Below are 228,270 nucleotides of genomic sequence, written 5' to 3' on the forward strand. Positions count from 1 at the left end.
CGCAGCTCCCGTTGCGCCGACGCGCTGCCAAGGCCGGTCAAACGCATGATCTCGTTCAAGTGAAAGCCTTCATTCACGCGGACAAACAGCAATCCCAGCAATTTCTGCTGGGCGGGAGTAAATAGGGCTTGGGCAATCATGCGCCAAATCTTAGCATGAATAAACTGATAATTGGCGTGGCCCGCCATGCCCATACATTTGCGCAACACGTGTGCCGGCCGCGACCAGTGGCGGCCGTGCTGACGGCACTCGGTATCACCGGACACGCCACGGCACGTCCCGTAACGGCGCCGGGGAGGAGAATCAATGTGAGTGCTTACTACAAAGCGAACAACGCAACATCAAAATGCGCGATAAAAAGAAGGTGATTGAATATGCCCGATCATCAAAATATATGGATGCCTGACAGATCAATTATATATACCTTGATTCGTTTTAATTTTTTCCCGCAAACCGATCATAATCAAATCGAGTCCCGCATTAAAACGGTCGTCGATTTCCGCATTAAAGATGGCATCCATGGATGCGAGCACGTGCGGATAATGGTCGGCCGCCATGGCGGCGAAAGCGGCACGCCGGCTCGATAATGCATGCATCGCGGCGCTTCCCGGTCCCGTGCCTTGCGCTTCCATGACAAAACCGAGCACATAATAGAGCAGCGTAAATGCGCTCCAGCTGGCCAGTTTCTCCGATGCCCCGGCTACACGCATCGGGCCGATTAACGCTTCGGCAACGCGAAACACGTTTTCCGATATCACATAGGTACCGCCAAAGACGCGCACGCCATCGCGGCGGGCCGATAACGCCGCGCGCAGTTGCGCCGCCACCTGGCGCAACTGCGCTTCCCAGCCCGCATCCGCATCGACGTTCCTTGCCACGTCTTCGATCAGCACGTCGGCCATGCCATCGAGCAAAGCCTGCTTGTTCGCAAAATGCCAGTACAGCGAAGCGGCCTTGATGCCCATCGCATCGGCCAGGCAGCGCATGGTCAAGCCTTCGATACCCACTTCGTCCAGCAGCTCGAGCGCCCTGGCCACCACGGCTTCGCGTTGAATTTTCATTTTCCTGTCATTTCCCTTGAAACTCTAACGTCGTTAGTTTACCATTTTGCACAGACTAACGACGTTAGATTGAGAGTGACATGCACAATAGCGATATCGAAGTCATCATCGTCGGAGCCGGCCCCGTCGGCCTGACCCTGGCCTGCGAATTGCGCCTGGCCAGCATCCGCGTGACCATCCTGGAACGGCGGCCGCAGCGCAGCGCGCATTCGCGTGCGCTGACCATCCATGGCCGCACCCTGGAAATGCTGGGCTTGCGGGGCCTGGATCAACGCTTTGTTGCGCTGGGCACCTCCTTGTCCAGCGGTCACTATGCGGGCCTCGATACCCGGCTCGATTTTTCCGGCTTCGACACGCCCCATCCCTACACCTTGTTCCTGCCGCAAAACACGACGGAACGCCTGCTGGAAGAGCGATTGCTGGAAGACGGCGTGGCAATTGTTCGCGGCGCGCTCGTGGAACAGACACAGCAGGATGACGATGGCGTCACGGTGGCCGGCACGCACGACGGCGCTCCATTCTGCCTGCGTGCCCGTTACCTGATCGGCACCGATGGCGCTCGCAGCCTCGTGCGCCAGCAGGCGGGTATCGCCTTCGACGGCGTGGCGGCCACTTGCAGCATGCTCATGGGAGATGTGCGGCTGCGCCATCCGCCCGCGTCACCCATGCTGTCCCTGACGAACGCAGCGGGTAGCCTGATGATCGTGCCGCTGGAGCAAGGCCGCTACCGCGTCATCACCCTGAATGCGCGCCGCCCCCAGGTTGCGGCGGCGGAAGCGGCCACCGTGGAGGAGTTATCGCAGGCCAGCACGGCCATCGCGGACTACGATTTCGGCCTGCATGACGCCAGCTGGCTGTCGCGCTTCAACGACGAAACACGGTTGGCCCGGCGCTATCGCCAGGGACGCGTCTTCCTGGCCGGCGATGCCGCCCACATCCACATGCCGGCAGGCGGCCAGGGCATGAACGTGGGGATGCAGGACGCGATGAACCTGGGCTGGAAGCTGGCCGGCGTGCTCAAGGGTTATGCACCGGACAGCCTGCTCGACAGCTACCATGCGGAGCGCCATCCCGTTGGCGTGTCGTTGCAGCACAATACCCTCGCGCAAACGGCCATGCTGACGCGTTTTGACGCGCACACCCTGGCCCTGCGCGCCACCATCAGCGACATGCTGGCACAACCGGACGTCAACCGTGCGCTGGCCAGCGAGTTGTCCGGCTTTGGCGTGCGCTATCCCATCTCGCTGGGCTCTGACGCGAGCGCCGGCAGCGCAGACTGGATCGGCAGGCGCGTGCCCGACTGGTTGCTGCGCCTGGCCGACGGCACGGCCGTGGGCATCCATGAACTGCTGCACGCGGGAAAATGGCTGCAGTTGGTCGTTGGCAATGCCGCGCACACAGCACAACCGTACCGTTTCGATGCGGCCTGGCTCACTTCGCTGACCATCAAACCCGGCTGCCAGCCACTGGCCGGCATCAAAAGCCTGCTGATCCGGCCCGACGGCTATGCGGACCACGCGGTCTGATTGACTTATCTCAAGACGAAAAAAACGGCACCCGAAGGTGCCGTTCTTGTCAGCTAGCAGCGCAGATTACGCTTCGTCGCCGTGGTGTTGCTGGGTCTCGATATCCTGCAGCGCTTCGGCAGCTTCGCCAGCCATCGAGGCTTTCTCGGCCAGCAGCAGCGCTTGACGCTCTTCCACTTCCCACGCTTCTTTCTCTTTGCGTGCGCGGTGGAAGGCCAGGCCCGTACCGCCAGGAATCAGACGGCCGACGATGACGTTCTCTTTCAGGCCGCGCAGACCATCGCGCTTGCCCATGATCGCCGCTTCGGTCAGCACGCGGGTGGTTTCCTGGAACGATGCGGCCGAGATGAACGAATCGGTCGACAGCGATGCCTTGGTAATACCCAACAAGACGTTTTCGTAGGTCGCTGGAATCTTGTTCTCAACGGCCATGCGATCGTTCTCGTCCAGCAGTTCCGAACGCTCTACCTGCTCGCCAACGATGTAGTTGGTGTCGCCGGCATTGACGATCTGAACACGGCGCAGCATCTGACGCACGATCACTTCGATGTGCTTGTCATTGATCTTCACGCCTTGCAGACGGTACACGTCTTGCACTTCGTCAACGATGTAACGTGCCAGCGCTTCGATACCCAGCAGGCGCAGGATGTCTTGCGGATCGGCCGGGCCGTCCACGATCATCTCGCCCTTGTTCACGACTTGGCCGTCATGCACCAGCACTTGTTTGTCCTTGGTGATCAAGAACTCATGCTTGTTGCCGTCCATGTCCGTGATTTCCAGACGCTGCTTGCCCTTGGTTTCTTTACCGAACGCAACCGTACCCGTGACTTCCGCCAGCATACCGGCATCTTTCGGCGAGCGCGCTTCGAACAGTTCCGCAACGCGTGGCAGACCACCGGTAATATCGCGCGTTTTTTGCGATTCGGTAGGAATACGTGCCAGCACTTCACCAACCGATACCTGTTGACCGTCCTTGACCATGATCAGTGCGCCGACCTGGAAGCCGATCGCCACCGAGTGTTCGGTACCGGCGATCTTGACTTCTTCGTTCGCGTCGTTGATCAGCTTGACTTGCGGACGCAACGTTTTCGTCAACGAACCGCGACGTTTCGCATCGATCGCCACTAGGGTGGACAGACCGGTCACTTCGTCGACCTGACGGGCTACGGTGACGCCTTCTTCGACGTTCTCGAAACGCACTTGACCGGCGTATTCGGTAATGATCGGACGGGTCAGCGGATCCCACGTTGCCAGGGCCGTACCGGCCTTGATGACCATGCCGTCCTTGACGATCAGGGTCGCACCGTACGGCACTTTATGACGCTCACGCTCACGGCCATGGTCGTCGGTGATCAGCACTTCGCCGGAACGGGAAATGACGATTTGCGCGCCCTTGCCGTTCGTCACGTAACGCATGGTTGCCGTGAAGCGGATGGTACCGTTCGACTTGGCTTCCACCGACGATGCCACTGCTGCACGCGATGCCGCACCACCAATGTGGAACGTACGCATGGTCAGCTGGGTACCAGGCTCACCAATCGACTGCGCTGCCACCACACCGACGGCTTCGCCGGCGTTGACCAGCATGCCGCGGCCCAGGTCGCGGCCATAGCACTTGGCGCACAGGCCGAAGCGCGTGTCGCAAGTCAGTGGCGTGCGAACCTTGACTTCATCGATGGACAGACGTTCGATCTCTTCGACCATGTCTTCGTCCATCAAGGTGCCCGCTTCGTACAGCGTTTCCTGGGTTTCAGGATTGACGACGTCATGCACCACCACGCGGCCGAGGATACGGTCACGCAACGGTTCGATGACTTCACCACCTTCGACCAGTGCCTTCATGACGGCGCCGTTCATGGTGCCGCAATCGTCCTCGATCACCACCAAGTCTTGCGTCACGTCAACCAGACGACGCGTCAGGTAACCGGAGTTAGCCGTCTTCAGCGCCGTATCGGCCAGACCTTTACGCGCACCGTGGGTCGAAATGAAGTACTGCAAAACGTTCAGACCTTCGCGGAAGTTCGCGGTAATCGGCGTTTCGATAATCGAGCCATCCGGTTTGGCCATCAGACCACGCATACCGGCCAACTGGCGAATCTGGGCTGCGGAACCGCGCGCGCCGGAGTCGGCCATCATGTAAATGGCGTTGAACGATTCTTGCGTCGACTTGGTGCCGTCGCGGCGGATCACGTCTTCGACTTTGAGCTGGTCCATCATGGCCTTGCCGACTTCATCCGAGGTCTTGCCCCAGATATCGACTACCTTGTTGTAACGCTCGCCGGCGGTCACGAGACCCGAGGCGTATTGCTGTTCGATCTGCTTGACTTCCGATTCGGCCGTCGCGATCAGGGTCACTTTTTGAGGCGGTACCAGCATGTCGTCGACGCAGATCGAGATACCGGCGCGTGTCGCCAGGCGGAAACCCGATTGCATCAGTTTGTCTGCGAACACCACGGTGGCGCGCAGGCCGCACTTGCGGAACGACGTGTTGATCAGCTTGGAAATTTCTTTCTTTTTCAGCGCGCGGTTCAGGACGGAGAACGGCAGGCCTTTAGGCAGAATTTCCGACAGGATCGCACGGCCGATCGTCGTTTCGTAGCGGGTAACCGTTTTCTCGAATTCGCCCGTTTCGGCGTTTTTCGGGTATTCGGTAATACGCACGGTAACGCGGGTCGTCAGTTCGACTTCCTTGTTGTCGTAGGCGCGGATCACTTCCGATACGTCAGGGAACATCATCCCTTCGTTCTTCGCATTGATCGCTTCGCGAGTCGCGTAGTACAGACCCAACACGATATCCTGGGAAGGAACGATCGATGGTTCGCCGTTCGATGGGAACAGAATGTTGTTCGATGCCAGCATCAAAGTGCGTGCTTCCATCTGCGCTTCGATCGACAGAGGAACGTGGACCGCCATTTGGTCACCGTCAAAGTCGGCGTTGAATGCGGCGCAGACGAGCGGGTGCAGCTGGATGGCCTTGCCTTCAATCAGGACTGGCTCGAACGCCTGGATACCCAGACGGTGCAAGGTAGGTGCGCGGTTCAACATGATCGGATGTTCACGGATCACGTCTTCCAGGATGTCCCACACGACCGGCTCTTGAATCTCGACCAGCTTTTTCGCAGCCTTGATCGTGGTAGCCAGACCCATCAGTTCCAGTTTATTGAAAATGAATGGTTTGAACAGTTCCAGCGCCATCAGTTTCGGCAAGCCGCACTGATGCAGTTTCAATTGCGGGCCCACGACGATGACCGAACGACCGGAGTAATCGACGCGTTTGCCCAGCAAGTTTTGACGGAAACGGCCGCCCTTGCCCTTGATCATCTCTGCCAGCGATTTCAGCGGACGCTTGTTGGCGCCGGTCATCGCTTTGCCGCGACGGCCGTTGTCCAGCAGCGAATCGACCGCTTCTTGCAGCATGCGCTTTTCGTTGCGTGTGATGATCTCTGGAGCGCGCAGCTCCATCAGGCGTTTCAGACGGTTGTTACGGTTGATGACGCGGCGATACAGATCGTTCAGATCCGAGGTCGCGAAACGGCCGCCATCCAGCGGTACCAGCGGACGCAGTTCCGGCGGCAGCACTGGCAGCACTTCCATGATCATCCAGTCAGGCTTGATGCCCGAACGTTGGAACGCTTCCAGCACTTTCAGGCGCTTCGCGTATTTCTTGATCTTGGCTTCGGATTTCGACTCCTTCAGTTCCACGCGCAGGGTTTCGGCATCGCGGTGGATGTCGATCGAGCGCAACAGTTCACGGATACCTTCGGCGCCCATGAAGGCGGTGAAGTCGTCGCCGTACTCTTCGTACTTGGCGGCGTAGTCGTCTTCCGACATGATCTGGCATTTTTTCAGCGGGGTCATGCCTGGATCGGTCACGACGTATGCTTCAAAGTACAGCACGCGTTCGATGTCCCGCAGGGTCATGTCCAGGACCATGCCCAGACGCGACGGCAGCGACTTCAGGAACCAGATGTGCGCGGTAGGCGAGGCCAGCTCGATGTGGCCCATGCGCTCGCGGCGCACCTTGGCCAGGGTGACTTCGACGCCGCACTTTTCGCAGATCACGCCGCGGTGTTTCAGGCGCTTGTACTTGCCGCACAGGCATTCATAATCCTTGATCGGGCCAAAGATCTTGGCGCAGAACAGGCCGTCGCGCTCAGGCTTGAAGGTACGGTAGTTGATGGTTTCCGGCTTCTTGACTTCGCCGTAGGACCACGAACGGATTTTCTCAGGCGAAGCGAGACCGATCTTGATTGCATCGAAGGTCTCGTTGGTCTGTACTTGCTTGAATAGATCGAGCAGTGCTTTCATGTATCACTCCAGAGGTGATTAAATTTCTATATTCCTGAGACTACATTGCCCGGCGTGGTTTCCCAGCCGGGCTTTGTGTTTCCCAAACCAAATGACAGGTGGCTGTCTTTTAGTTGCGTTCGAGGTCGATATCGATACCCAGCGAACGGATTTCCTTGACCAGCACGTTGAACGATTCCGGCATGCCGGCGTCGATCACGTGGTCGCCCTTGACGAGGTTCTCGTACACTTTGGTACGGCCATTCACGTCATCGGACTTGACGGTCAACATCTCTTGTAAGACATACGACGCGCCATACGCTTCCAGTGCCCAGACTTCCATCTCACCGAAACGCTGACCACCGAACTGGGCTTTACCGCCCAGTGGCTGTTGCGTCACCAGCGAGTAAGGACCGGTCGAACGCGCATGCATCTTGTCATCAACCAAGTGATGCAGTTTCAGCATGTGCATGACGCCGACAGTAACCTTGCGCTCGAACGCTTCACCGGTGCGACCGTCATACATGGTCACCTGGTTTTTCGAAGCGGTCATGCCCAGGTTCTTGGCGATGTCGTCCGGATACGCCAGGTCCAGCATGCGGCGGATCTCTTCTTCATTGGCACCGTCGAACACTGGCGTGGCGAATGGAACACCTTTTTTCAGGTTTTCCGCCAGCTTCATGATCTCTTCGTCGTCGAAGTCGTTCAGCTCTTCGGCACGGCCGTTGTCGTTGTAGATCGTCGTCAGGTACTTGCGCACTTGCTCGACCTTGGTTTGCGCCTTCAGCATTTCGCCGATGCGGATACCCAGACCCTTGGCAGCCCAGCCCAAGTGAGTCTCGAGAATCTGACCAACGTTCATCCGCGAAGGAACGCCCAGCGGGTTCAGCACAACGTCGGCTGGCGTGCCGTCGGCCATGTATGGCATATCTTCCACAGGAACAATACGGGAAACCACACCCTTGTTACCGTGGCGACCTGCCATCTTGTCGCCCGACTGCAGGCGGCGTTTCACGGCCAGGTACACCTTGACCATTTTTTGCACGCCTGGTTGCAGCTCATCGCCTTGCGTCAGTTTCTTGCGCTTCTCTTCGAAGGCCAGATCGAACTGGTGACGCTTCTCGTTGATCGATTCCTTGATCGCTTCCAGCGCTACTGCTGCATCGTCGTCCGCAGGGCGGATGTCGAACCAGTGGTATTTGTCCAGATCGGCCAGGTATTCCTTGGTGATCTTGGCGCCTTTGGCCAGCTTTTTCGGGCCGCCGTTGACAACTTTGCCGATCAGCATTTTTTCCAGACGCTGGAAAGCATCGCCTTCAACGATACGCATCTGGTCGTTCAAATCCAGACGGAAGCGTTTCAGTTCGTCATCGATAATTTGCTGAGCACGCTTGTCGCGCACGATGCCTTCACGGGTGAAGACTTGCACGTCGATCACGGTACCGATCATGCCCGAAGGCACGCGCAGCGAGGTGTCTTTCACGTCCGACGCTTTTTCGCCGAAGATCGCGCGCAGCAGCTTCTCTTCCGGGGTCAGCTGGGTTTCGCCTTTAGGCGTTACCTTACCGACCAGGGTGTCGCCGGCTTGTACTTCCGCGCCGATGTAGACGATACCGGACTCATCCAGACGAGCCAGCTGGTTTTCAGCCAGGTTCGAGATGTCGCGCGTAATTTCTTCCGCGCCCAGTTTCGTGTCACGGGCCACCACCGACAACTCTTCGATGTGAATCGAGGTGTAGCGGTCGTCCTTGACGACGTTTTCCGAGATCAGGATCGAATCTTCGAAATTCAGACCATTCCATGGCATGAAGGCCACGGTCATGTTCTGGCCCAGCGCCAATTCACCCAGGTCGGTCGATGCGCCGTCGGCGATCACGTCGCGCTTGGCAACACGGTCGCCCACTTGCACGATAGGACGCTGGTTGATGTTGGTGTTCTGGTTCGAACGGGTGTACTTGATCAGGTTGTAGATGTCGACGCCCACTTCACCAGCGGTTGCTTCGTCATCGTTGACGCGAATCACGACACGGCCCGCATCGATGTAATCGACGATACCGCCACGCAGCGCTTGCACGGTGGTGCCCGAGTCGACCGCAACGGTGCGTTCGATACCAGTACCGACCAGTGCTTTTTCCGGACGCAAGCAAGGCACGGCCTGGCGTTGCATGTTGGCGCCCATCAATGCACGGTTCGCATCATCGTGTTCGAGGAACGGAATCAGCGAGGCAGCGACGGAAACGATCTGGCCTGGCGCCACGTCCATGTACTGGATGCGCTCCGGGGAGACCAGGATGGTTTCGCCGGCTTCACGGGCCGAGACCAGTTCATCGGACAGCATGCCTTCGTCGTTGATGGTCGCATTCGCCTGAGCGATGATGTAGCGGCCTTCTTCGATGGCGGACAGGTAGTCGATCTGATCGGTAATCTTGGAACCTTCGACCTTGCGGTACGGGGTTTCCAGGAAGCCGTATTCATTCAGGCGGGCATACAGAGCCAGCGAGTTGATCAGACCAATGTTCGGACCTTCCGGTGTCTCGATCGGGCAGACGCGGCCGTAGTGGGTCGGATGCACGTCGCGCACTTCAAAGCCGGCGCGTTCGCGTGTCAGACCGCCGGGTCCCAGAGCCGATACGCGGCGCTTGTGGGTAATTTCCGACAGAGGATTGGTTTGGTCCATGAACTGCGACAGCTGGGACGAACCGAAGAACTCGCGAATCGCGGCCGAAATCGGCTTCGAGTTGATCAGGTCGTGCGGCATGAGGTTGTCCGCTTCGGCTTGGCCGAGGCGTTCCTTGACGGCGCGTTCAACACGCACCAGGCCGGCGCGGAATTGATTCTCGGCCAGTTCGCCCACGCAACGTACGCGACGGTTACCCAGGTGATCGATATCATCGACTTCGCCGCGGCCATTGCGCAGTTCCACCAGGATCTTGATCACGGCCAGCACGTCTTCGTTCGACAGGGTCATGGCGCCGGTCAGTTCATCGCGGCCAATGCGGCGGTTGAACTTCATGCGGCCCACGGCCGACAGGTCGTAGCGGTCCGAGTTGTAGAACAGGCCATTGAACAGCGCTTCAACGGAATCTTCCGTTGGCGGTTCGCCTGGACGCATCATGCGGTAGATCGCCACTTTCGCAGCCATCTGGTCGGCGGTGTCGTCGATACGCAGGGTTTGCGAGATGTAGGCGCCCTGATCCAGGTCGTTGGTGTACAAGGTCTGGATTTCGGAAATGTTGGCATCGCGCAAGCGACCCAGCAAGTCTTCGGTCAGCTCATCGTTCGCGGACGCGACGACTTCGCCGGTATCGCCATCGACGATATTCTTCGCCAATACGCGGCCCAGCAGGTAGTCTTCCGGTACGGAAATATGCTTGATGCCGGCAGCTTCGATATCACGCACGTGTTTCGCGTTGATACGCTTGTCTTTCAGCACCAGGGTCTTGCCCGACTTGTCGACGATGTCAAAGCGCGCCACTTCGCCGCGCAGACGTTCGGAGACGAATTCCATTTCCGCGCCTTCGGAGCGCAGGTTGAAATTGTCGAAGACAAAGAAATTCGCCAGGATTTGCTCGTGCGACATGCCGATGGCTTTGAGCAGGATCGTCACTGGCATCTTGCGGCGGCGGTCGACGCGGAAGAACAGGATGTCTTTCGGGTCGAACTCGAAGTCCAGCCACGAACCGCGGTAAGGAATGATACGCGCGGAGAACAGCAGCTTGCCCGACGAGTGGGTCTTGCCGCGGTCGTGTTCGAAGAACACGCCAGGCGAACGGTGCAGCTGGGAAACGATAACCCGCTCCGTGCCGTTGATGACGAACGAACCGGTGGTCGTCATGAGCGGCAATTCGCCCATATAGACTTCCTGTTCTTTCATTTCCTTGACGACAGGCTTGGTTGGCGATTCCTTGTCCAGGATCACCAGGCGCACTTTCGCGCGCAGCGGCGACGCGAACGTCAGGCCACGTTGTTGACATTCTTTGACGTCAAAGGCAGGATCGCCCAGAACGTACGACAAGAATTCGAGACGCGCAAAACCATTGTGCGAAACGATAGGGAAAATCGAAGTGAAAGCCGACTGCAGGCCATCATTCTTGCGGCCGGACGGTGCTATGTCCTCTTGCAAGAAACTATGATAAGACTCGAGCTGGGTCGCCAGCAGGAACGGAACGTGGTGAACGTTGGCGCGCTTCGCGAATGATTTGCGAATGCGTTTCTTCTCAGTAAATGAGTAGTGCATGGACACTCCGTGAGTGACAGAAAGGATAGAAAATTCAGGTTTTGCAAGTGTTCGTTTGCACCGCTGCGTGTGACACAGACGAAACCTCAAGGCTCTGCTTTCCGGCTTGAATCGAACAAAACTGCTGCTACAAATACGATACAGACGACAAAGGAGCCAAAGTCGGATTTCCCCCCTTGCGAGGGGAAACCTCAGACTTTGACTCGGGCGCTAACTGACGCCGGTACAGATATTACTTCATCGAAGCGGTTGCGCCGGCTTCTACCAGTTTCTTAACTGCTGCTTCAGCATCAGCTTTCGACACTGCTTCTTTCACAGTTTTTGGTGCGCCATCGACCAGGTCTTTAGCTTCTTTCAAGCCCAGGCCGGTGATTTCGCGAACTGCTTTAATGACGCCAACTTTGTTTGCGCCGAAGGTGTCCAGAACAACGTTGAACTCGGTTTGCTCTTCAGCTGCTGCTGCTGGGCCTGCTGCAGGACCGGCCGAAGCCATCGCTGCTGCGGACACGCCGAATTTTTCTTCGAATGCTTTAACCAGGTCGTTCAGGTCCATTACGGACATGGCGCTAACTGCTTCCAGGATATCGTCTTTGCTAATTGCCATTTTGAAACTCCTAAATTTATTACGTTAGTTACATCAGATTGGTACTGAGAGAAAAAAGCGCGCGCAATTAAGCGGCTGCTGGGGCTTCTTCTGCTGCTGCTTCTGCAGGAGCTTCGGCGCCTTCGCCTTTTTTCGCTGCCAGGGCAGCCAGACCACGTGCAAAGCCCGAAACCGGAGCCAGCATAACGCCCAACAACTGCGAAATGAGGACTTCACGGCTAGGAATGCTCGCCAACGCGGTGACAGCAGCTGTATCCAGCGGCTTGCCTGCGTAGTTACCTGCTTTGATGACCAGTTTGTCGTTGGTTTTAGCGAAGTCAGCGATGACTTTAGCTGCTGCAACGGCATCGGCCGAGATCGAGTAGATCAACGGGCCGGTCATGGCATCTGCCAGGCTGGCGAATGCGGTACCTTCAACGGAGCGACGAGCCAGAGTGTTTTTCAACACACGCAGGTACACGCCTTGGGCACGCGCTTTAGCACGCAGTTGCGTCAAGTGACCAACCTGGATGCCACGATATTCGGCCACGACGATCGTTTGCGCATTTGCTACTTGTGCGGAAACTTCGGCGACGACGGCCTTTTTGTCATTCAGATTGAGACTCACGGTCAACCTCCTTAAATGATGTTCGGCAATCACAACCGAGTGGTTGAGCGCCTTGCATCGGTTCGAACACGGCGTCCGAAGTCAAGAAGTACTAAACTGAGCGGATGGATTCACGCAGCATGAGGACTACAAAACTTGTTCGGGTACACCATCTGCGTTGGGCACTTGCCGTTGCCGGCAAGCCTATTAACCTTCTGCATGTGCGATCGCAGTCGGCCCAACGGTCTTTGATTGTCTGCCTGCCTGGTGCGAACACCGGGCAGACAGCCCAAAGATGCGCCCGCAGCGCCCGAAGGCGCTACAGGACTTGATTCTGTTACTTAAGCTGCCAGGCTAGCCTGGTCAACACGGACGCCAGCGCCCATGGTCGACGACAGCGAAACTTTGCGCAGGTACACGCCTTTGCTCGATGCTGGCTTGGCTTTGTTCAGTGCGTCGATCAGTGCGACCAGATTCGACTTCAGATCTGCGTCAGCGAACGATTTACGGCCGATGGTAGCGTGGATGATACCGGATTTGTCGGTACGGTACTGAACTTGACCGGCTTTCGCGTTTTTCACGGCGGTAGCGACGTCAGGAGTAACAGTGCCAACTTTCGGGTTAGGCATCATGCCGCGTGGGCCCAGGATCTGACCCAGGGTACCAACGATACGCATGGTATCTGGCGAAGCGATAACGATATCGAAAGGCATGTCGCCGGCTTTGATCTGCTCAGCCAGGTCTTCCATACCAACGATGTCGGCGCCAGCTGCTTTAGCAGCTTCAGCTTTTTCGCCCGACGCGAATACTGCCACGCGTACGGTTTTGCCGGTACCAGCTGGCAACACGACGGAGCCGCGCACCACTTGGTCGGATTTCTTAGGATCAACACCCAGTTGTACCGATACGTCGATCGATTCATTGAACTTGGCCGTTGCGCACTCTTTGATCAGAGCGACAGCGTTGTCGAAAGCGTACACTTTGGTACGGTCGACTTTGGCTTTCAAAGCCTTGATACGTTTGGATAACTTAGCCATTATACAACACCTTCCACCGTGATACCAATCGAACGAGCGGAACCAGCGATGGTGCGTACAGCAGCATCCATGTCGGCAGCGGTCAGATCAGGGGTTTTCAATTTAGCGATTTCTTCAGCTTGTGCGCGGGTCAGCGTACCGACTTTGTCGGTATGTGGCTTCGGCGAACCTTTGGTGATCGCAGCAGCTTTTTTGATCAGGTAGGTTGCTGGAGGCGTCTTCATCACGAACGTGAAGGACTTGTCCGCAAATGCGGTGATCACGACTGGAATCGGCATGCCTGGCTCCAGACCTTGGGTCTGTGCATTGAAGGCCTTGCAGAATTCCATGATGTTCAGACCACGTTGACCCAGAGCTGGACCGATTGGTGGGGATGGGTTTGCTTTACCAGCTGGCACTTGCAGCTTGATAAAACCAATGATTTTCTTTGCCATGATGGCTCCTATCTTGGATTGAGTAGTAGCGCCCCGCCGATCCTACCCTGGCGGGGCTCCTCTGACCGGATTTCGCTGAGACTGCCGCGACGCTCCTGGTGGCGCTTGATAATACTTAGACTTTTTCGACCTGGCCGAATTCGAGCTCTACCGGAGTAGCGCGACCGAAAATGGTGACCGAGACGCGCACTTTGGATTTCTCGTAGTTGACTTCTTCGACATTGCCGTTGAAGTCGGTAAACGGACCATCCTTGATGCGGACTTGCTCGCCCACTTCGTACAAGGTTTTCGGACGGGGCTTTTCAACACCTTCCTGCATCTGCTTCATGATGCCGTCGATTTCGCGCGCGGAGATCGGCGTCGGCTTGTTCGACTTGCCACCAATGAAACCGGTAACCTTGCTGGTGTTCTTGACCAAGTGCCAGCTTTCGTCCGTCATTTCCATTTCAACCAGCACATAGCCAGGATAGAAACGACGTTCGGTGACGGACTTGACGCCATTCTTGACTTCGACAACTTCTTCGATCGGCACCAGGATCTGGCCGAACTGGTCTTGCATGCCCGCGCGCTCGATGCGCTCGGTCAGTGCGCGCATGACGCTTTTTTCCATGCCGGAATAAGCATGCACGACATACCAGCGCTTGCTGCTCACTGGCACGCTCAGCGCTGCACCAGTGTCCGCTACCGGAGCGTCGCCCGGAACGGACTCGTTCGCCGCTTCATCATGCACATTTTCGCTCATTATTTTTTCCAACCCAGAATTACGTCATACAACAAAAACTCGAGCAATTTATCCGTGCCCCACAGGAAAATCGCCATGACCAGCACAAAGGCAAACACGATCGCAGTAATCTGCGTGGCTTCTTTGCGGGTAGGCCAAACGACTTTCTTGGTTTCGCGCACAGCTTCTTTGGCGAAATTGAGAAATTCACGGCCGGTCGTCGAGACATACAAGAGCGCAACAGCAATAACCAAACCAGCCACAAGCGCGCTTGCACGCACCAGAGCTGGTTGGCCTGCCAGGTAATAAAACCCGACTACTCCTGCAATCGCAGCCACTATTGCCAGCGCGACTTTTATCTTGTCACTCGACGTGCTAACGGTTTGCACGGATTGATTTGACATTTTTCTACTTTCGGTGCCCTGCACCTTGACGGTGGCAGGGACGGAGGGCATCGAACCCCCAACCTTCGGTTTTGGAGACCGACGCTCTGCCAATTGAGCTACGTCCCTACGTAAAACTTTCGAGGAGTGCTATTCTACCACCCAGGACGCCCCGGGTGGAAGCATAACATTTCCTTATGCGATGATTTTTGCAACCACGCCGGCGCCGACGGTACGGCCGCCTTCGCGGATAGCGAAGCGCAGACCTTCTTCCATCGCGATCGGGTTGATCAGCTTGACGGTGATCGACACGTTATCGCCTGGCATGACCATTTCTTTGTCTGCTGGCAACTCGATCGAGCCGGTTACGTCCGTCGTACGGAAGTAGAACTGTGGACGATAGTTGTTGAAGAATGGCGTATGACGGCCGCCTTCGTCTTTCGACAGAACATAGATCTCGCCGGTGAAGTGAGCATGCGGCTTGATCGAGCCTGGCTTTGCCAGAACTTGACCACGTTGCACGTCTTCACGCTTGGTGCCGCGCAGCAGCAGACCAACGTTGTCGCCTGCTTGACCTTGGTCCAGCAGTTTGCGGAACATTTCCACGCCGGTGCAAGTCGTTTTGACGGTATCGGTGATACCAACGATTTCGATCTCTTCGCCGACTTTAACAATGCCGCGCTCGATACGACCGGTCACAACGGTACCGCGACCCGAGATCGAGAACACGTCTTCTACTGGCATCAGGAAGGCACCGTCAACAGCGCGCTCTGGCGTTGGGATGTAAGCATCCAGCGCATCGGCCAGACGCAGCACTGCGTCAACGCCCATTTCGCCTTCTTTGCCTTCCAGCGCCATACGCGCCGAACCCTTGATGATTGGCAGGTCGTCGCCCGGGAATTCGTACTTCGACAACAGCTCGCGCACTTCCATTTCAACCAGTTCCAGCAGCTCTGCGTCGTCGACCAGGTCGCACTTGTTCAGGAACACGATGATGTATGGAACGCCAACTTGGCGGGCCAGCAGGATGTGTTCGCGGGTCTGTGGCATTGGGCCGTCAGCTGCGGAGCACACCAGGATCGCGCCGTCCATCTGGGCAGCACCGGTAATCATGTTTTTGATGTAATCGGCGTGGCCTGGGCAGTCAACGTGCGCGTAGTGACGCGTTTCCGTTTCGTACTCGACGTGGGCGGTGTTAATCGTGATACCGCGCGCTTTTTCTTCTGGAGCTGCATCGATCTGGTCGTATGCTTTAGCTTCGCCGCCGAATTTCTTCGACAGAACCGTTGCGATTGCAGCGGTCAGCGTGGTTTTACCGTGGTCGACGTGGCCGATGGTGCCGACGTTGACGTGCGGCTTGGTCCGTTCGAATTTACCTTTTGCCATTTTGAACTCCTAATGATTTGATTAGATTGCTCAGGCACACGCCCGACGGTCTGGTTTGAATTGCTTCTGTGCTGCCTGCTGCGAATTCTGGTGCCCTTGACGTGGATCGAACACGTGGCCTCTCCCTTACCAAGGGAGTGCTCTACCACTGAGCTACAAGGGCTGTAATTTGTTGCATGCGATGCATCAAGCATCTGAACGGAAACTGGAGCGGGTGAAGGGAATCGAACCCTCGTCGTAAGCTTGGAAGGCTTCTGCTCTACCATTGAGCTACACCCGCGAGGTATCGTTCACTTTATCTTCACTTACTTTTGCTACTACCCAGTTTTCCTTGCAAAAACTTGGTGGAGGGGGCTGGATTCGAACCAGCGTACTCATAGAGAACAGATTTACAGTCTGTCGCCTTTAACCACTCGGCCACCCCTCCGCGGGAACCGCAGAGTATGAAGCATCTACTCACAACTGTCAACCTTATTTGCTGATGCCTGACTGCTGCATTTGCTTATAAAGAAGAAGTTGGCTGCTTCGGGGCGTGATTATAAGCTCCCGATTTGAGAATGTGCAAGGGTTGGCGCGAAAAAGTCTGCTTTTTTTGGATTTTTTTTATCCCCCCCTGCCGGCAAGCCGCATTTTCCCGTCATTTTTCCCTTTTACCGGGCGTCAGGCGGATGCATCCAGGAGTTGCCGAGAGGCTTATATTTACGCAACAACTGCTGATGCAGGCCCGACAGCACGGGCAATTTGGGGTTGCGCGGGTCCAGGCGGCGCACGCCGGCGATAAACGTCAGCGCCTGCTGCCCCATGCGCTCATCCCAGCCTTCGTGCTCCAGGCATTTCAGCACGGCCACGGCCGCATTGAACACCACTTGCGGATTATCGGGCAGGCGCGTGACGGCTTCGCCCATCAGATCGACGGCGCCGCGGAAATCGCCCTCGCCCGCCCTGGCGGCGCCGGCCGCCACCATGTCGGCCACTTCCTGGCGGCTTTGCCGTGCCAGCGCCTTGGCCAGCTCTTCACGCCCGGCATGCTCGAACACGGCCATGGCGCGCGTCATGGCCGCGCTGTCGGGCGCGTTGCGCATCACTTCGCGCATCACCTCGGCGGCGCCATCTTCGCGCCCATGCGCCAGGCAGTGGCGCGCCAGTTCGGTTTTCAGCATGTTCGAGCCGCCCACGCTGTGGCGGTTGGCGGCCAGCGCCGCGTCCAGCGATTGCTGCAGGCGCTCCTCGTTACCCGTATGCGCATGCAGCATGGCGCTGCACAGCGCGCTGCACAGTTCCGCATTCTTTTGCCCGCCCATCGACTTGTCGAGGTCGCGGATCACGGCGCCCACCTGCAGCGGGTCGCCCTTGCGCACCAGGGTCTGCACCAGGCGCACATGGTCTTCCGGGTCGCGGAATTCCGAATACTTGGCCTTGCTGACCACCAGCTTCAGGGATTTTTCCGCCATCTCGATATCGTCGGCCGCCAGGGCCGCCTCGCCAAGGCGGCGCAAGCGGCGCACGGCGTGCGGCGACAGGGCCACCGCTTCGCTCAGGGCGGCCTGCGCCAGTTCCGGCTTGCCTTGCGCCAGATGCGTGCGCGCCAGCCAGTCATATGCGTCGAGAAAACGCTTGTTGTTTTCCAGCAATCCCTCCAGGGTGCCTTGCGCCGCTTCATACTCGCCCAGCAGGAACTGCGTCTTGGCCTGCCCCAAGCGCGCCCAGCCGATGGACTTGGCTGCGTACAGGCCCGCGTAGATCGGCTCGGCGTCGGCCGCTTCACCCAGCAGCAAATGCAATTCCGCGCGCAAGCGCAGAAAATCAGTGGCGTAACGGGGATACAGGCTGGCGCCCTCCGCGCAGGCGGCAATCGCCGCGCGCTCATTGCCCACGTCGATCAGCTCGTACACGGGCACGAAGGCATTGCGCTTGTCCAGCGCGCGGCCGATGCGCTCGAGCATGTTGTCGGCGGTAAAGGGTTTCAGGATGTAATCGGTGGGCAACAGCTCGACGGCGCTGACCACCTTGGCGAAGCTGCCTTCGCCCGTGACCATGAAAAACATGGTCGATGCGTGCATCAGTTTGTGGTGGCGCAAGTCTTCCAGCATCTGCTGGCCATCCTGCCCGCCATCGAGATCGTATTCGCACAGGATCAAATCATACGATTTGCTGCCCAGCATGCGAATCGCCTGGCCCGAGCTGGCCGCGTCATCGATCTTCGCCAGGCCGCACAGGTTGAGCATATTGTGCAGGCTGGCGCGCATGCCCGGATGCGGCTCGATGATCAGTGCGCTAAGGCCCTTGAGTTCTTTCATGTCGTGATGTCCGAAAACTCCGCGGCGCGCCACACTGGTGCGTGGCGCCAGCCAGCATGAGGCTGCCGAGTATATGACGGCGCCGCGCGCAAGGGAATGGCGGCGTGCCGAAAAATGCCGACGACGTTGCTGCTCAAGCGACGGCGCGCTCCGGATGCCACAGTTGCGGCTCATGGTCGATCAGTTCCAGCAGCGCCGTCACCACTTCCGGATCGAACTGGCTGCCGCTGCGCTGTTCGATATATTCGCGCACCTGCGGATACGGCCACGGCTCCTTGTAGGGCCGCTCGTGCAGCAAGGCGTCGAAGACGTCGACCACGGCAACGATGCGCGCGGCCACGGGAATGTTGCGCCCTTTCAAGCCATTCGGATAACCGGCGCCATCGAAGTGTTCGTGGTGGCCGCCGGCGATCTGCGCGCCATACGTGAGGTAGCTGACGCCGTCGACCATGTTGGCGGCCCGCTCGAGGATGGTGCGCCCGACGCTGGCGTGCAGCTGCATCTGCGCCCGCTCCTCGTCCGTATGCTTGCCGGGCTTCAACAGCACGGCGTCCGGCGTGGCCACCTTGCCCACGTCGTGCAGGATGCTGGCCAGGCCGATCATGTCGAGCAACTGCGGGGTCAGCTCGTCGGCATACACGCCGCGCTGCTGCATGCGCCGGGCGATGGCGTCGGACAACAACTGCACCCGCCGCACGTGGCCGCCCGTGTCGCTGTCGCGGAACTCGGCCAGGTCGGCCAGCGCCACCACGGTCGCTTCCTGCGCCTTGCGCAGCTGGCCGAACATGTACAGGTTGTCGAAGGCGGCGGCGATACGCTGGCAAAACACTTCCAGCAAGTCGCGCTGGATCTGCGCCAGCGGCCACGGCGGCGTGACGGAAATGGCCAGCTCGCGGTTGCCTTCCGTGTGGATGAACAGCACATTGGCCGGATGCTCGAACTGGCTGCGCTTTTCCGCAAACGCCTTGTCGATGGTGGACGTGAGGGCATGGTCGGCCGGCATCGCTTCGGACTCGGCCAGCACGGCATACGTGCCCGTGGCGGCCACCACCTCGGGCCGTCCGGCGCCGCCCTGCATCAGGCACAGCACCCCGTCCGCGCCCACGTCGAGGATGGCGCTGACCTGGTTCAGCACGCCGGAAGCGAATTCGCGCAGGGAATGGATCTGATACAGATTGGTGGCGCCGGCGAGTATCTTGCCCAGACCGATGCGGCTGCGTTCGAGCATCATCAGGCTCTCGTAGGCCCGCAGGGCCGAGATGACGGTGGTAAACAACTTTTGCGTCGTCAGTTCCGTCTTGGCCTTGTAATCGTTGATGTCGTATTCGATGATGACGCGCTGCTCGGGCGCCTGGCCCGGCTGGCCCGTGCGCAGCACGACGCGCACGATGGAATTGTTCAGGTCGGCGCGGATGCGCTTGGCGAGGATCAGGCCGGCGTCGTCCGTTTCCATCACCACGTCGAGCAGCACCAGGGCGATATCGGGCGTGTCGCGCAGGATGTCGTACGCCTCGCGGCCGCTGTAGGCGGAAAACAGTTCCAGTTCGCGGCCCTTGAAGCTGACATTGCGCAGCGCCAGCCGCGTGACCGCATGCACGTCGACGTCATCATCGACGATCAGGACACGCCACAGGCGCTGGTCGGGCGCGGCCAGCCCGGCAGGACTGGCCACCGGCTCATCTTCGTCGAGCAGCCAGTTATCATCTGCATCGGCCTTGAGGTCGGTCATGAATACTCCTAATGGATAAGTTCGATGTGGACGCTGCGTTGACGCATATCAAGCATAATCAGATTAGATGCTGCTTACAACAGGATTCTGCGTACCGCCTTCGCTGGCGGACGGCGACGACGCCGGCGCCGAGGCACCGCTGCGCGTGGCGCCGCCACAACTATCCTGGCCCGGCCCGACGGCCTGGTAGCGCACTTCATACTTGCCCGCGCTGAGCTGCTCCACCAGCAGCTTGTCGTACGCGAGGATGTACAGGTAGCGCACGTTCGAGCGCCGCTCCGTGTCAAACAGCTTGACGAACACGGGCGCGGCATTGCTGCTGTTGTCGATGCTCACGGCCAGCTCATCGCCCTTGTTACCGATCGGGAATCCATCGACATAGCCGGAATGGGTCGGCCAGGGTTCGCCATTCGGCGCCACCAGCGATGGGGACTCGGCCTTGCCTGCCCCATCGCAGGCGGGCTGGATGCCTTTCAAACTCAGCTGGGACACGGCCAGCACGCGGATCTCCGGCGTCTTCGCTTGCGGCGGCTCGGGCGCATACGGCTTGCCCACGGCCCAGCTGTCGACTGCCACCGCCTCGCCTTTCGACGACGACACGGCACCGGCCGCCGGCGTGGCCGCTTCCGCATGGGGCTTGGCGCCGTCGCGGGCCAGGCCGCTCCAGGCCGACGCCAGCGCGGCAGGCACGGGCTGCGACGTGTCGAGCATCAGCAAGGCGGCCAGCCAGCCCAGCAACAGGCAGATAAACAAACTCAGCCACCAGCGCCAGTTGCGCCAGACGGGTTGCAGGCCGCGCCGCGGCTTGCCCTTCGGCGGCGGCACATCCTGCGCCCAGGCGTGTTCATGCGGCTGGGCATGGCCTTTCGCGCGGCCATCGCGGCTCTTGCCTTCTTCCTGGTGGGTGCTTTCCAGCCATTCGATTTCCCACTCCTCGGCGGCGATCCACTCGTCGTGTTCCTTGCGGCGTTGTGGATCGGACAAGGTGCCATAGGCGCTGTTGAGGATCGCCATGATGCGGGCGGCCTTTTCGTCGCCGGGATTCTTGTCCGGGTGGTATTTCTGGCTGAGGGCTTTGTACGCGGCACGTATGACTTCCTGCGGCGCCAGGCGCGCCACCTTCAGGTTGTCATAGTGTGTATGTATCTTTCCCATCGTTCTATCTTGAAATCGGTGCGCGGCGACGGGTTCTTGCAGGATGGAACCGTGCTGTGTCGGTCATCATATACGATATGACAAGATAATAACCACCGGCGGACAGGAAATTGCAGGGCGATACTGCCCTGCCTTGATATTGCGGGCGCTTACAAGCGGTGACTGCGGTCGCTGGACAACAGCACTTCCGGCAACTCCACGCGGTGCCCCACCACCAGCACCTTGAACAATTCCCCCATCTCGGCGGGCGACACCAGCTTTTGCACGGCGCTCGCCTGCGGCAAATAGGTCTTGACCTGCTCCGGATCGGTGCGCAGCAGCAAGTCGCCGAGACCCGCGCCCAGCAGGAAGGACGCCTGGTTCATGTAGGCGAGCACATCGAGGCCCGCCTCCTGCGCCGCCACCGCCATCGCCGTAAAATCCACGTGGGCGGTGATGTCCTGCAAGCCGGGCAGATAAAACGGTTCCGCGTGGGCGTGATGGCGGTAATGGCACATCAGGGTACCCGTGGCGCGCAAGTCCAGGTAATACTCATGCGCAGGGAAACCATAGTCGAACAGCACGGCCGCGCCGCCCTTGCCATTGGTCAACATGCGCGCCAGCGAGCGCATGAAACCGCAGGCGACGCCGTGAATTTCCGTGACATAGCCGACCGGCAAGGCGTCCGCCTCGGGCACTTGGGCGGCGATCTGCGCGGCCACGTCAGCGCCGGCCGGGCGTTCGACAAACACGAACTGGCCGTCGGCAATGCTGACGTCGAGTTCGCACCAGCCGGCGGGCGTCTTGCTGATCAGGTTGACGGGCATGGCGTCCAGCACTTCATTGCCGAACACGGCGCCCTCGAAACTGTCGGGAAAGCCGTCGAGCCACACCACTTGCGGGAAGGCTGCCAGCGCCAGCTCCTGGCGCGCGCGCAATTCGCCGGACAATTCGACGATCGCATACTGTTCGACATGGATGCCGGCATTCGCCGCTTCCGTCAGGATATCGCAGGCCAGCTTGCCCGTGCCGGCGCCGAATTCGAGGATGCGCGGGGCCGTTTGCGCCATAATAGCGGCTGCCACATGGGCCAGGGTGGCGCCGAACAGGGGCGAAATCTCCGGCGCGGTTGTAAAATCGCCATCTTTGCCCAGCTTGGCGGCGCCGCCGCTGTAATAGCCGAGGTCAGGCGCGTACAGCGCCAGCTCCATGAAGCGGACAAAGGGAATGGCGCCGTCATTGCGCGCGATTTCGGCGGCAATCTGGTGCTGCAAGGCATGGGACGCGGCCAGCGCGTCGCTATCGGGTGCGGGAAGAGACATTCCCGCATTGTAGCGAATCGGCGGCGCATGCCGCCAGTGTGGCGTCCACCGAATATCTCAACCATAACAAAGACATGACAGAAGCAACGACAACGCCATTCGACAGCACTCCCCGCGTCGCCCTCGTCACGGGCGCCGCGCGCCGCATCGGCCGCGCCATCGCGCTGGGCCTGGCGCGCGACGGCTGGGATATCGCCGTGCATTACCGCGATTCGCGCGACGAGGCGCTCAGCCTGGTCGCGGAAATCACCGCGCTGGGCCGCCGCGCGCAAGCGTTCCCCTGCGACCTGGCGCAGGAAGAGGCCGTACGCCAGCTGTTGCCGCAGGCACAGGCGGCGCTGGGCCCCGTGACGTGCGTCGTCAACAACGCATCGTTGTTTGCATACGACAATGCGGGCGATTTTTCCGTCGCCGCGCTCGACGCCCACATGCACGCCAACCTGGCCGCCCCCATCCTGCTGGCGCAGGCGCTGTACCAGGCCACCCCGGCAGGCGGGCAAGCCGTGGTCATCAACTTGCTGGACCAAAAACTGTACAATCTCAATCCTGATTTTTTGTCGTACACCCTGTCCAAGGCGGCGCTGCTGTCGGCGACCACCATGCTGGCCCAGGCGCTGGCGCCGAAAGTGCGCGTGGTGGGCATTGCCCCCGGCATCACCATGGTCTCCGGCGAGCAGACGGAAGCGAACTTTGCCAAGGCGCATGAAAACACGCCGCTGGGACGCTCCAGCACGCCCGAGGATGTGGCCGACAGCGTCTGTTACGTGGCCGGCGCGCGTGCGCTGACGGGCACGACCCTGCTGGTCGATGGCGGCCAGCATTTGATCGGCTTGCCGCGCGACGTCATGTTTTTGACCAAATAATCAGCAGCCCTACCAAACAACCAGCACTCCAGCATTCCCTAAAAGGTAAAACTATGTCGTCCGCCCTGTCCCACCCTCGCCTGGCCGATTGCCGCCGCCTGTTCCTGCGCAATTACGAAGTCCTCATCAACATCGGCGTCTACGACTTCGAGAAAAAGGGCGAGCAGCGTGTCCTCATCAACGTCGACCTGTACATTCCCCTGGCCCTGTCGACGCCGAAGGATGACCAGCTGGAAGAAGTGGTCGACTACGACTTCATGCGCGAAACCATCGCCAAACGCATGGCGCAAGGCCACGTGCAGCTGCAGGAAAGCCTGGTCGACGACGTGCTGGCCGCCATGCTGGCCCACCCGCGCGTGCGCGCCGCGCGCGTATCGAGCATGAAACCGGATGTGTATCCCGACTGCGAAGGCGTGGGCGTGGAAGTATTCAAGATCAAGGATGAAGCATGAACAACATGAATGACACCGCCGTACTGGAAACGATGACGGCCGCCGTGGAAGTGCCGGCCAATGTGGAAGCGCAGAAACTGGCGCGCAAGAAGGCGGAAAAGATTGCCCTGGAAAACAACAAGCTGCACAAGCGCTTGTGCCGCCTGGTGGGACAAGCCATCGGCGACTTCAACATGATCGAAGACGGCGACAAGGTGATGGTCTGCCTGTCCGGCGGCAAGGATAGCTATGCGCTGCTGGACATCTTGATGACCTTGCGCGAACGCGCGCCGATTCACTTCGATATCGTCGCCGTCAACCTGGACCAGAAGCAGCCGAACTTCCCGCCGGAAATCCTGCCCGCCTACCTGACGGAACTGGGCGTCGCCTTCCACATCGAAAACCAGGATACCTACAGCATCGTCAAGCGCCTGATTCCGGAAGGCAAGACGACCTGCTCGCTGTGCTCGCGCCTGCGCCGCGGCATCCTGTACCGCGTGGCCGACGAGCTGGGCGCCAACAAGATCGCCCTGGGTCACCACCGCGATGATATTTTGGAAACATTCTTCCTGAATATGTTCTTCGGCGGCAAACTGAAAGGCATGCCGGCCAAGCTGCAGTCGGACGACGGCAAGCACATCGTCATCCGCCCGATGGCTTACGTGAAGGAAGAAGACACGCAGCGCTATGCGGAAGTCAAGGGCTTCCCCATCATTCCATGCGACCTGTGCGGTTCGCAGGAAAACCTGCAGCGCAAGCAGATCAAGGGCTTGATGCGCGAATGGGACAAGAAATTCCCCGGCCGCGTGGAAAGCATCTTCTCGGCCCTGTCGAACGTGGCGCCGTCCCACCTGATGGACCCGAAACTGTTCGGCTTCAAGGATTTGAAGGCGGACGGCGTGGCCAACCCCATGGGCGACATCGCCTTCGATGAAGAGCCATGCTCGACGCCGACCACGTTCGGCACCATCGCGCTGCAACCGCTGTAAAAACCTCCTGTTGTTCCGCCGCCACCGTCCAGGTGGCGCGCGGTATCTTCCCTCCGCCTCTTTCCCCCCGCGTCCATTTGAGGTACCGTAGTCAGCTCTGCCGGTACGCGGTGCGTCACGCGCGCATCCCTGCACGGCGGTCAGCACGCATTCTTCCGACAACCTCACTGGAATGAACCATGACGCCATCCGCGCTCAAGCGCCCCCTGCTGTTCTCCCTGCTCGCTCTCGGCCTCTCCTCTGCCTTCGCCGCGCCTGCCGCTGCGCCCACCGACCGCCAGGCCGACCGCTGGGACCTGACGGCGCTGTATCAAGACGACGCCGCCTTCGACGCCGACGCGAAAAAGCTGTCGGCCCAACTGCAGCAACTGGGCGCCTGCAAGGGGCAGTTGAAAGCGTCGCCGGTCCGCCTGAAAAGCTGCCTGGACCTGTACGCCGAGGCGCGCAAGCGCGTCAACACGCTCACCACCTACGCGGCGCAGTATTACGACCAGGATACGGGCGACAGCAAGGGCAACCAGCTGAACCAGCGCGCCGCCCTGCTGGGCAACGACTTCTCCCAGGCGACGACCTTCCTGCAGCCGGAAATCCTCGCCCTGGGCGGCAAGCGCATCGATGCCATGCTGGCGAAAGACAAGGGTTTGCAACTATACCGTTTTCAATTGAGCAACATGCTGCGCAGCGCGCCGCACACGCTCGACGCGGCTGGCGAACAACTGGTGGCGCAGTTCGGCCTCGCAACAAGCTCGGCCGCCAGCGTCTACCGCACCCTGGCCAATGCGGAAATCCCGTGGCCGACCGTGAAACTGTCGGACGGCAAGGAAATACGTCTCGACCAGGCGGCGTACACGAAATACCGCGGTGACGACCAGCGCGCCGACCGCAAGCTGGTGTTCGACGCCTTCTTCGGCAAGTGGAAGGAATATGAACGCACGTTCGGCGAAACCCTGTACGGCCAGCTGAAGACGGACGCCGCGTATGCGAAAGTGCGCCGCTATGCCGATTCGCAAAGCGCGGCGCTCGACGCCGACCATCTGCCGCCGGCCGTCTACCAGACCCTGATCGCGCAGACCAACGCCAATCTGCCCACCTTGCACCGCTACTTCAAGCTGCGCGCGCGCATGCTGGGCGTCAAGGACCTCGCGTATTACGACATCTATGCGCCGCTGCTGAAAAGCGACCGCAGCTTCCCGCTGGCCGAGGGCAAGCAGATGATGCTCGATTCCGTCGCGCCGCTGGGCCCCGACTACGTCAAGGCCCTCACCGCCGCCGTGGACGCGCGCTGGATGGACGTGTACCCGCGCCCGCGCAAGGTAGCGGGCGCCTACATGAATGGCGACGCGTACGACGTGCACCCGTTCGTGCTGCTCAACTACACGGACAATTACGAAGCCGTCAGCACCCTGACGCACGAATGGGGCCACGCCATGCACTCGGTGCTGGCCAACAAGGCACAGCCATCGGTCTATGCGCCGTACAGCATCTTTGTCGCGGAAATCGCCTCGACGACGAACGAGGCGCTGCTGCTCGACGCGCGCCTGAAGCAGGCCAAGGATGACGACGAGCGCCTGCTGTACCTGGGCGCGGCGCTGGAAAACCTGCGCGGCACCTACTTCCGCCAGGCCATGTTCGCCGAATTCGAAGCGGCCATCCACGGCAAGGTGGATAAAGGAGAGTCGCTGACGGGCGAAGAGATCACGGCCATCTATGCCGGCATCCTCAAGCGCTACCATGGCGAGGCGCAAGGCGTAATGACCATCGATCCCGCCTACGCGCTGGAATGGGCCTACGTGCCGCATTTTTATCACGGCTTCTATGTGTTCCAGTACGCCACCTCGATCGCCGCGGCGCAGGATTTCGCGCAGCGCATCCTCGACAAGGAGCCGGGCGCGCTGGCCGCCTACCTGAAGATGCTCAGCTCCGGCGGTTCCGCGTATCCGTATGAGCTGGTGAAGGCGGCCGGCGTCGACCTGGCCTCGCCGAAACCGTACCAGGCGCTGGCGGCGCGCATGAACGGCATCATGGACCAGATCGAGGCGATTGAAGCGAAGCGGGGGAAATAATGCTGGGGTCAGACCCCCTCGATTGTTAGCACAAGCCTTCGCGTTAACGGTGTTGAGGGTCTGACCCCGGTTCTCCCGCTTGCTCCGAGGCAAACGCCGCCGCATCGCTCTCGAACATGTCTTCCAGTTCCTCGCGCGCCTGGCGCGTGAGGGACATGACTTTTTGCTGGTCCTGGAAGTGCGGCGCCACTTCCAGCAGGGTTTTCAGGTTATGCCGGCCAAAGATGCCGGCCGCGCGCTGCGCCCGCTCCGGGCTGAAGCCCACCTGCTGCAAGGTCTGCTCGCCCAGCAGCAGCGCCGCGGCGAACGTTTCGCGCTCGATCAGGGTCACGCCCCGCTTCATCAATTCATAGTAATGCGTGACGTTGCGCGCGCGCGCCAGAATCGTCAGTTCCGGCAGGCGCAGGCGCACGGCGTCGACCAGGGCCAGGCTGTCGTCCACATTGTCGATGGCGATCACCAGCGCCCTGGCCTTCTCGATGCCGGCCGCCACCAGCAGGTCCACGCGCGTGGCGTCGCCATAAAACACCTTGAAGCCGAACTTGCGCAGCAGGTCGATCTGGTCCGGGTCGTGATCGAGCACCGTCACGCCGATCTTATTGGCTGCCAGCAGGCGGCCGATGATCTGGCCGAAGCGGCCGAAACCGGCGATGACGATGGGATTGTCCTGCGCCTCGATATGGTCGTCGGGGCGGCGCTTCTTTTCGCCTTGCAGGCGCGGCGCGACGAATTTGTCGTGCAACAGCAGCAGCAAGGGCGTGGCCACCATCGACAGGGTCACCACCACGACCAGCAGCGCGGCCGTCTCCGGCGCAAACACGTGCGCGGCCTCGGCGGCGGCAAACACGACGAAGGCAAATTCGCCGCCTTGCGACAGCAGCAGCGCAAAGAACAGCTGCTGGCCGCGGGGAATGTCGACAAACTTCGACAGCAGGTACAGCAAGGCGATCTTCACCGCCAGCAGGCCCGCCACCAGGGCAAGGATCAGCAAGGGCTGGGTGCGCAGCACGCCGAAATCGACGGACATGCCCACAGCGATGAAAAACAGGCCCAGCAGCAGTCCCTTGAACGGTTCCAGGTCGGAAATGAGTTCATGGCGGTATTCGGAATCGGCCAGCAGCACGCCCGCCATGAAGGTGCCCAGCGCCATCGACAGGCCCACCGATTCCATCAGCACGCAGATGGCGATCACCAACAGCAGGGCAAAGGCCGTGAAGATTTCGCGCAAGTCCGTCCTGGCGATGAAGCGCAGGATGGGATTCACCAGGAAGCGACCGCCGATCACCAAGGCCGCCAGCACGGCGGCCAGCTTGGCCACGCGCAGCCAGCCCGGTTCGCCACTATGCGTGACCAGCCCACCCAACAGCGGCACCAGAGCGATCATGGGAATGGCGGCGATATCCTGGAACAGCAAAATGGAAAAGCCGGCGGAACCGGCCGGCGTGCTCATCAGCTTGCGTTCGCCCAGGGTGGCCAGCACGATGGCCGTCGACGACAGCGACAGCCCCAGCGCGCCGACCAGCGCCGTGCGCCAGTCCACGCCAAAGGCCATGGCCACGGCGCACAAGCCCGCGCTGACGACGCCCACCTGCGCCCCGCCCCAGCCAAAGATGGGACGGCGCAGCAGCCACAAGCGCTTCGGCTCCAGCTCCAGGCCGATCAAAAACAGCAGCAGCACCACGCCGAATTCGGAAAAGCTGAGGATCACCTCGACATTCTTGATCAGGCCCAGGCCCCAGGGTCCGATGACGACGCCGGCTACCAGGTAACCCAGCACGGCGCCCATGCCCAGGCGCTTGGCCAGCGGCACCATGATGATGGCGGCGACCAGGTAAAACAGTATGTTGATGAGAAAGCTGTGGTGTTCCATGCGGATTCCGGAAAAACGTGACTGGAATCGCAATCATGCCTGAAGTGGCGCGCCAGCGGGGTATCAGGGTTGCGGCGCATCGATACGTGCGCGTAGTTCGTCGACATTCACGCGCTGGAGGTAGCTTTCGATATTCTTCCACACGGCGTGGTAGCCATAGCCGCCGTTTTTCAGCTCGTCGATCGCCTTTTCGCGCGGCCAGCCCTGGTACAGCATGCGGTACATGGCGGCCATCATGCCCGTGCGGTCGGCGCCGTGCAGGCAATGCAGCAGCACGGGACCCTGCTGTCCGGCGGCGCGGATGGCACGCATGGTGTCGATCACATGGCGGTCGCGGATAGCCCAGGTATTGATGGGGATGCGGACGGCGCGGATGCCGCTGCCTTCCAGCACCTGCGTATCGGAGTGGAAGGAGCGCAGGCTGATCACCGTCTTCACGCCCAGCGCCTGCAGCTGGGCCACGTCGGCGCTATCCAGCCTGGCGCTGCGGTACAGGACGGGCGTGACCTGGTGCAGGTTCGACACCTGCGGCAGCGGCGTGGCCCAGTCCGGATGGCGTGGCGGCGATGGTTGCGCCCCGGCCGGCGCGGCGGCCAGCCCCAGGGCGAGGGTCAACAGTACGACATGCAGCATCATGGTTTCCTGGTTATTGAAGAACGGCGCCGGCGCGCAGCACCTGCGCCAGCACGTCCAGGGCGGCGCGCGGGCGGCCCAGGGCCAGCGCCTTTGCGCGCATCGATTGCAACTGCTCGGGATGCTCGAGCAACAGGCGCACCCGGTATTCCAGGGTGACGGCATCGAATGCCTTCAGGGCCACGCCCTGCTCCAGCAGATAGTCGGCATTGCGCTCTTCCTGGCCGGGAATCGGCGAGTTGACGATCATTGGCAAGCCCAGCGCCAGGCATTCCGAGGTGGTCAGCCCGCCCGGCTTGGTGATCACCAGGTCGGCGCACGCCATCAGGCGCTCGACTTCGCTGGTAAAACCTTGCGCCAGCAGGCGGCCCGGATACTGGCCGGCCAATGCCTGCAGCGCTGCCAGCGCGGCGGCGTTTTTCCCCGCCAGCGCGATCAGCTGGAAGTCGCCCGGCAGCGCCAGCAGGTGCGCGGCGACCGTTTCAAGGCTGCCCAGTCCCGCCCCGCCGCCCATCAGCAGGATCGTCGTGCGCCGCGGGTCGAGGCCAAACACCTGCGCGCACGACACGCGGTCGGGCGCCTGCGCGAACGCGGGCATGATGGGAATGCCCGTCACGTGGATGCGCCCGGCGGGAATGCCTTCGTGGCGCATGCGGAACGCCACTTCGTCGGTGGCGGCGAAATAGCCCTGCATCTGCTCGTGCACCCACATGCGGTGCAAGTCGAAATCCGTGACCTGCACCCACACGGGGCAAGCCAGCTGCTGCTGGCGCAATGCGCGCGACAGCAATTCGGCCGGCAGGAAATGCGTGCAGATGATGGCGTCGGGCTGGAAAGCGGCGATCCGCGCCATCAGCGCGCGCGTGTTGAGGCGCTCGACGGCGCGGCGCAGGCGCTGCATCGAGCCGTCGCGCGGCGCATCGTGGGTGGCGTGATACAGATAGCCCCACAGCGCGGGCGCCTTGTTGACCAGCTTGATATACAAATCCGTGTACAGCTTGCGGAAGGCGGGCGTGACGAAATCCATCACGTCGAGATGCAGGGCCAGCGCTGCTGGGCCGCCGCCATCGCGCGCCGCATACGCCTCGATGGCTTGCGCCGCGCGCATGTGGCCGGCGCCGGCCGAGACGCTCAGGAGAAGAATTTTTTGTGTCATGAAAAACCGATGCGTGAACAGGTTGCGCGCGGACGCGGAAGATGCATTATCAGGATAACATCACTGCAAGCTGGCCGCCTTGATCTGGCCACGCACGCTAGCCAATGACGGGGACGGGCAAGGCCGACACTTTCCAGCTGCCTTTGAGCTTGCGTTCTATCAAGGCCGGCAAGGCGCTGGCGTCGGGCGCGCCTTTTTTCGTGAACTTCACCGGCACCAGCAGATGGATGGTGACCTTGTCATCGTCGGCAATGTCCTCCTCCGGCTCCGGATTCCAGCGCTTGTCGATGGCCAGCAGCGCGTCGACGCCGTCCGGCCAGGCCAGGTCCGCCAGGTGCGGATCGTCGTGCCGCAGCAGCTCGCCCGCCGCCAGGCTGGCCTGGTCGAGCGTGCGCCGTCCCAGGCGTGCCAGCAGTTCGACAGGAAAGCGCCAGGGACTGTGCTCCGCAAAGCCGTGCACGGTCAGCGGCCAGCGGCCAGGCAGGCAGATGGCCAGTTCGGTCATCGGGGATTGCTGGAACAGGCCGGCCGTAAACAACAGCTTGAAATCGCTCTTGCCGCCGATGCAGCTGATCCCCAGCGAAAAGCGCGCGTCGCCGCTGTCCGGGCTGAACACGGCCGGCAATACCCAGCCGGCGCTGTTGTGCATGAAGGTGCGGATCGATTCCTGCGGCGAGGCGGCCGCTTGCTGCGGCACGTCGAGTATGCTGACGCCGCCGGCGGCAGCGAGCAATTGGGCGATCGCGGGAAAACCCCAGCCGCTGGCGATATCGACCGGCGCCTGGTTCCAGCGCGTATGCAGGCGGTTCGGATTGGCGCCCGACTGCAGCAGCAATGCCACCACGTCCTGGTGGCCGCCCACGCAGGCGCTGTCCAGCGGCGACAGTATATTGTCCGGCAAGCCGTCGACGGCAGCACCCTGCTCGAGCAGCCAGCGGCAGGTATCCAAATGGCCATGGCTTGCCGCCGCGTCCAGCGGCGTATGGTTGCGGTAGCCGGGCAAGGGCAGGTCGATGTCCAGGCCCAGCGACACGAGCAGGACGCAGACGTCGCGGCTGCCGCCGGCCGCGGCCAGGTGCAGCAGCGATTCGCCGTCATCCATGTTGTAGCGGCGCAAGGTCAACAGCCGCGGCGTGGCCTCGAGCAGGCTGCGCACCTGTTCCACCTGATTTTCGCCGACGGCGTCGCAGAGGCGAAAAAACGTCTCGCGGTGCTGGTTATACAGTGTCTTGTTGCCCATTCATGGTCTCTGCTCGTGGTGGCGGCGCCATCATCGAGCGGAGAATAGCATTTTCTTCCGATTAATCTGTGCGATTTGACAACTTCGGTGTGCGCGTCGGCGGCAATGCCAGGCCGGCCGGCGCCACATCCGTGCGCAGCACCGGATACAGGTTCAGGCGCTCATCCCAGGACGCGTGGCGGCGGGCGAAGAATTCCAGGCGCGCGGCCGGGCTCTTGGCAAATGCGGGATCGCTGGCCAGCTTCTGCTGGAACTGCGCTGCCAGCGCCGGGTCGGCCGCCAGCTGCGCGCGCGCCACGTCTTCGGCCACGTATTCTTCCATGTACTCCTTGCGCTCGAAGGCCGTATTGAAACTGCCCCAGGCCAGCAGGGAATCGGGCGCGCGCGGTTCGAGCAGGGCCACGACCAGGCGCGCCTTGGCCTGGTTGACGGGCACGTACAGCGCGCCCGCACCGACCACGCGCGCCTCTTTCTGCCACTCGCCCTGCACGACCGCCGTCTGGCGTCCCTCGAACGACTGCGCGCCGAATTTCACCTGCGTGGCGCGGAATGTTTCGACCGGCAGCTTGCCCGGCGCGCCAGCCAGCACCTGGTACGACACGCCATGCTGGCGCAGCTTGGCCGCCACCATCTGCGCCTGCGCAGCGGGCACCAGATAGCCGGCCTGCGGCGCGGCCTGCTGCAGGTCGGGCACGATCTCGTCGCGCAGCGGTACGTTCCAGATCTGCGGCGTGGTTTCATCGTAGCGCGTCATCAGCGCGCCCGACACTTCGGACGGCGTACGCGTGTAGGCGTAGCCGCGAAACGCGATCAGGCGGCTCTTCTCCGTGGTTTTATACGTGAGCGGCAGGGTGGTGCCGGCCAGCTGCGCGGCGCGCGCGTCCGCCTCGAGCGCCGTTTGCCGCCACTGCACGCCATGCTGCGCCACTTGCGACAGCAGCGAAACGATGGTGTTGCGGGTGATGCGCACGCGGGTCGGATAATCCTTCCACGAATGGGTTTCCACCAGCATGCCGAAGCGGTTGCGCAGCTGGAAATAGCCATGCGAGAAGCGGGGATTCGGCGCCGAATCGACAAAACCCGATTGCGGATTGTCGTTCTCGGCAAACGAAATATAGAACGGTTTCGGGTCCGAGCCCTGCTTTGCCAGGTCGGCCAGCACGCCGTCGCGCAGCGCCGTTCCCGCCACGCGCAGGGCCGCATCGCCCGCATGCACGGGTTCGACCTGGATCGAGATATCGGGTTCGAACTGGGCGCCGTCCGTCACGTGCAGGTCGACATACGCCAGCGGATCCCAGGCATTGACCAGCGCCAGCATGTGCTGCATCTCGGGCGTATCGGCCTTCATGTATTCGCGGTTCAGATTGTAGTTTTGCGCCGTGCTGCGCCAGCCCATTTCCACGGGACCGCGCTGGTTCGGACGGTTCCACTGGCCGAAGCGCTCATGGCCATCGACATTGAAGACGGGGACGAACAGCAGCACCTGCTTGTCCAGCGCGCCGGGCGCCGCCTTGCCCTCCAGGACTTCGCGCAAGGCCAGGAAGCCCGCATCCTTGCCATCGATTTCGCCCGCATGGATGCCGCCCTGCACCAGCAGCACGGGCAGCTTGCGGCGCGCCGCTTCGGCCGGCGTCAGCGCGCCCGTATTCGTCACGGCCAGCGCCAGCATGGGGCGGTTTTCCGGCGTGCGGCCGAACTCCACGCAGCGCACCTGCTTCGGATAGCGCGCCTGGAACTGGCGGCACAGGGTTTCCACTTCCGCGTAGCGGCCCGTATTCAAAAAGCCCGAGCGCTCGGCCACCGTCGTCAGGACGGGAGCGGCGTGTGCGCTGGCGGCAAACACGGTCAACAGGGCGGTGGACAGCAGGGCGTGGCGTAGCATGGGTCAAACTCCATCGAGAGAGGACAAGCGAGCAATTATAGAGTGGCGGTCGGATAAAAACGCGCCGGAAAATAAAAAAGCCGGAACAGCGTCAGCTGCTCCGGCCTTGCTTCGGCAAGCGTGAATTACGAGCCAAAATGGTAGTTGAACTCGACCCACCCCTGGCGGCCTTGCGGGCTGTAGTTGCCGATCAGGTAGTACGGCCAGCCGTTGCTGCTATCGCGCTTGATCTTGTCGAACACGTTGTTGACGATCAGCGAAACGGTGGCGCGGTCGTTGATGCGGTAGACGGTGCTGATGTTGGCCAGCGCCGTCGGCGTCAGGTAAGCCTTGCCGGCGGCATTCGGCACCTTGCCGTAGCGGCTGACCAGCAAGGTATTCGACCAGTCGCCCGCAGCCCAGTTGACGCTCAGGTTCAGCTTGTCGGGCCAATCCATGTTGGTCATCGATTTGGTTTCATCGGTCTCTGCATCGCCGGCGAATTGCTGCGATTTCTTGCTCAGTACCCGGGCGTAGTTGGCCTTGAAGGCGAAGCGGCCATAGTCCGTCGTGCGCAGCAAATACTTCAGGCTGACGTCGATGCCGCTGCTGCTTTTCTTGGCCGCGTTGATCGGGTTGACGGTGATGGTCTTGATCTCGCCCGCCTTGTTCAAGGCATTGGCCGCGTAACGCTCGATACGGCCCAGGGTATCGATACAGGTCGGCGAGCCGATATCGGCCTTGCCGAGGCGGCAATCGGATTCGTCGCGCAGCAGCTTGTCGGCGTCCAGATTCGTCACCAAGTCGTCGATCTTGATGTTCCAGTAATCGACCGAAACGTCGAAATTGGAACTCGGCGACCAGACGGCGCCCACGCCGAAGGACTTGCCCTTTTCCGACTGCAGGTCGCGGCTGCCGTTCTGCACGTAATCGGCACCCGGCGATTTATTGGCATACTCGCAGCCGTCGATGGCCTTGCCCGCAGCATCGCAACGGTAATAGTCGGTGGTGCTCGCATAATAGCCTTTGCCGCGTGCCTGGTAGATGTAATTCATGTCCGGCGCGCGGAAGCTGGTGGCATAGTTGGCGCGGAACAGCAGCTCCGGCGCCGGGCGCAATTCCAGCCCGCCGTTGTAGGTGAACTTGCCTTCCTTGCGGCCGGCAAAGCTGTAGCGGTCATAGCGGCCGGCGACGGTAGCGGTCAGCTTTTCATGCAGCGGCACATTCAACTCCGCACCCAGCGCATAGCGCGAACGGGTGCCGGCCGTGACGCCCGAACCGGTGGCGACATTGAAATAGCCCTGGTCGATGCGCGCGTCCGGTTCGTTGCTGAAGCCCTGCTTGCTTGCTTCGGCAATCGTGGCGATTTTCACCGTACCGGCAGGCAGCTGGAACAGGTCGCCATTCGTGGCCAGGCTCAGGGTATTCGTCCAGGCCTTGTCATGGCTGGTGCTGTAGCCGCTGATGCTGTCGAATTCGGCCGGCGTCAGGCGCTGCGACAGGCGCGCGGGATCGGGGGCGTAGATGGCCACGCCATTCGCGTCCGTGCCCAGCTTCGGTCCCAGGAAGAAGCTGTCGATGTTCGAGCGCAATTGCGGCCGGTGGGCTTCGCTCGTGTAGACCGAGGCGTTGTAGTTCGCCTCATATTGCCAGGCGCTGCCCGGAATGCGACCCTTGGCGCCCAGCGAGATGGCCGTGGCCAAGTCGTCCCAGCTGCGGTTGTAGCGCTGCACGCCGCCGATTTCCTCGGGCGAGATAAAGCGCGTCCACTCTTCGTAGGCGCCGCTGTTCTGGTTCAGAAAGGAATTGCCGTTCAGCGAAACCGAGGTCCACGACGGGCCGCGCGTATTGTTGACGGTCTTGTTCTTGCCGATCAGGACATCGGCAAACAGGGTGGTGTCAGCATCGAGCTCGTAATTGGCGCTGCCGAACACGTTCTGGCTCTGGTTCTTCGTCTGCGTGGTCCAGAAGGTCGGGCGGGCTTTCGGGCTGGCGCAATAGCTGCCGTTTGCCGCCGTATACTTGCTGACGCTGCCGCCGAACATGTCGCCGAACTGACCGCAGGTGTCGCCCAGGTCGACATAGTTGCCGGCCTTGCCTTTCACCAGGGTACGGCGCGCGGCGATCGTCGTCGGCACGCCGGAGCGGCTGGTCATGAAGTCGCGGTCCATGCTCCACAGCGGGTCGCGCTGGCTCAGTTCCACGCTGAACAGGGTATGCAGCTTGTCGAAATTGCCGCCGCCCGTCAGCTGCACGCGCTGGTTGCCGGCGCCGCCGCGCGAGGTGCCGCCCAGCTTGACGTTGATATCGAAACCGTCCGTCTGTTTTTTCAGGATCACGTTGACCACGCCGGCGATCGCGTCCGAGCCATAGATGGCCGAGGCGCCGCCGTTGAGGATTTCGATGCGGTCGACAATGCTCGACGGGATGTTCGCCAGGTTGGTGAAGTTGACGGCGCCGTCATAGGCGATGGGGAAGTCGGCCAGGCGGCGGCCGTTCAGCAGGATCAAGGTATGGTTCGGGCCCAGGCCGCGCAGGCTGATGGTATTGGCCGACGGCGTGAAGGTATTGCCGTAATCCTCGCCCTGCGTAAAGCCGCTGTTCTGCACCTGGCTGGTCAGCGCGTCGAAGACGTTCTTGTAGCCCTGCTTGGTGATTTCGTCGCCGGTCAGGATGGTGACGGAAGACGGGCCTTCCAGGCTGGCGCGGGGAATGCGCGAACCGGTGACCACGACGGCTGGCGGGGTGGCCGCAGCCTGCTGATCCGCTGCGGGCGCTTGCGTTTGCGCGTGCGCCTGCCATGCGGTGCCGCCCAGGATGGCCAGTACGCCAAGGCTGAGCGGTGTTAACTTGAACTGTTTCGACATCGTTGCGCTTCTCAAGGTGGGAGAAAAGCGGCAAGATAGCAAAATGTCAGTCATTCCAGAACGAATGGATTCATCTTTCTATATATCAAAATTGTTATATAGAAAGATTCATGAGCAGGAAAACGCCAGGCATCCTCGCTAGCTCATGACAGGAACATGCGCGTTAACGGCGCCTGATGGCAATTTCCTTGTAGGACGGCCGCAACAGGCGCGCGGCCGTGTCGGCCGGACTCTCCATCGAACTCAACAGCCTGGTGGCCCCCATGGCCGGCGTGCAGCTACCGCTGCTGCGGTAGCGCAACGCCGCCGCCAGCATGCCTTCCGCCGCGTCGCCCAGCGCATGCTGGTAATCGTCCGCCACGTCGCAGGTCGGTGCCATGCCATCGGCAAAGTCGCCAAAACCCTTGGCGTTGACGCCCTGGAATTGCACGGCGAAATATGTGGTGCCGCAATTCGGCGCGGGATAGAAACCGTAGGGCTTGCCACACGTCGTGCCGCCGATCAGGTTGACTTGCACGTCCACGCCGCGCAAGCCGTTGATGATCGCTTCGCTGGCCGAGCAGGTATTGCCCGTTGTCAATAAGGTCACCCGCTTGAGCCCCAGCGAGGGCAGCGGCGTACCCTTGGGCAAGGGATTCTGCGCGGGAAAGCCCTGGCTTTGCGCATGGAATGGCACGGGCGCTTCCGGCCGCGTCTTGTCATTGAAGAGCACCTGCTCGAAGGTCTTGCCGGTGGTGACTTGCGGACCGGCGATCATGTAGGCGAGTTCGCTGGCGACATCGAGGTAACCGCCGCCGTTGTAGCGCACGTCAAGCACCAGGTCGCTGATGCCGGCCGCCTGGAAGCGGACCATGGTCTCGACCAGCTGGCGTTCGGCCACGTTGTTGTGCGTGTTGAAGGTCAGGTAGCCCACCTTGCCCGTGGGCGTGTCGATGATGCGCTCGTTCTGCACGGCGCTGGTGCTCACGTCCACCGCCGTCAGGCTCACCGACAGGGGCGCGCCGTTACGGCTCAATCCCAGCGTGTGCGCGCCTTGCGCCTTGGGGAACAGGCCGGCGTTGAGGATAGCCACGCTGGCCGCGTCGGGGGCATTGACGAAATCGACGCCATCGACGGTTTGCAGCACGTCACCGCGCCGCAAGCCCGCCAGTGCCGCCGGCGAGCCCGGCTCGACGATCGAGATCACCGCCTTGCGCGGCGGCGTGCTACGCGTCAGCGCCAGCAGCATGCCGTAGCCCAGTTCCACGCCGTTGAGCGAAACTTCCCATTCTGTCGTCGGCAAGGTGAAATGAAACTGGTCCTTCGGCTTGCCGGATGCCGTCGTGGCCGTCGTTTTCAGCACATCGAAGTACGCGACGGGCGTGGCGAAGCTTTGCGCCTGGTAGGTGGCCGGCACTTCGCGGTACCACAGATACGTTTCATCGATCCAGCTGCGCACCCACGTCAGTTCATCGAGCAAGGTGCCCGGCTTGTCGATGCTGCTGCCGCGCGGCGCCGCGCAGCGGTTCTCGACCGTGGACGAAGCGACCAGCGCCGCCGGACCCGCCGGCGTCACGGGCGGCACGACGGGCGCGCTGTCGCTGCCGCCGCCACCTCCGCCGCAGGCACTCAACAACAATACGAGAGGAACCGCCAGGGCGGAAAAGCGCAGGGAAGACATGACGAACTTTCCGAAAAGAAATTATCGAAAAATTATAAGACGTTTTACAAACAGGCGTTGTTTTCTTTGATACAAAAAAAATGGCGCCCGCAGGCGCCATTGCTACAGCGTGAAGTTCACCCCATCACGCCACGGTGGCCGCCACAGGTGCCGCCATGACGGGCGGCAACGGCGTCGGTGCGTTGAAGGCGATCAGCAAACTGGCTTCCTTCTCTTTCGCCGCCTTCAAATGACGCTCCTTCACGTGGCCATAGCCGCGGATGTCTTCCGGGATGCTGGCAATCGCCACGGCTTGCGCCAGCTTGGCCATCGTCAGTTTCGGCAGCAAGCCGCCCACCGTCGTGCGGTACTCGAGTATCAGCGCGCGCTCCATCTTGCGCTCGGCTGTATGGCCGAACACGTCGAAAGCCGTGCCGCGCAAGCCCTTGAACTTGGCCAGCACGCCGAAGGCCTTCAGCATCCATGGGCCATATTCCTTCTTGATCAAATGGCCATGGGCATCCGTTTTCGCCATGATCGGCGGCGCCAGGTGGAACTTGAGCTTGATGTCGCCTTCGAACATGGCGGCGATCTTCGCCTGGAAGGCGCCGTCCGTGTACAGGCGCGCCACTTCGTACTCGTCCTTGTAGGCCATCAGCTTGTAGAAGTAGCGGGCCACGGCTTCCGTCAGGCGCAGGTGCGGGCCATTCAGGGCGCTTTCGGCGGCGCGCACCTGGCCGACGAAGTCCAGGTACTGCTGCGCATACGCGCGGTCCTGGTAAGCCGTCAGCAAAGCCACGCGTTTTTCGATCAGGTCGTCGAGCGTTTCGATGCGCTTGAATTCCACCACCTTGGCTGGCGTCGTCATGCGCACCAGGCTGGCCGCATCGTGGGCGCCCGCGCGGCCCCAGTTGAAGGCGGCCTTGTTGAACGCCACCGAGACGTTGTTCAAGTCGATGGCCTTCATGATGGCAGCTTCCGACAGCGGCACCTTGCCCTTTTGCCAGGCGTAGCCGAGCATGAACATGTTCGTCGCGATGGAGTCGCCCATCAGCGCCGTGGCGATCTGGCCCGCGTCGATGAAGTCCACGTGGTCGCTGCCGCACGCCTTTTCGATTTCCATGCGCGCCGAGGCGCCGGGGAATTGCCAGTCCGGGTTTTTCACGAACGCGGCCGTCGACGAGCTGGTCGAGTTGATCATGGCCCAGCTGCGGCCCTCTCCCATGCGCGACAGGGCGTCGCGGCTGGCCGTGACGATCAAGTCGCAGCCGATGACCAGGTCAGCCGCACCGGTACCCACGCGCGTCGAGTGGATATCTTCCTGGCGGTCCGCCAGGCGCACGTGCGACATCACGGGGCCGCCTTTTTGCGCCAGGCCGCTCATGTCCAGCACGGAACAGCCCTTGCCTTCCACGTGGGCCGCCATGGCCAGGATCTGGCCGACGGTGACGACGCCCGTGCCGCCGATGCCGGTGACCAGGATGCCGAACGGCTCGGCCGTCGAGGGAATGCTTGGCGTCGGCAAGGCTGGCGCCGCTGGCGCGTCCTTGTCGGCGGCAGCCGCCTTCTTCGGCTTTTTCAAGCCGCCGCCTTCCACCGTCACGAAACTGGGGCAGAAACCCGTCGTGCACGAGAAATCCTTGTTGCAGGACGACTGGTTGATCTGGCGCTTGCGCCCCAGTTCCGTTTCCAGCGGTTCCACCGACAGACAGTTCGATTGCACGGAACAGTCGCCGCAGCCTTCGCAGACGGCTTCGTTGATGACGGCGCGCTTGGCCGGATCCGGGTATTCATTGCGTTTCCGGCGGCGGCGTTTTTCCGAGGCACAGGTCTGGTCGTAGATCATGGCCGATACGCCGGGCATGTCGCGCAGTTCGCGCTGCACGTCCATCAGTTCCGAACGGTGGCGCACGGTGACGCCTTCCGCCCAGGCGTAATCGTCCGGGTACTTTTCCGGTTCATCCGTGACGACGATGATGGGACCGACGCCTTCGGCGGCGATCTGGCGCGAAATGATGGCCGGCGACAGGGGGCCGTCGAATTCCTGGCCGCCCGTCATGGCCACCGCATCGTTGAACAGGATTTTATAAGTGATGTTCACCTTGGCCGAGACGGCCGCGCGGATGGCCAGGATGCCCGAGTGGAAATACGTGCCGTCGCCAAGGTTGGTAAATACGTGCTTTTCATTCGTGAACGGCGCCTGCCCCACCCACGTGACGCCTTCGGCGCCCATGTGGGTGAATGTCGACGTTTCGCGGTCCATCCACAGCACCATGTAGTGGCAGCCGATGCCGGCCAGCGCGCGCGAGCCTTCCGGCACCTTGGTCGAACTGTTGTGCGGGCAGCCGGAGCAGAAGAACGGCGTGCGGTCCTTTTGCGGATCCGGTTTCACGCTGATGGCCTTGAGGACGTTTTCCTTCGCTTCCAGGTAGGCGATGCGCTCCTTCACGCGCTGCTCCACCGGATGACCGGCGTAGTAGCGCGAGATGCGGCTGGCAATCGCGCGGGCGATCATGGCCGGATTCAGCTCATACGTGGCCGGCAGCAGCCAGTCGCCGTGCCCCGTGCCCTTCTGGTTGCTCCATTCGCCCGTGTCGTCGAACTTGCCGACCACGCGCGGACGCTCGCCGTCCTTGAGGTTGTACAGTTCTTCCTTCAGCGCGTATTCGAGAATCTGGCGCTTTTCTTCCACCACGAGGATTTCATCGAGGCCCTTGGCAAATTCATGCACGCCGTCCGCTTCCAGCGGCCAGGTCATGCCGATCTTGTACAGGCGGATGCCGATGTCGGACGCCGTCTGCTCGTCGATGCCGAGGTCGGCCAGCGCCTGGCGCGTGTCCAGGTAGGATTTGCCGGCCGTGATGATGCCGATGCGCGCCTTCGGGCTGTCCCAGATGATCTTATTGAGCTTGTTGGCACGCGCATACGCCAGCGCCGCATACCATTTGTAGCTGTTCATGCGTACTTCTTGTTCCAGCACCGTGTCGGGCCAGCGGATGTTCAAACCGCCGGCAGGCATTTCGAAGTCGGTCGGCAGGGTGATCTGCACGCGGTCCGGGTCGAAATCGACGGCGGCGCCCGACTCGATGATGTCGGTCACGCATTTCATCGACACCCACAGGCCCGTGTAGCGGCTCATGGCCCAGGCGTGCAAGCCATAGTCGATGTATTCCTGCACCGACGACGGGTACAGCACGGGGATGCCGCAAGCGTTCAGGATATGGTCGGACTGGTGCGCCGTGGACGAGGATTTCGCCGCATGGTCGTCGCCGGCCAGCACCAGCACGCCGCCATGCTTGGCGGAGCCGGCGTTATTCGCGTGCTTGAACACGTCGCCGCAGCGGTCGACGCCAGGGCCCTTGCCGTACCACATGCCGAACACGCCGTCGTATTTGGCGTCTTCGAACAGATTCGTTTGCTGCGTGCCCCAGACGGCCGTGGCGGCCAGGTCTTCATTCAGGCCCGGGTGGAATTTGACGTGGTGTTCATCGAGGTATTTCTTGGCCTTGATCGCCGTCATGTCGACGGACGTCACAGGCGAACCGCGGTAACCGGTGATGTAGCCGGCCGTATTCAGGCCAGCCTTCAAATCGCGCTCGCGCTGCAGCATGGGCAGGCGGATCAACGCTTGCGTGCCCGTCATGAAGGCGCGACCGCGCTCCAGCGTGTATTTGTCGTTCAGGGAAATTTCGGACGCGTGCGCGCCCGGCTCAAGACTCGAGCCCTTGATTGGTGCATTCATTACTTGTCTCCATTATTCTCTGTGCTACGCGTGCAAAGTCGGTTGAACTCACACGTACCGGCTGTGCCTTGTGGACAATGCCGGTGCGGAAAAATGACTTGTTTGTCGTAGACTACCACAGGAATGCGCGCAGTTCTTTGCTGCGCTGCACTCCCGGGCGGGTACCATTTTCACTACTATTTGTTACAGAGCAACATTACGCGGCGTTCGTATCTTTCAGCACGCCGCGCTTGATCTGGTCCAGCTCGATCGATTCGAACAGGGCGCGGAAATTGCCTTCGCCGAAGCCCTGGTCGCCCTTGCGCTGGATGATCTCAAAGAAGATCGGGCCGATCACCGTCTGCGTGAAGATTTGCAGCAGCAGCTCGCGTTCATTTTCCGTGCTGTGGCCATCGATCAGGATGCGCAGGCGGCGCAGTTCTTCCAGCTGCTCGCCATGGTTCGGCAGGCGGCGGTTGACCAGCTCATAGTAAGTTTCAATCGTATCCTGGAAATCGATACCCGTATCGCGCATGCCTTGCACGGACGCGTAGATATTGTCCGTGCCCAGGGCGATATGCTGGATGCCTTCGCCATGGTACTGGTCCAGGTATTCGGCGATCTGCGACTTGTCGTCCGACGATTCATTGATCGGAATGCGGATCTTGCCGCACGGCGAAGTCATGGCCTTCGACTTGAGGCCCGTCAACTTGCCTTCGATGTCGAAATAGCGCACTTCGCGGAAATTGAACAGGCTTTCATAGAACGTCGCCCATTCCTTCATGCGGCCACGGTGCACATTGTGCGTCAAGTGGTCGATATACGTCAGGCCATGGCCGACGGGATTGGCGACGGCGCCGGGAATGGCGACGAAGTCGACGTCATAGATGCTGATGTCGCCGATGCCGCCCGGCGCGGCCGCGTCCGGCTTGTCGGCGCCCTTGCCGCGCCAGCGGTCGACGAAGTACAACAGGGAATCGCCCACGCCCTTGATGGCGGGGATATTCAGCTCCATCGGCCCCGTTTTATTGTCGAAGCCCCAGGCGCCCAGTTCCAGCGCGCGGCGGTACACGAAGGCCGCGTCGTCGACGCGGATGGCGATGGCGCACACGGACGGGCCGTGATGGCGGGCAAAACGCTGCGCGAACGAATCTTGTTCGGCATTGATGATGAAATTGATGTCACCCTGACGGTACAGGGTCACATCCTTGTGGCGGTGGCGCGCGATGGCCGTGAAGCCCATGTTCTCGAACAGCTTGCCCAATGCTTTTGGGTCTGGTGCTGCATACTCGACGAACTCGAAACCATCGGTACCCATCGGGTTATCCCAAGGCTGAAATTGCATGATGTCTCCTCCAAGAAGTAGCGCACAGTATAGGCGCGGTCTGTGGGCATTAAATGCCAAAGATCTCCCGAACAATCATGATTTGCGCAATAATATTGCGTGAAACAAGAACCACCGGAGGAAGCATGAGCAAAATTACGCTGGATAAAACGGATCGCAAGATCCTTGCCGTCCTGCAGGCCGATGGCCGCCTGTCGAACCAGGACGTGGCCGAGCAGGTCAGCCTGTCGCCGTCGCCATGCTTGCGCCGCGTCAAACGGCTGGAAGAAGCGGGCGTGATCCGCCAGTACGTGGCCCTGCTGGACCCGGAAAAGATCGGCCTGGGCTTGCTCGCCTACGTCAACGTGCGGCTGGAAAAGCACAGCGACGCCACGGCGCACAGCACGGCGCGCGTGCTGGCGCCGAATCTGGTGACGAATACCTCGCCGCGCGCCGACTTTGCCGTGGCGGTGGCGCAATGGCCGGAAGTGGTGGCCTGCTATGCGATGACGGGCGAAATGGATTATCTGTTGCGCGTGCACGTGGAAGACATGGAGCATTTTTCGCGCTTCATGATGGCGACCCTGCTGCGCCATCCGGCCGTGCTGGACGTGAAATCGAGCTTTGCCTTGCAGCGCATCAAGGATACGACGGCCCTGCCCTTATTGTGACGGCGGCCCGGGCTTCTTCTTGCGCCCCGGCAAGCGATCCCACAATTTGAACGCGGCGCGCGCATTGGCCTTGAACGTGTAGTCGAACATGGCGAACTGTTCCTGCACGGCTTCCTGCAGCATGCTGGTCGGGTTCGGCGGCAACAGTTTCAGATATGCATCGGCTTCGCCATAGTCGCGCTGGATTTCCATGCCCGCCTTCTTGGCGATATGCATCATCGTCTTGTTCGACGACAAACAATGCATATACAGGGTATCGACATCGTTGTTACGGCAGTGAATCGCCGCCCGTTCGAACAGTTTCGACCCGACCCCCATGCCGCGCATGGATTTCGACACGGATACGCCAAACTCCGCCACCTGCTCCTTGTCCGTCACCACGCTTTTCGCCGGCGACTGGTCCTTCGGCGCGAACGCCAGGTGCCCCACGCCCACCAGCTTGAACAGGCTGTTGTAGACGCCGTAGATCATGTCGCGCGAAAAATCCATCTTTTGCACGTACTGGGCCACGAGTTCATCGGGCAAGGCGCTGCCGAAGCGCAGCAGGCGGTCGCTTTTCTCGAGCGACAGGAAATGCTTCATCATGCGGCGCCGGTCGCGCTCATGCAATTGTTTGACGAGCACGGTCGGACGCCCGCCACCGCTACGGCTGAGCCAGCGGCGAAACGGGTTTTGAAACAGCTTGGGTAAGGTCACGTCGACTCCTGGGGGCGGTGCTGCGGCACGTCAGGCTGGTATTGTGCGGTGCAACATTGTGGCGCCATTGTAGCGTATTCCCGCCACTCAAGCCTGGGCCAGGAACGCTTGCACGGCCGCCACCCGCGCCGCGTGGATGACTTCGGGGATGCGTTTCGGCTCCGCACAGCCTTGCGCCAGCGCACCCGCATTCACGGCGCGCGCCGCGTCCAATCCGCCCTGCAGCCGCGCCGCCTGAGGGAAATCGCCAGTGACCAATCCGTCGCAAGCCACAGCTTGCAACAGTTGCGCAAAGCGCTGCGGCTTGCGCAAGCCGTCGCAGCGTTCGCACAAGCTCACCACGGCTTCGGCGCTCAGCGCCAGCGCGCCATTGATATTGTCCCGTTCGCGCGCCGCCATGACGGCCAGCTCGCGGCACTCATTGGGCACGCGCAAGCGCTCGCTCAGTTGCTCGATGGCATCTTTTCTCATATGCAGCATCAGGGCAGCGAAACGCACGGGCAAGTCATGACCTTGCGCGGCGGCATGGTCGACGACTTGCAGCAAGCGTTCGCTCAGCGCGATTTCGCCCATGATGCGCGCCAGGGCGCCGCATTCGTGCAGCACCGTCAGCATGCGCGAAGGATGGCTTTCCATCAGCCCCTTGGCCACTTCCTGCCACACGCGCTCGGCCACGAGGGCGTCGACTTCGCCGTCGGCCACCATGCGGCGCATCAAGGTCAGGGTAGCGGGCGCGACAGTAAAAGTATGAAAACGGGCGGCAAAGCGGGCCAGGCGCAAGATGCGCACGGGGTCTTCGCCGAACGCGTCGGAGACGTGGCGGAAGATTTTGTTGCGAATGTCCTCGATACCGCCGAACGGATCGGTCAACGTCCCATCCTCGGCCCGGGCGATGGCGTTGATGGTCAGATCGCGGCGCACCAGGTCGTCTTCGAGGGTGACGTCGGGCGCCGTGTGGAAGACAAAGCCCCGGTAGCCGGGCGCCGTCTTGCGCTCCGTGCGGGCCAGGGCGTATTCTTCCTGCGTCTTCGGGTGCAAAAACACGGGGAAATCCTTGCCGACGGGCCGGAAGCCCTGGCGCAGCATGTCTTCCGGCGTGGCGCCCACGACGACGTGGTCGTGGTCTTTCACGGGCAAGCCCAGCAGTTGGTCGCGCACCGCGCCACCGACCGTGTAAATCTTCATAACACTCTTTTCTTATTCAGGTAATTCCGCGTCGTGCTTGGCAGCGACTTCCGTTTCCGCCAGCGCTTCCGCGATCCAGCGGGCCACGGCCGGGTGCGCCTGCACGCGCTCGCAATACGCGTTCAGGGCCGGCGCCAGGCTCACGCCATACGTGCGGAAACGCATGACGACGGGGGCGAAATATGCGTCGGCGATGGAAAAATCGCCAAACAGGAACTGGTGGTGGCCAAAGCGCGACAGGCACTCTTCCCAGATTTCGCTGATGCGGCCGATGTCGGCCTGCGCGGCGGCCGTGCGGCCACGTCCCGGCAATTTTGCCTTGATATTCATCGACATGTCCGTGCGCAAGCCGGTAAAGCCGGAATGCATTTCCGCGCAGATACAACGCGCCATGGCGCGCGCGGCCACGTCTTGCGGCCACATGTGTTTATCGGGAAACTGCTCGGCCAGGTATTCGCAGATGGCCAGGCTGTCCCAGATCGTGATCTCGCCCGCCAGCAGCACGGGGACCCGGCCGCAGGCCGAATATTCCGCGATCTTGGTGGCCGTGTCGCTCTGGTCGAGCAGCACGCGCACTTCCTGGAACGGGATGCCGAAGGCCGTCATGGCCACCCACGGGCGCATCGACCACGATGAGTAATTCTTGTTGCCGATGATGAGGGTCAGGCCCGGCTCGCGCGCGGCGGCCAGGGTTTGCGTCAGGCTGGGATCAAGGATGGTCGTTTGCATGGTCGGCGGACTTTAGTTGGATGATGGCAAATCGGCGGAAACGGCGCTGTTTTTCGGCCCTACGGTGCCCAGGCGCGCCTTCAGCGACTGCGGGCTCTTCTCGAACAGGGCAGCGTAATAGGTGGCGTTGGCCATCACGTTTTTCACGTAGCCGCGCGTTTCCGTGTACGGAATGATCTCGGCAAAGACGGCGCCTTCCAGCGGACGCGTCATGGTGGCGCGCCAGATGCGCAGGCGCCCCGGTCCCGCGTTGTAGGCGGCGCTGGCCAGCACTTGCGAACCGTCAAGACCGCCAAGCACCATGTTCAGGTAATTCGTGCCCAGCAAGACATTGGTGCGCACATCGCTCAAGGTTTCCGTGACGAAATCGGTGAGGCCGATCTTCTTGGCGACATAGCGGGCCGTCGACGGCATGACCTGCATCAAACCGGACGCGCCCACGTGCGACTGCGCATCCATGATGAAGCGCGATTCCTGGCGGATCAAGCCATACACCCAGGCCTTGTCCAGGCCCAGGGTTTGCGTGGCCGGATGCATGACGTCGTCGTGCGGCGTCGGGTAGCGCTGCGTATAGTCCACTTCCAGGCGCGTGCGGTCCGAGGTATTGACCATGCGGTCGAGCACATTGTTCTGGCGCGCAAATTCCGCGGCCGCCAGATGCTGGCGGTCCGTCATCGAACGCAATTCCCAGTTCCACTCGCGCGTGCCTTCGAAGCGCAGGCGCATGTTGAAAAATTTCAAGGCGCGCTGCAAGCCCGGATTGGCGGCCATGGCGGCGATTTCCGTCGGACTGACCGGCTGGCCCGGCGGCGGCAAGACCAGATGGTTGCCCAGCTCTTCATTGGCCAGCAAGCCATAGAAATTCGACTGGTCGGCAATCGTGCGGTACAGGGCGTCCGCCTGCGGGTTCGGGCGGCCCGGCGTTTCCGCCTGCTGTGCGCGCGCCAGCCAGTACACCCAGGTGGGATCCGTGCGCAAGGACGCCGGCATGGCCTGGATGGCGGCCTTCACCAGTGGCCAGTTGCCTTCACGCAAGGCGATACGCGCCTTCCATTGCATCTGCTCCTGAGTCAGGGGCGCACCATTGGTTTTTTGCCAATATTCGAACGCTTCCGGCGCCAGCGCATACGACGCTTGCAAGGCCAGGCTGGCCCAGCCGATGGCCTGTTCCTGCGGCGTCAATTGCGCGCTCGCCTTTTGCAGGGCCACGACGCCCAGTTTCAAGGTGCTTTTCGCCATGCGGCCGACGGCCACCAGGTACATCTCGTGGTCGGCACGGCTGGCGCCCGCGCCCTTGGCCAGCACCAGCGCCGGCAAGTCGATGGCTTGCGCCATCTTCGCGTCGGAGGCGCCCAGCAGCAGCGCGATGCGACGGGCCGGGCCGGTAGCGTTGGTCTGACCCGCCAGGCGGATCTGCGCCCACAGATCATTCGTGTCGAACTGGCCATTTTGCGCCAGTGCCGCGATCAGGCTGCCGCACGCTTCGCCGTAGCCTGGCGGCGAGACGAGCAGGTTGCGCGCCTCGGACGCCACGTTCTGCCCCTTGGCGGCGCGCGACATCAGCGCGTAGCACTTGAGCTGGGTATCGTCATCGAGGGCGAATTGCGGGTATTGTTCATCAAACACGACCCAGTCGCGCTTGCGGCCCAATTCCAGCAGCCAGTCGTTGCGGAAGCGGTCGGCGATGGCGCTGCCCTTGTAGCGGTTCAGGTAATCGCGAAATTGTGCCTCGGTCAACTGTTTGATGCGCGGTTTCAGCCGATAATAGTCGACATACGAGGGAATCTGGTAATTCGTCAGGCGCCCCGCATAAAAGTCGGCTTTTTCGACGTCATCCTTGCGCGCGGCGTCGCGCAGCAGCAGGAAGGCATCGTCCTCGCTGCGCGTGTCGGGAGCGGCAGGCGTTACGGTGGCGGACACCTGGGCCAGGGCGGCCAGGGGAGACAAGGCCGATGCAACACACAGCATCGTGCCGGCAATCCATTTCAGTGGGGAAATCAATGTACGACTCTCAATCTTAACTTGATGGTGATATGAATAGCGACCCTAGAATAACATGCGATCCGGCTGCACGGCCACCCATTGCGCCACAGGAAAAAGCCGGCTTGCGCAAAGCCTTGCTGGCGGCCCGGCGCGCCCTGCCCGACGCCACGCGCGCGCAGTGGGATGCGGCCATCGCGCAGCGCCTGCTGGACTGGTGCGCGCAGGAAAACGTCGAGGAACTGGGCGTGTACTGGCCCCTGCATGGTGAGCCGGACTTGCACGGCGCATATGCGCAGCTGGCCGCGCGCGGCGTGCAATTAAGCTTGCCGGTGGTGCTGGAAAAGCATGCGCCGCTGGCATTCAGTGACTGGCGGCCCGGAGAAGCGATGGTCAAGGATGGCATGGGCGTGGCCGTGCCCGCCGAATTGCGCCTGCGCCCGGCGCCCGCCACCCTGCTGGTGCCTTGCCTGGGTTTTAATGGGGAACGGTACCGGCTCGGCTATGGCGGCGGGTATTACGACCGCACCCTGGCGCAACTGCCCCGTCCGCGCACCGTGGGCATCGCCTATACCTGCCTGGCGGCAAGCTTTCCCAACGGCGAATACGACATCGCCCTCGATCACATCGTGACCGAGGGCGATCTGCTCTGACGGATCAGATGGGGATTACTTGACCAGGCGCTGCCACAGTGCGGTCGTGGGCGCCGCCTGGTTCATGCTATAGAAATGCAAGCCTGGCGCGCCGCCTTCCAGCAGGCGTTCGCACAAGCCCGTCACCACGTCCAGGCCAAAAGCCTTGATGGACGCGCTGTCGTCGCCGAAGCTGGCCAGTTTCAGACGCACCCAGCGTGGAATTTCCGCGCCGCACATGTCCGAAAAGCGCATCAATTGCGTGTAGTTCGTGATCGGCATGATGCCGGCCACGATAGGCACGTTGATGCCCATCTTCTGCGTCTGCTCGACAAACTGGAAATACGCGTCGGCATTGTAGAAGTACTGGGTGATGGCCGCATCGGCGCCGGCCTGCACCTTGCGCGCGAACGCGTTCAAGTCGTCCTGCGGCGAACGGGCTTGCGGGTGCACTTCCGGATAGGCGGCCACTTCGATATGGAAATGGTCGCCCGTCTCGGCGCGGATGAATTCCACCAGCTCGTTGGCGTAGCGGAACTCGCCCGAGGCGCCGTAGCCGCTCGGCAAGTCGCCGCGCAAGGCCACGATGCGGTTCACGCCGGCCGCCTTGAAGTCGGCCAGCACGGCGCGGATCGATTCGCGCGAACCGCCCACGCAAGACAGATGGGGCGCGGCCTGCTCGCCGGCCGCCAGGATCTCGCGCACGGTGTCCAGCGTACCCTGCTGCGTCGTGCCGCCGGCGCCAAACGTCACCGAGAAATACTTCGGATGCAATTCAGACAACTTGACACGCGTGGCGCGCAGCTTTTCCGCCCCTTCCGGGGTTTTCGGCGGGAAAAACTCAATACTGAAGTTATGCTTTTCCATCGTCGTTGCTCAAAAGTAAGGTCGACAAGGCCCAGGAAATGATGCTGTACAGAATGGCACCGCCCACGGCCGACCAGAAACTGGCGACATGGAAACCAGCGATCATCTGCGCCACCAGCCAGAACATGAAGCCGTTGATGATCAAAATGAACAGGCCCAGCGACAAGAACGTCACGGGCAGGGTCAGCAGGATCAGCAAGGGACGGATCAGCGCATTAACCAGCCCCAGCACGGCAGCGGCCAGCAGCGCGGTCCAGCCGCTGCTCATCGTCACCGAGTGCATCAGGTAGGGGACGGCAAACAGGGCCGCCGCATTGATAAACCAAATCAGTAGCAAGCGCATTTCTCTAGCCCGTCAAAGAAAGTCAGGCCGGCAGCAGCCGGCACAAAAGATATACCGATCAGTCTTGTTGCCTCAGGAACCGTAGCGAGCGGATGCGCGGCGTGGCCGAGAAGCGCAACTGTGCTGTAGCACAGTGAGCATCGCCGGCCGCGCCCCGCGCCGCGCAGTAGGTTCATGAGGCAACCATCTTAGTAACGGTAGTGCTCGGGTTTGTATGGGCCTTCCGTGCGCACGCCGATGTAGTCGGCTTGCTCTTGCGTCAATTCCGTCAGCTGCGCATTCAACTTTTTGAGTTGCAAACGAGCGACTTTTTCATCGAGGTGTTTCGGCAAGGTGTACACGCCGACCGGGTAGTTGGCCGTGTTCGCGTACAGTTCGATCTGGGCGATCGTCTGGTTGGCGAACGACGAGCTCATCACATACGACGGGTGGCCCGTGCCGCAACCGAGGTTGACCAGGCGGCCTTCAGCCAGCAGGATGATGCGGCGGCCCGACGGGAAGATGATGTGGTCGACTTGCGGCTTGATGTTTTCCCACTCGTATTGTTTCAACGAAGCAACGTCGATTTCATTGTCAAAGTGACCAATGTTGCAGACGATGGCCTGGTCTTTCATGCGCGTCAGGTGATCGTGCGTGAGGATATGGTAGTTGCCGGTGCAGGTGACGAAAATATCGCCGTGTTCGCACGCGTAATCCATGGTCACGACGCGGTAGCCTTCCATCGCCGCCTGCAGTGCGCAGATCGGATCGACTTCCGTCACCCATACTTGCGCCGACAGGGCGCGCATGGCTTGCGCCGAACCCTTGCCCACATCACCGTAACCGGCGATGACGGCGACCTTACCGGCGATCATCACGTCGGTGGCGCGCTTGATGCCGTCGACCAGCGATTCGCGGCAGCCATACAGGTTGTCGAACTTCGATTTCGTGACGGAATCGTTCACGTTGATCGCAGGGAAAGCCAGCTTGCCTTCCTTGTGCATCTGGTACAAACGGTGCACGCCGGTGGTGGTTTCTTCCGTCACGCCGAGGATTTCCGGCAGACGCTTCGAGTACCAGGTCGGGTCGGCCAGCAAGTGCTTCTTGATCGAGTTGAACAGGCAGATTTCTTCTTCCGAGCCTGGATTGGCCAGCACCGACAGGTCGGTTTCCGCGCGCACGCCCAGATGCAGCAGCAGGGTCGCGTCGCCGCCATCATCGAGGATCATGTTCGAGTAGACGGCCTTGCCGTCCACGTTCGGCCATTCGAAGATGCGGTGCGTGTATTCCCAGTAGTCGTCCAGCGACTCGCCCTTGACGGCGAATACAGGCGTGCCGGCGGCAGCGATGGCGGCGGCGGCATGATCTTGCGTGGAGTAAATGTTGCACGATGCCCAACGCACTTGCGCGCCCAGTGCTTCCAGGGTCTGGATCAGCACGGCGGTCTGGATGGTCATGTGGATGGAACCGGTGATGCGCGCGCCTTTCAGAGGCTGCGCTGCCGCGAATTCTTCGCGGATGGCCATCAGGCCAGGCATTTCCGTTTCAGCAATCTTGATTTCTTTGTCGCCCCATGCGGCCAAGGTGATATCGGCGATGGTGTAGTCGTGTTGCGATTTGAGTACGGCGTTCATCACGCCCTCCTTTCAGTTGTTGAAAAAGGTACGTGAGCGCAGTTGCAGGATATTCCGAGCCTGGCGAATTTCTTCGTCGCAACGCTCCTCGGACACGGGATTTTATCATTGTCAAGGCCGCCGCGCCAGCCTGTTTGCACGGCATTGCCACGTAACAACACATAAAAAAAGCGCCCGCGGCCAGCAGGCCGGGGCGCTTTTCTTGCAAATCCGACTAGATTACTTCAGGCCGGCAGCGTCGCGCAGCAGGGCGACCTTGTCCGTGCGTTCCCACGTGAATTCCGGCTCTTCGCGGCCGAAGTGGCCGTAGGCGGCGCTCTTCTGGTAGATCGGGCGCAACAGGTCGAGCATTTGCACGATGCCTTTTGGACGCAGATCAAAGTGCGCCAGCACCAGCTTGGCGATTTCCGCGTCGGGAATCACGCCCGTGCCTTCCGTGTAGACGGTGATGTTGATCGGCTTGGCCACGCCGATGGCGTAGCTGACCTGCACCTGGCATTGGCGCGCCAGGCCGGCCGCGACGATGTTTTTCGCCACGTAGCGGGCCGCGTAGGCTGCCGAACGGTCGACTTTCGACGGGTCCTTGCCCGAGAACGCGCCGCCGCCGTGCGGGGCTGCGCCGCCGTAGGTGTCGACGATGATCTTGCGGCCGGTCAAGCCGCAATCGCCTTGCGGACCGCCGATGACGAAACGGCCCGTCGGGTTGACGAGGAATTTGGTCTCCGTCAGCCATTCGCGCGGCAGGATCGGCTTGATGATTTCTTCGATGACGGCTTCTTCGATCTGCTTGTGCGAAATTTCTGGCGCATGCTGGGTCGACAGCACGACCGTGTGCACGCCGACCGGGCGGCCATCGACGTAGCGCAGCGTGACTTGCGATTTCGCATCCGGGCGCAGCCATGGCAAACGGCCATCCTTGCGCAGCTGCGACTGGCGCTCGACCAGACGGTGCGCGTAGTGGATGGCGGCAGGCATCAGCTCGGCCGTTTCATCGCAGGCGTAACCGAACATCAAGCCCTGATCGCCAGCGCCTTGATCCAGGTCAATACCCGCACCTTCATCGACGCCTTGCGCGATGTCCGGCGATTGCTTGTCGTAGGCCACCAGCACAGCGCAACCCTTGTAGTCGATACCGTATTCCGTGTTGTCGTAGCCGATGCGTTTGATGGTTTCGCGCGCAACTTGAATATAATCCACATTGGCGTGCGTGGTAATCTCGCCAGCCAGCACCACCAGACCGGTGTTGCACAGGGTTTCGGCAGCCACGCGGGCGGCTGGATCCTGGGTCAGGATGGCGTCAAGGATGGCGTCGGAAATTTGATCGGCAACCTTGTCGGGATGGCCTTCCGAAACGGATTCGGAAGTGAAGAGATAGTCGTTTGACATTGCAAGCTCCTGTTTACTATGTGAATGTTCTGTCGCAGTAAAGAGGATTTTGCCTGCGACGCTTTAGCGAGATTTATATTCCGCATCGCAAGTTGTCTATTAACTCAGCGGTTACTGCATACGTGGTATTTTACGCTTCTTAAAAAATTTTGGCACGGCAACACGCCATTCCTGGAAACAGCTTATACATGTTAGTCCCAATTTTCCGCTTCTTATCGATCTTTCCCCTGCCCGTCCTGCATGGTCTGGGCGCTGCGCTCGGCTGGGTAATTTACGCCATTTCCCCGTCCTACCGCCGCCGCATGCGCGAGAACCTGCAAGGTGCGGGGTTTTCGCAACACTTGCACACGGCCGTGGCCGAAGCGGGCAAGAGCGTGCTGGAACTGCCGTTCATCTGGTGCGCGCCAGCCGAACGCGTGGCGCGCCATGCGACGGTGGAAAACTGGGAATTGGTGGAAAAAGCGCTGCAGCACGGCCGCGGCATCGTCTTCCTGACGCCGCACCTGGGCTGCTTTGAAATCGTCGCCCAGCAAATCGCGCTGCGCACGCCGCTCACCGTGATGTACCGTCCGCCCAAGCGCGCCGCATTGAAGCCGCTGATCGAAGGCGCGCGCGCGCGCGAAAACCTGATGCTGGCGCCGGCCAATATGTCGGGCGTGCGCATCTTCGCCAAATGCCTGAAGAAAGGCCAGCCCATCGGCCTGCTGCCCGACCAGGTGCCGCAGGAAGGCGAAGGCGTATGGGCCGATTTCTTCGGCCGCCCCGCCTACACCATGACCCTGCCCGCCAAGCTGGCGCAGATGGGCGGCGCCGAAGTCATCATCACCTACGCGGAACGCCTGCCGGGCGGGCGCGGCTATGTCGTGCATTTCGTGCCCTTCACCGAGTCCCTCGACAGCACCTCGGCCGAGCAGGCGCGCACCATCAATGCGGCCATGGAACAATTGATCGCGCGCAGCCCGGCGCAATACCTGTGGAGCTACAATCGCTATAAAGTGCCGCGCGGCGCGCCGCCGCCCACGCCCGCCGCGCCGGATGCCGCCGGGGAGCAGGCATGAGACTGCTGATCGCCTTCATGTGGCTGCTGCACTGGCTGCCCTTGCCCATCCTCGGCCGCTTCGGCGTGGCCGTCGGCAGCCTGCTGTTCATCGCCATGCCCACGCGGCGCAAGATTGCCCTGACGAATCTGCGCCTGTGCATGCCGGAATTGACGGAAGCCCAGCGCGTGGCGCTGGCGCGCCAGCATTTCCAGGCATATTCGCGCAGCGTGTGGGAACGCAGCATCCTGTGGTGGTCGTCGGAAGCGCGCCTGAACCGCCTGATCAAAAAGGTGCCCGCCTTCCCGGGCCAGCAGATCGCGGCCAAGCCGACCATCCTGCTGTGCCCGCACTTCGTCTGCCTCGACGTCGCCGGCGCCGCCACGGCCATGGAAATTTCTGCCTCGTCGATGTATGTGCAGCAAAAGAACGCCGCCTTCGACCAGGCCTTGCGCAACGGCCGTTCGCGCTTCAAGCCGCCCAAGCTGTTTACACGCCAGGACGGCATCAAGACGATCCTGCGCGCACTGCGCGACGGCTTGCCGTATTTCATGCTGCCGGACATGGATTTCGGAGAAAAGGATGCGGAATTCGTGCCCTTCTTCGGCGTGCCCGCCGCCACCCTGACGGCCACGGCGCGCCTGGCGCTGGCCGCCAAGGCGCAAGTCATTCCCGTCATCGCCACCTTCCTGCCCAATTACCAGGGCTGGCAAGTGACGTATTACCCGGCGTGGGACGATTATCCGGGCGACGACATCACGGCCGCCACGCGCCGCATGAACGAATTCATCGAAGAGCGCGTGCGCGAAGCGCCGGCCGAATATTTCTGGACACATAAACGCTTCAAGACGCGTCCGGAAGGCGAAGCATCGTTCTACAACCAGCACAAGTGATACGGCAGACCATGAAACTCCAATTTACCAAAATGCATGGCGCCGGCAATGACTTCATCGTCATCGACGCCATCCATCAAGAGATCGACCTCACGCCGGCCCAGTGGCAGCGCCTGGCCGACCGCCGTTTCGGCATCGGCGCCGATCAGATCCTCGTGGTGGAAAAGCCGCGCCTGCCCGGCTGCGACTTCCGCTACCGCATCTATAACAACGATGGCGGCGAAGTCGAGCAATGCGGCAACGGCGCGCGCGCCTTCGTCAAGTTCGTCAGTGAAAAAGGCTTGTCCGACAAGACCAGCATCCGCGTGGAAACCATGGCCGGCATCATCGCGCCGCGCCTGGAGATCGACGGCAGCATCACGGTCGACATGGGCGCGCCCGTGCTGGAGCCAAAGCTGGTGCCGTTCGATGCCAGCGGCCTGGACGGCATAGCGCAAGGCAACGACACCGTGTGGCCGCTGGACCTGGCGCTGCCGGGCCAAACGTCGCCCGTGCTGGTGTCCGTCGTCTCGATGGGCAATCCGCACGCCGTGCAAGTGGTCGACGATGTCGATGCGCAAGACCTGGACGCGACGGGCCCGCGCATCGAGCACCACCCGCGCTTTCCCCGCAGGGTCAACGCCGGCTACATGCAGATCGTCGACCGCCAGCACGTGAAACTGCGCGTGTTTGAACGGGGCGCGGGTGAAACCCTGGCATGCGGCACGGGCGCCTGCGCCGCCGCCGTGGCCGGCATCTTGCGCGGCTTGCTCGATTCCCCCGTGCGCATCAGCGCGCGCGGCGGCGAACTGTCGATCGCCTGGCAAGGCCCCGGCCATCCCGTCCTGATGACGGGCCCGGCCGTGACCGTGTTCGAAGGCACGATCGAGCTGTAAGCGGGTGAAAGTCAGGCCGCTAGGAACTGCTGTTCCTGCGCGACATCAAGTTCCGCCAGGTAGCACTTCAGGCGGTACAGGCGCTGCCGGTAATTGCCTTCCGGCCCCGCCACGCCGCAATCGACGCGCTCGAACAGGCGCACCGCCTGGTCCAGCAGCTGGCGCTCCTGCGCCGTGCGGATCAATGCCAGACGCCGCTTGCCGCGTCCATGCGTGGCGCTGATATCGATCAACAAACAATGCCCCTGGTCGGCCGCGTGTATATCGAGCAGCAATGCCTCGGCACGCGACAGATGAAAGCAGCGCGCCAGGGCCAGCCGCATCGCCAGCAGGGGGTGGCTCTGGCCCAATTGCCGTAAATGCCCATCGGCGTGCATGGCGGCGCACTGGCCCCAGTCGCCGGGTTCGCCTTGCGGCGCGATCTTCGCCAGCGCCGCCTCCGCCTCACGGCTGCCTTGCGCCTGCGCCTGCAGCAGCCAGTACGCGGCCCGCACATCGTTGTTGACGCCATCGCGGCGATTACGCCAGGCATGCATGCCGCACTCGAGCTGGGCCGGGCCATGCCCCAGGTCGGCGGCACGCTCCAGGCAGGAATGGGCTTCGACCACATTGCGCTGGGAAAATTCCGGTTTCGTATAGATGCGCGACAGCACGAACCAGGCTTCGGCCAGTCCCTGCTCGCCAGCCTGCGTCAGCCAGCGCACGGCCCGCTTGAAATTGGCCGCGCCGTTGCGCGTGGCCAGCCGCTGGCCATGCGCATCCATGCGCGCATAGCCGAGCCCCAGCTCCAGCTGCGCCGTGCGGTCGCCGCCATGCGCGGCCAGCTCGCAACACTGCCAGCCCTCGGCATCGCCGCCAGGCGCCAGGGCCTGGGCGCAACGCGACAGCAGCAACACCTGCTGCACGTCGAGGGCGATCGTGCGCGCCCCGGCCGCCGCCTGGCGCTGCAGCAACTCGCGCGCCAGCGGCAAGCCTTGCGACAGGAAGCCCGCATGGTTGCCCTGGCTCCAGGCCTGCTCCAGCCACGAGTACAGCGGCGCGTCGCCATCAAGGACTTGCTCGCCAGCAAGGCTGGTGTCCGGCCCGGCAGCGGCAAGCGATCCCTCTTGCATGGACAACAACCATTGTGCATCGGGCAAGCCGGCCCGCACGGCGGCGTCCAGCGCCACGCGCGCCTTGGCGCGCAAAGCTTCACAGTGGCTGGCGGCATTGCCCAGCACCAGTTGCGCCAGCACCAGGCCCGCCTGCACCAGGCCCGCATCGAACGCCTGCGCGTAATACGGAATCAGCGCCTTGGCGGCCGGCTGCGCCACTTCGAACGGCACATGCGTGCCAATCAGCAAGCACGCTTCCTCGCTATCTTCCTGGGCCGCCCGCGCCAGCCAGTGCAAAGCCGTCGGCAGGCTTTGCGGCACACCCTGCCCAAACAGATACACCCGTCCCAACGCCAGCTGGCAAGCGACATCGCCCGCGCGTGCGCCCTTGATCAATCCTAATGTTTCGCGATTTGCCATCGATTCTCGATATTGAGTCAATGATTCTAATAATAGTGAGCCATCTCCAGGCCCATCCATGCAGGCCGTCCCTTAGTGTAACGTCCTTGTGTCATAAATCCGACTAAGCCCGCTTAAGAACTTGATTCAACGCAACAATGTCCTGGCCCTGACACGCCAAGATGGCGAGGCGCCGCTGGCGCAACGATGGAAGAACGCTGGCCCTCGGCGCGGGATCGGCAGAAACCGTGCGTTACGAAAATACAACAGGGGCATGCAGTTATGCCGCTTTTCACCAATCTTTTCACGCACATTTGACCAATCCCGCACGTCTTGCGCGCCGACGAATTAAGGTTCATTCATCGAAACGCGACAGTTAGCGCATTTCAATCTGCTCGGATCTCGGACGGAACTCACTTTTAATAGGGAATAAGACATGAAAAAATCACTCGTTGCCCTCGCACTCTTCGGCGCCTTTGCCGCCACCGCACAAGCGCAGTCGTCCGTCCAAATCTACGGCACGATCGATGCAGGCCTGGGCAAAGCGACTGGTTCGACCACCGCCGTCACCAAGCGCGACAACAACAAACTGGGCTTCAAGGGCACGGAAGATCTGGGCAATGGCTTGAAAGCCATTTTCCAACTGGAAATTCGCTATGAATCCGACACGGGCACCGTAGAAAACACCTCGGGCATCAATTCGCGTCCCCTGTTCCAGGGTCAAAGCCGCGTCGGCCTGCAAGGCGACTTCGGTACCGTACGCCTGGGCCGTGGCCTGACCGCCTTCCAGGAAACGAGTACTGGTTTCGAACCATGGTCGGGCATGCCTACGCCAGCCGGTTTCCAGACCGACCTGACCGTGGCCGGCTACACCAGCGATCCGCTGAGCGCGCCAGGCAATTCGCGTAACCGCTTCTCGAACGCCGTGTTCTACAACTCGCCAGTCATCAGCGGCTTCCAGTTCAACGCCACCGTGGCCGCCAAGGAAGCGAACAACAACGCCGCCGTTGCAGCCACCGTGCGCAACCTGACGACGAATGCCACCGGCAACTTCGCCCTGCCAGCCAATGTGGCGCCAGAATCGAATCCGTACTCGGTGTCGGCAACGTACAACAATGCCCAGTTCGCCGCCATGGCTGCCTACGAGCGTAACGGCCTGCAAGCCAAGCTGTGGTCGGTCGGCGCATCGTTCAATCCGATCGCGGAATTGAAACTGATGGCAACGTACCAACATCAGGATGACGGCAATTTCAAAATCGTCAACACCGACACCAAATCGTGGGTGCTGGGCGCCAACTATGACGTCGGCCCAGGCAAGATCCGCGCTGGCTACGGTCAAAAAACGCCGGATGGCGTCGCCAAGACCAAGCAAGCATCGCTGGGCTACGACTACAATCTGTCGAAGCGTACCTACCTGTACGCAGATATTTCGAACAAGAAATCGGCCAGCCTCACCAACTACAACAACACCACCTCGGTCAGCTACATCGGTCTGGGCGTACACCACAACTTCTAATGCCCGGCCTGTCACCCTTCGCGGGTGATTGCTGAGCTAAGAATGCAAGGCGGCATGGGCAACCATGCCGCTTTTTTCATGCGCGCGCGGAAAATGCATCGACGCCGTCCCCTTTGCGCCTATGCCGCCGCACTCTCGGTTAGAATGAAGTGTTCAACTTTCACTGACAGATATTCTCAATGACCGCCACACTCGATTCCAGCACCGTCGCCCAGTACCTGAGCGAGCACCCGAATTTCTTCGAAGAGCATACCGCCCTGCTCGGTGAGGTCAAGCTGAGCAGCCCGCTGACGGGACGCACCATCTCGCTGCAGGAGCGGCAGATGGAAGTGATGCGCGACAAGTACAAGGCGCTGGAACTGCGCATGTCCAAGCTGAGCCGCCTGGCCGAGGAAAATGGCGACATCGCCAGCAAATTCCACGGCTGGAACCAGGCCATGCTGCAAGTGCGCAACGACGCGGACATGCCGCGCGTGCTGGTCGACGCCTTGCAAAGCAATTTCGACGTGCCCTGCGTCAGCCTGCGCCTGTGGCAAGTGCTGCCGGAACACGCCAATGGCTGGTTCACGGAAGATGTCACGGCCGACGTGCGCATGTTCGCCAACAGCCTGCAAGCGCCGTACTGCGGCAGCAACCGCGATTTCGAAGCCGTGCACTGGTTGCAGGCCGATAAGATCGAATCGACCGTCATGATCGCCCTGCGCGCCCCGAACACCACGGGCACCTTCGGCTTGCTGGTGCTCGGTTCGCCCGACAGCGAACGCTTTACCTCGAGCATGGGCACGGACTTCCTCGTGCATATCGGCGCCACGGCCAGCGCCGCCCTGGCCGCGCTGCGCGCCGGCACGCCTGCCTGAGCAAGCCATGGAGGCGCGCGGCAAGGCTGACTGGCTCGACGCCTATCTGGCGCAGCTGGCCACGCAGCGCAAGCTGTCGCCGCATACGCTGGACGCCTACGGGCGCGACTTGCGCACCTTGCTGGAACTGAGCGGCAATACGCCCTGGACGGCGCTGGCGCACAATGAAGTGCGCCGCTACACGGCCAAGCTGCACGCCGGCGGCCTCGACCCGCGTTCGATCGCCCGCAAGCTGTCGTCGTGGCGGGGCTTTTTCAACTGGCTCAGCGGCGAGACCCCGCTCGACGCCAATCCCGTCGACGGCATCCGCGCCCCCAAGCGGGCCAAGACCTTGCCGAAAGCCCTGTCGGTGGACGATGCCGTGCGCCTCGTGGCGCCCGCGCAACACCAGCAAGGCGCCGCCGAACCGGAACAGCTGTGCAACCGCGCCATGTTCGAACTGCTGTACTCGAGCGGCTTGCGCGTGTCCGAACTGACCAGCCTGGACACCCATTATTGCAAGGCCGACGGCGGCCAGCCCGCCTCGCTGGGCTGGCTCGACATGGCCAGCTTCGAAGTCATCGTCACGGGCAAGGGCAACAAGATGCGCAAGGTGCCCGTCGGCAAGGCGGCCCTCGTGGCCCTGACCGCCTGGCTGGGCGTGCGCCCGCCGGCAAGCGACGGCAGCGCTGCCTTGTTTTTAAGCACGCGCGGCACGCGCATCTCACCCCGCGTGCTGCAGCTGCGCCTGAAGGCGCACGCGCTGGCGACGGACATTCCCGCCAACGTGCACCCCCACGTGCTGCGCCACTCGTTCGCTTCGCACGTGCTGCAATCGTCGGGCGACTTGCGCGCCGTACAGGAAATGCTGGGCCATTCCAGCATCACCTCGACCCAGGTCTACACGGCCCTCGACTTCCAGCACCTGGCGCACGTGTACGACCAGGCGCACCCGCGCGCCAAGCTCAAGTAGGCAGCGGCGCCGGTGGGGCAGCCTGATCCATATCAAGCGGATGGGCGCGCATTTGCAAGCTTTTGCAAAATTCCGGCATAATCGTCCGCATTCTTCCGCTTGCGCGGCGGCACCACCGATTACAAGGCATCTCTCATGGCACTGATTCCAACCACCATCCTCACCGGTTTCCTGGGCGCAGGCAAAACCACCTTGCTCAACCGCATACTGCAGGAAGAGCACGGCATGCGCATCGCCGTGATCGAAAACGAGTTTGGCCAGGAAAACATCGATAACGAGATCCTGGTGCAGGATAGCAACGAACACATCATCGAGATGAACAACGGCTGCATCTGCTGCACCGTGCGGGGCGACCTGATCGTGGGCCTCACGGAACTGGCGCGCAAGCGCGACGCCGGCTTGCTGGCGTTCGACCGCGTCGTCATCGAAACGACGGGCCTGGCCAATCCCGGCCCCGTGGCGCAAACCTTCTTTGTCGACGAAGAAGTGGGCAGCCACTACATGCTCGACGCTATTATCACGGTAGTCGATGCCCGCCATGCCATGAAGCAACTGGACGAGTACGAGGAAGCCCAGCGGCAAGTGGGCTTTGCCGACAAGCTGCTGCTGTCGAAAACCGACCTGGTCAGCGAAGACGACGTGGCCGTCCTGACGCGCCGCCTGAAACGCATCAACCCGCGCGCGCCCATCGCCAAGGTCGATTTCGGCCGCGCGCCGCTGGCCGAGGTGCTCGACATCCGCGGCTTCAACCTGAATGAAAAGCTGGAACTGGACCCGGATTTCCTGGCAACGGAAACGGCGCACGTCCACGACCACGATCACGCGCATGAGCACGCAGATGAGCACGGCCACGGGCACAAGCACGAACACAGCGACGCCTGCGCCACCGATTGCGGCCATGCCGACCATCACCATGCGCAGCACAGCGACGATATCGCCGCCTTTGTTTTCAAGAGCACGCAACCGTTCGACAGCGCCAAGCTCGACGAGTTCCTCGGCGGCCTGGTGCAAGTGTATGGCCCGCGCATGCTGCGCTACAAGGGCGTGCTGCTGATGCAGGGCGCCGAGCGCAAGGTGGTCTTCCAGGGCGTGCACCAGCTGATGGGCAGCGACCTGGGCGCCAAATGGGGCGAAAATGAAGTGCGCGGCAGCAAAATGGTGTTTATTGGCAAAAATCTACCAAAAGACATTTTTATTCGCGGACTCGAACAATGTTTGGTATAAACTAGCCGGGTTTTGCAAAGTATCCGTTGCAAAGCAGAAACAAAAGGGAAAGTTAAGCACGCTTTCCCGCTGTCTGACACCCGTCTTGCTGGCATAAACCAACAAGTAGCCGTTTCTGATCGGCTAGTCAACAAATCGGGATGGCAATATAAAGCAAAGCGTGCCAAAATCAGCGACGAAAACGGCCCATGTCGTTCGCCTGTCATGAAATGCTGGCAAACTGCCGCTGGCCGCATGCCAGGCATGCAACCGATCCACCCAACACGCCTGTTGACGCGCGCATAGCGCGACTGGCATAGAGCGGTAAAAAGTTATCAACATGGCACCTTAGCCGGCCGGTAGTCCTGGCTTTCGCCGGCAAGCCAAGGTCGCACGCAGTACAGCGGGACAGCAATGCCAAGCGGAACCTGTACAGTTGCTCGGTATCGCCGCATCAACTGATCAATTTGAAAACTCTGTCGTATCGAAGGTAAGCGAAGTTATGACCAAAACTAATAAATCGACCCCGGCCGCCAACCAAGACATCCCTCTCATCAGCGAAGACCAAATTCGCGCCATGAGCGAAGATGACTACATGAATCCGGCACAACTGGCATTCTTCAAGGCGCGCCTGCAGCAGCTCGAAAAAGACTTGCTGAAAAACGCCGGCGAAACCACGGAACACTTGCGTGAAACCGTGCTCGTACCGGACCCTGCCGACCGCGCCACCATCGAGGAAGAGCATGCGCTGGAACTGCGCACGCGCGACCGCGAACGCAAATTGCTGAAGAAAGTGCAGCAATCGATCGCCAGCATCGACGCCGGCGACTATGGCTGGTGCGAAGAAACGGGCGAGCCTATCGGCATCCCGCGCCTGATCGCCCGTCCGACCGCCACCCTGTCGCTGGAAGCCCAGCAACGGCGCGAACTGAAGCAAAAGCTGTACGGCGACTGATCGCCCTCCCCTTGCGCGGCCGCCCCGGCGGCCCGCGATGGCGAATAAAAAGCACACGACCTCCGGTTGCGTGCTTTTTTTTCGTCCCGCGCCGACTACACTGAAGCAAACACTGCCGCTTGCAATTGCCTTTTCCATCCCCACTTTTGAGCCATGGGCGCGCAATCGCATGGCCTTGCACGCATCGGCACGAATCTTTTGAGGTCACTATGGAACAATTTCACGGCACCACCATCCTCTGCGTCCGGCGCGGCAAGCAAGTCGCCCTGGGCGGCGACGGCCAGGTAACGCTGGGCAACATCGTCATGAAGGGCACGGCCCGCAAAGTGCGTAAGTTGTATCAGGGCAAGGTCCTGGTCGGCTTTGCCGGCGGCACCGCCGACGCGTTCACCCTGCTCGACCGCTTCGAAGGCAAGCTGGAAAAACACCAGGGCAACCTGCTGCGCGCCTCCGTCGAACTGGCCAAGGACTGGCGCACCGACCGCGTGCTGCGCCGCCTGGAAGCGATGCTGCTGGTGGCCGACAGCGAGTCGACCCTGGTCATCACGGGCAATGGCGACGTGCTGGAACCGGAAGACGGCATCGGCGCCATCGGCTCGGGCGGCACCTACGCCCAGTCCGCCGCCAAGGCGCTGCAGGAAAACACGGACCTCTCGCCGGCCGAGGTGGTCAAGAAATCGCTGACCATCGCCGCGGAACTGTGCATTTACACGAATATGTCCCACATCATCGAGACCCTGGACTAAGAGTCCCCGAGAAAACGCCCATGGCTGCGTTGCATGACCTGGGCGTACAAAAAGGTACTGCCTGCGGCCAAGCGCCTTGCCCTGAACGTTTTTCGGGCACTCTACGCAAAAGAAAGATAGAAAGCCAACTATGATCATGAACATGACCCCGTCGGAAATCGTCACCGAACTCGACAAGCACGTGGTGGGCCAGGCCAAGGCCAAGCGCGCCGTCGCCATCGCCCTGCGCAACCGCTGGCGCCGCCAGCAGGTGGCCGAGCCCCTGCGCCATGAAATCACGCCCAAGAACATCCTCATGATCGGCCCCACGGGCGTCGGCAAGACGGAAATCGCGCGCCGCCTGGCCAAGCTGGCCGAGGCGCCGTTCATCAAGATCGAAGCGACCAAGTTCACCGAAGTCGGTTATGTAGGCCGCGACGTCGACACCATCATCCGCGACCTGATCGACATCGGCATCAAGCAGACCCGCGCGCTGGAAATGAAGAAAGTGCGCGCGCGCGCCGAAGATGCGGCCGAAGACCGCGTGATCGACATCCTCGTGCCGCCGGCGCGCGACTTCGGCTTCACGCCGAATACGGCGGCGGCCGTGGACACGGGCAGCGGCGACAGCACGCGCCAGACCTTCCGCAAGCGCTTGCGCCAGGGCGAGCTCGATGACAAGGAAATCGAGATCGAGCTGGCCGAGGCGGGCCCGCAAATGGAAATCATGGCGCCGCCGGGCATGGAAGAAATGACGGAGCAGATCAAGTCCATGTTCTCGGGCGTGGGCGGACAGCGCAAGAAGGCGCGCAAGGTCAAGATCCGCGAAGCATTGAAACTGCTAGTCGAGGAAGAAGCGGCGAAGCTGCTCAACGAAGATGAACTGAAACAGAAGGCCATCCAGAACGTCGAGCAGAACGGCATCGTCTTCCTCGATGAAATCGACAAGATCGCCTCGCGCTCGGAGTCCGGCGGCGCCGACGTCTCGCGCGCGGGCGTGCAGCGCGACCTGCTGCCGCTGGTCGAGGGCACCACCGTCAACACCAAGTACGGCATGATCCGCACGGACCACATCCTGTTCATCGCCTCGGGCGCGTTCCACCTGTCGAAACCGTCGGATCTGATCCCGGAACTGCAGGGGCGCTTCCCCATCCGCGTGGAACTGGAATCGCTGTCGATCTCGGACTTCGAACGCATTCTCACCAGCACGGACGCCTGCCTGACGATGCAGTACGAAGCCTTGCTGGCGACGGAAAACCTGAAACTGCAATTTGCGCCGGAAGGCATCACGCGCCTGGCGGAAATCGCCTACTCGGTAAACGAGCGCACGGAAAACATCGGTGCGCGCCGCCTGCACACGGTGATGGAAAAACTGCTGGAAGAAGTGTCGTTTACGGCCAGCGAAGGCAGCAGCAGCACGGAAAACCTGCTGGTGATCGATGCCGCGTATGTCAACGAACGCCTGGAAGCGCTGTCGGTCAACGAAGACCTGTCGCGCTACGTGCTGTAATCAGGGAGGGGACCGATGGCAAACAAGGCATTGGCGACGCGGCAGAAAATGCAGTTCCGCGTCGAACCCTCGCAAAAACCGCGCAACCCCGTCGCCACTGCAGCCCTGCAGCGCGCCGCCGGGGCGCACGTCAAGACCGTGTCAGGCCAGCGCCAGCAGGAAAAACGGCTGCTGGCGAAATTGCTGTTGAAAGTCGAAATAGACAAATAGGCCGCCCGCGGACACCCTTTTCATAGGGCGTCCGCCATCAGGCCACTCTCTGCCGCAGCAGCGTCCCCTTAGAAACGGTAGGACGCGCCCAGCGAAAACATGTCGACCTTGGTCGTCTGCTTGCTGCTGTACTTGACCGGCACGCGGTCCCAGTCGAGGTGCAGCGCCCAGTTCTTGTTCAGCGCATACGCCGCGCCGATGCCGTAGGTCAGGCCGATCTTGTCCTTCTTGTCCGAACCGCCGCCCAGATAATCGACCTTGCCCTGCGTGTAAGCCGCGCCCAGGCGGCCGCTCAGGGTGAACGCGTCAAACTGGTAGCCGAGCACGCCCTGCATGCCGAGGCCAGTGAACTTGCCGCGGCCCGCGCGCCGGCCGGCGCCCGTGTCGAAGCCGGACTTCACTTCGCCGCCCATATACCCCACCAGCTCAATCGAAGGCAGGGCCACGCCGCCCTGAAACGGCAGCGCGTCGAAACTGTAACCCACGTAGGCCTTGCCGTTGCGCTTGCTGCTTTTGTCGCAATCGTTTTGTCCCGGCACGCAGTCGAGGCCGGTACTGGCGCGAAAGCCATAGCTGGCGCCCATGTAGATGGGGCCCGGCGCAGGATCGGCTGCCGAAGCATGCAAGGGAGCGATGGCGGCCAGCGCCAGCAGCGCTGCGGGGAAACGTAATTTGAAGGACATGAATAACCTCTACAAGTGGATGAGTGCCTGGTTGTAGCGCGCCGTGCGAGCCACAAGCGGGAGTGTCATCTCTTTTGCCGTAAAGTACTATCACCTTGTGCAAAGTGCCATTAAGGGCTACATTCGGTACCGTTACCCGCTACCAAACTTATCAAAAAGGATATCCGTGAGTTCACCCGAACTGGTTTTGCGCGTGCTGCGCACGCAACTGCGCGCCGCCGGCATCACCTATAAAGTGCTGGCCGAACGCATCGGCATGAGCGAATCGAGCGTCAAGCGCATGTTTGGCCAGCACGACATGTCGCTGTCGCGCCTGGCCCTGATCTGCAAGGCCTCGGGCATCGCCATGGAAGACGTGCTGCGCGGCGCGGCCGACATCACGCCGCATGCCGACACGCTCACCCTGGTGCAGGAAAAGTCGCTGGTGGCGCATCCGCGCCTGCTGCTGGTGGCGATCTGCTGCCTCGGTCACTGGAGCCTGGAACAGGTGGTGGAAACGTATGCGCTGACGCAGGCCGAATGCATCGGCTGCCTGGCCGAGCTGGACCGGCTGGGCTTGATCGAGCTCAAGCCGTTGAACCGCTACAGCCTGCGCGTCTCGAACGCCTTCCACTGGCTGGCCGACGGCCCGGTGCAGCAGTACTTCCGCGAACACGTGGTGGCCGATTATTTCAGCGGGCATTTTGACGGCGCCGGCGAAACCCTGATGTGCATCCCGGCGCGCCTGTCGCTGTCGAGCGCGCAGGAGCTGGTGCAAAAGATCCGCCAGCTGGCCGAGGAACTGGCGCGCCTGCACCAGAACGACCGCCGCCTGGCCCCTGCCGAGCGCGATGGCTTTACCCTGCTGCTGGGCTTTCGCTCATGGGAATTTGCCGCCTTCACGGCCCTGCGCCGCAGTACGGCGTCCGCCGCGCCCTACCAGACCGGTCCCAGGAACAGGTAGAGCGTACTCTCGCCGCCCTTCGATGCGCCCGACGCCACGTACACGGGACCGAAGCGCGTATCGACGGAAATGAAGGCGCTGCTGGCCTGCGTGAATTTGGTGGATTTCCAGTGCTCGCTCTGATCGAAGCCGCCGCCCATTTCCAGCGAAAATCCGGCCCGCACGGCGCCGCCCAGGGTACTGGGCAGGGAACCGATGCGGCGCGCCATCACGAAGCGCGCCAAAGCCACGCTGCGCCCCGTCACCGATTCGAACTGCGTGCCGGACAGGCGCAGGAAGCCGCCCAGGCTGAGTGGCGCCTCGCCCCGCTGCGCGCGCGCCCATTCGCCATACACATGGCCGGCCCAATTGCCGCGGCCAAAGGCCTTCAAGCCCGTGATGGCGGAACGCCCCAGGCCCGTCTCGCCCGAACCCGTGGTCGAGGCGCGCGTCCAGGTAGCGTCAAACAGCACGCCGCGCGTGGGGAAACCGGGCGAATCGAGCGTATCGACGCGGAACTGGACGAACTGGTTGGTGCCCAGCGCCCGCTCCTGCGGGTAGGCCGGGTCGGCGGGGATGCTGACGCCGGCCTTGACTTCGCTGCGCGAGACGCCGAACTGCAGGTCGCCCCAGAAGCCGAACTGGCGTCCCAGCACCAGGCTGGCGCCCTGGCCGCTGTAGGCGACGCGCGCGCTGCGCCGTCCCTTGTCGAACAGGTCGACCGCCTGCGAGCTGTACTGGATCGACGGCGCGATATACCACGGGTTGCCAGCGCCCAGCGGCTGCCAGTACTGCACCCCAAAATTGCGCGTGGTGCCGATCTGCGCCATGCTGCGCAATTCGCCGCCCCAGCTGTTCAGATTCGAGCGCACATGCAGCAGCTTCAGGGCAAAGGTATTGCTGTCCCTGAAATCGCTGCCCACTTCCAGGCCCACGCGCAGGCGGCTGCTGGCCCACGGCGCTTCGACGGCCTTGATGGTGACGGCGCGCTGGTCGCCGGAATCGACCACTTCCGTCTCCACGCGCGCCACGTCGCCGCGGCCATACAGCTTGGCCGCCGCCTTGAGCACATCTTCCTGGCTGACGGACTGCCCTTCCACCAGGCCCGATTGCGCCTGCAGGATGCGCGGATTGATATCGCCCTCGCTCTCCACGGCCAGGCGCGTGAGCGGCAGGGCCACGTCCAGCAGGGCCGGCGCGGCCAGGCGCAGCTGCTCGCGCGCCGCATACTGTTCCGGCGGCAGGGCCAGCGGCGCCAGGCGGGCGGCCAGGGCCTGCGCCGCCTGCTCGCCGGCGCGCATGGCGCGCGCATAGTTTTCAAAGTCGAGGAAACTGACGCCCGTCAAATCCGGCGCCACCAGGATATCCTGCGGCTGCAGCTCCTTGAGCGAGCGCTGCACATTCTGTTCCGTGAGGATTTGCAGCATCTGCTGCGCCACGCCGATGGCGCTGCCCAGCTCTTTTTCCGGCGCCAGCGGCGTGCCCACATTAACGGCGATGATGATGTCGGCGCCCATGGCGCGCGCCATGTCGACGGGCAGGTTGCGCACCAGGCCTCCATCGACCACCAGCCGGTTATTCACGCGCACGGGGGCAAACACGCCCGGCACGGCCAGCGAGGCGCGCATCGACAGGAACAGGGGCGTATCGACCAGTTCCACCAGCTCGCCATTGACCAGGTCCGACGCCACCGAGCGGAAAGGCAGCGGCAGCTGGCTGGCGGGGCGGTCGCGCATGCCGGCCGGCAGCAGCCGGTTCAAGGCCATTTCCAGCGCCGCATTGCTGGCCGCCGACGGCGGCGTGGAAATGCCGTTGCGGCTGGTGCCAAACTCGATGCGCGACGGCAGCAACAAATCTTCCTCGCGGCGGCGGAACGCCAGTTCGTCGCGCGGCGGCCGGTCGGCCACCACGCGCGCCCAGTTGGTCTCGCGCGCCATCTTTTCCAGGTCCGCCACGGAAGCGCCGGCCGCATACGCGCCGCCCACCACGCCGCCCATGCTGGTGCCGACCACCATGTCGATCGGCACATGCAGCTCCTGCAGCACTTTCAAGACGCCGATATGCGCCAGGCCGCGCGCGCCGCCGCCCGACAGCACCAGGGCGATGCGCGGACGCGCCGCGACGGGTGCGGGAACGGCCGGCGTGGCAGCGGAGGTAGTGGGGGCGGCGGGAACGGCGGCGACAGCCGGCGGCAAGGCGCACAGCGCCGCCACGCAGCCCGCCAGGACGGCACGAATCGAGAACATGAAGACTCCTGTGGCGATGGCGGCATGGCGCCATCGGCAAAATACGATAAAAACAGCGTTAATTCGGCGGCGGCACGCTGCTCACTTGCGGCGCCGGCATCATGGTCGCCGGCCGCTGCTGCTCCATCGGCAGCGGCGGCGGCACCAGGTTCGTGGCCGGCGCAGGGGCCGCGGCCGGCGCTGGGGTAGCGGACACCTGCCCCGGCAAGGCCAGCGCCTTGTCGTCGGCCACCAGGTCGATGCGCTTGCTCACGCCGCCGTCGCGCAGCAGCACGTGGCGCGCATGCACTTCCAGCACCGTCACGCCGGGCACCACTTCGGCGCCTTCCGGCAAGGCCACGGAGGGCTTGCCATCGGTCGAGATGATGGCCACGCTGCCGCGGCCATTGCCCGCGGCCACCACGCCCTTGAGCTGGTAGTTGCTGGCCGTGGCCACGCTGACCTGGCCGCCGAACAGCGAGGCGCCCGCCTCCACGCTGGCATCCTGCACCACCGGATTGGGGGGCGGATTGATGGGACGCTGCGGCGCCTTGAACAGCTGCATGGCCCAATAGGCCAGCGACACGGACAGCGCCACGACGGCGAGCAAACTTGTAACTTGAGGCAAACGCTTCATGGCTTCCTTGGATACTTATCTTACAAGCTGATTGATTTCGATAATCGGCATCAGCACGGCCAGCACGATCAGCAGCACCACCACGCCCATCGCCAGGATCAGGGCCGGTTCCAGCAGGCCGGCGATGGTGAGCGTGCGGCGTTCCAGGTCCTGCTCCTGCGCGCTGGCGGCGCGTTCCAGCATGGCCGGCAGCTCGCCCGTGATTTCGCCCGCGCGTATCATGTGGATCAGCATGGGCGGAAAATGCTTTTGCGCCGACAGCGCGCGCGCCAGGCTGACGCCCTCGCGCACGGCGCCGCTGGCGTCAGCCACCAGTTCCTGCATCGCCACGTTGGTGAGCGTGTCGCGGCTCGTGTCGAGCGCGCGCAGGATCGGCACGCCGGACCCCGTGGTGATGGCCAGGGTGCTGGCGAAACGCGCCGTGTTCAGGCTGCGCTCGAATTTCCCATACAGGGGCGCCGTCAGCAGCCAGGTATGCCAGCGCCGTTTCAGGGCCGGCTGCTGCAGCGCGCGGCGCCAGGCGAACCAGGCGCCGGCCAGGATCACGGCCACGACGAGGCCATAGTTGCGCACGAAGTCCGACAGCGCCAGCATGATCACCGTCAGCATGGGCAGCTTCTGCTTGGTATTGGCGAATACGGAGACGATCTGCGGCACCACATAGGTGAGCAGGAAAATCACGATGGAAAACGCCACCACCGTGACGATGGCCGGATACGTGAATGCCAGCTTGACCTTCTGCACCAGCGCATTGCGCCGCTCGATATAGTCGGCCAGGCGCGAGAGCACGCGCGACAAATGGCCGATCTGCTCGCCCGACGCCACCAGCGCCCGGTAAATTTCCGCGAAATCGCGCGGATGGCGCGCCAGCACGTCGGAAAACGCGGCGCCGCCGATCACTTCCGAACGGATCGAGGCGATCAGGTCGCGCAGGTAAGGCCGCTCGGCCTGTTCCAGCAGCGCGGAAAACGCCTGCTCCAGCGGCAGGCCCGCTTCCAGCAAACTGGCCAGCTGGCGCGTAAACAGCGCCAGCTCGGTGCTCGACAGGCGCTCGCCGAAGCCGCGCCGTTTGGTCACGCCGGCGGCGTCGACCTGCGCGGCGATCGGTTCGACGGCCAGCGGCACCAGGCCTTGCACGCGCAACTCGGCGCGCGCGGAACGGGGACTGTCGGCATTGAGCACGCCCTTGCGGGTGGCGCCTTGCGCGTCGACGGCTTCATAGCGGAATGCGGGCATGGTGGCGGGCCTAGTCTTTGGTCACGCGCAGCAACTCGGCCTGCGTGGTGGTGCCGTCGCGCAGCCAGCGTTCGCCGTCGTCGCGCATGCTCGTCATGCCGTCCTGCAGGGCCACGGCGCGCACTTCCGCTTCCGAGGCCCGGTTGTGGATCTGCGCGCGGATCTGCTCCGTCGTGCGCAGCAGCTCGTACACGCCGACACGGCCCTGGTAGCCCGTCTGGCCGCAATGCTCGCAGCCGACCGCCTGCCAGTACTGGCCGTCGAAGGTCTTGCAGGAACCGCACAGCTTGCGCACCAGGCGCTGCGCCAGCACCCCCAGCAGCGACGACGACAGCAGGAACGGTTCGATGCCCATGTCGAGCAGGCGCGTGACGGCCGCCGAAGCGTCGTTCGTGTGCAGCGTCGCCAGCACCAGGTGGCCCGTCAAGGATGCCTGCACGGCGATCTGCGCCGTTTCCAGGTCGCGGATCTCGCCGATCATGATCACATCTGGATCTTGCCGCAAAATCGCCCGCAGCGCCTTGGCAAATGTCATGTCGATGCGCGGATTGACCTGCGTCTGGCCGACGCCGGCCAGGTCGTACTCGATCGGGTCTTCCACCGTCAGGATGTTCGTGGTGGTGGCGTTGAGCATCGACAGCGCCGCGTACAGGGTCGTCGTCTTGCCCGAGCCGGTGGGGCCCGTGACGAGCACGATGCCGTGCGGCTGCGTGATCAGGCCGTCGAACTGTCCCAGCATGGGTGCGCTCATGCCCAGGTGCTGCAGGTCGAGGCGCCCCGCTTCCTTGTCCAGCAAACGCAGCACGGCCCGTTCGCCATGCCCGGTGGGCAGGGTCGAGACGCGCACGTCGACGGGCTTGCCGCCCACGCGCAGGGTGATGCGGCCGTCCTGCGGCAAGCGCTTTTCGGCGATGTCGAGCTGCGCCATGATCTTGATGCGCGAAATCAGCGAACCGTGGATGGCTTTCCTGGGACGCACGACGTCGCGCAGGCTGCCGTCGATGCGGAAGCGCACGACGGACGTCTGCTCGAACGGCTCGATGTGGATATCGGACGCGCCTTCGCGCAGCGCCTGCGTGAGCAAGGCGTTGATCATGCGGATGACGGGCGCGTCGTCGGACGATTCGAGCAAATCCTCGATGGCCGGCACGTCCTGCAGCAGTTTTGTCAAATCCAGGTCGGCGTCGAATTCATCGGCCATCTGCGACGCGTCGCCGCCGCCGCCCGCGTAGGCGCCGGCGATGGCAGCATCGAGGTCGCCGCGCGGCAGCACCGTCAGCTGGATCTGGCCGAAACGGCGCGACACTTCGGCAATCGCCGCCGGCGCCGTCGACGCGGCCACCAGCACCTCGACGGGGGCGCCGTCGACGGCGCCGGGCCGGGCCAGCAAGCCGAAATCGCGCGCGTAGGCGTAGGGAAGCAGATTACTCATGACTGTCCCATCACTTCTGCGGCTGCGGCTGTTGCTGCGGTTGTTGCTGATACTGCTGCAGCAGCGACTGCGGCGGCGTGGCCGCGTTGGCCGGCGCGCCTGGCGGCGGCGTCGGCGCCGGCGGCACGGGGCGCGTCACCATGCTGCCGCCCACCGGCTGGCCATCCTGCAGGGCCGGCAGCACGGGCGTGCCCAGGTCTTTCAGCATCAGATTGCCCGACGCCGGCACGGCGGCCGTCTCGGCCGAACGCATGTAGTCGTAGCGGTCGGCCGCCAGGCTGCCGCTCTGCTCCTTGTTGCGCACGATGACGGGGCGCAGGAAGATCATCAGATTGGTTTTCTTGCGCTCGCGCGTCTGGTACTTGAACAGGTTGCCGATCAGGGGAATGTCGCCCAGGCCGCGCACTTTTTCCGCGTTGTCGCCCGTGCTGTCCTCGATCAAGCCGCCCAGGACGATGATCTGGCCATCGTCGGCCAGCACATTGTTTTCGATCACGCGGTTGTTGATGGTGATGCCGCTGACGGCCGTCGAGGTGGACTTGTCCACGCTCGACGTCTCGTGATAGATGCCCAGCTTGATCGTGCCGCCTTCGGAAATCTGCGGACGCACCTTCAGGGTCAGGCCCACTTCCTTGCGGTCGATGGTCTGGAACGGGTTCGTGTTGGTGCCGGCCGTGCTGGTGTACTGGCCCGTCAGGATAGGCACGTTCTGGCCCACCTTGATGGTGGCCAGCTCGTTGTCCAGGGTGATCAGGTTCGGCGTCGACAGGATGTTCGCGTTGCCGTCCGATTCCAGCGCATGCGCCACGGCGCCCAGGCCCAGCGCGCCGTTGATCTGCTTGAAGATGCCCAGCGTCAGGCCGCCCGTCGGCAGCACCTTGCCGCCGCCCAGCGCCAGCTTGGCGATATTGTTGTCGGTGCCGCCGGCGAACGACTGCAGCGCGCCCACGCGGTAGCTGCTGCTGCTGTCGCCGGAAAGCCCCAGCCACTGCACGCCGAACTCGGAGGCCTTGGCCGACGTCACTTCGACGATCAGCGCCTCGATGTAGACCTGGGCGCGGCGCACGTCGAGCTGGTCGATCACGGCGCGCAGGTTGCGGTAGACGGCCTCGTTGCACGTCAGGATCAGGGTATTGGTGGAAGCGTCGGCCTGGATGAAGCCTGCCGCGCCGCCCGAGGACAGCTGCTGCGGCCCGTTGCTCAGCGAAGCGCCGCCCGTGGTGCCGCTTTGCGTATTGCCGCCCAGGCCAGTGGTGTTCATGCCGCCGCCCTGGTTGTTCTGGTTATTCGTATTCAGGCTGTTGTTGCCTGGCTGCTGCGCCGAAGCGGCCGTGCCGTCCGACGTCACCACCGAACGCAGGGTCTGCGCCAGCTTCGTGGCGTCCGCATTTTTGAGGTACACCACGTGCACGTTGCCCAGCTGCGTGGTGGGCTGGTCCAGCTTGGAAATGAGCGACTTGGCCAGGTTGGCGCGCGCCGCCGATGGCGCGCGCAGCACCAGCGAATTGGTGCGCGGGTCGGCCAGCACGGATACCTTGCCCGCGTCGGCCCCTGCGGCGCCGCCCGCATTGCCGCCTTCCATCAGTTTATTCACCATCGAGGCCAGGTCGGAAGCGATGGCATAGCGCACGGGGATCACGTCCAGGTCCGTCGAGGCGGGCACGTCGAGCGCGGCGATGATCTTCGCCAGGCGCTTGAGGTTATCCGCGTAATCGGTGATCACCAGCGAGTTGTTGCCCGGGTTGGCGTTGATCGTGTTGTTCGGCGAAATCAGGGGGCGCAGCACGGCCAGCAGGTTGGCCGACGATTCGTAGTTCAGGTAAAACACCTGGGTGGCGATCTGGTCACCCTTCACCTGGCTGCTGCCATTGCCCACCTGGGTCGGCACGGATTGCAGCTTGGCGTCCGCTTCCGGCACCACTTTCGCGTAGCCGTCGCCGGAAACCACCGCATAGCCCTGCAGGCGCAGGGCCGAGGCCAGCAGAGCGAACGCTTGCGTCTTGCTGATCGATTTTTCCGACACCAGCGTGATCGTGCCCTTGACGCGCGGGTCGATGACGAAATTGATGTTGGTGTAATGGCCCACGGCCTTGATCACGGATTCGATGTCGGCGCCGACGAAATTGAGCGCCGCTTCGTCGCCGGGCGCGGCCCAGACGGGGGCCGGCATGCCGGCCACGGAACAGCACAGCAAGGCGGCGGCCGACAGGCGGCGCAGCGAAAAGGAGAAGGTATGGGGGCTCACGGATGGTTTTTTCATTGTCTGAACTCTAAGGCGATGATGTTTTTTTCGCTATTGCTACGGCGCTGTCCCAGCAAATTCAACAAACTCGCCAAGGTCTCTTCATATCCTGCTGCGGCCTGGGCCTGGCCGGAAAACTGCATGCGCCCCTGTTGCAGGCTGCCGCTGCCGTCGAGCAGCAGCGGTCCTTTGATGGAGCGCAAGGTCAACGTCGCCTGCTGCCCCTGCCAATCGAAATCGAGCTCGTAACTGCCCAGCGGACGCAAGGACGACAGGCGCGAAGCCATGTCCGTCATCTGCAGGGTCGTGCGGCCGACGGCGGAAAACTGCTGTTTTTCCAGCGCCAGCTGCAAGGTGCTCCACGACAGGCGCATGCTGCCCGTCGGCGCCACGGTATTCAAGGGCGCGCCCAGGCCGCCCAGGCCGTCGGCCGGCAGCAGCAGGGCCGCCGGGCTGACTTGCCATTGCGACCACGAGCCGCGCAAATTGACGGCCTGCGACAGCGCCTGCGCATTCTGCAATTCCACGTCCACCGATCCCCACAGCACGGACGGCGAAATGCGCCAGCTGAAGCGCCCCGGCAGCAGCGGCGTCACGGCGCCATTCGCGCTGGCCGCCCCGCCGATAAAGGCCGAGCCGCGCCACAGGGTACCTTGCGCGTCGCCCAAGGTCAAACGTCCGCCCGTCTGCTTTTCCACGAGACTGGCGACCCAGCCGGCCGGGAAAAACACCAGCAGGGTGACGCAGACGCTGACGATGATGGCCAGCAGCCAGCCTAGCAGGCGCATCATCGCGCCGCGCCCGGGCTCTGGTGCAGGGTCAGGCTGGCGTCGACCAGCCCCGCCTTGCCCTGCGCCGTGATCTTCGCTTCCTGCACCGCCACGCGGCCTTCGCGGCGCAAGCCGTCGAGCCACAGCATGACGCTGGCGAACGGCACGCCGTTCAGCTGCACGCGCGCATACTCTCCCGTCAGCGACAGCGATTGCGGCGCCAGGCCGCGCGCCTTCAGCGACGCGTCGAGGCTGTCACGGCTCATGCTTGCCACCTGTACGGGTGCCTGGCGCGCCAGCTCGCCCGCTTCGCGCGCCAGCGCCTGCAGCTGGGCCGCATTCTGGCGCAGCTCGGGCAAGCTCTTTTGCAAGGCGATGCGGCCCGTCCAGGCCGGCTCGAAGAAGACGGCGTAGACGAGGGCCAGCCCCGCCACCACGCCGCCGATGCTCAAGAGCTTGCGCTCCTGCGGCGTGCGCTCGGCCCAGAAAGCCTGCACGGCCTGCTGCTGCCCCGCCCACGCGGCGCGCGCCTTGTTGACTGCTGCACTCATGTTTTTGCTCCCGTGGCCGGCGTGATCTTCCACACGCCCGGCGCCGTTTCATTCAAGGCCAGCTTGCGCGCGGCCAGGCCGTCGCGCACCTGCGCCTGGGCGCTGGCGTCGACCATGTCCGGTTTCAGCTTGACGATCAGGGCACGCTCGCGGTATTCCAGCGAGGCCACCACGCCGCGCCCGGCCAGGCCGCCCAGCGCCTCGCCCAGCGCCGCGCTCATGCTGGTGAAGTCATCCATGCTCGCCTGCCCGCCCTGCAGGCGGGCGGCGGCGATATTGCGCCGCATCTGCTCCGCTTCCAGGCCATACACGGGCGTTTCGTTCGGATACGCGGCCTTGAAGGTTTGCTGCATCGAGGTGCGCACGGTGGCGGCCTCGCGCTTCAAGCGCATCCATTCGATATTCATGCCGGCCAGGTTGACGATCACGGCCAGCAGCGCCAGGCGCAGCGGCCAGCGCCAGCGGCGCCATTCGGTGGCCGAGCCCCTCGCCGTGCCCAGGGAAGCGGCCAGGTCCAGTCCCGCGCCTTTGGCGCCGGCGATCCAGTGCGCCCAGTGGTCCGGTTCCACCGTCACGCCGTCCATGCCGGCGGCCAATTGTTGATATTGCGCAAGCTCGGCCTGCGCCACGTAGACCGTCAGAGGCACGTCGCCGGCAAACGCGCGCGTCGTCAGCAAGGCCTGCTGCGGCTGGGCCGGCAACACCAGGCCCAGGCCCTCTTGCGGCGCCTGGCGCAAGGCCAGTTCCAGGCCATCGCCGCTGGCTTGCAGGGCAGCCGTCACGCTGCCCGGCTGCAGAGGCAGGCACAGCTGCGACGGCAGCAGCGCCACCTTGCGCGCGCCCTGCGCCAGCAAGGCTTTCACGAGTACCTCGGCCCAGGCGCGCTGCGCCACGGCCACCGTGCGCATGCCGGCGGCATCGGGCGCGCCGGCGGCCAGCAGGCAATCCTGGGTATCGCCGAGGATGTGTTCCTCCACCAGGCCCGGCAAGGCCGCGCGCAAGCGGGCGCCGGCCAGCGGCGGCGTTTTCAGGCGCAGCAGGGTCACGTCGGCCGCCGCCAGCAGCAGCACCACCTGCTTCGCGCCGGCGATCAGCTGGCCCAGGCTGCCCAGCGGCGCGCTGCCCTGCTGCAACAGGGCGCCGCCGTCGCCGGCCAGCACGAAGGAGCAGGCCGGCGCGCTGTCGGTGGAGGCCTTGGCCGGGTGACGGATATACAATATTGTCAAAGTGACTCGCTTTCAGCTGTTAATTTTCCCGCAACCAGACCAGGCTGGTGGTGCGCTGCGGATCCGTTTTTCGATTGATGAGCGCCACGGCATCGAGCGCGGCACGGTCCAGCCGCACGCGGATGACGGTAAGGAAATAGCGGCTCTTCACATCGAGTTCCACGCCTTCAATCAGTTCAGCATTAATATTATTCTGGAAATTTAACTTATCGACAAACTTTTTGCGCGGATTGCTCAAAGTCAGGGCGCTGGCCTCGGACAGCGACATCATCGTTACGGCCGCCAGCACCTCGGCCGGGGCCGTGTTCACGTTGACCCCCGTGATTTCGGGCAAGATGATGACGACATCGCGCAGCTGCTCGATCATCTGCGGCGTATAGCCGGGCACGGCCAGCAAATCCTCGACCTGCGTGAACGCCACCGGCTCGCTGCTGCCACCCGTGGCGGGCGTGGCAGCGGGCGTCTTGCCGTCGGTGCCGCTGGCGGTGCGCGGCTTCGGCCGCGCGCGCAGCACGGCGTCGGCCGTCGCCTGCGCCAGACCGCTGTCGAGCTTCATGTTGGACAATAAACGCTGGTAGGCCAGCACCTGCTTCGGGTTGATGGCGCCCGTGGCGTCGACCAGGTTGGTGATATTGAAGCGCGCCTGCGCATCGAGTGCGCGGCCCGAGACGGTGGCGTCGAATTTTTCCGTGTCGACCTTTTCGCGGTCCACGTAATCGTCGAGCCGCGCTTCCTCGATGGGCGTGGCCCATACGCCATCAAGCGCCGTCAGCATCGGATTGTCCTGGCGCAACCAGAAGCGGGCAAAGTCGACCATGCCGCGCATGGCCCACTGCGTCTGCAGGCGCAGGCGCTGGTTTTCCATCGAGCGCACCTGCACCTGCTGCTGCCAGAACAGGCTGGCGACGACCGTGATGGCCAGCGCCGTCAGCAACAAGGCCGTGATGACGGCCACGCCGCGCTGGCGCGAGGGGAACTTGAAGCGCGTCATCCCGGTCCCAATAAAAAGACTTTGGACAAGCCCGCATCCTGGCCCGGCATTTGCAAGGTCACTTCCAGGCCCGGCACCTGGGTGGAGATGGTGGCGCCCGCCGTCAGCACGTTCCAGGCGCCATTGCTCCAGCCGCGCATGACCATGCTGTCGACGCCCTGCATCAGGGCCACGTCGGCGCTGGAGGTATCGGTATCGTCGCGCGCCGCCTGCCACAGGGTGTCGAGCACGGCCAGGTCGCGCGTGCCGTTCGACTCGCGCCGCGTCAGCACGCCGCCGCGCAGCCGGTAAGTGACCACTTGCAACTGTTGCGGCTCCTGTTCCGAGGCAGCCAGGCGCACCAGGGTCAGGCGGTCATTTTCCGCCGACAGGTTGATGCGGCCGTTCAGCAGGCTGTTGTTCAGCCCGGCGCCGGCCAGGTGGTCGCAATCGCTCTGCATCTGGGCAAACGCCAGCTGCATGCCGCGCGCCTGCTCCAGCTGGCTGGTCAGCACTTCGCGCGAGCGCATGATGCTGTCCAGGCCGCGCCAGCCCAGCACGGCGACCATGGCCAGGATGCCGATGGCCACGAGCAGCTCGATCAGGGTGAAACCCGCGGCAGGGACAGGGCGGCGCAGCATCAGTCGTTAAAGGAAAGCAAGACCAGGCGCACGATGCGCCGGGCCGGGTACTGTGCGTCATACACGTTGACGCGCACTTGGCGGATGCGGGGATTCGGCGTGGCCACCACTTCCTCCTCGCAAATGAGTTTTAAATCGCCCTGCGGGCAGTCGACCGTGCGCTTGCCCGTCTGCGGAAAGGTTTTTGCCAGGCGCAGCCGCACCAAATGGTTTTCCGCCGACCAGGTGGCCATCATGGCGCTGCGCAAGCCGTCGCTGTTCTGCGTCAGGCTGCCGACGGCGCGCAAGGACGCGCCCAGGGCCGTGCCGACGATGACGAGGGCGACCAGCACTTCCAGCAAAGTGAAGCCGCGCTGGCGGCCATGACGTGGGAGCCGCATCATTGCTCGACCGTGAAGTGGCCGATGCCGTCGGCGCGGATGGCCACGCTGCGCTCGCCGCTGGCCAGGGTCAGGACAAAAGGCTTGTCGACCGGTTCGCGGCCGAAGATGATGCGCAGCGGCTGGGCCACGCTGTTCGAGGGCTGCACGCTGAGCAGCATGGGCGTGTTGGCAAACGCGCGCTCGCGCAGCAAATCGTCCTGCGTCACGGGTTGCCACAGCTTTTCATTGAGGACCAGGAAACGGTATTGATTTTCGTCAGCCTCGAACGCCACCTGCCGGCTGCGCACGATGGCTTCATCGCGCGCCAGCTGCAGCAGCAGGGCGATGCGTTCGGCTTCCTTTTGCAAGGCTTGCTGGCCATTCGGCATGGCGTTCAGCGACACCAGGCCCAGGGTCACGCCGATGATGACCATCACCACCAGCAATTCGATCAGCGTGAAGCCGCTGGCGCGTGGCCGGGGCGGTGCGCGACCGGTGGTCATGGCTGGCATGCAATGGAAAACTTACAGTTCCCAGGAACCGATATCGGCATCGTCGCCGCTACCGCCAGGCTGGCCGTCGGCGCCCAGCGAAATGATGTCGACTTCGCCTTTCACGCCCGGCGACAGGAACTGGTACGGATTGCCCCATGGGTCCTTCGGCATTTTTTCCAGGTAACCGCCCGCCTTCCAGCCATTCGCGGCCGGTCCCGTGGTCGGTTTCTCGATCAGCGCCTGCAAGCCCTGTTCCGTGGTCGGGTAGCGCTGGTTATCCAGGCGATACAGTTTCAAGGCTTGCATCACGGTAGCGATATCGACTTTCGCCGCCGCCACTTTCGACTCGCCCGTGCGGGCGATCAGCTTGGGCACCACCAGCGACGCGAGGATACCCATGATCACCACCACGACCATGATTTCGATCAAAGTGAAGCCGCGCGCGCGGCGCTGGCGTATCGGATGGTTTGCTGCGTTTTGCATAAGAAAGAGAGAAGAAGGTGAGTAATGAGTGCAGAGTATAAAGCGGAAATATGACAAAGCCTGTCATATAGGGAAAAATTTGTGCGGGGGCTGTCAGGCCGGCAAGACCACTTCGCCGCAAACGGCGCAGCCGGGGTCGCGCGCGACGCGCATGCTGCTCCATTCCATGTGCAAGCCGTCGAGCAGCAGCAGCCGTCCGGCCAAGGACTCTCCCACGCCCATGATCAGTTTCAGCGCTTCGGCCGCCTGCATGGCGCCCACCACGCCCACCAGCGGCGCGAACACGCCCATGGTAGAGCACGCCTCGTCCGTGAACTGCTGTTCCTGCGGAAACAGGCAGGAATAGCACGGTTGCGTGCCCGTGCGCGGGTCGAACACGCTCACTTGCCCGTCGAAACGGATCACGGCGCCCGACACCAGCGGCACCCTGGCCGCCACGCAGGCGCGGTTGACGGCGTGGCGCGTGGCGAAGTTGTCGGTGCAGTCGAGCACCACCGTGGCGGAGCAGACCAGTTCGGCCAGGCGCGCGCCGTCGAGGCGCTCCTGCAAGGCGATGATATCGATCTCGGGATTGATCCCGGTCAAGGTTTCGCGCGCCGACAGCACTTTCGGCTGGCCCACGCGCTGCGTAGTGTGGGCGATCTGGCGCTGCAGATTGGTCAGGTCGACCGTGTCGTCATCGACCAGGGTCAGCTTGCCGACGCCGCTGGCGGCCAGGTACATGGCCGCGGGCGAGCCGAGTCCGCCCGCGCCGATCACCAGCACATGCGCGTCGAGCAAGGCTTGCTGGCCTTCGATGCCGATCTGGTCCAGCAGGATATGGCGCGAATAGCGCAGCAGCTGATTGTCGTTCATGGCGGCGACTACGGTTTTTGCACAGGAATCTTCTTGTCGTCCGCCTTGATATCGGAAGCGATTTCCGGCTTGGCGCCGATCTTCTCCACCTTCGCATCGGCCTTGGCCAGCTGCACCGGCAAGCCCTGGAAGTGGTTCAAGGCTTGTTGCAGCTGGAAATCGTCCTTGGCGCCGTATTCGAGCGGCTTGCGCTTTTTCGCCGTGGCGATCAGGCGCTGCTCTTCTTCCAGCTGATCCTGCATGCCTTCCATCGTCGGCTTGGCCGCTTCCGGCTTGCCGTCGTTGCTGCTCAAGTGTTTTTCCAGGTCCGCCTCGCGGATGCGCAGGCTGTTCCAGCCATCGCCTTCGGCCGTTTCATCGACCAGCAGGTCGGGCACGATGCCGCGCGCCTGGATGGCCCGGCCTTTCGGCGTGTAGTAGCGGGCCGTCGTCAGCTTGACGGCCGTGTCGGCCGTGATCTGGCGCAAGGTTTGCACGGAACCCTTGCCAAACGTCTGCGTGCCGATGACGGTGGCGCGCTGGTAATCCTGCAAGGCGCCGGCGACGATTTCCGAGGCGGACGCGGAACCGGCATTGACCAGCACCACCAGCGGCACGGTTTTCAGCGCGGCCGGCAGCTTGGCCAGCGGGTCGGCCTTGACGCCCGGTGCGGCATAGAATTCGCGGCGGCCATAAAACACCTGTTTCGACTCGGGCAACTGGCCCTTGGTGGAAACGATCACGGAATTGCCCGGAAGAAACGCTGTCGCCACGCCGATGGCGCCCGGCACGACGCCACCGGGATCGTTGCGCAAGTCCAGCACCAGGCCCTTGAGCTTGGGGTCTTGCGCATACAGCGCGTTAATCTTTTTGACCATGTCATCGACGGTCGGTTCCTGGAACTGGGCGATGCGCAGCCAGGCATAGCCGGGCGCGACCATCTTGGCCTTCACGCTTTGCACGCGGATTTCCTCGCGCACGATGGGGAAGACCAGCGGCTTGCTTTCGCCCTTGCGCGACATCGTCAGCACCAGCTTGGTGCCCGGCTGGCCGCGCATCTTCTTGATGACCTCTTCCAGCTGCAAGCCTTTCAGCGGGATATTGTCGAGGCGGGTGATCAGGTCGCCCGCCAGGATGCCGGCCTTGGCGGCAGGGCTGTCCTCGATGGGCGAGACGACTTTCACGTAGCCGTCTTCCATGCTCACTTCGATGCCGATGCCGACAAACTTGCCCTGCACGCTTTCGCGCATTTCCTTGAAGGCATTTTTATCGAGGTACACGGAGTGCGGGTCCAGGGACGACACCATGCCGGAGATGGCTTCCGTCAAGAGTTTCTTGTCTTCCACCTTCTCGACATAATCGGTCTTGATCAAGCCGAAGACGTCGGACAGCTGGCGCAGCTCGTCGAGCGGCAGCGGGGCATTCGTGATTTTTTGCGCCACGGCCGGGAACTGCAGCGACATGCCGATGCCGGCCAGGACGCCCAGACCGATCAGGCCGATACTTTTGACTTTGATACCCATGTATTCTTCGCAATCTACAAATTCGCTGCCGCAGCAATGGTGGGAACTGAATTAAAACTTCACCCAGGTGGCGGGGTCGAAGGCGCGGCCCTGATGACGCAATTCAAAGTATAGCCCCGATTCCTCGTTGCCGCCGCTGTTGCCCGCGCTGGCAATGGCGTCGCCGCCCTTGACGGCATCGCCCACGCGTTTCAGCAGCGACTGGTTATTGCCATAAATACTCATGTACTGGCCGCCATGGTCGACGATGATCAGATTGCCGAAACCGCGCAGCCAGTCGGAAAACACGACCCGGCCGCCGGCGATGGCGTGGATCTCGCTGCCTTCGCCCGTGCGGATGAACACGCCCTTCCAGCTGGGGCCGTCACCGCGCTTGCTGCCGAAGCGGGCGGCGATCTTGCCCGCCACGGGGGCGCGCAGCTGCCCTTTCATGCTGGCAAAGGCGCCGGCTGGCGCGGCCGGGCCCAGGCTCGGGCGCTCCGGCTCCGGTTCCGGCTTGGGTTCCGGTTTCGGCGTCACCTTGGCCACTTGCGGCGGCTCGTCGTCGTCGATCGGTTCCAGTTTCACGGGCGGCGGTGGCGGCGTTTGCGGCTTGATCTTGCCCGATTTGTTTTGTTGTTCTTTCGCAAGACGTTCGCGTTCAGCCTGCGCCTGGGCGGCCTTGGCGCGCGCGGCCAGCAGGCGTTCGCGTTTTTCCGCCGCGATCTTGGCGTCGGCGGCCGCTTTCGCGGCGGCGCGTTGCTCGGCCAGCAATTGCTGGCGTTTCTTTTCGGCCGCAGCGGCGGCGGCCTGCTCTTCGATCAGTTTTGCCAGCTTGTCGACCAGGTTGCCCATGCGCTGTTCGTCGCGCTCGACATTGCCCACTTCCTTACGCTGCGCCACCAGGCGCTGCGACAAGCTCGTCAGCAAGGCGGCGCGGCGCGCCTTTTCCTGCACCAGCAGGGCCTTCTGGTCGCGCTCTTCCTGCGCGATTTCTTCCAGCTCATCCTTGGCGTTCTGCACCTCCGCCTGGTTTTTCTCCACGGCCAGCAAGTTGGCGCGCAAGGCTTCCAGCAGGCGCGCCTGCGCCTGCGACACATACGCCATCAGTTGCAAGTCGCGGTTGATGCGGTTGGGGTTGTCGCCCGACAAGAGCAGCTTGATGCGGTCTTCGTTGCCGGCAACATATTGTTCACGCAGCAACTTTGACAGCTGCGTCTTCTGTTTCTCGACGGTGGCCGTCAATTGCTGGTGCTCTTGCCCCAGCGCATTGAGTTTCACGCCCGTCTCGCTTTGCTCCTGCGCCAGGTCGCGCAAGGCGCGGTTGGCGTTGGAAATCGCTTCTTCCGACTCGGCCAGGGTATCGGCCGCGTCATCCTTGGCGCTTTCCGTGCGGCTGATGTCGCGCTTGAGCGCCGTCAGCTTTTGTTGCAATCCAGCACGTTGTGCTTCCGCGGCCGCCTTCTGCTTGCTGCGTTCGGTGGGCTTGGCGCCCTGCGCGGCACCGCTGGAAAGCAGCAGCGCCAGGCACAGCATGGCACCGGCGCGCCACGCCGGCAGGGGTCGTTCAGCAGAGGGGGCGATGGCTGTGCCGCGGAAGAAAGACGACAAGTTACTTGGCCTTCCCTTGGTTCGCCACGGCAGCTTGCGCTGCCGCAATCGCTGCCGGGTCGCCCAGGTAGTAATGACGGATCGGTTTCAGGTCGGCGTCCAGTTCATACACGAGCGGCTGGCCGTTCGGGATGTTCAGGCCGACGATGTCGCTGTCGCTGATGCCGTCGAGCATCTTGATCAGCGCGCGCAGGCTGTTGCCGTGGGCCGAAATGATGATTTTCTTGCCGGCACGGATGGCCGGGGCGATTTCCTCGTCCCAGGCCGGCATCACGCGCGCCACGGTGTCTTTCAGGCATTCGGTCAGGGGGATAGCCGCTTGCGGCAGGCCGGCGTAGCGCGGATCGTTGAACGAGGCGCGGTCATCGTTCGCTTCCAGCGGCGGCGGCGGGGTGTCGTAGCTGCGGCGCCATACCAATACTTGCTCGTCGCCATACTTGGCGGCTGTCTCGCCCTTGTCCAGGCCTTGCAGGGCGCCGTAGTGGCGCTCGTTCAAGCGCCAGTCGTTCTTGATCGGCAAATACATCATGTCCATCTCGTCGAGCGCCAGCCACAGGGTGCGGATGGCGCGCTTCAGGACGGAAGTGTAGGCCACGTCGAACGTAAAACCTTCCTGCTTGAGGATCTGGCCGGCGGCCTTGGCTTCGTTGACGCCCTTTTCCGTCAGATCGACGTCGGTCCAGCCGGTGAAGCGGTTATCGAGGTTCCAGGTGGACTCGCCGTGACGCATGAAAACGATTTTGTACATAGTTCTATCTTCTCAAGGGGTTCAAATCAAAAAAGCAAAACGTAAAAAGACCTCGTCCAGCTTCTATTTTATAATGCGCGGATTGACTTAAACCATTGGACCCTACGTGAAATTCATTATCGACCACATTTTTCTGTTTGCCATCGTCATTATTTCCGGCGGCGCCCTCCTCTGGCCACTGCTGTCGATGCGCGGCAAGCGCGCGACCGTGCTGGAAGTCACGCAACTGATCAACCGTGGCAAGACTGTCATCGTCGACGTGCGCAACGCAGAAGAATTCGCCACGGGCCACTTGCCTGACGCAAAAAATATTCCGCTGCCGGAACTGGCAAAACGTGTAGGCGAGCTGGAAAAATTCAAAACGCGCCCCATTGTAGTGGTTTGCCAGAAAGGTTCGCGTTCGGCAACCGCCGTCGGCCTGCTGGGCAAAGCCGGTTTCGCTGAGGCAACGAGCCTGGAAGGCGGCCTCGACGAATGGAAAAAGCAAGGTTTGCCATTGAAAACCTTGTCGCTGGCGAAATAAGCCGGCCTTAACTGAAGGAATCATCATGACCGTACCAGTAATTGTCTATAGCACCGCCGTGTGCCCGTATTGCGTGCGCGCCGAGCGCCTGTTGGAAGCCAAGGGCGTCGCCGTGCAAAAGATCCGCGTCGACCTCGACCCGGAAGAGCGCATCAAGATGATGGAACGCACGGGCCGCCGCACGGTGCCGCAGATCTATGTGGGCGATACCCACGTGGGCGGATTCGACGATTTGTATGCGCTCGATCAAGCTGGCAAGCTGGACCCCTTGTTAAATGGCACGGCAGCCTGATATAAAGCGGGTTCGAGAAATTGCTTGGTTTTTTGTCGTATTGTTTTGATACAATTGCCCTCGCACCTGATCTGGCCGCGCCTATCCGGCGCGGTTTGAATACCGCAAGCACCATATTTGAACGGTGTGCCGTTCTTGTCCTTTACAACGAAAGCGTTCCATGTCTGACGAAAATCTGCAACCAGTCTTCCAAATCCAACGCGTCTACCTGAAAGACATGTCGCTGGAACAACCAAATTCCCCAGCTATTTTCCTGGAACAAGAAGCACCAGCCATCGAAGTGGCACTGGACGTGGGCGCTGCGCCTCTGGCCGACGGCATCTTCGAAGCCACCGTGACCATCACCGTCACCGCCAAAGTCGGCGAAAAAGTCGCTTTCCTGGTTGAAGGCAAGCAAGCCGGTATCTTCGAAGCACGCAACATTCCTGCTGATCAACTCGACCCACTGCTGGGAATCGGCTGCCCGAACATCATCTACCCTTACCTGCGCGCCAACATCGCCGACGTGATCACCCGTGCCGGCTTCCCGCCAGTGCACTTGGCCGAGATCAACTTCGAAGTGTTCTACCAACAACGTCTGCAAGCTATTGCTGACGCCGCTGCCGCAGCACCAGCAGCTAGCGAAACGCACTAAGCTCTTGCAAGACCCCGCCAGCCGTCAAGGCTGGCCTGACACGGCGGCCTGGCCGCCGTGTTTCGTTAAGGTTCAAAAATATCATGTTGAAAAGTGCGCTCTTGAGCAAGTTCCGCTGGATGGCCGGCGCCGTGCTGCTGCTGGCGACCGCCGCCAGCCACGCCGTCGATTTCAAAACGGTGGGCGCGGCTCCCGTGATCCTGTACGACGCGCCATCCGCAAAGGGCGGCAAGCTGTACGTGGCGCCACGCGGCATGCCGCTGGAAATCGTGCTCAGCTACGGCGAATGGGTCAAGGTACGCGACGCCAGCGGCGAAATGGCCTGGACGGAAGCCAAGGGCCTGTCCGCCAAGCGCAACGTCGTGGCGCGCGCCGCGAACCTCAAGGTTCGCGCCAGCCCCGACGACACCGCCTCCCCCATCATCCTCGTCGACAAGGGCGTGCTGCTGGAAATGAGCGAGCAGCCGAGCTCCAACTGGGTCAAGGTCCGCCACAAGGATGGCCAGAGCGGCTACGTCAAGACCAGCGAAGTGTGGGGCCTGTAAGCACCGCCAGATTCATCCGGGCAGCGGCCAGCCGCGCCGCGCCCCTCCCCCTGCCAGACTGAGGTCGCATGCAAGTTTCTCCCGATACATCTCCCGCCGCCACGGCGCTCCCCCGCAAGATCACCATCCTCGGCGCCGGCGCCTGGGGCACGGCCGTGGCCATGGCCCTGGCCGGCCGCCACGACGTGCTGCTGTGGGGCCGCAACGGCGACGCCATGGCGGCCATGGCCGCCAGCGGCGAAAACAGCTATCTGCCCGGCTTCCCCTTGCCGCCGCAACTGCGCATCAGCGCCGATTTCGACGCCGCCGTCGCGCATGCCGGTGGCGAACACGGCATCCTGATCGCCGCCTGCCCCGTGGCGGGCTTGCGGCCCATGCTGCAGCAATTGAAAGACAAGGCCATCGGCAACCTGGTGTGGCTGTGCAAAGGCTTTGAAGGCGGCACGGGCTTGTTGCCGCACCAGATCGTGCAGGAAGTGCTGGGCGACAATATCCCCGGCGGCGCCCTGTCCGGCCCCTCGTTCGCGCAGGAAGTGGCGCGCGGCTTGCCGTGCGCGCTGACCATCGCCTCGCACAGCGCGGCCTTGCGCAGCGCCGTCGTCTCGGCCTTGCATGGCGGCACCATCCGCGTGTATGCGAGCGACGACCTGGTGGGCGTGGAAGTGGGCGGCGCCGTCAAGAACGTGCTGGCGATCGCCACGGGCGTGGCCGACGGCCTGGGCCTGGGCTTGAATGCGCGCGCCGCGCTGATCACGCGTGGCCTGGCGGAAATCACGCGCCTGGGCACGGCCCTGGGTGGCCAGACGGAAACGTTCATGGGCTTGACGGGCATGGGCGACCTGATTTTGACGTGCACGGGCGACCTGTCGCGCAACCGCCGCGTCGGCCTGGGCCTGGCGCAAGGCAAGGCGCTGGACACCATCGTGGCCGAGCTGGGTCATGTGGCCGAAGGCGTGCCGTGCGCCAAGGCAGTACGCGAACTGGCGCGCCGCATGGGCGTCGAGATGCCGATCACCAACGCGGTGGCCGGCGTCCTGTTCGATGGCGATTTGCCGCACGTGATGGTGCAGCAGCTGCTGTCGCGCGATCCGCGCGCCGAAGCGGCTTGAGCGCCAGAAAAAACCTAACGTCCCGCCTTGTGCATGAGTATGGTCAGTAATAACAGGCTGTCTTCGCGCGCTTCCAGGGCGTGCGCCTGGCCGCCGAGCAGGTACAGCATCTGCCCCGGCCCCAGCAGGTGTACGCCGCCATGCGCCGTCACCGCCACCTGCCCTTGCAGGCACAGCAAGGTGATTTCGCCGAGCACATGATGCTCGGGCATGGTCTTGCCCTTGGGCATGCACATGCGGATCAGTTCCAGCTCATCCGTCTTGGCCAGCGCGATGGCGGAAAACTGCGACAGGTCGTCGCCGTCCCTGCGCAGCACCTCGATCACCTGTCCTGAACTTGCGTGTTCCAGTGCCATCATGTGCTCCTTCCGCAATTACTCGGTGACTTCCTCCGGCTCTTTCGCGCCGCGCATCCACTCGACCAGCGGCCACGCATCCTTCAAGCCTTCCGCCAGGGTCGGCAGCAGTTTCTCGGGAGCATTTACGGGCAGCGGTATTTCAGTCCAGACAAAAAAGCTCTTCAGCTTGATGAATTCGATATGTTCGGCATCCGCCTCGAAGCCCTTGGGAGGGCGCTGCAGCTTGCCCTCGTTCTGGATGGTGCCGAAACGGGCTTTCAGACGCTTATTTTTCAGTACTTTGGAAAACCCTGGCGCGTCGTTGAGCATATGCTCGCGCAGCGCCTTCAGGCGGCCGGGCGGCGGCATGTATTCGCCGGCGCCGAACAGCAGGTTGCCCTGGCCATCGATCTGCAGGTAATACGTGGGGCCGCCCGCCTTGCTGGGACGGCGCATGTCGTTCGGCGCAATGGCGGCCGAAAAGCGCGTCTTATACGGGCTTTTATCGTGCGCAAAACGCACGTCGCGGTTGATGCGGAACAAGGCCTTCTTCGGATTGCAGTACTTCACGGCCGGGTCGAACTTGCCGAGTTCAGCAATCAGTGACGTCACCAGCGCAAGGAATTCCTCGCGCAGGATGTCGTAACGGGGCTTGTTCATGACAAACCAGGGACGGTTGTTGTTGTCGCTCAGTTCACGTAAAAATTGGGTCAAATCACGCACATGCATGTGTCAAATTCCGATCAGCAACTATTTGGAAAGCTCTTTCGGGAGGGGGCGCTTGCCCACCATCACGTCGAGCGCCGCTTCGCGATTCTTGCGCAGCACCGTCATTTTAGCTTTTCCGCCGGGCGGCAGTTGGGCGATCAGGTTCAGCATTTCCGTCGTGTCGCCGACAGGCTTGCCTTCCACCGTCAGCAGGATGTCGCCGGGCACGATGCCCGCCTTGTCGGCCGGGCCGTTGCGCACCACGCCGGCGATGATGGCGCCGCTGCTGCGCTGCAAGTTGAAGCTTTGCGCCAGCTCGGGCGTGATGTCCTGCGTTTCCACGCCGATCCAGCCGCGCACCACATGGCCATCCTTGATGATGGCTTCCATCACGGTTTTCGCCGTCGAGACGGGGATGGCGAAGCCGATGCCGACGGAGCCGCCGCTTTGCGAGTAAATTGCCGTATTGATGCCGATCAAGTTGCCGCGCGTATCGACCAGGGCGCCGCCCGAATTGCCGAAGTTAATCGCCGCATCCGTCTGGATGAAATTTTCAAAGCTGTTGATGTGCAGGTTGTTGCGGCCCAGGGCGGAGATGATGCCCATGGTCACCGTCTGGCCCACGCCGAAGGGGTTGCCGATGGCCAGCACCACGTCGCCCACGCGCGCCAGTTCCGACTGGCCCAGCACGATCACGGGCAGCTTGTCGAGGTTGATCTTGATCACGGCCAGGTCCGTTTCCGGATCCAGGCCCACCACCTTGGCGGGCGCCTTGCGGCCATCCGTGAGCACGACTTCGATTTCGTCGGCGCCTTCGACCACGTGGTTGTTGGTCAGCACATAGCCTTCATGGCTGACGATGACGCCCGAACCGAGGCTGTTTTTCAAGTCGTCGTCATCCTCGCCGTCCGGGTCGCGGTCGCCGAAGAAACGTTTGAAGAAGGGATCGCGCGCCAGCGGATGGGCGCCGCGCTTGGGCACTTGCAGGGTGAGGATGTTGACGACGGCGGGCATGGCGCGCGCCGCCGCGTCGCGGTAGGAACCGGGCGCCAGGCTGCTGGACGCCGTTTCCACCACGGGCACCGGTTTGGCAGGAGAGCCCAGTTGCTGTACCCGGCTGGCCGGGCGCAGCGCGCCGTACACAAAGTACAGCGCCAACGCGATCGTCACGGTTTGCGCAAACAATAACCAGAATCGTCGCATAACACTCCACCCAGGTCAGCCGGCCGGTGCCGGAACGACTTATTTTGCCAGATCGTTGCTATTCTGTCCGTTCTTCTGCAGGGAGTCGCGGATTTCACGCAGCAGCACGATGTCTTCCGGCGTGGCCGGTGCCGGCGCCGGCGCGACCGGTTCGCTGCGGCGGGCCTTGTTCATCAGGCGCACCATCTGGAAGATGATGAAAGCCAGAATGACGAAATTGAGCAAAATGGTCAAAAAATTGCCGTAGGCCAGCACGGCGCCCGCCTTTTTCGCTTCCACCAGGGTCAGGGTCGTCGCCTGGCCATTCAAGGGCAGGTAGTAATTGGCGAAATCGAGGCCGCCGAAAATGCGGCCGATGGGCGGCATGATCACGTCTTGCACCAGGGAATCGACAATCTTGCCGAAGGCACCACCGATAATGACACCGACCGCCAGATCGACGACGTTACCCTTCATTGCAAATTCTTTAAATTCTTGCATCATTGCCATGAAATTTCTCCTTCGGATATGTATAAAAAACATGCCGATCATACTATTGATTCCCGGGCACACCAACTTGTGGTTGCCGGCGAGACCAATTCCGGCACAGCCGCGCGCATCTAGTTCGAAAGAACTAGCCACCTCCTGCAAAAGTATATAAATTATGGTACAAGCAACGTTTTTGTTTTATTCGTTGTTTGCTTCACTTATAATTTGCGGTTGCCAGAAGCGGCTTTTTCGCTTCCGGATAATCAACAAGAAACTGGCATGGGCTGCGCCATAGTCCGAAGTTCCGCAGGGATGTTGCCACTTTACCGTACAAAGATGCGGGTTGCGGCAATCAGTGGGAAAGAACTTCGGCGACGGGTTTTTCGCGGCTGCCACTCATAATAAAGATTCGCATTTTGACTGATTGGGGTTTGCATGAGTAACGAAAAGCAGGTCGATTCAGGCCGTCGCGGCTTGCTCGTCGCCACGTGCGCGGCGGGCAGTGTAGTTGGATTGGCAACCGCGGGAGCCTTGGTAAGCACCTTCCAGCCGTCGGAGCGCGCGAAAGCGGCTGGCGCGCCGGTCGAAGTAGACATCACCACCTTGCAACCCGGCGAAATGCGCACCGTCGAATGGCGCGGCAAGCCGGTCTGGATTTTGAAGCGCACGCCCGAAATGATCGCGTCGCTCAAGCAAACCGATGGCAAGGTCGCCGATGCCAATTCCCAACGCAATCCCGCCGAATTCACGCCCGAATACTGCATGAACGAGGCGCGTTCCATCAAGCCTGAAATTCTCGTCGCCGTCGGCATCTGCACCCACCTGGGCTGCTCCCCTTCCTCGAAATTTACCCCCGGCCCGCAACCGTCGCTGCCCGATGACTGGGAAGGCGGCTTCCTGTGCCCTTGCCACGGCTCCACCTTCGACATGGCTGGCCGCGTGTTCAAGAACAAGCCGGCGCCGGACAACCTGCAAGTGCCGCGCCATATGTACCTGAGCGACACCAAATTGCTGATAGGTAAAGACGAGAAAGGCGAGGCTTGATCATGGCTGCTTTCAAAGAAACGAAATTCCCGGCGGACGCTCCCGTCGCCGAAAAAGCGCTGGGCTGGGTCGATGACCGCTTTCCCCTGACCAAGCTGTGGAACGACCAATGGGGCAAGTACTACGCCCCGAAAAACTTCAACTTCTGGTACATCTTCGGTTCGCTGGCCATGCTGGTGCTGGTACTGCAGATCGTCACCGGCATCTTCCTGACCATGCACTACAAACCGGATGCGGCCCTGGCCTTCAATTCCGTCGAGTACATCATGCGCGAAGTGCCGTGGGGCTGGCTGGTGCGCTACATGCACTCGACGGGCGCCTCGGCCTTCTTCATCATCGTCTACCTGCACATGACGCGCGGCCTGCTGTACGGCTCGTACCGCAAGCCACGCGAGTTGATCTGGCTGTTCGGTTTCGCCATCTTCCTGTGCCTGATGGCCGAAGCGTTCTTCGGTTACCTGTTGCCATGGGGCCAGATGTCGTACTGGGGTGCACAAGTGATCGTCAACCTGTTTGGCGCCATCCCGCTGATCGGCCCTGACCTGTCGCTGTGGATCCGCGGCGACTACGTCGTTTCCGACGCGACCCTGAACCGCTTCTTCGCCTTCCACGTGATCGCCATCCCGCTGGTACTGCTGGGCCTGGTTGCAGCGCACTTGATCGCCCTGCACGAAGTCGGTTCGAGCAATCCGGACGGCATCGAAGTGAAGGAAAACCTGGGCGCCGACGGCCACCCGGTCGATTCGATTCCATCGCATCCGTACTACACCGTGCACGATTTGTTCGGCGTCTCGATCTTCCTCGTCATTTTCAGCGCCGTCGTCTTCTTCGCGCCGGAAATGGGCGGTTATTTCCTGGAATACAACAACTTCCTGCCAGGCGATTCGCTGAAGACCCCGCTGCACATCGCGCCAACCTGGTACTTCACGCCGTTCTACTCGGTGCTGCGCGCCACCACGGCCGACTTCATGTACGTGCTGATGGGTGTCGTGGCTGCCTACGTGGTGTTCATCTGGCTCAAGTCGCGCCTGTCGACGACGGTCAAGTCTGCCATCGCCGGCATCGCCATCGTCGCCATCATCGGCATGCTGCCGCAGGTGCTGGACGCGAAATTCTGGGGCGTGGTGTTCTTCGGCGGTTCCGTCGTGATCCTGGCCTTCCTGCCATGGCTCGACCATTCCCCCGTGAAATCGATCCGCTACCGTCCGAACTGGCACAAATATGTGTACGCCATCTTCGGCCTGTCGTTCCTGATCCTCGGCTACCTCGGGACCCAGGCGCCAACGGATACGAAGACCATCGTGTCGCAAGTGTGCACCCTGATTTACTTCAGCTTCTTCCTGTTGATGCCATGGTGGAGTGCAATGGGCAAGTTCAAGACCGTGCCGTCGCGTGTGACGTTTCACCCGCACTAAGCCGCTCTCACGCCACGCTCAAAGGACATACATCATATGAAGATTGCAAAAAAACTGCTCGCCATCCTGGCCCTCGTGCCCGCCATGGCTCTCGCCAGCGAAGGCGGCTTTCCGCTGGACAAGGCTCCTGACCGCCAGACCAACATGGCAGCGCTGCAACATGGCGCCAAATTGTTCGTCAATTATTGCCTGAATTGCCACGCCGCCGTGTCGATGCGCTACAACCGCCTGCGCGACCTGGGCTTGACGGAAGACCAGATCAAGCAGAATCTGTTGTTCTCCGGCGATAAAGTCGGCGACTTGATGACGACGAGCCTGGCACCGCAGGACGCCAAGGCCTTCTTTGGCGTCGTACCGCCGGATTTGTCGGTAATTTCGCGCGCGAAATCATCTTCCGCTGGCACAGGCGGCGACTACCTGTATACTTACCTGCGTACGTTCTATAAAGACGACACTCGTCCGACCGGCTGGAACAACATGGTCGTGCCGAATGTTGCCATGCCGCATGTATTATGGGAATTGCAAGGTGTCCAGTCTGCCAAGTTCGTGGAAGAGAATGATCCGCACGAAGCTGGCAAGAAGATCCACAAATTTGCCGGCTTCGAGCAGGTCAAGCCAGGTACGTTGAACAAGATCGAGTATGACAATGCGGTAGCCGACCTGGTCGGCTACATGGAGTGGATGGCCGAACCGGCACAGCAGACACGCAAGCGCCTGGGCGTGTGGGTGCTGCTGTTCCTGTCGGTCTTTGCTCTGCTGGCATGGCGCCTTAACGCGTCGTTCTGGAAGGAAGTCAAATAAGTGAGGCGCCGGCCATAGGCCGGTTTATGCCTGTTTCTGCGTTGTCCGCATGAGTGGACAAGCGACCTGGGGTGAGCCGTTCGCGGCTTCACCCCCTTTGTTTCTAAGGAACTATAAAAAATGATGGTTCTCTATTCGGGTACAACCTGCCCATTTTCGCAACGCTGCCGCCTGGTCCTGTTTGAAAAAGGCATGGACTTCGAAGTGCGCGACGTCGACCTGTTCAACAAACCGGAAGACATTTCGACCATGAATCCGTATGGCCAGGTGCCTATCCTGGTCGAACGCGAACTGATCCTGTATGAATCGAACATCATCAACGAGTACATCGATGAGCGCTTCCCGCATCCGCAACTGATGCCGGCCGATCCGCTGATGCGCGCCCGCGCGCGCCTGATGCTGTTCAATTTCGAAAAAGAACTGTTCGTGCACGTGCACGTGCTGGAAAGCGAACGCGCCAAGAGCAACGACAAGGCCCACGACAAGGCACGCGCGGAAATCCGCGACCGCCTGACGACCCTGGCGCCGCTGTTCCTGAAAAACAAGTACATGCTGGGCGACGAATTCTCGATGCTCGACGTGGCTGTCGCGCCGCTGCTGTGGCGCCTGGACCACTACGGCATCGAACTGTCGAAGACGGCCGCACCGCTGATGAAATACGCCGAACGCATCTTCTCGCGTCCTGCGTACATCGAAGCGCTGACGCCATCCGAAAAAGTGATGCGTCGCTAAAAGATATCCCCATAAAGCTACTGCGCAGCCCGCTCTTGACCTGGCGTTACTCGCCGTACTTCAGTACGGCTGCGTTACTGAGGCCAATATCGGGCTTGCTCGCTACGCTTTCTGGGGCATCTTGGGCCATGTGTTAAAGTTGCTTTTTGCGCTGTCCCAGTCTTTTGAACTACCGGTGCGCCCGCCTCATGCTGACGGGGGCGCTCCCGCCTCACCGTGCCTACCATGTCTGAAATCTCAACCAAACCTTATATGCTGCGCGCCATCTACGAGTGGTGCACCGACAGCGGCTACACGCCTTATCTCGCGGTCAAAGTCGATTCGCGCACCACGGTACCGATGGAATACGTGAAAAAGGGCGAAATCGTGCTCAACATCAGCTTCGGCGCCACCAGCGGCCTGAAGATGGACAACGACGCCATCCGCTTCCACGCCCGCTTTGGCGGCGTCTCGCGTGAAATCTACGTGCCGGTCGACAACGTGATGGCCATCTACGCCAACGAAAACGGCCAGGGCATGGCTTTCGAGCCCGTGCTGGGCAACGATGACCCGGACGCGCAACCGACGGACAGCCCGGCCTCCGCCGACGTCCCGCCACCCGTGCTCGCCCCCGCCGCCAGCGGTCCCACCCTGTCGTCCGTGCCGACCAGCTCCCCCGAACAACGCGACAGCGCCACGCCCGGCGACGACGAGCCACCAAAAAAAGGCGGCCGCCCGACCCTGACACGCATTAAATAGCGTATAATTCGCAACGCGCAGTTTTTGCCGACTTAGCTCATTTGGTAGAGCAGTTGATTTGTAATCATCAGGTGGCCAGTTCGAAACCGGCAGTCGGCACCAGAATTTAGTAGGAAATCAAAGGGTTACATGCTTATGCTTGTAGCCCTTTTTTGTTTGTGCTCAGTTCTTCAAAGTCATGCAACCACTGTGCAGGCAATTCAAGTAGCTTTGGAACAATCTAGTAAGCAAATTAGAAAAGGTGAGCTATGACCTCCAGACAATTTCTTTTGTTTCAAGCTGAACAGGAGCCGGAACCCGTCATCGAAACAACTGTAGCCATCAGTGTTCAGATCGAAGTTGCCGTGGAACCTGCCGTACCGGCAGTGCCTACACCTTCCCCCCTAGTCATACCACATGCAGAGGTTGTCGAAAAGTTCAGTAGTTATATCGTGTATGTCGATGAAAGCGGAGACCATGGCATGCTGAAGGCAGACGATAACTATCCAATGTTCGTTCTAGCTTTTTGTGTGTTTCATAAGCGTTACTACACTGATACCGTCGTCCCAACATTAGAGAAATTCAAGTTCAAGCATTTTGGTCACGACCTCGTAGTTCTCCATGAGCATGAAATTAGGAAGGAGAAGGGCGATTTCAATTTTTTTGCGTCTCGCGACGAAAAAGTTCAATTTCTTACCGAGTTGACCGAGATAATTGAAACTAGTAACTTTGTGCTGATTAGTTGTGCTATCGACAAGAATCAACTACGGGACAAGGCCGGCGTGCAATCTCATCCATACCACTTAGCACTCGGGTTTTGCCTAGAGACTTTGTATGAATTTTTACAGGAAAAAGGCCAAGAAGAGCGGCTTACCCATGTTGTTTTTGAGCGACGGGGCAAGAAGGAGGATAACGAACTTGAATTAGAGTTTCGTCGAATGTGTGACGGAGCGAACAAGATTGGCAGGCGCCTCCCCTTCGACATCGTCTTCGCCGACAAGAAAGTGAACTCCTCCGGACTACAACTTGCCGATTTAGTAGCGAGGCCTGTTGGAATGAGGGTACTCAAGCCTCTGCAGGAAAATCGCGCATTTTCTGTGCTGAAGAGAAAATTCTACTGCAGCGGGGGTAGAGAAAATGTCGGAGAGGGGTTTGAAGATTGGGGACTAAAAATTCATCCGGCCCCATAAAGCGAAAAGCCCCGGTGAAACTCACCGAGGCTGTAGCGCCGACCAGGTTCTCCCAGTCCATTTACATCAGTATATATTAATCCGGGCGAATTTGTCAGCGGTGCTCACTAACTTATTTATCTATTTATGCATTTTTCTGCCCATGCGCTAGCTGGGAAGAGAGCCAAAGTTGCCTTTAATTAGGCTTCATTACACCAAGGATGTTGACCCGCGAGACCACATACATGCGGGCCAAGGCACTGACACTTTCATCGATGGAGTACCTGGCGATGATGTCGATTCACTGCTCGACCGTGTCCTTCGATAGAAGGTCAAGCACCCTGACTCGCACAGCCATGGGCCAATCAGGTGTACCTACGTAACCACAGAGTGTGGAACAAAGCAGACGGGAAATTCCCCATCGCTGAAGCAAGTGGCGCGTGAAGAATAACGTCCACTAATTTTCAGTTGGCCTCCCCCCTCCAAGTTTCATCCCACACAACACTACGGTAAACTCCTCACGACCGTGCCCCCCCTACTTTAATCGAAAGCCATGCCGCCGACATGGCGATGCCCGGCCTCGCCTCCGCATTGCTGCACCGCGCAATGACGTCCGGCACATTTAGGCGCAAGATGAGCACGTGCTTGCGCAAAGCAGGCTCCCGATGTCTGGCTTGCCTACCTGGGGAAATATCATGTCCGCACACACTTACAAGCTGATCGAACTGGTCGGCACGTCGACCGAGAGCAGCGATCAGGCGATACGCGATGCCATTGCCAAGGCGGCGCTGACGGTCAAGCACATGGACTGGTATGAAGTGACCGATTCGCGCGGCCATATCGTCGATGGCAAGGTGGCGCACTTCCAGGTCACGCTCAAGGTCGGCTTCCGGCTCGAATAAAGGGATCGAGTAAAGGAATCGAGTAAAGCAAGCGGCGCGCTCAGCGCCGCCCGGCCGCTCCCCGGCTCTCCAGCCACTCCCGGCCGCCGGCCTCCAGCGCGGTCTCGATGACCTTGTCCGGCAAGCTGTAGACGGTCGCCCAGCTGGCGCGGCCATCCTGCGTGTTGGCGGGAAAACTGTGCGTCTCGATCGGCCAGTGATATTTGCGTTTCAATGCCTTGACGATGGCGGCCAGCGAGACGCGGCCTTGCAGCGGTTCGGCGCCGGACTGGTCGCGGTTCGACAGCAGCACGGCCAGGACCTGGCCGCGGCCCGTGCGCGCGCCGGGGAAGGTGGGGGTTTTGTTTGCCATGGCCTATTTTACCGGGCAATAATCGGACGAGAGGCGATGTGCCGCACCTTTGATACGGCGCAAGCGCCGCAGCGGCGTTGCGTCCACGATGGGCATTTCGCCAGGCGTGCCGGCGCCCCTCCGGCAGCCTGGGCCTATCATCATGGGGCACAGGAGCCTATCATGCACAGCCTGAACATCCACGCCATGCAATGGCAACCCGTCGCCGATATTTCCGCCGTCAATCCGCTGCTGCCCGACGATCTGGCCTGCTTTCGCGAACTGCGCGACGTGCTGCAACGCTACGGCGCACTCGACCGCTTCGGCATTTCCCTGATCCACCGCCATTTCGACATCGCCGACGACGAAGAGCTGATGGAGTACACGGATGCGGAAGCACGCATCTTGACGGTCAAACCTGTCAAGAAAAGCGACATCGACTGGAATCACACGACGATTACCAACTGGAAATTGACGGAAGGCGAGGAAGTGGCGCGCATCGGTTGCGGCTGCGCACGCAATTCGGGCGGCCACCTGGGTTATCACCGGGGCACCTGAGGCAGGCCGACGGCGCCCGCCAAGCGGCGTCGGCCTTTCTTACACTTCACGTCATCCAGCTCAGTTCGCTTTGCGCAAGTATTTGATTTCTTGTGATATTTTTGTGTGGCACGCAAGCTGCTTATCCCTGTCTACGAGATGAATCCAGGCAAGTCATTCTGGATTCTTTGTCCCCCGGATTTTCCGAGACTGACCACGACAAGAGGCTGCGATGAACCTTGATCACACACGAAGCAAGACCCTGGGCTGGCTGGGCGCACTGGCGACGGCGAGCCTGCTGGCCAGCGGCCAGGCACAGGCCGGCGCGTACGGCCTGGCCGTCAATGAGTTGAACAATTTCCGCATCACCACCAGCGCCGGTGCGCTGTCGCTGGCCGGCGCCAACCGCAATGCCAGCGACAGCGCCTTTTTCGAAGGCGGCGTGGCCGTCAATCCGCGCGCCGTCAATACAGGACCGGCCGCCAACGCCGACGTGCTGCAAGTGTGCTCGGGCGGCGGCTGCAGCGGCTTGCCGCAAAACCACTACGCCCCCAGCCCCAGTTCCACCCTGGAATTTGCCCGCGGCGATGCGCATGCCTTCGGCAACATGCTCAATGGCGGCGCCAGCGTGAGCGCCGTGGCGGAAGCCCAGCGCAACACGATCGGCGCCGCCACGGCCACGGCCGGCGACACGCTGACCGGCTCCGTCAACCTGACCCTGTCGAGCGCCGGCTTCATCACCTTCAGCTTCATGGGACGGCGCGACCTGCGCACCAGCGTGACGACCATGGGCGACAAATCGAACGTGTCGATCATGGATATCTTCAATATCTCGTGCAACAGTTCCAGCCCCGCCGGCTGCCTGTCGCACGCGAACGCCGATGGCGTGATCTTCCAGTTCGCGCCCGATGGCGATGCCAACAATGGCAGCGACATCAATGGCAACCATGGCGCCGGCAGCCTCGACCCGTTCAGCCTGAACATGACGGCGGGCACCAACGACCCCGCCACCGGGCGCGCCTTCACGAATGGTTTCGCGATGTTTTCCCTGACCTCGAATTTCGCCCTGCCGGCCGGCAGCTATACCTTGAATTTTTCCAAGTCCACGCGCACCGATATCGTCGTCATCGATCCGCCGCTTGCGGTACCGGAACCGGGCACGCTGTTCCTGCTGGGCATGGGATTGGCGGCCCTGGCTTTTACGCGGCGCCGCCAGCCGTAATCATCCGCAGCATGAAAAACACGCGGCGCCCGCCAAGGCGCCGCGTTTTCTGTGCCGCTCAAGACGTGTTAACCGAGCCGCGCCAGCGCCTGGCGCGCCAGCTGCAATTGCTGCAGATAATAACGGTGCAGCATGGCCGGATCGCTCAAGTCGCGCCCCAGTACCAGGCGCAGCTCGCTGGCGGGGCAGTCGCCGGCCTGGGTTTCTACTGGGGTTTGCACCTGCGTCCCCAACTGACGCGCCAGCTGGCGCGCCGCCTGCTCCTGCGCGGGCCGGTACTCGACGCGCGTGCGCGCCACCTGGAAGCCGGTTTCATTGGCCAGGCGCACCACTTGCACGGGAGCGCCAGCCAGGCTGCGCGCCAGGGCGGCGGCCAGGCCAGGCACGCCGTTGCCATTTACAATTTCCAAACGCGGGCGGGGCGCGGCAGGAGCCGGCATGGACCGCTCGGCCGTGACAGCCGGCACGCTGCGCGCGGCGGCCGGCACGCGCTGCAAGCGGGCCATGCCGTCGCCTTGCGTGATCTCGATGCGCGCCATGGCGGGCGCATCCGGCAGCGGCGCGGCAGCGGGCACGCCCTGCGGCGGCGCCGCGTTGCGCAAGACGGCCATGTCGCTCCGTAAATCATGTTCCTGCAGGCTCTGCGCCTGGCGCCGCATGACGGCCGCGCGCGCGTGCTGTCCCAGCCGTTCGAGCACTTGCGCCAGGTGCTGCCAGGCCAGCGCATTGAGCGGATCGAGCAGACACGCCTGCTCCAGCGCCGTCAACGCTTGCGCATCGCGCCCGCGCAAATAGTAGGCACGACCAAGATTGCTGAACAGATACGCCTGTTGCGGCTGCGGCGCACCGGCTTCCTGCGTCAGGGCCAGCCACTGGGCGATCGCCGCATCGTGCTCGCCCCGCTGCGCGTGCAGCACGGCCAGGCCGTTGCGCGCATTCACATGGCGCGGCGCGGCGCGCAAGGCTTGCGCATAGGCCGCTTGCGCGGCCGGCAAGTCGCCCCGCTCGAAATGCTGGCGCCCCGCCGCATAGGCGGCATCGGCATCCGGCCACTGCGGCAACGGCGCGTGGGCCGGCGGCGTGGTACAGGCGGCCAAGCCCAGGCAGGCGCAGGCGGTGGCCAGGCGGGAAATCGTCAAGCGCATGGTAGCTCCTTTTAGCGGTTGGCCATGGCCGGCACGAGCACGCGATAGACTTCGATCACGGCCGGCCCCATGAGCACCAGCATGAGGGTGGGAAAGACGCAAAAGATCAGCGGGAACAGCAGTTTCAAGGCGATCTTCGCGGCCGCCTCCTCGGCCAGCAGGCTGCGCTTGCCGCGCAGGTTTTCCGAGTGCACGCGCAGCGAATCGCCCATGCTGGTGCCGAAGCGTTCCGACTGGATCAGCATGGCGACGAGGGTGTCGACATCTTCCACGCCGCTGCGCAAGGCCAGGTTGCGCAGCGCCTTTTCCTTGGAAAAGCCGGCGCGCATTTCCATCAGCACCAGTTGCAATTCCTGCGCCAGCACCACGCTTTTGATGTGGATTTCGCCCGACACCTTCACCAGCGCGCGCTCCAGGCTCAGGCCCGCTTCCACGCACACGGTCAGCAAGTCGAGCGCGTCGGGGATGTTTTCAAAGATGTCGCGCTGGCGCCGCTTGGCCGTGCTGGCCAGCACCAGGTTCGGCAGGTAATAGCCGACGGTGGCGCTGACGCACAGCAGCAGCAATAGCACGCTGCGCAGCTGCGCCGCCATGGCGCTGGCCGCATACAGCCCCAGCACGGTGGGAAACAGCAGGGCCAGCACGGTTTTCGCGGCAAAGTACAGGGCCGGCGCGCTGGCCTGGCGCCAGCCCGCGTTCATGAAGCGCGTGCGCAGCGGCGAGCGCTCCCAGCCCTCTTCCGGCAGCGACAGCTTGCTGAACGGCTGCGCCACGCGCGCCACGCGCTCCACCCAGCCCGTGTCGGCCACCGCCTCGCTGGCGGCCGGCGCCATGGCACCGAACAGGCGCTGGCGCAAGGCGCCGGGAAAGAAGATCAGCCACGCCAGCAGGGCCAGCGCCACCACCACGGCGAAGACGATCAACAGGAACAGCAGTTGCGGGCCAGTCATGGCATTTCCTCCGATTGATCGACTGACAAAACGTTCAGGGCTAGGCGTGTCGCCGAAGGCAGTACGACAGTACGACAAGGCGACGCAACAACGCCATGGACTTTTTTTCAGGCGATCTCTTAGATGCGGATGCGAATGACGTTGCGCATCCACACGACACCCAGCGCCACCATGCCAGCCGCGTACCACAGCAGCTTGATGCCGCTGGGATCCGTCCACAGCAGGCTGATGTATTGCGGGTTGACCAGCGCCATCACGCCGATCATCACCACCGGCATCAGCCCCAGCACCCAGGCCGACATGCGCCCCTCGGCCGACAGCACGCGCACCTGCCCCAGCAGCTTCAGACGGGCGCGGATGATGCGCGCGATGCTGACCAGCACTTCGGCCAGATTGCCGCCCGATTCGCGCTGCACCAGCACGGCGATGACGAGGTAGCGCAAGTCCGTCAGCGGGATGCGCGCGGCCAGGTTCTGCAGCGCCTCGTTCATCGGCACGCCGTAATTGATCTCTTCGTGCGCCATCTTGAATTCGCCGCTGATCGGCTCATTGAGTTCATCGCCCACCATCTGCAGCACATTCGAAAACGAGTGCCCGGCGCGCAGCGCGCGGGCCAGGAAATCGGCCGCTTCCGGCAATTGCGCCTCGATCTTTTTCAGCCGCGCCGCGCGCGCGCGCAGCACGACCATGCACGGCCCGCCGCCCGCCACGCCCAGCAGCAGCAAGGCGCCCGGCAGCGGCATGGGCCAGATGGCCAGCCACAGCAGCGCCAGCAGCAGCAAGCCGCCCGCGCCGCCCAAGAACTGCGCCACCGACCAGGACAAGCCCGATTGCAGCAGCAGGTGGTCGAGCTTTGCCGCCTGCGGCAGGCGCCGCAGCCAGCGCTCCAGGCCAGGCGAACGCGCATAGCGGCGCTGCTTGAGGATGGAAACCCGCTCGCCGCCGGCCTCGCCGCGCGCCGCCATCAGCCGCAAGCGCCGGTTGATGCGCCGCGCCGCGCTGCCGTGCGTGCCCGCCCACCACAGCCAGGCGCCTTCCACCATCAGGATGCAGGCGGCGAACAGCAGCACGGCAAAGCCGTAGAACACCAGGTCCATGATGCTTCCTTTATTCGTAGATGCGGTCCGGGTCGAACACCGTATCGGGCACGGGCGCGCCGAACATGCGCAAGCGTTCCGTGAAACGGGGCCGCACGCCCGTGGCGCAAAAGTGGCCCAGCACCTTGCCAGCCGCATCGACGCCCGTCTGCTCGAAGCGGAAGATTTCATGCATGGCGATGATGTCGCCCTCCATGCCCGTCACTTCCTGCAGGCTGACCAGCTTGCGCGCGCCATCCGTCAGGCGCGACACTTGCATCACCACCGTCACGGCCGAACAGATCTGCTGGCGCGTGGCGCGCGGCGTCAGGTTCACGCTGGCCATGCCGACCATGTTTTCCAGCCGCGCCAGCGCATCCCTCGCCGTGTTCGAGTGGATGGTCGCCAGCGACCCTTCGTGGCCCGTGTTCATCGCCTGCAGCATGTCGAGCGCCTCGGCGCCGCGCACCTCGCCCAGGATGATGCGGTCGGGCCGCATGCGCAGCGCATTGCGCACCAGCGCGCGCTGGCTCACTTCTCCCTTGCCCTCGATATTCGGCGGGCGCGTTTCCAGGCGCACCACGTGCGGCTGGCGCAGCGCCAGTTCGGCCGCATCCTCGATGGTGACGATGCGCTCGCTGCCGGGTATGAAGCCGGACAGCACGTTGAGCAGGGTCGTCTTGCCGCTGCCCGTGCCGCCCGAGATCAGGATGTTGACCTTGGCCTGCCCCAGCGCCTGCAGCACCTGCACCATGGGCGGCGTCAGGCTTTTGTAGTCGAGCAGGTTGGCGATGCTCAAAGGCTGCACGGCAAAGCGCCGGATCGACAGGATCGGGCCATCGACGGCCAGCGGCGGAATGATGGCGTTCACACGCGAGCCGTCCGGCAGGCGCGCGTCGACCATCGGACTCGATTCGTCGACCCGCCGTCCCACGCGCGAAACGATTTTTTCGATGATCTTCATCAGGTGCGCATTGTCGTGGAAGGTCACGTCCGTCAGCTGCAGCCGCCCGCCCCGCTCCACATACACCTTGTCGCAGGTGTTGACGAGGATATCGGACACGCTGGCATCGGCCAGCAACGGTTCCAGCGGGCCGAAGCCCAGCATCTCGTGCTGGATGTCGAGCACCAGGCTATGCCGCTCGTGCTGATTCAGGACGATGCGCTCTTCCTCGATCACGCGCTGCACCAGCAGCGCCAGCTCGTGCTTGAACTGTTCGGCCGTCAGGCGTTTCAGGCGTTCCAGGTCGATACGGTCGAGTATCGTCTGGTGCATGGTCTTTTTCAGTTCCTGGTAGGCATGCAGCGCCAGCGCCCCTTGTCCATTCGTGGCGGGGCGCACCGTTTCATTCGCCGCCAGGCGTTCGCGTAAAGTCATCTCGGCTCCCATGATGGCTCCCGGCGGGAGCCTTGACATCCATCCCCGTCCTAAGCCTCGCTGCGGCTGAACAGGCGATCGAACAGGCCGCGGCTTTCCGTCACGCGGCGCGCCGTCACCAGTTCCACCAGTTCAGCCAGGCTGCGCGCCACGGCGCTGGTGCGCGACAGCTGCAGCAGCGGAATGCCCTGGTTGACGGAATCGGTGGCGGCGATGTAATCGTTGGGCACCGTGTGCACCACTTCCGCGCCCAGCGCCTGCTCCAGGTCCGCCAGGCGGAGGCGGCCGCCCTTTTCATAGCGGTTGACGATCAGGCGCAGGCGCTCGCCCGGATAGCCGAGCGAGCGGAAAATGTCGAGCAGGCGGCGCCCGTCGCGGATGTCGGGCAAGGCCAGCTGCAGCACCGGATAGATCGCGTCGGCGTTGTCGAGCGCGCGCAGCGACAGCGCATCGATCTGGCGTCCCACGTCGAGCACGATGTAATCGTAGTGCTGGCGCGCCACGGCCAGGATGCGGTCCATGTGCTCGGGCTGCATGTCGACCTTGTGCGCCGGGTCGTCGGCCGCCGCCAGCACGCCGAAGTTCGGCGTGATGTGCACCAGGCACGAGGCGAGAAAGGCGCCGTCCATGCGCGCGATCTGCGCGCAGATGTCGGACAAGGTCATGGCCGGCTTCTGGTCCGAGACATACAGGGTGGCGTCGCCGAACTGGCCGTGCAGGTCGATCAGCAGCACCTTGCAGCCGGCCAGGCTGGCCAGCGCGTAGGAAAAATTCGTCGACAGGAAGGTGGCGCCGCTGCCGCCCTTGCACGAGATGAAGGCGAGCACTTTACCGTCGCGCATCTGCGTCACGCCGGCCTGGATATCGACCCGGTCCATCGCTTCGTGGAAGGCCTTGTGCACCAGCGGCAGCTGCAGCACTTCGCGCATGCCGGCGCGCATGGCGCGGATCAGCACATCCTGCTGCTGGCCGCGCGTGAGCAGCATCAGCACGGCCAGCGGATACTGGCGCGCCAGGCGCTCGAGCAGGTCGGCTTCGTCGGCATCGATGCCGCTGGCGTCGACGATCACCAGCTCGGGCGCTTCGGGCAGCATGCGCTCGACGGCGTCGCGCAAGCCGTTGCGCCGGTCCAGCAGCCGCAGCACGGGCATGCGGGCCGCGCCTTGCGCCGCGATTTCATCGTGCAGGCTGGCGTCGCGGGTAATCATCAAGGCTTTCATCACCCCTCCTTCATTCAAGGCAATACATTCGGCTGCGCCGACGCACTGGCGCTCATGGACAAAAGCCGGGATTGTCCGCATACCCCAGCGATTCGGCCACCGCCATGGTGGTCCCGCTGGGCAAACGTATGGCGCCTGCGCCGGAGGGAAACATCATCCCCAGCAGCGGCAGGATGGGCCGGTACGGCACGCGCTCGCAGCGCGCGCCGACGCCGGGCTGGCACAGGCGCGCGCGCACGAAGCGGATGCAGCTGGCGCCGTGCGGATCGTCCAGGCAATTGATGCGGTTGCGCTGCGGACAACCCGGCAGCACCGTCACCGGCAGTACCGCCAGCGCGGCGCCGCCAGCGCTCTCCGACAAGTAATCGATGCGCACATGCGCGTCGCCGAGGCCGCCGCCCAGCGGCAGCGTGCCCGGCGTGGCGCGCAGCACGGCGTGCGTGCGCACGGCTTGCAAGGCGCCGGCATCGCTGAAATCGGTGACGGCGGCGGCGCGCGCCGCGCGCCGGGTAATTTCATGCACCATGTTCCACATGTACACGGCGCGCGCCACTTCCAGCATGGCGAACAGGAACAGGAAGAACAGCAGCGCCAGCATGGCGAATTCGACGGCGAAGACGCCGCGCTGGCGCTGCCGGCGGAGGTGCGGGTTAATGGACATAGCGCAATGTCGCGTTGGCGCGCAGCGGGATCGGCGCCAGTTGCGGCAGCCACTTGCGGGTCAGCGCAGGCAGGAAATCGACCGGCATGTCGGCGGTGACCTTGATGCGCACCTGCAGCGGCGCCGTCGCGTAGCTGCCGCAGCCATAGGAATCGTCGGCATACACGCAGTCCACGTTGACCCTGGCGGCCTCCATGCCCGGCCAGCTTTCCGCCATCGCCTCGACCACCATCTGCCGGGCCAGGGCGGCGCCCTGGTTCGCCGTGCCGATGCTGCCCATCTGCGGCAGCGGCATGGTCGCCATGTAGCGCGCCGCATCGTGCGCGCTTTTTTGCAGGGCCGTGTACACCAGCAGCGCGCGGCCGAACAGCAGCACGAAAGGCAGCAGCGCCATGAAAAACAGCAGGATCAGCGCCAGCTCGATGGCGGCGACGCCGCCCTGGCGCCGCGCGGCGCGGCGGAGCGGCCTCATTGCAGCAGCTCCGCGGGGCCGGCCAGCGTGCCCTCGTCCACCAGCCCGTCAAATTCGGCGCTCAGTACGCCATTGCCGGCCGGCGCCGTCATGAAGAAGCGGCCGATGCCGCGCACCCGCGCCAGCACGTCGCTGCCGGCCGGCACGGGGCAAGCCAGCAGGGGAATGTGCAGCAGCCGGCGCTGCGCCACGCCCGTGTTGCCGGTCGGCGCCGTCTGGAAGCCCAGCGTCTGGTAGGGCGGCGTGGCAGGGTAGCCGGACTTGGCGGCCGGCGCGGCCGGGCTGGCCGGATACAGCCTGGGCCAGTCGCTGGTGGCAAACGGCAGATAGCCGCCGGCCGGCTTCGGGTTGCTGTACCTGGCCGCCCTGGAAAACGACCACAGCGGTCCATAACTGCCGACGGCGGGCGGCGTCGCGTTCGATTCCGGATCGGCCACGGACAGCAGCGGGTTGCCCGTGCTCAGGGCGCTCGGCGCGTCGGGCGTGTTCATCATCCACCAGCTCGGGGCCGTATTCGGATAGGCGCGGATATTCGTGTCGGGCGGCGCCGTGACGGCATGGCAGCCGCTGCCCGCATGCTGGTTGAAGCGCGCATTGAAGGCCGTCCACAGCGCGGCGGGAAAAGGCCGGTGCACATGCACCTGGGCGCTGCCGATGCGCGGATACAGCACCGTGCCGCTGCAGACAAACGGCAGCACGCTCGCTTCGCCGACCTGCTGCGACGGCCCCACCACGCCCGGCTGGCCCAGCGGATTGAGCACGAAGTGTTCGGCCGCGGGGCCATGCGGATTGAGTTTTAACAGGTTATACGCCACGCCGCGGCGAAAGCCATATTCCAGCAACTCGACGGCCGGCAGCAGCGCCGCATTCGTGCGCGGACTGGCCGCGCTGGCCGACAGCGCGCAGATGGCCAGCGGCATCAGGCGCAAGCTGGTGCGCCCCGCCACGGCGCGCGCGCCCGTGTCCAGGGTGCGCAGCGCCGGCGACCAGGCGCCGAGAAATGCCGTCGCCACCCGTCCCAGCGAGGGTGTATTGGCCTGCGTATCGACGCGCACGAACAGCGCCGTGGCGGCGTCGGGCACGGCGCCAGCCGCATGCCAGCCGCTGGCAGGCGCATCGGGCGCGCTGGCGAAGCGGATGCTGGCGTCCGACAAAGTCGCGCCCTGCATGCGGCGGCGCCATGCGCTGCGGTCGGCCGCACTGCCCTTGGCTTTTTCCACGGCGACGAGCAAGCCCTCGGGCGTGCCCACCAGTTCCGCGGCGGCCGCCATCGCCGCATTGTCGGCCAGGTTCTGCAGCTCCGTCTTGCGGCCGATGACTTGCCCCACATCGAGCGCCAGGCCGATAAAGCCCAGCACCACGATGAGCAGGATGGAAAAGGCGATCAGCATCGCCCCGCGCTGGTGCTGGCGTCTATTTGCCACTGCCGCCTCCCAGCATGAATTGCACCGGCTGCGGCGCCTGAGCATTCGGTTCGGCGAACGAGGCGCGGTAGCGCTGCATGACGGCGTGCGCGCTGGGTCCGTCGAGGCCATCGGCCGGCGCGCGATTGCCCGCGCCGGCCGGATCGCGCACCTGCTGCGCCATGGACAGGCGCACGGCGTCGCCGAAGCGCCGGTCCAGCTGCGGCGTGCTGCCGTGCGCGCAGGCGGCCAGCTGCACGGCCAGGGCCAGGGCGGCGCAGCGCCGCAGCGACGTCAAGAGCGAGTTCGGCATGGCGTATCTCCCCGTCTCATTTCAACTCGAAACCGTTGGCCGCGCGCGGCGGCGGCACGGACGGCGGCGCGCCCTCCATCTTGCCGCCCAACATCAAGTCCATGCGCGAAGGCGGCGCCAGCTGCGCCGTCGGCAGCACGGCATCGGCCGGCAAGGGTTTGACCAGGTGCGCGGTAATGACGAACAGCAATTCCGTGCGGTCGTGCTGGAAATCCGTGCTGCGGAACAGCGCACCGAGGATGGGCACTTCGCTGAGCCAGGGCACGCCCGTGATATTGCTCACCTGGTTGTTCTTGATCAAGCCGCCGATGGCGTAGCTCTGGCCGTCGTACAGCTGCACCGTGGTCGAGGCGCGCCGCGTGGTGATGACGGGCAAGATCGAACGCCCGCTGACGCCGGCGGCGGAAATGCCCACGCCCTCGCGCGACAGTTCCGACACTTCCGGCGCCACCTTCAGATTGATGCGCCCGCCCGACAGCACGGTGGGCGTAAAGCGCAGGCCGACGCCGTATTCGCGCTCTTCCAGGGTGATCTTGTTGTTGTCCTGGCCGACGGGAATGAAGATCTTGCCGCCGGCCAGAAAACTGCCCTCCTGCCCGCTGATCGCCATCACCGTCGGTTCGGCCAGGATGCGCACCAGGCCATCCTGTTTCTGCGCCTCGATGGTCAGCTGCTGGCGGCCATTCGACTTGCGCACGTCGAGCAAGCCATTGGCCGTGCCGCTGAGGAAATTCGACAGCAAGGTGGTGGCCCAGCTGCCGGACGCGAGGCGCAGGGTGGCGCCCACTTCCAGCCGTTCCAGCAGGGACTTCGACACTTCGGCAATCTGCACGGCCAGCATCACCTGCTGCGGCGCGCTGACGTCGAGCATGTTGATGATGCGGCTGTGCGCGCTGCCCGCGCCGCCGGCGGGCGCCGTGGCGGCGGGCGGCATGGCGGCCCCATCGGCCGGCTTGGGCAGCGCCAGCGCGACCGTGGCGCGGCGCACGTAGGCGTGCGCCAGCTCGACGGCGCGCAGCACGGCGCCCGCATCTTGCACCGTGCCCGACAGCACCAGGGTATCGGCCACGGCCGTGACGCGGATGGCTTTTTCTTCCGGCATCAGCGCCGCCAGGGTCGTTTGCAGGCCGGCCGGGTCCATGCTGACGCTGACGTTCACCACGCTGCACACGCCGCTGCGTCCCTGGATGATCATATTCGTGCTGCCCACGTCGACGCCGACCACGTACAAGGTGTCGGGCGCGACCAGCATGGCTTGCACCACGGCCGGGTTGCCGACGCTGCGCTGCTGTACCGCCTCGGGCAGGCGCAGCATGCTCGACTTGCCCACCTGCAGCTGCAAGTGGCCGGGCGAGGCCGCTTCACCGCCGCAGCGCGGGCCAGGATCGGCCGCCGCGCCGGCAAGCGGCGACAGCAGGCAGAACATTATCAGCAGGGCGCGGTTCATGAGCGTGTCCATGGTTGAGCAAGGCAAAGGCCAAAAGACTAAAAACATTCGCGCGACTGGCGCGTCCCGTCGATGACGCCGCTGCACAGGCGCTGCGGTTCCGGCGGCGCCTTCGCCACGCGCACGGGACGCGGCGCGGCGGCCAGCACGGGCGCGGCGGCAGGAGGGACAGGCTCGGCTTCGTGCGGTCCGCCCAGCAGGGTCAGCTTGGTGGCGCCCGCCGTCACGCCCGGCTGCGGGTCGACCTGGTTGCGCAGCACCAGCGACAGGCTGCCCACGCTGCGCGCCAGGTCCAGGTTTTCCGCCTGTTCCGGCGTCACTTCCAGGGTCACCGCATTGACCACGCGCGGCTTGGTCTCGTCGCGCCCCACTTCCTGCGCCACGGCCAGCACGAGGATGCGTTCGAGCACGATCTTGGAAATGTTGCGGCTTTGCGGAAACGCGCGGTCGCCGGCATCCTGCTGGGTGCTCACGATGATGTCGACATAGTTGCCCGGCAAGGCGAAGCCGGCCACGCCGATCACATCGTTGACGCGCACGGTGATGGCGCGCCGCCCTTCCGTGATCAGGGCCGACAGGCCGCCCAGGGTGCCGGCCGGCGCCAGCTTGGCTTCGCTCAACGGCTCGCCGCGCAGCACGCTGGTTTTCAGCACCCGTCCCGCCAGTGTGGCCGGGTCTTGCAGCGCGCCCTGCGGCAAGCTTTCCGCCGGCCATTCGGCCAGGCGCAGCATCTCGGGCGTCAGGCGCTGGCCCAGGTTGACATCGCTGGCGGCCACGACGATCTTGCCCTTGCCGGCTGGCGTCTGGCGCAGCAGCCAGTGCGAGGCCAGCAGCACGGCCAGCAGGCCCAGCACGACCGCCAGGCCCATCATCAGGAGGGCGCGCCGGTTCTTCATGCGATGCGCTCGCACAGGCTGGCGGCCGGCATGTCGCAGCTGGCGAACAGGCTGCTCCAGGCCTGTTCCAGGGCGGCCACCGTCAGGCGCGCCTCGCTGCCGGCAAAGCCGGCGAAGTCGCCTATGCGCGCCAGCAATTCCTGCGGATAGCTGGCCAGCAAGGGCCGTCCCTGCGCGCCATGCAGCTGCAGCAGATGGTTCAGGGCTTGCTCGTCGATGGCCATGCCGGCCAGCCGGCATTGCTGGCGGAACAGAGCGCGATAGGCGCTCTCTGTCAGCGGCCCCACCTGCACCTTGTAGCCGATGCGGCGCAGCAAGGCGGCGTCAAACAGCTCGTCCGGCGGCACGTTCGTGGCCAGCACGAGGGCATTGTCGAACGGCACGCTGATCTGCACGCCGCCGGGCAAGCCCAGCTGGTCGCTGCCGCGCGCCAGCGGCTGCATCAGCCGCGTCAGCAGTTCTTGCGCCCCCAGGCGCTGGCGGCCCAGGTCGTCGATGATCAGCATGCCATTGTTGGCGCGCACATGGGGCGGCGCCTGGTAGCAGCCGCCGCTGGCGTCATGGCGCAGCTCCAGCATGCCGGCGTCGAGCTCGGCGCCCACGTGGATCACGGGACGCTGGCACAGCACCCAGCGGATGTCCGTGCTGCGCCGCTCCAGCGCCTGGCGCGCATGGCTGACGTGCTGCGGCGCAGGCGGCAGGTGCTGGGCCGGATCGTACAACTGGATGATGTCCTGGCCGACGACGATGGCGTAGGGCACGGCGACCAGCCCGTGCAGCAATTGTCCCAGCTGCAGTGCCAGGGTCGACTTGCCGCTGCCGGGCGGACCGTACAGCAGCAGCGAGCGTCCCGAATGCAGGGCCGCGCCGACCACGTCGAGCATGCCCGGCCCCGCATGGGCGCCCCCCAGCACGGCGGCCAGGTCGTCGCTGCCGACGCGCTGTTCCTGCGCCAGCCACGACTGGCGCGCCACCATGGCGCGGTACGCTTCCAGGGTGACGGGGGCGGCGCCGATATACGCGCAGCGCTCGAGGAAGGCGCTGGCGCGCTGCTTGCCGGCGCCCGTCAGCTGGTACTGCACGTCGATATCGGATTCGCCGCGCCAGGCCACCTCGGCCATCTGCTCCGTCACCATGAAATCGAGCACTTCGCGCAAGACATTGATCGACAGGCGCAAGCGCGTCGTCAGCGCGGACAGGTGCGTCTTGCCGCCCACAAACATCAGCTTGGCGATCAGCTCGACCACCAGCGGCCGCTCGAGTCCCGTTTCACGCAAGCTCTTCGGCTGCGGCGGCAGGGGCGGCATCAGGTTCGCGTCGGCAGGGCGCGGCGCACTCTCGGTGCTCAGGGAATAGTCGACCTCGGTCATGCTGCGTCTCCAAGCCGGTTAAGAGGGCATTCAACAGAATTCATTCTAGCGAGCGGAGACTGGCGCCCATTGATCAAGAGCAATGAATACCAATCAGAAATAATGACGCCCCTGCACCGCCAGGCAGCCCAGGGCAATGGCCAGGCCGTACGGCATGTTGCCCACGCTGGCCTGGCTGCCGAGTGCAGTTGGCGCCAGGGGAATGCCGGCCATGCGCGCGATCATCGGCCACAGCAGCTGGCGCAGATTGCCCAGGCAGGCGCGCCACTTACCCTGCCAGGTGATCATCAGCACGGCCATCAAGCCGCCCAGGACGAACGTGGCGAAACAGATCTGCAGCACGGGCCAGGGACCGGCAAAGGCGCCCGCCATGGCGATCAGCTTGACGTCGCCGGCGGCCATGCCGCGCAGCACATACAAGGGTAAAAAGAGGAAAAAACCCGTCGCCATGCCGCCCAGCCACACGGGCAGCACGCTGTGCGGCCACAGCCACAGATGCAGGGCCAGGGCGGCGAGGATGCCGGACAACACCACACCGTTCGGTATCTTACGGCGGATCAAATCACTGACGGCGGCCCCCGTCACGAAGCACAGCAACAGCAAATCGCACAAGGCGGTTGCAGGCATGGCACACCTCCCGAAAAAAAACCCGCCACTGGCCGGCCAGCGGCGGGCACCCGCTTAGGGCGTCAACACCAGGTTCGACGAAATGTCGGTGAGGACGGCCAGCAAGTTGGTCTTGATCAGCAAGAAACCGGCCGTGATGGCGGTAGCCATCAAGGCCGCAATCAAGCCGTATTCGATTGCCGTAATGCCATCCTCATCCTTGACAAACTGCTGTACTGCCGACAGGAAGGTATGCATGACAAGCTCCCAAAAGTGAATCACAAGTCCCTGGCGCAATCGGGTGTGAAACATTGCCCATTCCTGCTAATATGTTTCCTGCCGTAAATTTCTGCGCCATTGCATTGACTATAAAGCGTCCACGTTTTGGCAAATTGACGCGCCACAAGTTTCCATATGGAAATTATCAAACCCTGTCGACATGTCGGCTGACGCAAACAAATGTTGCGATCTGGATTGAAAGCCTTCGTCAGGGCAAGTTTTTTGCAATGCAGTGCATGAATCTCATGTATTTACATGAAATATTGCATACGTTAATTGCCTATTAGGCAAAAAGACATTATCCTGCTTAGCTCTTCTTTGGAAAGGCCTCTCGCCCGGCGGTACAGAGCGTCATGCCACCAAATAAATCTTGGCTTCTTGTAGACGGACGCGAACATGCTCTTGCTTGATGCAATGCTGGTATGACGACACTTGTGTGACTACTTTCCAGAGATCGACAATGGATTCCCTACTGAAACACATGGTGGACATGACCGGGCACCGCGACCACACGATGCTCGACATCTCCGTGATCTCGGCGGTCCAGGAACTCGCTGCCGCATCGCAGACCCGTGTGCTGGCCCTGACCACCGTGCGGGGCCAGGTGTTCGTGCGGTCGCGGGCCATCATCGTGGCGGGCAGCGTGGCCCGCATGGAAGAGCATACCGATCCTACCCTGCCGGGCGAACCGCTGTCGGACTACCCGGCCCTGGCCGCCTGCATCAAGCGCCATGAAGCGAGCGCCGACACCCTGTGCGCCGACGGCCGCCACCTGCTGTGGCTGCCCATCTGGATCGGCGACCAGGTCACCACCTGCCTGGAAATCACCAATCCCACGCCCTACACGGGCGCCACCATCCAGGTGATCGGCGGCATCGTCAGCGTATACCGCAATTTCCAGAACCTGCTCGACTACAGCGAACGCGATTCGCTCACCGGTTTGTTGAATCGCAAGACCTTCGACGACCAGCTGGCAAAAATCCTGCAAAGCCGCGGCGAACCGGAAGCGGAAAAGCCGCGTCCCGTGGATGAAGAACGGCGCCACCATACGGACACGGAACGGCAATGGCTGGCCGTGATCGACGTCGATCATTTCAAACTGGTCAACGATAAATTTGGTCACCTGTATGGCGATGAAGTGCTGATCCTGATCGCCAACCAGCTGCAATCGTCGTTCCGCTCGCAAGACCGCATCTTCCGTTTCGGCGGCGAGGAATTCGTCGTGCTGCTGCGCTCGATCACCCTGGAAAATGCGCAGAAAATCATCGACCGCTTCCGCACCAATGTCGAAGCGCACGACTTCCCGCAAGTGGGCAGGGTGACCGTCAGCGTGGGTTTCGTCAGCATCAACGCCTACGAGGCGCCCGTCATCATCCTCGGCCGCGCCGACCAGGCCCTGTATTACGCGAAGAGCCATGGCCGCAACCTGGCGTGCCACTATGACGAGCTGGTCGCAAAAGGCTTGCTGACGACGATCACCTCGAACGATACGGCGGAATTCTTCTAGGCATCCGCGAGGGAAAGAAAGCGCATAGGATCGACCTGCCACTTGGCGGCCGACTCATGGCCGACAATCTTGTCGGCGCCGCCGAAGCCGAAGCCGCGCGACAGGTCGACCGTTTCCGGCTTGATGTAGGTCTTGCTCTTCGTACTGAAAAACACATTCACCTTCGGCGCCAGCAGATTGCTTTCGTGCGCCTCGATGACGACGGCCAGGCGGCCCGATTCCAGCATCACCATGGTGCCTACCGGATAGATACCCACGCAACGCATGAAATCCTGCGCGAACACGGGATTGAAGTGGAATTTGCTCCACTCATAGATCTTGCGCAAGGCTTCGGCCGCGGGAATGCCCTTGTGATAGCTGCGGTCGGACGTCAGCGCGTCATACACGTCGACGATGGCGGCCATCTGCGCCAGTTCGCTGATGGCGTCGCCGGCCAGCTGGTCCGGATAGCCGCTGCCGTCGCGCCGTTCGTGGTGGTGCAGGGCAATATCGAGCGGTATCGCGCCCACCTCGGGCGACTGGCGCAGGATGTCGTAGCCGTCGCGCGGATGGCGCTTGATCAGGGTAAATTCTTCCGGCGTCAACGGACCGGGCTTGTTCAGTACGCTGTCGGGCACCAGGGCCTTGCCCGTGTCGTGCAGCAAGCCGCCGAGGCCCGCCTGGTGCGTGGTCGTGGCATCGATGCCGCGCGAGCGGCAAAATGCCACCAGCAGCGCGCACACGCTGACGGAATGCAAAAAGGTGTAATCATCCTTGGTCTTGATGCGCAACAAGCCGACGAGGGCACCGGGATTGCGCAGGATCGATTCGGTGATGTCCTGCACCGTGTGCTGCACGCGGTCGAGCTCGACCGCCTTGCCCAGGCGCACGTCGGCCATCACCGTGCGCACCAGGCTGGTCGCCTGCCGCCGCACCTGCGTGGCGCGCGCCAGTTCCATGCCCAGCGACACGCGCGTGACCACTTGCAACGGCGCGGCGATCTGCACCAGTTCGCGCTCCGTCTCGGCGCGCGCCTGCGCCACGGTGGGCGCGTCCTGCACGTCGAGACCCTTGCCGCTGTCGATCACCACGTCGTGGATGCCGGCCTGCATGATCTTGCGGATTTCATCGTCGCTGCGCAACAGGAAACGGTTGCGCACGAATGGATGCGTCATCCAGTCGCAACTGAGGTCATGGATGTACATGCCCACTTTTAATTGAGACGAATCAACTTTCTTGAGCATGCTGTCATCCCACAAATACACGGCTGGAGCACCGAAGGCGCTAGAATGAGTATAACAAAATTGTTATTCTGCTGGCCGCGTTCGGCGCCGTGGCGCAACACCCGGTTTTTTCCGCTCAACGCACCGCTTCTGGGACCCATGGAACTGCGCCAATTACGCTACTTTGTTGCCATCGTCGACCACGGCTCGCTGTCGCGCGCAGCCCTGATCCTGCACGTGGCGCAGCCGGCCCTGACGCAGCAGCTGCGCCAGCTGGAAGAGGAACTGGGCGTGCAGCTGCTGCACCGCTCGGCGCAGGGCGTGCTCAGCACGGATGCGGGCAAGGTGTTTTACGAACATGCGCAAGCGATCCTGAAACAGGTGGCCGACGCCCGCTCGGCCGTCACGCAAAGCGCCACGCGGCCGTCCGGCAATGTCACACTGGGCTTGCCGCACAGCATCTCCGGCGCCCTGGCCCTGCCCCTGCTGCTGGCCGCGCGCGAACGCTATCCCGAAATCACCCTGCAGCTGACGGAGGAAATCACGGGCAACCTCAATGAACAGCTCAAATCGGGCCGCATCAACCTGGCCGTGCTGTTCGACGATGGCCAGCTGACGCCCTTTGCCTGCAGCCCGCTGGTGGAAGAGGAGATGCGTTTTATCTGCCGCAACGATTCGCCGTTCGCGCCCGCCGGCCATGCCGTGTCGTTCCAGCAAGCCTTGAGCGCCACCCTGATCCTGCCGGGCCTGCAGCATGGCGTGCGCCCGCGCATCGACAGCCGCGCGCGCGAGCTGGGCCTGGAAACGGCGAACGTGATCGAGATCAACTCGATCGCCATCCTGAAATCGGCCATCCTGGCCGGCATGGGCGCCACCATCCTGCCGGCCGCTCCCGTGCTGGCCGAACTGAACAGCGGCGCCATGCGCAGCTACGCCATCCACAGCCCCGTCCTGTCGCGCACGGTGGCCCTGTGCGCCTCGAAGAACATTCCCCTCACCAATGCGGGCAACGCCGTGAAAAACCTCGTGCTGCAAGTGGCCGCCGAGCTGTGCGGCAGCGGGCGCTGGGTGGGGGCGCATGTGCTCGCGCCCATGGCATAAGTATTTCTTATACCCCCATCGGCAAAGCGTATTTGCCCCCTTTCCTGACTCGTTCTACACTGACCACATTAACTATTTTAAATTTAAAATAGTTATGTGCCGCCCACACGCGGCCATCCCGTCTGCACAGTGCGCGCCTTACCGGGCGCGTCCCTTGTACAGCCGATATCTGAAACACCCTTTTGGAGACAGCCATGTCCGTGACCACGGAAAACGGCTCCGCAGCGTTCGCTAGAAACGCCGGTGCCGCGCCATCTACGCCCCCCGACACTTCCCGTTTGACCACCGTCAGCCTCGACGACAAATACACGGCCACTTCCGGCGCCATCTTCCTGTCCGGCATCCAGGCCCTCGTGCGCCTGCCCATGATGCAGCGCCTGCGCGACCAGGCCGCCGGACTGAACACGGCCGGCTTCATCTCCGGCTACCGCGGTTCGCCCCTGGGCGGCCTCGATGAAAACCTGTGGAAAGCCAAGAAACAGCTGGAAGCGCACCACGTGCAGTTCGTGCCCGGCGTCAACGAAGACTTGGCCGCCACGGCCGTCTGGGGTTCGCAGCAAGTCGACCTGATCGGCCCGGCCAAGTACGACGGCGTATTCGCCATGTGGTACGGCAAGGGTCCGGGCGTGGACCGCTGCGGCGATGTCTTCAAGCACATGAACCATGCGGGAACGTCAAAACTGGGCGGCGTGCTGCTGGTGGCCGGCGACGACCATGGCGCGTATTCCTCGACCCTGCCGCACCAGTCCGACCACCTGTTCTCCGCCTCGATGATCCCCGTCCTGTATCCGTGCAACGTGCAGGAATACCTGGACCTGGGCATCCACGGCTGGGCCATGTCGCGCTTTTCCGGCTGCACGGTGGCCTTCAAGGCGCTGGCCGACACGGTCGAATCGTCGGCCTCCATCGATGCCGACCCGTTCCGCGTGGAAGTCAAGATTCCGCAGGATTTCGTCATGCCCGAAGGCGGCCTGAACGCGCGCCTGTCGAGCATCCCGCTGGGCCAGCAGGCGCGCAACCAGGAAGCGCTGATGCAGGACTACAAGATCTATGCGGCCCTCGCCTACGCGCGCGAAAACAAGCTCAACCACACCACCATCGACAGCCCGAACGCCAAGCTGGGCATCATCGCCTCCGGCAAATCCTACCTGGACGTGCTCGAAGCGCTGGAAGAGCTGGGCATCGACGAGCAAATGGCGGCCGACGTGGGCATGCGATTGTTCAAGGTGGCCATGCCGTGGCCGCTGGAGCCGGACAGCGTGCGTGAGTTTGCGCAAGGTCTCGATGAAATTCTCGTGGTAGAAGAGAAGCGGCAGATCGTCGAATACCAGTTGAAAGAGCAACTCTACAACTGGCGCGACGACGTGCGCCCACGCGTCATCGGCAAGTTCGACGAAAAGGGCGAATGGGTGGCGCCGCGCGGCGAATGGCTGCTGACGTCCAAGGCCGACTTTTCCGTCTCGCAAGTGGCAAGAGTCATCGCCAGCCGCATCGCGCGCCTGATTTCCGACCCCGTCACCTGCGACTTGATCAAGGCGAGATTAAGTTTCCTCGACGCCAAGGACGCGGTCTTGAAAAAGGCCGTGAACACGCCGTTCCGCCCCGCCTTCTACTGCTCCGGCTGCCCACATAACACCTCGACGAAGGTGCCGGACGGCAGCCTGGCCCTGGCCGGCATCGGCTGCCACGTGATGGCCACGTCGATCTACCCGGAAATGAACAAGCTGACCACGCACATGGGCGGCGAAGGCGCGCCATGGATCGGCCAGGCCGCGTTTTCCGAATTGCCGCACGTGTTCCAGAACCTGGGCGACGGCACGTATTTCCACTCGGGCTACCTGGCCATCCGCGCCGCGCAGGCCGCCAAGGTGAACATCACCTATAAAATCCTCTACAACGACGCCGTCGCCATGACGGGCGGCCAGCCCGTGGACGGCCTCATCACCGTGCCGATGATGGCGCAGCAAGTGGCGGCCGAAGGCATCGCCCGCATCGCCCTGGTCACGGAAGACTTGAGCCGCTACAGCGACCGCAGCAACCTGCCCGCCCACCTGACCTTGCACGACCGCAAGGACATGGATGCCGTGCAGCGCGAATTGCGCGAAGTACCAGGCGTGTCCGTGCTGATCTACGACCAGACTTGCGCGGCCGAGAAGCGCCGGAGAAGGAAAAAAGGCGAGTATCCGGACGTGGCCAAACGCATGGTCATCAACGACGCCGTCTGCGAAGGCTGCGGCGACTGCGGCGTGCAATCGAACTGCGTGTCGATCTTGCCGAAAGAGACGGAATTTGGCCGCAAGCGCACCATCGACCAATCCTCGTGCAACAAGGATTACTCGTGCGCCAAGGGTTTCTGCCCCAGCTTCGTCACCGTCGAGGGCGGCAACCTGAAAAAAACCAAGACGGGCGCGAGTAAAGCGGGCGAAACGGACAACTTCGGCCCCCTGCCGGAACCGGTCCTGCCCGGCTGCGACGCGCCATACAATATCCTGATCAACGGCATCGGCGGCACGGGCGTCATCACCGTGGGCGCGCTGATGGGCATGGCGGCCCACCTGGAAGGCAAAGGCGCCTCCGTGCTGGACATGACGGGCATGTCGCAAAAGAACGGTTCCGTCACTTCGCACGTGAAAATCGCCCGCTCCCCCGCGCACATCCGCGCCCAGCGCATCGCCACGGGCGAAGCGGACCTGATCCTGGGCTGCGACATGCTGACGGCCGGCGCGCAGGATGCCGTGTCGAAAATGCGTCCTGGCCGCAGCCTGGCCGTCGTCAACCTGCACGAGCAGCCGCCGGGCACGTTTGCGCAAAATGCCGACTGGCAATATCCAACGGCGGAAGTGCGCCAGCTGATCGAGGAATCCGTGGGCGGCGCAGACGCAGCCGACTTCATCGACGCGACAAAACTGGCCACGGCGCTGATGGGCGATTCGATCGCCGCCAACCTGTTCATGCTCGGCTACGCGTGGCAAAAGGGCCGCATCCCGCTGACGGAAGCGGCCTTGCTGCGCGCCATCGAACTCAATGGCGTGGGCATCGAGTCGAACAAGAAAAGCTTCCTGTGGGGCCGCCGCGCTGCCGTCGACGTGCGCCGTGTCACGCAAATCGCCACGCCGTCACAAGCGATCATCGTACAAATGCCGCAAAGCCTCGATAGCGTCATCAAAAAACGCGTGGAGTTCCTCACGGCCTACCAGAACGCCGCGTATGCGGACGGTTACTTGACCCTGGTCAAACAGGTGCGCGACCGCGAAAACACCTTGGGACTGGGCCAAAAGTTGTCGACGGCTGTCGCCAAGAGCTATTTCAAGTTGCTGGCCTACAAGGATGAATACGAAGTGGCGCGTTTGTACACGGATGGCCGTTTCGTGGAGCAATTGCAGCAGCAATTCGAAGGCAATTTCTCCGTGAAATTCAACCTGGCGCCGCCGCTGTTTGCGAAAAAGGATGCCAAGGGCCACCTGGTGAAAGCGGAGTTCGGCTCCTGGATGTGGCGCGCCTTCAAGCTGCTGGCGAAAGCCAAGGGGCTCAGAGGCGGCACCTTCGACGTCTTCGGTTATACGGCCGAGCGCAAGATGGAACGCGCGCTGATCGTCGAATACCGCGAATTGCTGGCCGGCATGCTGGTCAACTTGACGGCGGACAACCTGGCCACTTGCGTGGAACTGGCGACCCTGCCCGAAAAAATCCGCGGCTTCGGCCACGTCAAGGAAGCGGCCGTCGCCACGTATCGCCAGGACAAGGCGAGATTGCTGGCCAAGCTGGCGGACGGCAGCAAGCACGCGGCGTAAGCTGGCCAGCGGGGCTTGAAATGAAAACGCAGAGCCTCGGCTCTGCGTTTTTTTTCATTCAGGGCAGCGCCCCACCGTCGCCCCCGGCAACAGTACCGGTTGCCAGATTTCCTGCAGCCGTTCCGGCGGCGTGCCGGCCAGCAGGGATTGCAGCATTTCGACCATCTTCGCGCCGGCGCGGCGCAAGTCGGGCTGGTCGATGGTGGTGACGTTGATGCCGATCAAGGTGTCTTCCACATTGCCCCAGACGATGACGGAGATTTCCTTGCCGATCTCGATGCCCGCATCCATCAGCGCGCGCACCACGCCCACGCCGGACAAGTGGTTGTCGACGATGACGGCCGTGGGACGGGGCGAGCAAGCCAGCAATTGCTGCATGGCCTGGTAACCGCTGCGGCGGTCGAAAGTATTGTCGAGCAAATAGTGGGGATCGACCGGCAAGCCCGCTTGCGCCATGCAGCGGATAAAGCTTTCCTTGCGCTCATAAGCAAAATGCAGCTCCAGCGGCGCGCTCAGCAGGGCGATGCGCTGGTGGCCATGCGCCGCCAGGAACGACACGGCCAGGTCGATGCCCGTGTCGTTGTCGTAATCGAAATATGCATACGGCGCGTCGATGCGCGTGCGGCCATTCGCGACAAAGGGAAAGCCCACTTTCGTCAAATACGCGATGCGCTCGTCGACCACCTTGGTGCGGCCCACCACGAGGCCATCGACCTGGCGCCCGCGCACCATGGTTTCATACGAGGGCTGTTCATTCTGCGGCGACACGGGGGCGATGATCAAGCTCATCTTCGACGCTTCGACGGCATCCGACATGCCATTCACCACGGAAAGAAAGACGCTGTCGCCCAGGTCGCTGGGCAGCAGCGGATAGATCATGCCCAGCACATTGGTGCGGCCGACGGCCAGGCTGCGCGCCAGCGGGTTGGGCCGGTAGCCGACTTTCTTGGCGGCGGCCAGGACGATTTCACGGGTGCGGGAATTGACTTCCGGATAGCCGTTCAACGCCCTGCTGACTGTCGTTTTTGACATGCCGAGGGCAATTGCGAGGCTCTTGAGATTCATGTTAACTACCTGTCTGTATGGCAAAAGAAACCAACTCTGACCGTCAATTATAGCCCAGAGCGCCAAACAGACCGCGCATTCGCGTGCGCAGACACGGTAGAAAAACAACAACACATTGACTATTTAAAAAGCAACGTTTTAAATGCGACCACGTTTGCCCTCTTCTTGGCACGGCATCGCTGATGGCAGACAAACAAGGGCCACAAGCGACAGCGGGTACTCACTTTGACAACTATCTCGCCAGCGCCGGCATGCCGCTGCGGCAACACGCAGCGCGCACGATAGCATTATCAAGAAAACATAATTCACTGGAACTGTGCGAGAATTTGTCCTACTCTTGATTCAGGTAAAGATTACCGCTTGGCATGTTCTGACAATGATGCCTGGCACAGCACATCGGTCCGGGCTTCCCCCATCCCTGCACGCCTGGACATACTCTCAAAGGTGAACAATGTGGTCACGCTAAGCTCCGTCAACAACTTGCAAGCCTCGCTGGCCACGGCGCAACGCCGGGTCGAACAAGGCCAGAACCAGGTACAGCGCGACAGCGAACAACTGGCGCAAAGCCGCCAGCTGCTGGCGCGGGAACAGGAGTCGCTGAGCCAGACGCAGCGCAGCAGCCAGCAAGCCCAGGCCGATGCCCCGGCCGCCGTCAAGGCGCCGCAGCTGGACCAGGCGATCAAAGTGGCCGTGCCGCAACAAGCCATCCCCGCCGCGCCGAAAAACACGCCCCAGCTGAACGGCTATGGCCAGACGGTGGGACGCCTGATCGACGTGACGGCGTAGGGCGAGCCTACTTCGCCATTTCCTCTTCCAGCATCGCCAGCCACCACTTATTTCCCTTCTTCGGCTGCGCCAGGTCGACCGCCTCGCCCATCTGCGGCGTGGCCAGGTTCACGCCCTGCTTGGCCGCCAGCCCCGCGATGCGGTCGAACGGTTCATGCCAGGCGTGCAGCCCCAGGTCGAAGGTGCCGTTATGCACGGGCATCAGCCACTTGCCGCGCAAGTCCAGGTGGGCTTGCAAGGTCTGTTCCGGCTGCATGTGCACGTCCGGCCACAGCTTGTCGTAGGCGCCCGTCTCGATCATGGTCACGTCGAACGGGCCGTACTTGTCGCCGATCTGCTTGAAACCGTCGAAATAGCCGGAGTCGCCGCTGAAAAACACGCGCACCTCCGGCGCGTCGATGACCCACGAGGCCCACAGGGTTTGATTGCCGTTAAACAAGCCGCGTCCCGAGAAATGCTGCGACGGCGTGGCGACGAGTTTCACACCGGCAATCGTCGTGCCTTGCCACCAGTCGAATTGCCGCACCTTATCCTTCGGCACGCCCCATGCCACCAGGGTATCGCCCACGCCCAGCGGCGTCACAAAGTGTTCCGTCTTGGCGGCCAGTTGCAGCACGGCAGCGTGGTCGAGGTGGTCGTAATGGTCGTGCGACAGGATGACGGCCTTGATCGGCGGCAAGTCAGCGATGCTGATGGGCGGCTGGTGGAAACGCTTCGGTCCGGCCCACTGCACCGGCGAAGCGCGTTCGGAAAACACGGGGTCGGTGAGGAAGAATTCATTGTTCAGTTTCAACAGCAGGGTCGAGTGGCCCAGGCGAAACAGGCTGTTGTCGGGCGCGGCCAGCAGTTGCGCCCGGGTCAAGGCTTGCACGGGCACGGCTGCGGCCGGCACGGTGCTGTCGGGCTTATCGAAGAAAAACGTCCACATCAGCTTGAGCGTTGCGGCCGTGCCCAGCTTGTGCATTTGCACGGGGTTGCGGAACTTGCCGTCGAGGCGTTGTGGCGATTCTATGGGCGCGGCAGGCGCGGCGCGCAAGGTGCAAGAACTCATGATGATCAGGACTCCCAAGGATAGGAGACGACGTGCGACTCGGTGCAAGTGCATATGCGGCCCGGCAAAGAATTAACAAGGGTTAAATTACACTACACAGTGTAGTTCCTATTTCTGGCAAAGTAAACCAAGAGGTGTAAAATATTGTTTTCAAAGGAGATTTCCCGCCATGGCCGCACCGCAACGCCTCACCGACCGCAAGCGCGTCGCCATCGTCGATGCCGCCATCGCCGAGTTCCGCGAGCACGGTTTTGATGCGACCAGCATGGACAAGATCGCCGCCACGGCCGCCGTATCCAAGCGCACCGTGTACAACCATTTCCCCAGCAAGGACGAGCTGTTCGCGGAAATCCTGCAGCGCATGTGGGAAAGCAGCATGGCCCAGCCTGCCGTGCCCTATGTTGCCGACCAACCCCTGCGGCCGCAAGTGCTGGCCCTGGTCGAGCAAAAGATGGACTTGCTGTGCGATCCGGCCTTCATCGACCTGGCGCGCGTGATCTTTGGCGAAACCATCCACTCGCCCGCGCGCGCGCAAGCGATGGTGACGCGCCTGAATGAAAAGGAAACGGGCTTGAATATCTGGATCCGCGCGGCGCAGCAGGACGGGCGCATCAAGGCGGGCGAAACGCTGGAAGTGGCGCACCTGCTGATGTCGCCCTTGAAAACCTTTGCCTTCTGGCCGCAGATCACCCTGGGCGAGCCTTTGCTGGGCCCGGCACGCCGGCGCGAAGTGACGGAACTGGCCGTCGATATCTTCCTGTGCTATTACGGCGTGGTAAAACAGACGGCATAAACGGGCGGCAAGTGGGCGGAGATGGTCTGCCAGTGTTCACCCTCGTCGCCTGAAAACCAGGCGCCGCCCGTCGTCGACGCCATCAACAGACTGCGCCCATCATCGGCCAGCGCCAGCCCGTGGCGGTAGACGAGGTCGTAGCAATGCTGCTGCGGCAAGCCCGCGCGCAAGACTTCGAAGGTTTTCCCGCCATCGCGCGTGCGCGTCACGGCCAGCGCGCCGTCGATGGGAATGCGCAGCACGTCCGCCTGCGCCGGCACGAACCAGGCCGTGTCGCCATCGCGCGGATGCACGGCCACGGCAAAGCCGAAATGCGCCAGCGGCGCCGTCGTCACCTCTTGCCAGTGCCAGCCGGCATCGTCCGAGCGCCAGATGCCGTTATGGTGCTGGCACCACAGCGCGTCCGGCGCGCCGGCGCTGCGCACGATGCGGTGCGGGTCTTGCACGGCTTCGTTTTCATCGAGTTCGGGCGGCATGTAATCGGCGCGCATGCCCGTCGCGCTCAAGGCCCAGCTGGCACCGCCATCGACCGTTTGCCACACGCCGCCGCAGGACACGCCGACCAGCACCTTGGCGCTGTCGCGCGGGTCGACGCAGATGCTGTGGATGCCGGGCACGTCGTAGCCGCCGCCAAACCACTGCGCCCGCTGCGGCACGTTCCACAGGGATTCCACCAGCTGCCAGCTGTCGCCGCGGTCGCTGGAGCGGAACAGGCCGCCAGGCAGGGTGCCCGCCCACAGCACGCCGGGCTGGTCCGCGCCGCCGGCCGCCAGCGACCAGATCTGCCGCAAGGTCCAGTCCACCGTATCGCTGCTGCCTTCCGGCTTGGCGGGATAGGCGGGCACGGCGACTTCTTTCCATTCGCCACTGCCCGCGTCGCGCCGGTGCAGCTTGGCGCCGAAGTGGCCCAGGTTCAGGGCCGCGTACAGGGTGCCGTCGCGGCCGTCGTGCAGCAGCATGGACACGGGGTCGCCGGCAAACTGCACCAGCGCCAGCTGCCAGGCGCCGGCCGCATCGACATCGAACTGGAACAGGCCCTTGCGGGTGCCGAGATACGCGCGCTGCGGGACTGCTGTCATGGCGTCAACCTCCGGAAAGTGCCTGCAAGATATACACCTGGCTGTCGGGCCGCAAGGCGTCGTCGAGCATGCGCCGCTCGCGGCAGCGGGCGCCGTCGATGAAGATCACCACATTGGGGCGCAGCGCACCCTGCTCGTCGAGCACATAGCCGCGCAGGCGCGGCTGCCGGGCAAACGCGGCATCGAGGGCGGCGCGCAGGCGAGGCGCATCCACCTCCACGGCAGGAACGTCGAGGAAACGCGCCAGTTGTTGCGTAAAGTGCAAGTTCGCCATGCTGCCTTCGACGTCATCGGCCTGGACTCATTCTAGTCCCCTTTGCGGCCAATACAATTAAAATAGAGGCAAGCACACAAGGAGGCCAGGCATGACGATTACCCCGGAAGAACTAGCGGTGCTGATGCAGGAAGTGGAAGTGGCCGATCCCATCGATTTTGCCGACTTGCCCTTCGACGAGCAGGAATTGCGCGGACTGATCGCCAACCACCTGTGCGAGATGGCCGACGCCATGGAAAGTTTCAGCCCGGAAGACCGCAACCTGGCCTTGCTGGCCGTGGCGGCCAAGCTGGTGCTGGAAAACCTCGTCTTGCACGTGCAATTGCTGCGCCGCCACGGCTTGCCCGTCAGCGACAGCGTGGACGCGCTGCTGCAGCGCCTCAAGGGCGGCAAGCCGTCGTGAATTAATTGCCCGTGCGCACCGCGCGCGCCTGGATGGTGACATCGCTGTCCGCCACGGCCACGCAAGGCAGGATGTAGCCGTCGAGCCGTTCATCGGGGCTGATGCCGGGCCAGTCCACCGTGTAGCGTATCGTTCCTTCGGGCATGTGGCACAGGCAGGTACGGCAGGTGCCGTTGCGGCAGGAACTGAGCAGGCGGATGCCGGCCAGTTCGGCGGCGGCCAGGATGGTGCTGCCCGCATCGGCCGGGAATTGCCAGCCTTGCGGGATGATCGTGATGGTAAAGGGAGGCGCGCTCATGCCTCCAGTTTAACAGTCCGCCAGCGCGGTCCAGCGACCGCCATCCGCATGGCTGCGCAGCACGGCTTCCGCAAAGGCCAGGCCCGCCACGCCGTCGGTGACGGTCGGCAGCCAGCCCGCTTCCTCGGGCACGGGCAAGCCAGCTTGCAAGGCGCGGATGCGCAAGGCCGCATCCAGGTACAGCTGGGCGAACGCTTCCAGATACCCTTCCGGATGGCCGGCCGGCACGCGCGTGGCGTGGCGCGCGGCAGCGCTGTCGACCCGGCCCGGGCGCAGCAGCTGGCGGTTGCCGCCCTGCGGCGTGAACCACAGCTCGTTCGGTTGTTCCTGATCAAAGTCCAGCTGCGCCTTGCTGCCGAACAGGCGCAGGCGCACCGTGTTTTCGCAGCCGGTCGCCACCTGGCTGGCCCACAGGGTGCCTTTCGCCCCGTTGGCATAGCGCAGCATCACCTGCACGTGGTCGTCCAGGCTGCGGTTGGGAACAAAAGTGGACAGTTCCGCCAGCACGGCATGCGGCGTCAAGCCGCTGACGAATTGCGCCAAATGATACGCGTGCAAGCCCACGTCGAGCAGCACACCGCCCGGCCCCGCCTTCTGCGGATCGTTATGCCAGTTGCCTTCGCTCATGCCGCCCGCCGCGATGGCATCGGCCAGCCAATCCTGCGAGTATTCCACCTGCACGAGGCGCAGCTCGCCGATGTCGCCCGCCTCGACCATGGCTTTCGCGTGGCGCAGCAGCGGGTAGCCGCTGTAGGTATGCGTGAGCGCAAACAGCAGATTTTTCTGCTGCGCCAGCGCCGCCAGCGCCCGGCCTTCCGCCAGAGATATTCCCAGCGGCTTGTCGCAGATCACGTGGATGCCCGCTTCCAGGAACGCCGTGGCGACGGGCGCATGTAAATGATTCGGCGTGACGATGGCCACGGCCTCGATGCCGTCCGCGCGCGCGGCTTCCGCCTGCGCCATGGCGCGGTAATCGCTGTAGCAGCGCTCCGGCGCCAGGTGCAGCGCGGCGCCGCTGTCGCGCGCGCGCTGCGGGTCGGACGACAGGGCGCCCGCCACCAGTTCATACTGGTCGTCGATGCGCGCCGCGATGCGGTGCACGGCGCCGATGAATGCGCCCTGCCCGCCCCCTACCATGCCCAATCGCAAGCGTCGCTGCATGTCGTCTCCCTATTTCAAGCCAAGCAAGTGATGGATTTGATCCTGGTCAACCGCGCTGCCCGCGAAATCATCGAACGCGTGCTCGGCCACGTGGATGATGTGCTCGCGGATGAAGCGCGCCCCTTCGGCCGCACCATCCTCCGGGTGTTTCAGGCAGCATTCCCATTCCAGCACGGCCCAGCCGGGAAAGTCGTACTGCGCCATCTTGGAAAAGATGGCCTTGAAATCGATCTGCCCGTCGCCCAGCGAGCGGAAGCGCCCGGCCCGGTCTTGCCAGTCGCCATAGCCGCCATACACGCCCTGGCGCCCGTTCGGCCGGAATTCCGCATCCTTGACGTGGAAGGCCTTGATGCGCGCATGATAAATGTCAATGAAGGCCAGGTAGTCGAGCTGCTGCAGCACGAAGTGGCTGGGGTCGTACAAGATGGATGCGCGCGGGTGGTCGTTGACGGCGGCCAGGAAACGCTCGAACGTCACGCCATCGTGCAAGTCCTCGCCCGGATGCAATTCGTAGCACAGGTCCACGCCGGCCGCGTCAAACGCGTCGAGGATGGGTAGCCAGCGCCTGGCCAATTCCGCGAACGCCGTTTCCACCAGGCCGGCGGGGCGCTGCGGCCACGGGTACAGATACGGCCAGGCCAGCGCGCCGGAAAACGTCACGTGCGCCGTCAAGCCCAGGCGCTGCGAGGCGGTGGCCGCCCACAGCAGCTGCTGCGTGGCCCAGGCCGTGCGGGCGGCGGGATCGCCCCGCACCTGTTCCGGCGCAAAGCCGTCGAACAGGGCGTCGTAGGCTGGATGCACGGCGATCAGCTGACCCTGCAAATGCGTCGACAATTCCGTCACCTGCAAGCCGTGGCGCGCCAGCAGGGCGACCACATCGTCGCAATACTGCTGGCTGGCAGCCGCTTGTTCCAGATCAAACAATCGCGGCGCCGTCGGCAGCTGCAAGCCCTTGTAGCCCAGGCCGGCCGCCCATTGCGCCAGGTGCTCGAGCGAGTCGAACGGCGGCTCGTCGCCGAGAAACTGGGCCAGGAAGATGGCCGGGCCCTGGATGGTTTTCATATCGATGTCCTGTTAGATAAAGCCGGGGTCAGACCCTCAATGCCGCTAACGCAAAGGTCATTGCTAGCGGGCGAGGGGGTCTGACCCCAGATTTTAAAAAGGCGAGTTCGGAAAGTAGAACTGCTTGGCGTTCTCGCGCGTGATCAGCACCGACGGGATGATGGTGTTGGCCGGCAATTTATCACCTTTCAGGCGCGCTTCCGTCGTCAGCTTGATGGCGTCGTACATGAACTTGGGCGAGTACGACACGTCGGCCACGATCAGCGGGTCGGAACCGTCCATGATCTTCTTCACGGCGCCCTTCGCGCCCGCGCCGCCGAACACTTGCTTGATGTCCGTGCGCTTCGCTTGCGCGATGGCCTTTTGCACGCCGATGGCCATGTCGTCATCGGCAGCCCAGACGGCGTCGATATGCTTGAAGCGGGTCAGGTAATCCTGCATGACCTTGAAGGCGTCGTCGCGGTTCCAGTTGCCATACTTGGCGTCCAGCACCTTGATGTCGGGATGGCCCTTCATCACGGCGGAAAATGCGTCATAGCGCTCGTTGTCGAGCGTCGTCGGCATGCCGCGCAGCGCGACGATATTGCCCTTGCCATTCAGGCTTTTCGCCAGGTACTCGGCCGGCAGCTTGCCGAAGGCCGTGTTGTCGCCCGCAATGTAGGCATCCTGCGACTGCGTGTTCGTCAAGCCGCGGTCCACCACCGTCACGTACACGCCCTTGTTCTTCACTTGCGCCACGGGCTGCGTCAGCGAGGCCGACTCGATGGGGAAGATGACCAGGGTGTTGATCTTGTTCACCGTCAACATATCCTGCAGCTGGTTCGCCTGTTCGGGCGCCGTGGCGGCCGTCTTGACGATGATTTTCAAGCCAGGATGGGCTTTTTCCAGTTCCGCCTTGGCCTGGTTGGCCCACCACACGATGCCCGAGGTAAAGCTGTGCGTGGCCGTGGGAATGGCCACGCCCACCACCAGCTTTTCTGCCGCCTGCGCACTCGGCAGCGCCCACGCCTGCATCACCAGCACTGCCATCCCTGCTACCCGTATAAAGCTCTTCATGCTGCTCTCCTCCAAGGTTGTGGGCGCCCGGTGGCCGCCCTTTCAGAACGCCGCTGTGTTTTTATTTGCGGCCTCGCTGCAGGAAGGCGACGGCGATGATTACCACGCCTTGCACTGCGGCATTCAGGTAGACACTGATGATGCTGGTCAAATTCAGGATGTTGCTGATCACGGATAATAAAATCGCGCCGATGACGGTGCCGACGATGCGCCCCTCGCCCCCTTTCAGGGCCGTGCCGCCCACGACGACGGCGGCGATCGCTTCCAGTTCCCACAGCAAGCCCGTCGTGGGCGTGGCCGAGCCCAGGCGTGGTACGTACAGCACGGTGGCGATGCCCACGCACACGCCCAGCAGCATGTAGGTGGCGATTTTCACCTTGTCGACGTTGATGGCCGCATAGCGCGCCACTTGCTCGTTGGAACCAATCGCCTGCACGTGGCGGCCGAACGTCGTGCGGTTCAAAATGATGGCGCCGGCCGCCGCGACGAAGAGGAAAATCCAGATGGGGATCGGCGCGCCCAGCACGCTCGTGTAGTAGACGGGGCTGTACAGCTCGGACAGGGTCGCGTCCAGGGTCAGCGCGCCGCCATCGGCCAGGTACGTCAAGACGGCGCGGAAGATGCCCAAGGTGCCCAGGGTAACGATGAACGGTTCGATATTGCCCTTGCTGATCAACAAGCCATGCATCAGGCCAAAGCCGGCGCCCAATATCAGCGCCATGGCGATGCCCAGCACCAGCATGGTGATGGGCGCCAGGTCGCCGCCCGCCCCTTGCGCCAGCGCATTCATGAAATAAATCATGCAGCCGGCGATCAGGGCCGCCATGGAGCCGACGGACAGATCGATGCCGCCGGAAATGATGACGAACGTCATGCCGACGGCGATGATGCCAATAAAAGCCGTGCGCGTGAGCACGTTCATCAGGTTGTCCACAGTGGCGAAGTCGCCATTGAGCAAGGTGCCCGCGATGCACAGGGCCAACAGGCCCAGCACGGGGCCGAAACCCTTGATGCGCGCGCCCAGTCTGGCGATGCTGGCGCCCGGGGCGCCGGTGGAGACAGTGGTGTCAGTGCGTGCCGGTTGCATGGGCAATCAACTCCTCTTCGGTCAGGTGGTCAGCAGACAGGGTGGCTTGCAAGGTGCCGGCGCGCATCACGGCGACCCGGTGGCACAGGCCGATCAATTCGATCAGTTCGGATGAAATCACGATCACGGCGCGCCCCTCGGCGGCCAGGCGGTGGATCAAAAAGTAAATGTCGCGCTTGGCGCCCACGTCCACGCCGCGGCTCGGCTCGTCCAATACCACGACCCTGGGGTCCGAATGCAGGTATTTCGCCAGCGCCAGCTTTTGCTGGTTGCCGCCCGACAGCATGCGCGCGCGGCTGTCCAGGTCGCCCGTGCGGATATTGAAGTCCAGCACCGCCTTGGCCAGCGCCGCTTTCTCGCCTGCCACGTCGAGCCACGGCCGCGCATAGCGCTCCATCGTCATCAGGGTGAGGTTTTCGCGCAAGCCCAGGTTCACATGTAGACCTTTTCCCTTGCGGTCTTCGCTCAAATACGTCATGCCATGCTGCATGGCCTGCTTGGGCGTGCGGATATCCACGGGCTGGCCATTGAGATGGATCAACCCCGCGCTGCGCGGACGCAAGCCCAGCAGCGCCTCGAACGATTCCGTGCGCCCCGCCCCCACCAGGCCCGCAAAGCCCAGCACTTCGCCGGCCCGCACCTCGAACGACAGGTTTTTCGACCAGCCGGGTACGCACAAGCCATCGACCTTCAACAACACGGGCGCGTCTTTCGCCAGCGCCACTTTCGCCGGGAACATGTCCGACAATTCGCGCCCCACCATCAGGTTCGCCATCTGCTGGCGCGTGAGGCTGGCCGTCGGCTCGCGCGTGACGAAACGCCCGTCGCGCATGACGATGACCTCGTCCGTGTTGCGCTCCACTTCATCGAGCTTGTGGGAAATGTAGAGAATCGTCACGCCATCCGCTTTCAGCTGCGCCATCACGGCGAACAGGCGCTGGGTTTCCGACGACGTCAGGGTGGCCGTCGGTTCATCCATGATCAGGAAGCGGGCGCGGCGCGACAGGGCCTTGGCGATTTCCACAAGTTGCTTTTCAGCCACAATCAAGTCGCGGATTTTCGTGTCGGGCGACACGTCCAGGCCCACCTGTTTCAGGTAGCGCGACGCCTCTTCGCGCATGGCGGCCTCGTCGAGCAGCCAGCCGCGCGTCTGCTCGTGGCCGAGGAACATGTTTTGCGCCACCGTCAGGTGCTCGGCCAGGTTGAATTCCTGGTGGATCAGCACGATGCCGGCCGATTCCGCCGCGCGCGAACTGGCAAAGCGCCGGGGCTGGCCATCGATCAGCAACTGCCCTTCGCTCACCGCCTCGTAGCCGGCGAGGATTTTCATCAAGGTCGACTTTCCGGCGCCATTTTCACCCAGCAAGCCATACACGCGCCCCGGCGCCAGGTTGAAACTGACGCCATGCAAGACGCGCACGGGGCCGAAATCCTTGCACACCCCCTCGAAACCGACGGCAACGCTCACTATGCACTCCCTCGCAAGACCAAGTTATGGTTAAGCAACACGCCCGGCACCTGTGCCGCCGGGTCCGCCAAGCGCTGCAGCAACAGTCTCGCCGCCGTCTCGCCCAGCTCGCGCATGGGCTGCGCGATGGTGGTGAGGCCCGGATCGATCTGCGCGGCGATGGCGATATCGTCGAAGCCGATGACGGCCACGTCTTCCGGCACGCGCTTCTTCAACTGGCGCAGCGCGCTCAGCACGCCGATGGCCAGGGTGTCGGAGACGGCAAAGATGGCCGTGGGCGCGCCGGGCTGCGCCATCATCCGCAAGGTGGCGGCCGTGCCCGCTTCGTAATCGAGGCTTTGCACCGTGTGCACCCACTGCGGCTGCACGGGCAGGCCGGCCCCCGCCAGGGTGTCCAGATAGCCTTGCTGGCGTTGCCGCGCGTACAGATAGCGTTCATCCGAGTTGATCAGGCCGATGCGCGTATGGCCGCGCGCCAGCAGATGCGCGACGGCGTCGGAGGCGGCCCGGTGATTATCGATGCCGACATAGGGCACGGCCACGGCGGGGTCGAATTCGCAGCACGCCACCCACGGCAGGCTGACGGATTCATGCGACAAGGCATGCTGCACCGTGTCCGGATCGAGGCAGATGGCGCCATCGGCGCGGTGCATGCGCAGCAAGTCGAAATACGAGCGCTCGCGGCCCGCGTCGGCGCCCGTGTCGCACAGCAACACGAAATAGCCGTGTTCGCGCGCCACCGTGTCGATGCCGCGCACGATCTGCGCATAAAACGGGTTGCCCACGTCGGGCACCATGGTCAGCAGCATGCGGCTCTCGGCCGTGCGCAGGCTGCGCGCCAGATGGTTCATGCGGTAGCCCAGGGCCGCCACGGAAGCGAGCACCTTGTCGCGTGTGGGCGCCCGCACCCCGGCCTGCTCGTTCATCACGCGCGACACGGTGGCCACCGACACGCCCGCATGCGCGGCAACGGCGCTGATGGAGACGGTTTCTGTCGGCAAAGGTGATGGAACGGCTGGCGGCATGAAGGTGCTCAATAAAATGTAATCGATTACATTTATAGGCCAGTCGCGCGCGCGATGCAAACATTATCGATGCTGCGATGCGCAAAAAAGAGGCAGGAATGCGGCAGGAATGCGACAAAAAAAGGGCAAAACCGGCCCTGCGCGGGCCGTCGGATACAGCTATTTCTGGGCTTGCAAGGCGCTTTGCTGCACGGCAAAACCGGCGCGCACGGCGGACAGGGCCGCCACCCACAGGATCAGTCCGGCACCGAGACAGCCGATGGGGTGCATGGGGCCATGGCGCACGGTCAGCGGATAGCCGATGGCCCACACGCACAGGGCCATGCCGATGGCCAGGTGACGGCGCGCCTTGAACAGCCAGGCCAGCGGGAAGAAATGCAGGCCCACGATCAAAATGACGGCGGGAATGAACCACGCCTGCAAGCCCATGTTTTTCAGGACGTTGCCGACGATGAAGATGGCGATCCATTGCCCGGCGTTCACGATATTGAACAGCCGCCCCACGCGTTTCGCTTCCGGCGATTGCTCCGCCGCCGCATGCGCGGCGCGGTGGCGCCGGAACTGGCGCCACGCCAGCATGAACAGCAGAACGGTGATGCCGGCGACCGGCAGCAGCCTGAGCGGATGCGCGCCATACGTCTGCACGCACCAGGCGGCCACCCACAGGCCGCCAAACAGGGAAAAGAACATGGCGCCGATGGCGCTACGGGCCAGCGCGGCGGCGGGGTCGGGTTGCGGCAGGGTCATGGCATGGTCTCTCGGCAAGTAAAAACGCTTACTTCATCATCGCACAAAACGTCTCGGGATTGCCGTCAAGAATGACGCCGCTGGGCCAGCGGTGGCTGCGCTGCTGGGCGCGCAGCAGGGACGCGGCCAGGGCCGAGTCGCCATCGACGGCGTACACGAAGACGGGCATGTTCAGGCTGGCGGCATCAGCCAGCAGATTCGGATTGGCGTCCAGGCTGCGCGCATCCACATGCACGCCGGTGGGCATGCCGATCTGTTGCTGCACACGCTGCAGCCACGGCTTGTCCAGCTTGGGCGGGCGGGCATTTTTCGCGATATAGCGGCTGACCCGGTTGGCGCCGGCCGCCTGCGCATTGCGCGCGTCAAACACGAGCAGGCCCAGGTAACCCTGCGGATCGGCGCGGCGCGCGCACGCCAGGTTGTTCGGCACGCCCGACGTCAAAAACCAGTTGCCGTGCTTGATGTTCGCGCGCAACTGTCCCACCAGGGTGGCGATCGGCGCGCACGACGACACCACATCCTTGATTTCCGCATTCAGGGTCTTGGCCGGGAAAGCCGTCGCCAGGTCGGCGACATCGGTGACGAAGGGCGGCGTTTCCGGCGTGGCCACGCCGCGGTTCTTCATGCTGGCGGCGCGCCAGTCGTCGGCCGTCAATTGTTTCACGGTGCGGGGCGAGCCCGTGTCGACCACCCTTCCCGTCAGCAAGTCGTGGTGCACCACCCAGCTGCCGTCGCCCAGCAGCTGCAAATCCGTCTCGACGCCGTCCCAGGTGCCGAAATACGTGTTGCGCAGCGCGCTCAGCGAGTTTTCCGGCGCATTGCCGGCGCCGCGGTGCGCATGCATCTTCATGCCCAGGCAATCGGCTTGCGCGGCCGTGCTGCACATGGCGAACAGCAAGGCCAGCGCGGCCGCCTTATTTTTGTTGCGGGTGATAGCCATAGTGAATTCCCTGCAAAACATGGATGCGGATCGCTTCGTTGACGGGGTAGCTGTAGCCCTGCCCCACCGCCACGACGTGCGTGATATTGGCCAGGATGGCCTTGCCGGCGAGATTCCAGCGCGTGCTGTCGGGCTCGCCCTGGCGCGTCCAGTCCAGCATTTGCCGGAACAGCTCGCTACGCGTGACGTTGTTGTCCAGCACCGACAGCATGCCCCAGGTGCCCGCAAAGGCCGTCGCCAGCACGCCCGTGGCGATCCAGGCGGAGCGCCGGCTCAGCTGCCCATCGGCGCCCGCCTGCTCGCCACGGCGCATGGCCAGCAGCAATAGTACGACGGTCGCGATCAGATACAGCAATTTGGAAAAGTGGCCGATGGCGCCCAGCAGCGAGAAGAACAGGGCCACGGGCGGCACGATGGCGGCGCGCGCCGCTTCCTTGCCTTCGTGGAAGAACCTGCCGCCCGCTTCAAAATCCGTGCGGCTGGCACGGTATTCCACCAGTTTTTCCGCCGTCTGGCGATCCAGGAACTGGTCGAACAGGCGGCCGAACTCGGCCGGACTCGCATACGCGGCCTGCACCGTGGCGCTGGCCGGCAACTTCAACGCTTCGCGCAATTCCGCCTGCACGCCGGGGCGCGCGACAAAAGCGGCAAACGGCAAGCCCGGCGGGATGCGCTCGCCGCGCACGGAGACGCCCTTGCTGGCCGCCTCGGCCGCGTAACGGCGCTTGACGGCGGCGCGGAAGCCCAGCTCGTCGTCGGTACGCCAGTTGGCGGGCACGGGCACTTTCTTGCGCACATTGTTGACGACGGCAGCCTGGCGCCGCATCGGCACCGAATGCGGCTGCCAGCCGCGCCGCGACAGGCTGCTCACGTATTCCTGCCACGACGATTGCTGCTTGGCGCGCAAGCCGGCATCGTTGTCGGGGATGATGCCCGCATACAATTCCCACTTGCCGGCCAGCTCGCGCATGGCCTCTTGATATTTGTCATAGTAGCCGGACGGGCCGCCTGCCACCTGGCGCACGTTGGCGCGCACCAGCTGCTCCTTGGCCGGTCCCATGCGCTCGTCAAGATGCCGCACCGAGACGGCCAGGAAGGGGAACAGGGCCAGGAAGGATTTCCCCTCCGGCTTGGCAAACAGGGTGGGATCGTCAACCAGGCCCTGCAGCTGCAAGCTGCCGCCTACCAGCGAACGCTGCAGCAGGGTGGTGTTGAAGGCCATGCGGCGAAATTCCGCGTCACGCGTATTGACCAGCACATTCACCGTGGTTTTCAGCACGCCGAAGACGACGCCGGCCGTCACCACGCAGCAGACGAGGATCTTGGTCCAGCCCGGCCCGCTGCCATTGTTCTTCAGCCGGCGGCGCCACATCAGTTGCAGCACCACCAGCGCGGCGGCGATGCCCGACAGGCTGCGGCCATAGAATTCCACCCCTTCCACGTCTTCCGGCTTGACGTTGCCTCCCACCACGTCGAGCAGGCGGGCATTGAAGCCCAGCTCGAAGCACAGATACGCGATGGTGAGGACGATCAGGATCAAGGTCTGCCGGATTTGCAGACTGCGCAAGCTGGCGGCCATCCTATTTCCTCAAATCGATGACGACGGGCTTGATTTCTTCCGTCTGGAAACTCATGGCGGCCGGTACGCGCGAAGCGCTGTCGCCGGCACGCGCGGCCGGAGTTGCCGCTGCCGGGGCGCCAGGCACGGTGCGGGCTGGCGCGGGCGCTTCCTGCGCCACCTGGCGGCGGCTCCGGCTGGTGGCGCGCGTGGCGGGCTTGGTGGCGGCTGCCGGTGCGGCGGCCGGTGCGGCGGGAATCACGCGCCCGCTGTCGCTGCCCGGCACGGTGGCAATGACGGGGCCGGCGGCGCGCAGAGCGTCGTCGGCAAACGGCTGCGCACGCGTATCGACGCCGGGCGGCACGGGCACGCTGGCGTTGAGCAGCCGGCTGTCCGTGTAAATCATGCGCGCCAGGCGATTGTAATTGGGGAAGTCGATATTGAGCGAACGGCCATCGGCCGCCAGTTCCACGCGGGGGCGGTCGTTACAATTGCCGACCGTCCACTGCAGCACGTCCGTGCCCTGGAACGCCAGCACTTCATAGCGGTAGGCGCAGCCGCGCTCCTGGGTTTCAACGATCACCACGGTGCGCTCGCCCACGTTTTCCACGCGCGCCACGCGGGCCGTGATGGCCTTGTCCAGCGGCACGACGCGGAAAGCCTGCGACAGCTTGATCGAATACTTGCCCTTCGGATCCTTGCGCAAAGTGCCTTCCGTGCCATCGCGCAAGCGGAAGGTGGAAATCGGCGTGCCGAACAGCTCGGCCGTATCGAGGCCCATCAACACGCCGCCACGGCCATTCGGCGTCATGGCGCAGCCCGTCAACAGGACGCCGGCGGCCAGGCCCATGGCCAGTTTGCGCCAGTGCGCAGATGCAAAATTCTTATACGTTGCCATACTTGATAACTTTCTCTTATTTCGGGGTCAGGGATTGATCACGGCCAGCGGATTGCCCGGGCCTGGCGGCGGCAAGACTTTCTGGCGGTTGCGCGACAGCACAGTGAAGGCGCCCAGGGTGTCCGGTCCGGCGACGATTTCCAGCTGCTCGCGCTGCAGCCAGGTGCGGATTTCCGCCTCCGTGGCCTCGGCGCGGAACAGCACGCGCGTGCGCACGCCCGTCTCGACGCCGCTGCCCTGAGGAGCACCATTGCGGAATTCCGCATTGCCGACGACGGCGCCCTCTTTCGGCAGGAACAGCCACGCCGACTGCACCACCATCACGCTGGCGGCCACGGCCGTGACAAGTTTGAGCCAGCGGCTGGAATTTGCCGCCGGCATTGGTACCTTCACCGGTGGCGCAGTAGCATCGGCCGAAGCGATCTGCAACTGCTGCAAGCCCTGGCGCAGCAATTGCCGGTAGGCCACGCGGCCATCCTTGCCCAGCTCGCTCGACAAGGGCGTGCCCGTCAAGGCGTAATCGTCGCCCGGCAAGGCCACGCGGGCGATCACGCCCGGTGCGGCTGCAGCCCCATTGGCGCGGCCATGCAGCTCCAGCCAGCGCGCCGCCTGCAGGCGCTCCTGGCTGAACACACCCAGGCAGGCGCCCAGGTCCGTCACGGCCAAGGTCACCGGCATGTCGCACAGCACCAGGCCCGCGCGCGGGTCGGCGGGCGCGTCGCGCTCCTCGACCACGAGGCCGCAGGCGTCCGCATACGACGTGTCCGGCGTGACGAGCCAGCCGCGCCAGCGCTGCTGCGCGCCGTCCCAGGCATCGAGCAGCACGGCGCCGAAGCCGGGGCGGCGCGCCAGCAGGTGGATCTGTCCGCCCGCGATGGGCCGCCCGGCCAGCGGCGCCGCGTCGCTGCGGCGCGCGAAGCGCTGCATCACGTGTTCCGGCACGGCGATGCCGCGCCAGTCGGGGGTAGCGCCCGCCACCTCGTCGTCCAGCACGTCGATGGAAGACGGGGGCGACGGCAAGCGCGCGGCAACGATGGCCAGGGTGGGCGTCAATGCATTCATGCCGGTGGCCTTTCATCCGGGTTCGAGGGAGGGGACGCGGGGTCCAGGTGCAGGGATAACGCGGCCACGCACAAGATATCCAAAACTATTTGCGCCGCCTGCATGTCGCGCGCGGCCAGGGTATCGCCCACGCGCAACTTGAGCAGGCTCAAGACCCAGCTGCCCAGCAAGGTGGCGCGGTGGGCCGGCTCGACCACCTGGCGCCCCGCGCTGGCAGGCTCGCCCTTCTGCCTGTGGACCAGGCCCAGCTTGCCGCCGTGATAGTGCGCGGAGGCAATCTGCTCGGCCAGTTCCTTGACGGGCATGCCGCCGCAGCCGCAATGGCGCAGCAGCAAGATCAAGTCGCGGGGCAAGGTCGTAATGAAACTGTCGGCCGCCTCGCGCACTTGCTGCGGCGTGAGCTGGTAGTCGCGCAGCGGCTCCGCATAGGCGTCGGGCGCGCGCAGCTCGCAGCCCTCTTGCGCATCCGCATCATCGTCGTCACGCTGCTTGCGCAGCTGGTCGATGATGAAGCGCTTGAAGTACAAAAACAGGGCACCGACGTGGTGGGGCGCGGCGTCGCTGTCGCTGTGCAAGACTTTTTCGATGAAGAACTGGTGGCGCAGATCGGCCAGGGAATCGCCCAGCGACGCCGCCTCGCGCGGGCGGCACGGGGTCAGCGCGGCGATGACGCGCTGGTAAAACTCGCCCAGTTCGCCTTGTGTCAGCTGCGGGCGGCGGGTCCAGAAAGCATGAATCCGTTCAAATTGTTCCGATTGCACAGCCGGTCCGATCGTGTGTTGGGCGCCACGCGCCACTGGCCGGCGGCGACGCGCACCGGCAAACAAGCAATACGCTGGCCAGACAAGAGAAACTTGTCAGTAAGGTAAAATGCATTTAAGCAATTTTCTCATATCACCGTCAAAATCGCTAACTTTTGTTACTTTCACGACAATTCCCGAGACGCCGATGCATCGCCTGATTTCCCTGTTTTTCAGCCTCATCTTTTTACTCTGCGGTAACGGCGTGCAAGCGGCCACGGGGAATGCCGCCAGCGGTCCCGGCAAGCGCATCGCGCTGGTGATCGGCAACGCGGCCTATCCGCAGCCCCTGTTAAATCCCGTGAATGACGCGCGCGCCATGGCCGAACGCCTGCGCCGCCTGGGCTTTGAAGTGCTGCTGCGCACGGACATCAATGCGGCGCAGCTGCAAAAGGCGTCGGCCGAGTTTTCCACGCAGGCGCGCGGCGCCGATATCGCCCTCGTGTTTTACGCGGGCCACGGCGCGCAGGCGGGCGAAGCCAATTATGTATTGCCGCTGGGCGCCAACATGAATGCGCTGAGCGCTACCACGATCGCCGCGCAGGGCGTGTCCGTTTCCAGCCTGGCGGGCGACTTGCAGCGCACGGGCGCGCGCGGCGCCGTGCTGATCCTCGACGCTTGCCGCCAGGAATATACACGCGGCGGCGCGGTGGTGGTTCCCGGCGGCAACGCGGCCAGCCACGGCTTTGCCGATACGGCCGCGCCACGGGGCGTGGTGATCGCCTATTCGGCCGGGCCCGGCGCCCTGGCCCGCGATTTCTGGTCGCCCGATTCGCGCAACAGCCCCTACACGAGCGCCCTGCTCGACGCGCTGGACGCTCCGGGCTTGCCCATGGGCGACGTGTTTTCGCAAGTGGCGGCACGCGTCGCGGCCATGACGCACGACGTGCAAAAGCCCCGCGTGTCGTTCGGCGAAACGTCGGCGCGCCTGGTGCTGAACATGGGCAGCGGCAAGGGCGTCAGCCCGCCCCCCGCCGGCGTGCTGGCCTCGGGCAACAGCGGCATGCGCGCGCCAGCGCCAGCCATGGAAAAGCCGGCCGCACCGGGCGTCAAGGTGTGGCCCGGCAACGTGCTGCAAGACATCAACTATGAAATCCGCATGCAGATCGCGGCCCGCCCGTTTCCCCGCCAGCAACTGGAAAAGCGCGCGCGGGGCGGCGACCTGGTGGCGCTGACGGCCCTCGGCTATGGCATCGGCGGCGGCGACGCGGGCATCAAACAGCCGAAGATCGGCATGCAGTGGCTGGAAAAGGCGGCCGCCAAGGATTTTCCGATTGCCCAGACCTATCTGGCCGAATTGCTGATGGTCAAGGGCGACCCCGCCTCGCTGAAGCGGGCGGGCGCGCTGCTGGACGCCGCCTCGCAGGCGGGCTACACGGCCGCCCATGCGTATAAATTCGACCTGGCGCGGCGCACGGGCGCGCCGCCGCAGGATGCGGCCCGGCATTTGCAGGACGCATTCATGGGCTTGATGAAGGATTACCAGGGCGCCGCCAAAGACCTGATGCAGCCGCCCAAAAAATAATTTCAAATAATTTTGGATTTCCCGGAACTGCCCCCGTTATCCGTGGGTACATGCAATACAGCATGACAGTGACCAGGGAAATCCCATGCAAGCATCCAGCCCAGCAGCAATCACCACCGGCCAACGGGGCCGCATCCTCGCCTACCAAGCCAGCGGACAAGGTTCCGTCAGCGTGGCCGGCATTCAACATGCCTTCGACGTCGCTACCCACTGGCGCTCCGACGTGGCGCCCGCCATCAATGCCGTCGTCGACGTGCGTTTCAACGAGTCAGGCGGCCTCGACACGGTCAGCGCCGTGGCGACGCAGCAACTGGCGCAGGAAGAGATGGCCGGCGCGGCCAAGCTGGCGCGCGACAAGGGCCAGCAGCTGTGGGGCCAGGCCGTGTCCGCCCTGGGCATCAAGGTACTGGCCAGCCTGGGCGTCTTGATCGCCGGCGCCTTTGTCTTCAACACCGTCGGCATCCGTTTGTTCGCCTCCGTGTCGCGCACTTACTGGCAGTTGCTGGGCCTGTCCGCGGACAGCCTGGAAAGCTTTGCCCGCGATGGCGGCGGCGGTTTTACTTCGGCGCAATGCTTCTTCCTGCTGGCCATTGCCGCCTGCTGCGCCACCATGGCCAGCAATCACCCGAAAGCGGCGCTGGGCAAGTGCGCGCCGCTGCTGTTCATCGTCATCCACAGCAGTTTGCTGTTCATCAAGATCAAGGGCGCCGTCAGCGACGCGGGCAACGCCATGGGCGGCATCATGGGCTCCCGCGCGGCCCGCATGGCCGAGCAGATGGCCAGCGAAATGCTGGGCCAGGTGTGGCAAGGGCTCTCGTTCGGCATCGGCTTTTATCTGGTGCTGGCGTCTTCCATCGTCCTGGCCGCCTACGGCCTTGGCGAATACAAGCGCAAAACCGTCGGCTAAGTCACCCCACACACTCACTAAAGGAAATATCATGCAACGTACCCTCCCCGCCCTGCTCGCCATCGCCGTGATCCTGTCCGCCTGCGGCAAGACGGATAACGCCACACCAGCCACTTCTGCCCCTGTCGCCGCGAATGTCGCCGACCTGGCCGCCAAGGCGCAAGTGAAGGCGGCCGCCGCCAGCCTGCCGCAAGCGGACGCTGCCACGCCGACGTCCAGCTATGTCGACATCACCAGCGGCAACCAGTTGATGTACAGCTACATCGCCCTGTCCGGCGTGCCGCCCGACTACGCGGCCGTGGCGCAGCGCATCTCGCGCGAATATGCGGGCAGCAACGATGCCTTCCGCAAGCAGGAAGTGCTCGACGCCCTGAAACCGCAGATCGACGCCAAGGTCAATGAGGCGAAAACCCGGCGCTACCTGCGCTACCAGATCAATGGCCAGGGCGCGCTGTCGCCGTACGCCATGGACAAGGCCGCCTTCCCGGCCAAGTTCGCCGAAGCGGGCACGTATTACTACATGTACGACAATGGCGACTACAAGCTGGCGTTCACGAATGGCGACGGCTATTCGCTGCTGAAGGTGGACCAGGAGGCGGCGCGCAAGATCGAGGCGGCGCGCAGCGGCTACAAGGACTTCGCCATCGTCGTGTACGCCTACGCCCAGGAAGCGGACATGGCCAGCAACCAGGTCAAGGCACAGATCGTCAAGGTGGCGATCAAGCTGAACGGGGAAGAAATTCCTGTCAGCCAGGCGCAGTAGAAGCGGCTCGGTTACACTGTTCGCCACATTGCATCGGGATAGCGACATGGGCGAACAGACACTGGCGGAACAACATCTGGCAAACGGGCAACGGCTGCAGCAGGCGGGCAAGCTGATCGAAGCGATCAATGCCTACCAGGCTGCGTACAAGCAAGACCCGGCCCTGGCCGAAGCGCAGCATTTCCAGGGCCTGGCCATGCTGGAACTGGGCCAGGGCGCCATCGGCCTGGGCCTGTTAAAACTGTCGCTCAAGCAACAGCCGGACAATGCCCTGTTCCACTACAACCTGGGCAACGTGCTGCGCGGCACGGACAGCGAAGCGGCGCTGGCCAGCTACGCCACGGCGGCGCGGCTGGCGCCGCACGAGCACGATTTCGCCATCAGCCATGCGGAATTGCTGATGGGAAAACAGCGTCTGCTGGAAACCATCGCCGAACTGGAGCGGGCCCACGCCCTGCGTCCGCAGCGGTGGCAAACCCTGCAGGGACTGGCCGAGCTGTATTACCGCACGGGACAGCAAGAACTGGCGCTGGAACGCTACGCGCAAGGCCTGGCGCTGCATCCGGCGCTGGCGCAAACGTGCTGCATCGGCTTTGCCAATCCGCAAGCGGAACAGGCAGAGACATTGACGCCGCTCAATGTCGCGGACACCCTGCACGATTTTATCCGCGAAACGGATTTGCACATCCTCGACGATTTCCTGCCCGACCCGGCCGCCTGGCGCGCGCAGGCGCTGGCGTTGCCGTTCGAGCAGCAGCGCTATGCGGGACAAAACTATCCGGGCAGCCAGACGGCGGGCCAGCCCAGTCAAGCCATCATGGAGCGCATCGCCACGGCACTGGGTCGCCCCATCCGTTTCATTTCGCCCGACAATGGCTCGTACCGCCTCAGCTATGCGGACGCCATGGCGCGCACGGATATCCACGTGGACAATGAGACGGGCAACAATTTCAATTTCTATGCGGGCGTGCTGTATCTGAACCCGCCCGAGCAGTGCCAGGGCGGCACCACGTTCTGGCGCCACCAGCCCAGCGGCTGGTACCGGAGACTGCCCGAAGCGGACGTGAAAGCGGGCGGTTATGCCAGCTTCAAGGACTTCCAGAAGCGCTGGCTGCCCAACAGTAAAGTGCAGAAATTCAACGACTTACAGGAACAACGCGACAGTTGGCAAGCCCTGCTGGAAGTACCCATGCGCCACAACCGCCTGATCGTCTACAAGGGCCATTACTTTCACTCGATCAGCAATGTGTTTGGCGACACGCCGGAGAATGGCCGGCTGGTGCAGCTGTTTTTCTTTGAAGTGCCGGAATGAACACGCCGGGCTAGTGCCGGATTACGCAGCATAAATCAGGGGTCAGACCCGACGGGTCTGACCCCAGCTCTTCAGCCGTCGGGTCAATACATGTCCGCAGCCGTGGCGCGTACTGCCTTCAACAGCATGTCCGCGCCCGGCGACAACAGATGATCCTGCTGGCGGATGATGCCGAACGCATCCATCTTGCACGGCAGTTCGATGGGCAAAATGCTCAGCACGTTCAACGATTCGTAGTAATGGGCCACTTCCGTCGGCATCACGTGCAGCGAATCCGTTTGCTGCAACAGAGACGTGATCAACAGCAAGGCCGTCGTGTCGACCACGTCCACGGGCGGTTCCAGGCTGGCGCGGCGGAACATCATGTCGAAGCGGTGGCGCAGGATGCTGCCTTGCGGCGGCAAGATCCACGGCTGGCCCGCCAAGTCCTTCAATTGCAAATTCTTGCGCGATAGCAGCGGATGGCCATTGCGCGCCACGGCGCTCGCCGGCTCTTCCGTCAATTCCTCGTAGATCAGGCCGGCGCTGCTTTCCTTTTCCAGGATGCGCCCGATCATGAAGTCCAGGGTGCCGTGCTGCAGCATGTCCATCAGGGTATTGCTGTGCTCCAGGTGCACGCCGATGCGCATCAGCGGCGCCTGCTGCTTGATGCGGGCAATCGCCCGCGGCAGCAAGGCCATGGCGGGCGTCATGATGACGCCCACTTCCACCTGGCCCGTGAGGCCCGACTTCAGGGCGACGATGTCGTCATGCGCCAGCGACAGGCTCGTCAAGGCCATGCGCGCGTGGCGTATCATCGTTTCGCCGTAGATGGTCGGCTCCATGCCGCGCGGCAACCTGTCGAACAGGCGCACGTCCAGCATCTCTTCCAGGTCCTTGATTTGCTTGGACGCGGCCGGCTGCGTCATGTGCAATTCTTCCGCCGCGCGGTGGATGTTGCGCTGCTCGTCAAGGGCGATCAACAGCAGCAATTGCCGCGTCTTCAGGCGGGCTCGCAAGAACCAGTTGGGGTTGAGGGTATCCATGAATAAATCATATCATGATCGATATCGATTTTAACTCAATATCGATGTTATAGATATCGGTGTGTCTCCTTTTTGTGTATCGTCAAGCAGCGTTCAGGATGCCTTGCAAGCGGCGCTGGGGTTGGCCGCCGGACCGGCCGTTTGATGGATGAATTCGATGGTGCCGTCCGGCTTGTATTTCAGTTCTTCCACGGCCACGGAGCGGCGGTACTCTCCGCCGCCGGGCAATTTGTCGTTGTGATAGAAGATATAGGACTTGCCGTTGAATTCGATGATGGCCTGGTGGATGGTTTTTACGATGGCATTCTTGTCCATGATGGTGCCGCGGAAATGCCATGGCCCCGTGGGCGTCGGCCCCGTCGAATACGCCGTTTCCTCGGGGAAGTTGCGCGAGTACGACAGGTAATACGTGCCCGCATGCTTGTGCATATACGCCGCTTCCGTGAACGCATCCATGCCGAAGGTCAGGATCGGGCCGTCCAGCTCCGTCATATTCGCTTTCAGCTTGGCGTACTTCAAGACCGTGTTGCCCCAGTAGATGTAGGCTTGGCCATCCGTGTCGATGAAGACGGCCGGATCGATGTCGTCCCACGGGATCGCCGTCTGCTTCGTCATGTCGTTCGTGATCAGGGCGCTGCCGCGCGCATCGACGAACGGTCCGGTAGGGCTGTCGGACACGGCCACGCCGATGGCCTTGCCTGGGATGCTCTTGTGGTCGACGGTCGAGTAAAAATAGTACTTGCCGTCGCGCTTGACGATGTCGCCGGCCCACGCATCCTTGCCGGCCCAGGCAAAAGTGGAAAAGCGCACCGGCGAGCCGTGATCCGTCCAGTTCGCCATGTCGCACGAGGAATACACGCGCCATTCATGCATCCGGTAATCCGTGTCCGTGGCGCTCGCTTCATCGTGGCCGACGTACAGGTACACCCTGCCATTGTCGACCAGCGCGGCCGGGTCGCCCGTATAGATATCCTTCACGATGGGGTTGGCCGCCTGCGCGCCGAATGGGGCGCAGGCGAGCGCCGCCGCCATGCCGATGGCTGCGGCAAGTTTTTTCTGTTTCAACATTGATTAACTCCCATTGGTATTTTTCTGGCCCATGGCCATCAGTCTTTGCACGACGCAAAAGACAAACAGCAAGCCGCCGATGACGATCTTGGTCCACCACGAGCTGAGCGTGCCGTCGAAGGCGATCAAGGTCTGGATGGTGCCCAGCACCAGCACGCCCGACAGCGCGCCCGCCACGTAGCCGTAGCCGCCGCTGAGCAGGGTGCCGCCGATGACGACGGCGGCAATCGCGTCCAGTTCCGTGCCTTGCGCATGCAAGCCATAGCCGGACAACATGTAGAACGAAAACAGCACGCCGCCCAGCGCGGCGCAAAAGCCGCTGAAGGCGTAAATGAAGACCTTGGTGCGGCCGACAGGCAGCCCCATCATCAACGCCGACTGTTCATTGCCGCCGATCGCATACACGGCGCGGCCGAATGGCGTCGCGTGCGCCAGCCAGATGGCCAGCAGCAAGGTCGCCACGGCGATCACGACGCCGGGCGACACGAAGCCACCCAGGAATCCCAGCTGGGTCTGCGACATGGCCACGAACAGCGGATCGGCTATGGTGATGGAATTGATGCTGATCAAATAGCACAGGCCCCGCGCCAAAAACATGCCGGCCAGGGTGACGATGAACGGCTGCAATTTGAAGTAATGGATCAGCGCGCCCATGCTGGCGCCGAATACGGTGCCCAGCGCCAGCACGGTGACGATCACCAGCAGCGGCGGCCAGTGCGCCACGTTGAGCAGCCAGGCGGCGATCATGGTCGACAGGGCCAGCACGGAACCGACGGACAGATCGATGCCGCCGGAAACGATGACGAAGGTCATGCCGACGGCGATCACCAGCAAAAAGGCGTTATCGATCAACAGGTTAAAGATCACTTGCGTCGACAGCAGGCCCGGATAGGCGGCGCCGCCCAGGCCCAGCATCACCACCAGCAGCAGGACCGTGACGAGCGAGGTGAAATACGGGGTGTGCAGCAAGCCCTTCATGCTTTTCTCCGATGCAGCAATTGCTTGAATTCCGACGATTGCGACAGGCAGACGAGGAAGACGACGACGGACTTGACGACCATGTTCACTTCGGGCGGCACGCCCAGCGAATAGATGGTGTAGGTCAAAGTCTGGATGATGAGCGCGCCGATCATGCTGCCGACCAAGCTGAACTTGCCGCCAGCCAGCGAGGTGCCGCCCAGGGTGACGGCCAGGATGGCGTCCAGTTCCAGCATCAGGCCCGCATTGTTCGCGTCGGCGCTCTTGATGTTCGAGCTGATCATCAGCCCCGACAAGCCCGCGCAGGCGGCGCAAAAGACGTAGACGAAGAAGATCAAGGTCGCCGTCCTGATGCCGGCCAGGCGCGCGGCGACAGGATTGATGCCGACGGCCTGGATGAACAGGCCCAGGGCGGTCTTGCGCATCAGCACGGCCGTGATGAGGAACACGGCAGCCACGAGGAACAGCGAGAACGGCAAGCCGAACAAATAACCGCTGCCGATGAAGAAAAACGGTTGGTAGTAGACGGTGACGATCTGTCCATCCGTCAACAATTGCGCCAGGCCGCGCCCCGCCACCATCAGGATCAGGGTGGCGACGATGGGCTGCAAGCCCAGGCCCGCCACCAGCACGCCATTCCAGGCGCCGCACAGCAAAGCCGCGCCCAAGGCGGCCGCCAGGGCCCAGCCCATGGGAATGTTGCTCACGTAGGTCGGCACGCCGTTGTCCATCACCATGGTGCCGCCGATCAACATGGCAGCCACGGTGCCGGACAGGGCCACGACGGCGCCCACGGAAATATCGATGCCGCGCGTGGCGATGACGAGGGTCATGCCCAAGGCCGCCAGCATCAGGGGAGCGGCGCGGTTGACGATGTCAATCACGCTGCCGTACAAATGGCCGTCACGGATTTCCAAGTGGAAAAAGCCGGGGATGGCGAAGAAATCGACCAGCAGCAGCAAGCACAGCGCGGCCAGGGGCCGGCTCAGGGGGTGATGTAAAACGGTATGCAAGGCGGACGTACCCATAGTGGAAGCCGGACGCGCCAGCGGCGCGCTCGATGGCGTGGATAAACTCATGTGGCGTCTCCGGCAATCACTTGCAGCACGGAACTGTCGTCGAGCTCGCCGCGCGCATAGTCGCCGCAAGCCTTGCGGTCGCGCATGACGAGAATACGGTCGCTGCAGCGCAGCACTTCCGGCAGCTCCGACGAGATGAACAGGATGGCCATGCCCTTGCGGCACAGCTTGCTTACATAGCTCATGATTTCCTGCTTGGCGCGCACGTCGATGCCGCGCGTCGGCTCGTCTAAAATCAGCATGGCCGGCGACGTCACCAGCCAGCGCGCCAGCAAGGCTTTCTGCTGATTGCCGCCCGACAGGCTGCCGATGGGCGTTTCGATGCTGGCCGTCTTGATGCCCAGCGCTTTCACATATTCGTCGGCCAGCGCCTGCTGGCGTTTGAACGGAATGGCGCGCAGCAAGCCCGTGCGGGCCTGCAAGGCCAATATGATGTTTTCGCGCACGGACAGCGACAGGATCGCGCCCTCGTGCTTGCGGTCTTCCGAGCAAAAACCGATATCGCGGGCAATCGCGTCGCGCGGCACGTGGAACTGGCGCGGCTTGCCTTGCATGGTGATGGCGCCCGAGTCGGCCTTGTCGGCGCCAAACAGCAGGCGCGCCAGTTCCGTGCGGCCGGAACCGAGCAAGCCGGCCAGGCCCAGCAACTCACCCTGGCGGATGTGGAAATCCATGGGCAGCAAGGCGCCCTTGCGGCCCAGTCCCGTCGCTTCCAGCACGGTAGGACCGAAACTGGCGGCGCCCGCTTCTTGCGCCAGATCAAGCTCCTGCGCCTGCGTGTCGGCCGCCACGCCGATCATCTTGTTCACCAGCGCCAGGCGCGACAGTTCGCTGCACGCGTATTCCCCTTCGCGCTCGCCGTTGCGCATGACGGTGATGCGGTCGGAAATGGCGTAGGTCTGGTCCAGGAAGTGGGTGACGAAAAGTATCGCCATGCCCTGCTCGCGCAGGCGGCGCAGCACGGAAAACAGCAGATTGACTTCCGCCTCGTCCAGGCTGGACGTGGGTTCGTCGAGGATCAGCACGCGGGCCGAAATGTTCAGCGCGCGCGAAATGGCCACCATTTGCTGGATGGCCAGCGGAAAACTGGACAGTTGCGCCGTGACATCGATATCAATCTGCAATTGCTGCAGCAAGGCACGCGCCTGTTGCTGCATGGAACGCCAGTCGATGGGGCCAAAGCGGCCGCCGAAACGGCGCGGATAGCGGCCGATAAAAATGTTTTCCGCCACCGACAGGTTCGGGCACAGATTGACTTCCTGGTACACCGTGCTGATGCCCAGCAACTGCGCATCCGACGTGGAGGCGGGGGCGATGGGCTTGCCATCGAGCAAAATCTGGCCGCTGTCGGGCGTGTAGACGCCCGTCAGCACCTTGATCAGGGTCGACTTCCCGGCGCCGTTTTGCCCCATCAGGGTGTGCACTTCACCCGGATACAGGCGCAGGGCAACATCGCTGAGGGCTTTGACGCCGGGAAAGGACTTGCTGATGCCGCGCAACTCCAGCAAGGGAGCTGGCGCGGCAGTGTGATGCGCTTGCGTCTTCATCATGCGGCAAGCTTAGTATTTACGGTTCGGGAATTCCTTGGCGGCCACCTCGGCAGGGAACACGCCTTCCACCGTCGTGATGCGCGCCGGCACGGGCTTGCCGGCCACCACATCGCGGGCGATGGACATCAGTTGCGGACCCAGCAGCGGGCTGCACTCGACGGTGACATTCAGCTTGCCGGCGATCATGGCCTCGAACGCGCCTTTGACGCCATCGATCGAGATGATGATGATGTCCTTACCCGGTTTCATGCCCGCTTCTTCGATGGCCTGGATGGCGCCGATGGCCATGTCGTCATTGTGCGCGTACAGCACGTTGATCTTCTTGCCTTCGGCCTTGAGGAAGGCTTCCATCACTTCCTTGCCCTTGGCGCGCGTAAAGTCGCCCGTTTGCGAACGGATGATCTTCATCTTCGGATTCTTGCCCACCACTTCCAGGAAGCCCGCCTTGCGGTCGATGGCCGGGGCGGAGCCCACCGTGCCCTGCAGCTCGACGATGTTCAGGGTGGCATCCGGGGTTTTCTTGGCATGCTCGAGCAGCCATTGGCCGGCACGGCGGCCCTCTTCCACGAAGTCGGAACCGATGAAGGTCACGTACAGCGATTTGTCGGCCACGTTGACGGCGCGGTCCGTCAGGATGACGGGAATCTTGGCAGCCTTGGCTTCGCGCAAGACGGTATCCCAGCCGGACTCGACGACCGGCGAGAAGGCGATGACGTCGACCTTTTGCGCGATGAACGAGCGCAGCGCCTTGACCTGGTTTTCCTGCTTTTGCTGGGCATCGGCAAATTTCAGGGTGACGCCATCTTTCTTGGCGGCATCCTTGATGGAGACGGTATTGGCGGTGCGCCATTCGCTTTCGGCGCCCACCTGCGAAAAGCCCATGACGAGGGGCTTGGCGGCGAAAGCGGAAGAAGTAGCGGACAGTGCGAGCAGCATGGCGCTGGCGAGGAGTGTGCGGCGTGTCAATTTCATTCTTGTCTCCAGTTTTTTTTGGAATACCATCACAGCCGGATGCCGGATGGGCGGTTTTTTATGAACCCATGGTAGGAGAAAGCAACATAGCCATCCAATCAATTCTTTTTCGCTTGCGATACCGATTTGCGTATCGGTATCGCCAGCAGAGTCCCTCTTCCCTCAGCGCAACAGGCGCAGCCCGTACAGGCCGCCCGCCACGGAATCCTTGCCGGCGACAAATTTCACGCTGAGTTTGCCGTTGCCAGCCGCCACCAGGGCCTGGGGAATGGCGATATCGAGCGTGTGCAGCTCTTGCGGCGCATCGGCCGCCACGGCGACCGTTTGCAGTTTCGTACCGTTGAGCAAGACGTCAAAGACGCGGCCCGCATCGAGGGTCGACAGGGTCAGGCGCAGGGTTTTCGCTTCGGCTTGCGGGTCGCTCAGTACATAGCTGAACCAGCCGGTCGCATGGCGCCAGTGCCGGCCCTTGTTGACGCCGTTTTCTCCCCCTTCCGCTTGGAAGAAATGGTCGGATTCCGGCTGCTGTTGTCCCGGCGCCACCTGGTCGATGGTGAGCGCGTCGAGCGCCAGGCGCTCGGATTCCGCCTGGCGCGTGCTTTCCTGCAGCTGCGCCAGCCTGGCCGGCGTGGATACGGGCCAGTACAGCATGTAGCGAGAGTCATGCAGGCGGAAGAAGGGAATCAGCCGCAAGGTGGCCGCATCCTTGCCCTGGATCAAGCCGGGTGCCGTAAACGTCAGCGGCTGGCCCTTCACGGGTTTGATTTTGCGCATGAAATCCTGCTCGTCGCTGACGAACAGCGGTGACGATTCCAGCGGACACACTTGCCCTTGGGCGATATGGCCCATGCGCGTATCGTCGGCAAAATAGTTCAGTTGTTCATGGGCGAACGGCTGCGTCTTGGCGGCCAGCACGATGGGGCCATGCAGCACGGCATAGTAATTCGACTGGTCCGGCATCTGTTCCAGGCGCGTCGTCATCGGCAGCACGACATCGACGCTGTCGCCCGACTTCCACGCGCGCGTGATCGTCACGTACTCGCCCGGCACGCTATTCACGCGCAGCGCCTTGCCGTTGAGTTTGACGCGCAGCTTGCCCTTGGCTACCCACTGCGGGTAGCGGATCTTCAGGCTGAACGTTTTACTTCCTTGCACCGTGATGCGCGTCGTGTCCCGGTCGGGGAACTGGGTCGATTGGACGATCCTGACGCCCTGCTCTTTCCAGTCCAGGGTGGACGCCATGAACAGGTTTACGTACAGCGCGTCGCCCTCATGCGCGTAGATGAACTCGCCATACTTGGCCTGGCTTTCGATGCCGGAACCCACGCAGCACCACATGCCCTTGTCCACTTGCGAATATACGCGGTAGTGGTTCGGGCGCATGGGCGTAAAGTAGACAAAGCCGCCCGTGCCGGGGCGCTGCGACGACAAAATGTGGTTGTACAGGGCGCGCTCGTAGTAATCCGCGTAGCGCACCTGTTCGTCGCGCTGGAACAGCTGTTCCGTGAGCTTGAGCATATTGTAGGTATTGCACGTTTCCGGCCCTTCGACCTCTTCCACCATCGAGGAAAAGTCGTGCTCGTCGTGGAAATGTTCCTTGACGCTGTTGCCGCCGATGGCCACCGTGCGCTTGTCGTGCACGGTTTGCCAAAAGAATTGCGCCGCCTGCTGCCAGTCGCGCCGGCCCGTCAGCGCGCCGATGCGCTCGAAGCCGATCACCTTCGGGATTTGCGTATTCGCATGCAAGCCCGTCAGCTTGTCCTGTTGCGCCACCAACGGTTGCAATATGGCCTGGTGCGAAAAGCGCACGGCCAGGTCCAGGTAGCGCTGCTCGCCCGTCATGGCGTAGACGTCGGCCAGCACTTCATTCATGCCGCCGTGCTCGGCACGCAGCATCGATTGCATCTGTGCATCCGTGAGCGAGGCCGAGAGTTTCACGGCCCAGTCCGACAAGGCGATCAGCATGGTTTTTGCTTCAAGATTGCCGGCGTGCTGGTAGGCGTCGCGCAAGCCGGCGAACACCTTGTGCAGGTTGTACCACGGCACCCATTTACCGTTGACGGAGAAGGTGTCGGCCTGCAATTTTCCCTTGGCGATGGCTTGCCAGGCGGCATTGCCGTCGGGAATGCCGCCCAGATAGCCGTTGCCATTGGCATCCTGGCATTTCTTCAATTCCACCAGCATGTAGTCGAGGCGTTCGCGCGCCTGCGCGTCGCCCGTCGATGCCACCATCAGCGCCAGCGCGGACAGGTAATGCCCGCCCATGTGGCCGTCCAGTCCAGTCGATTCCCAGTTGCCATAGCTGGGCTGCGGCTGCGGCAAGCCCGCCTCGCGGCGAAACGGCGCCAGCAATTTGTCCGGATCGAAGGCCAGCAGATAGTGCAAGTCCGTCGTCTGTGCATCGAGAAACGGTCCCGCTCCCAGGCGCACGGACGAGAGAGGAAACAATTCCGCTGCCTGCAGAGCAGGCGTGGTCAGGCCGCCGACGGCCAGCGCCAGCGTCAACAAGGTCTTTTGCATGGGGCGCCCTCAGGGTTTGGCGGCCGGCAGTTGGCGGCTTTGATAGCGGTTCAAGTCACGCGCATCGACCTGCGGCCAGCCATCCTTGTCCCACGTCATGGGCAGGATCTTGAGCTTCTGCAAATAATTGTCCGCCGTTTCGTAGGCGTGCAGCACCAGGTAATCCTTGCCATCGAAGGTGTAGGCGCTGTTGTGGCCCAGACCCTTCCAGTCCTTGTCGCCTTGCAGCAGCACCGTGCCGCCGCCCTGCGCCATGTCGCGGCCATCCCTGTCCAGGTACGGCCCCGTCACGCTGTTGGCGCGTCCCACGGCCAGGTGATAGGTACTTTTTTCCTTCTGGCAGCACAGGCCCCAGGAAACAAAGAGAAAATAATCGCTGCCGCGCTGGAAGATGAACGGCGCTTCGATTTCCTCGGGTGCAGGCTTGAATTCGCCGGCCCGTGGCGGCAGCGGTGCGCGGCGCGCCAGGGAGTGCCACTCTTGCGGTTCCGCAATACGGGTCCAGTCGGGCGTCAATTTCACCAGCTTGATGCCGTTCCAGAATGAGCCGAACGACATCCACGGCGTGCCGTGCTTGTCCGTGATGATGTTCGAATCGATGGCGTTCCACTCGTCGCGCTCGGGCACGGATTGCAGCAGCATGCCCTGGTCCACCCAGCGGTAATCGGGCGAACGGGGATTCAAGGTGGTATTGACGGTCACGCCGATGCCCGACGTATTCTTGCCAAAGCCGGACACCGAGTAGTACAGGTAATATTTTCCATCATGAAATTGCACGTCGGGCGCCCAGATATGGTCGTCAAACGATGGTGCGGCCGTCCTGGCCCAGGTCGGCTGGCCGGCAAACACGCGCCCTTCCGGCTGCCAATCCACCATGTTCTTCGAGCTGTAGAACGTGATGCCGGGGCCCGTGCTGTACAAATAATACGTGTCGCCTTCCTTGGCCATCACGGGGTCGTGCACGCTGACCTGGGCCGCGTGCGCGGCAGCCATGATCGCCAGGGTGCTCAGGATGGCGGCCGCGCCGCGCGTCAACATGTGCATCGTCTTCTCCAAAATGGTCAGCCGGCCCATCATGCGGGCCGGCTTGATGAATGACAAGGGGTGGCAGGCTAGTCGACCGCCACCACGACGACGGCCTTGGCGGGCACCGACACGGTCAGCTTGCCGCCTTGCGCCTTGGCATTAAACGCCACGGGCTGCACGGCTTGCGGTTGCGCAAAGCTGTTGACGGCATCCATCTTGCCTGCGGTCAGCACGCGGCCAGTCACGGCGGTCACTTTTTGCCCCGCCAGCGCCACGCTCACGTCGACGGCCTTGTGCGGATTCGTGTTGACCAAGGACAAGTACACCTTGCCATCCTTGGCGCGCGCGGCCGAGGCGCTCACTTCCGGAATACTGACCTTGCCCAGGCTGTACTTGCCATTGCCGCTGATGGCGACCGGCAAGGCCGTGGCGTCCTGGAACGGCACGTACATTTCAAACGCGTGATACGTGGGCGTGAGGAAATATTTATCCTTGTCCGTGATGATCATCGCTTGCAGCACATTGACCATTTGCGCGATATTCGTCATGCGCACCCGGTCCGCATGGGCGTGGAAAATGTTGAAATTCAAGGCGGCGACGAGGGCATCACGCAAGCTGTTTTGCTGGAACAGGAAACCCGTGTTGGTGCCCGGCTCCACGTCGTACCAGGTGCCCCATTCATCGACGTACAAGCCCGTCTTTTTCGAGGGATCGTTCTTGTCGATGGCGGCAAGATTGTTCTTGATCAAGCTATCGATGCGCAGGGTGCGGCTCAAGGTGGAAATCCATTCGTTTTCGCCAAAGCCCGTGGCCGCGCCCTTCTTTTCCCACACGCCGGTCGGCACCGTGTAGTAGTGGAAACTGATGGCGTCCATCATGTTCGGCTTGATTTCGCGGCTCAGGGTGCTGGACCAGCTGATGTCGTCGTCATTGCCGCCGCTGGCGATGAATTTCGGGCGCGCGCTTTCCGGCGTCTTCATGAAGGTGTGATAGTGCTTGTACAGGTCGGCGTAGTACTGCGGGCGCATATTGCCGCCGCAACCCCAGGCTTCGTTGCCGATGCCAAAGTAATCGACTTTATACGGCTGGGCGCGGCCATTCTTGCGGCGCAGCTCGGCCAGGGTGGACTTGCTGTCCGACGTCATGTATTCCAGCCATTCGGACATTTCCTGCGGCGTACCGGAACCGAGGTTGCCGTTGATATAGGTCTGCGCGCCCAGCAACTCGGCCAGGTCAAAGAATTCATGCGTGCCGACGGCGTTCGACTCTTCCACGCCGCCCCAGTTGGTATTGACCTTGGTCGGCCGCTTCTCGCGCGCGCCGATGCCATCCTTCCAGTGGTATTCATCGGCAAAGCAGCCGCCCGGCCAGCGCACCAGGGGCACGTGCAACTGCTTCAGCGCGCCCAGCACGTCGTTGCGCCAGCCTTTGGTATTCGGAATGGACGATTCCGGCCCCACCCACATGCCTTCGTAGATGCCCGTGCCCAAGTGTTCGGCGAACTGGCCGTAGATGTTTTTATTGATCACGGAACCAGGCTTGGCCGCATCGATGGTGACGCTGACGGGCGCGGCAAAAGCGCCGCCGACGGCCATGGCCAGGCTGAAGGCCACGATGCTGGTGTTGATACATTTCATGCTGTCTCCTGTTTTTAAGTGAAAAGCAAGGGCCGGGATCAACCCGGCAATGGATGTGGCGATGCCTCTCCTGCTACGGAGTGGGAGGCATACACGAATGGGGTAAGGCGGGAAGGCCCGCGGCCGACAAAACGCCCAGGGCTAGGCGCAGGGTCGCAGACAGTACGCTAGTACGGCAAGACCCTGCAACAACGCCCTGGACGTTTTGTCAGACCCAGCCGGCGTCGACGATGAACTCTTGACTCGAGCACATCGCGCCGTCATCGGAGGCAAGGAACAGCACCATGGCGGCGATGTCCTGTGGCATCAGCTTGCTTGGCAAGCATTGGCTTTTCTTGATTTCCACTTCCGCTGCCTCGTCGACCCACAGGTCGATCTGGCGCTGCGTCATGACCCAGCCGGGCGTGACCGTGTTGACGCGGATATTGTGCGCGCCGTAATCGCGCGCCAGGCCCCGCGTGAGGCCCACGACGGCCGCCTTGGTGGTGGCATACACGGGGTAGCCGCCCGACTTCATGTGCCAGGAAATCGAGCTGACGTTGATGATGGAACCGCCACCCTTGCGCTTCATGCCCTCGAAAACGGCCTGGCACGTGAAGAACATGGGACGTTGATTAATCGCAATACGCTCGTTCCAGTATTCCAGGGTGACATCCTGCGCCTGGTGGCGCTGGTCGTTGGCCGCATTGTTGACGAGGATATCGAAGTCGCCCAGTTGATCGGCCAGTTCGGCCATGACGGCTTGCAGAGAGGCAATATCCGTGATGTCGCAATGGCGGAACACGGGCGCCGTCCAGCCCGCTTCGGCCAGGCGGCGGCACAGGGCCTCGCTCGCATCCACGGCGATATCGACAAACGCCACCACGGCGCCCTGGGCGGCAAACTCCGCCACCAGGGATTCGCCGATGCCGCTGCCGCCACCCGTGATGAACACGCGCTTGCCCTGCAAGCTGCCATATTTCGCCAATTGCTTCATCTTGTCTCCACCTGTTTATTTTTTATGTACAACGTGCAACGCAAGCTGGCGCGGCAAGGGCATCGGCCCCGCCGCGCAGCAGCTTTTTACTCCTTGCCGAGAACGCCATCCTTGCGGCGCCAGATCCCCAGCGGATTATCATCGCGCAGCGACTCCGGCAGCAAGTCCTGCAGCAGGTTCTGGTACGACACAGGGCGCAGGAAGCGGTTGATGGCCGCCGTGCCGACGGAGGTGCTGCGGCCGTCCGACGTGGCCGGGAACGGGCCGCCGTGCACCATGGCCGTCGACACTTCCACGCCGGTGGGGAAACCGTTGGCCAGGATGCGGCCCACGCGGCGTTCCAGCACGGGCAGCAAGCGGCGCGCGTCTGTCAGGTCGCCCGCATCCATCTGCAGGGTGGCCGTCAGCTGGCCTTCCAGGCTTTCCGTGATGGCGATCAATTGCTCGATGTCGCGGCATGCCACCAGCAGCGAAGCGGGGCCGAAGACTTCGTCGCGCAAGTCGTGCTTGGCCAGGAAAGCTTCGCCCGACGTGACGAACAGGGCGGCGGCGCCCTTGCCCTCTTCTCCCGTATTTTGCACCAGCGGCGTCACGTCCGCGTGCTGCGCCAAGGCGGCGACGCCCTTGGCATAGCTGCTGGCGATGCCGGCCGTCAACATGGTGGCGGCCGGCGCGGGCGCCAGCGCTTCGGCGGCAGCGGCGGCAAAGGCCGTAAAGTCGGCGCCTTCCAGGCCCAGCACGAGGCCGGGATTGGTGCAGAACTGGCCCACGCCCATCGTCAGCGAGGCCGCAAAACCGCCGGCGATCGCCGCGCCACGGGCGGCCAAGGCTTGCGGCAGCACAAACACGGGGTTGATGCTGCTCATCTCCGCGTAGACAGGAATCGGTTGCGGACGCTCGGCCGCCACCTTCATCAGGGCGATGCCGCCCGAACGCGAGCCCGTGAAACCGACGGCCTGGATGGCCGGATGGGCGACCAACGCCTGGCCGATACCATTGCCCGTGCCCGTCAGCAAGGCGAACACGCCGGCCGGCAGCTTGCAGATGGCAATCGCCTTGACGATGGCGCGCGCCACCAGTTCCGACGTGCCCGGATGGGCCGAATGGGCTTTCAGGACGACGGGGCAGCCGGCCGCCAGGGCCGAGGCCGTGTCGCCGCCGGCCACGGAAAAGGCCAGCGGGAAGTTACTGGCCGCAAACACGGCGACGGGGCCCAGGCCGATCATGCGCAAGCGCAAATCTGGACGGGGCGGCACGCGCTCCGGCAGCGGGCTGTCGATGCGCGCATCCGTCCACGATCCTTCGCGCAGCAAGCCGGCGAACAGTTTCAACTGGCCCACCGTGCGGCCGCGTTCGCCTTCCAGGCGCGCGCGCGGCAAGCCGCTTTCCGTCATGGCGCGCACGATCAGGTCGTCGCCCAATTCGCCGATTTGCGCGGCGATGGTGTCTAAGAAGTCGGCGCGCTCCGCATCCGTGGTGGCGCGGAACGGATCGAAGGCGGCTTGCGCCAGACGGCATGCTTCGTCGATTTGCGCTACGTCAACCATGTGGAAGGCGGGCGCGATGTGCGCGCGCGCGGCCGGGTCCCACGCTTCGAAGGAGCCGCCATTGCCCTTGACGGCGACGCCGCCGATCCATGCATCACCGGTGATATTCAAACTCATAATGTGCTCACTTTCGCAAATTCGGTTGGGAAGACATCGAGGCGGTTGCGCAAGGCAGGGCCAAAGGCCGGCGCTTCGATTTCAAAGGTTTCGCCCGGCGCCACGCTCATGCCATCGGCGAAGCTCAGGGTGGCCGTGCCAAAGAAATGCACGTGCACGTCGCCAGGGCGCTTGAACAGCGGATACTTGAAGTGATGGTGTTCCAGGTTGGCAATCGTGTGCGACATATTCTCTTCGCCGCTGACGAAGGCCTTTTCCCAGCGCACATTGCCCGCCGCGTCCAGCACGCGCGAAGTACCGGCGATGTGCGCGGGCAATTCGCCCACCAGCAAGGCCGGACCCACGCTGCAGGCGCGCAGCTTCGAGTGGGCCAGGTACAGATAGTTCTGGCGCTCCGTCACGTGGTCCGAGAATTCATTGCCGATGGCGTAGCCGACGCGGTAAGGCTGGCCGTCGTCGCCGATCACGTACAGGCCGGCGATTTCCGGCTCTTCGCCGCCATCGAGGGCAAAGTCCGGCATGCGCAGCGGCTGGCCGCCCGCGCGCACGATGGAGCCGTCGCCCTTGTAAAACCATTCCGGCTGCGCGCCGGCCGTGCCAGCGGCTGGCTTGCCGCCTTCCACGCCCAGGCGGAACATTTTCATGGAGTCGCTCAGCGACTCGGCGTCGCCGCCGATCTTCTTGTGCATGGCGTCGCGCGCGCCGGCGCTGCCCAGGTGGGTCAGGCCCGTGCCCGTCACGTAGCAGTGCGCTTCATCCGCGTGGTCGAGCGGCGGCAGCACGCGTCCGGCAGCGGCCACGTCCGCATAGGAATGCGTGGCGTTGCCGACGGTGGCATTCACCAGGTCCGCCAGATTGATACGCTTGCGGATGGCGTCTTGCGCCAGCGCATACGTCGTGTTGTAGCCATCGATGACGCGGATCACGTCGTCTTGCAGCAGGCCGACGAGGCGGCCGCCATGTTCATTCGTAAATTGCAGCAACAGCATGGAATTCTCCGCTTAGTGTGAGTGGCGCGGCACGGCGGAACCGCGATTGCCGACCAGGAAGTCGAAATCGCAGCCTTCGTCGGCCTGCAACACGTGTTCGATGTACAGCTGCTGGTAGCCGCTCTTCGGTCCGGGCGCGCTGCCCAGTTCGCGGGCCGCCAGGCGTTCGGCGATTTCCCCGTCGCTGATGTCGATGTTCAGGCTGCCGTTGTGGCAATCGAGGGCGATCATGTCGCCATCCTTGACGATGCCCAGCGGGCCGCCCGCCATCGCTTCCGGCGCCACGTGCAGCACGACGGTGCCGTAGGCGGTGCCGCTCATGCGCGCATCCGAGATGCGCACCATGTCGGTGATGCCTTGCGCCAACAGTTTCGGCGGCAAGCCCATGTTGCCCACTTCCGCCATGCCCGGATAGCCTTTCGGGCCGCAGTTTTTCATGACCAGCACGGAATCGGCATCGACGTCCAGATCCGGATCAAGGATGCGTGATTTATAGTGTTCGAAATCCTCGAACACGACGGCCTTGCCCCGGTGCTGCATCAAATGCGGCGAGGCGGCCGACGGTTTCAATACGGCGCCGCGCGGCGCCAGGTTGCCGCGCAGCACGCAAATGCCGCCATCGGCCAGCAGCGGGTTGTCCAGCGTGCGCACCACTTCATCGTTGTAGATGGGCGCTTCGACGCAGTTGTCCCACAGCGACTTGCCGTTGACGGTCAGCGCATTCTTGTGCGGCAGCAAGTCGCCTTCGCCCAGGCGGCGTATGACGGCCGGCAAGCCGCCCGCATAGTAAAACTCTTCCATCAGGAAACGTCCCGACGGCAGCAAGTCGACGATGGTCGGCGTGCCGCGGCCCACACGGGTCCAGTCTTCCAGTTCCAGGGGTACGCCGATGCGGCCGGCAATCGCCTTCAGGTGGATCACGGCATTGGTGGAGCCGCCGATGGCGGCGTTGACCTTGATGGCGTTTTCAAACGCTTCGCGCGTCAGCACTTTCGACAGGCGCAGGTCTTCATGCACCATTTCCACGATGCGGATGCCCGACATGTGCGCCAGCACGTAGCGGCGCGAATCGACGGCGGGGATGGCCGCGTTGTGCGGCAGCGACGTGCCCAGCGCTTCAGCCATGCTGGCCATGGTCGAGGCCGTACCCATGGTGTTGCAGGTACCGGCCGAGCGCGACATGCCCGATTCGGCCGACATGAACTGGTGCAAGGTGATGGAACCGGCCTTCATCTGCTCGTGCAACTGCCATACGGCAGTGCCGGAACCGATATCCTTGCCATTCAACTTGCCGTTCAGCATGGGGCCGCCGCTGACGACGATGGTGGGGATGTCGACGCTGGCCGCGCCCATCAGCAGCGCCGGCGTCGTCTTGTCGCAGCCGACCAGCAGCACGACGGCGTCCATCGGGTTGCCGCGGATCGATTCTTCCACGTCCATCGAAGCCAAGTTGCGCGTCAGCATGGCCGTCGGGCGCAGATTCGATTCGCCGTTCGAGAAGACGGGGAATTCCACGGGAAAACCGCCAGCTTCCAGGATGCCGCGCTTGACGTGTTCGGCCAGCTGGCGGAAATGGGCGTTGCAGGGAGTCAGTTCGGACCAGGTATTGCAGATGCCGATGATGGGCTTGCCGTGAAACTCGTGGTCAGGTATGCCCTGGTTTTTCATCCAGCTGCGGTACATGAAGCCGTTCTTGTCCTGCGAGCCGAACCACTCGGCAGAGCGCAGGGCAACCTTCTTTTTTGTCTCAGACATGCCATTCTCCTGGTTGTGCTATGCCGGATCTAATGTCGTCGGCCCGGGCAGCGATGTTGGAATACTAAAGAATCCTGCCATGCCTTTCCAATCAATTTTTAATGCGTTCCGATACCGAAAACGGTATCAGCATGCCGTAATGAAAACGCCCTGCGGGCACGTGGCGGCAGGGCGTGGGCTGTTTTCGCAGGGGTACTTATCCGGCGGAAAAGCGGTACACGGTGTGCGTCCGATACTCCTCGCCCGGACGCAAGATGCTGTTCGGGAAGTGGAACTGGTTCGGCGAATCCGGGAAATGCTGGGTTTCCAGGCATAGCGCGCTGCGGTAGCCGTTGGCGCGCAGCTTGCCGGGCTGGCTGCCGTCGAGGAAATTGCCGGAATAAAACTGGACGCCGGGCTCCTGCGTGTACACCTGCATCACCCGCCCCGACACGGGATCGCGTACGGTGGCGGCCAGGCTGAGCAGTTGACCAGGCTGTTGATTCAGCACAAAGTTGTGATCGTAGCCACGGCCGATGCGGATCTGCTCGTGCGGTAAATCGATGCTGTGGCCGATGACGGTGCTCTGGCGCAAGTCGAACGGCGTGCCGGACACGTCCGCCAGTTCGCCCGTGGGAATCGAACCCGCGTCCACGGGCAGGTAGCGGTCCGCGTTGATCGTCACCTCGTGGCCGAGGATATCGCCCTGCCCCGCCAGATTGAAATAGCTGTGGTTGGTCAAGTTGATGGGCGTGGCCTGGTCCGTGACGGCGTGGTAGCGCAGGCTCAGGGCGTTGTCGTTGTCCAGTTCGTACACGACGGTCACGTCCAGCTTGCCCGGATAGCCATCTTCGCCGTGCGGGCTGCTGCGCGTGAACGTGACGCCGGCGGCATCGTCCCGGGTGAACGGCTCGGCCTGCCACATGACCTGGTGAAAGCCTTGGTTGCCGCCATGCAAGTGATTCGGTGCATTGTTGACGGCCAGCTGGTAATCCTTGCCGTCGAGGCTGAAACGCCCCTCGGCAATGCGGTTGCCGAAACGCCCGATGACGGCGCCCAGGAAAGCGCCATTGGCCAGATAGGGTTCGAGGCGCTCGAAACCAAGCACCACGTCGGCCAACGTGCCGTCGCGGTCCGGCACGTGGACTTCGCTGATAATGGCGCCAAAGTCGAGCACCTTGACTTGCATGCCCTGGCGGTTCGTCAGGGTAAACACGGTGACGTGCTGGCCACCGGGCAGGATGCCGAACGGCGCTTGCGTCACTGAAACAGAATCAACTGGGGTCATGGCGTCGGGTCCAGGTTTTACAGGGTCGATGAGCGGCCAAACACGGGCATGCCTTGCGCATCCCAGCGCAGCGGTTTGACGAACGTGTGGCGATCCGGGTTCCACAGCGGATCGCCGACGATTTCCGTGTAGGTGCGGGCATGGTACACCAGCAATACGCCGTCGCCGTCCTCGGCCGTCGTGAAGCTGTTGTGGCCGGGGCCGTAGATGCCGTGCTCGTAGCAGGTGGCAAACACGGGCTCGGGCGACTTGCTCCACGAGAACGGATCGAGCAAATCGGCCGACGCATCGGCCCACAGCAAGCCCATCGCATAGTTTTCATCAGTGGCGCTGGCCGAATAGCTGATGAAGATCTTGCCATTGCGTTTCAGCACGGACGGCCCCTCGTTGACCCAGAAGCCGCGGATTTCCCAGTCGAATTCCGGCTTGCTCAGCATCACGGGCGGGCCGGCCAGCTGCCATGGCGTGGCCATCGGCGCGATATACAGGTTCGAATTGCCTTCGATGGCCACGTCCTTCTGCGCCCACAGGTAATACAGCACGCCGTCGTGCTCGAACGTGGTGGCGTCCAGGCAAAAGGTGTCGATGCCCGTATCGATCTGTCCCATGAATTCCCACTCGCCTTCCAGGGGGTTGGCATTCGTATTGCGGATCGCATACATGCGGTGCTGGAACAATTTATGCTTGATTTCGCGGCTCGGCGCGGCGGCGAAATACACATACCAGGCGCCCTGGTTGAAGTGCAATTCCGGCGCCCACACCAGTTCGCTGTACGGGCCCGTGTCCGGCTTGTGCCACACGTCGACCGTGAGCGCATCGGCCAGGCCGGCAATGCTGTCCGCGCGGCGCAGCTCGATGCGGTCGTACTGGGGCACGGAGGCCGTAAAGTAATAATAGCCGTCGCTGTGGCGGTAAATGTGCGGGTCGGCCCGTTGTTCGATCAGCGGTTTCAAGACATCAGCCATATTGCCTACTCCAAATAATTAATCTCATGCAGCGACGTAGCCGCGCTTGTGCATCTCTACCTTGACACCCGTGTAATAGCTGTCGCTGATGCGGTACTTGAACATCAGCAAACCCATCAGCAAGTGGAAAAAGCCGGGGATGATCGACAGCATCAGGGCGATGCCGTTCAGGGCGAATTGCGTTTGCTCATGGTTGGGCTGGTAGTCGAAATACGCGAGCAGCACGCCCACCAGGCCGCCCGCCACCGCCATGCCCGCCTTCTGGCAGACGGAAATGCCGCCAAAGGCGAAGCCGGAGACGCGCTTGCCCGTCTTCACCTGTCCATAGTCGATGGTTTCCGCGATGGCCGACCAGAACACGGGCGCATGCAAGTCCACCACGAAGGACAGCAGGAAATACAGGGCGAAGGCCAGCACGGTGTCGCTCGGTTTTACAAAGAAATAGATCGCCAGGCTGATCAGCGCGACGCCGATCTGCGTGTAGCGGAACAGTTTAACTTTGCAATAGAACTTGGTGATCCAGGTCGAGGCGATCATGGCCAGGATGGCGGCCACCACGCCCGTGGTCAAAAAGGCGGCCACCGTTTCCGTGCTGCCGCCCAGATAGTATTTCGCGTAATAAATGGCGACGGAGCCGCGCACCACGTAGCCGATGGTGCCCGTGACGCACACGCCGCACAGCACCAGCCATTGGTCGTTCTGCAACAGCACTTTCAATTGTGCCAGCAACGGTTGCTTTTCCACCACGTGCACGACCCGCTCGGTGGTGGAGAAATAGCAGAACAGGAACAGGGCCACGCCCATGACGGCCATCACGGCCATGGCCGCCTGGTAGCCGACGGCCGGGTTGCCGCCGCCCCAGCGCTGCGACAGGACCGGCACGACGATGGTCACCATGAAGGCGCCGATCTTGGCGAAGAACAAACGGTAGCCGTTGGCCGACAGGCGGTCCTGCGGGTCGCTCGTCAAGCCGCTGATCAGGGAAATATACGGGATGCCCACGCCGGCCGTCATGATCGTCATCAGGATATATGTGGAATATGCCCAGATCAGCTTGGCGTCGTACTGCCACTCGGGCGTGCTGAAGACAAAGAAGACGCTGACGCCATACGGCACGGCCAGCCACAGCAGGTAGGGCCGGTAGCGGCCCGAGGCAAAGCTGTAGCGGTCGGTGATCTGACCCATGACGAGGTCGGCGATGGCGCCGATGACTTTCACGGCCACGAACAGCAGGGCCAGGTCCGTGGTTTTCAAGCCATAGATATCGGTATAGAAAAAGGTGATGATCAACATCATCGACGAAATGACGACATTGAGCGCCATGTCGCCGGCGCCGAAGCCGACCTTTTCAACGGTGGATAATTTTTGCGTCTCCATGCTTTCCGTCCATTCTTTTTATGATGAATCGTGCGTGACTGTCCAACTGACAGGGGCGTTGCCGGCCGAAACCATGGCAACGCCCTTGATTTTTTACTGTGCGATCAACTTACATTTTCCAGCGTAAAGAAAGACCTACCGTGCGGTCATAGCGGCGCGTATCGCGCGCATACACGCCCGGTTCGTTCCAGTAATCCTTGAACTTGGTGTCGAGCAAGTTATTCCCATCGAGGGTCACGGTGAACTGCTCGTTGATCTTGTACGACAGCGAACCGTCGAGCTGGGCCGTCGGCGCCACTTTCAAGTCCAGGCCAGGGCCGCCCTGGTTGTAGCTGTCGATGAATTTCGAGCGCCAGTTGTAGGCCAGGCGGCCCGACCAGGCGTCTTTTTCGTACAGCAGCACCAGGTTGTAGGCGTAGCGCGACACGCCCGTGATCGCATGGCTGCCCGTCTCGTCGTCGGTGGTGCCGCTCATGTAGGTGCCGTTCGCTTGCAAGCCCAGGCCGCTCAAGATGCCAGGCAAGCCGTCATAGAACTGCTGGTAGCCGATTTCCAGGCCTTGCAGCTTGCCGGCCGCCGTGTTGTACGGGCGGTCCACGTCATACGTCTTGCCGGCAATGGTTTCGCTGGAAATGCGTTGCTGGATATACCCGTCGAACTTGTGGTGGAACACGGTGGCGGTGACGGAACCGGCCGGCGCGAAATACCACTCCAGTGCCGCGTCGACATTGTCGCCCACGACCGGTTTCAAATTCGGATTGCCGCCCGCGCCCGTCGCCTTCACCGTTTCCGTCGAGTTGACGAGGGCCACGCCCGGGTTCAGCTGGGCAAAACCCGGACGGCTGATGGTGCGGCCCGCCGCAAAGCGGCCGACCAGGTCGGCGCGCAGCTTGATTTTCAGGGCCACGCTTGGCAGCACATCGGTACTGGCCGTGTCGCTGATCACGGGCGTGTAGACGCCATCCTGCGAGCTGTTGCCCTGCAAGCTTTGCTCCGTGCGCACGACGCGCACGCCCAGAGTACCGTCGACGGGATAGTCAGCCAGCTTGAAGGCGACCTTTGCCTTGGTGTAGATGGAATACGTCTTTTCCGTGTCCTTGAAGAACGAACCCGGGTCCATGGCGCGCGCCGCGCTGCTACCCGTGACGGCCTGGCGCACGGTGCCCGTGTTATTGAGCAAGAAACTGGCGCATGGCGTGTACCACTGCTTCAAGCCGTAGTCGGGTCCGCCGCTGGACATCGGTTCCGACAAGCAATTGAGGCCTGGAATCGACGTCACGCCCTGGCGGCTGAACGGAAATGCGGCGCCGGACACGTCCGGTGCTTCCGCATTGCCTTCATAGCTTTTGATCGATTCGGCTTCGCGCTTGACGCCGCGCAAGCCGACGCTGATTTCCTTGAAGATGCCGCCGGCACTCGGCGTGTAGGCCAGGTCGGCGCGCACATCGTTCGAACTGCCCTGGTCCTGGCCGTAGCGGTCGAAAAAGCCCTTCAGATAGTAATTCGACGGGTCTTGCAAGTCGATGCCCGTGTAATCGACGTGCAGGGTGCCATTCTGGTTGGTATTGATGGTGGCGTTCGGCACTTGCGTGATGGCGTCGAGGATGGGGTTGCGCCATTTGAAGGTACTTTTGGTGCTGGCCACTTCCGACGTGAAACGCCATTCCGGGTTGATATCCCACAAACCGCCGACGGCAAACTGGTGCGTTTTCGTCTCGTTCTTGTTCGCCTGCGTCGACATGATGGTGTTGACGTTGGTCGAGGTCAATGTTTGCAGCTGGTTGGTGCCGGGAATTTTGGTGGCGGACACGGGCGTGCCCCACCATGGCAAACCGACGAAGTAATCGGACTCGGCATCGAGCAGGAAGCGCGTGGCCATGCCTTCCGCGTACAGCTCGACATCGGCGTTCGGACGCCATTGCAGCACGGCATTGGCGGTGCTGCGGCGGCGGTCGCCCTTGATCGGCAGCAAACCCACCTGGTCCGGCCCCGTCAAACCGGGCGACAGGAAACTTTTATCCACGGGCGCCGTATTGAATGCGCGTTCTTCATGGTAACGGTGCTGCTGCTGCGACAAGCCCAGCAGCGCGCCCACTTCACCGATGCCCGTCTTCCAGCGGTTCGCCACCATGCCGCTGATGTTCGGGTCGGTGGCTTTCGATTTGTCGCTGTAGACGGCGCGCGTATTCACGCTGGCCGTAAATTCCTTGAAGTCGAACGGGCGGTTGGTGCGCACGTCGATGATGCCGGCCACGCCGCCTTCGACCTGGTCCGCGCCCTGCGATTTATACACGTCGACGCGCTGCAGCATGGTGGCGGGAATGTCGGCCAGGTTGACGTAGCGCCCCGTGGTGGTAAACAGTTCGCGGCCGTTGAGCAAGGTCGTGACATCGCGCAAGCCGCGGATCATGACGGCACTGGCCTCGCCCGAATCGCGGCGGATCTGGATGCCGGAAATGCGCGCCAGGGTCTCGGCTACATTGTTATCAGGGAATTTGCCGATGTCGTCGGCGACGATGGAATCGATGACCTGGTCCGAGCGCATCTTGATCTGCTGCGAATTTTGCGCCGAGCGGCGCACGCCGCTGACGGTCACGACCGACACTTCCGCGGCAGGCTCGGCACTGGCATCGGCCGCCACCGCCTCCTGCGCCCATACAGAAGCCGTGCTCAGCAAGCCAATACCGGCCAATGCCGCAACGGCTGCCTTCAAGGTGAATGGACGAGGGAAAGTGGCCGCGAGCGGACCGGTGGCGTTGCGCATCATGAATCTCCAGATATTGTATTGATATTTTTGCACTGCTTGCATGTCGTTCGCATGCTCGGCGTTTATCTTAGGGGCTGGGCGATAATCTCTCCAATCAATTTTTCCACTGTTTCGATATCAATTTTGATATCGGCAACTGGAACACTTTGGAGGTTGCAAACGGACAACGGCAGGGGCGTCGCGGGCGTTTTCATCAAAGGCCGGCACAAAAAACAGGCAGCACTGGCGTGCAGCATGAAAGTGCGAACAGGACTAAGCTGATGGCGTAACACTCCCCCCACACCGCTTGCACAGGAGTTCGCATGAACGTTTTAATGGTATTGACCTCGCACGACCAGCTGGGCGACACGGGCCACAAGACCGGCTTCTGGCTGGAAGAATTCGCCGCCCCGTACTACGTGCTGAAAGACGCGGGCGCGCACCTGACCCTGGCTTCGCCCAAGGGCGGCCAGCCGCCGCTGGACCCGAAGAGCGACGCCCCCGAATCGCAGACGGCCGCCACGGCCCGCTTCAAGGCCGATCCGGCCGCCCAGGCCGCGCTCGCTTCCACCGTCCTGCTGTCCAGCGTGAAAGCGGCCGACCATGACGCCGTGTTCTATCCGGGCGGCCACGGCCCCCTGTGGGACTTGGCCGAAGACCGGGACTCGATCGCCCTCATCGCAGCGCTGCAGTCAGCCGGCAAGCCCGTCGCCGCCGTCTGCCACGCCCCCGGCGTCTTGCGCCACGTCAAAGGCGGCGATGGCCAGCCGCTGGTGAAGGGCAAGCAGGTGACGGGTTTCACGAATACGGAAGAAGACGCCGTGGGCCTGACGAAAGTCGTGCCCTTCTTGGTGGAAGACATGCTCAAGGATAACGGCGGCATCTACTCGAAGGGCGCGGACTGGGCGCCATATGTGCTGACGGACGGCATCTTGATCACCGGGCAGAATCCGGCCTCATCGGAGGCGGCGGCGCAGGCGTTGCTGAAATTGCTGAAGTAACGCGCCACGTTATAGCGAAGCCATGGCGGAGCGCAGCAACTTGCTCAACTGGGGCAAGCCTTGCGCTTCGTAAGTGGCAATCAATTCGGCTGAGGATCTGGGCGGTTTGCGCAATCGTGCCCGATTTTCCTTGACGACAGCAAGCATGCGTGTGGGGGCCAATTCATACTGGGCCACCAGAAAATCATCCGGGTGCAAGACTTCAATGTTGTGCCCGCGCATGAGCGCGTCCGGGAAATCCTTGAGATTGAAGGTGACGATGGCATCAGCATGTCCCACGATAGCAGCCGCCAGAACGTACCGGTCGTCCGGATCGGGCAAGATCAAGGTATCGATCAGGTATTCGTACGCTTCGATCACGCCATCCTCCACTGCCTCGGCCATCAGCGCGCTGGTGCGCGCCAACGCCGAAGGGTCGAGATCAGGCCGCTTGAGCAGCAAGTTGCGTTGCCACTCCTCCTGTATCTGCGCTGTCCAGCGTGCGCTGAAGATACCGTCCGCCGCCAAACTCAGCAATAGATCGCGCAAGGGTGCCGGATATAACACACAGGCATCGAGGACGGCAGTGTAACGGTAGTATCCGGCCATCAGTCCCCCAGTTCAAGCTCCTGCGCCTGATCTGCCAAGGCTTGCAAGGCCTGTTGCGAACGCCGTTTGCGCTCATCCTTGTACTGCACCACATCCTCAAAGCGCAGCCGGCGGTGCGTACCCACCTTATGATGGGGAATTTTCCCCGCTTCAAGCAAGCGCACCAGATACGGCCGTGACATATTCAAATACATGGCCGCTTCCTGGGTCGTCACATCGAGCTCCTTGGGCATGACCGTCACGGCCTTCCCTTGCGCCAAGGTGCCTAACACATCGGCAAACAGGCGCAATACATTCGGCGGCAAGCGCAGCAAGGGGGCGTCGCCCAAGTCCTGCGCACCCTCTTCCAGAATGGCAATCTGCACGGCACGCGAATGATCTAGCGCACTGACCAAGCAACGCTGCGCCGCTTTCGCCAGTTCCAGGTCTTCTTTATTTTCCAGACGGTCAATCACATTCGACATGGTATTCCTCCCTACTTCCCGTTCAAGCTTACGAGTCAAACGCAATAAACGCAACCAAAATAGTATAACAATTTGTGCACGGACAAGCACGACACGAAGCCAGAACGGCAAGGCGAACAGACACAGGGGAACCCATCAACTGCGAACAGAGGGGGAAATAATGGAGGAAACAACGGGGACATCTTGGTGCGGCTGGCGGGGATCGAACCCACGACCCTTGGCTTCGGAGGCCAATACTCTATCCACTGAGCTACAGCCGCGTAGGGGGAATTTCTGAAGTGATGCGAAGGATACCGTTTTTCTTTACCTACGTCTACGGAAACTGTCGTATCGCTGGCAATTGCATGTCACTGCTCAATTTTTGTGCCTATAATTGTGGGTTTCATAAAGGTTTACATCCAGGCATGTAAAAATGCTACCTTACACGGCCATCAGTTTCAAATCTGGACTAAGGACATCATGAGCGACGCACATAACGAACAACAATCAGCGATCAAAACGCCTAAACAATTGCTTGCCGCCGTAGCTGGCTTCTTCCTCATCACCGTCATCGGCATCATCCTGCTGGTGCAGTTCGTCACGGCGCAAAAACTGACGGGCGCCGGTACGGACAGCCAGTCGCCGGAAGCCATTGCCGAGCGCTTGAGTCCGGTTGCCAATGCCGGCTTTACCTTCAAGGATGCCAGCGGTCCGAAAGTGCTGCAAAGCGGCGAAGCCGTCTACACGGCGACCTGCGTGGCTTGCCATGGCGCCGGCGTGGCCGGTGCGCCGAAGTTTGGCGATGCGGGCGGCTGGTCGGCACGCCTGGCCCAGGGCTACGATACGGTCCTGAAACACGCCATCGAAGGCTTGCGCGCGATGCCGGCCAAGGGCGGCAATCCCGACCTCGACGATGTGGAAGTGGCGCGCGCCGTCGTCTACATCGCCAATGCGTCGGGCGGCAAGTTCAAGGAACCGGAAGTGCCGGCACCAGCCGCTGCCGCTGACGGCGCTGCCGCACCAGCCGCGGAACCGGCCAAGTAAGCAGCGTCACACCCGTTTCCAGGAACCGCCCGCCAGGGCGGTTTTTTTTACCCATCGTTTGCGCCAGATCACACGGCGTAAAAAAGCCGCCCGGCTTGCGCGGGGCGGCTGGCAACTTATGCCTCGGACTAGCGTCTTACCACATGATGACGCGGTCTTTCGGTGGCAGATACATCTTGTCGCCCGGTTTCACGTCAAACGCCTGGTAGAAGCCGGGCTGGTTGCGCATGGTGCCGTTGGCGCGGAACTGGCCTGGCGAGTGCGGGTCCGTTTTCAGCAAGACCAGTTGCTGCGCTTCGCGCATCTTCATGCGCCAAACCTGGGCAAAGCCCGCATAGAAGCGCTGCTCGCCCGTGAAACCGTCGATGACGGGGGCTTTCTTGCCATTGAGCGACAATTTGTACGCTTTATACGCGATCGCCACGCCGGAATTGTCGGCGATGTTCTCGCCCAGGGTCAGTTCGCCGTTGACGAAGTGGCCCTTGACGGGGCTGAAGCTGTTGTACTGCGCCACCAGCTGCTTGGTTTTCTTGGCGAAGTTTTTATGGTCGGCCTTGGTCCACCAGTCGCGCAAGTTGCCGTCGCCGTCGTACTGGGCGCCCTGGTCGTCGAAGCCGTGGCTGATTTCATGGCCGATCACGCCGCCGATGGCGCCGTAGTTGACGGCGTCGTCCGCGTTGGCGTCGAAGAACGGCGCTTGCAGGATGGCGGCCGGGAAGACGATTTCATTCAGTTCCGGGTTGTAATAAGCATTCACGGTCTGCGGCGTCATGCCCCACTCGTCGCGGTCGATAGGCTGGCCCAGCTTGTTCAATTCGCGGTTGTAGTTGAGCAAGTGCGAACGCTGGATGTTGCCGATCAAATCGTCCGACGCCACCGTCAGGCCCGAGTAATCGCGCCATTTGTTCGGATAGCCGATCTTGGTGGTGAACTTGGACAGCTTGATCTGCGCCTGTTTCTTGGTGACGGGGCTCATCCAGTCGAGCTTGTCGATGCTTTGCTGATAGGCCGTCATCAGGTTTTTCACCAGCGCTTCCATGCGTACCTTGCGCTCGGCCGGGAAATATTGCTCCACGTACAGTTGGCCTACGGCTTCGCCCAGCGCGCCTTCGACGGCGCCCACGCCGCGTTTCCAGCGCGGACGCATTTCCGTCACGCCCGTCAGGGTGGTGCCATAAAACGCGAAGTTTTCATCGACATACGCTTTCGGCAGGTAGCCGGCGTTGGCGTGCAGCAAGTGCCACTGGAAGTAGGCTTTCCACGTTTCCAGCGGCGTCTTGTTGGCGATCTCGGCAAAACCCTTCAGATAGCTGGGCTGGCTGACGATCACGTAATTGACCTTGCCGGCGATGCCCGTGTCCTTCAGGTAGCGGGCCCAGTCGTAGCCTGGCGCCACGGCGGCCAGTTTCGCCAGTTCCACCTTGTTGTAGGTCTTGACGGGGTCGCGGTTCTGCACATTGCTCCATTGCGCCTTGGCCAGCTCTGTTTCCAGGGCCAGGATGGCTTTCGCATTCGCGGCAGCGTTCGCGTCGCCGGCCAGGCTGAGCATTTTCTCCACGTGGGCCAGGTATTTGGCGCGCGTATCGGCCTTGCCTGCTTCCAGGTAGTAATCGCGGTCAGGCAAGCCCAGGCCGCTTTGCACGATGTCGGCCACGTATTTGGTGGAATCCTTGGCGTCCTGGTGGATGCCGAAGTCGTAAGGCGAAGTCACGCCCAGCTTGCTGAAGTGGGCGATTACGGCCGGCAATTCCGCCTTGTCCTGCAGCGCGGCGATCTTCGCCAGCTCCGCGTTCAACGGTGTCAGACCCAGGCTTTCCAGCTTGGCTTCATCCATGAAGCTGTTATAAAAATCGCCGATTTTCTGGGCATTCGAACCGGCCGCGCGGGCCTTGTCGGCGGCGGCGCCTTCGACGATGCCGCGCAGCTGCGTTTGCGTATCGTCAGCCAGCTTGGCAAAGCTGCCCCAGCTCGACTTGTCGGCAGGAATGACCGTTTCCGCCAGCCATTTGCCATTCAGGTGCTGGAACAGGTCGTCCTGCGCGCGCACGGCAGGGTCGACGTATTCGACGGCGATGCCGGACGTCAGCGCGGCGGCGGCGACAGCCGTGGCGGCGGCGACAGCCGTGGCGGGAGCGGCGGCGGCTTTCTTGGCCGTATCAGCGGCGCCAGCCATGCCGGACACGCCGGCCAGCAAGCTCAGGGTCAATGCACTTAACAAATAACGATTCACGGTTGTCCTCTATATTGTATTGTGTGGAATATAAGGGTCAGAAGGCCCAGGGCTTCTGGCCCGGTTTTTGACTGTAGCATACCGGCCGAAACGACAGAAAGAACTTTGACCGGAATGCAAAAAAGACCACGCTAGGTGGCCTTTTCTGTTGTTACAGTAGTACGTTTTTCACGACGACGCGCATGCGCTTACCAGATGATGACGCGGTTTTCCGGCGCAACGTACATCTTGTCGCCCGGTTTCACGCCAAATGCTTCGTAGAAGCCAGGCTGGTTGACCATGGTGCCATTGGCGCGGTACTGGCCCGGCGAATGGGGGTCGGTCTTGATCTGCACGATCTGCTGCGCTTCACGCATCTTGCTGCGCCACACCTGGCCAAAGCCCATGTAGAAGCGCTGGTCGCCCGTCAAGCCGTCGAGCACGGGTGCAGGCTTGCCGCCCAGCGAGATTTTATAGGCCTTGTAGGCGATCGCCACGCCCGAGTTGTCGGCGATGTTCTCGCCCAGGGTCAGGGCGCCGTTGACGTGGTAGCCAGGCAATGGGCTGTAACCGTCATATTGCTTGGTCAGCGCGTCGGCCTTGGCGGCGAAATTCTTGCGGTCGGCCGGGGTCCACCAGTCGCGCAGGTTGCCGTCGCCATCGGACTGGCTGCCCTTGTCGTCAAAGCCGTGGCTGATTTCATGGCCGATGACGGCGCCGATGGCGCCATAGTTGACGGCGTCGTCCGCGTTGGCGTCGAAGAACGGCGGCTGCAGGATGGAGGCCGGGAAGACGATTTCATTCATCGTCGAGCTGTAATAGGCGTTCACCGTCTGCGGCGTCATGCCCCACTCTTCGCGGTCGATCGGCTTGCCCAGCTTGGCCACCTGGCGCGCGGAGCCGAAGTTGGCGGCGCGCATCATGTTGCCCACCAGGTCGCCCTGGACGATTTGCAGCTTCGTGTAATCGCGCCATTTGTTCGGATACGCGATCTTCGGCGTGAACTTGGCCAGCTTGGCTTGCGCTTCCTTCTTGGTTTCCGGGCTCATCCAGTCCAGGGTGTCGATGCTGTCCTTGTAGGCGGCCAGCACGTTTTTCACCAGTTCCTGCATGTGCGCCTTGCGTTCTGCCGGGAAGTATTGCGCCACGTACAGTTTGCCGACGGCTTCGCCCAGCACGCCTTCGACGGCGCCCACGCCACGCTTCCAGCGCGGCTGGTTTTCCGTCACGCCGCTGAGTACCGTGCCGTAGAAGGCAAAGCTTTCATCGACGAAGTTTTTCGACAGGTAGCTGGCATAGCTGCGCAGCAACTGCCATTCGAAATACGCTTTCAGGGTGTCCAGGTCGCTTGACGCCAGCACCTTGTTGTAGCCGGCCAGGTAGCTCGGCTGGTTGACGATCACGTAATCGACCTTGTTGGCGATGCCCAGCGCGGCCAGGCCGGACTTCAGGTCGTAGCCAGGAGTCAGCCCGTTCAGCTTGTTGATGTCGGTCTTGTTGTAGCGTTTGACGGGGTCGCGGTTCTCGACCTTGGTCCATTGCACTTCGGCCAGGGCCGTTTCCAGTGCCACGACAGCCTTGGCGCGGGCGGCGGCATTCTTGTCGCCGGCCATGGCCAGCATTTTTTCCACGTGCGCCTGGTATTTTTCTTTGACGCCAGCCTGCTTGGCTTCCAGGTAGTAGTCGCGGTCCGGCATGCCCAGGCCGCTTTGGCTCACGTAGGCCGCATATTTCGTCGAAGCACGGGCATCCTGGCCCACGTAGACGGCGTACGGCGTGGCCACGCCCGTCTGGCTCAGGTGGGCGATCAGGGCGGGCACGCCCTTCTTGTCGCGCAGCGAGCGGATGCGGTTCAGTTCGCCGGCCAGCGGCTTCGTGCCCAGCGCCTCGAGCTTGACTTCATCCATGTAGCTGGCGTACAGGTCGCTGATTTTCTGCGCTTCGGAACCGGCTTTCCTGTTCTTGTCCTTTTGCGTGGCTTCGATGATGCCGCGCAACTGTGGCGTGGTGTCATCGCGCAGCTTGGCGAACGAACCCCAGCTCGACTTGTCGGCAGGAATCTCGGCCGTGGCCAGCCACTTGCCATTCAAATGGGTAAAGAAATCGTCCTGCACGCGCACGGCGGGGTCGATGTACTGCACATCGATGCCGGAAACGACGCCGGCGGCGGCAGGTGCGGAAGGTGCCACGGTCGGGGCGGCAACGGCGGATGCGGGTTCGGCGGCATGGGCAAACGCAGCCAACAGGGTCAGGGTCAGACTGCTCAAGAGATAGCGATTCACGGATTGTCCTTATGGGGCATGTCAAAAAGACCGGGCGGATAGCTTCGGGCGGATAGCCTGCCGCGCCAGGCGCTGCAGGAATGTAGCACGCAAGCATGCCTTTTGGCCATCCTTGCCCCTTGCTTGCCCCCCGCGCTTGCCCCCTGCTTACCCTCAGTTGCCGGGCAAGGTGATACCGGCGCCCCCGCTGCCCATGCTCACGCCCGCGCCGCCCATGCCCCCCTTGCCACCACCCTTGCGCCCGCCGTGCTCGCCACCGGGCGCGCCGCGCGACTCGCTGCGGGGCATGGCGGCGTCCATCACGCGCGCCATCTGGCCGGCGATGAACTGGGCCACCATCTGGCGCTGGTTCTCGTCCAGGGCATCGTTGACGCTCAGCCACCATTCGCGCAGCTGCTTTTCCTCGGCCAGGCTCTGCGTGCTTTCCATGTCCAGGCCGGCGAGCAGGTCGCGCAGCTCCAGCCGGGGCGCCTGCAAACCCTGCGCCACGCCCGCTTGCAGGCGTTCGCGGCGCGCCTTGCGTTCGCGCAACAATTGACGCGATTTCCCTTCCACCTGCTGCCACAAGGTGGTCTGATTCGCATTGAGCTTCAATTCCGTCTTGAAATCGGGCGCCATCGGCAGCAAGTCTTCCAGGCGCATGTCGGCAATCGGCACGGCCAAGGCGGTCAAGGCGGTGGTGCCCAGCAGTAAGGCCAGGCTGAAACGGCGCACGGCGGGGAGGAAGGTCAACGAGGTCATGGGGGCTCCGGATAAAAAAAAGCCTGCGTCCGCAGACGCAGGCAAAACCACTTCGGGTCGAGAATGCGAGTCCACTATAGGGCCGCGGCACACGCTTTTTTTCGACTCTTACAAATGCTTACTCCCCTCAAGAGTAACTATACATCGCATACAAAACCGCAACATATGGCAAGCTGGCCGCCCCGTTTTCGCGCGTAGACTGGGCCCAGGCATGCTTTTTCCACGGCCGGCCCACGCCGGCAGAGATTCAGGTCTATACTTTCAGGAAAGCGCCGCTCCACGGGGACTGGCGCTTGTGCAAGACACGCTAGCTGCAAAGGTGCAATGATGGGCAAACTCAAAAATACCGGCTTGATCGGCCTGGGCGTGGTGGCCGGCGTCGCCGTGTCGCTGCAATTTTCCGCCATGGCGCAAAAAAACGTCGAGCCGCCCCTGCCGCTGGAAGAGCTGCGCCAGCTGGCCGATGTGTTTGGCCTGATCAAGTCCGATTACGTGGAACCCGTCGAAGATAAGAAACTGCTGGAAGACGCCATTTCCGGCATGGTCGCCTCGCTCGACCCCCATTCCGCCTATCTGGACAAGAAAGCCTACGCCGAACTGCGCGAAGGCTCCGAAGGCAAGTTCGTCGGCCTGGGCATTGAAATTGGCCTCAGCGAAGACGGCTACATCAAGATCGTCTCGCCCATCGAAGATTCGCCCGCCTACCGCGCCGGCATCAAGGCAGGCGATCTGATTACCCGCCTCGACGGCCAGCCCGTGAAAGGCGTCAGCCTCGACGACAACGTCAAGCGCATGCGCGGCGAGCCGGGCACCAAGGTCTCGCTGACGATTGCCCGCAAGGATGAACCGCAGCCGCTGGCCTTCACCATCACGCGCGAGGAAATCCACCAGAAAAGCGTGAAGGCGAAGATGGTCGAGCCGGGCTACGCCTGGCTGCGCGTGTCGCAATTCCAGGAACCGACCGTCGACGACATGGCCGCGCAGATCACGGCGCTCTACAAGCAAGACCCGAACCTGAAAGGCATGGTGCTGGACCTGCGCAACGATCCGGGCGGCGTGCTGCAGGGCGCCATCGGCGTCTCGGCCGCCTTCCTGCCGAAGGACGCGGCCATCGTCTCGACCAACGGCCAGTTGCCGGACTCGAAACAGGTGTTCTACGGCCGCGCCGAATACTATACCTTCCGCTCGGAAGGCGATGCCCTGGCGAAATTGCCGGCCGCCATCAAGAAAGTGCCGCTGGTGGTGCTCGTCAACACGGGTTCGGCCTCGGCCTCGGAAATCGTCGCCGGCGCCCTGCAAGACTACAAGCGCGCCACCATCATCGGCACGCAAACCTTTGGCAAGGGTTCCGTGCAAACCATCCGCCAATTGACTGCCGACACGGCCGTCAAGCTGACGACGGCCCGCTACTACACGCCGAACGGGCGCTCGATCCAGGCCAAGGGCATCGTGCCCGACCTGCTGGTCGATGAAAATGCGGACGGCGACGGCTTGAACGGCTTGCGCATCCGCGAAGCGGACCTCTCCAAGCACCTGAGCAACGACCGCGACAAGGAAAGCGCCAAGGCCGCGCCCGTCAACGACGAGATGGAAGAGCAATTGCGCATCATCGCCCTGGAAAAGACCCGCAAACCGTTGGAATTCGGCAGCCAGGACGATTTCCAGCTGCACCAGGCGCTGAACCACCTGAAAGGTTTGCCGGTGCAACTGGCCAAGGCCGAACCGGTGGTGGTGCAAGCTGACGTCAAGCAAGAACAGAAGAAGTAAACAGCAGCGCCAGCAGCACGGCGGGGGGCGCCATGCCCCCCGTTACCCCGTCCACGCGACAAAAATCAATCTTCCGCCACACTTCCCCCTGCCCCGCAACACGAAACTCTCTACAGTCGAGCCCGTTTGTGTAAAATTTGCTTCACTTATCGGCATCGCGTCGATTGCCAAATTTGAAAGTTTAACCATGAAACAAGTCGTCATCAGCGGTACCGGACTGTACACGCCGCCATTTTCGATCTCCAACGAAGAGCTGGTCACCTGCTTCAATGCCTACGCGGAAAAATTCAATGCCGACAATGCCGACGCGATCGCCGCGGGCACGGTGACGGCGCTGGACCTGTCGAGCGTGGCCTTCATCGAAAAGGCGTCCGGCATCAAGTCGCGCTTCGTGATGGAAAAGGAAGGCATCCTCGATCCGACCCGCATGGTGTCGCGCATTGCGGAGCGTGGCGATGACGAACTGTCGCTGCAGGCGGAAATGGCCGTCGCCGCTGCGCGCGACGCCTTGGCGCGCGCCGGCCGCACGCCAGCCGATATCGACATGGTACTGGTGGCTTGCAGCAATATGCAGCGCGCCTACCCGGCCATGGCCGTGGAAGTGCAGGATGCGCTGGGCATCGATGGTTATGGTTTTGACATGAACGTGGCGTGCTCGTCCGCCACCTTCGGCATCCAGCAAGCCGTCGCCGCCGTGCAAAGCGGCCAGGCGCGCGCCGTGCTGGTGTTGAACCCGGAAATCACCAGCGGCCACCTGAACTGGCGCGACCGCGACAGCCATTTCATTTTCGGCGACGCCTGCACCGCCATCATCGTCGAAGCGAAAGACACGGCCGTCTCGCAGCACCAGTTCGAGATCATCGGCACGGAACTGAAAACGCGCTTTTCTAACGCCATCCGCAACAATTTCGGCTTCCTCAACCGTTTTGACGAATCCGGCATGGGCAAGGCGGATAAATTGTTCCGCCAGCAAGGCCGCAAGGTGTTCAAGGAAGTGTGCCCGATGGCTGCCGAGATGATCAAGACGACCCTGGCCAAGGCCGGCGTGGAAGTGGCGCAAGTCTCCCGCTACTGGCTGCACCAGGCGAATCTGAACATGAATCTGCTGATCGCGCGCCTGATCCTGGGCCGCGACGCGGAAGCCAACGAAGCGCCCGTGATCCTCGACACCTACGCCAACACCTCGTCGGCCGGCTCCATCATCGCCTTCCATAAGTATCAGGATGACATGGCGGCGGGCGCCACGGGTGTCATCTGCTCGTTCGGCGCCGGTTATTCCATCGGCTGCGTGATCGTGCGCAAGGTGTAGAGACACGGGGTGGCATAGGGTGGAGTCCTTGAATTAGGCGAAGATCCGGGTGGATAACATGCGTTCGTGGCCACCTGGACGAAGATATAGCACAGGTTTTTTGCAATAAAGCCGCAGGAAATTTTCCGGCAGGGGCTTTGATGCGTTTATACTTGGTCGCTGAGCAACATCTTTTTCCATCCGCACGTCCCCATAAGGAACCCCACACGCATGCCCCATGACATCAGCCTGATCACCACCATCGCCGCCGCCCTCGGGTTCGGCCTCATCTTCGGCTTCATCGCCGCGCGCCTGAAACTGCCGGCCCTGGTCGGCTATCTGGCCGCCGGCATCATCATCGGACCGGCCACGCCCGGTTTTGTGGCGGATGCGGAAATAGCGGGACAATTGGCGGAAATCGGGGTGATGCTGATGATGTTCGGTGTCGGCCTGCACTTTTCCATCGAGGATTTGTGGGACGTGCGCAAGATCGCGCTGCCCGGCGCCATCCTGCAGATCGGCGTCGCCACGGCGATGGGCATGGGCCTGGCCCACTGGTGGGGCTGGACCCTCGGTGGCGGACTGATCTTTGGACTGGCCCTATCGGTCGCCAGTACCGTGGTGCTGCTGCGCGCGCTGGAAGAACGGGGCATCCTCGATTCCCTGAATGGCCGCATCGCCGTCGGCTGGCTGGTGGTGGAAGACCTCGTCACCGTGCTGGTGCTGGTGCTGCTGCCGGCGTTTGCCGGCGTGCTGGGCGGCAAGGTCGCACCGGATGCCGAGGCCGTCAGCCTGTGGCAAACCCTCGCTATTACCCTGGGGCAAGTAGCCGGCTTCATCGTCTTCATGCTGGTGGTCGGCCGCAAGCTGTTCCCGTGGATCCTGTGGCAAGTCGCCCGCACCGGCTCGCGCGAACTGTTCACCCTGTGCGTGATCGCCGCCGCCGTCGGCATCGCCTATGCGTCGACCAAGCTGTTCGGCGTGTCCTTCGCGCTGGGCGCCTTCTTCGCCGGCATGGTGCTGCGCGAATCCGAACTCAGCCACCGCGCCGCGGAAGAGTCCTTGCCCCTGCGCGACGCGTTCGCCGTGCTGTTCTTCGTGTCCGTCGGCATGCTGTTCGAGCCGAACATCCTCATCGAGAAGCCCCTGCAAGTGCTGGCCGTGTGCGCCATCATTATCTTCGGCAAGTCGATCGCCGCCTTCCTGCTGGTGATGGCCCTGCGCTACCCGCCGAAAACGGCCATCATCGTCTCGGCCAGCCTGGCGCAGATCGGCGAATTCTCGTTCATCCTGGCCGCCCTGGGCCTGTCGCTGGGCCTGATGCCGCAGGAAGGCCAAAGCCTGATCCTGGCCGGCGCCATCCTGTCCATCGCCTTGAATCCGCTCGTGTTCAGCATGGCCAAGCCGCTGCTGCGCGTGATGAGCAACAGCGATTTCGCGCGCAAGTTCGAACGCACGACCGACCCGCTGGCCGAACTGCCGATGACGGTGCCGCAGGAAAAACTGTCGGGCCAGATCGTCCTGGTCGGCTATGGCCGCGTGGGCCGGCGCATCGCCGCCGCCCTGATGGAACGGGGCATCCACTTCGTCGTGGCCGAGGAAAACCGCGAAATCGTCGACCAGCTGCGCAAGCAGGGCATTCCGGCCGTGGCCGGCAATGCGGGCGAACCGGCCGTGCTGATCCAGGCGCACATCACGCACGCCACCATGCTCGTCATCGCCACGCCGGACACCTTCCACGTGCGCGCCATGATCGAGACGGCGCGCGCGCTGAACCCGAACATCATGACGGTGGTGCGCACGCACAGCGAGGAAGAGGCGGAATTGCTGCGCGCGGAAAACGCGGGCAAGGTGTTCATCGGCGAGCACGAACTGGCCAATGGCATGGCCGAGCACGTGCTGCAGAGTTTTGATGCGGCGAAGAAGGGGCATGGCGGGCATTAAGCCGGCGCCATTTCCGTCCAGCAAGCCTGCCCGCTCCCAGCCGGCAGGCTTTCTTTTTACAGGCTGGCAGCCAGTTCCGCCCCTTCCCGTATCGCCCGCTTGGCGTCGAGTTCGGCCGCCAGCGCGGCGCCGCCGATCTTATGGAAGCGGGGGCCGGCGGTGGCCAGCGGCTTGCCATCCTTGCCCATGTCCGGCATGAGCTCCGTCAAGCTGTCCTGGCCCGCGCAGATGACCACGTTGTCCACCGCCAGCAGGCGCTGCTCGCCGCCCACGGTGATGTGCAAGCCCTGCTCGTCGATCTTGTCATAGCTCACGCCGGCCAGCATGGCCACGCCGTTTCTCGCCAGCGCCGCGCGGTGCACCCAGCCCGACGTCTTGCCCAGACCCGCGCCCACTTTCGACGTCTTGCGCTGCAACAGGAAGATTTGCCGCACGGGCGCAGGCGCCACGGGCGCCACCAGGCCGCCGCCGGTGGCCGCATCCAGGTCCACGCCCCACTCGCCCGCCCAGGTGGCCACGGGCAGCGGCAGCGGGTGCGCCGGGTCGTGCAGCAGGTATTCGCCCACGTCGAAGCCGATGCCGCCCGCGCCGATGATGGCCACGCGCGCGCCGACAGGCTTCTTGCTTTGCAGCACATCCAGATACGACAGCACTTTCGGGTGGTCGATGCCGGGAATGGCCGGCAGGCGCACCTTGATGCCGGTGGCGACGATGACGTCGTCATAGCCGCCGGACAGCAATTGCTCGCGCGTGACGCGCTGGCCGAGGCGCAGCTTGACTTCCAGCAGTGCCAGCCGGCGGGCAAAATAGCGGATGGTTTCCGTAAATTCTTCCTTGCCGGGAATTTGCATGGCCACCTTGAACTGGCCGCCCACGCTGTCGCTGCTGTCGAACAGGGTCACCTCGTGCCCGCATTCGGCCGCCACGCAGGCGGCGGACAGGCCGGCCGGGCCGGCGCCGACGACGGCCACCCGGCGCGGCACGGCCTTTTTCGCGTACACGAGTTCCGTTTCATGGCAGGCGCGCGGGTTGACGAGGCAGCTGGCGCGCTTGTTGGCGAAGGTGTGATCCAGGCACGCCTGGTTGCAGCCGATGCAGGTGTTGATTTCATCCGTGCGCCCGGAGGCGGCCTTGGCGACAAAATGGGGGTCGGCCAGGAAGGGGCGCGCCATCGACACCAGGTCGCAGTCGCCCCGCTCCAGGATGGCGTTCGCTTCGTGCGGCATGTTGATGCGGTTCGACGCCACCACGGGAATGCCGACTTCGCGGCGCAGCCGGCCCGCCACGGAGGCGAAGGCGGCGCGCGGCACGGAGGTGACGATGGTGGGCACCCTCGCCTCATGCCAGCCGAAGCCCGTATTGAGAATCGTCACGCCCGCGTGTTCCAGGGCCTTGGCCACCGCCACCACGTCATCCCAGGTATTGCCGCCCTCGACCAGGTCGAGCAGGGAATGGCGGTACATGATGATGAAGTTGGGGCCGACGGCGGCGCGGATGCGGCGCACGATGTCCACGGGCAGGCGCATGCGGTTCTCGATGCTGCCGCCCCAGCGGTCCTGGCGCAGGTTCGTGCGCGCGCACAGGAACTGGTTCAACAGGTATCCTTCGCTGCCCATCACTTCGATGCCGTCATAGCCGGCTTTTTGCGCCAGGCGCGCGCAGCGCACGTAGTCGCAGATGGTGCGCTCGATGCCCCGTTCGCTCAGGGGACGGGGGCGGAATGGCGAGATCGGCGATTTCTTCGCCGACGCCGAGACGACGAACGGCTGATAGCCATAGCGGCCCGCATGCAGGATCTGCATGACGATCTTGCCGCCCTCCTCGTGCACGGCGCGCGTCACCTTGCGGTGGTTCGGCACGTCGCCGAGGAAATTGAGCGTGCCGCCGAACGGCAGCAGCCAGCCCTGGCGGTTCGGCGAGATGCCGCCCGTGACGATCAGCCCCACCCCGCCCCGTGCCCGTTCGCGGTAAAACGCGGCGAGCTTGCCATAATGATAAAAACGGTCTTCCAGGCCCGTATGCATGGACCCCATGATGACTCTGTTGCGCAAAGAGGTAAAACCCAGGTCGAGCGGGGCCAGCAGGTGGGGATAGGCAGTCATGGTGATCGGTCCGGTAGAGGTGGTATGCAGGCCGTACGGTAGCAAGCATTGCCGCTCGCCGCAGCGTATTTCTCTAGACCGGGAGTTCTAAATCGCCCGGCGCACGGGCCGGCGATGCGTACAGCTTGTGCCGGGCGCAAGTTTCCCGTAGGCTAGGTGCATGACGCGACTCTTCCTTTGCCTGCTGATGCTGTGCGCCGTCCCCGCTACCGCGCTGGCGCAGGCGATACGCATGGACAAGCTCAAGGTCGACGTCAAGCGCATCGAGGTCGACGGGCAGCGCATGTATGAAGTCGATGCCAGCGGCAGCGTGCAGGCGCCGCCGGCGTCCGTCTGGAAGACCCTGACCTCCTACGAGCGCATGCATGAATTCGTGCCGGATCTGAGTTCCTGCCGCGTGCTGTCGCGCAACGGCAATGAAGTCATCATCGAGCAGCAGGGCATGGCGCGCTTCCTGTTCATGAACCACCCCATCCACCTGGTGGTGCGCGCCACGGAAACGCCGTTCACGGCCATCGACATCGCCCTGATCTCGGGCGACATGCGGCATTACGAATCGCGCTGGAATCTGTATCCCATCCCCGAGACGGGCGGCACGCGCATCGTCTTTTCCAGCCGGCTGATGCCGGGCTTCTACGTGCCCGGCATGCTGGGCACGACCATGATACGCGGCGATATCGAGCGCATGATGGCGGCCGTGCTGGCCCGTATCGACAGCCAGTACGCCGATAAATCCGGATAAAACTACGCCAGGTAGGTATCGCGGTCGCGGATTTCCGCGAAGTTTTCCAGGCTGCCCAGCTTTACCGTGACGGGGTTCAGGCTCGCCTGCGGCTGCATCGAGCGCCAGGCGAACAGCCATTCCTGTTCCAACGCTTCGGCGCGCGTCTTGGTGAAGGCGGCGCCCAGGGCGGCGCGCTGGCCATACTCGACCAGGCCATCGATGCCGGCCCAGCTGGGCAAGGTGCGCTGCACGGCGCGGTGCAGGCGTTCGCCGAATTCTTCCGTATTGTGGATGATCAAACAGGCGTCGGCCGGGGCGAACAGGTCGAACAGTTGCTTGTCCCACACTTGCGAAAAGCTCAGGGTCAAACAATTGCCCGCAGGCATCAGGCGGAACTGGCCCAGGCTCAGCGCCAGCTCGAGTTCGCTGCGCTGGCCGTAGCGGTGCAGGGTGGGGGGACGTTTGTAATCGTGCATGCTGGACTCGTTCTTCAATAGTAGGGTAAACCGGCGCGCCGCTTAACGTGGCGGGCGGATATGGCGCCGGATGCGCTGGGCCGTCGCGGCCAGATAAATTTCGCGCAGTAAATAAATAAAACAGCCGATCAGGCAAATCACGGCCAGCACAAAGAAGGCCGCGATGTATTTGTCCAGGGTCAGGTTCAGAATATCGCCCAAAAACAGCATGGCGATGATGACGCAGACGAAGAAACCGCACGCCGTGCTGAGCGAAATCGAATAATTGATCAGATGGGTACGCCGATACAAGGTATCTAGCTCATCCATATAGAAATCGTTGTAGCCGATGTCGAGCCGGTCTTCCAGCACGCGCGTGCGGTCGATGATGCGGCCCAGACGGTTGGTCAGCACCACCAGCATGGTGCCGATACCGGTCAACAGGAAAACCGGCGCAATCGCCAGCTGGATGATATGGCCGATGTCGCCGATCTGTATGTTCATGGATAAAAAGTCGTGGGTTTACACCGGCGCCCGACCGTGGCGCCAGCACAGGCCATAGTGTAGCAGGTGGCGCACGCCGGCTGGCCGCTTTGCCAACCGGCGGGCTCTGGCGTCATACGAAACCGCGCCCCGGCACGAAGCGCTCGGTGGCGCGCACCAGCGCCGAAGCGATGCCGTGCTCGAGCGCGCCATGGCCCGCATCCGGGATCATTTCCAGCTGCGCGCCGGGCCAGGCTTGCTGCAGGCGGTAGGCCGACAGCGGCGGGCAGATGGCGTCGTAGCGGCCTTGCACGATGACGGCCGGCAAATGCGCGATGCGCGCCATGTTGCGGATCAGCTGGTCTTCCTCGAAGAAACCGAGGTTGGCCATGTAGTGCGATTCGAGCCGGCCCACGCCCAGGTCGAGCGCATCGTTCGGCGCATCTTCCGGCTGCGGCATCAGGTACACGCGGCGGCCTTCGAAGCGGCTCCAGGCGCGCGCGGCGGGCCAGTACACGGCGGGATCGCTGCTGAGGATGCGTTTCACGTAGGCCGCCAGCAAGTCGCCCCGTTCCTCTGCGGGAATAGGCGCGGCGAATTCCGCATACAGTTCCGGATAGAACCAGCGCACGCCCTCGATGAACCAGTCGATTTCCGCCTGCGTGCACAGGAAAATGCCGCGCAGCACGAAACCGAGGCAAGCCTCGGGGTGGGCCTGGCCATACGCCAGCGCCAGGGTCGAACCCCACGAGCCGCCAAACACCAGCCATTGGTCGATGCCGAACTGGGCCCGCAAGCGTTCGATATCGGCGATCAGCAGCTGCGTCGTATTGTTGCGCCATTCGCCCAGCGGCGTGGACTTGCCCGCGCCGCGCTGGTCGAACAGGATCACGCGATAGCGCTGCGGGTCAAAAAAGCGGCGGTGCTGCGGCGACAGGCCCGCTCCCGGGCCGCCGTGCAGGAACAGCACGGGAATGCCGTCGGGATTGCCGCACTCTTCCCAATAAATGGTGTGGATGTCATCGACCGCCAGCATGCCGTGCCGGTTTGGCGACAGGACGGGAAACAGGGGGGACAAAGAATCGGGCATGGCGGTCCTCAGAATGGCAGTCGGGGCGCCAGGCACGAGTCCTGGCAACTGTTCCAATTATAGTGCGCCGCCGGCGCCTCAGGCCAGCAGCAAGGGCAGGCGGTTCGACGACTTGATTTCGCGCATCGACAGGCTGGACTGGATTTCCGCCACACCGGGCAGGCGGCGCAGCACGGTCGAGACGAATTCGCCATACGCTTCCAGGTCGCGCGCCACCACTTGCAGGAAGTAATCGGCTTCGCCCGCCACATTGTGGCACGACAAGATTTCTGGAATCGTCGCGATCGCCTGCTCGAACTGCGACGGTTGTTCGCCGCCATGGTTGGCAAACACGACCCGCACGAACGCCACCAGGCCGATGCCCAACTTCTTGCGGTTAAGCAAAGCTTGGTAGCCGGTAATGAAACCTTCCTCTTCCAGGCGCCGCAAGCGGCGCCAGACGGGGGTTTCGCTCAGCTTCAAGCGCTCGGCCAGGCGCGCATTCGACAGCCGTCCTTCATCCTGCAACAGCCTGAGTATCTGCAAATCGGTGGCGTCGAGGCTAACTTCTGAAATTTTCATCTATTTTTTGTTTTTATACGAGTGGAATCTACCCGAATACTAGGGCATGCAGGGCAGGAAAAGCAAGCACATTTCATCGCTGCAAGAACATAATGGGACCCGGCGAGCAGGCCGCACCGTGTGCATGCTCCCGCTTTTCTTTTCGACCGAGCCATGTCCGATTCTACCTTCCTGATGTACCTGCTGGCACTGGCCGGCGCCTTTTTATTACCGGGCCCCGACATGGCGCTGGTGCTGGCGACGGGCGCCGCGCGCGGCGTGGCCACGGCGCTGGTGACGGCCGTGGGCATCGCCGGCGCGCGCGCCGTCCACGTGGCGCTGTCGGGCGCGGGCCTGGCGGCACTGATGGTGACGCATCCGCAAGCCTTGCAATGGGTCAAATGGGCGGGCGCCGCCTACCTGCTGTACCTGGCGCTGCGCCTGCTGCAGTCGGCCCTGTCGAGCAAAACGGCACAGGAAGCGGCCGCCCCCGCCACGGCGCATGGCGCCCGCGCCAGCCTGGTGCGCGGCTTCCTGACGAATCTGCTCAATCCGAAGGCGCTGCTGTTTTGCAGCATGTTCCTGCCGCAATTCGTCGTCGGCAGCGAGCAGGTCGGCATGCAATACCTGCGCCTGGGCGCCGTCCTGGTGCTGGTGGGCCTGCTGTTCGACGCCCTGTACGCCGTGCTGGCCGCGCGCCTGGCGCGCCGCCTGCGCGGCAAGCCTTCGCCTTACGGCAAGTTCGTGCTGCCTGCCGTGTTCGTGCTGCTGGCCGGGCGGCTGGTGCTGGGCTGATCGGCCATCGCATCCATGAAGAAGGCCGGGTAATCGGCCAGCAGGCTGCGCTCAAAGTCGTTGACCTTGCGAAATTGCCGCAGACCTGGCGCCATGGCCCGGCCCGCATCCCAGCTGCGCCAGGCATTCGGCGCATCGAATTGCGCCAGCAAAGCGTCGCCCAGGTCCTGGTACACGGCCGCCATGTGCGGCTTGGCTTGCAGCACTTGCAGATACAGGGCCGTCGCTTCCGGCCATTGGCCCAGCTTGGCGCGCAAATTACCTTCGAACAGGGCCAGGACGGGCTGCTGCATCCCCGTTTGCGTCCTGGCTTCCTGCACGGCGGCCAGCGCGGCCGCGACGCCCTCTTTATCCTTGGCCAGCAGCGCGCGCGTCAAGTCGTGGATGGGCTGGCACTCCTGCATGGCCCGCTGTTGCTCACGCGACAGCTTGTCCACCAGCGCACCCGTGGAAAAATGGTCTTCCAGCAAGGTCAAGAAAGCCTCGAAGGGTTTTTCTGCCGCAAACAGGCGCTCCGCCTCGGCGCGCAACGCCGGATGCGCCTGGGGACTCAGCGGCGGCAACAGCGCCGCCTGCGCCAGCACGCGCTCGAGCGGCGACGCGTCGGCCGCCAGCGGGCGTGGCCGGTATGCGGCCAGGGAATACGTGGCGGGCGCCCCCGCCGTCATGGCGCCGATGCGGAAATGGCGCGTGGCCGTGCCGCCCACCTCCTGGTAATGCAAGGTAAAGTCGGCGGGAATGCGCTTGCCATCGGCCAGCATCTTCAACACCAGCGGGTGGCCGCCCCAGGTGTAGCGCAGAAACTGGGCAAACGCCGTCGCATCGGCGCCGCTGACGGGGCTGCCGGCTATCCCCAGGCGCAGCAGGGGCTGCCCGTCGAGCGACCACAGCACGGCGCCGTCGAGCACCTGGGGGACCAGTGCGCCGCGCCGCCCTGGCGCCTGCACCGATAAAGTCTGCTCTTCATACACGGGCAAGGTCGCATGCTGTTCCAGCTTGCCGGCCTGCAGCATGCCTGCAATGCCCTGCCGGTGGCGCAACTCGATGGCGCGAAAGCCGACGGCGTCGAACAGCGAATAACCGTCATAGGTTCCCGCCGCCGTATCGATGAGGTAGCGGCGGCGCGTGGCAAAATCGAACATGGACAAGCTCATGCCATCGCGCACGCTGAGGTAATGGGGGCCCAGCACGACATCGCTTTCCTGCGTCTCGCGCGCGGGCAGGCTGGTTTTCACGCCGGGTTTGACGACCCGTTCGGTCACCACCGTGACGTGGAACGCGACGCTGGCCTGGGCCGCACTGGCGCCCAGGAAAAGGATGGCGGCCACGCTGGCGCGGCGCAAGGCGGGAACTAGGGTCATGGAGATGATGCAGTGGAGAAATACTGATTTTAAGGCAAATCCGGCGATTCCCTTGTTTTGCTTGCAAGCATAAAAAAAGACAGCCGCAGCTGTCTTTTTGTTTTACCTCAACAACGATTACGACATGTGCTGGCCGCCGTTGATCGAGATGTTGGCGCCCGTGACGAAGGCCGCTTCATCGGAAGCCAGGTAAGCCACCAGGCCGGCCACTTCTTCCGGCTTGCCCAGGCGCGCCATCGGAATTTGCGGGATGATTTTGCTGTCGAGCACTTCCTGCGGAATCGCCATGACCATCTTGGTGCCGATGTAGCCTGGCGAGATGGTGTTGACGGTGACGTTCTTGCGCGCCACTTCCAGCGCCAGCGACTTGGTGAAACCATGCATGCCGGCTTTCGCGGCCGAATAGTTGGTCTGGCCGAATGCGCCCTTCTGGCCATTCACGGACGAAATATTGATGATGCGGCCCCAGCCGCGTTCCACCATGCCGTCGCAGACGGGCTTGGTCATGTTGAAGACGGAATCGAGGTTGGTGCCCATCACGGCGTCCCAGTTCGGCTTGTCCATCTTCTTGAACGTCATGTCGCGCGTGATGCCGGCGTTATTCACCAGCACGTCGACAGGACCGATTTCCGCTTCCACGGCCGCCACGCAGGCCGCTGCCGAATCGTAGTCGGCCACGTCGCACGGATACGCCTTGAAGTCGTAGCCCATGTCCTTGGTCGTCGCCAGCCATTCCGCGACCTTCGGATTGCCTGGGGAATATGTGGTCACCACGCGATAGCCGAGCGCCGCCAGCTTGAAACACACCGCTTCGCCCAGACCACCCATGCCACCAGTTACCAATGCAACTCTTGCCATTTTCATCCCCTCAGTGTCGTTCTGTTGCTAAAAAGTTAATTATTTAAATAAAGCAGCCCAAAACCGCCGCATGACAGCGGCGTACCGCATCGCACCCAAGCGTAGCGAGCGGCGATGATTTGTGGCTAAGAAGCGCAACCGTGCTCTAGCACGGTGAGCATCGCAGGCCGCAAAGCACGCCGCGCAGTAGCTTGGGTGCGGTGCCAGCTACTTAGTCGCGCTCGATGGCCAGAGCGACGCCCATGCCGCCGCCGATGCACAGTGCGGCCAGGCCTTTCTTGGCGTCGCGGCGGATCATTTCGTGGATCAGGGTGACCAGGATGCGCGCGCCGGACGCGCCGATCGGGTGGCCGATGGCAATCGCGCCGCCGTTCACGTTGATCTTGCTGGTATCCCAGCCCATTTCCTTGTTGACGGCAATCGCTTGCGCGGCAAACGCTTCGTTGATTTCCATCAAGTCCAGCTCTTCATGCGTCCAGCCGGCTTTTTTCAGGCACAGACGCGATGCGGAGACGGGGCCCATGCCCATGACGGCCGGGTCCAGGCCCGACGAGGCGTAAGCCTTGATGCGTGCCAGCGGCTTCAAGCCCAGTTCCTTCGCTTGCGAGGCGGACATCATGATGACGGCGGCGGCGCCATCGTTCAGGCCCGAGGCGTTGCCGGCCGTGACGGTGCCGTCCTTGGCGAACGCGGGGCGCAGGCCGGCCAGCGATTCCAGGGTCGAACCGGGCTTGATGTATTCGTCGCTGTCGAAGACAACGGTACCTTTTTTGTTGGCGATTTCCAGCGGCAGGATTTCATCCTTGAACTTGCCCGCCTTTTGCGCCGCTTCCGCCTTCAGTTGCGACTGCAGCGCGAATTCATCCTGCTCGGCGCGCGTCACTTCGTATTTCTTGGCGACGTTTTCCGCCGTGATGCCCATGTGGTACTGGTTGTACACGTCCCACAGGCCGTCGACGATCATGGTGTCGATCATCTTGAAGTCGCCCATGCGGAAACCGTCGCGCGAGCCGTTCATCGCGTGCGGCGAAGCGCTCATGTTTTCCTGGCCGCCGGCGATGATGATGTTGGCGTCGCCGCACTTGATCGCTTGCGCCGCCAGGTGCGTGGCCTTCAAGCCGCTGCCGCATACCTTGTTGATGGTGAATGCCGGGATGCTGCTCGGCAGGCCAGCCTTGATGACGGCCTGGCGCGCGGCGTTCTGGCCGACGGCAGCCGTCAGCACCTGGCCCAGGATCGCTTCGCCGATCAGGTTCGGGTCGATGCCGGTTTGTGCCAGCAAGCCCTTGATTACATGCGCGCCCAGTTCGGACGCAGGAATCTTGGCCAGACTGCCACCGAATTTGCCGACTGCGGTACGGCCGGCGGCCACGATTACGACATCATCCATTTATTTCTCCGATATGCTGGCCACGAGGGCCAAGGTCAAGGTGCTAATAGAATCCCATTGGAATCCTGTGAATCCGGGAAGACACAGCAAGCTGTGTTTCATTCTAGCGCGGCATGCGCCGCAGTTCCAGCGCCGCACCGCAGGCGGCGGCGATGACAGCCTGCCTGCGGTGGCGGCGGGCGGCCTGGCGCGGCGGATAGCCGCTGCCGGGCCGCAACGCGCTTACGCCTGGCGAGCAGGACGCGTGTTTTTATTTTTATCATACCCTTCATCGGCGCCGCCGAAAGTGGTTTTTAGAAAATTATTGAAGGGAATAATCAGGGGTACGGGCGTTTGCTTTACCACCTGCAACAGCTCGCCAAATTTTTGACGCGATGCAGCAAACTCACCCTTTGTCACAGTGTCGAATTTCTCCTGGGTTTCTTGAGCAACATCCTTTGCCTGACGGCTATATGCACCGATGCGTTCGATGGCCAGTTGCGACTGCGTGCGCGACAGTTCCAGCAGCGCTTGCGGGTCCTTCGCGGACAGCAGCTGATTGCCCGCCACAGTAGCGGCCGCCAGCGCCGTGCGGGCCGCATCGAGCTGCAATTCCAGCACGCTGGCGCCGCTGTCGACAGCGGCCTGCGCATACGCTTGCGCGCTGATCAATTGTGCTTCCACCACGGCCTTGCCGGCCCGTGCCCATTGTTCGGAAAATGAAAACATCGTGTTCCTCCCCAAAGAGTAGGCAGCGCATGTTGCGCCGCACAGTGCTCAACTGTAAGCGGTGGTTCATTGCTGAACCTTGATATTTATCAAACTTTGCTGTTGGTTTGTTTCCAACCCAACGCTGGTCAGGACAACAACTTGATACCGTCGAGCGAGGCTGCGCACTGCTCGCGTATCACGCTGACGAAATCGCGCACGTACGCCTTGTCCTGCAGATGCTCGGGCACGGACACGTACAAATCGCTCCACAAGCCGTGTTCGCCCACCGGGCGCGCCACGACGTAATCGTAATCGACGTAATTCTTGATGGCCCAGTTCGGCAAGGCGGCAATGCCGCGCCGGCTCGCCACCAGTTGCAGCACGGCCACCGTCAATTCGGCCGTGCGGCGTTCAAACGCGATGCCGGCCGGCCGCAGCACTTCGCGGATCAGGTCGATGCGCTCCTCCGGCACGGGATAGGTAATTAATGTCTCGCCCGTGAAGTCGGCCGCCGCCAGCCGGCGCTGCGCCTGCAGCCGGTGCTTTTGCGCCATCACCACCAGCATTTCAAAGCGGAACAGGGGAAACACGGTGAAATCGGGGCCGTACGGCGAGCCGATCACGAGGTCCGCCTCGCCCGAACGCAGCAAGTCCGCCGGTTCGCTGTGAAAGCCGGAAACCAGGTCGATCTCCACTTCCGGCCAGCGCTGGCGGAAGGCATCCATCACCGGCATGAGCCAGTCGAAACAGGTATGGCATTCGAGCGCCACGCGCAGCTGTCCCTTGTCGCCCTGCGACAGGCGCGCCACGTCGCGCTCGGCCAGTTCGATCTCGGGCAGCAGCTTGTCGGCCAGGGCCAGGAGCCGGCTGCCCGTGGCCGTAAACGCGATCGGCATCGACTTGCGCTCGAACAATGGCGCCTTGTAGCGCTCTTCGAGCAAACGGATCTGGTGCGACAGGGCCGACTGGGTCAGGTTGAGCAGCTGCGCGGCGCGCACCAGGCTGCCGGACGAACGCAGGGCACTCAAGGTGCGCAGGTGACGGATTTCTAGCATCGGAGAAATGGATTCTGTGCGTGAATTATTTTCATGTTATTCGGCAAAATGTTTCGTTTTGATTATAGATCAAGTTGCCGCACACTCTAGCGCATTCACATTAAATCTCGATGACATCATGACCATTCGTACCCACGTCCTTGGCTTTCCCCGTATCGGCGCCGCGCGCGAACTGAAACTGGCGCTGGAAAGCCACTGGCGTGGCGAGCTGTCCGAGGCGGCCCTGGAAGCAACGGGCCGGCAACTGCGCGCGCGCCACTGGGCCCAGCAGCGCGACGCCGGCCTCGATTACGTCACCGTGGGCGACTTCGCCTTTTACGACCAGGTGGCCAGCCATATCCAGCTATTGGGCTGCGAACCGGCCCGTTTCCACTTTGCGCCAGAGCAATCGCCGCTGGCGCGCTATTTCACCATGGCGCGCGGCGCAGACACGCACGCCGCCCATGCCGGCTGCGGCCACGCGCACCATGCACACGCCGCAGGCACTGCCGCGCTGGAAATGACCAAGTGGTTTGACACCAATTACCATTACCTGGTGCCCGAACTGTCGCCGCAGACCCGCTTTTCGCTCGCTTGCGAGCGCCTGCTGGCGGAAGTCGCCGAGGCGCAGGCCCAGGGCCACCCGGTCAAGGCGGCCCTGATCGGCCCCCTCACCTTCCTGTGGCTGGGCAAAGAAAAGACGCCGGGCTTCGATCGCCTGGCCCTGCTGGAACAATTGCTGCCCGTCTACGGCGCCCTGCTCGACCGCCTGAAGCGGCAAGGCGTCACCTGGGTGCAGCTCGATGAGCCGATCCTGGGCCTGGACTTGCCCAATGCGTGGCGCAGCGCCTTCGAAAGCACGTATTGGCAGTTGAACCAGGTGGGCGTGAATATCCTGCTGGCCACGTATTTCTCGCCGCTGGAAGAAAACCTCAGCCTGACGTGCCGCCTGCCCGTGGCCGGCCTGCATGTGGACGGCATCCGCGCGCCGCATGAACTGATCAGCGTGACGGACTGGCTGCCCGCGCATAAAGTCTTGTCGATTGGTATCGTCGACGGGCGCAATATCTGGCGCACCGACCTCGACGCGGCCCTGGCCGTGCTGCGGCCGCTGGCAGCCAGGCGCGACGGCCATTTGTGGCTGGCGCCGTCGTGCTCGCTGCTGCACGTGCCGTTCAGCCTGGAAGCGGAAACGGAGCTCGACACCGACATCCGGAGCTGGCTGGCGTTCGCCACGGAAAAACTGGCGGAGATCGCCATCCTCAAGGGCGCGCTCGCCGGCCACCCCGATGACGCCGCACTGGCACAGTCTCGCCTGGCTGTCGCCGGGCGGCGCGCCAGCCCCCGCGTGCACCGCCCGCAAGTGGCGCAGCGCCTGCAGGCGCTGTCTCCCACCGTCGACCGCCGCGATTCCAGCTTCCCGCAGCGCCAGGCCATGCAGCGCGCGCGTTTGCAACTGCCCGATTTCCCCACGACGACCATCGGCTCCTTCCCGCAGACGCCGGCCATCCGCGCCGCCCGCGCCAGCCACAAGCGGGGCGAACTGGCGAGCGCCGAATATGAACGGCAGATGCGCGCCGAAATCGCCCGCGCCGTGGGGCGCCAGGAAGCGCTGGGCCTGGACGTGCTCGTGCATGGCGAAGCGGAACGCAACGACATGGTCGAATACTTCGGCGAACAATTGGACGGTTTTGTCTTCACGCGCCACGGCTGGGTGCAGTCGTACGGCTCGCGCTGCGTCAAGCCGCCCGTCATCTACGGCGACGTGCAGCGCCCGGCCGCCATGACGGTGGCCTGGACGGTGCACGCGCAAAGCCTGACCGATAAACCGATGAAGGGCATGCTGACGGGCCCCGTGACGATATTGCAATGGTCGTTCGTGCGCGACGACCAGCCGCGCGCCGCCACGGCGCTGCAGATCGCCCTGGCCATGCGCGACGAGGTAGCCGACCTGGAAGGGGCCGGCATCGGCATCATCCAGATCGACGAGCCGGCCCTGCGCGAAGGCTTGCCGCTGCGCCGCGGCCAGTGGGACGCCTACCTGGACTGGGCCACGCGCGCCTTCCGCATCGCCGCCTGCGTCGTTGGCGACACGACGCAGATCCACACCCACATGTGCTATGCGCAGTTCAACGATATCCTGCCGCAGATCGCCGCCATGGACGCTGACGTCATCACGATAGAGACGAGCCGCTCCGACATGGCGCTGCTGGCGGGCTTTGGCCAGTTCCAGTATCCGAACGAAATCGGCCCCGGCGTGTACGACATCCACTCGCCGCGCATCCCCTCGACCCTCGACATGGTGACATTGCTGCAAAAAGCCAGCGCCGTCATTCCCCCGGCGCATTTATGGGTCAACCCGGACTGCGGCTTGAAGACGCGGGGCTGGGCGGAAACGGAGGCGGCCTTGCAAAACATGGTGGCGGCGGCACGGCAGATGCGCGCGGCGTGATGAAAATATGACAAGGTCATGCAAGGCCTGACAAAACCGTGGCGAGCGGAAGAAAGTTGTGGTTGAGAAGCGCAACTGTACGAAGGTACAGTGAGCATCGCAGACCGCAAATTACGACGCGCAGCAGGTTTTGATAGGCGGACTCAAGCCGCATTCTCGGCTGCTTTCGGGGTGGCGCACCGGTTTTCCGGGGCGCCGTCCGTTTTTTTTGACATGAAGTAGGTGTTGCCCTGCGGAATAGCACGCGCCAGGCCCCTGATGCCGATTTTTTTGCAGTAGAATGCAAGAAATTTACTGCTCCCATTGTTGCCGTATGGAACATCTGGCCTGCCGCAGTTTCACTTTGATAAATGTTTATGTCCAAAAGCCCGTCGCAGAAGCCTATCGAAATCAAGATTTCCACCGTCGTTGCCGTCTCCGCCATTCTGCATAGCGCCGATACGCAGGCACTCGATGCCGCCTTGCGCGACATGACGGGAGGCGTGGCGGACTTTTTCGAGGACGACCTGGCCGTGCTGGACGTGGCGGCCTTGCCGCCCGGCAGCGTGCCCATCGACTGGGCCGCCCTCGTGGCCCTGCTGAAAAAATACCGTTTGAATGCCGTGGCCGTGCGCAATGCGCCGGCCGACATGCATGACGCCATCCTGGCGCAAGGCTTGAGCCTCGACAGCGGCAAGACGCGCGACGATGCGCCGCCCAAGGATGGTCCCAAGGATACCCCCACTGCCGCCGCCCAGTCGGGCGCCGACGCCCAGGTGATGGTGATCGACACGCCCGTGCGGGCCGGCCAGCGCATCTATGCGCGCGGCTGCGACCTGATCATCACCGCCGTCGTCAACAATGGCGCTGAAATCATCGCCGACGGCAGCATCCACGTATATTCCTCGCTGTACGGCCGCGCGCTGGCTGGCGCCTCGGGCAATGCCCAGGCGCGCATCTTCGCGCTGGCCATGGAACCGGAACTGGTCTCGATCGCCGGCGTGTACCGCACGTTCGAAGATGGTTTCCCCCCAGAAATGGCGCGCGGACCCGCGCAAATTCGTTTGGCTGGAGACAGAATCGATATACACTCTGTCAATCCGGTCACTCCCGTGAACCGCTCTTAAGCTGCACAATTCAAGAGATATCTGAAAAGGATTATTTGTGGCAAGAATTATTGTTGTGACGTCCGGCAAGGGCGGTGTCGGCAAGACGACCTCTAGCGCCAGTTTTTCCACTGGCCTGGCCATGCGCGGCCACAAGACAGCCGTGCTCGACTTCGACGTGGGCCTGCGTAACCTCGACCTGATCATGGGTTGCGAGCGCCGCGTCGTCTACGACCTGATCAATGTGATCAACAAGGAAGCAACCCTGAACCAGGCCTTGATCAAGGACAAGCACTGCGACAACCTGTTCATCCTGCCAGCCTCGCAAACGCGCGACAAGGATGCCTTGTCGGAAGAAGGCGTGGAACGTGTGTTGAACGACCTGATCAACATGGGCTTCGAATTCATCATCTGCGATTCGCCGGCCGGTATCGAGCATGGCGCGCTGATGGCGCTGACGTTTGCCGATGAAGCCATCATCGTCACCAACCCGGAAGTGTCGTCGGTGCGCGATTCGGACCGCATCCTGGGCATCCTGCAAGCCAAGTCGCGCCGCGCGCAGACGGGCGGCGAGCCGGTCAAGGAACATTTGCTGATCACCCGCTACTCGCCGAAACGCGTGGAATCGGATGAAATGCTGTCCTACCAGGACGTGCAGGAAATCCTGCGCATCCCGCTGGTGGGCATCATTCCGGAATCGGAGCAAGTGCTGGCCGCCTCGAACCAGGGCAACCCGGCCATCCATTTCACGGGCACGGACGTGGCGCAAGCCTATGAAGACGTGGTCTCGCGTTTCCTCGGCGAAGATGTCGAGTTGCGCTTTACCAACTATGAAAAGCCTGGATTACTCCAGCGCATTTTTGGGGCGAAGTGATATGGCCTTGCTTTCTTTCCTGTTCCCCCCCAAGCCGAAGACGGCCACCGCGGCCAAGGAACGCCTGCAGATCATCATCGCCCGCGAACGCAGCGGACGCGATGGTCCGGACTTCCTGCCCGCCCTGCACAAGGAATTGATCGCCGTCATTTCCAAGTACACCAAGGTCAATGCCGACGACATCAAGATTTCGCTGGACCGCCAGGGCAACCTGGAAGTACTCGACGTCAACGTGGTGCTGCCGGACGCGTAAGGCCTAATCCGGCCTGACCGTAAGCAATTCCTGCGCCACCGCGGCGCAGGCGTTCACGTGCTGGTTGCCGATCTGACGGAACACGGCGTAGCCGATGGCTGCCGCCACCGCCTGGCCGGCAAACGGCACAAAGCGCGCCACCTGCTTGGTGGCAATCTTGACGCCACTGCGCTTGAGCAGCTGGAGGATCAGTTCGCGCGACACCAACTTTCCCACCAGCATGCCGCCCATGCCCACCGCCGCGCGGTAGGCCATCATCTTGAACTGCGGGTTGAGGCGCTCGATCTGCTCGGGCGTGAGGCCGAATTCGTGGTTGATATCGTTGATCAGCATGGAAAACAGGCCTACGTCGGACATCAGGTCGATGCCGGGAATGGGAATGGCCGAGGCGCCCGCCGACATCATGGCACGCCGCTGCACCAGGCGCCGGCACCGTTCGCGCACTTGCTCGATGTCCGCGCGGCTGGCCGGTATCAGGGTCCAATCGGTGGTGCTCTTGTCTGCCATGGCCGTTTCTCCGCGAGTGATGGGTAGATGAACAAGTGTAACGTAAAGGCCTGCGCTGCCGATTTCACTGGACACAGTTGCAATCTCTGTTATATTTCACTTGAGCATTCCTTAACATTACGATAAGCAGAGCGGACCGTCTGTTTGTTGCTACACACTCCAGCCCATTATGCGAATTGCCGTACTCGATAGCGACCATAGCCAGGCAGAACTGATCTGCCAGGTGCTCACCGCCGCCGGCCACGCTTGCCACGAGTTTCAGAGTGCCAAGGACATGCTGGGGCAACTGCGCAAGGACAGTTGCGACATGCTGATCCTCGACTGGCATGTGAGCGATCTGGACGGCGCCGAAGTCTTGCGCCGTGCCCGGGAAAAACTGGCGCCCAAGGCGCCCGTGTTGTTTATGACCAACAGTTCCGGCGAAGACGACGTGGTGGCGGGCATGACGGCCGGCGCCGACGACTACATGATCAAGCCCTTGCGGCGCAGCGAACTGACCTTGCGCACCCAGGCGCTGCTGCGCGTGGCGTACCCGGCCCAGAATGGCGCCGAAACCTTGCAATTCGGTCATTACACGTTTGAAACCCGTCCAGGCCGCCTGCTGCGCGATGGCGAAGTGCTCGACGTGACGCACAAGGAATTCGCCCTGGCGCTGCTGTTTTTCCGCAACCTGGGCCGTCCATTGTCGCGCGCCTACATCCACGAAGCCGTGTGGCAGCGCGACACGGCCCTGCCTTCGCGCACCATGGATACCCACGTCTCGCGCGTGCGCAACAAGCTGCAGCTGAAACCGGAACACGGCTACAGGCTGGTGCCCGTCTACAGTTACGGTTATCGCCTGGAAAAACTGGGCGGCTGAACGGCGGCAAACGGCTGACCTGCTCAAAGCACGGGCACAAAGCGTTATAATGTCGGCATAAGCCATCCCAACAGCCCTGAAATGCAACTGCTCGCCGTAGGCCTCAACCATACCACCGCCCCAGTGTCGCTCCGCGAACAGCTGGCGTTTGCGCCTGAGCACTTGGGCCAGGCGGTGATGGCGGCGCGCACCTGGTTCCAGCGCATCGACTTGCGCGACAACGACGAAGCGGCCATCCTGTCGACCTGCAACCGCACCGAGCTGTACGCGGCCAGCCACGTGCCCAATCCGCTCGACGCGGGCGCGCATTTCCTGGCCGATTATCACAAGCTCAACTACAGCGAGCTGCGCCCCCACTTATATATGTTGCCGCAGCACGATGCCGTGCGCCACACCTTCCGCGTCGCCTCCGGGCTCGATTCGATGGTGCTGGGCGAAACGCAGATCCTGGGGCAGATCAAGGACGCCATCCGCACGGCCGACGAGGCGGGCGGCCTGGGCACGTATCTGCACCAGTTGTTCCAGCGCAGCTTTTCCGTCGCCAAGGAAGTGCGCAGCAGCACGGAAATCGGCGCCCACAGCGTGTCCATGGCGGCCGCCGCCGTGCGCCTGTCGCAGCGCATCTTCGACAAGATTGCCGAGCAGAACGTGCTGTTCATCGGCGCCGGCGAAATGATCGAATTGTGCGCCACGCACTTTGCGGCGCAAAACCCGAAAAGCATCACCATTGCCAACCGCACCATGGAGCGGGGCGAGGAACTGGCGCACCGCTTCAACGGCAAGGCCATCCGCCTGGCCGACTTGCCGGAGCAGCTGCACCAGTTCGACATCGTCATCTCGTGCACGGCGTCGTCGTTGCCGCTGCTGGGCCTGGGCCTGGTCGAGCGCGCCATCAAGGCGCGCCGCCACAAGCCCATGTTCATGGTCGACCTGGCCGTGCCGCGCGACATCGAGGCGGAAGTGGGCCGTTTGAACGACGTCTTCCTGTACACGGTCGACGACCTGGGCAAGGTCGTGCAGACGGGCCTGGAAAGCCGGCAAGCGGCCGTGGCGCAAGCCGAAGCCATCATCGAGACGCGCGTGCAATCGTTCATGAGCTGGGTCGACGACCGCGCCATGGTGCCCGTCATCCAGCATTTGCATGAAAACAGCGAATCCTTGCGCCTGATGGAAGTGGAACGGGCGCGCAAGATGCTGGCCAAGGGCGCCGACATCGACGCCGTCCTGGAAGCGCTGTCGAAAGGCTTGACGGCCAAATTCCTGCACGGCCCGCAGCAAGCGCTGCACCACGCGCAAGGCGACGAGCGCAAGCAGCTGGTCACCCTGCTGCCGAAACTGTTCCGCCCCCGCCGTTAGCGCAGCCCCGCTGGCCGCCCGCGCGGCCGCCCCTGCCCGCCTGCCGGGCCCGTATCATCCCTACACCTTTTACCGCGAATCGCTATGAAACCATCCATGCTGGCCAAACTCGATCAACTGGCGAACCGCCTGGTCGAACTCGACGAACTGCTGATGCATCCGGACGCCACGTCGAACATGGACAGCTACCGCAAGATGACGCGCGAGCACGCCGAACTGGGCCCGCTGGTCGCCCTGTACCATTCCTACCAGGAAGCGGGCAACGATATTGCGACAGCGCAAGAGATGCTGGGCGATCCCGACATGAAGGAATTCGCCCAGGAAGAAATCGAGGCGGCCAAGACCACCATGGCGCGGCTGGAACGCGAATTGCAAACCATGCTGCTGCCGAAGGATGTCAACGACGAGCGCAATATCTTCCTGGAAATTCGCGCCGGCGCGGGCGGCGATGAATCGGCCCTGTTCGCCGGCGATTTATTGCGCATGTACACGCGCTTTGCCGAGCGCAACCGCTGGCAGGTGGAACTCGTGTCTTCTTCCGATTCCGACCTGGGCGGCTACCGCGAAGTGATCGTGCGTATCGTCGGCAATGGCGCGTATTCGAAACTGAAATTCGAGTCGGGCGGCCACCGCGTGCAGCGCGTGCCGGCCACGGAAACGCAGGGCCGCATCCACACGTCGGCCTGCACGGTAGCCGTGATGCCGGAAGCGGACGAAGTGGAAGACGTCAACATCAACCCGGCCGACCTGCGCATCGACACCTACCGCGCCTCGGGCGCGGGTGGACAGCACATCAATAAAACGGATTCCGCCGTGCGCATCACCCACTTGCCGACCGGCATCGTGGTGGAATGCCAGGATGACCGCAGCCAGCACAAGAACAAGGCGCAGGCGATGAAAGTGCTGGCCGCGCGCATCAAGGACGTGCAGCTGCGCGAACAGCAGTCGAAGGAAGCGGCCACCCGCAAGAGCCTGATCGGCTCGGGCGACCGCAGCGAGCGCATCCGCACGTATAATTTCCCGCAAGGCCGTCTGACGGACCACCGCATCAATTTGACCTTGTACAAGCTGGACTTCATCATGGATGGGGATTTGACGGACTTGACGAATGCCTTGGCGGCAGAGCACCAGGCGGAGCTGCTGGCAGCCTTGGGCGATTAAACAGCGTCCATGGCGGCGTTGCATCGCCTGGCCGTACATTCGTACTGCCTGCGGCGCTGCGCCTTGCCCTGAACACTTTTTAACGCGCCCAGCCAGATCAAGGGTTTAAGTAGCGGCTAAGCAATAAAAATCCGCCCTTGTGCGAAAATGACCAGCTCGATTCCATCCACCTCACCGTGTCGCCCATGAAAAATTCACGCACCGTCCTCCTGTTGACCGCCGCCCTGTGTTTCCTGATGCTGGGCGTGGCCATGTATTTGCAGCATGCCATGAACATGGCGCCGTGCCCGCTGTGCGTGATCCAGCGCTACCTGTTCCTCGCCATCGGCATCGCCTGCCTGGCCGGCGCGGCGGCCAACCGGCCGAAGATCGGCGCGGGCGTCGGCGTGCTGGCGGCCCTGGGCGGCCTGGGCGTGGGCGCCAAGCATCTGTACGTGCTGGCCAACCCCGGCTTTTCGTGCGGCATCGACCCGGTGGAAACGGCGCTGAACAAGGTCTTCACGGCCGAACTCATGCCCTTCATGTTTGAATCGTATGGCGCCTGCGAAAACGCGGGCGAGCCATTCTTCGGCCTGTCGATCCCGCAATGGGCGTTCATCTGGTTCGCCATCTTCGCCCTCACCTTGCTGTGGACCTTGCTGCGCCGTCAGAAATAATTGAAAGCACTATGCCAGAAACACTGATCCCCGCCGGCAGCACTGTCGGCGCCCTGCAAATCCGTCCCCTGCTCGATCCGCTCGACAACCGCATCCTGCTGGGCCACGCGCTGGGCCTGTCGCGCGTGAGCCTGATCACGCAATCGGAGCGAGTCCTCACTTCCGACGAGGCGGCCCGTTTGTCAGCCTTGCTGGCGCGCCGCCTGCAGGGCGAGCCGATCGCCTACATCGTCGGCCAGCGTGAGTTTTTCGGCCTGCCGTTCGAAGTGAACGACGCCGTGCTGATCCCCCGCCCCGACACGGAAGTGCTGGTGGAACTGGCGCTCGAACGCCTGCCGCCCGGCGGACGGGTGCTCGACATGGGCACGGGCAGCGGCGCCATCGCCGTCGCCCTCGCGCACACGCGGCCCGACGCCGTCGTCACGGCCCTGGACGTGAGCAGCACGGCGCTGGCCGTGGCGCGCCGCAACGCCAGCGCCAACGGCGTCAACATCACCTTCATGGCCAGCGACTGGTTTGAGGCGCTGGGCACGGAAAAGTTCGACCTGATCGTCTCGAATCCCCCCTACATCGCCAGCGGCGACCGCCACCTGGCCGAAGGCGATCTGCGCTTCGAGCCGGCCGGCGCGCTGACCGACCACGCGGATGGCCTGTCGGCCCTGCGCACCATCGTCTCCGGCGCCGCGCGCCACCTGGCGTCAGGCGCCTGGCTGCTGATGGAACACGGCTACGACCAGGCGGCATCCGTGCGCGGCTTGCTGGCCGACGCCGGCTACAACAAAGTGCAAAGCTGGCGCGACCTGGCCGGCATCGAACGGGTCAGCGGCGCCCGCCACGGCTGAGCACGACAAGCTGCGCAAAGCTTGATCCGGCGGCGCGCCAGATCCCCCGCAGTTTGTTAAAATATCAAGCGAATTCCTGACCGAAGCGCCGTCCCTGTTCCCCGGGGCGGACGCTGGCGACGCGGCGTTTTTTGGGCCGGCGCCGACGCATTTGCCAAAATTCGGTTAATCTCAGCACAAATTATTTATATGCTGCACAAGAAAGGAAGCTCAAATTGCCCAACCTGTTGACTCGCCGCCTGGCATTGCTGACCGAAGATGCCAACCGCGCGCTGCTGGGCGGCTTGCGCGGCATCGAGCGTGAAACCCTGCGCGTCGACCATGCCGGCCATCTGGCTTCCACGCCCCACCCCGCCGCCCTGGGCTCGGCGCTGACGCACCCTGAAATCACCACCGATTACGCCGAAGCGCTGCTCGAATTCATCACGCCGGCGGAACAGGACATCGCCGTCACGCTGGACAAACTCGACACCGTGCACCGCCACGCCTACAGCCGCCTCGGCGACGAGTTGCTGTGGAGCCAGTCGATGCCGTGCCAGCTGCCGCCCGAAGCGGACATCGAAATCGCCAACTACGGCAGCTCGAACATGGGCATGCTCAAGCACGTCTACCGGCGCGGCCTGGCCTTGCGCTATGGCAAAGCCATGCAATGCATCGCCGGCATCCATTACAACTACTCGCTCGACGAGCAGCTGTGGCAAGCGCTGGCCGGCAATCCTGACACCAGCGCCAGCCCCACGCACGCGGCGGCCACGCCGAAAGACGTGCAGTCGGAAAGCTACCTGGCGACGATCCGCAATTTCCGCCGCTACAGCTGGCTCCTGATGTACCTGTTCGGCGCTTCGCCGGCCCTGTCGGCCGGTTTCCTGCGCGGCCGCCCGCACAAGCTCGACACCCTGTCCGACGACACCCTGTTCCTGCCGTACGCCACCAGCCTGCGCATGAGCGACCTCGGCTACCAGAACGATGCCCAGTCCGGCCTGCGCCCGCACGAAAACAGCCTGGACGACTACGTCAACGCCCTCACGCACGCCGTCAACGACCCGTATCCGCCGTATGCGGCGCTGGGCACAAAGAAGGATGGCGAGTGGATTCAATTGTCCACCAACGTGCTGCAGATCGAAAATGAATACTATTCGACCATCCGTCCGAAACGCGTGATCCGCACGGGCGAGCGCCCGATCCAGGCCCTGTGCCTGCGCGGCGTGCAATACATCGAAGTGCGCTGCATGGATGTCGACCCGTTCGAGCCGGTCGGCATCAGCCTGGAAACGGGCCGCTTCCTCGACGCGTTTTTGCTGTTCTGCGCGCTCGACGACAGCGGTCCCATCTCGGCCGAGCAAAGCGCCTGCTACACGAACAATTTCGCCCGCACCGTCAAGGAAGGCCGCAAGCCGGGCCTGACCCTGCGCCGCGACGGCGAAGAGATCACCCTGCAGGCCTGGGGCGAAGAGTTGCTGGCGCGCATCGCGCCCGTGGCGGCCTTGCTCGACGCGCGCCTTGGCGGCACGCAGCATGCGGACAGCCTGGCCGCGCAAGCCCGCAAACTGGCCGACCCGGATGCGACGCCATCGGCGAAGGTATTGGCCGAACTGCGCGCCAACGGCGGCTCGTTTGCCGCCTTCGGCCTGCGCCAGAGCGAACGTCACGCCGCCTATTTCCGCGCGCAGCCGGCAACGCAGGAACAAAGCGCGTATTTCGACGAGATGGCCGCCAGCTCGCTGGCCGAGCAACGCGCCATGGAAGCGGCACCGGCCGGCAGCTTCGACGATTTCGTCGCCGCTTACCGCGCCAGCACCCTGTGCTCGCACACCTGAGTCTGACCTTGCGCAAAGCGCCCCCATGCTGACCTTCTACAATGAATTGCACAGCCAGCACCGGGGCCGCTTCGAAATGTTTCGCGGCACCCTGGTGCCCTGCTTCGAGACGCCCGAGCGGGCCGACATGGTGGTGGCCGAGCTGGGACGGCGCAACCTGGGCCGCATCGTCACGCCGCACGGCGTGCCGCTGACGTCGCTGGAGCGCATCCACACGCCCCGTTACCTGCATTTTTTGCGCCACGCCTGGCACGACTGGCTGGCGCTCGATCCCGACAATGCGGGCAAGGACGCCTTGCCATCCGTGTGGCCCGTGCGCACCTTGCGCAGCGATATCGAACCGGATGACTTCACGGCCAAGCTGGGACTGTACTCGATGGACAATGGCACGCCGCTGACGGCCGGCACGTGGACGGCGGCCAAGACGGGCGCCGACTGCGCCGTCAATGCGGCCCATGCGCTGCGCCTGGGCGAGCGGGCCACGTTCGCCCTGACGCGCCCGCCGGGCCACCACGCGGGCAGCGATTTCTTCGGCGGCTACTGTTTTCTGAACAACGCGGCGCTGGCCGCGCAGCATCTGCTCGACGACGGCGCGCGCAAGGTCGCCATCCTCGATATCGATTACCACCACGGCAACGGCACGCAAAGCATCTTTTACCAGCGCGACGACGTACTGTTCGCCTCACTGCACGCCGACCCGCGCAGCGAATATCCGTTTTATCTGGGCCACGCCGATGAAACGGGCAGCGGCGCGGGGCTGGGCTACAACGTCAACTTGCCGCTGCCCCCCGGCACGTCCACGGCCAGCTGGTTCGCCGCGCTGGAAACGGCTTGCCTGCGCATCAATATGTATGCGCCCGATGCGCTGGTGGTCTCGCTCGGCGTGGACACCTTTGCCGGCGACCCGCTGTCGCACTTCGCCCTGCAAAGCGGCGACTACCTGCGCGTGGGCGAGCGCCTCGCGCATCTGAACCTGCCCACCGCCTTCATCCTCGAAGGAGGCTATGCCGTGAAGGAAATCGGCATCAATGTCGTCAACGTGCTCGAAGGCTTTGAAACGGCCGATTAAGCCAGCCTACATATTGCGGAACAGCGCCATGAACGGCTGGCTCACGGCCAGGGTTTCCGGCCGCGTTTTCAGGCGCAAGGCGCCACGCCCCACCTCGTCGCGCGTGACCGAGGCCACCATCTTCATGTTGACGATGGTGGAGCGGTGGATCTGCTTGAAGATGGCCGGGTCGAGCACGTCGAGCAGTTCGCGGATCGGCTTGCGCAACAGCGCCTCGCCTTCCGCCGTCATGACGGCCGTGTACTTGGTGTCGGACTGAAAATAGGCGATGTCTTCCACCATGATCAGCCGCGTATCCTTGCCGCTGCTGGCCGTCAGCCACACCAGCGGCGGCGACTTGGCCGCCGCCGGCAAGGCGCTGCTCAATTGCTGCAGCAGGCCGGCCAGCGCGCCGTCGCCCGCCTGGGTCTTGCCGGCCCGTGCCTGCACGCGCTGCACGGTCGCCTGCAGGCGCTCGCGGGCTATCGGTTTCAATAGATAATCGACGGCGCCATTATCGAAGGCGTCGATCGCGTACTGGTCGTAGGCGGTGACGAACACCACCTGCGTGGCGGGACTCGCTTCCAGCGCGCCGGCCGCCACTTCCAGCCCCGTCAAGCCCGGCATGCGGATGTCGAGGAAGGCGATATCGGGGCGCAGGGTGGCGATGGCCTCGAGCGCCGCGCCGCCGTCGTCGCAGGCGGCGACGATGCGCAAGCCGGGCCACTCTTCGGCCAGCAGGGCCACCAGCGCGTCGCGCAGCAGGGCTTCGTCTTCGGCAATGACGCAAGTCATCTCAGGCTGATGCATAGGAAACTCCTTGCGCCGTGCTGTCTGGCACCGTGATGGTGGCCGTCACGCCATCGGGGAAATTGGCGACAATGGCAAACGCGGCGGCATTGCCGTAGGTCAGGCGCAGGCGCTCGCGCACATTGCGTAAGCCAATGCCCGTGCCGGCGCCGTCGTCGCTGAGCCCCTTGCCGTCATCGGCCACCGTGACGATCACCGTGCCGTTGCCGCTGCGCGCCATGATCCAGATGGTGCCGCCGCCGCTTTTCGGCTCCAGGCCATGCTTGATGGCGTTTTCCACCAGGGTTTGCAGCATCATCGGCGGCAGTTCCGCCTGGCGCAGGTATTGCGGCACCTCAATCTGCAGGTTCAGGCGTGCGCCCATGCGGATTTTCAGGATATCGAGATAGGCGCGCGCCCGTTCCAGCTCCGTGCCCAGGGTCGACATGGCTTGCTCCGTGCGCGGCAGCGAGTGGCGCAAATACAGGATCAGGTTGCCGAGCATTTCGTCGGCGCGCACGGGGTCGCTGCGCGTGAGCAGCTGCGCGCTGGCCAGGGTGTTGTACAGGAAGTGCGGCTCGACCTGCGCATGCAGCAGGCTCAGCTTGGCCACCGTGAGTTCCTTTTCCGTCACCGTCTGGCGCGCCTCGGCCTGCTCGCCGCGGCGGCGCTGCGCCACCCGGCGCGTCATCGCCCGCGTCACCGCTTCCGCGTTTTCCAGGTTGCTGCCATGGTCGACGAGGAACCAGTCGGTCCAGGCGTTGCGCGCCGGTTCGCAGATCAGGGTGACGCTGCCCGCTTCGCCATTCGGCGTGACGGTGGCGAGAATCTGGTTCGGCCGCGGCTCCAGGAAGCCCAGCAGGCGCATGCGCGGCAAGCCCGTGTGCGTGTAGGGCGCGGCGCGGCGCACGCGGGCCTGCACCTGCAGGCTGTCGCGCGCGCTTTCGACCACTTCGCTGCCCGGCAGTTCACGGATGGCCGCGTCGATCATGTCGAACGCCTCGCCCGCCTCGAACGGAATCTCGATCTGGCGCCGCTGGCGGCTCGACAGGGTGCCGGCATTGACGGCGCCGGCGATCAGGCGCACGCGCCGCACGTGCGAAAACGCATTCGTGACGACGGCGCTGGCCAGCAGCGCGCCGACGATGACAAAAAAGCCTTCCGTCTGTCCGAAGACATGGCGCAGGAAATTCTCGACCAGAATCGCCGTGGCGATGATGTAGGCGACCATCGTGGCCACGGTGATGCGCAGGATAAAGAAAAGGCTAGTCATGATTTTTCCTTGGGGAGTGAAGTGGGGCCAAGCATAACTATCGGCGCCAGCGGCGGTGGCCATTATGCGATGGAAGGGCAATACTGGCGACAAAGGCAAGAAAATAAAGCTTCAATCCGCGCCACGCGCAAATAAAATCGCTTGCAATTAAATAGCGCACGATATATATTGTGTACATGGACGCCGCACACCGCTTCTTCAGACGGGCATCCTGGGGCAGCAGCCCACGAAACAAGTAGCACACTATTTAGTAGTCAACTATTTAATCAACTCAAGGAAAACCATCATGTCGATCAAACAAGTCCTGTACCGCGCCCAAGCTACCGCCACCGGAGGCCGCGAAGGCCGCGCCGTGTCGTCCGACAATGTGCTGGACGTCAAGCTGACCACGCCAAAAGAACTGGGCGGCAATGGCGCCGTCGGCACCAATCCGGAACAACTGTTCGCCGCCGGCTACTCGGCCTGCTTCATCGGCGCCATGAAATTCGTCGGCGGCCGCGACAAGATCGCCCTGCCGGCGGACCTGTCGATCGAAGGCAACGTCGGCATCGGCGCCATCGAGACGGGCTTCGGCATCGAAGTGGAACTGAAAATCTCGCTGCCAGGCATGGAACGCGCCGCCGCCGAAGCGCTGGTCGCCGCCGCCCACATCGTGTGCCCGTACTCGAACGCCACGCGCGGCAACATCGACGTCACCCTGACGATCGTGTAATCCCCACCGCCTTGGGGCGCATCCCCGGCCGCGCCCCCAGGCGCCGCCGGGGATTTTTTTCAGCGCAGCGCCTGCAGCAGCTTGTCCGCCAGGGCCGGCGCCGAGGCGGGATTCTGCCCCGTGATCAATTCGCGGTCGACCACCACGTTGCTGCTCCACGGCGCCTGGTTCTGCACATACTGCGCGCCAGCCGCCTGCAATCCCGACTGCGGATAGAACTTCATCGTGCCGCCGCCGAGCGCGCCCTGCGCCGCCGCCTCTTCCTGGTTGCTGATTACCGTCATGCGGTAGCCGCCGTAGATCCAGCCGGCCGGCGCGGGCGGCGTCTGGCCCGCTTCCAGCGCGGCCGTAAATTGGGCCGCCTGCGGCAGGGCCGACAACAGGGCGATGGGGCCGTGGCACAGCAGCGCCGTCGGCTTGCCGTCCGCGTGGAACTGGCGCAGCAAGGCGCCCAGGCCGGCATCCTTCAACAAATCCTGCATGGGCGCGTGGCCGCCCGGCACCAGCACGGCCGCATAGTGGCCATAGCCGATCTGCGCCACCCGTTTCAGGCTGATCACGGGCGAGCGGCCCGGCACCGTCAGCGCCAGCTGGTCCAGCAGCGCCTTGTGCGCCGCGTGCGCGGCCGCGTCGCCGCCAAAGTAGGCGGCCGTATCCGAACTGGCGTCCAGCGTGGGCGCCTGGCCCTGCGGCGTGGCGAACGTCACCGTGTGGCCCGCGTCGAGCAGCTTTTTGACGGGTTGCATCAATTCATTCAGATAAAAGCCCGTCGCGAAGACCTTGCCATCGCGCAATTCGAGGTGGTTCGCGTCGGACAGCACGACGAGAACGTCGGCCGCCTGGGCGGTGGAAAAGGCGGCGAACAGCACACTGCTTAAGAGTAATTTTTTCATCATGAGGATTCCAGTAGAGAAGCCGCCAGCATATTCCGAATCAAAATGGAGAAAAATGATGAATAATGCAGCTGACTAATGCCAAATACGACCGAATGGGAACGCCATGGATAAATTGCAGGCAATGCAGCTGTTCCGCCGCGTGGCCGAGCTGGGCAGCTTTCGCCGCGCGGCCGATGAACTGGACCTGTCGGCCTCGTATGTGAGCCGGCGCATCGGCCAGCTGGAGCAGGAACTGGGCGGGCGCCTGATGACGCGCACCACGCGCCAGCTGGCCCTGACGGAAACGGGCGCCGCCTACCTCGAGCACTGCCGCAAGCTGCTCGACGAACTGGCGCAGGCCGAGGACATGGTGGCCCACTCGACGGCCCACGTGACGGGCCGCCTGCGCATCAACGCGCCATTATCGCTGGGCGTGGGCGAGCTGGCCGAGGGCCTGGCCGATTTCATGGCCGAGTGGCCGGCCTTGCGCCTGGACGTCGACCTGAAGGATGAATACGTGGACCTGGCGGCCGCCAACTACGACCTGGGTTTTCGCGTCACCACGGCGCTCACCGATTCGAGCTATGTGGCGCGCCACATCCACGACTACCGCCTGCACATCTGCTGCGCGCCCGCCTACCTGGAACGCCACGGTCCCCTGCTGGCCCCCACGGACCTGACGCGCCAGCGCTGCTTCATCTACAGCCACGCCCTGTTCGGCAGCCGCTGGCCGCTGCGCCATGCGGGGCCGCACAGCGACATCGAAGTGCCGAACTGGGTGCGCACGAATAACACCCTGTTCATGCGCAGCCTGATCCTGCGGGGACTGGGCATCGGCATCCTGCCCACCTTTGTCTGCCGCGCAGAACTGGCCAGCGGCGCGCTGGTCGAACTGTTTCCCGACGTGGAGCGTCCCAGCCTGGCGCTGTTTGCCATCTACCCGTCGCGCCAGCTGGTGGCGCCCCGCGTGACGCGCTGCATCGAGCACCTGAAGCAGTGGTATGCGCAGCGCTATCCCGCGCCGGCGGCGTGAAGCCGGTAAAATCATGGCCACTCTCAATCAAGGATGACCCATGATCAGCTGGCAATGGAACACGTTCGACGAACTCGGCCCCCACGATTTGTACCAGGTGCTGGCCTTGCGCCAGCGCGTGTTCGTCATCGAACAGCAGTGCATTTACCCGGACCTCGATGGCCATGACCAGCAAGCCATGCATTTGCTGGGTTGGCAAACGGTCGACGGCGAACGCCGGCTGGCCGCCTACCTGCGCGTGCTGGCGCCGGGCGCCAAGTATGTGGAAATGTCGCTGGGCCGCGTGCTGACGGCGCCCGAGGCGCGCACAACGGGCGCCGGCAAGCAGCTATTGCTTGAGGGCATCGCGCGCGCCGAACGCCAGCACCCGGGCCACGCCATCCGCATCGGCGCGCAGCACTACCTGGAGCGCTTCTACCAGTCCTTCGGCTTTGTCACCGTCAGCGCGCCCTACGACGAAGACGGCATCGAGCACGTCGACATGCTGCGCGCCGTGCAGCCGGGCGCGGCGGCATGACGACGGCCCTGATTTCCTGGAGCGGCGGCAAGGATTCCTGCCTGGCCCTGTGGCGCGCGCGCAACGCCGGCACGAGCGTGCCGCTGCTGATCACGGCCATGGATGAAGACGGCCGCAAGTCGCGCTCGCACGGCGTACCGCCGGAATTGCTCGCAGCGCAGGCAGCCAGCCTGGGCGCGCGCCTGCAGCGCTATCACGCCAGCTGGGCCAGCTACGAGGAGCAATTCGTCGCCATGCTGCGCGCGGCGAAAGACGCAGGCATAGAACACGCCATCTTCGGCGACATCGACTTGCAGCCCCACCGCGACTGGGAAGAAAAAGTCTGCGCCACAGCCGGCCTGACGGCCCATTTGCCCCTGTGGGGCGAGGATCGGCGCGCGCTGGTCGATGAGTTCCTTGCCGCCGGCTTCAAGGCCATCGTCGTGTGCATCAATGGCCAGCACCTGCCGCGCGAATTTTGCGGGCGCGAGTTCGACGCCGCCTTCCTGGCCGACCTGCCGCCCGGCGTCGACGCCTGCGGCGAAAACGGCGAATTCCACACCTTCGTCTACGACGGCCCCGCCTTCAGCGCACCGGTGGCGCTGCGCCGCACGCAAGTGCTGCAATATGACGCACCGGCCAATCTGGGCGGCGCCACGTATTACTTCCAGGAACTGGCGCCCGCCTGAATCCGCCGCAAAAACAACAAGGGCGACTCCATGGAGTCGCCCTTTGTCCGTGCACCTTGCGCGTGCTTACTTTTTTTCCACTTTTTGCAGCGTGATGTCGAACACCAGGCCGGCGTAAGGCGGGATCACCACCGCATTCGTGACCCTGTCGCGGGTGCCGCTCACGCCATAGCCGAGGTCATACGGAATGAGCAAGCGGCGCGTGCCGCCTACCTGCATGCCGACCAGGCCGCGATCCCAGCCCAGGATCATTTTGCCGATGCCGAGGACAAACGTAAAAGGCTGGAGAGGGGGCGACGTTTCGAATTGCACGCCTTTGCCGTCCGGCTTGCTCGCGTCATACAGCCAGCCCGTATAGGCCACCGTCAGGGTATCGCCCGCCGCGGCCGCCGTGCCGGTGCCTTTCACCAGGTCGGGAAAGAGGAGTTCCTTCACTTGCGTATTCGGGTCAAGCACGACCGGTTTCTCGGTATTGGCAGCAGCGCCGCAAGCGGTCAGGGCCACGGCGCAAGCGAAGGTGGCGATCATTTGAAATACCGATTTCATGGTTTCCCTTTAAATATTGGTGTGTGGCTAAGCCCGTACGGTGCGGACCGGTACGGGCTGGAGTTTAACAGGACTCGCGTAGCCCATTTGTAAGCAGACGTAAGCACGGCAATAAATGTGCCTCGCTGCAACGTTGACACAATATCTATATTTCTACCTGCGTACCCAGTTCGATCACCCGGTTGCTCGGAATCTGATAGTAGTCAGCCGCCGTGCGCGCATTGCGCGACATGGTGACGAACAGGTGCTCGCGCCACGGCATCATGCCGGCACCCGGCGTCGAGATGATGGTCTGGCGCGCGATAAAGAATGACGTTTCCATCATCTCGAAGTCCAGTCCCTGCTGGGCGCACTGCGCCAGCGCGGCAGGAATGTCCGGTTCATCCTTGAAGCCGTAATGCACGTTGACCTGGTAGCACTGGTGGCCCAGGTCCACCACGCGCACGCGCTCCGATGGCGCCACCCACGGCTCTTCATGCATGAAGACGGTGAGGAAGATCACCCGTTCATGCAACACCTTGTTGTGCAGCAAGTTATGCAGCAGCGCGTGCGGCACGCCATCCGTTTCGCCGCGCAGGAAGATGGCCGTGCCGGGTACGCGCAGCGGCGGCGCGATGAACAGCGACGAGAGGAAATCGTCGAGCGGAATCGCATGCTTTTCCAGGTTCTGGAACACCAGCTGGCGGCCCCGCTTCCAGGTCAGCATGACGATGAACAAAATCGAGCCCAGCAGCAGCGGGAACCAGCCGCCGTGGAACAGTTTCAGGGCAGTCGCCGACACCAGGTTGACGTCGATGATCAGGAAAAAGCCCGTGGCGGCCCAGCACAGGGCCAGGTTCATCTTCCAGCGGTAGCGGATGACGAAGAAAGTCAGGATCGTCGTCGACAGCATGGTGGCCGTCACGGCGATGCCGTAGGCGGCGGCCAGGTTTTCCGAGGAACCGAAGCCGATGACGGCCAGCAGCACGACGGCAAGTTGCAGCCAGTTCACGGCGGGGATGTAGATCTGCCCGATTTCGCTTTCCGACGTGTGGCGCACGCGCATGCGCGGCAGGAAGCCCAGCGCGATCGCTTGCTTGGTCATCGAGAAGGTGCCGGAAATGGTCGCCTGCGAGGCGATCACGGTGGCCATGGTCGACAGGATCACCAGCGGATACACGCTCCACGCGCCCAGTTGCTGGTAAAACGGATTCGAGACGGCTTCCGGATGCGCCAGCAGCAAGCCGCCCTGGCCCAGGTAGTTCAGCGCCAGCGCGGGAAAGGCGATCAGGAACCAGGCCAGGCGGATCGGCTTCTTGCCGAAGTGGCCCATGTCGGCGTACAGCGCCTCGGCGCCCGTCAGCGCCAGCACCACGGCGCCCAGGGCGACGAAGGCGACGAAGCCGTTATTCATCAGGAAAGTGGCTGCGTGCAGGGGATTGAGCGCGGCCAGGATGGCCGGCGACTTGATGATGTTGACCACGCCCATGCCGGCCAGCGCGGCAAACCACAGCACCATGACGGGAGCAAAATAGCGGCCGATGCCGGCCGTGCCGTGCGACTGCACCGAATACAGGCCCACCAGCACGGCGATCGTCAGCGGCACCACGTAGGGACTGAAGGCGGGCGTGGCCACTTCCAGGCCTTCGATCGCCGACAGCACGGAAATGGCCGGCGTGATCACGCTGTCGCCATAGAACAGGGTGGCGCCGAAGACGCCGATCACCATCAGCGGGAAATGCCAGCGCGACAGGCGGCTGACGGACGACAGCACCAGCGCCATCAGGGCCATGATGCCGCCCTCGCCGCGGTTGTCGGCGCGCAACACCAGGGTCACGTACTTGAGCGAAACGATCAGGGTCAGGCCCCAGAAAATCAGCGAGACGATGCCCAGCAGGTTCTCGTGCGAGAGCAGCAGGCCGTGGGCCGGGTCGAAGACGGTCTTCAGGGTGTACAGCGGACTGGTGCCGATATCGCCGTAAACGATGCCGACGGCCGCCAGCGTCAAGCCGGCAAGGCCGCTTTTTTTATGTTCCGACGTCAAGGTTGCACCCGTTTTTGTTTTGTTGCATCGCACAATATGATAGGTATTAGCAAATAGCAAGAGTATTTTTGCATGGTTCCGCAGCTGCCCCAAGGTCGTGGTTTTGTGCCGCTCCGCCTTGCTGCGCGGACATGCGGCCATTGATTTGTTGCCATTCTACGCCTCGCCAGCGGCGCCGGGCAGCCCCCGATGTTTTCAGCCATAATGACAGACTGTCTACTCTCCAGCGAAGCCCATCATGAATCCAGGCATGCTCTACGCCTCCCTCGCCTTCCTGTGCTGGGGCCTGTTCCCCCTGTACTTCCACGCCATCGGCGAGATCGCGCCGCAGGAAATCCTGGCGCACCGCATGGTCTGGTCGCTGTTGTTCCTGGGCGTCGTGCTGACCGTGCGCCGGCAATGGAGCTGGCTGGGCAGCCTGAAGGCGCAGCCCAGGGTCGTGGCCAGCTTCGTCGCCAGCGCGTTTTTGCTCTCCGCCAACTGGTTCATCTATATCTGGGCCGTCAACAACGGCCACGTGGTCGACGCCAGCCTCGGCTACTTCATCACGCCCCTGATCAATGTCATGCTGGGCTTTTTGCTGCTGCACGAGCGCCTGCGCCGCCTGCAGTGGCTGGCCATCGGCCTGGCCGCCTGCGGCGTGGCCTGGCTCACTTGGCAGGCGGGACAGGTGCCATGGATCGCCCTGCTGCTGGCGGCCACCTTCGGCGGCTATGGCTTGCTGCGCAAGACGGCCGCGCTGGGCGCGCTGGAAGGCTTGTCGTTCGAAACCTTGATTCTGTTCCCCCTGGCGCTGGCTTACATGCTGTGGCTGGCGTGGCATGGCCAGAGCGGCTTCGTCAACACTGATTCCACCGCCACGCGCGCGCTGCTGCTGGCGTCCGGCCCCATCACGGCCATTCCCCTGCTGCTGTTTGCCGCCGGCGCGCGCCGCCTGCCGCTGGCCGTGCTGGGGCTGTTGCAATACATCGCCCCCACGGGCCAGCTCTTGATCGGCGTGTGGGTCTTCCACGAATCGTTCACGCCCGAGCGCATGCTGGGCTTCCTCGTCATCTGGACGGCGCTGGCCCTGTATGCGGCCGAAGGGCTGTGGACGGCCCGCAAGGCGCGCGCCGCCGCCTAGTCCTGCCCCTGGCGTCCGTTTCCGCAGCGCGCAGCGCTGGCCGGAAGCGGGCGTTTACCGTATCCTGTCCGTCTTTGTATATCACCCGAGATTTCTAATGGCAAATTACGTCTACACCATGAATCGCGTGGGCAAAATCGTCCCGCCCAAGCGCCAGATTCTGAAAGATATTTCCCTGTCCTTCTTCCCAGGCGCGAAGATCGGCGTGCTGGGCCTGAACGGCTCCGGCAAATCGACCCTGCTGAAAATCATGGCAGGCATCGACACCGACATCCAGGGCGAAGCCGTGCCGATGCCGGGCCTGAACATCGGCTACCTGCCGCAGGAACCGCAGCTGGACCCGGCCAAAACCGTGCGCCAGGAAGTCGAGTCGGGCCTGGGCGAAGTGTTTGAAGCGCAAGCCAAGCTGGAAGCCGTGTACGCTGCGTATGCCGAGGAAGACGCCGATTTCGACGCCCTGGCCACGGAACAGGCACGCCTGGAAGCGATCATTTCGACCTCCGACGGCGGCAATCTGAATTTGCAGCTGGAAATGGCCGCCGACGCGCTGCGCCTGCCGCCATGGGACGCCACCATCGGCGTGCTGTCCGGCGGTGAAAAGCGCCGCGTGGCGCTGTGCAAGCTGCTGCTGTCGAAGCCCGACATGCTGCTGCTCGACGAGCCGACCAACCATCTGGATGCGGAATCGGTCGACTGGCTGGAACAATTCCTGCTGCGCTTCCCCGGCACCGTGGTGGCCATCACCCATGACCGCTACTTCCTCGACAACGCGGCCGAATGGATCCTGGAACTGGACCGCGGCCACGGCATTCCATGGAAGGGTAACTACTCGACCTGGCTGGACCAGAAGCAAGCCCGCCTGAAGCAGGAAGAAGCGACGGAATCGGCGCGCCAGAAGGCGCTGCAGAAGGAATTGGAATGGTCGCGCCAGAACCCGAAAGCGCGCCAGGCCAAGTCGAAAGCCCGCCTGGCCCGCTTCAACGAGCTGTCCGAGCACGAATACCAGAAGCGCAACGAAACGCAGGAGATCTTCATTCCCGTGGCAGAACGCCTGGGCAATGAAGTCATCGAGTTCAAGAACGTGTCGAAGGCGTTCGGCGACCGCCTGCTGATCGATAACCTGAGCTTTACCGTGCCGCCAGGCGCCATCGTCGGCATCATCGGCCCCAACGGCGCCGGTAAATCGACCCTGTTCAAGATGATCACCGGCAAGGAAACGCCGGACAGCGGCGAAGTGGCCATCGGCCAGACGGCGCGCGTCTCCATCGTCGACCAGAACCGCGATTCGCTGGCCGACAACAAGTCCGTCTTTGAAGATGTGTCCGGCGGTGCCGACATGCTGACGGTGGGCCGCTTCGAAATGCCGTCGCGCGCCTACCTGGGCCGCTTCAACTTCAAGGGCTCGGACCAGCAAAAGCAAGTGGGCAACCTGTCCGGCGGTGAACGCGGCCGTCTGCACCTGGCGAAAACCCTGTTGATGGGCGGCAACGTCCTGCTGCTCGATGAACCGTCGAACGATCTGGACGTGGAAACCTTGCGCGCGCTGGAAGACGCCCTGCTGGAATTTGCCGGCAGCGTCATGGTCATTTCCCATGACCGCTGGTTCCTCGACCGTATCGCCACGCACATCCTCGCTTTCGAAGGCAACTCGCAGGTCACCTTCTTTGACGGCAACTATCAAGAATACGAAGCCGACAAGAAGAAACGCCTGGGCGAAGAAGGCGCGAAACCGAAACGTATCCGCTACAAGCCCTTGACCACGTAATTTCGGTCCGGCAACGCAAAAAGGCAGTTACCTCGCGGTAACTGCCTTTTTTTTCAGCATACTTCCAGTTTTTAAAACCGTAGCGAGCGGCAACGAATTGTGGCTGAGAAGCGGAGCTGTGCTATAGCACAGTGAGCATCGGAGGCCGCAAAGCGTACCGCGCAGTAGGTTTTTAGAAGTTGTAGCGTGCGCCCAGTGCCAGGCCGGTAGCCTTGCGGCCCTGGTCGGCGCTCTTGCCGAAGTGTTCCACTTCCGCCGTCAGCGAGACTTTCTCGTTGATCGCGTACTGGGCGCCGACGGAAGCGTACACGCCCGTCTTGTCGTTGCCGCTGATGCCGGTCGACAAGCCGGTGCCGCTCAAGCTGTTCTTGACCTTGGCCACGCCCAGCTTGCCGAACACGCCGACTTTGTCGGTCACGGGCATGGTGGCCTTGCCGGCCAGGTAGTAGCCGTGCGAATCGCTTTTCACGGAACCGTTGCCGGCGCCGGTGACATAGCTGTAATCCTTGCTGCCGAAATCGGCATAGCCGCCTTCGATTGCCCAGGTTTTATCGAAATCGTAACCGGCGAAGATCTTGGCGCCAGCCTTGTAGCCGCTGTGATTATCGGCGCTGGTGGCGCCAGGAATATCGAAGTTATAGCGGTTGCCTGTGACGCCGGCACCCACATACGCACCTTCGGCGTGGGCGGCGCTCATGCCGGTCAGTGCGGTAACGGATGCGATCATTGCAAACAGGATTTTCTTCTTCATCATGTTCTCTCTCTCAATTAGTGAATGGTGCCTGGATTCGCAGTTCAGCGAAGTGCGATGACTACACAATAACAGCCGAAAAAAGCTACGTCTTTCTCCATTCCGTAAGAACTGTGACAAGATGTAAGCTGACATTGCAAACTGACAATAACCGTAAAATGCGCACCGTTGAGCGAACTTAAGATAGACTTAAGAGCATTAGCTATTTTCAGTCCACAGGAGAAGTGCATGCACAAACGCCAGTTTCTCGCCGCCGGCATGGCCGCCGCGGCGCTGCCCGCCATCGCCCGGGCGGCGCCCGCCGGCCTGCGTGGTCCCGCCCTGCTGACCATCACGGGCAGCATCGACAAGCCGAACCGGGGTCCGTTCGACGCCGTGCGCGACCAGATGATGCACAAACAAAAGATCAGTTTTGAGCGGGCGCGGGCCTTCGACTTTGCGGCGCTGGCGAACTTGCCGGCGCGCACCATCCACCCCACCCTGGAATACGATGGCAAGGCGCATGCCCTGCGCGGGCCGCTGCTGGTCGAGGTATTGAAGGCGGCCGGCGCGCCCGAGGACGATGCCGTGCGGCTGCTGCTGCGGGCCGTGGATGGCTATGCGGCGGCGCTGACCGTGGCGCAGGCGCGCGCACAGCGCTTTATCGTCGCCACCCACCTGGACGGCCAGGCGATGGCGCTGGGCGGCCTGGGGCCGCTATGGGCGATCCACGATGCGGACCGCATCGCCGCCGTGGCGGCCCTGCCCCTGGCCGAACGGTTCGCCAGCTGCCCGTGGGCGCTGTATCACATTGGCGTGGAGGCGGGTTGACGCTACTTAAAACAACGCCAAACAAAACCGTAGCGAGCAGAAGGGAGAGGTGGCTGAGAAGCGGAGCTGTGCTAATGCACGGGGCCGCCGAGGCAGTGAGCATCGCAGGCCGCCTATACCGACGCGCAGTAGGTTTTGATAGGCGTTTAGGCGTAGGCTTCCGCCATCGACATGACGCGCGGCGAGATGGTAATGCCGTGTTCCTCGAACAGCGCCGTGATGGCCGCCAGGTTGTGCGTGCATTCCTCGGTTTTCCAGCCCTTGAAGATATCCGTGCCATCCTTCTGGAAATGCAGGTCCAGCACCTTGCCCGCATCCTTGTGCAGGTAGGGCGAACTATAGGTGTTCTCGAAGCCGAGCGCCTTCAATTGTCCCAGCAAGGCATGCGGTGGATGGTCGGGATCGGTGGCGAGAAAAATGCCGAAGGTCTTGCCCGGTGGTTTCGCGGCGATGTCGACCTCGTAGATGCCGGGGGCCTTGCTGACGGACGTACTCTTTAAAAATAACATACAACACTCCCTGCGCGTAATGTCCCGCGCCTGAAACGGGCGGCAAGACAGGGGCGGTGCGCAATGATTCCCCTCGTCAAATCTTATTGCTAATTTGCATCTTTGTCGACAAATCGGCACTTTTATTTGGTAAGTCGTGGTTATCTTGTCGCGTTCGCCAAGGTAAATTGTCAATAAAGCCAGTTATCATTGCGCCAATACCCGGCCTGCTGCATACTTTTGGCTTGCGTCACGATTGCCTTCCCGCCGGCCACCCCTCGTCTCCATGCGTCTTCTGTCGATCAAGTACCGCCTGCTCATACTCCTGACCCTGATCCTGGGTGCGGGCTTCATGGCCACCAGCCTGGCCAGCTACCTGGCTTCGCGCCAGGCCATCGAGCACGGCATCGCCGACCAGACCTTGCCATTGACGGGCGACAATATCTATTCCGAAATCCAGAAGGACATGCTGCGCCCCGTCTTCATTTCCTCGCTGATGGCGCACGACACCTTCGTGCGCGACTGGATACTCGCCGGCGAAAACAAGCCGGAACAGATCGTGCGCTACCTGGCCGAGGTCAAGAAAAAATACGGCGCCATCACCAGCTTTCTCGTCTCGGACAAGAGCAGCAAATATTACTATGCGGAAGGCACCCTGAAATCCGTCAGCCCGCAAGCCACGCGCGACATCTGGTACTACCGCGTGCGCGCCATGGACACCACCGACTATGAAACGAATGTCGACGTGGACATGGCCAACCGCGACAGCATGACCATCTTCATCAACCACCGCGTCTACGACTACGACGGCCAGTTCATCGGCGCCACCGGCATCGGCCTGACCCTGGCCACCATGAGCCACATCATCGACCGCTACCAGGCGCGCTTCCACCGCAACATCTATTTTGTCGACGGCGCCGGCGCCCTGGTGCTGGCAGGCAAGACCATGCGCAACGGGCACGGCAATATCCGCAGCCTGCCCGGCGTGAACGCCATTGCCGAGCAAATCATCAACCACCAGAGCGAACCGACGCACCTGTCGTACCAGCTGGGGCGCGCGCAAATCCTCGTCAACTCGCGCTTCATTCCCGAACTGGGCTGGTATCTGGTGGTCGAGCAGAATGTCAGCGACGAAGTCCAGTCGCTGCAGCGCGTCTTCATCTTCAACCTGGCCATCAGCTTTGGCGTCACCCTGCTGGTGCTGGTATTGACCCTGCTGACGGTGAACCGCTACCAGCGCCGCATCGAACGCATCGCCTCGACGGATGCGCTGACGGGGCTATTGAACCGCCAATCGCTGGAATTGCTGTTCCAGCGCGCCATGCTCTTGTCCAAACGCAACGAACAACCGATGTCCGCCATCCTCTTCGACATCGACTTCTTCAAGCGCGTCAACGATACCCACGGCCACCTGTGGGGCGACAAGGTGATCCGTGGCGTGGCCGACGTGGCGCGCGCCACCGTGCGCGAAAGCGACGTCATCACGCGCTGGGGCGGCGAGGAATACCTGGTACTGCTGAACAATTGCAGCCTGGCGCAAGCGGCGGAAGTGGCGGAAAACCTGCGCACCGCCGTCGAACGCCACGATTTCGGCCTGCCCGCACCGCAACTGCCCGTGACGATCAGCCTGGGCGTGACCGAGTACCGGCCAGAGGAAAGCGAATCGGCCTTCTTCTCGCGCGCCGACAGCGCCTTGTATCAGGCCAAGCATCACGGCCGCAACGGCGTGCACGCCGCCTGAGTCACTCCCCGCGCTTGCGCCTGGCCAGATCCTGCGTGGGCGCCACCAGCGCCCGGTACAACTCGCCCGTGGCGGCATCCCAGCTTTGCACGGCCAGCTGCTGGCGTTGCACGGTGGCAGAGTCGCCGCGCGCGATGGGGCCGGACAGCGCGGGCGCGGCGCCCAGGCGGAACACGTTCGCCACCGCTTCCGTCACCAGGGGCTGCGCCAGTTCGCGCGCCACGGGCTCGGGAATGCCGGCCGCCTGGTAGGCGCGCAAGGCGGCGTCGAGCACCGTCACCAGGTAATTGCTGGCGAAGACGGCGGCGGCGTGATACAGGGTCTTGGCGGCCGGGTCGATGGGCACGGGACGCGCGCCGATGGCGTTCAAGGCGGGCGTGAGGAAGGCCAGCGCCAGTGGATCGCCTTCGACGCCGCAAAACGTGCCGTCGAAGGTGGCGGCCACCTGCTGCGGGTCGGCAAAGCTGCGGATCGGGTGGGCGCTGGCGACAAAGGCGCCCGCCTGCGTGGCGGCCAGCAGCACGTTCGAGGCCAGCGCGCCGCTGCAGTGGAACACGATGGCGCCCGCCTGGCGTCCCTCGGCCACCAGCGCCGCGCAGGCCGGGCCGATCTGGTCGTCGGAGACGGCCAGCATGGTGACGTCGGCGCGCCGCAAGGCCGCATAGCTGGCGACGGGAGTGCCGGCGCCGATGAAATCGACCGCCGCCTGCGCCGACGCCATCGAGCGCGTCAGCACATCCTGCACCAGGATTGCTCCGCCCTGCGTGCCATCCACGCGGGCGAACAAACGGCCCAGCACACGGCCCACGTGGCCGGCGCCGATGATATTGAGGGTAACGTTCATGGCGATTTTCTAGAAGCTCGATCCCGGCTGGCGCAAAAATTCCAGCTCTTGCGGCGTGGAGGCGCGGCCGAGGATGGCGTTGCGGTGCGGGAAGCGGCCAAAGCGGGCGATCACTTCCTGGTGGCGCTCGGCGTAATCGAGCATGCCGTCAAAGCCGGGCTGCGCCTGCGACAGCAGCTGGAACAGCTCGACGGCGCGCGCCTGCATGGCCAGGTCTTCCGCGTGTTCGAACGGCAGGTAGGCGAAGGCGCGCAGCATCGGCGACAGCTGGCGGTCCTGCCCCGCGTCCGTCAAGGCGACGGCCAGCGCCAGCGCCCGGGCGTCGCCGGCAAAGGCGTGCGGCGTGCCGCGATGCACATTGCGCGTGAATTGATCGAGCACGATCAGGCGCGCCAGCGCGCTGTGCGGCGTGGTATCCCATGCGAGCAAGCCGCCCTCGATGGCGGCATCGATCAGCGCGCCGAAACGCGCGCGTATCTGCGCATCGAAGCCGTCATCCTTGCGGAACCATTCCACGCGCGACTGGCCGTAATCGGGGTTATCCGGCGGCAGGAACCAGAAATCGAGTACCTCTTGAGCCTGTGCATCCATGTCCATCCTCTCGGCATCCGTATCAATTGCGGGCATGCGACAGCTGGAAGCCGGCGATGCCTTCGAAGGCGGCCAGTTCGGCCGACATGGCCGACAGGCTGGCACCCGTGTTCTTGCCATGCGCGATGGCAACAAAACGCCATTCCTGCATGCCGTCCGTGCTGCCGATGGTCAGCGAGCCGCCGGCGATGTCGTAGCCGCGCTTGGCCGCCATGCGCCGCAGCGCATCTTCGCGCGGAATGAAATCGCGCTTGAAGCGCATGGTGATGGCCACCGCGTGGCGCGACGGCAGCCAGTTCTCCAGTTTTGACAGGAAAATCATCGCCATCGCACACAGAAAGGCCAGGCCCATGGCCGACAGATAAAAGCCGATGCCGACCATGATGCCGATCACGGACGAAGCCCAGATCGAGGCGGCCGTCGTCAGACCGCTGATATTGAAGCCCTCGCGCATGATCACGCCGGCGCCAAGGAAACCCACGCCCGTGACGATGCCCTGGATGACGCGCGTGGGATCGCTGCCGACGATGGCGCCATGGCCGCCGTACCAGAACTCAGGATAGCCGCCCAGCACCGTCAGCGCGGCCGAGGCCATGCACACGAGGCTGTAGGTGCGCATGCCGGCCGCGCGCCCGTGATACGAGCGCTCGTAACCCACCAGCAAGCCCAGCAGCAGTGCGCCGAGCAGGTTCAGCAGGATCACGCCATTCGTCGCCAGCTCGGCCGGCGACCAGTAGGCGCGCAGGAAGTCGATGGTCGGCATTTAGTCCTGGGGCTTTTTCGTCAGCTGCTTTTCAAACGCCACGTCGAGCTTGCTGACGCGGCGCGCCTTTTGCGGTCCCAGGCCATTCACGAAGGCGACAAAGGCGTCCAGTTCCAGCGGCGGGCACAGGGGCGGCAAGCCCGGGCCTTCCGTGAGGAAGAACAGTTCATCGCCCGTGCGCGCCATCGTGTACAGGCGGTGGCCGGTGCGTTCCTTGAGCCGCTCGATGGCGGACGTGGCGCGGGTCGAGCGCATCAGATGGCTCCCGTGCGCTGTTCCAGCCACGCCAGCGCAGGCGCATCGGCCGGCGCGGCCAAGTGCGGCGCCAGGCGCGCGCGCACGGTGGCGTGATAGTCGTTCAGCCAGGCCGCTTCGTCATCGCGCAGCAGCGAACGTTCCACGCAACGCGTGTCGATCGGGCACAGGGTCAAGGTTTCGAAGCGCAGGAATTCGCCGAAGGGCGTCGTCCCCGCGGGAACGTTCAGCACCAGGTTCTCGATGCGGATGCCCCACTGGCCGGGACGGTAGATGCCCGGTTCGATCGAGGTGATCATGCCCGGTTCCATGGCCGTCTGCGGCTCCGGCATGGCGGACTGCGAAATCGATTGCGGTCCTTCGTGGACGTTGAGGAAAAAGCCCACGCCGTGGCCCGTGCCGTGGCCAAAGTCGATGCCTTCGGCCCACAGGGGCGCGCGGGCGATGGAATCGAGCATGGGCGACTTCACGCCGCGCGGGAATTGCGCGCGCGACAGCGCGATCATGCTGCGCAAGACCAGGGTGAAATCGCGCCTGTGCTCGGCCGTGATCGCGCCGACGGGGACCACGCGGGTGATATCCGTGGTGCCGCCCCAATACTGGCCGCCCGAGTCGATCAGCAACAAGCCATCGCCTTCGATAGTGGCGGCCGAATCCGCATGGGCGTGGTAATGCATGATGGCGCCATGCGCATTGAAGCCGGCGATGGTGCCGAAACTGGGGCTGACAAAACCGGCGCGGCGGGCGCGGGCAGCCGTCAGGTGCTCGTCGACGCCGATTTCCGTCAACGGCGCGCGCTGCGGGTCGGCCAGGGTGCGATCCAGCCAGCTGAAAAACTCGCACAGGGCGGCGCCATCCTGCTCCATGGCGGCGCGCACGTGCGCCGCTTCGGCATCCGTCTTGCGCGACTTGGCCAGGGTGGTCGGGTTGATGGATTCGACCACCTGCACGCCATCGGCCACGGCCTGGCGCGTGCCGAAGGTGATGCGGCGCGGGTCGAGCAGCAAGGTGGCGCCGGCCGGCAAGGCGGCCAGCGCGGCAGCCGTGCGGTCATAGGCTGCCACGTCCACGCCCTCGCTCTCCAGGGTGGCGCGCAGGGCCGCCGGCACCTTGCCGTCGGCGACGAACAGGGTGGCGCGCTCGGGTCCCACCAGCGCATGCGCGAGGAAGACGGGGTTGTAGTTGACGTCGGCGCCGCGCAGGTTGAACAGATACGCGATGTCGTCGAGCGTGGAAATCACATGGTGGCTGGCGCCCTGGGCCGCCATGCCGGCGCGCAGGGCCGCCAGTTTTTGCGTGCGCGACAGCGAGGGATACGCGGCCGCATGTTCAACCACGGGGGCGGCGGGCATGGCCGGGCGATCCGGCCACACGGCTTGCAGCACATCGGTGTCCGTGCGCAAGGTAACCTGCTCCCCCAGCGCCTGCTGCAGCAGGCGCGCATTGGCCAGGCCCAGCACGGCGCCGTCGACGGCTACCGTCTGTCCCGGCCGCATGGTTTCGCCCAGCCAGTCGATATACAGCACGCTAGCGCCGGACGGGATTTTCTTCAGGACGATGCCGCTGCCGGCCAGTTCGTCTTCCGCCTGTTCCCAGTAGCGGCCATCGGTCCATACGCCGGCAAACTCCTGCGTCACGACCAGGGTGCCGACCGAACCCGTAAAGCCCGACAGCCACTCGCGGCCCTGCCAGCGGGCCGGCAAGTACTCGGACAAATGCGGGTCGGCCGATGGCACGATGCAGGCGTCGATGTGCTGCGCGCGCATGGCGCTGCGCAGTTGCGACAAACTGGAGGCGGGAGTGGCTTGGTCAGGTGTCTGCATGGGTGCGAAAATGGAGCGGTGCTGGGAAGTGCCTATGATACCGCGATTAGCAGCCGGGCTGCACTCGGTGCAGCGCCAGCAACACCCCGGCGGTAGCGGCGATTTTTTCCAGCAGCGCCTCGTCGTAAGGCAGCCACGGCACGGCGGCCAGCTTGTTCCCCTTCGCGAGCACCTCGGTCGCCACCTCGGCGCCGTCCAGCGTGACCCTGCCGGTGGTCAGGTGGATGGCGTGCCTGCCCACCATCAGGTAACGGGGCTCGAGCGCCATGCGCCCTGCTTCGATCTGCTGCGCAAACACTTGACGCAGCACGGTGCGCCGCATGCCCGCCATCGGCCCCGGGGGCAAGTTGGCCAGGTAAGACAAGCGCTCTTCGCGCTGCACGCTTTGCTCGTCTTCCACCAGCGCCAACGCGCTGGCGCTGACCAGCAGATCCACCGCGCGGCACGCTTCCGAATAGGCCACAGGCGCCAGCGGCAGCATCTGCGCGGGCGCCAGCCCGTTAGACGTGCAGGCGCCGCCCGCGCCTGGATAGACGCGTCCCTCGAGGCGCAGCAATACGCGCCAGGCGCCGAACCCGCGCGACAAGCCTTCATCGTCGTCCAGCCGCCAGCCTTCGCGGCGGGCCAGTCCCAGCAAGGCAGGCAGCGACAGCTGGTAACCGGAAAATGGGGCGCTGCCGTCGCCGGGCGGTGCATATATTTCACGATACACCTGGCGCAGCGGCTGGCGCACGCGCCGCTGTGTAACCAGCGCCTGCCAGGCGGCGCGCTGCTCTCCGCTGCCGTGCAGGGGATGCCACAGGCCGATCTCGCCTTCTCCCTGTAGCGGCACATCCGCCGGCTGCCCCCATGCATCGATGGCACCCTCGCCATCGAGCATGAAAGCCTGGCCGTCACCCGTGCGCCAGACCAGCGCGCGCGCCACCGTATCGATATCGGCATCGTCGCGCAAGGCGCGCCATTGATCCAGCCCCAGACGCACGTCGCTGGCATAGCCCGCTTCCAGGCGGCGCGCCAGCATGGCCTGGCGCCGTTTGCCCATGGGACCGGGCATGCCGATCCTCCAGGCGATATCGGGCCGTTCGGCCAGCGCCCGTTCGGCCGGTTTCAGATTGCGTTCCAGCTTCTTGCGGATGCCCGCATGGCGCACCTGCGCCAGCGCCGTGCGCAGGGCCAGCAAACTTTCCGGCGTGGGGATGGTTTCCACCGCATGGCCCAGCGCCATCGCCAACGACTGCGACGGCGCGCTCTTGGCCGTGCCGGGCGCAACGCATACCAAGGGCAGCAAGACGATGATCACGGGCCTGAACCATGCATCATCGCGATAGGCGGCGACCCGCGCGGCGCGCGCCAGCACCTGAGAGTCTGCCGTGGCAAAGGCGGCATCGGCCGCATACGGCACGCCGCCGTCATGGATGGCGGCGATATGGCGTGCCGCCTGTTCCAGTATCGTGCGCGCAAAATCGACATACGCCGCATCATCGGCCAGCACGACGGCGGGATCCGCCTCGCCGATACTGTCGCGGTTCCAGTGGCCGCTGTAGCGCGAGCCGGCCAGCGCCAGCAGGGACGCTTGCGCCAGTTGCGGCAGCAATTCCAATTCATGCAAGGTCAATGGCATCGGATAATGGGCGTGACGCTCCTCCATTGCCTGCGCAAATTGCGCAGGGGCGTCGCCGCCAGCAAGGCGCGCCAGCAGGTAGGCCTGGTAGGGGCACTCGGCCCAGCCCGAGGTTTTGCCGAGAATGCGCCGCGCCTGCCCCGCCGTGCTTGCCGGTGCCTCGCCCTGCAGGCAAGCCAGACAGCCAATGACATACTCCCATTCCCGGTTGTAATCGCCGGCCGCGTCCAGCGCATCGAGGAACATGGCGCCTGCCAGCGCCGGCGCCAGGTTCATGCTGGTCGCTTGTGCCAATAGCGCCGTCGCCAGCTCGCGCCGCGCCGTATCGTCATGGCCGAAGCGCGCCGCGCGATGCAACGCCCCCCAGATGGCGCCCAGTTCTTCCGGTGTCCAGTCGTTGAAATCGACGGGCGGCCCCGTGAATCGCGCATGCTCGACAAAGCCGCCATCGAGGCGTACGCGCAGGGCTGCGGCACGCGTGGTCTCAGATGGCATCATCGGCCTCGTAACGGCGCAAGCCTTCCAGGTCCAGCACGCGGATGCCGCCGTAATCGAGGCGCAGCAAGCCTTTCTTTTCCAGCACCTGCAAGGCCTGGTTGGCGCGCTGGCGCGAAGAGCCCGACAGCAGGCCGATTTCCTCCTGCGACAGCTGCACCAGCGTCTCCACGCCAGGGTACAAGTGCGAGTTGAACATCGACGCCAGGCAGCGCGCCACGCGCGTGTTCAGGTCCAGCAAGCGTTCGTTTTCCACCATGCCGATGAACTGCCCCAGGCGCTCGTTGAGCTGCATCAGCAAGAAGCGCGTAAACGGCAAACTCGTTTCCAGCAGCCAGTGGAAGGTGGCGCCTGGCAGGCGCGCCACGCGCGTGTCGCGCAGGGCCATGGTGTCGTATTTGCGGATTTCATTTTTCAGCAATGAACCTTCACCGAACCAGCTGCCGGGCGGCACGCCGATGAAGGTCATGGCCTTGCCGGAGGCGGAAAAGTTATTCATCTTGACCATACCGCTGATGACGCCGATCCAGTTGTCCACCGGCTCGCCCTTGCGGCAGACAAAGCCGCCTTTCGGCACGAAAGTCTCGAACACATCCGCTTCGACCCGGGCCATTTGCACGGGATCGAGCAGCTGCGCCCAGTTGGCCGCGCGCACGGCATCCTTGAGACTGATATCAGGGTAGGTCATTGTGCGATGCACCATCGAAAAGTGGGTAAATGTCCCCGAAAAGACAACTTGGCAAACTAACGCAAGCTACTATCATTGCACAAACGCCTTACACATAAAAAACACAGAGCGCCATCCAACGAGGTGGGGCCTGAGACAAGCAACAGGGAGACACTGGTGCAAACGAATACCACAGCAACAATGCCGACTTTTCCGCGGCGCTTATTGCAACACGGGACAGTACGATCCGACAAGCCCGCCTTTCGCGAAAAACACCTGGGCATCTGGCAAACTTGGACCTGGCGCGAGGTCAACGACGAGGTGCGCGCGCTGGCCTGCGGCCTGGCCGCCATCGGCTTCCAGCGCGGCATGAACCTGGCCATCATCGGCGATAATCGTCCCCGCCTGTACTGGGCCATGCTGGCTGCGCAAAGCCTCGGCGGCGTGCCCGTGCCACTGTATCAGGACGCGCCGGCCGCCGACATGGCCTATGTGCTGCAGGATGCGGAAATCCGCTACGCCATCGTCGAAGACCAGGAGCAGGTCGACAAGCTGCTCGAACTCAAGGCCCTGTATCCGCACGTCGCCCACATCGCCTATGACGATGAACGGGGCATGCGCCATTACCGCCAGCCGGAACTGATGTCGTTTGCCGCACTGCAGACGCTGGGCCGCGCGTACGACCGCGAACATCCGGGCTTTTTCGACGCCGCCGTGGCAGCGGGCCAGGGTAGCGACTCCGCCGTGATCCTGTACACCTCGGGCACCACGGGCAAGCCGAAGGGCGTGTGCCAGAGCCACACGGCGCTGCTGGCCGCAGGCGTTGGCGGCGTCGCCTT

General features: G+C 63.0%; 205 protein-coding genes, 6 tRNA genes and 1 riboswitch (2 of these 212 cut by a window edge). Of the genes, 71 read left to right on the forward strand and 140 right to left on the reverse strand.

Annotated elements, in window-relative coordinates:
- Positions 1–188 carry the start of an ArsR family transcriptional regulator gene (locus tag NCG91_RS08925; protein WP_251349422.1) on the reverse strand. 493 nt of this gene lie to the left of the window's left edge, so 188 of the gene's 681 nt are visible here — the first part of the coding sequence; the start codon lies at positions 186–188; its stop codon lies beyond the left edge, outside the window.
- Between the two features lie 222 nt (positions 189–410).
- On the reverse strand, positions 411–1,061 hold the full coding sequence (locus NCG91_RS08930) for a TetR/AcrR family transcriptional regulator C-terminal domain-containing protein (RefSeq protein WP_251349423.1): 651 nt from the start codon (positions 1,059–1,061) through the stop codon (positions 411–413).
- A gap of 80 nt (positions 1,062–1,141) precedes the next feature.
- On the opposite strand from NCG91_RS08930, the gene NCG91_RS08935 reads away from it, so the two are divergent.
- Positions 1,142–2,587 (forward strand): FAD-dependent monooxygenase, encoded by a 1,446-nt coding sequence (locus tag NCG91_RS08935; RefSeq protein WP_251349424.1) that lies wholly within the window; start codon positions 1,142–1,144, stop codon positions 2,585–2,587.
- 66 nt (positions 2,588–2,653) lie between these two features.
- On the opposite strand, the gene rpoC is transcribed toward NCG91_RS08935, so the two are convergent.
- From rpoC to NCG91_RS09020, 17 genes are all read right to left on the reverse strand, one after another.
- A complete protein-coding gene (gene rpoC, locus NCG91_RS08940; protein ID WP_034753138.1) occupies positions 2,654–6,895 on the reverse strand; it encodes a DNA-directed RNA polymerase subunit beta' in 4,242 nt (1,413 codons plus the stop codon).
- Between the two features lie 109 nt (positions 6,896–7,004).
- Positions 7,005–11,111, reverse strand: a complete 4,107-nt coding sequence (gene rpoB, locus NCG91_RS08945; protein ID WP_077398780.1) for a DNA-directed RNA polymerase subunit beta — start codon at positions 11,109–11,111, stop codon at positions 7,005–7,007.
- 232 nt (positions 11,112–11,343) lie between these two features.
- On the reverse strand, positions 11,344–11,715 hold the full coding sequence (rplL, locus tag NCG91_RS08950; RefSeq protein ID WP_070223390.1) for a 50S ribosomal protein L7/L12: 372 nt from the start codon (positions 11,713–11,715) through the stop codon (positions 11,344–11,346).
- Positions 11,716–11,782: 67 nt separating this feature from the next.
- A complete protein-coding gene (gene rplJ, locus NCG91_RS08955; RefSeq protein WP_034753621.1) occupies positions 11,783–12,322 on the reverse strand; it encodes a 50S ribosomal protein L10 in 540 nt (179 codons plus the stop codon).
- 320 nt (positions 12,323–12,642) lie between these two features.
- The gene (gene rplA, locus NCG91_RS08960; protein ID WP_034753134.1) at positions 12,643–13,338 is read right to left on the reverse strand and encodes a 50S ribosomal protein L1; all 696 of its coding nucleotides are present in this window, start codon (positions 13,336–13,338) and stop codon (positions 12,643–12,645) included.
- Positions 13,338–13,772 (reverse strand): 50S ribosomal protein L11, encoded by a 435-nt coding sequence (gene rplK / locus NCG91_RS08965; protein ID WP_034753131.1) that lies wholly within the window; start codon positions 13,770–13,772, stop codon positions 13,338–13,340. The genes rplA and rplK overlap by 1 nt, the downstream gene beginning before the upstream one ends.
- A 115-nt stretch (positions 13,773–13,887) precedes the next feature.
- Positions 13,888–14,514, reverse strand: coding sequence for a transcription termination/antitermination protein NusG (nusG, locus tag NCG91_RS08970; protein ID WP_077398778.1), 627 nt, complete (start codon positions 14,512–14,514; stop codon positions 13,888–13,890).
- Positions 14,514–14,897, reverse strand: a complete 384-nt coding sequence (secE, locus tag NCG91_RS08975) for a preprotein translocase subunit SecE (RefSeq protein ID WP_010394308.1) — start codon at positions 14,895–14,897, stop codon at positions 14,514–14,516. Before secE ends, nusG begins: the two co-directional genes overlap by 1 nt.
- Before the next feature lie 32 nt (positions 14,898–14,929).
- Positions 14,930–15,005, reverse strand: a tRNA-Trp gene (locus NCG91_RS08980).
- 66 nt (positions 15,006–15,071) lie between these two features.
- Positions 15,072–16,262 (reverse strand): elongation factor Tu, encoded by a 1,191-nt coding sequence (tuf, locus tag NCG91_RS08985; protein WP_077398776.1) that lies wholly within the window; start codon positions 16,260–16,262, stop codon positions 15,072–15,074.
- Positions 16,263–16,350: 88 nt separating this feature from the next.
- Positions 16,351–16,425, reverse strand: a tRNA-Thr gene (locus tag NCG91_RS08990).
- A gap of 43 nt (positions 16,426–16,468) precedes the next feature.
- Positions 16,469–16,542: transfer RNA gene (locus NCG91_RS08995), tRNA-Gly, on the reverse strand.
- A 62-nt stretch (positions 16,543–16,604) separates the two neighbouring features.
- A tRNA-Tyr gene (locus NCG91_RS09000) sits at positions 16,605–16,689 on the reverse strand.
- A 223-nt stretch (positions 16,690–16,912) separates the two neighbouring features.
- Positions 16,913–18,559, reverse strand: a complete 1,647-nt coding sequence (locus NCG91_RS09005) for a tetratricopeptide repeat-containing response regulator (protein WP_077398774.1) — start codon at positions 18,557–18,559, stop codon at positions 16,913–16,915.
- Positions 18,560–18,692: 133 nt separating this feature from the next.
- On the reverse strand, positions 18,693–20,288 hold the full coding sequence (locus NCG91_RS09010; protein ID WP_099665767.1) for a DUF3369 domain-containing protein: 1,596 nt from the start codon (positions 20,286–20,288) through the stop codon (positions 18,693–18,695).
- A gap of 63 nt (positions 20,289–20,351) precedes the next feature.
- Complete coding sequence (locus NCG91_RS09015) at positions 20,352–21,443, reverse strand: J domain-containing protein (RefSeq protein WP_251349425.1); 1,092 nt, start codon at positions 21,441–21,443, stop codon at positions 20,352–20,354.
- A gap of 149 nt (positions 21,444–21,592) precedes the next feature.
- The gene (locus NCG91_RS09020) at positions 21,593–22,744 is read right to left on the reverse strand and encodes a class I SAM-dependent methyltransferase (RefSeq protein ID WP_251349426.1); all 1,152 of its coding nucleotides are present in this window, start codon (positions 22,742–22,744) and stop codon (positions 21,593–21,595) included.
- 74 nt (positions 22,745–22,818) lie between these two features.
- Between NCG91_RS09020 and NCG91_RS09025 the strand changes: the two genes are divergently transcribed.
- The 4 genes from NCG91_RS09025 to pepF all read left to right on the forward strand — a co-directional run bounded on the left by NCG91_RS09025 (position 22,819) and on the right by pepF (position 27,090).
- A complete protein-coding gene (locus NCG91_RS09025) occupies positions 22,819–23,607 on the forward strand; it encodes an SDR family oxidoreductase (RefSeq protein ID WP_251349427.1) in 789 nt (262 codons plus the stop codon).
- A gap of 53 nt (positions 23,608–23,660) precedes the next feature.
- Complete coding sequence (locus tag NCG91_RS09030) at positions 23,661–24,059, forward strand: dihydroneopterin aldolase (RefSeq protein ID WP_046682033.1); 399 nt, start codon at positions 23,661–23,663, stop codon at positions 24,057–24,059.
- A 32-nt stretch (positions 24,060–24,091) separates the two neighbouring features.
- Positions 24,092–25,027, forward strand: a complete 936-nt coding sequence (ttcA, locus tag NCG91_RS09035; protein WP_251349712.1) for a tRNA 2-thiocytidine(32) synthetase TtcA — start codon at positions 24,092–24,094, stop codon at positions 25,025–25,027.
- A 179-nt stretch (positions 25,028–25,206) separates the two neighbouring features.
- Positions 25,207–27,090 (forward strand): oligoendopeptidase F, encoded by a 1,884-nt coding sequence (gene pepF, locus NCG91_RS09040; RefSeq protein ID WP_251349428.1) that lies wholly within the window; start codon positions 25,207–25,209, stop codon positions 27,088–27,090.
- 43 nt (positions 27,091–27,133) lie between these two features.
- Here pepF and kefC read toward each other — a convergent pair whose 3' ends face one another.
- The 9 genes from kefC to hppD all read right to left on the reverse strand — a co-directional run bounded on the left by kefC (position 27,134) and on the right by hppD (position 43,422).
- A complete protein-coding gene (gene kefC / locus NCG91_RS09045; protein WP_251349429.1) occupies positions 27,134–28,960 on the reverse strand; it encodes a glutathione-regulated potassium-efflux system protein KefC in 1,827 nt (608 codons plus the stop codon).
- A 63-nt stretch (positions 28,961–29,023) separates the two neighbouring features.
- Positions 29,024–29,593, reverse strand: a complete 570-nt coding sequence (locus tag NCG91_RS09050; RefSeq protein WP_251349430.1) for a dual specificity protein phosphatase family protein — start codon at positions 29,591–29,593, stop codon at positions 29,024–29,026.
- A 13-nt stretch (positions 29,594–29,606) separates the two neighbouring features.
- The gene (locus NCG91_RS09055) at positions 29,607–30,749 is read right to left on the reverse strand and encodes an MGDG synthase family glycosyltransferase (RefSeq protein ID WP_251349431.1); all 1,143 of its coding nucleotides are present in this window, start codon (positions 30,747–30,749) and stop codon (positions 29,607–29,609) included.
- A gap of 97 nt (positions 30,750–30,846) precedes the next feature.
- Positions 30,847–31,989: an ankyrin repeat domain-containing protein gene (locus tag NCG91_RS09060; RefSeq protein WP_251349432.1), complete on the reverse strand. Its 1,143-nt coding sequence runs from the start codon at positions 31,987–31,989 to the stop codon at positions 30,847–30,849.
- A gap of 61 nt (positions 31,990–32,050) precedes the next feature.
- The gene (locus NCG91_RS09065) at positions 32,051–33,871 is read right to left on the reverse strand and encodes a M14 family metallopeptidase (RefSeq protein ID WP_251349433.1); all 1,821 of its coding nucleotides are present in this window, start codon (positions 33,869–33,871) and stop codon (positions 32,051–32,053) included.
- A 125-nt stretch (positions 33,872–33,996) separates the two neighbouring features.
- The gene (locus NCG91_RS09070; protein WP_251349434.1) at positions 33,997–36,717 is read right to left on the reverse strand and encodes a TonB-dependent receptor plug domain-containing protein; all 2,721 of its coding nucleotides are present in this window, start codon (positions 36,715–36,717) and stop codon (positions 33,997–33,999) included.
- Positions 36,718–36,880: 163 nt separating this feature from the next.
- Positions 36,881–38,377 (reverse strand): S41 family peptidase, encoded by a 1,497-nt coding sequence (locus NCG91_RS09075; RefSeq protein ID WP_251349435.1) that lies wholly within the window; start codon positions 38,375–38,377, stop codon positions 36,881–36,883.
- Between the two features lie 124 nt (positions 38,378–38,501).
- On the reverse strand, positions 38,502–42,098 hold the full coding sequence (locus NCG91_RS09080; RefSeq protein ID WP_251349436.1) for an indolepyruvate ferredoxin oxidoreductase family protein: 3,597 nt from the start codon (positions 42,096–42,098) through the stop codon (positions 38,502–38,504).
- A gap of 196 nt (positions 42,099–42,294) precedes the next feature.
- Positions 42,295–43,422: a 4-hydroxyphenylpyruvate dioxygenase gene (gene hppD / locus NCG91_RS09085; RefSeq protein WP_099665780.1), complete on the reverse strand. Its 1,128-nt coding sequence runs from the start codon at positions 43,420–43,422 to the stop codon at positions 42,295–42,297.
- Positions 43,423–43,547: 125 nt separating this feature from the next.
- Here hppD and NCG91_RS09090 point away from each other — a divergent pair, with 125 nt between their 5' ends.
- A complete protein-coding gene (locus NCG91_RS09090; RefSeq protein ID WP_034753092.1) occupies positions 43,548–44,072 on the forward strand; it encodes an Lrp/AsnC family transcriptional regulator in 525 nt (174 codons plus the stop codon).
- Here NCG91_RS09090 and NCG91_RS09095 read toward each other — a convergent pair.
- The 4 genes from NCG91_RS09095 to NCG91_RS09110 all read right to left on the reverse strand — a co-directional run bounded on the left by NCG91_RS09095 (position 44,064) and on the right by NCG91_RS09110 (position 48,650).
- On the reverse strand, positions 44,064–44,768 hold the full coding sequence (locus tag NCG91_RS09095) for a GNAT family N-acetyltransferase (protein ID WP_251349437.1): 705 nt from the start codon (positions 44,766–44,768) through the stop codon (positions 44,064–44,066). The genes NCG91_RS09090 and NCG91_RS09095 overlap by 9 nt on opposite strands.
- 87 nt (positions 44,769–44,855) lie before the next feature.
- Positions 44,856–45,953 carry a tRNA nucleotidyltransferase/poly(A) polymerase-related protein gene (locus NCG91_RS09100; RefSeq protein WP_251349438.1) on the reverse strand — a complete coding sequence of 366 codons (1,098 nt, stop codon included), beginning with the start codon at positions 45,951–45,953 and terminating at the stop codon, positions 44,856–44,858.
- A gap of 12 nt (positions 45,954–45,965) precedes the next feature.
- Positions 45,966–46,682: a glutathione S-transferase family protein gene (locus tag NCG91_RS09105; protein WP_251349439.1), complete on the reverse strand. Its 717-nt coding sequence runs from the start codon at positions 46,680–46,682 to the stop codon at positions 45,966–45,968.
- Positions 46,683–46,694: 12 nt separating this feature from the next.
- Entirely contained in the window at positions 46,695–48,650 is a 1,956-nt protein-coding gene (locus NCG91_RS09110; protein ID WP_251349440.1) for a lytic transglycosylase domain-containing protein, read from the reverse strand.
- A gap of 65 nt (positions 48,651–48,715) precedes the next feature.
- On the opposite strand from NCG91_RS09110, the gene NCG91_RS09115 reads away from it, so the two are divergent.
- Positions 48,716–49,315 (forward strand): 5-formyltetrahydrofolate cyclo-ligase, encoded by a 600-nt coding sequence (locus NCG91_RS09115; protein ID WP_494337255.1) that lies wholly within the window; start codon positions 48,716–48,718, stop codon positions 49,313–49,315.
- Between the two features lie 15 nt (positions 49,316–49,330).
- Here NCG91_RS09115 and metF read toward each other — a convergent pair whose 3' ends face one another.
- The 4 genes from metF to metK form a co-directional block, all read right to left on the reverse strand.
- On the reverse strand, positions 49,331–50,161 hold the full coding sequence (metF, locus tag NCG91_RS09120; protein ID WP_034783533.1) for a methylenetetrahydrofolate reductase [NAD(P)H]: 831 nt from the start codon (positions 50,159–50,161) through the stop codon (positions 49,331–49,333).
- Positions 50,148–50,504: a phage holin family protein gene (locus NCG91_RS09125; protein WP_099665786.1), complete on the reverse strand. Its 357-nt coding sequence runs from the start codon at positions 50,502–50,504 to the stop codon at positions 50,148–50,150. Before NCG91_RS09125 ends, metF begins: the two co-directional genes overlap by 14 nt.
- 188 nt (positions 50,505–50,692) lie before the next feature.
- Positions 50,693–52,117 (reverse strand): adenosylhomocysteinase, encoded by a 1,425-nt coding sequence (gene ahcY, locus NCG91_RS09130; protein ID WP_070258574.1) that lies wholly within the window; start codon positions 52,115–52,117, stop codon positions 50,693–50,695.
- 27 nt (positions 52,118–52,144) lie between these two features.
- A riboswitch (S-adenosyl-L-homocysteine riboswitch) is annotated at positions 52,145–52,213 on the reverse strand.
- Positions 52,214–52,336: 123 nt separating this feature from the next.
- Complete coding sequence (metK, locus tag NCG91_RS09135; RefSeq protein ID WP_034783537.1) at positions 52,337–53,503, reverse strand: methionine adenosyltransferase; 1,167 nt, start codon at positions 53,501–53,503, stop codon at positions 52,337–52,339.
- A gap of 188 nt (positions 53,504–53,691) precedes the next feature.
- Between metK and NCG91_RS09140 the strand changes: the two genes are divergently transcribed.
- From NCG91_RS09140 to dapF, 3 genes are read left to right on the forward strand one after another with little or no spacing between them, the layout of a single operon-like run.
- Positions 53,692–54,561 (forward strand): lysophospholipid acyltransferase family protein, encoded by an 870-nt coding sequence (locus NCG91_RS09140; RefSeq protein WP_099665787.1) that lies wholly within the window; start codon positions 53,692–53,694, stop codon positions 54,559–54,561.
- The gene (locus tag NCG91_RS09145; protein ID WP_077398734.1) at positions 54,558–55,433 is read left to right on the forward strand and encodes an LpxL/LpxP family acyltransferase; all 876 of its coding nucleotides are present in this window, start codon (positions 54,558–54,560) and stop codon (positions 55,431–55,433) included. The genes NCG91_RS09140 and NCG91_RS09145 overlap by 4 nt, the downstream gene beginning before the upstream one ends.
- 11 nt (positions 55,434–55,444) lie before the next feature.
- Complete coding sequence (gene dapF / locus NCG91_RS09150; RefSeq protein ID WP_251349442.1) at positions 55,445–56,308, forward strand: diaminopimelate epimerase; 864 nt, start codon at positions 55,445–55,447, stop codon at positions 56,306–56,308.
- An 11-nt stretch (positions 56,309–56,319) separates the two neighbouring features.
- On the opposite strand, the gene NCG91_RS09155 is transcribed toward dapF, so the two are convergent.
- Positions 56,320–57,822, reverse strand: coding sequence for a tetratricopeptide repeat protein (locus tag NCG91_RS09155; RefSeq protein WP_251349443.1), 1,503 nt, complete (start codon positions 57,820–57,822; stop codon positions 56,320–56,322).
- Positions 57,823–58,237: 415 nt separating this feature from the next.
- Between NCG91_RS09155 and NCG91_RS09160 the strand changes: the two genes are divergently transcribed.
- From NCG91_RS09160 to NCG91_RS09195, 8 genes are all read left to right on the forward strand, one after another.
- The gene (locus NCG91_RS09160) at positions 58,238–59,317 is read left to right on the forward strand and encodes a porin (protein WP_251349444.1); all 1,080 of its coding nucleotides are present in this window, start codon (positions 58,238–58,240) and stop codon (positions 59,315–59,317) included.
- 179 nt (positions 59,318–59,496) lie between these two features.
- Positions 59,497–60,174 carry a DUF484 family protein gene (locus NCG91_RS09165; protein ID WP_099665791.1) on the forward strand — a complete coding sequence of 226 codons (678 nt, stop codon included), beginning with the start codon at positions 59,497–59,499 and terminating at the stop codon, positions 60,172–60,174.
- A gap of 7 nt (positions 60,175–60,181) precedes the next feature.
- Complete coding sequence (locus NCG91_RS09170; protein ID WP_251349445.1) at positions 60,182–61,126, forward strand: tyrosine recombinase XerC; 945 nt, start codon at positions 60,182–60,184, stop codon at positions 61,124–61,126.
- A 135-nt stretch (positions 61,127–61,261) separates the two neighbouring features.
- On the forward strand, positions 61,262–62,350 hold the full coding sequence (locus NCG91_RS09175) for a CobW family GTP-binding protein (RefSeq protein ID WP_251349446.1): 1,089 nt from the start codon (positions 61,262–61,264) through the stop codon (positions 62,348–62,350).
- Positions 62,351–62,831: 481 nt separating this feature from the next.
- Positions 62,832–63,284 carry an RNA polymerase-binding protein DksA gene (gene dksA / locus NCG91_RS09180; RefSeq protein ID WP_034753066.1) on the forward strand — a complete coding sequence of 151 codons (453 nt, stop codon included), beginning with the start codon at positions 62,832–62,834 and terminating at the stop codon, positions 63,282–63,284.
- A 209-nt stretch (positions 63,285–63,493) separates the two neighbouring features.
- Positions 63,494–64,030 carry an ATP-dependent protease subunit HslV gene (hslV, locus tag NCG91_RS09185; protein ID WP_010394217.1) on the forward strand — a complete coding sequence of 179 codons (537 nt, stop codon included), beginning with the start codon at positions 63,494–63,496 and terminating at the stop codon, positions 64,028–64,030.
- Between the two features lie 136 nt (positions 64,031–64,166).
- The gene (gene hslU, locus NCG91_RS09190; RefSeq protein ID WP_285817091.1) at positions 64,167–65,519 is read left to right on the forward strand and encodes an ATP-dependent protease ATPase subunit HslU; all 1,353 of its coding nucleotides are present in this window, start codon (positions 64,167–64,169) and stop codon (positions 65,517–65,519) included.
- A 15-nt stretch (positions 65,520–65,534) separates the two neighbouring features.
- Positions 65,535–65,729 (forward strand): hypothetical protein, encoded by a 195-nt coding sequence (locus NCG91_RS09195; protein ID WP_099665795.1) that lies wholly within the window; start codon positions 65,535–65,537, stop codon positions 65,727–65,729.
- Between the two features lie 68 nt (positions 65,730–65,797).
- Here NCG91_RS09195 and NCG91_RS09200 read toward each other — a convergent pair whose 3' ends face one another.
- Positions 65,798–66,412, reverse strand: a complete 615-nt coding sequence (locus NCG91_RS09200) for an outer membrane protein (protein ID WP_099665796.1) — start codon at positions 66,410–66,412, stop codon at positions 65,798–65,800.
- 166 nt (positions 66,413–66,578) lie between these two features.
- Between NCG91_RS09200 and NCG91_RS09205 the strand changes: the two genes are divergently transcribed.
- Positions 66,579–67,355, forward strand: a complete 777-nt coding sequence (locus NCG91_RS09205; RefSeq protein WP_180278646.1) for a helix-turn-helix domain-containing protein — start codon at positions 66,579–66,581, stop codon at positions 67,353–67,355.
- Here NCG91_RS09205 and NCG91_RS09210 read toward each other — a convergent pair.
- From NCG91_RS09210 to gpmA, 17 genes are all read right to left on the reverse strand, one after another.
- Positions 67,328–69,580, reverse strand: coding sequence for a patatin-like phospholipase family protein (locus NCG91_RS09210; RefSeq protein WP_099665797.1), 2,253 nt, complete (start codon positions 69,578–69,580; stop codon positions 67,328–67,330). The two genes, NCG91_RS09205 and NCG91_RS09210, sit on opposite strands and share 28 nt — an antisense overlap.
- Positions 69,581–69,638: 58 nt before the next feature.
- A complete protein-coding gene (locus NCG91_RS09215) occupies positions 69,639–70,196 on the reverse strand; it encodes a type II secretion system protein N (protein WP_099665798.1) in 558 nt (185 codons plus the stop codon).
- 15 nt (positions 70,197–70,211) lie between these two features.
- Complete coding sequence (gene gspF, locus NCG91_RS09220; RefSeq protein WP_099665799.1) at positions 70,212–71,432, reverse strand: type II secretion system inner membrane protein GspF; 1,221 nt, start codon at positions 71,430–71,432, stop codon at positions 70,212–70,214.
- 10 nt (positions 71,433–71,442) lie between these two features.
- Positions 71,443–72,864 carry a type II secretion system ATPase GspE gene (gene gspE / locus NCG91_RS09225; RefSeq protein WP_077398708.1) on the reverse strand — a complete coding sequence of 474 codons (1,422 nt, stop codon included), beginning with the start codon at positions 72,862–72,864 and terminating at the stop codon, positions 71,443–71,445.
- A gap of 10 nt (positions 72,865–72,874) precedes the next feature.
- Positions 72,875–75,124, reverse strand: coding sequence for a type II secretion system secretin GspD (gene gspD / locus NCG91_RS09230; RefSeq protein WP_099665800.1), 2,250 nt, complete (start codon positions 75,122–75,124; stop codon positions 72,875–72,877).
- On the reverse strand, positions 75,121–75,897 hold the full coding sequence (locus tag NCG91_RS09235; RefSeq protein ID WP_251349448.1) for a type II secretion system protein N: 777 nt from the start codon (positions 75,895–75,897) through the stop codon (positions 75,121–75,123). Before NCG91_RS09235 ends, gspD begins: the two co-directional genes overlap by 4 nt.
- Positions 75,894–76,427: a type II secretion system protein M gene (locus NCG91_RS09240; protein ID WP_251349449.1), complete on the reverse strand. Its 534-nt coding sequence runs from the start codon at positions 76,425–76,427 to the stop codon at positions 75,894–75,896. Before NCG91_RS09240 ends, NCG91_RS09235 begins: the two co-directional genes overlap by 4 nt.
- Positions 76,424–77,653 (reverse strand): type II secretion system protein GspL, encoded by a 1,230-nt coding sequence (gene gspL, locus NCG91_RS09245; protein WP_251349450.1) that lies wholly within the window; start codon positions 77,651–77,653, stop codon positions 76,424–76,426. Before gspL ends, NCG91_RS09240 begins: the two co-directional genes overlap by 4 nt.
- A 19-nt stretch (positions 77,654–77,672) precedes the next feature.
- The gene (gene gspK / locus NCG91_RS09250; protein WP_251349451.1) at positions 77,673–78,644 is read right to left on the reverse strand and encodes a type II secretion system minor pseudopilin GspK; all 972 of its coding nucleotides are present in this window, start codon (positions 78,642–78,644) and stop codon (positions 77,673–77,675) included.
- Entirely contained in the window at positions 78,641–79,264 is a 624-nt protein-coding gene (locus tag NCG91_RS09255) for a PulJ/GspJ family protein (protein WP_099665805.1), read from the reverse strand. The genes gspK and NCG91_RS09255 overlap by 4 nt, the downstream gene beginning before the upstream one ends.
- Positions 79,264–79,647 carry a type II secretion system minor pseudopilin GspI gene (gene gspI, locus NCG91_RS09260; RefSeq protein WP_034783570.1) on the reverse strand — a complete coding sequence of 128 codons (384 nt, stop codon included), beginning with the start codon at positions 79,645–79,647 and terminating at the stop codon, positions 79,264–79,266. The genes NCG91_RS09255 and gspI overlap by 1 nt, the downstream gene beginning before the upstream one ends.
- Positions 79,644–80,138, reverse strand: coding sequence for a GspH/FimT family pseudopilin (locus NCG91_RS09265; RefSeq protein WP_051959291.1), 495 nt, complete (start codon positions 80,136–80,138; stop codon positions 79,644–79,646). The genes gspI and NCG91_RS09265 overlap by 4 nt, the downstream gene beginning before the upstream one ends.
- Positions 80,139–80,150: 12 nt before the next feature.
- Positions 80,151–80,603, reverse strand: a complete 453-nt coding sequence (gspG, locus tag NCG91_RS09270) for a type II secretion system major pseudopilin GspG (protein WP_035823835.1) — start codon at positions 80,601–80,603, stop codon at positions 80,151–80,153.
- 93 nt (positions 80,604–80,696) lie between these two features.
- Positions 80,697–81,458, reverse strand: coding sequence for a HesA/MoeB/ThiF family protein (locus NCG91_RS09275; protein WP_251349452.1), 762 nt, complete (start codon positions 81,456–81,458; stop codon positions 80,697–80,699).
- 8 nt (positions 81,459–81,466) lie between these two features.
- Positions 81,467–82,960, reverse strand: a complete 1,494-nt coding sequence (locus NCG91_RS09280) for a S41 family peptidase (RefSeq protein ID WP_251349453.1) — start codon at positions 82,958–82,960, stop codon at positions 81,467–81,469.
- Between the two features lie 51 nt (positions 82,961–83,011).
- Positions 83,012–84,475 (reverse strand): murein hydrolase activator EnvC family protein, encoded by a 1,464-nt coding sequence (locus NCG91_RS09285; RefSeq protein ID WP_251349713.1) that lies wholly within the window; start codon positions 84,473–84,475, stop codon positions 83,012–83,014.
- 76 nt (positions 84,476–84,551) lie between these two features.
- The gene (gene gpmA, locus NCG91_RS09290; RefSeq protein WP_099665808.1) at positions 84,552–85,298 is read right to left on the reverse strand and encodes a 2,3-diphosphoglycerate-dependent phosphoglycerate mutase; all 747 of its coding nucleotides are present in this window, start codon (positions 85,296–85,298) and stop codon (positions 84,552–84,554) included.
- A 106-nt stretch (positions 85,299–85,404) separates the two neighbouring features.
- On the opposite strand from gpmA, the gene NCG91_RS09295 reads away from it, so the two are divergent.
- The 5 genes from NCG91_RS09295 (at position 85,405) to NCG91_RS09315 (ending at position 88,401) form a co-directional block, all read left to right on the forward strand.
- Positions 85,405–85,821 (forward strand): rhodanese-like domain-containing protein, encoded by a 417-nt coding sequence (locus NCG91_RS09295; protein ID WP_251349454.1) that lies wholly within the window; start codon positions 85,405–85,407, stop codon positions 85,819–85,821.
- Between the two features lie 25 nt (positions 85,822–85,846).
- Positions 85,847–86,113, forward strand: a complete 267-nt coding sequence (gene grxC, locus NCG91_RS09300; RefSeq protein ID WP_070220900.1) for a glutaredoxin 3 — start codon at positions 85,847–85,849, stop codon at positions 86,111–86,113.
- Between the two features lie 160 nt (positions 86,114–86,273).
- A complete protein-coding gene (gene secB, locus NCG91_RS09305; RefSeq protein ID WP_034783580.1) occupies positions 86,274–86,747 on the forward strand; it encodes a protein-export chaperone SecB in 474 nt (157 codons plus the stop codon).
- 83 nt (positions 86,748–86,830) lie between these two features.
- Complete coding sequence (locus NCG91_RS09310) at positions 86,831–87,292, forward strand: SH3 domain-containing protein (protein ID WP_099665810.1); 462 nt, start codon at positions 86,831–86,833, stop codon at positions 87,290–87,292.
- 68 nt (positions 87,293–87,360) lie between these two features.
- Positions 87,361–88,401, forward strand: a complete 1,041-nt coding sequence (locus NCG91_RS09315) for an NAD(P)H-dependent glycerol-3-phosphate dehydrogenase (RefSeq protein WP_251349455.1) — start codon at positions 87,361–87,363, stop codon at positions 88,399–88,401.
- 14 nt (positions 88,402–88,415) lie between these two features.
- Here NCG91_RS09315 and NCG91_RS09320 read toward each other — a convergent pair whose 3' ends face one another.
- Genes NCG91_RS09320 through mscL form a run of 4 tightly spaced genes read right to left on the reverse strand, consistent with a single transcriptional unit; the run spans position 88,416 to position 91,139 of the window.
- Positions 88,416–88,757 carry a cupin domain-containing protein gene (locus NCG91_RS09320; protein WP_251349456.1) on the reverse strand — a complete coding sequence of 114 codons (342 nt, stop codon included), beginning with the start codon at positions 88,755–88,757 and terminating at the stop codon, positions 88,416–88,418.
- A gap of 18 nt (positions 88,758–88,775) precedes the next feature.
- Positions 88,776–89,468, reverse strand: coding sequence for a DUF2461 domain-containing protein (locus NCG91_RS09325; protein ID WP_251349457.1), 693 nt, complete (start codon positions 89,466–89,468; stop codon positions 88,776–88,778).
- A 21-nt stretch (positions 89,469–89,489) separates the two neighbouring features.
- Entirely contained in the window at positions 89,490–90,650 is a 1,161-nt protein-coding gene (locus tag NCG91_RS09330; RefSeq protein ID WP_251349458.1) for a Do family serine endopeptidase, read from the reverse strand.
- Between the two features lie 39 nt (positions 90,651–90,689).
- Entirely contained in the window at positions 90,690–91,139 is a 450-nt protein-coding gene (mscL, locus tag NCG91_RS09335) for a large conductance mechanosensitive channel protein MscL (RefSeq protein ID WP_046681989.1), read from the reverse strand.
- Positions 91,140–91,553: 414 nt separating this feature from the next.
- Between mscL and petA the strand changes: the two genes are divergently transcribed.
- From petA to NCG91_RS09375, 8 genes are all read left to right on the forward strand, one after another.
- Positions 91,554–92,162 (forward strand): ubiquinol-cytochrome c reductase iron-sulfur subunit, encoded by a 609-nt coding sequence (gene petA / locus NCG91_RS09340; protein WP_034783594.1) that lies wholly within the window; start codon positions 91,554–91,556, stop codon positions 92,160–92,162.
- Between the two features lie 2 nt (positions 92,163–92,164).
- Complete coding sequence (locus tag NCG91_RS09345) at positions 92,165–93,577, forward strand: cytochrome b (protein WP_099668284.1); 1,413 nt, start codon at positions 92,165–92,167, stop codon at positions 93,575–93,577.
- Between the two features lie 36 nt (positions 93,578–93,613).
- On the forward strand, positions 93,614–94,378 hold the full coding sequence (locus tag NCG91_RS09350; protein ID WP_251349459.1) for a cytochrome c1: 765 nt from the start codon (positions 93,614–93,616) through the stop codon (positions 94,376–94,378).
- Between the two features lie 120 nt (positions 94,379–94,498).
- Entirely contained in the window at positions 94,499–95,110 is a 612-nt protein-coding gene (locus NCG91_RS09355; protein WP_010394154.1) for a glutathione S-transferase N-terminal domain-containing protein, read from the forward strand.
- A 225-nt stretch (positions 95,111–95,335) separates the two neighbouring features.
- Positions 95,336–95,848: a ClpXP protease specificity-enhancing factor gene (locus tag NCG91_RS09360; protein WP_099665815.1), complete on the forward strand. Its 513-nt coding sequence runs from the start codon at positions 95,336–95,338 to the stop codon at positions 95,846–95,848.
- Positions 95,849–95,874: 26 nt separating this feature from the next.
- Positions 95,875–95,950 (forward strand) — tRNA-Thr (locus tag NCG91_RS09365).
- Between the two features lie 146 nt (positions 95,951–96,096).
- Entirely contained in the window at positions 96,097–97,017 is a 921-nt protein-coding gene (locus tag NCG91_RS09370; protein WP_251349460.1) for a DUF3800 domain-containing protein, read from the forward strand.
- Positions 97,018–97,691: 674 nt separating this feature from the next.
- Positions 97,692–97,898 carry a dodecin gene (locus NCG91_RS09375; RefSeq protein WP_071325761.1) on the forward strand — a complete coding sequence of 69 codons (207 nt, stop codon included), beginning with the start codon at positions 97,692–97,694 and terminating at the stop codon, positions 97,896–97,898.
- A 40-nt stretch (positions 97,899–97,938) separates the two neighbouring features.
- Here the strand turns inward: NCG91_RS09375 and NCG91_RS09380 are convergent, their stop codons facing one another.
- On the reverse strand, positions 97,939–98,250 hold the full coding sequence (locus tag NCG91_RS09380) for a hypothetical protein (protein ID WP_077398664.1): 312 nt from the start codon (positions 98,248–98,250) through the stop codon (positions 97,939–97,941).
- A gap of 162 nt (positions 98,251–98,412) precedes the next feature.
- Between NCG91_RS09380 and NCG91_RS09385 the strand changes: the two genes are divergently transcribed.
- Positions 98,413–98,787 carry a hypothetical protein gene (locus NCG91_RS09385; RefSeq protein WP_099665817.1) on the forward strand — a complete coding sequence of 125 codons (375 nt, stop codon included), beginning with the start codon at positions 98,413–98,415 and terminating at the stop codon, positions 98,785–98,787.
- Between the two features lie 211 nt (positions 98,788–98,998).
- Entirely contained in the window at positions 98,999–99,988 is a 990-nt protein-coding gene (locus NCG91_RS09390) for an EDSAP-1 family PEP-CTERM protein (RefSeq protein ID WP_251349461.1), read from the forward strand.
- Between the two features lie 68 nt (positions 99,989–100,056).
- On the opposite strand, the gene NCG91_RS09395 is transcribed toward NCG91_RS09390, so the two are convergent.
- The 14 genes from NCG91_RS09395 to NCG91_RS09460 form a co-directional block, all read right to left on the reverse strand.
- Entirely contained in the window at positions 100,057–101,133 is a 1,077-nt protein-coding gene (locus NCG91_RS09395) for a tetratricopeptide repeat protein (RefSeq protein WP_251349462.1), read from the reverse strand.
- Positions 101,134–101,144: 11 nt separating this feature from the next.
- Complete coding sequence (locus tag NCG91_RS09400) at positions 101,145–102,083, reverse strand: type II secretion system F family protein (protein WP_251349463.1); 939 nt, start codon at positions 102,081–102,083, stop codon at positions 101,145–101,147.
- Between the two features lie 119 nt (positions 102,084–102,202).
- Positions 102,203–103,180 (reverse strand): type II secretion system F family protein, encoded by a 978-nt coding sequence (locus tag NCG91_RS09405; RefSeq protein ID WP_099665821.1) that lies wholly within the window; start codon positions 103,178–103,180, stop codon positions 102,203–102,205.
- Between the two features lie 10 nt (positions 103,181–103,190).
- Positions 103,191–104,537 (reverse strand): TadA family conjugal transfer-associated ATPase, encoded by a 1,347-nt coding sequence (locus NCG91_RS09410; protein WP_099668285.1) that lies wholly within the window; start codon positions 104,535–104,537, stop codon positions 103,191–103,193.
- Between the two features lie 50 nt (positions 104,538–104,587).
- Positions 104,588–105,757, reverse strand: a complete 1,170-nt coding sequence (locus NCG91_RS09415; protein WP_251349464.1) for a CpaE/TadZ family protein — start codon at positions 105,755–105,757, stop codon at positions 104,588–104,590.
- A 52-nt stretch (positions 105,758–105,809) separates the two neighbouring features.
- A complete protein-coding gene (locus tag NCG91_RS09420) occupies positions 105,810–106,418 on the reverse strand; it encodes a TadE/TadG family type IV pilus assembly protein (RefSeq protein WP_251349465.1) in 609 nt (202 codons plus the stop codon).
- On the reverse strand, positions 106,408–106,890 hold the full coding sequence (locus tag NCG91_RS09425; protein ID WP_099665824.1) for a TadE/TadG family type IV pilus assembly protein: 483 nt from the start codon (positions 106,888–106,890) through the stop codon (positions 106,408–106,410). The genes NCG91_RS09420 and NCG91_RS09425 overlap by 11 nt, the downstream gene beginning before the upstream one ends.
- The gene (locus NCG91_RS09430; protein WP_251349466.1) at positions 106,887–108,314 is read right to left on the reverse strand and encodes a pilus assembly protein TadG-related protein; all 1,428 of its coding nucleotides are present in this window, start codon (positions 108,312–108,314) and stop codon (positions 106,887–106,889) included. The genes NCG91_RS09425 and NCG91_RS09430 overlap by 4 nt, the downstream gene beginning before the upstream one ends.
- Positions 108,304–108,606 carry a hypothetical protein gene (locus NCG91_RS09435; RefSeq protein ID WP_251349467.1) on the reverse strand — a complete coding sequence of 101 codons (303 nt, stop codon included), beginning with the start codon at positions 108,604–108,606 and terminating at the stop codon, positions 108,304–108,306. Before NCG91_RS09435 ends, NCG91_RS09430 begins: the two co-directional genes overlap by 11 nt.
- A gap of 16 nt (positions 108,607–108,622) precedes the next feature.
- Positions 108,623–110,053 (reverse strand): type II and III secretion system protein family protein, encoded by a 1,431-nt coding sequence (locus NCG91_RS09440; RefSeq protein ID WP_251349468.1) that lies wholly within the window; start codon positions 110,051–110,053, stop codon positions 108,623–108,625.
- A 38-nt stretch (positions 110,054–110,091) separates the two neighbouring features.
- Positions 110,092–110,949 (reverse strand): Flp pilus assembly protein CpaB, encoded by an 858-nt coding sequence (gene cpaB, locus NCG91_RS09445; protein WP_251349469.1) that lies wholly within the window; start codon positions 110,947–110,949, stop codon positions 110,092–110,094.
- A complete protein-coding gene (locus NCG91_RS09450; protein WP_077398639.1) occupies positions 110,946–112,319 on the reverse strand; it encodes an ATP-binding protein in 1,374 nt (457 codons plus the stop codon). Before NCG91_RS09450 ends, cpaB begins: the two co-directional genes overlap by 4 nt.
- 93 nt (positions 112,320–112,412) lie before the next feature.
- Positions 112,413–112,946 carry an A24 family peptidase gene (locus tag NCG91_RS09455; RefSeq protein ID WP_251349470.1) on the reverse strand — a complete coding sequence of 178 codons (534 nt, stop codon included), beginning with the start codon at positions 112,944–112,946 and terminating at the stop codon, positions 112,413–112,415.
- A 54-nt stretch (positions 112,947–113,000) separates the two neighbouring features.
- Positions 113,001–113,183: a Flp family type IVb pilin gene (locus NCG91_RS09460; protein ID WP_034752975.1), complete on the reverse strand. Its 183-nt coding sequence runs from the start codon at positions 113,181–113,183 to the stop codon at positions 113,001–113,003.
- Between the two features lie 481 nt (positions 113,184–113,664).
- On the opposite strand from NCG91_RS09460, the gene NCG91_RS09465 reads away from it, so the two are divergent.
- A complete protein-coding gene (locus NCG91_RS09465; RefSeq protein WP_099665830.1) occupies positions 113,665–114,711 on the forward strand; it encodes a GGDEF domain-containing protein in 1,047 nt (348 codons plus the stop codon).
- Here NCG91_RS09465 and NCG91_RS09470 read toward each other — a convergent pair.
- Positions 114,708–115,934, reverse strand: a complete 1,227-nt coding sequence (locus NCG91_RS09470; RefSeq protein WP_099665831.1) for an HD-GYP domain-containing protein — start codon at positions 115,932–115,934, stop codon at positions 114,708–114,710. The two genes, NCG91_RS09465 and NCG91_RS09470, sit on opposite strands and share 4 nt — an antisense overlap.
- A 138-nt stretch (positions 115,935–116,072) precedes the next feature.
- Here NCG91_RS09470 and NCG91_RS09475 point away from each other — a divergent pair, with 138 nt between their 5' ends.
- Complete coding sequence (locus NCG91_RS09475) at positions 116,073–117,014, forward strand: LysR substrate-binding domain-containing protein (RefSeq protein ID WP_251349472.1); 942 nt, start codon at positions 116,073–116,075, stop codon at positions 117,012–117,014.
- Positions 117,015–117,208: 194 nt separating this feature from the next.
- Positions 117,209–120,805, forward strand: a complete 3,597-nt coding sequence (locus NCG91_RS09480) for an indolepyruvate ferredoxin oxidoreductase family protein (protein ID WP_251349473.1) — start codon at positions 117,209–117,211, stop codon at positions 120,803–120,805.
- Between the two features lie 54 nt (positions 120,806–120,859).
- Here the strand turns inward: NCG91_RS09480 and NCG91_RS09485 are convergent, their stop codons facing one another.
- Complete coding sequence (locus NCG91_RS09485; RefSeq protein ID WP_077398629.1) at positions 120,860–121,870, reverse strand: substrate-binding domain-containing protein; 1,011 nt, start codon at positions 121,868–121,870, stop codon at positions 120,860–120,862.
- Positions 121,871–122,323: 453 nt separating this feature from the next.
- Between NCG91_RS09485 and NCG91_RS09490 the strand changes: the two genes are divergently transcribed.
- Positions 122,324–122,656 (forward strand): hypothetical protein, encoded by a 333-nt coding sequence (locus NCG91_RS09490; RefSeq protein WP_251349474.1) that lies wholly within the window; start codon positions 122,324–122,326, stop codon positions 122,654–122,656.
- Positions 122,657–122,663: 7 nt separating this feature from the next.
- On the opposite strand, the gene NCG91_RS09495 is transcribed toward NCG91_RS09490, so the two are convergent.
- Positions 122,664–123,707 (reverse strand): MBL fold metallo-hydrolase, encoded by a 1,044-nt coding sequence (locus tag NCG91_RS09495; RefSeq protein WP_251349475.1) that lies wholly within the window; start codon positions 123,705–123,707, stop codon positions 122,664–122,666.
- A gap of 169 nt (positions 123,708–123,876) precedes the next feature.
- Here NCG91_RS09495 and NCG91_RS09500 point away from each other — a divergent pair, with 169 nt between their 5' ends.
- Entirely contained in the window at positions 123,877–124,500 is a 624-nt protein-coding gene (locus NCG91_RS09500) for a TetR/AcrR family transcriptional regulator (RefSeq protein ID WP_251349476.1), read from the forward strand.
- Here NCG91_RS09500 and NCG91_RS09505 read toward each other — a convergent pair.
- Both NCG91_RS09505 and NCG91_RS09510 read right to left on the reverse strand, forming a co-directional pair.
- The gene (locus NCG91_RS09505; protein ID WP_251349477.1) at positions 124,473–125,579 is read right to left on the reverse strand and encodes a WD40/YVTN/BNR-like repeat-containing protein; all 1,107 of its coding nucleotides are present in this window, start codon (positions 125,577–125,579) and stop codon (positions 124,473–124,475) included. The two genes, NCG91_RS09500 and NCG91_RS09505, sit on opposite strands and share 28 nt — an antisense overlap.
- A 4-nt stretch (positions 125,580–125,583) precedes the next feature.
- On the reverse strand, positions 125,584–125,853 hold the full coding sequence (locus NCG91_RS09510; protein ID WP_251349478.1) for a MoaD/ThiS family protein: 270 nt from the start codon (positions 125,851–125,853) through the stop codon (positions 125,584–125,586).
- 91 nt (positions 125,854–125,944) lie between these two features.
- Between NCG91_RS09510 and NCG91_RS09515 the strand changes: the two genes are divergently transcribed.
- Positions 125,945–126,256: a hypothetical protein gene (locus tag NCG91_RS09515; RefSeq protein ID WP_070258491.1), complete on the forward strand. Its 312-nt coding sequence runs from the start codon at positions 125,945–125,947 to the stop codon at positions 126,254–126,256.
- 1 nt (position 126,257) lies between these two features.
- Here NCG91_RS09515 and NCG91_RS09520 read toward each other — a convergent pair whose 3' ends face one another.
- The 13 genes from NCG91_RS09520 to NCG91_RS09580 all read right to left on the reverse strand — a co-directional run bounded on the left by NCG91_RS09520 (position 126,258) and on the right by NCG91_RS09580 (position 139,379).
- A complete protein-coding gene (locus tag NCG91_RS09520) occupies positions 126,258–126,554 on the reverse strand; it encodes a 2Fe-2S iron-sulfur cluster-binding protein (protein WP_251349479.1) in 297 nt (98 codons plus the stop codon).
- A gap of 9 nt (positions 126,555–126,563) precedes the next feature.
- Complete coding sequence (locus NCG91_RS09525) at positions 126,564–127,715, reverse strand: Gfo/Idh/MocA family protein (protein ID WP_251349480.1); 1,152 nt, start codon at positions 127,713–127,715, stop codon at positions 126,564–126,566.
- 9 nt (positions 127,716–127,724) lie between these two features.
- Complete coding sequence (locus NCG91_RS09530) at positions 127,725–128,777, reverse strand: sugar phosphate isomerase/epimerase family protein (RefSeq protein ID WP_251349481.1); 1,053 nt, start codon at positions 128,775–128,777, stop codon at positions 127,725–127,727.
- A gap of 93 nt (positions 128,778–128,870) precedes the next feature.
- Positions 128,871–129,806, reverse strand: a complete 936-nt coding sequence (locus NCG91_RS09535) for a substrate-binding domain-containing protein (protein ID WP_226941190.1) — start codon at positions 129,804–129,806, stop codon at positions 128,871–128,873.
- An 88-nt stretch (positions 129,807–129,894) separates the two neighbouring features.
- The gene (locus NCG91_RS09540) at positions 129,895–130,920 is read right to left on the reverse strand and encodes an ABC transporter permease (RefSeq protein WP_099665841.1); all 1,026 of its coding nucleotides are present in this window, start codon (positions 130,918–130,920) and stop codon (positions 129,895–129,897) included.
- Positions 130,901–132,388 carry a sugar ABC transporter ATP-binding protein gene (locus NCG91_RS09545; protein ID WP_251349482.1) on the reverse strand — a complete coding sequence of 496 codons (1,488 nt, stop codon included), beginning with the start codon at positions 132,386–132,388 and terminating at the stop codon, positions 130,901–130,903. The genes NCG91_RS09540 and NCG91_RS09545 overlap by 20 nt, the downstream gene beginning before the upstream one ends.
- Positions 132,388–133,413, reverse strand: coding sequence for a LacI family DNA-binding transcriptional regulator (locus NCG91_RS09550; RefSeq protein WP_251349483.1), 1,026 nt, complete (start codon positions 133,411–133,413; stop codon positions 132,388–132,390). The genes NCG91_RS09545 and NCG91_RS09550 overlap by 1 nt, the downstream gene beginning before the upstream one ends.
- A gap of 159 nt (positions 133,414–133,572) precedes the next feature.
- Entirely contained in the window at positions 133,573–134,160 is a 588-nt protein-coding gene (locus NCG91_RS09555; RefSeq protein WP_251349484.1) for a hypothetical protein, read from the reverse strand.
- A 28-nt stretch (positions 134,161–134,188) separates the two neighbouring features.
- A complete protein-coding gene (locus tag NCG91_RS09560; protein ID WP_099665845.1) occupies positions 134,189–135,100 on the reverse strand; it encodes a glycerophosphodiester phosphodiesterase in 912 nt (303 codons plus the stop codon).
- Positions 135,075–136,679, reverse strand: coding sequence for a hypothetical protein (locus tag NCG91_RS09565; protein WP_251349485.1), 1,605 nt, complete (start codon positions 136,677–136,679; stop codon positions 135,075–135,077). The genes NCG91_RS09560 and NCG91_RS09565 overlap by 26 nt, the downstream gene beginning before the upstream one ends.
- A gap of 1 nt (position 136,680) precedes the next feature.
- The gene (locus NCG91_RS09570) at positions 136,681–137,508 is read right to left on the reverse strand and encodes a hypothetical protein (RefSeq protein ID WP_251349486.1); all 828 of its coding nucleotides are present in this window, start codon (positions 137,506–137,508) and stop codon (positions 136,681–136,683) included.
- A gap of 75 nt (positions 137,509–137,583) precedes the next feature.
- Complete coding sequence (locus NCG91_RS09575) at positions 137,584–138,618, reverse strand: hypothetical protein (RefSeq protein WP_251349487.1); 1,035 nt, start codon at positions 138,616–138,618, stop codon at positions 137,584–137,586.
- On the reverse strand, positions 138,615–139,379 hold the full coding sequence (locus NCG91_RS09580; RefSeq protein WP_099665848.1) for a hypothetical protein: 765 nt from the start codon (positions 139,377–139,379) through the stop codon (positions 138,615–138,617). The genes NCG91_RS09575 and NCG91_RS09580 overlap by 4 nt, the downstream gene beginning before the upstream one ends.
- Positions 139,380–139,566: 187 nt before the next feature.
- Here NCG91_RS09580 and NCG91_RS09585 point away from each other — a divergent pair, with 187 nt between their 5' ends.
- The 4 genes from NCG91_RS09585 to NCG91_RS09600 all read left to right on the forward strand — a co-directional run bounded on the left by NCG91_RS09585 (position 139,567) and on the right by NCG91_RS09600 (position 143,925).
- Entirely contained in the window at positions 139,567–140,943 is a 1,377-nt protein-coding gene (locus NCG91_RS09585) for a caspase family protein (RefSeq protein WP_251349488.1), read from the forward strand.
- A gap of 85 nt (positions 140,944–141,028) precedes the next feature.
- On the forward strand, positions 141,029–141,850 hold the full coding sequence (locus NCG91_RS09590; RefSeq protein WP_251349489.1) for a hypothetical protein: 822 nt from the start codon (positions 141,029–141,031) through the stop codon (positions 141,848–141,850).
- A gap of 31 nt (positions 141,851–141,881) precedes the next feature.
- The gene (locus NCG91_RS09595) at positions 141,882–142,613 is read left to right on the forward strand and encodes a hypothetical protein (protein ID WP_251349490.1); all 732 of its coding nucleotides are present in this window, start codon (positions 141,882–141,884) and stop codon (positions 142,611–142,613) included.
- 46 nt (positions 142,614–142,659) lie between these two features.
- Positions 142,660–143,925 carry a DUF6445 family protein gene (locus NCG91_RS09600; RefSeq protein WP_251349491.1) on the forward strand — a complete coding sequence of 422 codons (1,266 nt, stop codon included), beginning with the start codon at positions 142,660–142,662 and terminating at the stop codon, positions 143,923–143,925.
- Positions 143,926–144,008: 83 nt separating this feature from the next.
- Here the strand turns inward: NCG91_RS09600 and NCG91_RS09605 are convergent, their stop codons facing one another.
- From NCG91_RS09605 to NCG91_RS09685, 17 genes are all read right to left on the reverse strand, one after another.
- On the reverse strand, positions 144,009–144,950 hold the full coding sequence (locus tag NCG91_RS09605) for a LysR family transcriptional regulator (protein ID WP_035823672.1): 942 nt from the start codon (positions 144,948–144,950) through the stop codon (positions 144,009–144,011).
- A 93-nt stretch (positions 144,951–145,043) separates the two neighbouring features.
- Entirely contained in the window at positions 145,044–146,018 is a 975-nt protein-coding gene (locus NCG91_RS09610; protein WP_251349492.1) for a glycoside hydrolase family 43 protein, read from the reverse strand.
- Between the two features lie 3 nt (positions 146,019–146,021).
- Entirely contained in the window at positions 146,022–146,996 is a 975-nt protein-coding gene (yjfF, locus tag NCG91_RS09615) for a galactofuranose ABC transporter, permease protein YjfF (protein WP_251349493.1), read from the reverse strand.
- On the reverse strand, positions 146,993–148,024 hold the full coding sequence (locus NCG91_RS09620) for an ABC transporter permease (RefSeq protein WP_251349714.1): 1,032 nt from the start codon (positions 148,022–148,024) through the stop codon (positions 146,993–146,995). Before NCG91_RS09620 ends, yjfF begins: the two co-directional genes overlap by 4 nt.
- Positions 148,025–148,071: 47 nt before the next feature.
- The gene (locus tag NCG91_RS09625; protein WP_251349494.1) at positions 148,072–149,625 is read right to left on the reverse strand and encodes a sugar ABC transporter ATP-binding protein; all 1,554 of its coding nucleotides are present in this window, start codon (positions 149,623–149,625) and stop codon (positions 148,072–148,074) included.
- 9 nt (positions 149,626–149,634) lie between these two features.
- The gene (locus NCG91_RS09630; RefSeq protein ID WP_034783686.1) at positions 149,635–150,597 is read right to left on the reverse strand and encodes an ABC transporter substrate-binding protein; all 963 of its coding nucleotides are present in this window, start codon (positions 150,595–150,597) and stop codon (positions 149,635–149,637) included.
- Between the two features lie 162 nt (positions 150,598–150,759).
- Complete coding sequence (locus NCG91_RS09635) at positions 150,760–153,117, reverse strand: beta-L-arabinofuranosidase domain-containing protein (RefSeq protein ID WP_251349495.1); 2,358 nt, start codon at positions 153,115–153,117, stop codon at positions 150,760–150,762.
- Between the two features lie 9 nt (positions 153,118–153,126).
- Positions 153,127–154,161 carry an arabinan endo-1,5-alpha-L-arabinosidase gene (locus NCG91_RS09640; RefSeq protein ID WP_251349496.1) on the reverse strand — a complete coding sequence of 345 codons (1,035 nt, stop codon included), beginning with the start codon at positions 154,159–154,161 and terminating at the stop codon, positions 153,127–153,129.
- Positions 154,162–154,229: 68 nt separating this feature from the next.
- Positions 154,230–155,780, reverse strand: coding sequence for an alpha-N-arabinofuranosidase (locus tag NCG91_RS09645; protein ID WP_251349497.1), 1,551 nt, complete (start codon positions 155,778–155,780; stop codon positions 154,230–154,232).
- A gap of 208 nt (positions 155,781–155,988) precedes the next feature.
- Positions 155,989–156,756: an SDR family NAD(P)-dependent oxidoreductase gene (locus NCG91_RS09650; RefSeq protein ID WP_251349498.1), complete on the reverse strand. Its 768-nt coding sequence runs from the start codon at positions 156,754–156,756 to the stop codon at positions 155,989–155,991.
- Positions 156,757–156,842: 86 nt separating this feature from the next.
- On the reverse strand, positions 156,843–158,420 hold the full coding sequence (locus NCG91_RS09655; RefSeq protein WP_435526478.1) for an aldehyde dehydrogenase (NADP(+)): 1,578 nt from the start codon (positions 158,418–158,420) through the stop codon (positions 156,843–156,845).
- Positions 158,417–159,409: an AraD1 family protein gene (araD1, locus tag NCG91_RS09660; RefSeq protein WP_251349499.1), complete on the reverse strand. Its 993-nt coding sequence runs from the start codon at positions 159,407–159,409 to the stop codon at positions 158,417–158,419. The genes NCG91_RS09655 and araD1 overlap by 4 nt, the downstream gene beginning before the upstream one ends.
- Before the next feature lie 12 nt (positions 159,410–159,421).
- Complete coding sequence (locus NCG91_RS09665) at positions 159,422–161,164, reverse strand: IlvD/Edd family dehydratase (RefSeq protein WP_251349500.1); 1,743 nt, start codon at positions 161,162–161,164, stop codon at positions 159,422–159,424.
- Between the two features lie 196 nt (positions 161,165–161,360).
- Complete coding sequence (locus NCG91_RS09670) at positions 161,361–162,431, reverse strand: aldose epimerase family protein (protein ID WP_251349501.1); 1,071 nt, start codon at positions 162,429–162,431, stop codon at positions 161,361–161,363.
- Positions 162,432–162,448: 17 nt separating this feature from the next.
- Positions 162,449–163,396: a glycoside hydrolase family 43 protein gene (locus NCG91_RS09675; RefSeq protein ID WP_251349502.1), complete on the reverse strand. Its 948-nt coding sequence runs from the start codon at positions 163,394–163,396 to the stop codon at positions 162,449–162,451.
- A 24-nt stretch (positions 163,397–163,420) separates the two neighbouring features.
- Entirely contained in the window at positions 163,421–164,773 is a 1,353-nt protein-coding gene (locus NCG91_RS09680; RefSeq protein WP_251349503.1) for an MFS transporter, read from the reverse strand.
- A 109-nt stretch (positions 164,774–164,882) separates the two neighbouring features.
- Positions 164,883–167,540, reverse strand: a complete 2,658-nt coding sequence (locus NCG91_RS09685) for a TonB-dependent receptor (RefSeq protein ID WP_251349504.1) — start codon at positions 167,538–167,540, stop codon at positions 164,883–164,885.
- Positions 167,541–167,842: 302 nt separating this feature from the next.
- On the opposite strand from NCG91_RS09685, the gene NCG91_RS09690 reads away from it, so the two are divergent.
- Positions 167,843–168,520, forward strand: coding sequence for a type 1 glutamine amidotransferase domain-containing protein (locus NCG91_RS09690; RefSeq protein WP_251349505.1), 678 nt, complete (start codon positions 167,843–167,845; stop codon positions 168,518–168,520).
- A gap of 9 nt (positions 168,521–168,529) precedes the next feature.
- On the opposite strand, the gene NCG91_RS09695 is transcribed toward NCG91_RS09690, so the two are convergent.
- The 3 genes from NCG91_RS09695 to NCG91_RS09705 all read right to left on the reverse strand — a co-directional run bounded on the left by NCG91_RS09695 (position 168,530) and on the right by NCG91_RS09705 (position 169,832).
- Positions 168,530–169,108 (reverse strand): PIN domain-containing protein, encoded by a 579-nt coding sequence (locus tag NCG91_RS09695; protein ID WP_251349506.1) that lies wholly within the window; start codon positions 169,106–169,108, stop codon positions 168,530–168,532.
- Positions 169,108–169,572 (reverse strand): helix-turn-helix domain-containing protein, encoded by a 465-nt coding sequence (locus tag NCG91_RS09700; protein WP_251349507.1) that lies wholly within the window; start codon positions 169,570–169,572, stop codon positions 169,108–169,110. Before NCG91_RS09700 ends, NCG91_RS09695 begins: the two co-directional genes overlap by 1 nt.
- A gap of 184 nt (positions 169,573–169,756) precedes the next feature.
- Positions 169,757–169,832 (reverse strand) — tRNA-Arg (locus tag NCG91_RS09705).
- 199 nt (positions 169,833–170,031) lie between these two features.
- On the opposite strand from NCG91_RS09705, the gene NCG91_RS09710 reads away from it, so the two are divergent.
- Positions 170,032–170,595 (forward strand): c-type cytochrome, encoded by a 564-nt coding sequence (locus NCG91_RS09710; RefSeq protein WP_070279983.1) that lies wholly within the window; start codon positions 170,032–170,034, stop codon positions 170,593–170,595.
- Between the two features lie 136 nt (positions 170,596–170,731).
- Here the strand turns inward: NCG91_RS09710 and NCG91_RS09715 are convergent, their stop codons facing one another.
- The 3 genes from NCG91_RS09715 to NCG91_RS09725 form a co-directional block, all read right to left on the reverse strand.
- Positions 170,732–172,825, reverse strand: a complete 2,094-nt coding sequence (locus NCG91_RS09715; protein WP_435526479.1) for a M13 family metallopeptidase — start codon at positions 172,823–172,825, stop codon at positions 170,732–170,734.
- 188 nt (positions 172,826–173,013) lie between these two features.
- Entirely contained in the window at positions 173,014–175,086 is a 2,073-nt protein-coding gene (locus NCG91_RS09720; RefSeq protein ID WP_251349508.1) for a M13 family metallopeptidase, read from the reverse strand.
- Positions 175,087–175,239: 153 nt separating this feature from the next.
- Positions 175,240–175,827: a hypothetical protein gene (locus NCG91_RS09725; protein WP_251349509.1), complete on the reverse strand. Its 588-nt coding sequence runs from the start codon at positions 175,825–175,827 to the stop codon at positions 175,240–175,242.
- A 324-nt stretch (positions 175,828–176,151) separates the two neighbouring features.
- Here NCG91_RS09725 and NCG91_RS09730 point away from each other — a divergent pair, with 324 nt between their 5' ends.
- The 3 genes from NCG91_RS09730 (at position 176,152) to NCG91_RS09740 (ending at position 180,826) form a co-directional block, all read left to right on the forward strand.
- Positions 176,152–177,594 (forward strand): S41 family peptidase, encoded by a 1,443-nt coding sequence (locus tag NCG91_RS09730; protein WP_099665870.1) that lies wholly within the window; start codon positions 176,152–176,154, stop codon positions 177,592–177,594.
- A 187-nt stretch (positions 177,595–177,781) separates the two neighbouring features.
- The gene (locus tag NCG91_RS09735; RefSeq protein WP_251349510.1) at positions 177,782–178,903 is read left to right on the forward strand and encodes a beta-ketoacyl-ACP synthase III; all 1,122 of its coding nucleotides are present in this window, start codon (positions 177,782–177,784) and stop codon (positions 178,901–178,903) included.
- A 210-nt stretch (positions 178,904–179,113) separates the two neighbouring features.
- On the forward strand, positions 179,114–180,826 hold the full coding sequence (locus NCG91_RS09740; RefSeq protein ID WP_176381492.1) for a cation:proton antiporter domain-containing protein: 1,713 nt from the start codon (positions 179,114–179,116) through the stop codon (positions 180,824–180,826).
- A gap of 56 nt (positions 180,827–180,882) precedes the next feature.
- Here NCG91_RS09740 and NCG91_RS09745 read toward each other — a convergent pair whose 3' ends face one another.
- Positions 180,883–182,928, reverse strand: a complete 2,046-nt coding sequence (locus NCG91_RS09745; RefSeq protein WP_251349511.1) for an NADPH-dependent 2,4-dienoyl-CoA reductase — start codon at positions 182,926–182,928, stop codon at positions 180,883–180,885.
- Positions 182,929–183,088: 160 nt separating this feature from the next.
- Between NCG91_RS09745 and NCG91_RS09750 the strand changes: the two genes are divergently transcribed.
- Positions 183,089–183,670 carry an SRPBCC family protein gene (locus NCG91_RS09750; protein WP_251349512.1) on the forward strand — a complete coding sequence of 194 codons (582 nt, stop codon included), beginning with the start codon at positions 183,089–183,091 and terminating at the stop codon, positions 183,668–183,670.
- A gap of 2 nt (positions 183,671–183,672) precedes the next feature.
- On the opposite strand, the gene NCG91_RS09755 is transcribed toward NCG91_RS09750, so the two are convergent.
- From NCG91_RS09755 to NCG91_RS09770, 4 genes are all read right to left on the reverse strand, one after another.
- On the reverse strand, positions 183,673–184,128 hold the full coding sequence (locus tag NCG91_RS09755; protein ID WP_251349513.1) for a hypothetical protein: 456 nt from the start codon (positions 184,126–184,128) through the stop codon (positions 183,673–183,675).
- 42 nt (positions 184,129–184,170) lie between these two features.
- On the reverse strand, positions 184,171–184,611 hold the full coding sequence (locus NCG91_RS09760; RefSeq protein ID WP_034783716.1) for a DUF2721 domain-containing protein: 441 nt from the start codon (positions 184,609–184,611) through the stop codon (positions 184,171–184,173).
- A 112-nt stretch (positions 184,612–184,723) separates the two neighbouring features.
- Positions 184,724–185,680 (reverse strand): prolyl aminopeptidase, encoded by a 957-nt coding sequence (pip, locus tag NCG91_RS09765; protein WP_251349514.1) that lies wholly within the window; start codon positions 185,678–185,680, stop codon positions 184,724–184,726.
- A gap of 78 nt (positions 185,681–185,758) precedes the next feature.
- Positions 185,759–186,241: an Lrp/AsnC family transcriptional regulator gene (locus tag NCG91_RS09770; protein ID WP_034752896.1), complete on the reverse strand. Its 483-nt coding sequence runs from the start codon at positions 186,239–186,241 to the stop codon at positions 185,759–185,761.
- A 153-nt stretch (positions 186,242–186,394) separates the two neighbouring features.
- Between NCG91_RS09770 and NCG91_RS09775 the strand changes: the two genes are divergently transcribed.
- Positions 186,395–187,015, forward strand: coding sequence for a LysE family translocator (locus tag NCG91_RS09775; RefSeq protein ID WP_251349515.1), 621 nt, complete (start codon positions 186,395–186,397; stop codon positions 187,013–187,015).
- Here NCG91_RS09775 and NCG91_RS09780 read toward each other — a convergent pair.
- The 5 genes from NCG91_RS09780 to NCG91_RS09800 all read right to left on the reverse strand — a co-directional run bounded on the left by NCG91_RS09780 (position 186,952) and on the right by NCG91_RS09800 (position 192,369).
- The gene (locus NCG91_RS09780) at positions 186,952–188,376 is read right to left on the reverse strand and encodes a tetratricopeptide repeat protein (protein WP_251349516.1); all 1,425 of its coding nucleotides are present in this window, start codon (positions 188,374–188,376) and stop codon (positions 186,952–186,954) included. The genes NCG91_RS09775 and NCG91_RS09780 overlap by 64 nt on opposite strands.
- A 117-nt stretch (positions 188,377–188,493) precedes the next feature.
- Entirely contained in the window at positions 188,494–189,234 is a 741-nt protein-coding gene (gene phbB / locus NCG91_RS09785; protein ID WP_035823615.1) for an acetoacetyl-CoA reductase, read from the reverse strand.
- A gap of 211 nt (positions 189,235–189,445) precedes the next feature.
- Entirely contained in the window at positions 189,446–190,624 is a 1,179-nt protein-coding gene (locus tag NCG91_RS09790; RefSeq protein WP_034783723.1) for an acetyl-CoA C-acetyltransferase, read from the reverse strand.
- A gap of 222 nt (positions 190,625–190,846) precedes the next feature.
- Positions 190,847–191,332 carry a phasin family protein gene (locus tag NCG91_RS09795; RefSeq protein ID WP_077398509.1) on the reverse strand — a complete coding sequence of 162 codons (486 nt, stop codon included), beginning with the start codon at positions 191,330–191,332 and terminating at the stop codon, positions 190,847–190,849.
- A gap of 128 nt (positions 191,333–191,460) precedes the next feature.
- On the reverse strand, positions 191,461–192,369 hold the full coding sequence (locus tag NCG91_RS09800; RefSeq protein ID WP_099665877.1) for a LysR family transcriptional regulator: 909 nt from the start codon (positions 192,367–192,369) through the stop codon (positions 191,461–191,463).
- Between the two features lie 118 nt (positions 192,370–192,487).
- Here NCG91_RS09800 and metE point away from each other — a divergent pair, with 118 nt between their 5' ends.
- The 4 genes from metE (at position 192,488) to minE (ending at position 197,012) form a co-directional block, all read left to right on the forward strand.
- On the forward strand, positions 192,488–194,800 hold the full coding sequence (gene metE / locus NCG91_RS09805) for a 5-methyltetrahydropteroyltriglutamate--homocysteine S-methyltransferase (protein WP_251349517.1): 2,313 nt from the start codon (positions 192,488–192,490) through the stop codon (positions 194,798–194,800).
- Positions 194,801–195,156: 356 nt separating this feature from the next.
- Complete coding sequence (minC, locus tag NCG91_RS09810) at positions 195,157–195,906, forward strand: septum site-determining protein MinC (protein ID WP_251349518.1); 750 nt, start codon at positions 195,157–195,159, stop codon at positions 195,904–195,906.
- Between the two features lie 37 nt (positions 195,907–195,943).
- Positions 195,944–196,759: a septum site-determining protein MinD gene (gene minD, locus NCG91_RS09815; RefSeq protein ID WP_034783730.1), complete on the forward strand. Its 816-nt coding sequence runs from the start codon at positions 195,944–195,946 to the stop codon at positions 196,757–196,759.
- A 1-nt stretch (position 196,760) separates the two neighbouring features.
- On the forward strand, positions 196,761–197,012 hold the full coding sequence (gene minE, locus NCG91_RS09820; RefSeq protein ID WP_034752886.1) for a cell division topological specificity factor MinE: 252 nt from the start codon (positions 196,761–196,763) through the stop codon (positions 197,010–197,012).
- Between the two features lie 3 nt (positions 197,013–197,015).
- Here minE and NCG91_RS09825 read toward each other — a convergent pair whose 3' ends face one another.
- Positions 197,016–197,519 (reverse strand): YcjF family protein, encoded by a 504-nt coding sequence (locus NCG91_RS09825; RefSeq protein WP_251349519.1) that lies wholly within the window; start codon positions 197,517–197,519, stop codon positions 197,016–197,018.
- A gap of 169 nt (positions 197,520–197,688) precedes the next feature.
- Between NCG91_RS09825 and NCG91_RS09830 the strand changes: the two genes are divergently transcribed.
- The 7 genes from NCG91_RS09830 (at position 197,689) to NCG91_RS09860 (ending at position 205,279) form a co-directional block, all read left to right on the forward strand.
- A complete protein-coding gene (locus tag NCG91_RS09830) occupies positions 197,689–198,378 on the forward strand; it encodes a response regulator transcription factor (RefSeq protein ID WP_099665880.1) in 690 nt (229 codons plus the stop codon).
- An 81-nt stretch (positions 198,379–198,459) separates the two neighbouring features.
- Positions 198,460–199,734: a glutamyl-tRNA reductase gene (gene hemA / locus NCG91_RS09835; RefSeq protein ID WP_077398499.1), complete on the forward strand. Its 1,275-nt coding sequence runs from the start codon at positions 198,460–198,462 to the stop codon at positions 199,732–199,734.
- Between the two features lie 84 nt (positions 199,735–199,818).
- A complete protein-coding gene (gene prfA, locus NCG91_RS09840; RefSeq protein ID WP_251349520.1) occupies positions 199,819–200,895 on the forward strand; it encodes a peptide chain release factor 1 in 1,077 nt (358 codons plus the stop codon).
- 185 nt (positions 200,896–201,080) lie between these two features.
- The gene (locus NCG91_RS09845) at positions 201,081–201,551 is read left to right on the forward strand and encodes a disulfide bond formation protein B (RefSeq protein ID WP_077408913.1); all 471 of its coding nucleotides are present in this window, start codon (positions 201,081–201,083) and stop codon (positions 201,549–201,551) included.
- Positions 201,552–201,562: 11 nt separating this feature from the next.
- The gene (gene prmC, locus NCG91_RS09850; protein WP_099665882.1) at positions 201,563–202,393 is read left to right on the forward strand and encodes a peptide chain release factor N(5)-glutamine methyltransferase; all 831 of its coding nucleotides are present in this window, start codon (positions 201,563–201,565) and stop codon (positions 202,391–202,393) included.
- 215 nt (positions 202,394–202,608) lie between these two features.
- The gene (gene gshA, locus NCG91_RS09855; RefSeq protein WP_251349521.1) at positions 202,609–204,210 is read left to right on the forward strand and encodes a glutamate--cysteine ligase; all 1,602 of its coding nucleotides are present in this window, start codon (positions 202,609–202,611) and stop codon (positions 204,208–204,210) included.
- 25 nt (positions 204,211–204,235) lie between these two features.
- On the forward strand, positions 204,236–205,279 hold the full coding sequence (locus NCG91_RS09860) for a histone deacetylase family protein (protein WP_099665884.1): 1,044 nt from the start codon (positions 204,236–204,238) through the stop codon (positions 205,277–205,279).
- Between the two features lie 6 nt (positions 205,280–205,285).
- Here NCG91_RS09860 and NCG91_RS09865 read toward each other — a convergent pair whose 3' ends face one another.
- Together NCG91_RS09865 and NCG91_RS09870 are read right to left on the reverse strand one after the other, a co-directional pair.
- Positions 205,286–206,068: a LytR/AlgR family response regulator transcription factor gene (locus tag NCG91_RS09865; protein WP_099665885.1), complete on the reverse strand. Its 783-nt coding sequence runs from the start codon at positions 206,066–206,068 to the stop codon at positions 205,286–205,288.
- On the reverse strand, positions 206,055–207,320 hold the full coding sequence (locus NCG91_RS09870; protein ID WP_099665886.1) for a histidine kinase: 1,266 nt from the start codon (positions 207,318–207,320) through the stop codon (positions 206,055–206,057). The genes NCG91_RS09865 and NCG91_RS09870 overlap by 14 nt, the downstream gene beginning before the upstream one ends.
- Positions 207,321–207,606: 286 nt before the next feature.
- On the opposite strand from NCG91_RS09870, the gene NCG91_RS09875 reads away from it, so the two are divergent.
- Positions 207,607–208,032 (forward strand): organic hydroperoxide resistance protein, encoded by a 426-nt coding sequence (locus NCG91_RS09875; RefSeq protein WP_034783746.1) that lies wholly within the window; start codon positions 207,607–207,609, stop codon positions 208,030–208,032.
- A 59-nt stretch (positions 208,033–208,091) separates the two neighbouring features.
- On the opposite strand, the gene NCG91_RS09880 is transcribed toward NCG91_RS09875, so the two are convergent.
- Positions 208,092–208,925, reverse strand: a complete 834-nt coding sequence (locus NCG91_RS09880) for a type 1 glutamine amidotransferase domain-containing protein (protein ID WP_251349522.1) — start codon at positions 208,923–208,925, stop codon at positions 208,092–208,094.
- Between the two features lie 106 nt (positions 208,926–209,031).
- Here NCG91_RS09880 and NCG91_RS09885 point away from each other — a divergent pair, with 106 nt between their 5' ends.
- From NCG91_RS09885 to NCG91_RS09895, 3 genes are read left to right on the forward strand one after another with little or no spacing between them, the layout of a single operon-like run.
- Positions 209,032–209,940 (forward strand): LysR family transcriptional regulator, encoded by a 909-nt coding sequence (locus NCG91_RS09885; protein ID WP_251349523.1) that lies wholly within the window; start codon positions 209,032–209,034, stop codon positions 209,938–209,940.
- 40 nt (positions 209,941–209,980) lie between these two features.
- Positions 209,981–210,457, forward strand: a complete 477-nt coding sequence (locus NCG91_RS09890; protein ID WP_251349524.1) for a GNAT family N-acetyltransferase — start codon at positions 209,981–209,983, stop codon at positions 210,455–210,457.
- Entirely contained in the window at positions 210,454–211,125 is a 672-nt protein-coding gene (locus NCG91_RS09895; RefSeq protein ID WP_251349525.1) for a Dph6-related ATP pyrophosphatase, read from the forward strand. The genes NCG91_RS09890 and NCG91_RS09895 overlap by 4 nt, the downstream gene beginning before the upstream one ends.
- Before the next feature lie 66 nt (positions 211,126–211,191).
- Here the strand turns inward: NCG91_RS09895 and NCG91_RS09900 are convergent, their stop codons facing one another.
- Both NCG91_RS09900 and NCG91_RS09905 read right to left on the reverse strand, forming a co-directional pair.
- On the reverse strand, positions 211,192–211,671 hold the full coding sequence (locus NCG91_RS09900) for an FKBP-type peptidyl-prolyl cis-trans isomerase (protein WP_251349526.1): 480 nt from the start codon (positions 211,669–211,671) through the stop codon (positions 211,192–211,194).
- 145 nt (positions 211,672–211,816) lie between these two features.
- On the reverse strand, positions 211,817–213,694 hold the full coding sequence (locus NCG91_RS09905; RefSeq protein WP_077398475.1) for a potassium transporter Kup: 1,878 nt from the start codon (positions 213,692–213,694) through the stop codon (positions 211,817–211,819).
- A 238-nt stretch (positions 213,695–213,932) separates the two neighbouring features.
- On the opposite strand from NCG91_RS09905, the gene rarD reads away from it, so the two are divergent.
- Together rarD and ettA are read left to right on the forward strand one after the other, a co-directional pair.
- Positions 213,933–214,817, forward strand: coding sequence for an EamA family transporter RarD (gene rarD, locus NCG91_RS09910; RefSeq protein WP_251349527.1), 885 nt, complete (start codon positions 213,933–213,935; stop codon positions 214,815–214,817).
- A 97-nt stretch (positions 214,818–214,914) separates the two neighbouring features.
- Positions 214,915–216,582, forward strand: coding sequence for an energy-dependent translational throttle protein EttA (ettA, locus tag NCG91_RS09915; RefSeq protein ID WP_034752850.1), 1,668 nt, complete (start codon positions 214,915–214,917; stop codon positions 216,580–216,582).
- Between the two features lie 172 nt (positions 216,583–216,754).
- On the opposite strand, the gene NCG91_RS09920 is transcribed toward ettA, so the two are convergent.
- Positions 216,755–217,336, reverse strand: coding sequence for a porin family protein (locus NCG91_RS09920; RefSeq protein ID WP_099665893.1), 582 nt, complete (start codon positions 217,334–217,336; stop codon positions 216,755–216,757).
- Between the two features lie 225 nt (positions 217,337–217,561).
- On the opposite strand from NCG91_RS09920, the gene NCG91_RS09925 reads away from it, so the two are divergent.
- Positions 217,562–218,143, forward strand: coding sequence for a molybdopterin-dependent oxidoreductase (locus NCG91_RS09925; RefSeq protein WP_251349528.1), 582 nt, complete (start codon positions 217,562–217,564; stop codon positions 218,141–218,143).
- Between the two features lie 146 nt (positions 218,144–218,289).
- Here NCG91_RS09925 and NCG91_RS09930 read toward each other — a convergent pair whose 3' ends face one another.
- Positions 218,290–218,652 carry a hypothetical protein gene (locus tag NCG91_RS09930; RefSeq protein WP_251349529.1) on the reverse strand — a complete coding sequence of 121 codons (363 nt, stop codon included), beginning with the start codon at positions 218,650–218,652 and terminating at the stop codon, positions 218,290–218,292.
- A gap of 265 nt (positions 218,653–218,917) precedes the next feature.
- Here NCG91_RS09930 and NCG91_RS09935 point away from each other — a divergent pair, with 265 nt between their 5' ends.
- Entirely contained in the window at positions 218,918–220,372 is a 1,455-nt protein-coding gene (locus tag NCG91_RS09935) for a sensor domain-containing diguanylate cyclase (protein WP_251349530.1), read from the forward strand.
- Position 220,373: 1 nt separating this feature from the next.
- On the opposite strand, the gene NCG91_RS09940 is transcribed toward NCG91_RS09935, so the two are convergent.
- Genes NCG91_RS09940 through NCG91_RS09970 form a run of 7 tightly spaced genes read right to left on the reverse strand, consistent with a single transcriptional unit; the run spans position 220,374 to position 227,452 of the window.
- The gene (locus NCG91_RS09940) at positions 220,374–221,216 is read right to left on the reverse strand and encodes a Rossmann-like and DUF2520 domain-containing protein (protein WP_251349531.1); all 843 of its coding nucleotides are present in this window, start codon (positions 221,214–221,216) and stop codon (positions 220,374–220,376) included.
- Between the two features lie 9 nt (positions 221,217–221,225).
- Entirely contained in the window at positions 221,226–221,813 is a 588-nt protein-coding gene (locus NCG91_RS09945; RefSeq protein WP_251349717.1) for a DUF924 family protein, read from the reverse strand.
- 16 nt (positions 221,814–221,829) lie between these two features.
- A complete protein-coding gene (locus NCG91_RS09950) occupies positions 221,830–222,570 on the reverse strand; it encodes an MgtC/SapB family protein (protein ID WP_099665898.1) in 741 nt (246 codons plus the stop codon).
- Positions 222,571–222,825, reverse strand: coding sequence for a hypothetical protein (locus NCG91_RS09955; protein ID WP_077398459.1), 255 nt, complete (start codon positions 222,823–222,825; stop codon positions 222,571–222,573). It abuts the gene before it with no gap.
- Positions 222,825–224,648, reverse strand: coding sequence for an aminopeptidase P family protein (locus NCG91_RS09960; protein WP_251349532.1), 1,824 nt, complete (start codon positions 224,646–224,648; stop codon positions 222,825–222,827). Before NCG91_RS09960 ends, NCG91_RS09955 begins: the two co-directional genes overlap by 1 nt.
- Before the next feature lie 46 nt (positions 224,649–224,694).
- On the reverse strand, positions 224,695–226,767 hold the full coding sequence (locus NCG91_RS09965) for a DUF4132 domain-containing protein (protein ID WP_251349533.1): 2,073 nt from the start codon (positions 226,765–226,767) through the stop codon (positions 224,695–224,697).
- Entirely contained in the window at positions 226,754–227,452 is a 699-nt protein-coding gene (locus NCG91_RS09970) for a Crp/Fnr family transcriptional regulator (protein ID WP_099665901.1), read from the reverse strand. Before NCG91_RS09970 ends, NCG91_RS09965 begins: the two co-directional genes overlap by 14 nt.
- 180 nt (positions 227,453–227,632) lie before the next feature.
- On the opposite strand from NCG91_RS09970, the gene NCG91_RS09975 reads away from it, so the two are divergent.
- Positions 227,633–228,270, forward strand: partial view of an AMP-binding protein gene (locus NCG91_RS09975; RefSeq protein ID WP_251349534.1) — the beginning only. It continues 1,294 nt past the right edge of the window; 638 of the gene's 1,932 nt are visible here — the first part of the coding sequence; it begins with the start codon at positions 227,633–227,635; its stop codon lies off the right edge, out of view.

It is taken from the genome of Janthinobacterium kumbetense (assembly GCF_023703445.1).
Classification (GTDB): domain Bacteria; phylum Pseudomonadota; class Gammaproteobacteria; order Burkholderiales; family Burkholderiaceae_D; genus Janthinobacterium; species Janthinobacterium kumbetense.

Excerpts from the sequence above, each read along its gene's own strand:
- NCG91_RS08930 (WP_251349423.1), bottom strand. The coding sequence starts at position 1,061 with ATGAAAATTCAACGCGAAGCCGTGGTGGCCAGGGCGCTCGAGCTGCTG.
- NCG91_RS08935 (WP_251349424.1), top strand. The coding sequence starts at position 1,142 with ATGCACAATAGCGATATCGAAGTCATCATCGTCGGAGCCGGCCCCGTC.
- rpoC (WP_034753138.1), bottom strand. The coding sequence starts at position 6,895 with ATGAAAGCACTGCTCGATCTATTCAAGCAAGTACAGACCAACGAGACC.
- rpoB (WP_077398780.1), bottom strand. The coding sequence starts at position 11,111 with ATGCACTACTCATTTACTGAGAAGAAACGCATTCGCAAATCATTCGCG.
- rplL (WP_070223390.1), bottom strand. The coding sequence starts at position 11,715 with ATGGCAATTAGCAAAGACGATATCCTGGAAGCAGTTAGCGCCATGTCC.
- rplA (WP_034753134.1), bottom strand. The coding sequence starts at position 13,338 with ATGGCTAAGTTATCCAAACGTATCAAGGCTTTGAAAGCCAAAGTCGAC.
- rplK (WP_034753131.1), bottom strand. The coding sequence starts at position 13,772 with ATGGCAAAGAAAATCATTGGTTTTATCAAGCTGCAAGTGCCAGCTGGT.
- nusG (WP_077398778.1), bottom strand. The coding sequence starts at position 14,514 with ATGAGCGAAAATGTGCATGATGAAGCGGCGAACGAGTCCGTTCCGGGC.
- secE (WP_010394308.1), bottom strand. The coding sequence starts at position 14,897 with ATGTCAAATCAATCCGTGCAAACCGTTAGCACGTCGAGTGACAAGATA.
- tuf (WP_077398776.1), bottom strand. The coding sequence starts at position 16,262 with ATGGCAAAAGGTAAATTCGAACGGACCAAGCCGCACGTCAACGTCGGC.
- NCG91_RS09005 (WP_077398774.1), bottom strand. The coding sequence starts at position 18,559 with ATGAAAGAACTCAAGGGCCTTAGCGCACTGATCATCGAGCCGCATCCG.
- NCG91_RS09010 (WP_099665767.1), bottom strand. The coding sequence starts at position 20,288 with ATGACCGACCTCAAGGCCGATGCAGATGATAACTGGCTGCTCGACGAA.
- NCG91_RS09015 (WP_251349425.1), bottom strand. The coding sequence starts at position 21,443 with ATGGGAAAGATACATACACACTATGACAACCTGAAGGTGGCGCGCCTG.
- NCG91_RS09020 (WP_251349426.1), bottom strand. The coding sequence starts at position 22,744 with ATGTCTCTTCCCGCACCCGATAGCGACGCGCTGGCCGCGTCCCATGCC.
- NCG91_RS09025 (WP_251349427.1), top strand. The coding sequence starts at position 22,819 with ATGACAGAAGCAACGACAACGCCATTCGACAGCACTCCCCGCGTCGCC.
- NCG91_RS09030 (WP_046682033.1), top strand. The coding sequence starts at position 23,661 with ATGTCGTCCGCCCTGTCCCACCCTCGCCTGGCCGATTGCCGCCGCCTG.
- ttcA (WP_251349712.1), top strand. The coding sequence starts at position 24,092 with ATGACGGCCGCCGTGGAAGTGCCGGCCAATGTGGAAGCGCAGAAACTG.
- pepF (WP_251349428.1), top strand. The coding sequence starts at position 25,207 with ATGACGCCATCCGCGCTCAAGCGCCCCCTGCTGTTCTCCCTGCTCGCT.
- kefC (WP_251349429.1), bottom strand. The coding sequence starts at position 28,960 with ATGGAACACCACAGCTTTCTCATCAACATACTGTTTTACCTGGTCGCC.
- NCG91_RS09050 (WP_251349430.1), bottom strand. The coding sequence starts at position 29,593 with ATGCTGCATGTCGTACTGTTGACCCTCGCCCTGGGGCTGGCCGCCGCG.
- NCG91_RS09055 (WP_251349431.1), bottom strand. The coding sequence starts at position 30,749 with ATGACACAAAAAATTCTTCTCCTGAGCGTCTCGGCCGGCGCCGGCCAC.
- NCG91_RS09060 (WP_251349432.1), bottom strand. The coding sequence starts at position 31,989 with ATGGGCAACAAGACACTGTATAACCAGCACCGCGAGACGTTTTTTCGC.
- NCG91_RS09065 (WP_251349433.1), bottom strand. The coding sequence starts at position 33,871 with ATGCTACGCCACGCCCTGCTGTCCACCGCCCTGTTGACCGTGTTTGCC.
- NCG91_RS09070 (WP_251349434.1), bottom strand. The coding sequence starts at position 36,717 with ATGTCGAAACAGTTCAAGTTAACACCGCTCAGCCTTGGCGTACTGGCC.
- NCG91_RS09075 (WP_251349435.1), bottom strand. The coding sequence starts at position 38,377 with ATGTCTTCCCTGCGCTTTTCCGCCCTGGCGGTTCCTCTCGTATTGTTG.
- NCG91_RS09080 (WP_251349436.1), bottom strand. The coding sequence starts at position 42,098 with ATGAATGCACCAATCAAGGGCTCGAGTCTTGAGCCGGGCGCGCACGCG.
- hppD (WP_099665780.1), bottom strand. The coding sequence starts at position 43,422 with ATGCAATTTCAGCCTTGGGATAACCCGATGGGTACCGATGGTTTCGAG.
- NCG91_RS09090 (WP_034753092.1), top strand. The coding sequence starts at position 43,548 with ATGAGCAAAATTACGCTGGATAAAACGGATCGCAAGATCCTTGCCGTC.
- NCG91_RS09100 (WP_251349438.1), bottom strand. The coding sequence starts at position 45,953 with ATGAAGATTTACACGGTCGGTGGCGCGGTGCGCGACCAACTGCTGGGC.
- NCG91_RS09105 (WP_251349439.1), bottom strand. The coding sequence starts at position 46,682 with ATGCAAACGACCATCCTTGATCCCAGCCTGACGCAAACCCTGGCCGCC.
- NCG91_RS09110 (WP_251349440.1), bottom strand. The coding sequence starts at position 48,650 with ATGCTGTGTGTTGCATCGGCCTTGTCTCCCCTGGCCGCCCTGGCCCAG.
- NCG91_RS09115 (WP_494337255.1), top strand. The coding sequence starts at position 48,716 with ATGAATAGCGACCCTAGAATAACATGCGATCCGGCTGCACGGCCACCC.
- metF (WP_034783533.1), bottom strand. The coding sequence starts at position 50,161 with ATGGAAAAGCATAACTTCAGTATTGAGTTTTTCCCGCCGAAAACCCCG.
- NCG91_RS09125 (WP_099665786.1), bottom strand. The coding sequence starts at position 50,504 with ATGCGCTTGCTACTGATTTGGTTTATCAATGCGGCGGCCCTGTTTGCC.
- ahcY (WP_070258574.1), bottom strand. The coding sequence starts at position 52,117 with ATGAACGCCGTACTCAAATCGCAACACGACTACACCATCGCCGATATC.
- metK (WP_034783537.1), bottom strand. The coding sequence starts at position 53,503 with ATGTCAAACGACTATCTCTTCACTTCCGAATCCGTTTCGGAAGGCCAT.
- NCG91_RS09140 (WP_099665787.1), top strand. The coding sequence starts at position 53,692 with ATGTTAGTCCCAATTTTCCGCTTCTTATCGATCTTTCCCCTGCCCGTC.
- NCG91_RS09145 (WP_077398734.1), top strand. The coding sequence starts at position 54,558 with ATGAGACTGCTGATCGCCTTCATGTGGCTGCTGCACTGGCTGCCCTTG.
- dapF (WP_251349442.1), top strand. The coding sequence starts at position 55,445 with ATGAAACTCCAATTTACCAAAATGCATGGCGCCGGCAATGACTTCATC.
- NCG91_RS09155 (WP_251349443.1), bottom strand. The coding sequence starts at position 57,822 with ATGGCAAATCGCGAAACATTAGGATTGATCAAGGGCGCACGCGCGGGC.
- NCG91_RS09160 (WP_251349444.1), top strand. The coding sequence starts at position 58,238 with ATGAAAAAATCACTCGTTGCCCTCGCACTCTTCGGCGCCTTTGCCGCC.
- NCG91_RS09165 (WP_099665791.1), top strand. The coding sequence starts at position 59,497 with ATGACCGCCACACTCGATTCCAGCACCGTCGCCCAGTACCTGAGCGAG.
- NCG91_RS09170 (WP_251349445.1), top strand. The coding sequence starts at position 60,182 with ATGGAGGCGCGCGGCAAGGCTGACTGGCTCGACGCCTATCTGGCGCAG.
- NCG91_RS09175 (WP_251349446.1), top strand. The coding sequence starts at position 61,262 with ATGGCACTGATTCCAACCACCATCCTCACCGGTTTCCTGGGCGCAGGC.
- dksA (WP_034753066.1), top strand. The coding sequence starts at position 62,832 with ATGACCAAAACTAATAAATCGACCCCGGCCGCCAACCAAGACATCCCT.
- hslV (WP_010394217.1), top strand. The coding sequence starts at position 63,494 with ATGGAACAATTTCACGGCACCACCATCCTCTGCGTCCGGCGCGGCAAG.
- hslU (WP_285817091.1), top strand. The coding sequence starts at position 64,167 with ATGAACATGACCCCGTCGGAAATCGTCACCGAACTCGACAAGCACGTG.
- NCG91_RS09195 (WP_099665795.1), top strand. The coding sequence starts at position 65,535 with ATGGCAAACAAGGCATTGGCGACGCGGCAGAAAATGCAGTTCCGCGTC.
- NCG91_RS09200 (WP_099665796.1), bottom strand. The coding sequence starts at position 66,412 with ATGTCCTTCAAATTACGTTTCCCCGCAGCGCTGCTGGCGCTGGCCGCC.
- NCG91_RS09210 (WP_099665797.1), bottom strand. The coding sequence starts at position 69,580 with ATGTTCTCGATTCGTGCCGTCCTGGCGGGCTGCGTGGCGGCGCTGTGC.
- NCG91_RS09215 (WP_099665798.1), bottom strand. The coding sequence starts at position 70,196 with ATGAAGCGTTTGCCTCAAGTTACAAGTTTGCTCGCCGTCGTGGCGCTG.
- gspF (WP_099665799.1), bottom strand. The coding sequence starts at position 71,432 with ATGCCCGCATTCCGCTATGAAGCCGTCGACGCGCAAGGCGCCACCCGC.
- gspE (WP_077398708.1), bottom strand. The coding sequence starts at position 72,864 with ATGAGTAATCTGCTTCCCTACGCCTACGCGCGCGATTTCGGCTTGCTG.
- gspD (WP_099665800.1), bottom strand. The coding sequence starts at position 75,124 with ATGAAAAAACCATCCGTGAGCCCCCATACCTTCTCCTTTTCGCTGCGC.
- NCG91_RS09235 (WP_251349448.1), bottom strand. The coding sequence starts at position 75,897 with ATGATGCGCCTGCTAGGCTGGCTGCTGGCCATCATCGTCAGCGTCTGC.
- NCG91_RS09240 (WP_251349449.1), bottom strand. The coding sequence starts at position 76,427 with ATGAGTGCAGCAGTCAACAAGGCGCGCGCCGCGTGGGCGGGGCAGCAG.
- gspK (WP_251349451.1), bottom strand. The coding sequence starts at position 78,644 with ATGACGCGCTTCAAGTTCCCCTCGCGCCAGCGCGGCGTGGCCGTCATC.
- NCG91_RS09255 (WP_099665805.1), bottom strand. The coding sequence starts at position 79,264 with ATGCTGCGCCGCCCTGTCCCTGCCGCGGGTTTCACCCTGATCGAGCTG.
- gspI (WP_034783570.1), bottom strand. The coding sequence starts at position 79,647 with ATGATGCGGCTCCCACGTCATGGCCGCCAGCGCGGCTTCACTTTGCTG.
- NCG91_RS09265 (WP_051959291.1), bottom strand. The coding sequence starts at position 80,138 with ATGCCAGCCATGACCACCGGTCGCGCACCGCCCCGGCCACGCGCCAGC.
- gspG (WP_035823835.1), bottom strand. The coding sequence starts at position 80,603 with ATGCAAAACGCAGCAAACCATCCGATACGCCAGCGCCGCGCGCGCGGC.
- NCG91_RS09275 (WP_251349452.1), bottom strand. The coding sequence starts at position 81,458 with ATGAACGACAATCAGCTGCTGCGCTATTCGCGCCATATCCTGCTGGAC.
- NCG91_RS09280 (WP_251349453.1), bottom strand. The coding sequence starts at position 82,960 with ATGGGTATCAAAGTCAAAAGTATCGGCCTGATCGGTCTGGGCGTCCTG.
- NCG91_RS09285 (WP_251349713.1), bottom strand. The coding sequence starts at position 84,475 with ATGCTGTGCCTGGCGCTGCTGCTTTCCAGCGGTGCCGCGCAGGGCGCC.
- gpmA (WP_099665808.1), bottom strand. The coding sequence starts at position 85,298 with ATGTACAAAATCGTTTTCATGCGTCACGGCGAGTCCACCTGGAACCTC.
- grxC (WP_070220900.1), top strand. The coding sequence starts at position 85,847 with ATGACCGTACCAGTAATTGTCTATAGCACCGCCGTGTGCCCGTATTGC.
- secB (WP_034783580.1), top strand. The coding sequence starts at position 86,274 with ATGTCTGACGAAAATCTGCAACCAGTCTTCCAAATCCAACGCGTCTAC.
- NCG91_RS09310 (WP_099665810.1), top strand. The coding sequence starts at position 86,831 with ATGTTGAAAAGTGCGCTCTTGAGCAAGTTCCGCTGGATGGCCGGCGCC.
- NCG91_RS09315 (WP_251349455.1), top strand. The coding sequence starts at position 87,361 with ATGCAAGTTTCTCCCGATACATCTCCCGCCGCCACGGCGCTCCCCCGC.
- NCG91_RS09320 (WP_251349456.1), bottom strand. The coding sequence starts at position 88,757 with ATGGCACTGGAACACGCAAGTTCAGGACAGGTGATCGAGGTGCTGCGC.
- NCG91_RS09325 (WP_251349457.1), bottom strand. The coding sequence starts at position 89,468 with ATGCATGTGCGTGATTTGACCCAATTTTTACGTGAACTGAGCGACAAC.
- NCG91_RS09330 (WP_251349458.1), bottom strand. The coding sequence starts at position 90,650 with ATGCGACGATTCTGGTTATTGTTTGCGCAAACCGTGACGATCGCGTTG.
- mscL (WP_046681989.1), bottom strand. The coding sequence starts at position 91,139 with ATGGCAATGATGCAAGAATTTAAAGAATTTGCAATGAAGGGTAACGTC.
- petA (WP_034783594.1), top strand. The coding sequence starts at position 91,554 with ATGAGTAACGAAAAGCAGGTCGATTCAGGCCGTCGCGGCTTGCTCGTC.
- NCG91_RS09345 (WP_099668284.1), top strand. The coding sequence starts at position 92,165 with ATGGCTGCTTTCAAAGAAACGAAATTCCCGGCGGACGCTCCCGTCGCC.
- NCG91_RS09350 (WP_251349459.1), top strand. The coding sequence starts at position 93,614 with ATGAAGATTGCAAAAAAACTGCTCGCCATCCTGGCCCTCGTGCCCGCC.
- NCG91_RS09355 (WP_010394154.1), top strand. The coding sequence starts at position 94,499 with ATGATGGTTCTCTATTCGGGTACAACCTGCCCATTTTCGCAACGCTGC.
- NCG91_RS09360 (WP_099665815.1), top strand. The coding sequence starts at position 95,336 with ATGTCTGAAATCTCAACCAAACCTTATATGCTGCGCGCCATCTACGAG.
- NCG91_RS09370 (WP_251349460.1), top strand. The coding sequence starts at position 96,097 with ATGACCTCCAGACAATTTCTTTTGTTTCAAGCTGAACAGGAGCCGGAA.
- NCG91_RS09375 (WP_071325761.1), top strand. The coding sequence starts at position 97,692 with ATGTCCGCACACACTTACAAGCTGATCGAACTGGTCGGCACGTCGACC.
- NCG91_RS09380 (WP_077398664.1), bottom strand. The coding sequence starts at position 98,250 with ATGGCAAACAAAACCCCCACCTTCCCCGGCGCGCGCACGGGCCGCGGC.
- NCG91_RS09385 (WP_099665817.1), top strand. The coding sequence starts at position 98,413 with ATGCACAGCCTGAACATCCACGCCATGCAATGGCAACCCGTCGCCGAT.
- NCG91_RS09390 (WP_251349461.1), top strand. The coding sequence starts at position 98,999 with ATGAACCTTGATCACACACGAAGCAAGACCCTGGGCTGGCTGGGCGCA.
- NCG91_RS09395 (WP_251349462.1), bottom strand. The coding sequence starts at position 101,133 with ATGCGCTTGACGATTTCCCGCCTGGCCACCGCCTGCGCCTGCCTGGGC.
- NCG91_RS09400 (WP_251349463.1), bottom strand. The coding sequence starts at position 102,083 with ATGACTGGCCCGCAACTGCTGTTCCTGTTGATCGTCTTCGCCGTGGTG.
- NCG91_RS09405 (WP_099665821.1), bottom strand. The coding sequence starts at position 103,180 with ATGGACCTGGTGTTCTACGGCTTTGCCGTGCTGCTGTTCGCCGCCTGC.
- NCG91_RS09410 (WP_099668285.1), bottom strand. The coding sequence starts at position 104,537 with ATGACTTTACGCGAACGCCTGGCGGCGAATGAAACGGTGCGCCCCGCC.
- NCG91_RS09415 (WP_251349464.1), bottom strand. The coding sequence starts at position 105,757 with ATGAAAGCCTTGATGATTACCCGCGACGCCAGCCTGCACGATGAAATC.
- NCG91_RS09420 (WP_251349465.1), bottom strand. The coding sequence starts at position 106,418 with ATGTCCATTAACCCGCACCTCCGCCGGCAGCGCCAGCGCGGCGTCTTC.
- NCG91_RS09425 (WP_099665824.1), bottom strand. The coding sequence starts at position 106,890 with ATGAGGCCGCTCCGCCGCGCCGCGCGGCGCCAGGGCGGCGTCGCCGCC.
- NCG91_RS09435 (WP_251349467.1), bottom strand. The coding sequence starts at position 108,606 with ATGCCGAACTCGCTCTTGACGTCGCTGCGGCGCTGCGCCGCCCTGGCC.
- NCG91_RS09440 (WP_251349468.1), bottom strand. The coding sequence starts at position 110,053 with ATGAACCGCGCCCTGCTGATAATGTTCTGCCTGCTGTCGCCGCTTGCC.
- cpaB (WP_251349469.1), bottom strand. The coding sequence starts at position 110,949 with ATGAAGAACCGGCGCGCCCTCCTGATGATGGGCCTGGCGGTCGTGCTG.
- NCG91_RS09450 (WP_077398639.1), bottom strand. The coding sequence starts at position 112,319 with ATGACCGAGGTCGACTATTCCCTGAGCACCGAGAGTGCGCCGCGCCCT.
- NCG91_RS09455 (WP_251349470.1), bottom strand. The coding sequence starts at position 112,946 with ATGCCTGCAACCGCCTTGTGCGATTTGCTGTTGCTGTGCTTCGTGACG.
- NCG91_RS09460 (WP_034752975.1), bottom strand. The coding sequence starts at position 113,183 with ATGCATACCTTCCTGTCGGCAGTACAGCAGTTTGTCAAGGATGAGGAT.
- NCG91_RS09465 (WP_099665830.1), top strand. The coding sequence starts at position 113,665 with ATGGATTCCCTACTGAAACACATGGTGGACATGACCGGGCACCGCGAC.
- NCG91_RS09470 (WP_099665831.1), bottom strand. The coding sequence starts at position 115,934 with ATGCTCAAGAAAGTTGATTCGTCTCAATTAAAAGTGGGCATGTACATC.
- NCG91_RS09475 (WP_251349472.1), top strand. The coding sequence starts at position 116,073 with ATGGAACTGCGCCAATTACGCTACTTTGTTGCCATCGTCGACCACGGC.
- NCG91_RS09480 (WP_251349473.1), top strand. The coding sequence starts at position 117,209 with ATGTCCGTGACCACGGAAAACGGCTCCGCAGCGTTCGCTAGAAACGCC.
- NCG91_RS09485 (WP_077398629.1), bottom strand. The coding sequence starts at position 121,870 with ATGAATCTCAAGAGCCTCGCAATTGCCCTCGGCATGTCAAAAACGACA.
- NCG91_RS09495 (WP_251349475.1), bottom strand. The coding sequence starts at position 123,707 with ATGAGTTCTTGCACCTTGCGCGCCGCGCCTGCCGCGCCCATAGAATCG.
- NCG91_RS09500 (WP_251349476.1), top strand. The coding sequence starts at position 123,877 with ATGGCCGCACCGCAACGCCTCACCGACCGCAAGCGCGTCGCCATCGTC.
- NCG91_RS09505 (WP_251349477.1), bottom strand. The coding sequence starts at position 125,579 with ATGACAGCAGTCCCGCAGCGCGCGTATCTCGGCACCCGCAAGGGCCTG.
- NCG91_RS09510 (WP_251349478.1), bottom strand. The coding sequence starts at position 125,853 with ATGGCGAACTTGCACTTTACGCAACAACTGGCGCGTTTCCTCGACGTT.
- NCG91_RS09515 (WP_070258491.1), top strand. The coding sequence starts at position 125,945 with ATGACGATTACCCCGGAAGAACTAGCGGTGCTGATGCAGGAAGTGGAA.
- NCG91_RS09520 (WP_251349479.1), bottom strand. The coding sequence starts at position 126,554 with ATGAGCGCGCCTCCCTTTACCATCACGATCATCCCGCAAGGCTGGCAA.
- NCG91_RS09525 (WP_251349480.1), bottom strand. The coding sequence starts at position 127,715 with ATGCAGCGACGCTTGCGATTGGGCATGGTAGGGGGCGGGCAGGGCGCA.
- NCG91_RS09530 (WP_251349481.1), bottom strand. The coding sequence starts at position 128,777 with ATGAAAACCATCCAGGGCCCGGCCATCTTCCTGGCCCAGTTTCTCGGC.
- NCG91_RS09535 (WP_226941190.1), bottom strand. The coding sequence starts at position 129,806 with ATGGCAGTGCTGGTGATGCAGGCGTGGGCGCTGCCGAGTGCGCAGGCG.
- NCG91_RS09540 (WP_099665841.1), bottom strand. The coding sequence starts at position 130,920 with ATGCAACCGGCACGCACTGACACCACTGTCTCCACCGGCGCCCCGGGC.
- NCG91_RS09550 (WP_251349483.1), bottom strand. The coding sequence starts at position 133,413 with ATGCCGCCAGCCGTTCCATCACCTTTGCCGACAGAAACCGTCTCCATC.
- NCG91_RS09555 (WP_251349484.1), bottom strand. The coding sequence starts at position 134,160 with ATGACCCTGCCGCAACCCGACCCCGCCGCCGCGCTGGCCCGTAGCGCC.
- NCG91_RS09560 (WP_099665845.1), bottom strand. The coding sequence starts at position 135,100 with ATGGCTATCACCCGCAACAAAAATAAGGCGGCCGCGCTGGCCTTGCTG.
- NCG91_RS09565 (WP_251349485.1), bottom strand. The coding sequence starts at position 136,679 with ATGGCCGCCAGCTTGCGCAGTCTGCAAATCCGGCAGACCTTGATCCTG.
- NCG91_RS09570 (WP_251349486.1), bottom strand. The coding sequence starts at position 137,508 with ATGGGCCTGGCCGCCGGCGTCCTGTTGACGGGCTGCGCCATGACGCCG.
- NCG91_RS09575 (WP_251349487.1), bottom strand. The coding sequence starts at position 138,618 with ATGAATGCATTGACGCCCACCCTGGCCATCGTTGCCGCGCGCTTGCCG.
- NCG91_RS09585 (WP_251349488.1), top strand. The coding sequence starts at position 139,567 with ATGCATCGCCTGATTTCCCTGTTTTTCAGCCTCATCTTTTTACTCTGC.
- NCG91_RS09590 (WP_251349489.1), top strand. The coding sequence starts at position 141,029 with ATGCAAGCATCCAGCCCAGCAGCAATCACCACCGGCCAACGGGGCCGC.
- NCG91_RS09595 (WP_251349490.1), top strand. The coding sequence starts at position 141,882 with ATGCAACGTACCCTCCCCGCCCTGCTCGCCATCGCCGTGATCCTGTCC.
- NCG91_RS09600 (WP_251349491.1), top strand. The coding sequence starts at position 142,660 with ATGGGCGAACAGACACTGGCGGAACAACATCTGGCAAACGGGCAACGG.
- NCG91_RS09605 (WP_035823672.1), bottom strand. The coding sequence starts at position 144,950 with ATGGATACCCTCAACCCCAACTGGTTCTTGCGAGCCCGCCTGAAGACG.
- NCG91_RS09610 (WP_251349492.1), bottom strand. The coding sequence starts at position 146,018 with ATGTTGAAACAGAAAAAACTTGCCGCAGCCATCGGCATGGCGGCGGCG.
- yjfF (WP_251349493.1), bottom strand. The coding sequence starts at position 146,996 with ATGAAGGGCTTGCTGCACACCCCGTATTTCACCTCGCTCGTCACGGTC.
- NCG91_RS09620 (WP_251349714.1), bottom strand. The coding sequence starts at position 148,024 with ATGGGTACGTCCGCCTTGCATACCGTTTTACATCACCCCCTGAGCCGG.
- NCG91_RS09625 (WP_251349494.1), bottom strand. The coding sequence starts at position 149,625 with ATGATGAAGACGCAAGCGCATCACACTGCCGCGCCAGCTCCCTTGCTG.
- NCG91_RS09630 (WP_034783686.1), bottom strand. The coding sequence starts at position 150,597 with ATGAAATTGACACGCCGCACACTCCTCGCCAGCGCCATGCTGCTCGCA.
- NCG91_RS09635 (WP_251349495.1), bottom strand. The coding sequence starts at position 153,117 with ATGCAAAAGACCTTGTTGACGCTGGCGCTGGCCGTCGGCGGCCTGACC.
- NCG91_RS09640 (WP_251349496.1), bottom strand. The coding sequence starts at position 154,161 with ATGCACATGTTGACGCGCGGCGCGGCCGCCATCCTGAGCACCCTGGCG.
- NCG91_RS09645 (WP_251349497.1), bottom strand. The coding sequence starts at position 155,780 with ATGAAATGTATCAACACCAGCATCGTGGCCTTCAGCCTGGCCATGGCC.
- NCG91_RS09650 (WP_251349498.1), bottom strand. The coding sequence starts at position 156,756 with ATGAAGCAATTGGCGAAATATGGCAGCTTGCAGGGCAAGCGCGTGTTC.
- NCG91_RS09655 (WP_435526478.1), bottom strand. The coding sequence starts at position 158,420 with ATGAGTTTGAATATCACCGGTGATGCATGGATCGGCGGCGTCGCCGTC.
- araD1 (WP_251349499.1), bottom strand. The coding sequence starts at position 159,409 with ATGCTGTTGCTGCAATTTACGAATGAACATGGCGGCCGCCTCGTCGGC.
- NCG91_RS09665 (WP_251349500.1), bottom strand. The coding sequence starts at position 161,164 with ATGTCTGAGACAAAAAAGAAGGTTGCCCTGCGCTCTGCCGAGTGGTTC.
- NCG91_RS09670 (WP_251349501.1), bottom strand. The coding sequence starts at position 162,431 with ATGACCCCAGTTGATTCTGTTTCAGTGACGCAAGCGCCGTTCGGCATC.
- NCG91_RS09675 (WP_251349502.1), bottom strand. The coding sequence starts at position 163,396 with ATGGCTGATGTCTTGAAACCGCTGATCGAACAACGGGCCGACCCGCAC.
- NCG91_RS09680 (WP_251349503.1), bottom strand. The coding sequence starts at position 164,773 with ATGGAGACGCAAAAATTATCCACCGTTGAAAAGGTCGGCTTCGGCGCC.
- NCG91_RS09685 (WP_251349504.1), bottom strand. The coding sequence starts at position 167,540 with ATGATGCGCAACGCCACCGGTCCGCTCGCGGCCACTTTCCCTCGTCCA.
- NCG91_RS09690 (WP_251349505.1), top strand. The coding sequence starts at position 167,843 with ATGAACGTTTTAATGGTATTGACCTCGCACGACCAGCTGGGCGACACG.
- NCG91_RS09695 (WP_251349506.1), bottom strand. The coding sequence starts at position 169,108 with ATGGCCGGATACTACCGTTACACTGCCGTCCTCGATGCCTGTGTGTTA.
- NCG91_RS09700 (WP_251349507.1), bottom strand. The coding sequence starts at position 169,572 with ATGTCGAATGTGATTGACCGTCTGGAAAATAAAGAAGACCTGGAACTG.
- NCG91_RS09710 (WP_070279983.1), top strand. The coding sequence starts at position 170,032 with ATGAGCGACGCACATAACGAACAACAATCAGCGATCAAAACGCCTAAA.
- NCG91_RS09725 (WP_251349509.1), bottom strand. The coding sequence starts at position 175,827 with ATGACCTCGTTGACCTTCCTCCCCGCCGTGCGCCGTTTCAGCCTGGCC.
- NCG91_RS09730 (WP_099665870.1), top strand. The coding sequence starts at position 176,152 with ATGATGGGCAAACTCAAAAATACCGGCTTGATCGGCCTGGGCGTGGTG.
- NCG91_RS09735 (WP_251349510.1), top strand. The coding sequence starts at position 177,782 with ATGAAACAAGTCGTCATCAGCGGTACCGGACTGTACACGCCGCCATTT.
- NCG91_RS09740 (WP_176381492.1), top strand. The coding sequence starts at position 179,114 with ATGCCCCATGACATCAGCCTGATCACCACCATCGCCGCCGCCCTCGGG.
- NCG91_RS09745 (WP_251349511.1), bottom strand. The coding sequence starts at position 182,928 with ATGACTGCCTATCCCCACCTGCTGGCCCCGCTCGACCTGGGTTTTACC.
- NCG91_RS09750 (WP_251349512.1), top strand. The coding sequence starts at position 183,089 with ATGACGCGACTCTTCCTTTGCCTGCTGATGCTGTGCGCCGTCCCCGCT.
- NCG91_RS09755 (WP_251349513.1), bottom strand. The coding sequence starts at position 184,128 with ATGCACGATTACAAACGTCCCCCCACCCTGCACCGCTACGGCCAGCGC.
- NCG91_RS09760 (WP_034783716.1), bottom strand. The coding sequence starts at position 184,611 with ATGAACATACAGATCGGCGACATCGGCCATATCATCCAGCTGGCGATT.
- pip (WP_251349514.1), bottom strand. The coding sequence starts at position 185,680 with ATGCCCGATTCTTTGTCCCCCCTGTTTCCCGTCCTGTCGCCAAACCGG.
- NCG91_RS09770 (WP_034752896.1), bottom strand. The coding sequence starts at position 186,241 with ATGAAAATTTCAGAAGTTAGCCTCGACGCCACCGATTTGCAGATACTC.
- NCG91_RS09775 (WP_251349515.1), top strand. The coding sequence starts at position 186,395 with ATGTCCGATTCTACCTTCCTGATGTACCTGCTGGCACTGGCCGGCGCC.
- NCG91_RS09780 (WP_251349516.1), bottom strand. The coding sequence starts at position 188,376 with ATGACCCTAGTTCCCGCCTTGCGCCGCGCCAGCGTGGCCGCCATCCTT.
- phbB (WP_035823615.1), bottom strand. The coding sequence starts at position 189,234 with ATGGCAAGAGTTGCATTGGTAACTGGTGGCATGGGTGGTCTGGGCGAA.
- NCG91_RS09790 (WP_034783723.1), bottom strand. The coding sequence starts at position 190,624 with ATGGATGATGTCGTAATCGTGGCCGCCGGCCGTACCGCAGTCGGCAAA.
- NCG91_RS09795 (WP_077398509.1), bottom strand. The coding sequence starts at position 191,332 with ATGTTTTCATTTTCCGAACAATGGGCACGGGCCGGCAAGGCCGTGGTG.
- NCG91_RS09800 (WP_099665877.1), bottom strand. The coding sequence starts at position 192,369 with ATGCTAGAAATCCGTCACCTGCGCACCTTGAGTGCCCTGCGTTCGTCC.
- metE (WP_251349517.1), top strand. The coding sequence starts at position 192,488 with ATGACCATTCGTACCCACGTCCTTGGCTTTCCCCGTATCGGCGCCGCG.
- minC (WP_251349518.1), top strand. The coding sequence starts at position 195,157 with ATGTCCAAAAGCCCGTCGCAGAAGCCTATCGAAATCAAGATTTCCACC.
- minE (WP_034752886.1), top strand. The coding sequence starts at position 196,761 with ATGGCCTTGCTTTCTTTCCTGTTCCCCCCCAAGCCGAAGACGGCCACC.
- NCG91_RS09825 (WP_251349519.1), bottom strand. The coding sequence starts at position 197,519 with ATGGCAGACAAGAGCACCACCGATTGGACCCTGATACCGGCCAGCCGC.
- NCG91_RS09830 (WP_099665880.1), top strand. The coding sequence starts at position 197,689 with ATGCGAATTGCCGTACTCGATAGCGACCATAGCCAGGCAGAACTGATC.
- hemA (WP_077398499.1), top strand. The coding sequence starts at position 198,460 with ATGCAACTGCTCGCCGTAGGCCTCAACCATACCACCGCCCCAGTGTCG.
- prfA (WP_251349520.1), top strand. The coding sequence starts at position 199,819 with ATGAAACCATCCATGCTGGCCAAACTCGATCAACTGGCGAACCGCCTG.
- NCG91_RS09845 (WP_077408913.1), top strand. The coding sequence starts at position 201,081 with ATGAAAAATTCACGCACCGTCCTCCTGTTGACCGCCGCCCTGTGTTTC.
- prmC (WP_099665882.1), top strand. The coding sequence starts at position 201,563 with ATGCCAGAAACACTGATCCCCGCCGGCAGCACTGTCGGCGCCCTGCAA.
- NCG91_RS09860 (WP_099665884.1), top strand. The coding sequence starts at position 204,236 with ATGCTGACCTTCTACAATGAATTGCACAGCCAGCACCGGGGCCGCTTC.
- NCG91_RS09865 (WP_099665885.1), bottom strand. The coding sequence starts at position 206,068 with ATGCATCAGCCTGAGATGACTTGCGTCATTGCCGAAGACGAAGCCCTG.
- NCG91_RS09870 (WP_099665886.1), bottom strand. The coding sequence starts at position 207,320 with ATGACTAGCCTTTTCTTTATCCTGCGCATCACCGTGGCCACGATGGTC.
- NCG91_RS09875 (WP_034783746.1), top strand. The coding sequence starts at position 207,607 with ATGTCGATCAAACAAGTCCTGTACCGCGCCCAAGCTACCGCCACCGGA.
- NCG91_RS09880 (WP_251349522.1), bottom strand. The coding sequence starts at position 208,925 with ATGAAAAAATTACTCTTAAGCAGTGTGCTGTTCGCCGCCTTTTCCACC.
- NCG91_RS09885 (WP_251349523.1), top strand. The coding sequence starts at position 209,032 with ATGGATAAATTGCAGGCAATGCAGCTGTTCCGCCGCGTGGCCGAGCTG.
- NCG91_RS09890 (WP_251349524.1), top strand. The coding sequence starts at position 209,981 with ATGATCAGCTGGCAATGGAACACGTTCGACGAACTCGGCCCCCACGAT.
- NCG91_RS09895 (WP_251349525.1), top strand. The coding sequence starts at position 210,454 with ATGACGACGGCCCTGATTTCCTGGAGCGGCGGCAAGGATTCCTGCCTG.
- NCG91_RS09900 (WP_251349526.1), bottom strand. The coding sequence starts at position 211,671 with ATGAAATCGGTATTTCAAATGATCGCCACCTTCGCTTGCGCCGTGGCC.
- rarD (WP_251349527.1), top strand. The coding sequence starts at position 213,933 with ATGAATCCAGGCATGCTCTACGCCTCCCTCGCCTTCCTGTGCTGGGGC.
- ettA (WP_034752850.1), top strand. The coding sequence starts at position 214,915 with ATGGCAAATTACGTCTACACCATGAATCGCGTGGGCAAAATCGTCCCG.
- NCG91_RS09920 (WP_099665893.1), bottom strand. The coding sequence starts at position 217,336 with ATGATGAAGAAGAAAATCCTGTTTGCAATGATCGCATCCGTTACCGCA.
- NCG91_RS09925 (WP_251349528.1), top strand. The coding sequence starts at position 217,562 with ATGCACAAACGCCAGTTTCTCGCCGCCGGCATGGCCGCCGCGGCGCTG.
- NCG91_RS09930 (WP_251349529.1), bottom strand. The coding sequence starts at position 218,652 with ATGTTATTTTTAAAGAGTACGTCCGTCAGCAAGGCCCCCGGCATCTAC.
- NCG91_RS09935 (WP_251349530.1), top strand. The coding sequence starts at position 218,918 with ATGCGTCTTCTGTCGATCAAGTACCGCCTGCTCATACTCCTGACCCTG.
- NCG91_RS09940 (WP_251349531.1), bottom strand. The coding sequence starts at position 221,216 with ATGAACGTTACCCTCAATATCATCGGCGCCGGCCACGTGGGCCGTGTG.
- NCG91_RS09945 (WP_251349717.1), bottom strand. The coding sequence starts at position 221,813 with ATGGACATGGATGCACAGGCTCAAGAGGTACTCGATTTCTGGTTCCTG.
- NCG91_RS09950 (WP_099665898.1), bottom strand. The coding sequence starts at position 222,570 with ATGCCGACCATCGACTTCCTGCGCGCCTACTGGTCGCCGGCCGAGCTG.
- NCG91_RS09955 (WP_077398459.1), bottom strand. The coding sequence starts at position 222,825 with ATGCGCTCGACCCGCGCCACGTCCGCCATCGAGCGGCTCAAGGAACGC.
- NCG91_RS09960 (WP_251349532.1), bottom strand. The coding sequence starts at position 224,648 with ATGCAGACACCTGACCAAGCCACTCCCGCCTCCAGTTTGTCGCAACTG.
- NCG91_RS09965 (WP_251349533.1), bottom strand. The coding sequence starts at position 226,767 with ATGATGCCATCTGAGACCACGCGTGCCGCAGCCCTGCGCGTACGCCTC.
- NCG91_RS09970 (WP_099665901.1), bottom strand. The coding sequence starts at position 227,452 with ATGACCTACCCTGATATCAGTCTCAAGGATGCCGTGCGCGCGGCCAAC.